At 33.9% G+C, this 230163-nt stretch carries 235 protein-coding genes, 1 tRNA gene and 4 pseudogenes (2 of these 240 only partly in view); 123 read left to right on the top strand and 117 right to left on the bottom strand.

Translation table 11 applies throughout. The annotated features are described in order from the left end of the window. The 6 genes in view from CAV_RS01770 to CAV_RS01745 are tightly spaced (at most 48 nt apart) and all read left to right on the top strand, a layout consistent with a single transcriptional unit that may run on beyond the window. A protein-coding gene (locus CAV_RS01770; protein WP_094324807.1) for a YebC/PmpR family DNA-binding transcriptional regulator crosses the window boundary here: on the top strand, positions 1–100 show its end. Its footprint begins 608 nt before the window's first position; 100 of the gene's 708 nt are visible here — the last part of the coding sequence; its start codon lies off the left edge, out of view; its stop codon occupies positions 98–100. Positions 101–111: 11 nt separating this feature from the next. After that, entirely contained in the window at positions 112–594 is a 483-nt protein-coding gene (locus tag CAV_RS01765) for a peptidylprolyl isomerase (RefSeq protein WP_094324806.1), read from the top strand. Next, entirely contained in the window at positions 594–1208 is a 615-nt protein-coding gene (locus CAV_RS01760) for a DedA family protein (protein ID WP_094324805.1), read from the top strand. Before CAV_RS01765 ends, CAV_RS01760 begins: the two co-directional genes overlap by 1 nt. A gap of 47 nt (positions 1209–1255) precedes the next feature. Beyond that, complete coding sequence (locus CAV_RS01755; RefSeq protein WP_094324804.1) at positions 1256–2032, top strand: threonine/serine exporter family protein; 777 nt, start codon at positions 1256–1258, stop codon at positions 2030–2032. Continuing rightward, a complete protein-coding gene (locus CAV_RS01750; RefSeq protein ID WP_094324803.1) occupies positions 2029–2565 on the top strand; it encodes a threonine/serine exporter family protein in 537 nt (178 codons plus the stop codon). The genes CAV_RS01755 and CAV_RS01750 overlap by 4 nt, the downstream gene beginning before the upstream one ends. A gap of 48 nt (positions 2566–2613) precedes the next feature. Beyond that, a complete protein-coding gene (locus CAV_RS01745; protein WP_094324802.1) occupies positions 2614–2862 on the top strand; it encodes a TFIIB-type zinc ribbon-containing protein in 249 nt (82 codons plus the stop codon). Between the two features lie 2 nt (positions 2863–2864). On the opposite strand, the gene argS is transcribed toward CAV_RS01745, so the two are convergent. From argS to mnmG, 13 genes are all read right to left on the bottom strand, one after another. Beyond that, positions 2865–4448 (bottom strand): arginine--tRNA ligase, encoded by a 1584-nt coding sequence (gene argS, locus CAV_RS01740; protein ID WP_094324801.1) that lies wholly within the window; start codon positions 4446–4448, stop codon positions 2865–2867. A 5-nt stretch (positions 4449–4453) separates the two neighbouring features. Beyond that, a complete protein-coding gene (locus CAV_RS01735) occupies positions 4454–4693 on the bottom strand; it encodes a Sec-independent protein translocase subunit TatA/TatB (RefSeq protein WP_094324800.1) in 240 nt (79 codons plus the stop codon). After that, entirely contained in the window at positions 4694–5314 is a 621-nt protein-coding gene (gmk, locus tag CAV_RS01730; RefSeq protein WP_094324799.1) for a guanylate kinase, read from the bottom strand. Beyond that, a complete protein-coding gene (locus tag CAV_RS01725; protein WP_094324798.1) occupies positions 5311–7311 on the bottom strand; it encodes a midas domain-containing protein in 2001 nt (666 codons plus the stop codon). Before CAV_RS01725 ends, gmk begins: the two co-directional genes overlap by 4 nt. A gap of 54 nt (positions 7312–7365) precedes the next feature. Next, on the bottom strand, positions 7366–8133 hold the full coding sequence (gene fliR / locus CAV_RS01720) for a flagellar biosynthetic protein FliR (RefSeq protein WP_094324797.1): 768 nt from the start codon (positions 8131–8133) through the stop codon (positions 7366–7368). Then, the gene (locus tag CAV_RS01715; RefSeq protein WP_094324796.1) at positions 8120–8755 is read right to left on the bottom strand and encodes an ABC transporter ATP-binding protein; all 636 of its coding nucleotides are present in this window, start codon (positions 8753–8755) and stop codon (positions 8120–8122) included. The genes fliR and CAV_RS01715 overlap by 14 nt, the downstream gene beginning before the upstream one ends. Before the next feature lies 1 nt (position 8756). Next, positions 8757–9833, bottom strand: a complete 1077-nt coding sequence (gene tsf / locus CAV_RS01710) for a translation elongation factor Ts (RefSeq protein ID WP_094324795.1) — start codon at positions 9831–9833, stop codon at positions 8757–8759. Beyond that, entirely contained in the window at positions 9833–10642 is an 810-nt protein-coding gene (rpsB, locus tag CAV_RS01705; protein ID WP_094324794.1) for a 30S ribosomal protein S2, read from the bottom strand. The genes tsf and rpsB overlap by 1 nt, the downstream gene beginning before the upstream one ends. Before the next feature lie 168 nt (positions 10643–10810). Then, positions 10811–11986: a c-type cytochrome gene (locus tag CAV_RS01700; RefSeq protein ID WP_094324793.1), complete on the bottom strand. Its 1176-nt coding sequence runs from the start codon at positions 11984–11986 to the stop codon at positions 10811–10813. Between the two features lie 3 nt (positions 11987–11989). Then, positions 11990–13246: a cytochrome b gene (locus CAV_RS01695; protein WP_094324792.1), complete on the bottom strand. Its 1257-nt coding sequence runs from the start codon at positions 13244–13246 to the stop codon at positions 11990–11992. A gap of 1 nt (position 13247) precedes the next feature. Beyond that, positions 13248–13751 carry a ubiquinol-cytochrome c reductase iron-sulfur subunit gene (gene petA, locus CAV_RS01690; RefSeq protein ID WP_094324791.1) on the bottom strand — a complete coding sequence of 168 codons (504 nt, stop codon included), beginning with the start codon at positions 13749–13751 and terminating at the stop codon, positions 13248–13250. Positions 13752–13887: 136 nt separating this feature from the next. Beyond that, entirely contained in the window at positions 13888–15144 is a 1257-nt protein-coding gene (locus tag CAV_RS01685; protein ID WP_094324790.1) for a DUF2920 family protein, read from the bottom strand. Then, positions 15131–16999 (bottom strand): tRNA uridine-5-carboxymethylaminomethyl(34) synthesis enzyme MnmG, encoded by a 1869-nt coding sequence (mnmG, locus tag CAV_RS01680; RefSeq protein ID WP_094324789.1) that lies wholly within the window; start codon positions 16997–16999, stop codon positions 15131–15133. The genes CAV_RS01685 and mnmG overlap by 14 nt, the downstream gene beginning before the upstream one ends. A gap of 100 nt (positions 17000–17099) precedes the next feature. Here mnmG and CAV_RS01675 point away from each other — a divergent pair, with 100 nt between their 5' ends. From CAV_RS01675 to CAV_RS01655, 5 genes are all read left to right on the top strand, one after another. After that, positions 17100–17441 (top strand): DMT family transporter, encoded by a 342-nt coding sequence (locus CAV_RS01675; RefSeq protein ID WP_094324788.1) that lies wholly within the window; start codon positions 17100–17102, stop codon positions 17439–17441. Further along, a complete protein-coding gene (locus CAV_RS01670) occupies positions 17441–17749 on the top strand; it encodes a DMT family transporter (protein ID WP_094324787.1) in 309 nt (102 codons plus the stop codon). Before CAV_RS01675 ends, CAV_RS01670 begins: the two co-directional genes overlap by 1 nt. A 58-nt stretch (positions 17750–17807) precedes the next feature. Beyond that, positions 17808–18011: a heavy-metal-associated domain-containing protein gene (locus CAV_RS01665; protein ID WP_094324786.1), complete on the top strand. Its 204-nt coding sequence runs from the start codon at positions 17808–17810 to the stop codon at positions 18009–18011. Then, positions 18011–20134, top strand: a complete 2124-nt coding sequence (locus tag CAV_RS01660) for a heavy metal translocating P-type ATPase (protein WP_094324785.1) — start codon at positions 18011–18013, stop codon at positions 20132–20134. Before CAV_RS01665 ends, CAV_RS01660 begins: the two co-directional genes overlap by 1 nt. A gap of 112 nt (positions 20135–20246) precedes the next feature. Beyond that, complete coding sequence (locus tag CAV_RS01655) at positions 20247–21182, top strand: glycosyltransferase family 9 protein (protein WP_094752795.1); 936 nt, start codon at positions 20247–20249, stop codon at positions 21180–21182. On the opposite strand, the gene CAV_RS01650 is transcribed toward CAV_RS01655, so the two are convergent. Continuing rightward, the gene (locus tag CAV_RS01650) at positions 21166–21549 is read right to left on the bottom strand and encodes a nuclear transport factor 2 family protein (protein ID WP_094324783.1); all 384 of its coding nucleotides are present in this window, start codon (positions 21547–21549) and stop codon (positions 21166–21168) included. The genes CAV_RS01655 and CAV_RS01650 overlap by 17 nt on opposite strands. A gap of 93 nt (positions 21550–21642) precedes the next feature. On the opposite strand from CAV_RS01650, the gene thiH reads away from it, so the two are divergent. From thiH to CAV_RS01625, 6 genes are all read left to right on the top strand, one after another. Beyond that, positions 21643–22782: a 2-iminoacetate synthase ThiH gene (thiH, locus tag CAV_RS01645; RefSeq protein WP_245807419.1), complete on the top strand. Its 1140-nt coding sequence runs from the start codon at positions 21643–21645 to the stop codon at positions 22780–22782. Then, entirely contained in the window at positions 22772–23380 is a 609-nt protein-coding gene (locus CAV_RS01640; protein WP_094324782.1) for a thiamine phosphate synthase, read from the top strand. The genes thiH and CAV_RS01640 overlap by 11 nt, the downstream gene beginning before the upstream one ends. A 38-nt stretch (positions 23381–23418) precedes the next feature. Then, positions 23419–23595 (top strand): hypothetical protein, encoded by a 177-nt coding sequence (locus CAV_RS08860; RefSeq protein ID WP_157676303.1) that lies wholly within the window; start codon positions 23419–23421, stop codon positions 23593–23595. Between the two features lie 97 nt (positions 23596–23692). Continuing rightward, positions 23693–24673 carry an agmatine deiminase family protein gene (locus CAV_RS01635; protein ID WP_094324781.1) on the top strand — a complete coding sequence of 327 codons (981 nt, stop codon included), beginning with the start codon at positions 23693–23695 and terminating at the stop codon, positions 24671–24673. After that, positions 24664–25560, top strand: a complete 897-nt coding sequence (locus CAV_RS01630) for a cation diffusion facilitator family transporter (RefSeq protein ID WP_094324780.1) — start codon at positions 24664–24666, stop codon at positions 25558–25560. Before CAV_RS01635 ends, CAV_RS01630 begins: the two co-directional genes overlap by 10 nt. Beyond that, complete coding sequence (locus tag CAV_RS01625; RefSeq protein ID WP_094324779.1) at positions 25535–26401, top strand: carbon-nitrogen hydrolase; 867 nt, start codon at positions 25535–25537, stop codon at positions 26399–26401. The genes CAV_RS01630 and CAV_RS01625 overlap by 26 nt, the downstream gene beginning before the upstream one ends. On the opposite strand, the gene CAV_RS01620 is transcribed toward CAV_RS01625, so the two are convergent. Genes CAV_RS01620 through CAV_RS01590 form a run of 7 tightly spaced genes read right to left on the bottom strand, consistent with a single transcriptional unit; the run spans position 26398 to position 32408 of the window. Beyond that, positions 26398–28119 carry an ATP-binding protein gene (locus tag CAV_RS01620; RefSeq protein ID WP_094324778.1) on the bottom strand — a complete coding sequence of 574 codons (1722 nt, stop codon included), beginning with the start codon at positions 28117–28119 and terminating at the stop codon, positions 26398–26400. The genes CAV_RS01625 and CAV_RS01620 overlap by 4 nt on opposite strands. Then, entirely contained in the window at positions 28112–28621 is a 510-nt protein-coding gene (locus CAV_RS01615) for a hypothetical protein (RefSeq protein WP_094324777.1), read from the bottom strand. The genes CAV_RS01620 and CAV_RS01615 overlap by 8 nt, the downstream gene beginning before the upstream one ends. 8 nt (positions 28622–28629) lie before the next feature. Continuing rightward, positions 28630–29121: a YajQ family cyclic di-GMP-binding protein gene (locus CAV_RS01610; protein ID WP_094324776.1), complete on the bottom strand. Its 492-nt coding sequence runs from the start codon at positions 29119–29121 to the stop codon at positions 28630–28632. Beyond that, entirely contained in the window at positions 29111–30043 is a 933-nt protein-coding gene (locus CAV_RS01605; RefSeq protein ID WP_094324775.1) for a D-2-hydroxyacid dehydrogenase, read from the bottom strand. The genes CAV_RS01610 and CAV_RS01605 overlap by 11 nt, the downstream gene beginning before the upstream one ends. 3 nt (positions 30044–30046) lie before the next feature. Next, positions 30047–31219, bottom strand: coding sequence for a glutathionylspermidine synthase family protein (locus CAV_RS01600; protein WP_094324774.1), 1173 nt, complete (start codon positions 31217–31219; stop codon positions 30047–30049). A gap of 9 nt (positions 31220–31228) precedes the next feature. Next, positions 31229–31840: a UPF0323 family lipoprotein gene (locus CAV_RS01595; protein ID WP_094324773.1), complete on the bottom strand. Its 612-nt coding sequence runs from the start codon at positions 31838–31840 to the stop codon at positions 31229–31231. A 43-nt stretch (positions 31841–31883) separates the two neighbouring features. Continuing rightward, complete coding sequence (locus CAV_RS01590; protein WP_157676301.1) at positions 31884–32408, bottom strand: CPBP family intramembrane glutamic endopeptidase; 525 nt, start codon at positions 32406–32408, stop codon at positions 31884–31886. A 702-nt stretch (positions 32409–33110) separates the two neighbouring features. Here CAV_RS01590 and CAV_RS01585 point away from each other — a divergent pair. Then, on the top strand, positions 33111–33383 hold the full coding sequence (locus tag CAV_RS01585) for a TylF/MycF/NovP-related O-methyltransferase (RefSeq protein WP_245807449.1): 273 nt from the start codon (positions 33111–33113) through the stop codon (positions 33381–33383). Positions 33384–33597: 214 nt separating this feature from the next. Here CAV_RS01585 and CAV_RS01580 read toward each other — a convergent pair whose 3' ends face one another. From CAV_RS01580 to CAV_RS01525, 13 genes are all read right to left on the bottom strand, one after another. Then, positions 33598–34644 (bottom strand): glycosyltransferase family 2 protein, encoded by a 1047-nt coding sequence (locus CAV_RS01580; protein WP_094324770.1) that lies wholly within the window; start codon positions 34642–34644, stop codon positions 33598–33600. Positions 34645–34703: 59 nt separating this feature from the next. Next, complete coding sequence (locus CAV_RS01575) at positions 34704–35366, bottom strand: RraA family protein (protein WP_094324769.1); 663 nt, start codon at positions 35364–35366, stop codon at positions 34704–34706. Further along, positions 35360–35905: a KdsC family phosphatase gene (locus CAV_RS01570; protein ID WP_094324768.1), complete on the bottom strand. Its 546-nt coding sequence runs from the start codon at positions 35903–35905 to the stop codon at positions 35360–35362. The genes CAV_RS01575 and CAV_RS01570 overlap by 7 nt, the downstream gene beginning before the upstream one ends. Then, the gene (gene aroF, locus CAV_RS01565) at positions 35902–36900 is read right to left on the bottom strand and encodes a 3-deoxy-7-phosphoheptulonate synthase (protein ID WP_094324767.1); all 999 of its coding nucleotides are present in this window, start codon (positions 36898–36900) and stop codon (positions 35902–35904) included. The genes CAV_RS01570 and aroF overlap by 4 nt, the downstream gene beginning before the upstream one ends. Beyond that, positions 36897–37898, bottom strand: coding sequence for a CBS domain-containing protein (locus CAV_RS01560; protein WP_094324766.1), 1002 nt, complete (start codon positions 37896–37898; stop codon positions 36897–36899). The genes aroF and CAV_RS01560 overlap by 4 nt, the downstream gene beginning before the upstream one ends. Beyond that, positions 37895–38656: a 3-deoxy-manno-octulosonate cytidylyltransferase gene (locus CAV_RS01555; protein WP_094324765.1), complete on the bottom strand. Its 762-nt coding sequence runs from the start codon at positions 38654–38656 to the stop codon at positions 37895–37897. Before CAV_RS01555 ends, CAV_RS01560 begins: the two co-directional genes overlap by 4 nt. Before the next feature lie 98 nt (positions 38657–38754). Beyond that, the gene (locus tag CAV_RS09185; RefSeq protein ID WP_261786927.1) at positions 38755–38883 is read right to left on the bottom strand and encodes a hypothetical protein; all 129 of its coding nucleotides are present in this window, start codon (positions 38881–38883) and stop codon (positions 38755–38757) included. Positions 38884–39089: 206 nt separating this feature from the next. Further along, positions 39090–39380 carry a hypothetical protein gene (locus CAV_RS09020; RefSeq protein ID WP_094324764.1) on the bottom strand — a complete coding sequence of 97 codons (291 nt, stop codon included), beginning with the start codon at positions 39378–39380 and terminating at the stop codon, positions 39090–39092. Positions 39381–39654: 274 nt separating this feature from the next. Further along, positions 39655–40140 carry a hypothetical protein gene (locus tag CAV_RS01545; protein ID WP_094324763.1) on the bottom strand — a complete coding sequence of 162 codons (486 nt, stop codon included), beginning with the start codon at positions 40138–40140 and terminating at the stop codon, positions 39655–39657. Further along, a complete protein-coding gene (locus CAV_RS01540; protein WP_094324762.1) occupies positions 40097–41080 on the bottom strand; it encodes a hypothetical protein in 984 nt (327 codons plus the stop codon). Before CAV_RS01540 ends, CAV_RS01545 begins: the two co-directional genes overlap by 44 nt. Then, positions 41077–41703 (bottom strand): HAD-IB family hydrolase, encoded by a 627-nt coding sequence (locus tag CAV_RS01535; protein WP_094324761.1) that lies wholly within the window; start codon positions 41701–41703, stop codon positions 41077–41079. Before CAV_RS01535 ends, CAV_RS01540 begins: the two co-directional genes overlap by 4 nt. A 14-nt stretch (positions 41704–41717) precedes the next feature. Then, positions 41718–42824 (bottom strand): pyridoxal phosphate-dependent aminotransferase, encoded by a 1107-nt coding sequence (locus CAV_RS01530; RefSeq protein ID WP_094324760.1) that lies wholly within the window; start codon positions 42822–42824, stop codon positions 41718–41720. Continuing rightward, the gene (locus tag CAV_RS01525) at positions 42814–46947 is read right to left on the bottom strand and encodes a glycosyltransferase (protein ID WP_094324759.1); all 4134 of its coding nucleotides are present in this window, start codon (positions 46945–46947) and stop codon (positions 42814–42816) included. The genes CAV_RS01530 and CAV_RS01525 overlap by 11 nt, the downstream gene beginning before the upstream one ends. Before the next feature lie 699 nt (positions 46948–47646). Between CAV_RS01525 and CAV_RS01520 the strand changes: the two genes are divergently transcribed. The 15 genes from CAV_RS01520 (at position 47647) to CAV_RS01450 (ending at position 64821) form a co-directional block, all read left to right on the top strand. Continuing rightward, positions 47647–49839, top strand: a complete 2193-nt coding sequence (locus CAV_RS01520; RefSeq protein ID WP_094324757.1) for a DUF4422 domain-containing protein — start codon at positions 47647–47649, stop codon at positions 49837–49839. Between the two features lie 39 nt (positions 49840–49878). Next, positions 49879–51240 carry a glycosyltransferase family 8 protein gene (locus CAV_RS01515; RefSeq protein WP_157676299.1) on the top strand — a complete coding sequence of 454 codons (1362 nt, stop codon included), beginning with the start codon at positions 49879–49881 and terminating at the stop codon, positions 51238–51240. 65 nt (positions 51241–51305) lie between these two features. Next, positions 51306–52970 carry a glycosyltransferase family 8 protein gene (locus CAV_RS01510; RefSeq protein ID WP_094324755.1) on the top strand — a complete coding sequence of 555 codons (1665 nt, stop codon included), beginning with the start codon at positions 51306–51308 and terminating at the stop codon, positions 52968–52970. Beyond that, entirely contained in the window at positions 52967–53761 is a 795-nt protein-coding gene (gene rfbF / locus CAV_RS01505; RefSeq protein WP_094324742.1) for a glucose-1-phosphate cytidylyltransferase, read from the top strand. The genes CAV_RS01510 and rfbF (CAV_RS01505) overlap by 4 nt, the downstream gene beginning before the upstream one ends. A gap of 1 nt (position 53762) precedes the next feature. Next, a complete protein-coding gene (locus CAV_RS01500) occupies positions 53763–54875 on the top strand; it encodes an NAD-dependent epimerase/dehydratase family protein (RefSeq protein WP_094324743.1) in 1113 nt (370 codons plus the stop codon). Continuing rightward, positions 54872–56140 carry a UDP-glucose dehydrogenase family protein gene (locus CAV_RS01495; protein WP_094324744.1) on the top strand — a complete coding sequence of 423 codons (1269 nt, stop codon included), beginning with the start codon at positions 54872–54874 and terminating at the stop codon, positions 56138–56140. The genes CAV_RS01500 and CAV_RS01495 overlap by 4 nt, the downstream gene beginning before the upstream one ends. A gap of 49 nt (positions 56141–56189) precedes the next feature. After that, entirely contained in the window at positions 56190–57512 is a 1323-nt protein-coding gene (rfbH, locus tag CAV_RS01490; protein ID WP_094324745.1) for a lipopolysaccharide biosynthesis protein RfbH, read from the top strand. Positions 57513–57536: 24 nt separating this feature from the next. Beyond that, a complete protein-coding gene (locus tag CAV_RS01485; RefSeq protein WP_094324754.1) occupies positions 57537–58442 on the top strand; it encodes an NAD-dependent epimerase/dehydratase family protein in 906 nt (301 codons plus the stop codon). A gap of 109 nt (positions 58443–58551) precedes the next feature. Further along, entirely contained in the window at positions 58552–59508 is a 957-nt protein-coding gene (locus tag CAV_RS01480) for a UDP-glucuronic acid decarboxylase family protein (protein ID WP_094324753.1), read from the top strand. A gap of 3 nt (positions 59509–59511) precedes the next feature. Further along, the gene (locus tag CAV_RS01475; RefSeq protein ID WP_094324752.1) at positions 59512–60804 is read left to right on the top strand and encodes a UDP-glucose dehydrogenase family protein; all 1293 of its coding nucleotides are present in this window, start codon (positions 59512–59514) and stop codon (positions 60802–60804) included. Then, the gene (galE, locus tag CAV_RS01470; protein ID WP_094324751.1) at positions 60801–61775 is read left to right on the top strand and encodes a UDP-glucose 4-epimerase GalE; all 975 of its coding nucleotides are present in this window, start codon (positions 60801–60803) and stop codon (positions 61773–61775) included. The genes CAV_RS01475 and galE overlap by 4 nt, the downstream gene beginning before the upstream one ends. Next, positions 61775–62881 (top strand): UDP-galactopyranose mutase, encoded by a 1107-nt coding sequence (gene glf, locus CAV_RS01465; protein ID WP_094324750.1) that lies wholly within the window; start codon positions 61775–61777, stop codon positions 62879–62881. Before galE ends, glf begins: the two co-directional genes overlap by 1 nt. A gap of 9 nt (positions 62882–62890) precedes the next feature. Then, the gene (locus tag CAV_RS01460) at positions 62891–64177 is read left to right on the top strand and encodes a protoporphyrinogen/coproporphyrinogen oxidase (RefSeq protein WP_094324749.1); all 1287 of its coding nucleotides are present in this window, start codon (positions 62891–62893) and stop codon (positions 64175–64177) included. 142 nt (positions 64178–64319) lie between these two features. After that, on the top strand, positions 64320–64559 hold the full coding sequence (locus CAV_RS01455; RefSeq protein ID WP_148131213.1) for a hypothetical protein: 240 nt from the start codon (positions 64320–64322) through the stop codon (positions 64557–64559). Then, positions 64549–64821: a type II toxin-antitoxin system RelE/ParE family toxin gene (locus CAV_RS01450; RefSeq protein WP_094324747.1), complete on the top strand. Its 273-nt coding sequence runs from the start codon at positions 64549–64551 to the stop codon at positions 64819–64821. Before CAV_RS01455 ends, CAV_RS01450 begins: the two co-directional genes overlap by 11 nt. Here CAV_RS01450 and CAV_RS01445 read toward each other — a convergent pair. Genes CAV_RS01445 through CAV_RS01405 form a run of 9 tightly spaced genes read right to left on the bottom strand, consistent with a single transcriptional unit; the run spans position 64818 to position 76902 of the window. Beyond that, positions 64818–65720, bottom strand: a complete 903-nt coding sequence (locus CAV_RS01445; RefSeq protein WP_094324746.1) for an NAD-dependent epimerase/dehydratase family protein — start codon at positions 65718–65720, stop codon at positions 64818–64820. The genes CAV_RS01450 and CAV_RS01445 overlap by 4 nt on opposite strands. Positions 65721–65744: 24 nt before the next feature. Further along, positions 65745–67067 carry a lipopolysaccharide biosynthesis protein RfbH gene (rfbH, locus tag CAV_RS01440; RefSeq protein ID WP_094324745.1) on the bottom strand — a complete coding sequence of 441 codons (1323 nt, stop codon included), beginning with the start codon at positions 67065–67067 and terminating at the stop codon, positions 65745–65747. A 49-nt stretch (positions 67068–67116) separates the two neighbouring features. Further along, positions 67117–68385 (bottom strand): UDP-glucose dehydrogenase family protein, encoded by a 1269-nt coding sequence (locus CAV_RS01435; protein ID WP_094324744.1) that lies wholly within the window; start codon positions 68383–68385, stop codon positions 67117–67119. Then, positions 68382–69494: an NAD-dependent epimerase/dehydratase family protein gene (locus CAV_RS01430; protein ID WP_094324743.1), complete on the bottom strand. Its 1113-nt coding sequence runs from the start codon at positions 69492–69494 to the stop codon at positions 68382–68384. Before CAV_RS01430 ends, CAV_RS01435 begins: the two co-directional genes overlap by 4 nt. Before the next feature lies 1 nt (position 69495). Next, positions 69496–70290, bottom strand: a complete 795-nt coding sequence (gene rfbF, locus CAV_RS01425) for a glucose-1-phosphate cytidylyltransferase (protein ID WP_094324742.1) — start codon at positions 70288–70290, stop codon at positions 69496–69498. Next, positions 70287–70469, bottom strand: coding sequence for a hypothetical protein (locus CAV_RS01420; protein WP_094324741.1), 183 nt, complete (start codon positions 70467–70469; stop codon positions 70287–70289). The genes rfbF (CAV_RS01425) and CAV_RS01420 overlap by 4 nt, the downstream gene beginning before the upstream one ends. Then, positions 70439–72601: a glycosyltransferase family 8 protein gene (locus CAV_RS01415; protein ID WP_094324740.1), complete on the bottom strand. Its 2163-nt coding sequence runs from the start codon at positions 72599–72601 to the stop codon at positions 70439–70441. The genes CAV_RS01420 and CAV_RS01415 overlap by 31 nt, the downstream gene beginning before the upstream one ends. Continuing rightward, complete coding sequence (locus CAV_RS01410) at positions 72588–74780, bottom strand: glycosyltransferase family 8 protein (protein ID WP_094324739.1); 2193 nt, start codon at positions 74778–74780, stop codon at positions 72588–72590. The genes CAV_RS01415 and CAV_RS01410 overlap by 14 nt, the downstream gene beginning before the upstream one ends. Continuing rightward, positions 74767–76902, bottom strand: a complete 2136-nt coding sequence (locus CAV_RS01405) for a glycosyltransferase (RefSeq protein ID WP_094324738.1) — start codon at positions 76900–76902, stop codon at positions 74767–74769. The genes CAV_RS01410 and CAV_RS01405 overlap by 14 nt, the downstream gene beginning before the upstream one ends. Before the next feature lie 843 nt (positions 76903–77745). Between CAV_RS01405 and CAV_RS01400 the strand changes: the two genes are divergently transcribed. Genes CAV_RS01400 through CAV_RS01365 form a run of 8 tightly spaced genes read left to right on the top strand, consistent with a single transcriptional unit; the run spans position 77746 to position 86867 of the window. Beyond that, positions 77746–79905 (top strand): glycosyltransferase, encoded by a 2160-nt coding sequence (locus tag CAV_RS01400; RefSeq protein ID WP_094324737.1) that lies wholly within the window; start codon positions 77746–77748, stop codon positions 79903–79905. Further along, complete coding sequence (locus CAV_RS01395) at positions 79893–81350, top strand: glycosyltransferase family 8 protein (RefSeq protein WP_094324736.1); 1458 nt, start codon at positions 79893–79895, stop codon at positions 81348–81350. The genes CAV_RS01400 and CAV_RS01395 overlap by 13 nt, the downstream gene beginning before the upstream one ends. A gap of 20 nt (positions 81351–81370) precedes the next feature. Beyond that, positions 81371–82414 (top strand): N-acetylneuraminate synthase, encoded by a 1044-nt coding sequence (neuB, locus tag CAV_RS01390; protein WP_094324735.1) that lies wholly within the window; start codon positions 81371–81373, stop codon positions 82412–82414. Further along, entirely contained in the window at positions 82411–83544 is a 1134-nt protein-coding gene (gene neuC / locus CAV_RS01385) for a UDP-N-acetylglucosamine 2-epimerase (RefSeq protein ID WP_094324734.1), read from the top strand. Before neuB ends, neuC begins: the two co-directional genes overlap by 4 nt. Before the next feature lie 10 nt (positions 83545–83554). After that, positions 83555–84421 carry a TylF/MycF/NovP-related O-methyltransferase gene (locus CAV_RS01380; protein WP_094324733.1) on the top strand — a complete coding sequence of 289 codons (867 nt, stop codon included), beginning with the start codon at positions 83555–83557 and terminating at the stop codon, positions 84419–84421. A 1-nt stretch (position 84422) separates the two neighbouring features. Then, positions 84423–85232 carry a formyltransferase family protein gene (locus CAV_RS01375; RefSeq protein WP_094324732.1) on the top strand — a complete coding sequence of 270 codons (810 nt, stop codon included), beginning with the start codon at positions 84423–84425 and terminating at the stop codon, positions 85230–85232. Next, on the top strand, positions 85229–86170 hold the full coding sequence (locus tag CAV_RS01370; RefSeq protein WP_094324731.1) for a polysaccharide deacetylase family protein: 942 nt from the start codon (positions 85229–85231) through the stop codon (positions 86168–86170). The genes CAV_RS01375 and CAV_RS01370 overlap by 4 nt, the downstream gene beginning before the upstream one ends. 4 nt (positions 86171–86174) lie before the next feature. Further along, positions 86175–86867: an acylneuraminate cytidylyltransferase family protein gene (locus CAV_RS01365; RefSeq protein WP_094324730.1), complete on the top strand. Its 693-nt coding sequence runs from the start codon at positions 86175–86177 to the stop codon at positions 86865–86867. Positions 86868–86878: 11 nt separating this feature from the next. On the opposite strand, the gene fumC is transcribed toward CAV_RS01365, so the two are convergent. Beyond that, positions 86879–88276, bottom strand: coding sequence for a class II fumarate hydratase (gene fumC / locus CAV_RS01360; RefSeq protein ID WP_094324729.1), 1398 nt, complete (start codon positions 88274–88276; stop codon positions 86879–86881). A 132-nt stretch (positions 88277–88408) separates the two neighbouring features. Here fumC and dnaE point away from each other — a divergent pair, with 132 nt between their 5' ends. The 4 genes from dnaE to CAV_RS01340 are packed head-to-tail and all read left to right on the top strand — an operon-like array spanning position 88409 to position 93430. Further along, positions 88409–91987 carry a DNA polymerase III subunit alpha gene (gene dnaE / locus CAV_RS01355; protein ID WP_094324728.1) on the top strand — a complete coding sequence of 1193 codons (3579 nt, stop codon included), beginning with the start codon at positions 88409–88411 and terminating at the stop codon, positions 91985–91987. Beyond that, positions 91987–92589, top strand: coding sequence for a riboflavin synthase (gene ribE, locus CAV_RS01350; RefSeq protein WP_094324727.1), 603 nt, complete (start codon positions 91987–91989; stop codon positions 92587–92589). Before dnaE ends, ribE begins: the two co-directional genes overlap by 1 nt. Next, on the top strand, positions 92562–93224 hold the full coding sequence (locus tag CAV_RS01345; RefSeq protein ID WP_094324726.1) for a purine nucleoside phosphorylase YfiH/LACC1 family protein: 663 nt from the start codon (positions 92562–92564) through the stop codon (positions 93222–93224). The genes ribE and CAV_RS01345 overlap by 28 nt, the downstream gene beginning before the upstream one ends. Positions 93225–93226: 2 nt before the next feature. Further along, positions 93227–93430, top strand: coding sequence for a hypothetical protein (locus CAV_RS01340; RefSeq protein WP_094324725.1), 204 nt, complete (start codon positions 93227–93229; stop codon positions 93428–93430). On the opposite strand, the gene cmeU is transcribed toward CAV_RS01340, so the two are convergent. Continuing rightward, positions 93431–93685 carry a CmeU family protein gene (cmeU, locus tag CAV_RS01335; protein WP_094324724.1) on the bottom strand — a complete coding sequence of 85 codons (255 nt, stop codon included), beginning with the start codon at positions 93683–93685 and terminating at the stop codon, positions 93431–93433. Positions 93686–93770: 85 nt separating this feature from the next. On the opposite strand from cmeU, the gene CAV_RS01330 reads away from it, so the two are divergent. Next, the gene (locus CAV_RS01330; protein ID WP_094324723.1) at positions 93771–95030 is read left to right on the top strand and encodes a coproporphyrinogen III oxidase family protein; all 1260 of its coding nucleotides are present in this window, start codon (positions 93771–93773) and stop codon (positions 95028–95030) included. Here CAV_RS01330 and CAV_RS01325 read toward each other — a convergent pair. Next, entirely contained in the window at positions 95008–95571 is a 564-nt protein-coding gene (locus CAV_RS01325; RefSeq protein ID WP_094324722.1) for a manganese efflux pump MntP, read from the bottom strand. The genes CAV_RS01330 and CAV_RS01325 overlap by 23 nt on opposite strands. Before the next feature lie 201 nt (positions 95572–95772). On the opposite strand from CAV_RS01325, the gene CAV_RS01320 reads away from it, so the two are divergent. The 4 genes from CAV_RS01320 (at position 95773) to sodB (ending at position 97428) form a co-directional block, all read left to right on the top strand. Further along, positions 95773–95847 (top strand) — tRNA-Glu (locus CAV_RS01320). 16 nt (positions 95848–95863) lie between these two features. After that, a complete protein-coding gene (locus CAV_RS01315) occupies positions 95864–96277 on the top strand; it encodes a hypothetical protein (RefSeq protein ID WP_148131212.1) in 414 nt (137 codons plus the stop codon). Beyond that, a complete protein-coding gene (locus CAV_RS01310; RefSeq protein ID WP_245807418.1) occupies positions 96267–96710 on the top strand; it encodes a TM2 domain-containing protein in 444 nt (147 codons plus the stop codon). Before CAV_RS01315 ends, CAV_RS01310 begins: the two co-directional genes overlap by 11 nt. Before the next feature lie 73 nt (positions 96711–96783). Beyond that, positions 96784–97428: a superoxide dismutase [Fe] gene (sodB, locus tag CAV_RS01305; protein WP_094324720.1), complete on the top strand. Its 645-nt coding sequence runs from the start codon at positions 96784–96786 to the stop codon at positions 97426–97428. A 27-nt stretch (positions 97429–97455) separates the two neighbouring features. Here the strand turns inward: sodB and CAV_RS01300 are convergent, their stop codons facing one another. Continuing rightward, entirely contained in the window at positions 97456–98160 is a 705-nt protein-coding gene (locus tag CAV_RS01300) for a class I SAM-dependent methyltransferase (RefSeq protein WP_094324719.1), read from the bottom strand. 82 nt (positions 98161–98242) lie between these two features. Between CAV_RS01300 and CAV_RS01295 the strand changes: the two genes are divergently transcribed. Further along, positions 98243–99469, top strand: coding sequence for an HD domain-containing protein (locus tag CAV_RS01295; RefSeq protein ID WP_094324718.1), 1227 nt, complete (start codon positions 98243–98245; stop codon positions 99467–99469). Here CAV_RS01295 and CAV_RS01290 read toward each other — a convergent pair. Further along, on the bottom strand, positions 99464–100219 hold the full coding sequence (locus CAV_RS01290; RefSeq protein ID WP_094324717.1) for an SDR family NAD(P)-dependent oxidoreductase: 756 nt from the start codon (positions 100217–100219) through the stop codon (positions 99464–99466). The genes CAV_RS01295 and CAV_RS01290 overlap by 6 nt on opposite strands. Positions 100220–100326: 107 nt before the next feature. Here CAV_RS01290 and rpsT point away from each other — a divergent pair, with 107 nt between their 5' ends. The 3 genes from rpsT (at position 100327) to CAV_RS01275 (ending at position 102802) form a co-directional block, all read left to right on the top strand. After that, positions 100327–100590, top strand: a complete 264-nt coding sequence (rpsT, locus tag CAV_RS01285) for a 30S ribosomal protein S20 (protein ID WP_094324716.1) — start codon at positions 100327–100329, stop codon at positions 100588–100590. Between the two features lie 7 nt (positions 100591–100597). Then, positions 100598–101665 (top strand): peptide chain release factor 1, encoded by a 1068-nt coding sequence (gene prfA / locus CAV_RS01280; RefSeq protein ID WP_094324715.1) that lies wholly within the window; start codon positions 100598–100600, stop codon positions 101663–101665. Between the two features lie 69 nt (positions 101666–101734). Further along, on the top strand, positions 101735–102802 hold the full coding sequence (locus CAV_RS01275; protein ID WP_094324714.1) for a hypothetical protein: 1068 nt from the start codon (positions 101735–101737) through the stop codon (positions 102800–102802). A gap of 1 nt (position 102803) precedes the next feature. On the opposite strand, the gene sppA is transcribed toward CAV_RS01275, so the two are convergent. Next, positions 102804–103682 (bottom strand): signal peptide peptidase SppA, encoded by an 879-nt coding sequence (gene sppA, locus CAV_RS01270; protein ID WP_094324713.1) that lies wholly within the window; start codon positions 103680–103682, stop codon positions 102804–102806. Further along, complete coding sequence (gene mqnF, locus CAV_RS01265; RefSeq protein ID WP_094324712.1) at positions 103673–104890, bottom strand: aminofutalosine deaminase family hydrolase; 1218 nt, start codon at positions 104888–104890, stop codon at positions 103673–103675. The genes sppA and mqnF overlap by 10 nt, the downstream gene beginning before the upstream one ends. Positions 104891–105028: 138 nt before the next feature. Here mqnF and aroQ point away from each other — a divergent pair, with 138 nt between their 5' ends. From aroQ to mnmA, 10 genes and pseudogenes are all read left to right on the top strand, one after another. After that, on the top strand, positions 105029–105487 hold the full coding sequence (gene aroQ / locus CAV_RS01260) for a type II 3-dehydroquinate dehydratase (protein WP_094324711.1): 459 nt from the start codon (positions 105029–105031) through the stop codon (positions 105485–105487). A gap of 6 nt (positions 105488–105493) precedes the next feature. After that, positions 105494–106012, top strand: coding sequence for a 2-amino-4-hydroxy-6-hydroxymethyldihydropteridine diphosphokinase (gene folK, locus CAV_RS01255; RefSeq protein WP_094324710.1), 519 nt, complete (start codon positions 105494–105496; stop codon positions 106010–106012). Continuing rightward, positions 105981–107364 (top strand): annotated as a pseudogene (flhF, locus tag CAV_RS01250) (flagellar biosynthesis GTPase FlhF). Before folK ends, flhF begins: the two are co-directional and overlap by 32 nt. Further along, entirely contained in the window at positions 107318–108181 is an 864-nt protein-coding gene (gene flhG / locus CAV_RS01245; protein ID WP_094324708.1) for a flagella biosynthesis ATPase FlhG, read from the top strand. The pseudogene flhF and the gene flhG overlap by 47 nt, the downstream one beginning before the upstream one ends. 24 nt (positions 108182–108205) lie before the next feature. Continuing rightward, positions 108206–108565, top strand: a complete 360-nt coding sequence (locus CAV_RS01240; protein WP_390088835.1) for a hypothetical protein — start codon at positions 108206–108208, stop codon at positions 108563–108565. Then, entirely contained in the window at positions 108540–109244 is a 705-nt protein-coding gene (locus CAV_RS01235) for an RNA polymerase sigma factor FliA (RefSeq protein WP_094324706.1), read from the top strand. Before CAV_RS01240 ends, CAV_RS01235 begins: the two co-directional genes overlap by 26 nt. After that, on the top strand, positions 109237–110322 hold the full coding sequence (gene fliM, locus CAV_RS01230; RefSeq protein WP_094324705.1) for a flagellar motor switch protein FliM: 1086 nt from the start codon (positions 109237–109239) through the stop codon (positions 110320–110322). The genes CAV_RS01235 and fliM overlap by 8 nt, the downstream gene beginning before the upstream one ends. Then, a complete protein-coding gene (gene fliY / locus CAV_RS01225; protein ID WP_094324704.1) occupies positions 110319–111152 on the top strand; it encodes a flagellar motor switch protein FliY in 834 nt (277 codons plus the stop codon). The genes fliM and fliY overlap by 4 nt, the downstream gene beginning before the upstream one ends. 139 nt (positions 111153–111291) lie before the next feature. Next, positions 111292–111906 carry an LOG family protein gene (locus CAV_RS01220; protein ID WP_186821778.1) on the top strand — a complete coding sequence of 205 codons (615 nt, stop codon included), beginning with the start codon at positions 111292–111294 and terminating at the stop codon, positions 111904–111906. Beyond that, on the top strand, positions 111903–112919 hold the full coding sequence (gene mnmA, locus CAV_RS01215) for a tRNA 2-thiouridine(34) synthase MnmA (RefSeq protein ID WP_094324702.1): 1017 nt from the start codon (positions 111903–111905) through the stop codon (positions 112917–112919). Before CAV_RS01220 ends, mnmA begins: the two co-directional genes overlap by 4 nt. Here mnmA and CAV_RS01210 read toward each other — a convergent pair. The 4 genes from CAV_RS01210 to CAV_RS01195 are packed head-to-tail and all read right to left on the bottom strand — an operon-like array spanning position 112916 to position 116538. Further along, the gene (locus tag CAV_RS01210) at positions 112916–113407 is read right to left on the bottom strand and encodes a phosphatidylglycerophosphatase A family protein (RefSeq protein ID WP_094324701.1); all 492 of its coding nucleotides are present in this window, start codon (positions 113405–113407) and stop codon (positions 112916–112918) included. The two genes, mnmA and CAV_RS01210, sit on opposite strands and share 4 nt — an antisense overlap. 2 nt (positions 113408–113409) lie before the next feature. Then, positions 113410–114564, bottom strand: a complete 1155-nt coding sequence (locus CAV_RS01205) for a sulfate adenylyltransferase (protein ID WP_094752794.1) — start codon at positions 114562–114564, stop codon at positions 113410–113412. Then, entirely contained in the window at positions 114542–115426 is an 885-nt protein-coding gene (locus tag CAV_RS01200; RefSeq protein ID WP_094324699.1) for a DNA-binding transcriptional response regulator, read from the bottom strand. The genes CAV_RS01205 and CAV_RS01200 overlap by 23 nt, the downstream gene beginning before the upstream one ends. Continuing rightward, on the bottom strand, positions 115423–116538 hold the full coding sequence (locus tag CAV_RS01195) for a bifunctional 2-C-methyl-D-erythritol 4-phosphate cytidylyltransferase/2-C-methyl-D-erythritol 2,4-cyclodiphosphate synthase (RefSeq protein WP_094324698.1): 1116 nt from the start codon (positions 116536–116538) through the stop codon (positions 115423–115425). Before CAV_RS01195 ends, CAV_RS01200 begins: the two co-directional genes overlap by 4 nt. Positions 116539–116640: 102 nt before the next feature. Between CAV_RS01195 and CAV_RS01190 the strand changes: the two genes are divergently transcribed. The 4 genes from CAV_RS01190 (at position 116641) to cheQ (ending at position 120355) form a co-directional block, all read left to right on the top strand. Further along, on the top strand, positions 116641–117741 hold the full coding sequence (locus tag CAV_RS01190) for an Mrp/NBP35 family ATP-binding protein (RefSeq protein ID WP_094324697.1): 1101 nt from the start codon (positions 116641–116643) through the stop codon (positions 117739–117741). Positions 117742–117756: 15 nt separating this feature from the next. Next, positions 117757–118920: a tetrahydrodipicolinate N-succinyltransferase N-terminal domain-containing protein gene (locus CAV_RS01185; RefSeq protein WP_094324696.1), complete on the top strand. Its 1164-nt coding sequence runs from the start codon at positions 117757–117759 to the stop codon at positions 118918–118920. Positions 118921–119016: 96 nt separating this feature from the next. Then, on the top strand, positions 119017–119868 hold the full coding sequence (gene cheP, locus CAV_RS01180; protein ID WP_094325514.1) for a cheVAW transcriptional regulator CheP: 852 nt from the start codon (positions 119017–119019) through the stop codon (positions 119866–119868). A gap of 10 nt (positions 119869–119878) precedes the next feature. Beyond that, the gene (gene cheQ / locus CAV_RS01175) at positions 119879–120355 is read left to right on the top strand and encodes a cheVAW transcriptional regulator CheQ (RefSeq protein WP_094324695.1); all 477 of its coding nucleotides are present in this window, start codon (positions 119879–119881) and stop codon (positions 120353–120355) included. Here cheQ and CAV_RS01170 read toward each other — a convergent pair. Beyond that, a complete protein-coding gene (locus CAV_RS01170) occupies positions 120330–121547 on the bottom strand; it encodes a multidrug effflux MFS transporter (protein WP_094324694.1) in 1218 nt (405 codons plus the stop codon). The two genes, cheQ and CAV_RS01170, sit on opposite strands and share 26 nt — an antisense overlap. 84 nt (positions 121548–121631) lie before the next feature. On the opposite strand from CAV_RS01170, the gene CAV_RS01165 reads away from it, so the two are divergent. The 12 genes from CAV_RS01165 to CAV_RS01110 are packed head-to-tail and all read left to right on the top strand — an operon-like array spanning position 121632 to position 131670. Further along, on the top strand, positions 121632–121904 hold the full coding sequence (locus CAV_RS01165; protein WP_094324693.1) for a NifU family protein: 273 nt from the start codon (positions 121632–121634) through the stop codon (positions 121902–121904). Further along, entirely contained in the window at positions 121891–122442 is a 552-nt protein-coding gene (locus tag CAV_RS01160; RefSeq protein WP_094324692.1) for a histidine kinase, read from the top strand. The genes CAV_RS01165 and CAV_RS01160 overlap by 14 nt, the downstream gene beginning before the upstream one ends. After that, positions 122420–123700, top strand: a complete 1281-nt coding sequence (locus CAV_RS01155; protein ID WP_094324691.1) for a UDP-N-acetylmuramoyl-L-alanyl-D-glutamate--2,6-diaminopimelate ligase — start codon at positions 122420–122422, stop codon at positions 123698–123700. Before CAV_RS01160 ends, CAV_RS01155 begins: the two co-directional genes overlap by 23 nt. A 44-nt stretch (positions 123701–123744) precedes the next feature. Then, complete coding sequence (locus tag CAV_RS01150) at positions 123745–124044, top strand: YbaB/EbfC family nucleoid-associated protein (protein WP_094324690.1); 300 nt, start codon at positions 123745–123747, stop codon at positions 124042–124044. Then, a complete protein-coding gene (locus tag CAV_RS01145) occupies positions 124041–125138 on the top strand; it encodes a PDZ domain-containing protein (protein WP_094324689.1) in 1098 nt (365 codons plus the stop codon). Before CAV_RS01150 ends, CAV_RS01145 begins: the two co-directional genes overlap by 4 nt. Then, positions 125135–125980 (top strand): polyprenyl synthetase family protein, encoded by an 846-nt coding sequence (locus tag CAV_RS01140; RefSeq protein ID WP_094324688.1) that lies wholly within the window; start codon positions 125135–125137, stop codon positions 125978–125980. Before CAV_RS01145 ends, CAV_RS01140 begins: the two co-directional genes overlap by 4 nt. Positions 125981–125989: 9 nt before the next feature. Then, positions 125990–127879, top strand: a complete 1890-nt coding sequence (gene tkt / locus CAV_RS01135) for a transketolase (protein WP_094324687.1) — start codon at positions 125990–125992, stop codon at positions 127877–127879. A gap of 3 nt (positions 127880–127882) precedes the next feature. Beyond that, complete coding sequence (locus CAV_RS01130) at positions 127883–128986, top strand: ABC transporter permease (protein WP_094324686.1); 1104 nt, start codon at positions 127883–127885, stop codon at positions 128984–128986. Beyond that, the gene (locus CAV_RS01125) at positions 128983–129708 is read left to right on the top strand and encodes an ABC transporter ATP-binding protein (protein WP_094324685.1); all 726 of its coding nucleotides are present in this window, start codon (positions 128983–128985) and stop codon (positions 129706–129708) included. Before CAV_RS01130 ends, CAV_RS01125 begins: the two co-directional genes overlap by 4 nt. 2 nt (positions 129709–129710) lie before the next feature. Beyond that, positions 129711–130511 (top strand): MlaD family protein, encoded by an 801-nt coding sequence (locus CAV_RS01120; RefSeq protein ID WP_094324684.1) that lies wholly within the window; start codon positions 129711–129713, stop codon positions 130509–130511. 1 nt (position 130512) lies between these two features. After that, positions 130513–131121: an ABC-type transport auxiliary lipoprotein family protein gene (locus tag CAV_RS01115; RefSeq protein WP_094324683.1), complete on the top strand. Its 609-nt coding sequence runs from the start codon at positions 130513–130515 to the stop codon at positions 131119–131121. Positions 131122–131163: 42 nt separating this feature from the next. After that, positions 131164–131670 (top strand): flagellar FLiS export co-chaperone, encoded by a 507-nt coding sequence (locus CAV_RS01110; RefSeq protein WP_094324682.1) that lies wholly within the window; start codon positions 131164–131166, stop codon positions 131668–131670. Between the two features lie 4 nt (positions 131671–131674). Here CAV_RS01110 and CAV_RS01105 read toward each other — a convergent pair whose 3' ends face one another. From CAV_RS01105 to CAV_RS01075, 7 genes are read right to left on the bottom strand one after another with little or no spacing between them, the layout of a single operon-like run. Continuing rightward, the gene (locus CAV_RS01105) at positions 131675–132565 is read right to left on the bottom strand and encodes a sulfate/molybdate ABC transporter ATP-binding protein (protein ID WP_094324681.1); all 891 of its coding nucleotides are present in this window, start codon (positions 132563–132565) and stop codon (positions 131675–131677) included. Further along, positions 132562–133251 (bottom strand): molybdate ABC transporter permease subunit, encoded by a 690-nt coding sequence (gene modB, locus CAV_RS01100; RefSeq protein ID WP_094324680.1) that lies wholly within the window; start codon positions 133249–133251, stop codon positions 132562–132564. Before modB ends, CAV_RS01105 begins: the two co-directional genes overlap by 4 nt. Next, positions 133251–133640 (bottom strand): TOBE domain-containing protein, encoded by a 390-nt coding sequence (locus tag CAV_RS01095; RefSeq protein ID WP_094324679.1) that lies wholly within the window; start codon positions 133638–133640, stop codon positions 133251–133253. The genes modB and CAV_RS01095 overlap by 1 nt, the downstream gene beginning before the upstream one ends. Beyond that, a complete protein-coding gene (modA, locus tag CAV_RS01090) occupies positions 133637–134392 on the bottom strand; it encodes a molybdate ABC transporter substrate-binding protein (RefSeq protein ID WP_094324678.1) in 756 nt (251 codons plus the stop codon). The genes CAV_RS01095 and modA overlap by 4 nt, the downstream gene beginning before the upstream one ends. A 45-nt stretch (positions 134393–134437) precedes the next feature. Then, positions 134438–135148, bottom strand: a complete 711-nt coding sequence (locus tag CAV_RS01085) for a methyltransferase domain-containing protein (protein WP_245807417.1) — start codon at positions 135146–135148, stop codon at positions 134438–134440. Next, positions 135136–135771, bottom strand: coding sequence for a pimeloyl-ACP methyl esterase BioG family protein (locus tag CAV_RS01080; RefSeq protein WP_094324677.1), 636 nt, complete (start codon positions 135769–135771; stop codon positions 135136–135138). Before CAV_RS01080 ends, CAV_RS01085 begins: the two co-directional genes overlap by 13 nt. Next, the gene (locus tag CAV_RS01075) at positions 135768–136886 is read right to left on the bottom strand and encodes an aminotransferase class I/II-fold pyridoxal phosphate-dependent enzyme (protein ID WP_094324676.1); all 1119 of its coding nucleotides are present in this window, start codon (positions 136884–136886) and stop codon (positions 135768–135770) included. The genes CAV_RS01080 and CAV_RS01075 overlap by 4 nt, the downstream gene beginning before the upstream one ends. Positions 136887–136941: 55 nt before the next feature. Here CAV_RS01075 and CAV_RS01070 point away from each other — a divergent pair, with 55 nt between their 5' ends. Then, complete coding sequence (locus CAV_RS01070) at positions 136942–138225, top strand: adenosylmethionine--8-amino-7-oxononanoate transaminase (protein WP_094324675.1); 1284 nt, start codon at positions 136942–136944, stop codon at positions 138223–138225. Here CAV_RS01070 and CAV_RS01065 read toward each other — a convergent pair. Continuing rightward, positions 138212–139048, bottom strand: a complete 837-nt coding sequence (locus CAV_RS01065) for a DNA ligase (protein WP_094324674.1) — start codon at positions 139046–139048, stop codon at positions 138212–138214. The two genes, CAV_RS01070 and CAV_RS01065, sit on opposite strands and share 14 nt — an antisense overlap. Before the next feature lie 71 nt (positions 139049–139119). Here CAV_RS01065 and hisG point away from each other — a divergent pair, with 71 nt between their 5' ends. The 3 genes from hisG to hisB are packed head-to-tail and all read left to right on the top strand — an operon-like array spanning position 139120 to position 142362. Then, a complete protein-coding gene (gene hisG, locus CAV_RS01060; protein ID WP_094324673.1) occupies positions 139120–140013 on the top strand; it encodes an ATP phosphoribosyltransferase in 894 nt (297 codons plus the stop codon). 5 nt (positions 140014–140018) lie between these two features. Next, positions 140019–141308 carry a histidinol dehydrogenase gene (gene hisD / locus CAV_RS01055; RefSeq protein WP_094324672.1) on the top strand — a complete coding sequence of 430 codons (1290 nt, stop codon included), beginning with the start codon at positions 140019–140021 and terminating at the stop codon, positions 141306–141308. After that, positions 141301–142362: a bifunctional histidinol-phosphatase/imidazoleglycerol-phosphate dehydratase HisB gene (gene hisB / locus CAV_RS01050; protein ID WP_094324671.1), complete on the top strand. Its 1062-nt coding sequence runs from the start codon at positions 141301–141303 to the stop codon at positions 142360–142362. The genes hisD and hisB overlap by 8 nt, the downstream gene beginning before the upstream one ends. Here the strand turns inward: hisB and CAV_RS01045 are convergent. Both CAV_RS01045 and CAV_RS01040 read right to left on the bottom strand, forming a co-directional pair. Then, positions 142357–142905 (bottom strand): DJ-1 family glyoxalase III, encoded by a 549-nt coding sequence (locus CAV_RS01045; RefSeq protein ID WP_094324670.1) that lies wholly within the window; start codon positions 142903–142905, stop codon positions 142357–142359. The genes hisB and CAV_RS01045 overlap by 6 nt on opposite strands. A 155-nt stretch (positions 142906–143060) precedes the next feature. Further along, positions 143061–143531, bottom strand: coding sequence for a tRNA (cytidine(34)-2'-O)-methyltransferase (locus CAV_RS01040; RefSeq protein WP_094324669.1), 471 nt, complete (start codon positions 143529–143531; stop codon positions 143061–143063). Positions 143532–143664: 133 nt separating this feature from the next. On the opposite strand from CAV_RS01040, the pseudogene CAV_RS09295 reads away from it, so the two are divergent. The 8 genes and pseudogenes from CAV_RS09295 to CAV_RS01005 form a co-directional block, all read left to right on the top strand. Continuing rightward, positions 143665–144258: pseudogene (locus CAV_RS09295) on the top strand (cache domain-containing protein); the annotation flags it as partial. A 6-nt stretch (positions 144259–144264) separates the two neighbouring features. Continuing rightward, entirely contained in the window at positions 144265–145650 is a 1386-nt protein-coding gene (locus tag CAV_RS01035; RefSeq protein ID WP_390088831.1) for a methyl-accepting chemotaxis protein, read from the top strand. A gap of 62 nt (positions 145651–145712) precedes the next feature. After that, complete coding sequence (locus tag CAV_RS01030) at positions 145713–146669, top strand: ABC transporter permease (RefSeq protein WP_245807416.1); 957 nt, start codon at positions 145713–145715, stop codon at positions 146667–146669. Next, positions 146662–147447 carry an ABC transporter permease gene (locus CAV_RS01025; protein WP_094324667.1) on the top strand — a complete coding sequence of 262 codons (786 nt, stop codon included), beginning with the start codon at positions 146662–146664 and terminating at the stop codon, positions 147445–147447. Before CAV_RS01030 ends, CAV_RS01025 begins: the two co-directional genes overlap by 8 nt. After that, positions 147444–148205, top strand: coding sequence for an ATP-binding cassette domain-containing protein (locus CAV_RS01020; RefSeq protein WP_094324666.1), 762 nt, complete (start codon positions 147444–147446; stop codon positions 148203–148205). Before CAV_RS01025 ends, CAV_RS01020 begins: the two co-directional genes overlap by 4 nt. Beyond that, positions 148196–148858 (top strand): ATP-binding cassette domain-containing protein, encoded by a 663-nt coding sequence (locus CAV_RS01015; protein WP_094324665.1) that lies wholly within the window; start codon positions 148196–148198, stop codon positions 148856–148858. The genes CAV_RS01020 and CAV_RS01015 overlap by 10 nt, the downstream gene beginning before the upstream one ends. 67 nt (positions 148859–148925) lie before the next feature. Next, positions 148926–149582 (top strand): hypothetical protein, encoded by a 657-nt coding sequence (locus CAV_RS01010; RefSeq protein WP_094325511.1) that lies wholly within the window; start codon positions 148926–148928, stop codon positions 149580–149582. 9 nt (positions 149583–149591) lie between these two features. After that, positions 149592–151964: a DUF7494 domain-containing protein gene (locus CAV_RS01005; protein WP_094324664.1), complete on the top strand. Its 2373-nt coding sequence runs from the start codon at positions 149592–149594 to the stop codon at positions 151962–151964. On the opposite strand, the gene miaA is transcribed toward CAV_RS01005, so the two are convergent. Next, positions 151944–152822: a tRNA (adenosine(37)-N6)-dimethylallyltransferase MiaA gene (miaA, locus tag CAV_RS01000; protein ID WP_094324663.1), complete on the bottom strand. Its 879-nt coding sequence runs from the start codon at positions 152820–152822 to the stop codon at positions 151944–151946. The two genes, CAV_RS01005 and miaA, sit on opposite strands and share 21 nt — an antisense overlap. A 60-nt stretch (positions 152823–152882) precedes the next feature. Here miaA and mqnP point away from each other — a divergent pair, with 60 nt between their 5' ends. Genes mqnP through moaA form a run of 4 tightly spaced genes read left to right on the top strand, consistent with a single transcriptional unit; the run spans position 152883 to position 155722 of the window. Continuing rightward, on the top strand, positions 152883–153758 hold the full coding sequence (gene mqnP / locus CAV_RS00995) for a menaquinone biosynthesis prenyltransferase MqnP (RefSeq protein WP_094324662.1): 876 nt from the start codon (positions 152883–152885) through the stop codon (positions 153756–153758). Next, entirely contained in the window at positions 153749–154252 is a 504-nt protein-coding gene (locus CAV_RS00990) for a hypothetical protein (RefSeq protein WP_094324661.1), read from the top strand. Before mqnP ends, CAV_RS00990 begins: the two co-directional genes overlap by 10 nt. Then, positions 154245–154757, top strand: coding sequence for a helix-turn-helix transcriptional regulator (locus CAV_RS00985; RefSeq protein WP_094324660.1), 513 nt, complete (start codon positions 154245–154247; stop codon positions 154755–154757). Before CAV_RS00990 ends, CAV_RS00985 begins: the two co-directional genes overlap by 8 nt. Before the next feature lie 2 nt (positions 154758–154759). Continuing rightward, the gene (gene moaA, locus CAV_RS00980) at positions 154760–155722 is read left to right on the top strand and encodes a GTP 3',8-cyclase MoaA (protein ID WP_094324659.1); all 963 of its coding nucleotides are present in this window, start codon (positions 154760–154762) and stop codon (positions 155720–155722) included. Here moaA and CAV_RS00975 read toward each other — a convergent pair whose 3' ends face one another. The 6 genes and pseudogenes from CAV_RS00975 to CAV_RS09285 all read right to left on the bottom strand — a co-directional run. Beyond that, complete coding sequence (locus CAV_RS00975) at positions 155723–156364, bottom strand: amino acid ABC transporter permease (protein ID WP_094324658.1); 642 nt, start codon at positions 156362–156364, stop codon at positions 155723–155725. It lies immediately after the preceding gene. Continuing rightward, the gene (locus CAV_RS00970; RefSeq protein WP_094324657.1) at positions 156365–157045 is read right to left on the bottom strand and encodes an amino acid ABC transporter permease; all 681 of its coding nucleotides are present in this window, start codon (positions 157043–157045) and stop codon (positions 156365–156367) included. A 15-nt stretch (positions 157046–157060) separates the two neighbouring features. Continuing rightward, positions 157061–157846, bottom strand: coding sequence for a transporter substrate-binding domain-containing protein (locus CAV_RS00965; RefSeq protein ID WP_094324656.1), 786 nt, complete (start codon positions 157844–157846; stop codon positions 157061–157063). An 11-nt stretch (positions 157847–157857) separates the two neighbouring features. After that, a complete protein-coding gene (locus CAV_RS00960) occupies positions 157858–158586 on the bottom strand; it encodes an amino acid ABC transporter ATP-binding protein (protein ID WP_094324655.1) in 729 nt (242 codons plus the stop codon). A gap of 234 nt (positions 158587–158820) precedes the next feature. Continuing rightward, positions 158821–159210: pseudogene (locus CAV_RS09290) on the bottom strand (methyl-accepting chemotaxis protein); the annotation flags it as partial. Positions 159211–159990: 780 nt separating this feature from the next. Then, positions 159991–160509, bottom strand: a pseudogene (locus CAV_RS09285) (cache domain-containing protein); the annotation flags it as partial. Positions 160510–160882: 373 nt separating this feature from the next. On the opposite strand from CAV_RS09285, the gene CAV_RS00950 reads away from it, so the two are divergent. Further along, on the top strand, positions 160883–161269 hold the full coding sequence (locus CAV_RS00950; protein WP_094325510.1) for an ornithine carbamoyltransferase: 387 nt from the start codon (positions 160883–160885) through the stop codon (positions 161267–161269). Further along, on the top strand, positions 161266–161841 hold the full coding sequence (gene rsmD, locus CAV_RS00945; RefSeq protein ID WP_148131211.1) for a 16S rRNA (guanine(966)-N(2))-methyltransferase RsmD: 576 nt from the start codon (positions 161266–161268) through the stop codon (positions 161839–161841). Before CAV_RS00950 ends, rsmD begins: the two co-directional genes overlap by 4 nt. Here rsmD and serC read toward each other — a convergent pair. The 13 genes from serC to rrpB all read right to left on the bottom strand — a co-directional run bounded on the left by serC (position 161822) and on the right by rrpB (position 175019). After that, positions 161822–162895: a phosphoserine transaminase gene (serC, locus tag CAV_RS00940; protein ID WP_094324653.1), complete on the bottom strand. Its 1074-nt coding sequence runs from the start codon at positions 162893–162895 to the stop codon at positions 161822–161824. The two genes, rsmD and serC, sit on opposite strands and share 20 nt — an antisense overlap. Before the next feature lie 9 nt (positions 162896–162904). After that, positions 162905–164068, bottom strand: coding sequence for an exodeoxyribonuclease VII large subunit (gene xseA / locus CAV_RS00935; RefSeq protein WP_094324652.1), 1164 nt, complete (start codon positions 164066–164068; stop codon positions 162905–162907). Positions 164069–164141: 73 nt separating this feature from the next. Next, positions 164142–164852, bottom strand: a complete 711-nt coding sequence (gene ubiE, locus CAV_RS00930; RefSeq protein WP_094324651.1) for a bifunctional demethylmenaquinone methyltransferase/2-methoxy-6-polyprenyl-1,4-benzoquinol methylase UbiE — start codon at positions 164850–164852, stop codon at positions 164142–164144. Then, positions 164849–165268 (bottom strand): peroxide-responsive transcriptional repressor PerR, encoded by a 420-nt coding sequence (gene perR, locus CAV_RS00925; protein ID WP_094324650.1) that lies wholly within the window; start codon positions 165266–165268, stop codon positions 164849–164851. Before perR ends, ubiE begins: the two co-directional genes overlap by 4 nt. 71 nt (positions 165269–165339) lie before the next feature. Continuing rightward, positions 165340–167178: a 1-deoxy-D-xylulose-5-phosphate synthase gene (gene dxs / locus CAV_RS00920; protein WP_094324649.1), complete on the bottom strand. Its 1839-nt coding sequence runs from the start codon at positions 167176–167178 to the stop codon at positions 165340–165342. After that, a complete protein-coding gene (gene fliH, locus CAV_RS00915) occupies positions 167175–168002 on the bottom strand; it encodes a flagellar assembly protein FliH (RefSeq protein ID WP_094324648.1) in 828 nt (275 codons plus the stop codon). The genes dxs and fliH overlap by 4 nt, the downstream gene beginning before the upstream one ends. 4 nt (positions 168003–168006) lie before the next feature. Then, positions 168007–169035, bottom strand: coding sequence for a flagellar motor switch protein FliG (gene fliG / locus CAV_RS00910; protein WP_094324647.1), 1029 nt, complete (start codon positions 169033–169035; stop codon positions 168007–168009). Beyond that, on the bottom strand, positions 169035–170723 hold the full coding sequence (gene fliF / locus CAV_RS00905; protein WP_094324646.1) for a flagellar basal-body MS-ring/collar protein FliF: 1689 nt from the start codon (positions 170721–170723) through the stop codon (positions 169035–169037). The genes fliG and fliF overlap by 1 nt, the downstream gene beginning before the upstream one ends. 12 nt (positions 170724–170735) lie before the next feature. Beyond that, positions 170736–171833, bottom strand: a complete 1098-nt coding sequence (gene hisC, locus CAV_RS00900; protein WP_094324645.1) for a histidinol-phosphate transaminase — start codon at positions 171831–171833, stop codon at positions 170736–170738. Continuing rightward, positions 171823–172893 carry a prephenate dehydratase gene (gene pheA / locus CAV_RS00895; RefSeq protein WP_094324644.1) on the bottom strand — a complete coding sequence of 357 codons (1071 nt, stop codon included), beginning with the start codon at positions 172891–172893 and terminating at the stop codon, positions 171823–171825. Before pheA ends, hisC begins: the two co-directional genes overlap by 11 nt. Further along, on the bottom strand, positions 172890–173648 hold the full coding sequence (locus CAV_RS00890) for an HAD-IIA family hydrolase (RefSeq protein WP_094324643.1): 759 nt from the start codon (positions 173646–173648) through the stop codon (positions 172890–172892). The genes pheA and CAV_RS00890 overlap by 4 nt, the downstream gene beginning before the upstream one ends. A gap of 204 nt (positions 173649–173852) precedes the next feature. Next, complete coding sequence (locus CAV_RS00885) at positions 173853–174680, bottom strand: DUF817 domain-containing protein (RefSeq protein WP_094324642.1); 828 nt, start codon at positions 174678–174680, stop codon at positions 173853–173855. Further along, on the bottom strand, positions 174681–175019 hold the full coding sequence (gene rrpB, locus CAV_RS00880) for a MarR family transcription factor RrpB (RefSeq protein WP_094324641.1): 339 nt from the start codon (positions 175017–175019) through the stop codon (positions 174681–174683). Between the two features lie 164 nt (positions 175020–175183). Here rrpB and CAV_RS00875 point away from each other — a divergent pair, with 164 nt between their 5' ends. Next, positions 175184–175804, top strand: coding sequence for an SDR family oxidoreductase (locus CAV_RS00875; protein WP_094324640.1), 621 nt, complete (start codon positions 175184–175186; stop codon positions 175802–175804). Between the two features lie 28 nt (positions 175805–175832). Here CAV_RS00875 and CAV_RS09280 read toward each other — a convergent pair whose 3' ends face one another. Both CAV_RS09280 and CAV_RS00865 read right to left on the bottom strand, forming a co-directional pair. Then, a complete protein-coding gene (locus CAV_RS09280; protein WP_425426156.1) occupies positions 175833–176357 on the bottom strand; it encodes a methyl-accepting chemotaxis protein in 525 nt (174 codons plus the stop codon). 1659 nt (positions 176358–178016) lie between these two features. Then, positions 178017–178256: a ComEA family DNA-binding protein gene (locus CAV_RS00865; RefSeq protein WP_094324639.1), complete on the bottom strand. Its 240-nt coding sequence runs from the start codon at positions 178254–178256 to the stop codon at positions 178017–178019. 137 nt (positions 178257–178393) lie between these two features. Between CAV_RS00865 and CAV_RS00860 the strand changes: the two genes are divergently transcribed. From CAV_RS00860 to CAV_RS00830, 7 genes are read left to right on the top strand one after another with little or no spacing between them, the layout of a single operon-like run. Then, complete coding sequence (locus CAV_RS00860) at positions 178394–179035, top strand: RBBP9/YdeN family alpha/beta hydrolase (protein ID WP_094324638.1); 642 nt, start codon at positions 178394–178396, stop codon at positions 179033–179035. Continuing rightward, positions 179036–179365, top strand: coding sequence for a dihydroneopterin aldolase (locus CAV_RS00855; protein WP_094324637.1), 330 nt, complete (start codon positions 179036–179038; stop codon positions 179363–179365). A gap of 2 nt (positions 179366–179367) precedes the next feature. After that, on the top strand, positions 179368–180729 hold the full coding sequence (gene der, locus CAV_RS00850) for a ribosome biogenesis GTPase Der (protein ID WP_094324636.1): 1362 nt from the start codon (positions 179368–179370) through the stop codon (positions 180727–180729). Next, entirely contained in the window at positions 180719–181213 is a 495-nt protein-coding gene (locus tag CAV_RS00845; protein ID WP_094324635.1) for a shikimate kinase, read from the top strand. Before der ends, CAV_RS00845 begins: the two co-directional genes overlap by 11 nt. Next, complete coding sequence (trpS, locus tag CAV_RS00840) at positions 181210–182169, top strand: tryptophan--tRNA ligase (protein ID WP_094324634.1); 960 nt, start codon at positions 181210–181212, stop codon at positions 182167–182169. The genes CAV_RS00845 and trpS overlap by 4 nt, the downstream gene beginning before the upstream one ends. A 9-nt stretch (positions 182170–182178) precedes the next feature. Beyond that, entirely contained in the window at positions 182179–183414 is a 1236-nt protein-coding gene (gene serS, locus CAV_RS00835; protein WP_094324633.1) for a serine--tRNA ligase, read from the top strand. Positions 183415–183424: 10 nt separating this feature from the next. Continuing rightward, the gene (locus tag CAV_RS00830; RefSeq protein ID WP_094324632.1) at positions 183425–185746 is read left to right on the top strand and encodes a tetratricopeptide repeat protein; all 2322 of its coding nucleotides are present in this window, start codon (positions 183425–183427) and stop codon (positions 185744–185746) included. A gap of 23 nt (positions 185747–185769) precedes the next feature. On the opposite strand, the gene CAV_RS00825 is transcribed toward CAV_RS00830, so the two are convergent. From CAV_RS00825 to CAV_RS00815, 3 genes are all read right to left on the bottom strand, one after another. Further along, positions 185770–186399 carry a hypothetical protein gene (locus CAV_RS00825; RefSeq protein ID WP_094752793.1) on the bottom strand — a complete coding sequence of 210 codons (630 nt, stop codon included), beginning with the start codon at positions 186397–186399 and terminating at the stop codon, positions 185770–185772. A gap of 92 nt (positions 186400–186491) precedes the next feature. Further along, positions 186492–187517, bottom strand: coding sequence for a hypothetical protein (locus CAV_RS00820; RefSeq protein ID WP_094752792.1), 1026 nt, complete (start codon positions 187515–187517; stop codon positions 186492–186494). An 8-nt stretch (positions 187518–187525) separates the two neighbouring features. Further along, positions 187526–187741: a hypothetical protein gene (locus CAV_RS00815; RefSeq protein ID WP_094752791.1), complete on the bottom strand. Its 216-nt coding sequence runs from the start codon at positions 187739–187741 to the stop codon at positions 187526–187528. A 191-nt stretch (positions 187742–187932) separates the two neighbouring features. On the opposite strand from CAV_RS00815, the gene CAV_RS00810 reads away from it, so the two are divergent. Genes CAV_RS00810 through CAV_RS00800 form a run of 3 tightly spaced genes read left to right on the top strand, consistent with a single transcriptional unit; the run spans position 187933 to position 190246 of the window. Continuing rightward, positions 187933–188484, top strand: coding sequence for a DUF507 family protein (locus CAV_RS00810; RefSeq protein ID WP_094752790.1), 552 nt, complete (start codon positions 187933–187935; stop codon positions 188482–188484). Next, positions 188481–189599: a glutamine-hydrolyzing carbamoyl-phosphate synthase small subunit gene (gene carA / locus CAV_RS00805; protein WP_094752789.1), complete on the top strand. Its 1119-nt coding sequence runs from the start codon at positions 188481–188483 to the stop codon at positions 189597–189599. Before CAV_RS00810 ends, carA begins: the two co-directional genes overlap by 4 nt. After that, entirely contained in the window at positions 189596–190246 is a 651-nt protein-coding gene (locus CAV_RS00800) for a sulfite exporter TauE/SafE family protein (RefSeq protein ID WP_094752788.1), read from the top strand. Before carA ends, CAV_RS00800 begins: the two co-directional genes overlap by 4 nt. Here the strand turns inward: CAV_RS00800 and hisIE are convergent. The 4 genes from hisIE to hisH are packed head-to-tail and all read right to left on the bottom strand — an operon-like array spanning position 190229 to position 192936. Then, complete coding sequence (gene hisIE / locus CAV_RS00795) at positions 190229–190855, bottom strand: bifunctional phosphoribosyl-AMP cyclohydrolase/phosphoribosyl-ATP diphosphatase HisIE (protein ID WP_094752787.1); 627 nt, start codon at positions 190853–190855, stop codon at positions 190229–190231. The genes CAV_RS00800 and hisIE overlap by 18 nt on opposite strands. After that, complete coding sequence (gene hisF / locus CAV_RS00790) at positions 190856–191623, bottom strand: imidazole glycerol phosphate synthase subunit HisF (protein ID WP_094324623.1); 768 nt, start codon at positions 191621–191623, stop codon at positions 190856–190858. Continuing rightward, positions 191605–192348, bottom strand: coding sequence for a 1-(5-phosphoribosyl)-5-[(5-phosphoribosylamino)methylideneamino] imidazole-4-carboxamide isomerase (locus tag CAV_RS00785; RefSeq protein ID WP_094324622.1), 744 nt, complete (start codon positions 192346–192348; stop codon positions 191605–191607). The genes hisF and CAV_RS00785 overlap by 19 nt, the downstream gene beginning before the upstream one ends. Then, entirely contained in the window at positions 192349–192936 is a 588-nt protein-coding gene (hisH, locus tag CAV_RS00780) for an imidazole glycerol phosphate synthase subunit HisH (protein ID WP_094324621.1), read from the bottom strand. Between the two features lie 101 nt (positions 192937–193037). On the opposite strand from hisH, the gene CAV_RS00775 reads away from it, so the two are divergent. Further along, the gene (locus CAV_RS00775; protein WP_094324620.1) at positions 193038–194681 is read left to right on the top strand and encodes a methyl-accepting chemotaxis protein; all 1644 of its coding nucleotides are present in this window, start codon (positions 193038–193040) and stop codon (positions 194679–194681) included. Here the strand turns inward: CAV_RS00775 and mreC are convergent. Genes mreC through fabZ form a run of 5 tightly spaced genes read right to left on the bottom strand, consistent with a single transcriptional unit; the run spans position 194676 to position 198918 of the window. Next, entirely contained in the window at positions 194676–195425 is a 750-nt protein-coding gene (gene mreC / locus CAV_RS00770; RefSeq protein ID WP_094324619.1) for a rod shape-determining protein MreC, read from the bottom strand. The genes CAV_RS00775 and mreC overlap by 6 nt on opposite strands. Then, positions 195415–196455 (bottom strand): rod shape-determining protein, encoded by a 1041-nt coding sequence (locus CAV_RS00765; RefSeq protein ID WP_094324618.1) that lies wholly within the window; start codon positions 196453–196455, stop codon positions 195415–195417. The genes mreC and CAV_RS00765 overlap by 11 nt, the downstream gene beginning before the upstream one ends. Continuing rightward, complete coding sequence (clpX, locus tag CAV_RS00760) at positions 196455–197693, bottom strand: ATP-dependent Clp protease ATP-binding subunit ClpX (RefSeq protein WP_094324617.1); 1239 nt, start codon at positions 197691–197693, stop codon at positions 196455–196457. The genes CAV_RS00765 and clpX overlap by 1 nt, the downstream gene beginning before the upstream one ends. Next, on the bottom strand, positions 197690–198478 hold the full coding sequence (gene lpxA / locus CAV_RS00755) for an acyl-ACP--UDP-N-acetylglucosamine O-acyltransferase (RefSeq protein ID WP_094324616.1): 789 nt from the start codon (positions 198476–198478) through the stop codon (positions 197690–197692). Before lpxA ends, clpX begins: the two co-directional genes overlap by 4 nt. Further along, complete coding sequence (gene fabZ / locus CAV_RS00750; RefSeq protein WP_094324615.1) at positions 198478–198918, bottom strand: 3-hydroxyacyl-ACP dehydratase FabZ; 441 nt, start codon at positions 198916–198918, stop codon at positions 198478–198480. Before fabZ ends, lpxA begins: the two co-directional genes overlap by 1 nt. 124 nt (positions 198919–199042) lie before the next feature. On the opposite strand from fabZ, the gene CAV_RS00745 reads away from it, so the two are divergent. The 3 genes from CAV_RS00745 (at position 199043) to flgE (ending at position 203754) form a co-directional block, all read left to right on the top strand. After that, positions 199043–200230, top strand: a complete 1188-nt coding sequence (locus CAV_RS00745) for a glycosyltransferase (RefSeq protein WP_094752786.1) — start codon at positions 199043–199045, stop codon at positions 200228–200230. Positions 200231–200269: 39 nt separating this feature from the next. Beyond that, positions 200270–200854 carry a D-sedoheptulose 7-phosphate isomerase gene (gmhA2, locus tag CAV_RS00740; protein ID WP_094752785.1) on the top strand — a complete coding sequence of 195 codons (585 nt, stop codon included), beginning with the start codon at positions 200270–200272 and terminating at the stop codon, positions 200852–200854. A gap of 299 nt (positions 200855–201153) precedes the next feature. Next, complete coding sequence (flgE, locus tag CAV_RS00735; protein WP_094752784.1) at positions 201154–203754, top strand: flagellar hook protein FlgE; 2601 nt, start codon at positions 201154–201156, stop codon at positions 203752–203754. A gap of 683 nt (positions 203755–204437) precedes the next feature. Here flgE and CAV_RS00730 read toward each other — a convergent pair. From CAV_RS00730 to bamA, 7 genes are all read right to left on the bottom strand, one after another. After that, positions 204438–205418 carry an argininosuccinate synthase gene (locus CAV_RS00730; protein WP_094324610.1) on the bottom strand — a complete coding sequence of 327 codons (981 nt, stop codon included), beginning with the start codon at positions 205416–205418 and terminating at the stop codon, positions 204438–204440. Beyond that, positions 205396–207207, bottom strand: a complete 1812-nt coding sequence (gene dnaG, locus CAV_RS00725) for a DNA primase (RefSeq protein ID WP_094752783.1) — start codon at positions 207205–207207, stop codon at positions 205396–205398. The genes CAV_RS00730 and dnaG overlap by 23 nt, the downstream gene beginning before the upstream one ends. A gap of 2 nt (positions 207208–207209) precedes the next feature. After that, positions 207210–208127 (bottom strand): tRNA dihydrouridine synthase, encoded by a 918-nt coding sequence (locus tag CAV_RS00720; protein ID WP_094752782.1) that lies wholly within the window; start codon positions 208125–208127, stop codon positions 207210–207212. Next, positions 208124–209107, bottom strand: a complete 984-nt coding sequence (locus CAV_RS00715; protein WP_094752781.1) for a hypothetical protein — start codon at positions 209105–209107, stop codon at positions 208124–208126. Before CAV_RS00715 ends, CAV_RS00720 begins: the two co-directional genes overlap by 4 nt. 9 nt (positions 209108–209116) lie before the next feature. Then, positions 209117–209566, bottom strand: a complete 450-nt coding sequence (locus CAV_RS00710; RefSeq protein WP_094324605.1) for a 23S rRNA (pseudouridine(1915)-N(3))-methyltransferase RlmH — start codon at positions 209564–209566, stop codon at positions 209117–209119. A gap of 8 nt (positions 209567–209574) precedes the next feature. Beyond that, the gene (gene accD / locus CAV_RS00705) at positions 209575–210411 is read right to left on the bottom strand and encodes an acetyl-CoA carboxylase, carboxyltransferase subunit beta (protein WP_094324604.1); all 837 of its coding nucleotides are present in this window, start codon (positions 210409–210411) and stop codon (positions 209575–209577) included. A gap of 61 nt (positions 210412–210472) precedes the next feature. Then, complete coding sequence (gene bamA / locus CAV_RS00700; RefSeq protein WP_094324603.1) at positions 210473–212698, bottom strand: outer membrane protein assembly factor BamA; 2226 nt, start codon at positions 212696–212698, stop codon at positions 210473–210475. A gap of 78 nt (positions 212699–212776) precedes the next feature. Here bamA and CAV_RS00695 point away from each other — a divergent pair, with 78 nt between their 5' ends. The 10 genes from CAV_RS00695 (at position 212777) to CAV_RS00650 (ending at position 221306) form a co-directional block, all read left to right on the top strand. Further along, the gene (locus CAV_RS00695; RefSeq protein WP_094324601.1) at positions 212777–213604 is read left to right on the top strand and encodes a prephenate dehydrogenase; all 828 of its coding nucleotides are present in this window, start codon (positions 212777–212779) and stop codon (positions 213602–213604) included. A gap of 63 nt (positions 213605–213667) precedes the next feature. Then, positions 213668–215035, top strand: a complete 1368-nt coding sequence (gene pgp6, locus CAV_RS00690; RefSeq protein WP_245807415.1) for a peptidoglycan metallopeptidase Pgp6 — start codon at positions 213668–213670, stop codon at positions 215033–215035. 10 nt (positions 215036–215045) lie between these two features. Further along, positions 215046–215930 (top strand): UDP-3-O-acyl-N-acetylglucosamine deacetylase, encoded by an 885-nt coding sequence (gene lpxC, locus CAV_RS00685; RefSeq protein ID WP_094324599.1) that lies wholly within the window; start codon positions 215046–215048, stop codon positions 215928–215930. A 41-nt stretch (positions 215931–215971) separates the two neighbouring features. After that, positions 215972–216373: a glycoprotease gene (locus CAV_RS00680; protein WP_094325508.1), complete on the top strand. Its 402-nt coding sequence runs from the start codon at positions 215972–215974 to the stop codon at positions 216371–216373. Positions 216374–216381: 8 nt separating this feature from the next. Next, complete coding sequence (gene thrB, locus CAV_RS00675; RefSeq protein ID WP_094324598.1) at positions 216382–217269, top strand: homoserine kinase; 888 nt, start codon at positions 216382–216384, stop codon at positions 217267–217269. A 40-nt stretch (positions 217270–217309) separates the two neighbouring features. Continuing rightward, on the top strand, positions 217310–217543 hold the full coding sequence (locus tag CAV_RS09275; RefSeq protein WP_349815996.1) for a hypothetical protein: 234 nt from the start codon (positions 217310–217312) through the stop codon (positions 217541–217543). After that, entirely contained in the window at positions 217512–220040 is a 2529-nt protein-coding gene (gene infB, locus CAV_RS00665) for a translation initiation factor IF-2 (protein ID WP_094324595.1), read from the top strand. The genes CAV_RS09275 and infB overlap by 32 nt, the downstream gene beginning before the upstream one ends. Then, on the top strand, positions 220037–220393 hold the full coding sequence (gene rbfA / locus CAV_RS00660) for a 30S ribosome-binding factor RbfA (protein WP_094324594.1): 357 nt from the start codon (positions 220037–220039) through the stop codon (positions 220391–220393). Before infB ends, rbfA begins: the two co-directional genes overlap by 4 nt. Then, positions 220383–220805, top strand: coding sequence for a ribosome maturation factor RimP (gene rimP, locus CAV_RS00655; RefSeq protein WP_094324593.1), 423 nt, complete (start codon positions 220383–220385; stop codon positions 220803–220805). Before rbfA ends, rimP begins: the two co-directional genes overlap by 11 nt. 135 nt (positions 220806–220940) lie before the next feature. Then, positions 220941–221306: a S24 family peptidase gene (locus CAV_RS00650; RefSeq protein WP_094324592.1), complete on the top strand. Its 366-nt coding sequence runs from the start codon at positions 220941–220943 to the stop codon at positions 221304–221306. A 121-nt stretch (positions 221307–221427) separates the two neighbouring features. Here the strand turns inward: CAV_RS00650 and CAV_RS00645 are convergent, their stop codons facing one another. From CAV_RS00645 to CAV_RS00595, 11 genes are all read right to left on the bottom strand, one after another. Next, positions 221428–222171, bottom strand: a complete 744-nt coding sequence (locus tag CAV_RS00645; protein ID WP_094325507.1) for a carboxymuconolactone decarboxylase family protein — start codon at positions 222169–222171, stop codon at positions 221428–221430. Positions 222172–222495: 324 nt separating this feature from the next. Further along, positions 222496–223704 (bottom strand): diaminopimelate decarboxylase, encoded by a 1209-nt coding sequence (gene lysA / locus CAV_RS00640; RefSeq protein WP_094325506.1) that lies wholly within the window; start codon positions 223702–223704, stop codon positions 222496–222498. Between the two features lie 2 nt (positions 223705–223706). After that, positions 223707–225377, bottom strand: coding sequence for a dihydroxy-acid dehydratase (ilvD, locus tag CAV_RS00635; protein WP_094324591.1), 1671 nt, complete (start codon positions 225375–225377; stop codon positions 223707–223709). 7 nt (positions 225378–225384) lie between these two features. Continuing rightward, complete coding sequence (locus CAV_RS00630) at positions 225385–226446, bottom strand: LptF/LptG family permease (protein ID WP_094324590.1); 1062 nt, start codon at positions 226444–226446, stop codon at positions 225385–225387. Next, the gene (gene pth / locus CAV_RS00625; RefSeq protein ID WP_094324589.1) at positions 226447–226989 is read right to left on the bottom strand and encodes an aminoacyl-tRNA hydrolase; all 543 of its coding nucleotides are present in this window, start codon (positions 226987–226989) and stop codon (positions 226447–226449) included. After that, entirely contained in the window at positions 226986–227522 is a 537-nt protein-coding gene (locus CAV_RS00620) for a 50S ribosomal protein L25/general stress protein Ctc (RefSeq protein ID WP_094324588.1), read from the bottom strand. Before CAV_RS00620 ends, pth begins: the two co-directional genes overlap by 4 nt. Positions 227523–227608: 86 nt before the next feature. Beyond that, on the bottom strand, positions 227609–228112 hold the full coding sequence (locus CAV_RS00615) for a hypothetical protein (protein ID WP_094324587.1): 504 nt from the start codon (positions 228110–228112) through the stop codon (positions 227609–227611). After that, positions 228113–228460, bottom strand: coding sequence for a hypothetical protein (locus CAV_RS00610; protein WP_094324585.1), 348 nt, complete (start codon positions 228458–228460; stop codon positions 228113–228115). Beyond that, positions 228435–229403 carry a transaldolase gene (locus tag CAV_RS00605; RefSeq protein WP_094324584.1) on the bottom strand — a complete coding sequence of 323 codons (969 nt, stop codon included), beginning with the start codon at positions 229401–229403 and terminating at the stop codon, positions 228435–228437. Before CAV_RS00605 ends, CAV_RS00610 begins: the two co-directional genes overlap by 26 nt. Continuing rightward, positions 229400–230026, bottom strand: coding sequence for a phosphoserine phosphatase SerB (gene serB / locus CAV_RS00600; RefSeq protein ID WP_094324583.1), 627 nt, complete (start codon positions 230024–230026; stop codon positions 229400–229402). The genes CAV_RS00605 and serB overlap by 4 nt, the downstream gene beginning before the upstream one ends. Further along, positions 230026–230163 carry the 3' end of a chemotaxis protein CheW gene (locus tag CAV_RS00595; RefSeq protein ID WP_094324582.1) on the bottom strand. It continues 375 nt past the right edge of the window, so the window shows 138 of its 513 coding nt (coding positions 376–513); its start codon lies off the right edge, out of view; its stop codon occupies positions 230026–230028. The genes serB and CAV_RS00595 overlap by 1 nt, the downstream gene beginning before the upstream one ends.

The raw sequence follows: 230163 nt of genomic DNA, 5'->3' as shown, positions 1-230163 counted from the left end.
GATAAGCTTAAGCGAAGACGAGGAAAATGAGATAGAAAAACTGCTTGAAAAGCTAGAAGATGACGATGATGTACAGTCTGTTTATACAAACATAGAATGAAAGGAAAATAAATGCTAAAACAAATAGACACAAGCAAGGCCAAAGACTATAAAAAGGCTATCATAAAGACAGAAAAAGGCGATATGACTTTAGAGCTTTTTGCAGATGAGGCGCCTCAAACTGTGTGTAATTTTGCAAATTTAGCCAAAGAGGGTTTTTATAAAAATTTAACTTTTCACAGGGTTATTCCAAATTTCGTGGTTCAGGCTGGCTGTCCTTACGGAAATGGCATAGGAGGACCTGGCTATGAGATAGAATGCGAGTGTGATAATCAAGAAAACAAACACCTAAGAGGAACGCTTAGCATGGCTCACGCAGGTAGAGATACAGGCGGTTCGCAGTTTTTCATAACGCACAGCCCGCAACCTCATTTAGACGGAGTTCATACAGTTTTTGGACAAATTGATGAAAAAGACGAAAAAAGCCTAGAAGTTTTAGACTCTATAAGGGCTGGAGATAAAATTTTAGATATTGAGATAGAAGAGAAAAATTAATGCAATCTTTTATAGACTTTATCTTAAATTTAGCAAGCGATCTAGGATACGTAGGAATTATAATCCTAATGACTATAGAAAGCTGCTTTATACCATTTCCTAGTGAGGTCGTGATGATACCTGCTGGATACTTAGCTTACAAGGGAGAATTTAACGCCTATATATGTATTTTGTGCGGGATACTAGGCTCTGTGCTTGGGGCTTTGATAAATTACTATATCTGCTTTTTTTGGGGCAGGTCCTTTGTGATTAAATACGGGAAATTTTTTGGCATAACAGAGGAAAAATTCCAAAAATTTGAGGCCTTTTTCAACAAGCACGGAGAATTTTCAACTTTTATTTGTAGATTGCTACCAGGCATAAGACAGTATATATCAATGCCAGCTGGACTTGCAAAGATGAAGATGTTTAACTTCGTATTTTTTACAGCAGCTGGAAGCGGAATTTGGGTTAGCATTTTGGTGTATTTGGGGTATTTTTTAGGACAAAATGAGGAGCTTATAAAAGAATCCTTACATCAAATTTTAATAGCCATTGTGATATTTGCATTGTTAGCAACCGGAATTTACATATATATAAACAAAAAAATGAAAAAAAACAAAACTTTACACTAAAATGCAAAGAAATTGTCTTATAATTAGAAAAAAACATAAGAAATATTATGCAAAAGCCAGATATTCAGGAATTCTCTAATTTTATAATCGACTATGTCTCAGCCATGGTTAGCATAGGCACTTATAGCTCAAGAATAAACAGATGTGCCATAAGGATAGCTCAAAGCTACGGATACACCCTAAATTTAAATTTCTCTTTTAACAGAACAATCATAAACATAATAGACCCTGATGATTACTCCAGCCTAAGAACCTACATAGTAAAGAATAAATTTTTGCTCATAGATTTTACCCTGATATCAAATTTAAGCGCTTTAAGCTGGGCTATATATGACCATATACACGATATAAAGGTTGCCAAGAGGTGTTTTAAAAAACTCATCAGCACAAAAAAAAGACCTATGTATTCTTATGTGCTTATACAAAGCATAGGCAGTGCAGCTTTTTCAAGGCTTTTTGGAGGTGATTTTGCCACCTTGTTTTTGATATTTTTTAGCACCTTAGTTGGGGCTAGTTTAAAAATGCTTGGCATGAAATTTAATGTCGGTATAAGAATTTTGTATCTGTGCTGTTCGTTCATTTCCTCTTATATAGCGTATATAGGGGTTAGTTTAAATTTAACAAACACTCCTGAAGTGGCACTTGGCTCTAGTATTTTGTATTTAATACCCGGAGTTTTCTTTATAAATTCAGTAATTGACATACTAAAGGACTATATACAAGTTGGCTTAAGCAAGATTATAAACATTATAATTTTAATCATTTGTATAGCTTTGGGGCTGTATCTTACGTTGATTTTATCAGATTTTAGGCTAGTGCAATGAATGTGAATTTACTGCTTAGTGATGTATTTTTTGCTGCTATAACGGGCTTTGCCTTTGCATACGCTTGCAATCCGCCCATTAGAACGCTATTTTTTACGGCTATTTTAGCTGCGATAGGTCATGGATTTAGATTTTTCTTAATGGAATTTGCAAACATACAAACTTTGGCTCTAGCAACATTTTTGGCCTCCTTTGTGGTCGGCTGCTTTGGGATGTTGTTTGCAAAGCTTTCAAAAACACCGGCCGAGATAATAGCCTTTCCGGCCTTGCTTCCCATGATACCGGGAATTTACGCTTATAGAGCTATTTTGTATCTTTTTTCCTTTATAAATAGTAATGATTTAGCTTTAAAAACTAGGTATTTGGTTGAATTTTTTGATTATTTTTTAATAACCTTATCTGTTACTTTGGCCCTTGCGGTTGGAGTTTCCATAACACTTATAATATTTTTTGAACAAAGCTTGATGATGACTAGACATAGCAGTATCTTTGACAGATACAAAAAATACAAAAGAACTCACGCAGCAACTTAACATTTATGCTTTATATATAAAATTTACGCAAATTTAAAAGGAGATGAAATGCTGTGTCCTGTTTGCAATGTAGACTTAGTTATGAGTGATAGAAACGGAGTTGAAATAGACTACTGCCCTAAATGCAGGGGTGTTTGGCTTGACAGGGGCGAGCTTGACAAGATAATAGAAAGAAATTCCGCCCCTAAAGAAAGCTTTAGAGATGATAGACGCTACGAGGAACAACGCCACTACAACGACGGATACTATAAAAAGAAAAAGAGGGAAAGTTGGCTTGGAGAACTTTTTGATTTCTAAGCCTACATCTTGTCTTTAGCACTTATGCCGATTATGGCAAGTGCTGTTTTTATGCTTAACGCAACCGCGGCGAACAGCTTTAGTAAAGCGTCCTCATTTTCAGCACCAAGAACCTTATTTTCATTATAGAATTTATGAAAGCGTCCTGCTAACATTTTTAAATAATCGCTGATTTTTTGCAAAGCCCTACTTTCAAAGGCGTCATTTAGCACTGCCTCTAAATTTAAGGCCTCAAAAAGCAAATTTAAAGCTTCCTCATTTAAGGAGGAAATATCAGCATTAATCACATCTTTTGTTTCTTTTTGCGCCTTTGCAAAGACTTGATGAATTCTTGCATAAGCATAATTTATATAAAAAACCGGATTTGTGCTATCTTCTTTTTTAAATTCATCGACATCAAATTCTAGGTGCGTGTCGCATTTTTTGCTTATAAAAATAAATCTTAAGGCATCGCTACCTATCTCATCTAAAACATCTTGCATAAGTATGAAATTTCCAGCTCTCTTGCTCATCTTGTAAGGTTTGTTAGCCTTAAGCAGTGAGACCATTTGCGCTAGGATAATTTCTAATTTATCATCATCAAAGCCCAAGAAATTCATAGCAGCCTTTACTCTTGCTATGTATCCGTGGTGGTCAGCGCCCCAAATGTTTATGAACACATCGTATTTAGATGACATTTTATGTCTATGATATGCTATATCAGTAGCTAGATAAGTAGCTGACTTATCCTCCCTTAAAATCACCCTATCCTTTTCATCGCCTTTTAAGGATGAGGCCAAAAAAAGCTTGCCGTCTTTTTCGTACGCACCACCTTTTTGTTTTAAAAGCTCAAGAGTTTCATCAAGTTCTTTATATATAGCTCTCTCACTCATATAATTATCTATATATATCTTAGCATCAGCTAGGGTGTTTTTGATATTATCAAGCATTTTGTCCTTGGCCCACAAAGCAAGTTCGTCTAAATTCTCATCCACAAAAAATGATTTATCAAATTTCAAAAGTGCTTCATTTGCTAGGTTTATAATGTACTCGCCCTTGTAGCACTCATCTGGAATTTCAACATCATGCCCTAAAAGCTGCTTAACTCTTGATAAAACAGACAAGCCTAGCAAGGATATTTGCTTGCCGCTGTCATTTACATAGTATTCGCTGTGAATTTTATATCCTAAATGCTTAGCTAGATTATACAAAGTATTGCCGTACACAGCGCCTCTTGCGTGCCCTATGTGAAGCGGGCCTGTAGGATTTGCACTTACATACTCAAGAAAAATACTTTGCTCTTTTTGCTCGCCCTTGCAAAAAGAGGAAGGATTGCTCAAAGCCTGAGTGCAAAGAGTGTTTAAAAATTTAGGCGAAAGTTTAAAATTTATATAAGCATTTACGCACTCTACCTTATCAAAAAAACTATCCTCAGCAAAACAAAGCAGCAGGTCTTGTGCTATTAAATGCGGTGATTGTTTAAGCTCTTTAGCCAAGGTAAAGGCTAAAGGTGTAGCAAAATGCGCTAAATTTCTATCTCTTGGAGATTCTAAAACAAAGTCTCTTTTTAAAATACTTTTAATGTGTTGATATACTATATTTCTCAAGAAAACTACGCTTTCTTTTCTTCGCTTTTTGCACTTTGTTCATCAGCTTTAAAAGCGGCGGTTTCTTGCTTTTCTTCTATTTTTTGTATATCTTTTTTATCATCAGAGCTCATCTCATCTTTAAAGGTTTTAATTCCTCTGCCCAAACCCTTTGCCAGCTCAGGTATTTTCTTAGCACCAAAAAGTAAAACTATTATAAGTAAGATAATTAACCACTGTCCAGGTCCTATAGAACTCAATCCCATTTACTCTCCTTTATCATTCCACAGCTGTAAAATATTATCGACATTATATCTTGTAATTCTTAATTTTTCAGCCTTAAATATATTTTTTAACTCATCATAAGCAATATTTACATCATCATTGATTATAAAATAATCATACTCTTTTAAAAAGTTCATCTCCAAGCTAGCATTATGCAAACGTTGCTTTAAATTATCATCATTTGTAGCTCTATTATTAAGCCTTTGCTTTAAAGTAAATAAATCCTTTGTGCTAACAAAGACCGAACAAAGCTTATCTTTTAGGCTATTTTTAACCTGCATAAAACCTTGCACATCTATATCAAACACGACTATTTTATTGGCATTTAAAGCATCTAAAACCTCTTTTAACGAGGTTCCGTAGTAATTATCATGAACCTTGGCATATTCTAAAAAATCACCATTTTGAATTTTTTTCTCGAAACTATCCCTGCTTATAAAATGATAATTTATCCCGTCTTTTTCCTTTTCCCTAGGCGCTCTTGTAGTGTAGGATACGGAAAAATAAAGTTCGTCCTTAAAATCCTCTAAGAGTTTTGATAAAAGCGTGGATTTTCCAGCACCACTTGGGCCAGAAAGCAGCAAAATATAACCTTGCTTCAAGCCTTATCCTCTCCAAAATTTATGTTTATATGTATGTTCATATTCATACCTTTTAAAGCAGCCTTTAGTGTTTCATCTTTTATGCTCGAGTTTATGGCTCCGGCTATACTTTTGCTAAGCTCATCTATAATTTCATTATTATTTGCTTGGCTAACTTCCTTGTTTGCTGACTCTTTTTCTTTTATATTGTCATTTTGCACTATTTCTCCAAGTGCTATTTGCATATCCTCTTGACTTATATTTTCAAGGTCGCTTTCAAAGGATTTATCAAGACTATCTGTTCTTTGAACTTTTATATCTAAGCCATCAGCAACTTTATCATCTTTTTGATTATCCATTTCATCTAAGATCGCAAGCTCTTCTTTAATCTGCTCTTGAACAGACTTGTTGTTATCTTGCACAGGATTATCATCTAGTAAAACAGGCTTAATATCTAGGCTATCGTCTGCTTGCTCCTCTTCTTGGCCTATAAATTTAGCGTCATTTGGTATATCATCAAAGTTAATTTTCTCCTCTTCCTTCTCCTCAACCACAAAAGGAAGTTCGCTATCAGGCTCATTGCTTTCACTTGGCAAACTTATCTCATCATCTAAGGATAAATCAACCTTGCTATCTTCTTGCTTATCATCTATGTCATCAAGGACAGACTCATCATTTAATGTCGCTTCATCAACACTAGGCTCATTTACAATAGCGTTTTCTTCATCTGTTAAATTTGTACCGCTAGATAAATCATCCTTTGGCTCATCTGCTAAAGTTATCTCATCAGAGGAATTATCTTTTACATCTTGCAAATTCTCATTAAGATTTTCATCACTATTTGTTTTGCTTGCTTCATCATCATTAGCTACTTCATTAGCAAGAGTATCTGGCTCTAACGGCTTGTCTGTGTCATCATGAGTTAAACCGTCTTTATCAAATTCATCAAATTCTAAAGAATCTAAGTCTATCCTCATATCATCATAAGGATTTTTATCAATAGCAACGCTGCTTTCTAAATTCGCATCTTCACTATTTATATTTGTCTTGGCATTTTCTTGTTTTTCATCCTCAGCTTGTATCTTGCTAGGCTCATCTATTTGGTTATTTAAATCATCTGCTAAATTTATATCGCTGGATAAATCATCCTTTGGCTCATCTGCTAAAGCCATCTCATCAGAATAATTATCTTTTAAACCATCTTGTAAATTCTCATTAAGATTTTCATCACTTTTTGTTTCATCTACCTCGTTAGAACCAAATATGTATTTCTCATCCTCTTGTTTATCCTGCAAGGCAAAATTTGTATCTATCTCATCCTCACTTAAATCCTGCGTATCTATCTTTTCATTTTTTTCGCCTGCACTCATCTTAAGGGCTGCATCCAAATCGCCCTCATCAAAATTCTCATCTTGCCCTTCATCTGTAGCTTGCTTTTCATCTTTTACATCATCGAAATTCAAAGATGAAACATCAAGTTCGAACGCTTCATCATTTTGTGTATTTTGATTTTTTTCTTCACTCTCACTGCTTGATTCTTCCTCTACTAAGGCCACATTGTCGCTACTATTTTCATCTGCGGTATTTTGCTCATCTTTTATATCATCAAAATCTAAAGATCTTACATCAAGTTCAGCGCTTTCATCATTTGCTACATTTTGACTAATGTCAGCACCATTATCTTTTGCTTCATCCTCTGTTTTATCCTCTGTTAAAATTACTGTCTCGCCGCTATCTTGTATAAGCTTGATTAAATCAGTTGGTAAAAAAGGCTTGTGTATGCTTATATAAAAATTTTCATTATTATCTTGATTTTTAGGGCTTAAATATATCAACTTAGATGAATTTTCGCTAAGAGTTTTTAAATCAGCTTTTACATCGCTATCTATTATGATAACATCGGCACTTAAGCCGTCTTTATAATCCTCTTGTTCCTCAAAGTCATACCCTATTTTCTCTGCACTAAGCTTTACAAGCTTGGATATAATCGGGTTTTTATTTAAAAGTAAAATTTTCATAAATAAATCCTTAAAAAAGCCACCTATTTTATCACATTATAAATTATTTATTACTTATATAAAAAATAAAGTTTCTATATTTGAAAAAACTTTTAACATAAGTGCTTTAAAATGTTGCATCATAATTAATAAAATGCTTATTAAAACAGCAAAAGCCAGGGCAATTTTAATAGGATATCCAACCACTAGTAAATTAAACTGCGGCATGGTTTTCATCAAAAGCCCAAAAATAAAATCAGCCAACAAGGATATAGCAAGCACAGGAAAAGCCATGGTAAAGCCTATTAGAAAGATATTTAACATAGCTGTGCTTATGTATTTGAACAAATTTTCATTTGGATAAAACTCGCCCAAAACAATGTAATCCAAAGAATTAGCGATAAAAAGTAATATCAAGTGATGTCCATCAAAGGCCAGGAAAAACAATAATGCCAAAAGATGTAAAATTTGTGAGGTTATGGGAGAATTTACGCCAGAGCTTGGGTCTATTACAGTTGCCATAGTAAAACCCATGGTAAATGAAATTTGCTCTCCTGCCATTTGTATGATAGCAAATACCATTGTAAGAATTAAGCCGCTTATTATCCCTAGCAAAACCTCGCTTAGTATTTGAAGTATAAAAAAACTATTGTAACTAGGTGTGTTAAGCTGGGCTAATGGATACAAAAACATAGTTAAAAGCAAGGATAAAGAAGCCTTGATAATCATTGGTATGCTGTTATGCGAAAAGAAAGGAAAGAAAACAAAAAGTCCGCTTACTCTAGCGAACAAAAGCATGAATTTAGCAACATTTTCATCGCCTAAATAATTAATAAATTCCATCTTTATTAAGGTGATAAATTTTATCGCACAAGGAGGCTAATTTGTTGTCATGAGTAACAAAAAGCATAGCGGCCTTGTTTTCTCTTACATAATCTTTAAGTATGCTCATAACATTTAAGGCGTTTTCATTATCCAAATTTCCCGTGGCCTCATCAGCAAAAATCAGCTTAGGTTTTTTACAAAGAACCCTTGCTATACTTACTCTTTGTTGTTGTCCTCCGCTTAGCTTTGTTATCTTTTTGCTTATAAGCTCATAAATACCTAATTTTTTTAAAATGCTCATATCGAGTTCTTTGCTAGATAAAACAGAGGCAAGTTCGATATTTTCTAAGGTAGAAAAGCCTTTAAAAAGATAGTGCATTTGAAAAATTATGCCAAAAAAATACCTGCGTATCCTAAGTTTTTCACTATCGCTTAAGGAGTATATATCTAAATTTTGAAAAAAAATCTTGCCATCATCTGGCTTTAAAAGCGTGGATAAGATATGCAAAAGAGTGGATTTGCCACAGCCACTGCTACCTTGAATAGCTACGCACTCACCCTCTGCTAAAGATAAATTTAGATTGCAAAAGAGCGGATAATCAAAACTTTTGCTAATACCTTCCGCTCTTAATATTTGCATTTTAACTCATTTGTGCTGCAACCTCAGCAGCGAAATCTTCATTTTTCTTTTCAAGACCTTCGCCCACTTCAAACCTTACAAAGTCTAAAATTTGTATCTTGGTGCCAAGTTCTTGTTCTTTTTGTTTTATAACTTGCTCAACAGTTTTTTTATCATCTAAAACATAAAACTGACCCATAAGTGTGAGCTTAGAATCAAGCTGTGAATTGTCTGCTATGAAGCTATTTAACTTGCCTGGAATTATATTAGCCCAAATTTTTTCAGGCTTATTTTGAGCTTTTAATTCAGCCTTAATTTCCTCTTCCTTGGCCTTTAAAATATCCTCATTTAGTTGCTTTCTACTAGCATATTTAGGAATTTTATGCTCAGGTTTGTTAGGGTCTTTTAATCTTCTTCTTTCCTCGTTTTCCTTTTCAAGCTCAGCCACCAAGGCCTTATACTCAGCTTCAACAAAGTCAAGGTCTAAATCCTCGTATGAAAGATAACTAGGCTTCATAGCCGCTATGTGCATGCAGAGCTGCTTTAGAAAATCTCTAACCTTAGTAGTTGCTTCTTCACTATCGCAACTTGCTGCTATTACAACTCCAACTCTGCCATTTGTGTGTATGTAACCATTCACAACGCCGTTATTTTCAGCTTTTAAAGAGGCGAAACGACGAACAACCAAATTTTCTCCTATGGTTGCAATTTGTGTTTTTAAATACTCTTCAAAAGGAGTTCCGTTAATAACGCTTTTATGTAGTTCCTCAACAGTGCTTAAAGAATTCTCTTGTATGTGTTTTGTAGTATCCTTAGTAAGTGCTATAAACTGCTCATTTTTCGCAACAAAGTCTGTTTCAGAGTTTATCTCACTAACTGTAGCACTTTTAAAATCAGGACTAATCACAACATCCACTAGACCCTCAGCAGCTAATCTATCAGCCTTTTTAGCAGCTTGACCAAGTCCTTTTTCTCTAAGATATTTAACAGCCTTTTCGAAGTCTCCATCTACTTCTTTTAAGGCGTTTTTGCAGTCCATCATACCAGCACCGGTGCTTTCTCTTAGTTCTTTTACCATTTGTGCAGTAATTTCAGCCATTATTTATCCTCTCCCTTAAAATCTTCCTCGCTAAATTCCTCACTCATAGCCTCTTCTAGCACTTCTTCTTTTTCCTCATCGCTTATTTCAACTTCAACTTTTTGTTCATCTAAAAGATCCGCATCTTGCTCTCTTAAATTCTTACCCTCATTTATAGCCTCAGCCATTTCTTGACAAAAGAGCTGTACAGAGCGGATAGCATCATCATTGCCAGGAATTGGGTATGTTACGCAATCTGGGTCACAATTTGTATCAAGCGGAGCAACTACAGGAATTTTTAGTCTGTTAGCCTCAGCAACAGCTATCTTTTCCTTAACAGTATCTATAACAAAAATCATATCAGGTTGGCTTTTTAAGTATCTAATGCCTCCTAAATAGGCTATTAACTTTTCTTTTTTTCTTGAAAGCATTAAAGCTTCTTTTTTAGTAAGCAATTCTACGCTTCCATCTTCTTCCATTTTTTCTATGATTTCTAATTTTCTTATGGATTGTTTTATAGTGCCAAAATTTGTCATCATGCCGCCAAGCCATCTATGATTTACATAAGGCATGCCGCATTTTTCGGCGTATTCTTTTATAGCTGCGCTTGCTTGTTTTTTAGTTCCAACAAAAAGTATGGTTTTACCCTCAGCCGCGGCGTCTCTTACTATGTTGTAAGTGTATCTAAAATACCTAAGGGTTTTTTGTAAGTCTATTACATAAATTCCCTTTCTTTCTCCGAAGATGTATTTTTTCATCTTAGGATTCCAGCGTCTGGTTTGGTGTCCAAAATGCACACCGCATTCTAGCAAGTCTCTCATACTTACCATAATATCTCCTTGAAATTTAGGTTTTTCCCTCCGCACCCCTTAGCTTTAAAGCAACCTAAAAAGAATTGGTGCGTGTGAAATAAAGGCTAGATTATATCAAAATTAAGTTTATATTTTGCTTACTTTTAGTAGAAACAAAAGCACCTTTTACAGTGCTTTTGTGTTTTATTAGTGTAGGTTAGCCCAAATTTTGCGTTTCCAAGCTATAGCAAATACGCTTAAGATTACAAAGAAAACCATTATGTAAATTCCTAGGCTTTCTCTTTCTTCTTTCTTGCTATCACCTACCTTTTCTATATAAGAAAGAACCTTAGCTTGAGCTTCTTCGTTGAGCCCAACTCTTGGCATAGCAGTTCCTGCAAGGAGTTTTTGAGTATTATTTGTGAAATTATTTATATACTCATAGCCTCTTGAGCGAATCATCATAGACAAATCAGGTGGAACTGTGCCTAAATAATTTTTCAAATCACTATGTGCTGAAAGAGATTTGAAAGAATCATATCTCATATCATGACATCTTCCGCAAGCTTCTATGAAAGTATTTTTCTCCTTAGCAAAAGCTAATTCTTTTTCTATCATAGTCTTATTTGCTTCAGGGCTCAAATCTGTGATTTTAGAGTATTTATCCTCTATTTCTTTTTTAAATTCAGCACTCTTAGCCTCGTCATATTGTTTTCCTACTTCTTTTAAGTAAGCTATAACATTTGCTATATTTTCGTTCACAACTTCTGTAGGATCGCCTATACTTTCATTATAAGCTGTCATCACAAAGGCTTCGCCAAATTTATGGTCTACCTTTAAAGCTACTGAAGGATTATATATAAGAGCAGCTAGGAATTTTTCGTCATAAAGCAAGCCAGCTGAACTTAAATCAGGAGGTAAAACGCCATATATGGAAGAATCGGGTATGTTTCCCTCAAGTCCAGCACTTTTTAAGCCGTGACAAGCATAGCAATTTGTTGCAAAAAATTCAGCTCCCTTAGTAGCGTCACCCCTGCTTAAATCGCCCATCTGCTCTACTCTATCCCAAAGTTTTTGATTAGCATCTAAGCTGTTTTGTGCCACATCTAAGCTTTTTTGCGCCCCACTTAGCTTTGCCTCGGCAGCTTTTATAAGCTCTGCGTCATTGCTTGTTTTTGCTTTTTCTAGCTCTTCATTTGCTAAATTTAACTCTTTTTGTCTGAGCTCTAAAACAGACTTTGCGAAACTTATATCCTCTTCAGCAAAATTAAAATTTGCAGGACTTACATGAGGTTTCATAACAGAATGCGCGTAAGGTTCAACACCCCAATAAACCAGAGCCGTAAAACAGGCTACTACAAAAAATATTTTTAATTCTCTCATCTTTTAACCCCTTTTATTTTCCGCTCTAGTTATCAAAGGTAAAACCACAAGTAAAAGTAATAAGAATACTATTGAAGCAAAGAAACCAACCCAAGCATTAATTCCGGTTGGAGGTAGTTTGCCATAAACTGTTAGGACTATTAAATCTATCACTAAAAGCCAGAACCATATAAAAAATTTAGGTCTGTGGTGAGCTGGTTTTACTACATCGCTTCTATCTAACCAAGGAAGCAAGAAGAATATTACTTGAGCTATACCAAAGGCAACTAAGCCTATATCAAAGGCTGATATTTTTAAGCCAAAGAGATTTATATCAAAGAAAAATCCTCTTAAAACCTCATAAGACCATAAGAAATACCACTCAGGATATATATGTGCTGGAGTTTTAAGCGCATCGGCTGGGTCGAAATTTATAGGATCCATTGCAAAATTATAGTTAAAGCACACAAGATAGAAGAAAAATATCATAAAGATACAGATATACATAAAGTCCTTAGATAAAAAGGCTGGCCAAAAAGGAATTACCTTAGAACCCTTTGTGTCTCCTTTTTTATACTTCTCAGCTTCTATATCAAAGTCTATTTCTTCAGCTATTTCGTTATTTACATGAGGAATTCTAAGAGCATAAAAGTGAAATACTATAACCATTATTATAACTATAGGTAGCAAACATACATGAAGCATAAAAAATCTCGTAAGTGTAGGATCAGCCACAGCGTAATCCCCTCTTATCCATATAACAAGCTCATCGCCTATAAAAGGAACTCCGCCAAAAAGATTAGTAATAACTTGTGCAGCCCAAAAGCTCATTTGTCCCCAAGGAAGCATATATCCACTAAAGGCTTCCGCTGAAAAAAGCACAAAAAGAAGCATACCGCTTATCCATATCATCTCTCTGCCTCTTTTATAAGAGCCATAATATATAGCAGTAAGCATATGTATGTAGATAATCAAAAAGATTACAGAAGCTGCAACACCGTGCATATGTCTCCAAAGCCAGCCATACTCAACCTCTTGCATTATAGTTTTATTTACGCTATCAAAGGCCAAGGCAGCATCTGGCTTATAATACATAAGTAAAAATAAACCACTTATAAAAAGTATGCTAAAAAGAACTGTTAGGATAACACCCATAGCCCATAAGAAATTTATTTGCTTAGGTATCCAATACTCCACCATTAAAACATTAACTAGTTTTTTAACTGCTAGTCTTTGATCAAGCCAATCAATAAAGCCTTCAGCTTTTCTAATATGTGCCATCTTAAGCCTCCGCTATCATTTTTTGATATTCAGGACCCTCTTCACCTAAAACTAGCTTAGTTCCGTCTATCTTAAATGGAGGTATATCAAGAGGTCTAGGAGGTGGTCCAAAGGTATTTATGCCATCTGTGTTAAATTCTCCGCCGTGACAGGCGCATTTAAATTTTTGCTCACTGGCTGAAAAGGCAGGTATGCAACCTAAGTGAGTGCAAAGTCCTATCAAAACAACATAAGGAGAGTTATCTATGCTGATTTCTCTCTTAGGATTTTGAGGCATACTAGAACTTTTTTTGAGAATAAAAATAGGCTTTTTACGCCATTCTATCGTTCTTAGCTCACCTTCTTGCATTCCGGATAAATCCACTGTGGTAAATCCAGCGGCTCTTACACTTGGAAGCGGATCCCAAGTCTTTTTCATAGCAACAAGCGAAAAGGCTCCGCCCACAGCAGCTACAGTGCCAAATGCAAAGCCTATAAAACTTCGTCTACCTTGCGATTCTAGCATTATAAGTCCTTTCTTGAGAAAAGTTTGTACAAAAAATTTAATAACTTGTCATTGTATCTTAAGAAAAATAAAATTTTTCTTTAAACTAATGCTTGGATATAAAATAAAGACAAATGGTTACAAAATGAATTTCATATCAAATATTTTCGCACGAAAGACGCAAACTATCATCCTCTTCTTTAAATGTATATAAAATTTCATCGCTTTTATATGATATTTCTTTTTTCACAGTATCTTTTTTACTATCATAGTTAAGAACTTCTTGCAAACTTTTACTAATCAAGGTCTTTATACTCATCTTCATACCGTGGCTTAAATTTTTGATGAATTTTCCATCTATTTGGCTTGTATCCCTAACAACAGTAAGTTTTGCATCAAAGCCCAAATCATTTAGCAAATCATAAAGCTTTATCTTATCATTAGCATAAGCTACATCATCAAGAATTGAGTGATAGGATATGTATTTGATTTCACTAGACTTAGCCTGTATTTTTAAATGTTCTTCATCTAAGATATTTCTAATCCTAGACCTTGCATTTGAAAAATAATTAGGCGAGAATTTATTACTATTCCACATAGTTTTATCAAAGCCGCGTAAGGAAAAATGCTCGTAATCCAAAGGAATTATACCTGTGCTTGAATGTAAGGTATAATCTATTTCTTTACCAAAACCTATAAACCTCCAAGGTATAATGGCGTATCCTGAATTATCGACCACGCAGTCCACATTCCAAGGTGAAATTTTAGCCACAAGATGCGCCAGATAACCGCCGTGCGAAGTTCCCAAAAAGATATGTTTTAAACGCCCCCCCCCGTTTGAAATTTTAAAAGGCGGATTTTTTTTGATATGAAGCAGTGCATTTACTATATCAGTAGCACTCATAATGCCAAAATTATTGTATTCATTTTTAGTGGGAATTAAAGTAACGCTAAGATTCATACGATAGCTCCTAGCTATCTCAAAATCAGCCTTTAACTTGGCAATCTTTTTATCCAAAAAATCAAATAAAAGATGTTCTTTTTTTGTTATTCGCAACTTATTTAGCGGCATAAATTTCTTAGGTATATTTATGCCTATACTAGAACAAGCCTGAGATAGTATGAAAATATCTAAATCATCCAAGACTACCTTGCAGCCCGTTTGGGTTCTATTGCCTATACAGTGGTACTGCACCAAACACACAGCTACATTAAAATTCTGCGCACTATAACTTGCTAAGTGTTCTAAATAGCTAGAATTATTATCCTCTCCAAGTCCTGGTATGATAAATAAAATAGCCTCTATTTCTTTTTCATCATCAAAGCTAAGGCTAAATTCCAGCAAGGATTCTCTTTTTATGTTAAGCTCTACATCATCGCAGGATTTTATCTCATATTTTTTAATTTGTAGCATTTTTAGCCCCTAGTTTTATGTGAATTTGAAGTATATCAAGTGCAGCAGGAGTAATGCCACTTATCATACTTGCAGCATAAAGGGTTTTTGGAGAGTTTTTTTCTAGCTTTTCAACGACTTCATTACTAAGCCCACTAATGCTTTTAAAATCAAAATTTGCAGGTATTTTTAGCTCACTTAAAGAACGCATTTTTTCGATTTGCTCTTTTTGCATAGCTATGTAGTGATGATATTTTGCCTCGTTTAAAATTTCATTTAAGCTATACTCGTCTAAATTTTCAAAATTTTTGTCTAGTTTTTTTAGTTTTTCTCTGTTAAAAGAAGCTCTTGCTACTATCTTTTGCAAAGAGATTATAGAGCTTATTTTATCCTCATTTATACTTTCTAAGAATTCATTATTTTCTTTATTTGGTCTAAGCTCGGTATTTAAAAGATAGTCTAGCCCATTATCTATTTTTTCTTTTAGCTTTCTTATTATTGAAATTTCATCCTCATTTATAAGCTTGTATTTATAGCCATATTCAGATAGTCTTAATATAGCGTTTTCCTCCCTTAAAAGTAAGCGATACTCAGCCCTTGAGGTAAACATCCTATATGGTTCTTGTGTGCCCTTTGTTACCAAATCATCTATCAAAACACCTATATAAGCCTCATCTCGTCCTAGTATAAAGCTTTCCTTTTCATCGCAGGCTAAAACCGCATTTATCCCTGCCATAAAGCCTTGTGCTGCAGCCTCTTCGTAGCCTGTTGTGCCGTTTATCTGCCCTGCACAGTATAAATTTTTTATCTTTTTTGTTTCTAAGCTGTGTTTAAGCTCGGTTGGGTTTATATAATCATACTCTATTGCGTATCCAAAACGTGTTATTTTAGCATTTTCAAAGCCCTTTATACTTCTTAGCATTTCTTTTTGCACATCATAAGGCAAGGAGGTTGAAAAGCCGTTTATGTAGTATTCTGTAGCAGCCCTTGTTTGCGGCTCTATGAAAAGATGATGAGAATTTTTATCAGCAAAGCGGTTGATTTTATCTTCTATTGATGGGCAATACCTAGGTCCCACTCCCTCAATCTGTCCCGTAAAAAGCGGTGCTCTTGTGAAATTTGCTCTTATAATATCGTGTGTTTTTTCATTTGTTCTTGCTATGTAGCAAGGAAGTTGTTTGGGGTTAAAATTCTTAGTCCTAAAAGAAAAGGGCTTTGGCTTTTCATCTCCGTGCTGAATTTCAAGCTCTTTAAAATTTATGCTTTTTGCATCTACTCTTGGACAAGTGCCTGTTTTTAGCCTACCAAGCTTAAAACCCATATCGCTAAGCGAGTTTGAAAGCTCATAAGAGGCTAATTCTCCCACCCTACCAGCCTTGATTTTTTGCTCTCCTATATGTATAAGTCCGCTTAAAAAAGTGCCTGTTGTAAGTATGATTTTTTTGGCGAAATAAGTATTGTTTAAATTTGTCTTAAGCCCTATGACTTCATCATTTTTAAAGATAAAACTTAAAACTTGTTCTTGCGAAAGCTCTAAATTCTCAAGCTCAAAAAGCTTATTTCTAGCATAAATTTTATACATATCCATATCAATTTGTGCTCTGCTTCCACGCACCGCCGCACCCTTGCTTTCATTTAAAATTCTAAACTGAAGCCCTGCTAAATCAGTAATTTGCCCCATCAAAGCACCCATAGCGTCTATTTCTTTGACTAGATGTCCCTTTGCTAGTCCTCCTATAGCCGGGTTGCAAGATGCAGCTGCGATTTGCTCTATAAGCGTTGTTAAAAGTAGGGTTTTTTTTCCCATTTTAGCACACACGGCACTTGCTTCAAGTCCGGCGTGTCCTCCACCAACCACGATAATATCAAAATTCATATTAGCCTTTTACATAGTTTTTGAGCTATTTTAGCATAAAGAATTAAATTGTTTTTAAAATATTTTAGCTATAATTACGTCCTAAAAAACGAGGTTTGAAGTGAAAACATTAAGCAAAGCTACCTTAGTGGCTTGGTTTTTTCTCATCTTAGCCATAGTAGCAGAGGTTCTTGGCACTAGCTTTTTAAAACAAGAAAATATCTTTTACGCACTTTTTATGATGAGCATTTTTATAGCACTTTCTTATTATTTTATGGGAAAGGCTATAGTTAAAATTCAAGTTGGTATAGCTTATGCAGTTTGGGAGCTTTTGGGTGCGGTTTTAATCATACTTGTAGCCTTTTTTGTCTTTGATGAAAGACTAAGTTCAATGCAAATGCTAGGACTAATACTAGCCTTTATAGGCATAATAATGATAAATTTAGGCGAGGCAAAACACTAATGTATATCTTTATCATCATCTTTTCAGCCCTGCTTGACATAATCGCAAATTTACTCTTAAAAAAATCAGACGGCTTTAAGCATTATCTTTGGGGGCTTGCTTCTATCTTTTTTGCTATCTTAGCCTTTGTGCTTTTGTATTTTAGCCTTGAGTATGTGCCTCTTAGTGTGGCTTATTCTACCTGGGGTGCCTTTGGCATTATAGGCACTTGCTTGGGAGGCTATATCTTTTTTAAGGAAAAGCTAAATTTTATAGGCATATTAGGCATAGTTGTAGTGATAATAGCCGTGATCTTGCTAAATTTATAAATTAAGATAAATCTTGTTTTTTTTGATATAATCCTTGCAAAAAATAAAAGGACAAGATATGAAAAAATTTGAAGTAGATAATGTAAATTGTGCTAACTGTGCGAATTTGATTAAAAACGCTTTAAGGGCTGATTTTGGCGAGGTTGAGGTGGATTTTTCAACAAAACCAGCCATACTTAGTCTTGAGCTAAGCGATGATAAGATAGAAAATTTAAAAGAGGCTTTGAGCGATTTAAATTTCCCTATTTTAAGGGCTTTGTAATGCAAGAATTAAGACTTAAGATAGGAAAGATGAGCTGTGTAAATTGCTCAAATTCCATAGAAAAGCTTTGTAAAAAGATAGACGGAGTTAGCGAGGCTTCCGTATCTTTTGTGAATTCTAGCGGGGTTTTTTTGCTAGAAAAAGAAAATATTAAGGATAAGATTGTAGAAAAGATAAGATCTCTTGGCTTTGAAGTCTTAAAAGATGAGGAGGATATAAAGGACTTTAAGTTAAAAGAGCTAAACAAGCTTAAATACACCCTTGTTTCTAGTATTTTTATAAGCCTTGTTTGTATGCTTTTTAATATGTATTTACATAGTGAGCTTTCAAGTCTTATCCAGCTTATACTTGGAGTCATTGGGATTTTTTACTGCGGTAAAAGCTTTTTCATAAATGCTTTTAAGGCACTTTTGCATAAGTCTTTGGATATGAATACCTTAGTATCTTTGGGACTGCTTTCAGCCTTTAGTTACTCTATGCTTACATTTTTGGGATTTTTTAACACACATTTATATTTTGCAGAAGCTAGTATGATAGTAAGCTTTGTTTTGCTTGGGAAATTTTTAGAGGAAAATGCTAAATTAAAGGCTCTTTCTTATCAAAAAAATTTACAAAGCAAGGATCTTAAGTATGCAAGAATTTTAGATGAAAAGGGCGAGGAAAGGCAAATTTTAAGCTCCTTAGTAAAAGAAGGCGATATAATGCTTTTAAAACAAGGAGATACCTTAAGTGCCGATGGCGTAGTGATTAACGGCGAGGGCGAGCTTGATACTAGTGCGATAAATGGCGAATTTGTGCCTGTTTTAAAAAGACCTAATGATGAGCTTTTAGCAGGTTGCGTTTTAGTTTCTGGTATGCTTAAGGTAAGGGCTAGTAAAAAGGCTATGGATAGCAAGATAGAGCTTATTAAAGATCTTGTTTTTAAGGCTAGCGAGCAAAAGCTTCCTATATCTAGGATAGTTGATAAAATTTCAGCTTATTTTGTGGCTTTTATAATATTTATCTCAGCCTGTGTTTTTGCTTTTTGGTTTTTTAAATCCGGCCTAAATGAGGCTTTTTTACACACAAGTGCGGTTTTATTGATATCTTGTCCTTGTGCCTTAGGACTTGCCACTCCACTTGCTTTGGTTTTAGCCCTTTCAAATGCTATGAAAAGCTTTGTGCTTATTAAAAACCCAGCTTCTTTGGAGCATTTTAGAAAGGTAAAATTTGCCCTTTTTGATAAAACGGGCACGCTTACTAAAGATAGCTTAGAGCTTTTTAAGCATAATTTAGATGAAAAAGATTTTCTTTTAGCAGCAAATATCGAAAAACTAAGCTCTCATCCCATAGGCAAAGCCCTAGCAAAATACTCTACAAACAAAAGCCTAAGTGGCAAGGTAAGCACCATAAACTCAAGAGCTATGCTATATGAAGAAAATAATGATACTTACGCACTTTGTAATAAAAAATTCATAGAAGAGCAAGGCTTTATCATAGAGAAAAAAGATGAGGACTTTGTAAGGCAAAATTCAAGGTTTGCACCCGTGCTTGTGTATTTTGTAAAAAACGGCACTTGTAAGGGCGTAATATGCTTAAAAAATGAGCCTAGAAAAGAAAGCTATGAGTTAATATCATATCTTAAAGAGCAAAATATCACTCCTGTTATACTAAGCGGAGATAATGAAAACAGCGTAGCCTTGTGTGCTAAAGAACTAGGCATAAAACAGTATCACTCTAATTTATCTGTTGAGGACAAGATAGACTTTGTTAAAAAATACCAAGAACAGGGACTAGTGCTTTTCGTTGGAGACGGTATAAACGATAGCGCTGCTTTAAAACTTGCAAATATAAGTGTGGTTATGAATAATGGCTCTGATTTTACCAAAAATGTAGGAGATTTTATCCTGCTAGAAGATGATTTAAGTAGGCTTAAGTATTGCTTTAAGCTTTCTAAAAAAACTTTTGCTTTAATAAAACAAAATTTATTTTGGGCTAGTATTTACAACGGCTTTTGCATTCCTATAGCAGCTGGTTTTGTGCCTTTTATAAAACTAAGTCCTCACCTAGCAGCCCTAGCTATGTGTTTTTCATCCTTAACTGTGGTTTTAAATTCCCTAAGACTTAGAGGATTTAAGGCTTAGTATAGATAATAAAAAGTTAAGCACGGCCGAGTAAAAATTTATGCTGCTAAAATTTTATATTTGATAAAATTAGAAATTAAATAAATTTTTATAAAAAATTTCTAGGACTAACATGAACAATCATGATAAAAAATACATCTTCGTAAATTTGCCTACTTGGCTTGGAGATGCTGTTATGTGCTCTGCGGCTTTAAAGGCTTTGTTTGCACATTTTAAAGACTATCATTTTGTCTTATTTGGCTCCTTTGTATCTTGTGAGCTATTTAAAGATTTACAAAATGTAAGCATAGAGCTTGAAAACAAAAAAAAGCGTTATCTAAACTACATAAAATTTGCTAAAAAATATAAGTTTGATTATGCCTTTTCCTTTAGAAGTGCAGCTTCAGCTAGAATTTTACTCTTTCTTTTAAAGACAAAAAAAAGATATGTTTATAATAAATACAAACACCAAGACAAACACCAAGTGCTTAGATACATAAAATTCATAGAAGAAAGCTTGAATATAGACATAGAGGATAAGGAGCTTTTCTTGCCCTTTAAAAAGATAAAAAGCGATAAAAAGCTACTTGGTATAAGTGCAGGAGCTAAGTATGGAGAGGCTAAGATATGGGAGCCAAGTTATTTTGCAAGCTCTGCTTTAAGCCTTAAAGATACTCACACCATCTTACTCTTTGGTTCAAAAGAAGAGCTTGAGCTTAATAAAAGCATAGAAGAAGAGCTTTTAAAAGGCGGTGCTAGGGTTGTGAATTTATGCGGAAAAACTAGTATAAAAGAGCTGTGTGAACATATCTCAAGTCTAGATTTATTATTATGCAATGATAGCGGTGCTATGCACATAGGTGCTGTTTATAAGATAAAAACCGCAGCTATCTTTGGTCCTACAAATTTCACAAAGACAAGCCCTTGGCTAAATGAAAACGCAAGGCTTCTTCATTTAAATTTACCTTGTATGCCTTGTATGAAAAGGATTTGCCCCCTAAAGCATAATGCCTGTATGAGGGACTTAAAGCCAGACTTTGTGATAAGTGTGCTTAAAGACTTAGTATGATTTTATAAGTGCCTCCGTCATTTATCACAGAAAAGTCTTTATCTACTATCTTGCCATTTTTATTTTTACACTCCATAAAAACCTTTGTAGCAAGTCCTCCTATCTCCTCAGTTTTTACCACCTCGCAGCTATTTATATCATCTATGCCACTTTTTAAGGAAAGTATCTTTTTTTCGCTCTCCTTATCGATGTCTTCCTTGCTTAACTCACTTTGCACGCTAGCTGGCACATAAACAAGCTTTTTAGCCCTTCTTATATCATCTTCTTGTATAGCCTTTATGTAATCTTTACTTACATAAGTAGGATTGTTTGTAGAACAAGCTGTAACAAAGAGTGCTAAAAGGCAAAAAAATAAGAAATTTTTCATTTTTATCCTTTGATTTTTTGTGCAAATTATAGCCTTTTAAGTTAAATTTTCTTTACTTAAATTTGTTAAACTTTTTCGCAGAAAGGATGAAAAGTGCGTGATTGTATGCAGTATCTGCCCTATATGCAAAAGATAGATTCTACGATGTTTGAAAAGGTTTTATCCTTAAGAGATACTTATGAAAGCGATATTTACACAAAAAAAGATGTCTTAAAAGCCCTAAATTCAAGCCATACAAGCATAGAGGATTTAAAGGCTTTATTAAGTGTGGAGGCTGAAAATTTCATAGAAGATTTAGCGCAAAAAGCAGCCAAGCTTACTAAAAAATATTTTGGAAACAACAAAGCCCTTTTTACCCCGCTGTATTTGTCAAATTTTTGTGCTAGCAAATGCGTGTATTGTGGCTTTCAAAAGGGAAATAAAATAGCAAGGGCAAAGCTTAGCGAAGCTGAGATAAGAGCTGAAATGAAAGAAATTTCAAAAAGCGGCTTAGAAGAACTTTTACTTTTAACAGGAGAAGGGCGAAACTTTGCTAGTGTTGAGTATATAGCTAGAGCTTGTAAGATAGCAAAGGAGTATTTTAAGGTTGTTGGGGTTGAAATTTATGTTTTAAATGTAGGTGAATACGAGCTTTTGCATAAAAATGGCTGCGATTATGTAACCGTTTTTCAAGAAACTTATAGTCCGCAAAAATATCAAAAAATTCACATCGAGGGCGAAAAAACCGTGATGCCTTATAGATTTTACGCTCAGCAAAGAGCCTTGATGGCTGGTATGAGAGGAGTTGCCTTTGCAGCCTTGCTTGGCATAGATGATTTTAGAAAAGACGCCCTAGCTACTGCACTTCACGCACATTTTTTACAGCAAAGCTATCCTCACGCTGAGCTTTCTTTATCCGTGCCAAGACTAAGACCTATCATAAACAATGCTAAACTTTCTGCTAAGGATGTAAGCGATAAAAGGCTTTTACAGGTGCTTTGTGCTTATAGAATTTTCTTACCCTTTGCGCATATTGTTATTTCAAGCAGGGAAAATGCTAAGTTTAGGGATAATGCCATTAAGATAGCTGCTACAAAGATGAGTGCAGGAGTAAGCGTAGCCATAGGTGAGCACGCAAGTGAGAAAAAAGGTGATGAGCAGTTTGAAATTTCAGACAATAGAAGCGTGAAAGAAATTTTTACTATGCTAAAAGATAAGAATTTTCAGCCTGTGATGAGTGATTATGTGGATTAAAAAAATCATAGCTGTGAGTGATTTAAGCTTAGCCGAGGAAGACTTTTTGCTAAGGCTTGAAAAGCTTTGTAAGGCAAATATAGATAGCTTTATTTTTAGGGCAAAGGAACTTAGCGAATTTGAGTATCAAGATTTAGCCACTGAGGTGCTAAAACTTTGTAAAAAGTATGAAATTCAGTGCATTTTGCATAATTTTGACAGGGTGGCACTAAAGCTAAACCACAGGTATTTTCACTGCCCTTTAAACATACTTTCAAAAGAACCAAGGCTAGTAAAATACTTTCATCTAATAGGCACTTCCATACATAGCGAGGAGGAATTTTACCTTGCAAGGCAGTATAAGTGCAATTATGTCATAGCAGGACACATCTTTGAAAGCTCTTCAAAGCCGAATTTAAAGCCAAAAGGACTAAGCTTTTTAGAAAATCTTTTAAAAGAAAACTCCCTTCCCATTTATGCAATCGGGGGCATAAATTTAGAAAATATTTCCTTGCTTAAAAAATACGACATACACGGGGTTTGCATGAAAAGCGCCTTAATGCAAAATACAAATGTCAAAAAATACATAAAAAAATGCAAAGAGCTAATAAATTTTTGATAAAATAATCTTTTTCATAAAAAACTAGGAGGGTGCTAATGATTGTTAGGGTGGAAAATCCAAATGACAGAACAGCTTATTTAGAGCTTAGCAGAGACGATATAGAGCTTTTGCTTGAGGAATTTGTTTTACACTATGAAAATTTAGACCAGTTTATCACGGCTTTTGACCTTCTTGAGGTAACTTCAAAAGTTAATGATGATTTAAACGAATAACAGTTCTTCCATATGCGTTTTAGGGCGCATATCCTCATCTTTTATATTTTTTTCAAATCCATACAAACTGTGATAAAATTATCAAAAAAGGTTTTAAATGATAAAGACTATTGCAGAGTGGAGCGAGCAAGAATACCTAATCCTCGCCCTACCGCACGAAAATACAGACTGGAAAGCCTACTTAGATGAGATAAAACACTCTTATATTGAGCTTGTAAAGATAGCTTCTAAGTATCAAAAAGTGCTTTTAATAGCTCCAAATGAAAGTGATTTTAAGCCTTTCAAAGATATGAAAAATCTTGAGTTTTTTATCTGCGAGACTAATGATACTTGGATTAGGGATTATGGTGCTATAGACATTTTAAAAGACGGCAAATTAAGCTCTTTAAATTTTATCTTTAATGCCTGGGGCGATAAATTCCAAAGCAAACTTGATAATGAAGTAAATGAAAAGCTTTTTAAGGCCAAATTTAAAACTAGACTGGAAAATATAGACCTGATACTTGAGGGCGGAAGCGTAGAATTTAACGGCCAAGGCACTATGCTAACTACCACAAAATGCCTTTTAAATGATAATAGAAACAAGCTTTCAAAAGAGATTTTAGACAAAAGACTAAAAGAACTTTTTAATCTTAGCAAAATAATTTGGCTTGAAAATGGCTTCATAAGAGGCGATGATACTGATTCTCATATAGATACCTTAGCAAGATTTATAGATGAAAATACAGTAGTCATTTCTAGTTGCGATGATAAAAATGATGAGCATTATGCTGAGCTTTTGGCCATGAAAAAAGAGCTTTTAAAAGAGGATTTCAAGCTTTTAGAACTTCCTTTGCCAAGTGCTAAATTTTATGAAGGCAAAAAACTTGCAGCTACTTATGCAAATTTTATCTTTATAAACAATGCTCTTATAGTACCTACTTATAATGATAAAAATGATGAGCTTGTTTTACAAAAATTACAAAAAGCCTTACCAGATAAAGATGTGATAGGACTTGATGCCTTAGTCTTTGTTAGACAAAATGGCTCTTTGCATTGTTCTTGTCAAAACCGCTTCAAAGGACAAAGATGGCTGTAAAAGCTACCATTATAGCTAGTTTAATAGCCCTATTTTTAGCCTTTGTCAAATTTATAGTAGGGCTTTTAAGCGGTAGCGTGGCTTTGCTCTCTTTAGCCATTGATTCTTTACTTGATAGCTTTGTTTCTATCTTAAACACCCTAGCCTTAAAAAAAGCAGAGCAAAATTCAAACGAAAAATATAATTTTGGCTACGAAAAGCTAGAGGGTTTAGTCTCCTTGATAGAAGCTTTCATCATATCTGGCGTTGGACTTTTTATACTTTTTCAAAGCCTTAAAAAACTTTTTACAAAAGAAGAAATTAGCTTTGTAATACCCGCACTTCTTACCATACTTTTTTGCATTTTTGTAAGTTTGCTTTTGGTGTTTTATCTAAATAAAATTTTAAAAAAGGAAAATAGCCTCATCTTAAAGGCTGATATCTTGCATTACAAGGTGGATCTTTTAACGAATTCAGCCACTTTTTTAGCACTTTTGCTCATATACTTTAGCGAATTTTACATAATAGACGCGATTTTTGGAATTTTAATCAGCCTTTATACTATCTTTGGAGCCTATAAAATAGCCAAAGATGGCTTTGAAATGTTGCTTGATAAGGCTTTAGACAAAGAGATTGTAGATGAGATTAAAAATCTTATCTTGGCAAATGACGAAGTAAAGACACTTCATCTACTAAAAAGCAGAAGCACGGCCAAAACAAACTACCTAAGTGTTCATTTAGTATTTTCACCTACAATATCTTTATTAAAAGCGCACGATATAAGTCATCAACTAGAAGAGCAAATAAGAACCAAATTTAGCGATAAAAAATGGGAAATCATAATGCATCTTGACCCTTACGATGATTTTAAAAAGGATTTAAATGAAAATAGCACTCATTCAGCATAAATTTCAAGGAAGCAAAGAAAAGACAAACGAAAGCATTTGTGCTTACATCAAAGAAGCCGCTAAGCAAAGAGCAGAGTTAATTTGTTTGGCTGAGCTTCATCAAAGTGAGTATTTTTGTCAAAGCGAGGATATTAAGAATTTTGATTTAGCAAATGATTATGAAAAGGACTTGGAATTTTGGTCAGACGTAGCCAAAGAAAACTCAGTGGTTTTAATCTCTTCCTTGTTTGAAAAAAGAGCAGTGGGGCTTTATCACAATACCGCCGTGGTCTTTGAAAAAGATGGCAGCATAGCTGGAAAATACCGCAAAATGCACATACCAGATGATCCGCAGTTTTATGAAAAATTTTATTTTACTCCAGGAGATTTGGGCTTTGAGCCTATAAAAACGAGCATTGGAAAGCTTGGGGTGCTTATTTGCTGGGATCAGTGGTTTGTAGAAGCTGCTAGGATAATGGCTTTAAAAGGAGCTGATTTACTTATATACCCAACCGCGATTGGTTCTTTCGATGAGGATGAGGAAGAAGAGAAAAAAAGGCAGCTTGAGGCTTGGATTTTAGTGCAAAAAGGACATGCTGTGGCAAATTCGCTTTTTGTTGTTGGGGTTAATAGAGTAGGCTTTGAGAAAAACGCCTCAAAAGGCGGAATAAGATTTTGGGGCAACTCTTTTGTGGTGGGACCACAGGGCGAGGAGCTTTTTAGAGCAAATGAAAAGGATGAATGCCTAAAAATCATAGACATAGACTTAAAAAGAAGCGAGGAAGTAAGGCGTTGGTGGCCATTTTTACGCGATAGACGCATAGAGTATTTTGCTGATTTACAAAAAAGGTTTTGCGACTAAGCGTTTGCAAAACCTACTTTTTTAACCTTATCAAAGCTAGAATCAAGCTCTTTTTTAATGCTTTCTAAAAAATCATCCATTTTAAAAATGCCGTCTTTTGAAATCGCAGCTTTTAAGGCCGTATTTTTTATAACCATGATGATTTGAGCACCGCTTAGCTCATACATAGCAAGCTCTTGTACGCTAAATTTAGAATCAAATTTAGCCTTTTTAGGCAAGGCCCTTTGCCAAATTTGCTCCCTTTCCTCAAAATTTGGCTTTTTAAATTCTATTTTATAATCAAATCTCCTTGAAAAAGCACTATCTAAGCTTTCTAAGAAATTTGTAGTGGCTATTAAAACCCCGCTAAATCTTTCAATCTGTTCTAAGAAAATATTTTGCATTTGATTGTGCATTTTATCAGAACCACCGCTACTTTCTATCCTAGTGCTTAAAAACTGGTCGGCCTCATTTAAAAGCAAGATTGGACTGTGCTTGCAAGATGAGGAAATTTTTTTATAAGTATCAAAAATTTTTCTCACATTTTGTTCGCTCTCGCCCACAAATTTGCTTAAAATTTTAGAGCAGTCAAAGCTTAAAACAGACTTTTTCATAGACTTTGCCATGCTTAAGGCAGACATCGTCTTGCCCGTTCCAGCAGGCCCATAAAAAATAATCTTTGCTTCTATATTTTTACTTGTTTTTATGCCCCACTCGCTCAGTCTTTGCAAGACTTTTTTGTCCTGCTGTTTTAGGATATTTTCTAAAAGCTCTTTAGTTGAATTTGGCATTATGACATCATTTATATCCGTGCTTGGTTCTATCACTTCGAAAATATCTTGTTCTTTTATAATGCTTTGCAATTCTAGCTTTTTGTTCTTGCTTGCTTGTTTTGAGTTTATAATCCTTTGTAAAAACTCATCACTTATATAAAAGCTTTTGCTAAAATCGCCAAAATTTGTTAAATACTCATCATAATCAATCAAATTTCTTTCTATTAGCTTTGAGCCCTCGCTTAGCAAGGCCTTGTTTTCTAGCTTTTCAAACTCATTGGCACTGATTAAGTTAAGGAGTGAATTTAGCTCTCTGTTGCTTGAGTTTTCGCTATCTAAAGAATACTCCTCCTTAAGCAAGGCAGTAAAAATCAAAGCCTCTTTTTCATTTAAAGAATGCTCTTTAAAAATTTGAGCTAGGATATTGTTAAATTTGCTTTTTTTAAGTCTGTTTTGTATGTGTTTTTCGAGGTTTTGTATCTCATCTTTTAGCTTTTTGTTAAAGGCATTGTTGCTTAAATTTAGCTTTTGATAAAGCTCAATTTTCATAAACTCATCTTTTAAGTACTCTAAATAATCCTCATAAGCCTGCGTTTTATCAAGCTTAACATCCTTAATGCCCTCTATAAAATATATAAAACTATCGCTTAAGGCAACATCACTTTGCAAAAGCATTAACAAAGACTGTTTGTGCTTGTTTTCAGATTTAAACATAGTATAAGGATGAATTACTAGACCCAAGTCAAGCAAGGTTTTAATGTCTTGCAAATGCTCTAAATACTCATACTTGCTCTTTTTAAAAAGCTTACTTAAAAGAGCGAAAACATTTACGCTATTAATGCCATCTAGCATATTTTTGCAAAGCTCTTTTAGTATCAAGGCTTGCGGCAAGGAGCAAGACAGCTCCTTATAAATTTTACTTTTTTTAATATCGCTTAGGCTGATAAATTCTTTCAAATCACTCATTGCTTAACCTACGCATTTTGATTGAAAAAAGCTGCGCGCCGTCCTTTATAGCATAAAAAGAAAGCTCATCATGGCACAGCTCATAGACTAAATTTTGGCCTTGCGTGCTAAAATCTTGTCTAAAACCGCACTGCGTTTTTTGCAAATTCCTAGCCTCATATATAGGTCTTGCCCTTAAAATATCCTCTAGCAAATCATCATAATACGCATTTAAAAACCATCTTTGATTAAAAAGCTTTTTATCATAACAGGCGTAATTTGTGCAAATTTTATCATTAATCTCCACAAAAAACACGGTCTGGCCGAATTTATAAAGCTCAAGCCTTAGCCTTTTTTCATTGAGATACAAAAAACCGCTATCACTAAATTTGAAATTTAAGCTAGGAAATTTAAATGTAACAAAAACTGCGCTACTTTTGCTGTATCTCTCATACTTTGAAGCACAAGAGCTAAAAAATACCACAAATACTATGCTTAAAAAAAGAAGTGTTAGTTTTTTCAAAGCCTGCCCTACTTTAAATTCCTAAAAGAAAGGCTTAGTTCTAAATTTAAATCCTTAACAAGTCTCATCACAGCTTGTAAGTCATCTATTTGCTTAGCACTGACACGAATTTCATCGCCTCTTATCTGTGAATTTACCTTTAGTTTGCTATCTTTTATAGCCTTATTTATCTTTTTTGCACTTTCTGTATCTATGCTATCATTTACCTTGAGTAAAAGCCTGTACTTAGCTCCGCTTTCTCTTTTAAGCTCTTTTAAGGAATTTGAGTTGATACCTCTTTTTATAAGCTTTGATACTAAAATATCCTTTAAGACATCAAGCTTTGCTTCGCTTGAGGAATGCAGGGTAAAAATACTTTCCTTTTCATTAAGCTCAAATTCGCAAGCAACGCCCTTTAAATCATAGCGGTTTTCAAGCTCTTTTTTTGCTTGTTCTAAGGCATTTTTTATCTCTTGCTTATCTATACTAGCACTTATATCAAAACTATGCTCACTTGCCATTTTCTATCCATTCTTTTAAATTATTATAAACTATATCCATTAGGGCATTTAAGGACTCAAAGGAAGCCCAAGCAACATGTGGAGTGATTATCAGCCTTTCTTTATTTTTTACAGCTAATAAAGGATGGTTTTTTAACATAGGCTCTACTTCCAAGACATCAAGTCCTGCTCTTATATTCTTTTCATCTAAAATTTCAGCTAAATCCTTTTCATTTACTATGCCACCGCGTCCCACATTTATCAAAATAGCACCTTCCTTCATCAAAGAAAGCTCTTTTTTTGTGAGTAAATTTTTCGTGTTTTCATTTAGGGGTGCGTGTATGCTTATTATGTCGCAAGTCTTTAAAAGCTCATCTAAGCTTACTTGTTTATAAGATTTATCGCTATTTTTACCAGATGTTGAGTAGTAGCAAATATTAGCCCCAAAGGCAGTTGAAATTCTAGCCACTTCCTTGCCTATGGTACCAAGTCCTATAATGCCGTGCTTTTTACCATTTAGGTTGTTTAAAATTCTACTATAATCAGTAAATATATCGCTCTTGCACCAAGATCCGTCCTTGCTCCATTTATCATAAAATGGAATTTGATTTAAAAAAGCAAAAATGAGAGCAAAGGTATGCTGCAAAACGCTATTTGTAGAGTATCCAGCAGCATTTTTTACAAGTATGCCTTTTTGCTTTGCGTATTCTACATCTATATTATTTACTCCTGTGGCGGTTTCTAGTATGAGTTTTATAGGGGTATTATCCATAACTTCCTTATCTATAACAACCTTATTTATCATCACTACATCAGCATCTTTTAGCCTTTGTATAACCTCGTCTTTTTTTGTCAAATCATAGCTTACAAAGTCTCCAAAGTCCTTAAATTTAGACAAATCATAAGAGCCTAAGGTTTTTGCATCTAGGCATACTATTTTCATTTTTTACTCCTTTATATAATGTGCTACAAATTTAGCAAAATTATCCATTATAAAAGAGCCTTTTCTAAAGCCTAAGCCACAAGCTTCATAAGCAAAAAACACACCGGCTTGATAGTAGTTTTCACCTTTTGAGTTTAATTCTGTAAATTCTTGATATATGAATTTGTTGTTTGAGTATTCTCCGCCATTTTCTTGTATCACATCGCCATTTTCATCCAAAATGCTTACATTAGCTCCCTCTCTACCAAACATAGGCTTTTTAACGCATTTTTTACCCTTTAAGGGCTTATCGCTCGTTTCTAAAAGTAAGGGATGATTTGGGTACAGCTCCCATAAAATTTTTAAAATTCCCTTGCTTTGAAAAAGTAAGGTATAAGCAGGATTTAAGATGATAGCCTTTTGATTTTTTATAATTTGTGTTAAAAGCATAGCAAGTTCGCCTTCTTCTATGGCTATATTTTCCCAAGGTATGAGCTTAAAAAGATATTCGTAATTTATCCCCTCTTTAAAAATGCCTTCGGGTGAAAATTCTATCTCATCTATAAAAGAAAAATTTGTATTAAAGCCAGCTTCTTTTGCAATATGCTCAAGAAGTCTTGTAGTAAGCTCATCCTCAGAATTTGCAGCTATGCTAGAAAAAAGAATTTTCCAGCCCTCATAATACTCATCAAAGCTATCAACACTATCATCAAGCGTTATAAGTCTTTTGAAATTATCCATCAAGCTTTCATAAAGGCTGTTAAATTGTGAGCTTTCATTCATATCATTTTGTCTTAGCAAAGCCCACTGAAGTATGGCAGTTTCAAAAAGTGTGGTTGGAGTATCAGCATTAAATTCAAGCAATTTTATAGGCTTTTCATCAAGCCCACCAGCAAAATCAAATCTTGAGTAAAGATGCCAATGTACATCATTTTCCCAACTCATCTTTATGGCATCTATTAGGTTAAAAGGTATGTCAAGCTCATCAAAGCGGTTTTCATCTATGACCTTTTGAGCCGCTGCTACAAACATATCGTAAAGCTCATTACTAGCTTCATAAAAGGCATTTGCCTCATTTTCACTTATACAAATTATCTCATCTTCTAGGTAGTTTGAGCCGTCCTTATCTGTGTGCCAAGAAAAACCTATGCTTTCTAAATACTCTTTTGTAAGGGGATTTACTTTCTTAAAATTCATCATAAAGCCTTAAGAACCATAGCTTTGAGAGCCAGCAGCTGTACCGCTTTTTTGTCCACCAAAAAAGCCCGAGCGAGAGGAAGCTGAATTTGGGGCACTTGTAGCACGGTTGTTAAAGCTATTTACGCTTCTTTGATATGCACTTTGGTTTGAAAAAGCGTTTCTTTGCTGATTAGCAAAATTTTGGTTATTAAAAAGCTTTGAGCCTATCCAAGAGCCAATTATCGCACCAGCTGCACTTGCAAGCAAGGCTTCGCCCAAGGAAAGCCCGCCAGAACTCATACTAGCACTATCTTTAGTTAAATTTGAGGTGCCATTGTCTATCTTAGCCTCTTCCGCCTTAATCAACTCATCCATTTCTTCTTTCGTTAAAACCCTTTCAGTGCCATCAAGCTGTTGTAAAACCACTCTTGTTTCAGCACTTGGAAACTGCTCTTTGATTTTGTATTGTCCGGGTGCAGTTTCTTCTATAATGACAAAGGCTCCCTGATTTTGTGTGTTTTGTGAGCCTTGATTTGGCATTTGATTTTGCGAATTATCGCAAGCTGCTAAAGCACCGGCACTCACTGCCACTAAGCCACCTACCATACTAAGATGTAATACTTTTTTTATGTGTTTCATTGTATGTCCTGCTAGTTTTTCTTAAATTCTAGCAAAATAATAATTAATAAATTAATATTTTTCTTTTGATTAGATAAACAGTGAGAAAGTTAAACACAGTGTGGCTTAAAACGCAAAATAACAAAGAATTAGTAAGCTCATACAAAAGCCCTAATAACAAGCCTTGCACAAATACAAATATCAGCAAAAATACCTTTTTATAATAAGCTATGTGTGCGGCTGCAAAAAGTACGCTAGCTAGCAAAATGCCAAAATTTTCTTGCAAAATAGCGCGAAAAATTAGCTCCTCGGCCAAAGAATTAAGCAAAAAAATTAGCAACAAAAAGGCTAAAGAATTCTCGCAAGCCAAATCCCTAATAGCCTTTTCATAAAGGTATTTTTTGGGAATAAATTTAAAAGATACAAACATCAAGGCAAGCTGCAAGAACAAAATAGCAAATAGCGTCATGAAAGAATGCAAGCTTAAATTCACAGGGTAAATGCCTACAAAGTGCTTGTTGTAAAGCATGGATGTAAAATAATACAAGATAAGAGCAAAGGCAAGAAAGATAAAGCTTGCAATTAGCATAAGTTTTGTTTGTGACAAAATTGACTTTCCTGTGTGATTATAAAAAGGCATTATAGCAAGAATTTATAAGCTTTTGCTCATTTTAATTCTGTTCTAAATACACTTGTTTTAAGATTAGAAAATACTGCTAGTCTTAGAACTGCCGCAAGATGTGTGCTTATATGTATTTTATAAAATATAACTAGGAATTAACACAAAATTTGAATAATGCCAAAATCCTATTTAAATCTCTTATATTTTTTTATAACATCTAGCAAAAAATAATATGTATTTTTGTATTCTTTTTTTCTTGTTAGTTTATGTAAAAAAAATAGCTTTAAAAAATTTATGTATACAATAAAAATATTATCATACCGTGCCCTAGTGAATATTACAAGCAAAGCTTTTTTAAAAGAATTCTTTTTGAAGCTTTTAAAAATTTTTTTCTCATATTCTGTATAAAAAGAAATATCAATATCGTCGATAAATTCTAAAATACTGCTATGAATTTTTATGAAAAATTCTTTTTTTAGCTTATCGTTTATATTTAAAAGAAAAAAAAGACATTGTTCTAAAACCTGCGTAAAAAAATGAATTTTTTATGCTTTTAAATTTTTTATCATTTTTTATTTGAGCATAAGTATGAGAAAAATTTGCGATAAATAAAAATAAGTTTTCATCTCTACGTTTTATGGATGACAATAAAGAAGGTTCTTGTCTATAGTGATAAAGGGATATTTTCCTGATACTGCTGTGGGTTTGGATGATGAAAAATTTTGCTTTGTTTCTTTAGATGCTGATCTTTATGAGCCTATCAAAGCGGGACTAGAGTTTTTCTATCCTAAGATGATTAGCGGAGGTGTTATCTTAGTGCAGGATTACTACGATGAAATATTTACAGGAGTTAAAAAAGCTGTAAATGAATTTGCTAAAAAGCATAAAATATTTTTTGTGGCAATAGGAGATGATATTAGTGTGGCAATACAAAAAATTTAAGACAAAGTAAAAATTTCTTTGAGCCTGAGGACTTCTGCGATGATGTAAAAATTCCTGCTTTTTGGGCAGGAATTTAAAAGCTAAACATAGTGAATTAATGCCTTGTTTAGCAATAATTTCCAAGCTATCTTTATCATTTAATTTTTTCGAATTCACCCTTATGAACACCGCCTAAGAACACACGAAAAGATATTTTGCTTCAGGCTATATCAGGCTAATCTTTGAGTTTTATTAGCTTTAAAAATCTATTTTTGTATCTAGCGCCAAATTTTCGGATTTTAAAGGCAGGGCTTTTGTAGTCTTTATAAAATTTCACAGGATTGGCTATTATCTTTTTAAGCTCTTTTATAGCACCTTTGCCAAAAAAATAAGGATCAAGCTTATCTAGCTCATCCTTAAATTCACTTGCAAAAACCTTTAAAAAATCCTCTTTAAATTTATCATCAATGCGTTTAAAATTCCACCAATATGTTACGTATTTTCTATATAAAATGGCAGGATAAAGCTCATCTTTTATATCTTTGTATTCATTTAAAAAGCTATCTGTAAAGGCAAATTCATCGCATACCGCATAGACTTTTTCCTTGCTGTGTATGGAGGAGTTTTCATTATCTTGTCTATAAAAATAAAAAGCCTCTGGGTGTAAATAAATACTAGGTGCTAAGAAGATAAATAAAATCCAAAGTGCACAGTCTTGGTAACTTGCTCCCTCACTTTCATTTGCCCTTATCTTAAATTTTCTTATAAAATCAAGCTTATAAATGGCACTTTGATTTATAGTCCAAGAATGCTTTGCAAGGCTGTTTTTGTGCTTTTTATCTAAAATTTTTTCATAAAGATCTTTTTCATCATAAATGCTTCTATAAATATTTTTTTGCCTTTTTTTTCTTGTGAATTTTATCATATCGGCTTTTATCACTTCGCATTTTGTTTTTAAGGCTAAGTTATAAAGCTTTTCGCACATATCCTCTTTTACATAATCATCGCTTTCAACTATGCTTACATACTCACCACAGGCATTATCAAAGCCTAAATTTAGCTGATAACCGAGGCTTTTTTTAGAAGAAAGTATGAGTTTTATCCTCTCATCTTCTTTAGCTTTTTCTTGCAAGAATTCTAAGGTGCCGTCATTTGAATATGCGTCTATGCAAAGGATTTCTATATCCTTTAGGCTTTGCTTTTGCACACTTTCTAGGGCTTCTTGGATGTATTTTATGGAATTATAACTTGGAATTAGCACAGAAATTTTAGGATTTTGCATAATAAGCCCTTTTGATAAAAGGCTTATTGTAGTTAAAATTTTGTTAAAACAATATTAGGTTAAAATTCTTTTACACTTTTTAAAAGCTCATTCACGCTAATGCCTTGTTTTATAAGCTCCTTAATCCTAACTTCCTCTTTTACAGCCGATAGCACATTAGTGGCTAAGTCTTTCATTATGCTTTGCGGGATAATAACGATAGCATCGCTGTCTCCAAACACATAATCGCCGCTATTTATACTTAAAGCTTTAACTTTTATTTCACAGTCTGTGTCTAAAACCCTACCTCGTCCTTTTATATCCTTTGGGGAATATCCCTTGCAAAATACGCCTAAATCAATATTTTGCGTAAAATAACTATCTCTAGTTAAACCATCTATCACAACCCCACTTAGCCCTATTTCCATAGAAAGCCTTGACATTAGCTCTCCAAAATAAGCAAATTCATCGCTTCCCTTTACAAAAAGCACCTCTCCATTACCTAAACCAGAAAGAAAACCAAGTCCCTTTTTGATATTTTCATCCGGTGTTTGTATGGTTTCTATGAGCAAGGTTCTTATTTTGCCAAACATTCTATTGCTACTTTTGTTTAACTTAAAGCCGTTTATAACTTGATTTTTATATCCTAGCTTATCTAACTCATCGGAAAATACCCCACTACAAAACTCCTCTAAATTCTCATCTGAAAAAAATCTTTTAAATTCCACATTGTCTTTTAACATAAACACTCCTTATCTAAAAACTCATCTATAAATTCTCTCACACAGGCTTCGCCACCTTTTTTATCTAAAATCACATCTACTATATCTTTTATCTCCTTGCTTGCATCGCTTGGACAAGCCTTTAAACCACACAGCTTCATAGCATCAAGATCATTTACATCATCGCCTATATAGGCTACATCTTTTGCTTCTAAGTCTAATTCTTTTATCCATTTTTTTAAGATAAATTCTTTTTTCTCACCGCCTACATAAAATCTTTTTACACCTAGCATAGAAGCTCTATGAGATATGATTTTATCATCCATCCCAGAACTTAAAAAGGCCACTTCTATCTTGGAATTTTCTATCAAACTTTTAATGGCCAAACCATCTTTTGTATTAAATTTCTTTATCTCTTTGCCCTCGCTTGTATAATACATTCCACCATCACTCATAACACCATCCACATCAAGCACTAGGAGTTTTATTTCGTATTTGTTTCTTAATTTTTTAAAGCTGTATGTTGGGTTTAAGCCAAGAATTTTAGTTATAAATTTCATACCAAACTCACATCTATGGCTTTTGCTATGGGTTTTAAGCTTTCAAAAAGCTCACTAAATTCTTTATGATTTAGTTGTTGAGAAGCGTCCGATTTTGCATATTTTGGATTTGGATGAACCTCTATTAAAAGCCCGTCAATGCCCATAGCCAAACAAGCTCTACTAAGATCACTAACCCCGTAAGCATAACCCATAGCGTGACTTGGATCAAGCACGATAGGCAAATTTGTATATTGCTTTAGGTAAGCAACACCGCACAAATCTAAAGTAAATCTAGTCTTGGTCTCAAATGTCCTTATGCCTCTTTCGCAAAGTATCACATTTTCGTTTCCTCCACTAAGCACAAATTCAGCCGCTTGAACAAATTCTTGTAAGCTTGAGCCAAAGCCTCTTTTTATCAAAACCGGTTTTTTAGACTTTGAACAAGCCTTTAAAATTCCATGATCATACATAGCCTTTGCACCTATTTGCACTATGTCAGCGTAGTCTAATATCTCATCTATATGCGTACAATCTCTTGCCTCAGTTATTATCTTTAATTTGTATTTTTTCCTTATCTCAGCTAAGATTTTTAAACCCTCTTTAGCTAAACCCTGAAAGCTATACGGCGAAGTTCTTGGTTTATACGCTCCAGCTCTTAAAACCTTTAAACCAAGACTTGTGATTAATTTCGCTGATTGCTCTACTTGTTCTTTGGATTCAACAGAGCAAGGTCCTATCATAACTAAGGTATTTTTACTATCTGCACCTATGCAAAGATCATCACTTAAACTCACTTTTCGTTTTTGCATATATGAGGAGGAAGAAAGCTGCATATCGCTATCAAATACAAAGCTTTCATCCACAAAGCCTTTAAAATTTTGCTCTAGCTCTTTTACGCTAGATGAAGTGATTACAACATAAAATTCACCCTTATCATACACAAAAGCATCGTAATGCTTAACAATATCGTTTAATAAATTCTCATTTATCTTTTTATTTATATGTAGTATCATAACTCTCCTTTAACTAGTTTTTCAAAGCTAACAGCTCCTACTAGGGTATTAGCACTATCTAAAACCGGTACGAAATTTAAGTTTTTTTCTGTAGATCTTATGTGTTCTAAAAATTCTCTTACATTCCAAGTATCTTTAGCTACTACAGCGTAATTGTTTAAAATGCACTCTGTTATTTCTTTATTAACTGTGTCTATATTTTTTAGCAAAAATCTCCTTATATCTCCGCTAGTTATAACACCCTCAAAGAAATTTCTATCAGACACTATGATACAAAAGCCCATTTGGTATTTTTCTATTATTTCTAAGATAGTTTTTAAATTCATATCTTTTTTGTGCAAAATTGGCAGGTATTTTACTTCAGTCATAAAAGAATCTATGCTAAATTCAGGGCAAATGTCAAATTTAAGCTTACTTAAATTTCTAAAAACATCATCAGCATTTAAAAGGTAAGAGCCAGAAACTATGGAATAAACTCCTAAATTTCTTAAAACAAATGAAATTTCATTATTTACCCCTCCATCAACATGGATTTTTTTATCAGGATAAAGTCTTGAAAACTCTTTAATTTTTGCAAAATTTACCACATCAAAGCTTCCTCCGCTTTTGCCCGGAGTGCTAGCCATAATCAAGATAAAAGAAGCTAGGTCTTTGAATTTATCAAAGACTTTTATATCTGTGTTTGTTGTTATGGCTATGCCTATTTTTGATTTGATTTTACTATCAATGACAAGCTCTTCCTCTAAATTCTCATACTGAAAGGTAACATAGTCGATATCTAGTTCAGCCAAAACATCATAAAATTTGCTAACTTTGTTTGAAATGATATGCAAATCTATGGGAAGTTTGCTTTTGCTTTTTATCCATCTAATGTCATCAAACACCGACATATCATCATTACAATCAATATGTATAAAATCTACCTTATAATCCTCTAACATATCAAGCAAAGCTAAATCTATCTTGGGCTTTGCATATATGGACGCAGATATTTTCATAATCTCTCCTTTATGTCAAGCAGCTCGCCTCTTTTAAATTTGTCTTTTATGATTTGTGTGACTTTTGGTATGTCTTTGTAATTATCTACAGAGATAGATTTAGAATTTACTTCTTTACAAGCTATGCTTTTTCCATTTTCAAGCCATCTAAAATCAACTATATCCTCTATCCTTTCCAATTCTCTTTCTGGCGCATTGACAAAAAAATCCAAAGCCTCTTTTGAAAAAATTTGAAGACCTATTATCTTGTAGTATGAAAAATCTAAACTTTTATGCGGATAAGGTATAGGGCTTCTTGAAAGGTAAAGAATTTTTCCATCACTTACAGCTATTTTGATATTTCCACTATCTACAACCTCTACTGGATCATCAAACTTTTTATAAGCTATGCAGTGATAAATATCCTTTTGCATAGCTTCATTTGCCATCTCATCTATAACCTCACTTTCCATAATAGGCTCATCACCATTTAACAAAATATAGGCTTTAGAATTTAGCTTAGTGGCAGCTTCATGCATTCTATGAATGCCATTTATATGCTCTTTAGTCATCACACTTGGAATTTCAAAACTATCACAAACCTTAACTATCCTTTCATCATCAGTAGCTACTATAATCTCATCTAAATTTTTAGCCCTTTTTGCTTGCTGATACACCCACCATACCATAGGTTTACCGAGTATGTCAGCTAAAGGTTTGCCAGGAAACCTAGTAGAGTTGGATCTAGCAGGGATAATACAAGTAATCTTATTTTTCATACCCTTCCTTTCATTTTTTATATTTATCTTTTGCACACATCCAAAAAACAATTTAAAATGTTTTTAATATCCATCCTCATAAACACAAGCCACATCTTTTATAAACTCTCATAAAAACAATCCAAACTTGTGTGATTTATACTTTCTCTCATATTTATTTCTTTCTTTCTATATTTAAAAACTCTCAAATTCTCATAAAGTCTAATAAACATAGTTTTTCTTTTCATTTCTTTTCCTTTTAAATTCCTTTTTTAATCTCCTCACCTCAAAACAAAACCTCACATAGCCACCCTTATACCAAGTCTTATCAGCTTTAATAAGTGCAAGTCCAAGTTTATAAGTAAGGCATTCCTTTTCTTTTAAGGCAGCTTCATAGTCTGGGTAGTTTTCTAAAGGAGGAAGTTTTAAAGAAGGATTTGTAAATATCTTTTCATTATAAGCTTTTTTGCTCAGCTTTATGCTTTTCTTTTATATAAGATAAGACATAAGGAAGTCTAATATATCCTAAGAAAGACTTTGAATTTAGTATTAAAGCCTGTCCAAGTTTATAAGCTAGATGGTTTTGTACTCTAAGCTTTGCACTAGTGTAGATATTAAGGCTAGAGTGTTTTATATATATTAAATCTTGTTCTAATCTTTTTATATTTTCCTTTAAAGCATCATTTTCATATATATCTTTAGACCTAAGTTCTAAATCTGTTTCTAGAATTTTATTTTTAAGCACCTTTGTCTTTACCTTTTCTTCTAAGAGACTAAGCTTTAAGCTTTGTTTCTTATCTTGTGGTGAAAGTAAGTTTTCTTTTAGGGATTTGTTTTCGTTTTGTAAAGATAAGATATTTGAATTTAGGTTTTGAATTTGAGTTTTTAAAGTTTGTAATTCTTTATTTTTATTTTCTACTTCGTTTTCTTTATTTAAAAAATACTCTCCTATCTTTTTAAAATACTCTATGTTGTTTTCATCAAGTAAGGGTAAATCACAAGCTAAAGCTTTTGCTAAATCATACTTGCCTTTTTACAAGCTCTACATCTGGAACAAAGAGTCTGTGCATTTTTAAGTTTTTTATCTTTAATTTTCCCTCTTTGCTTAGCTCTTCTAATACCTCTGCTGCTAGGTTGTAGATATGTTGGGGTGGGATGTGGTAACAAGCAAAATAAATACTTGAATTATCATCATTTAAACAAACAAATTTTTCATAGGCAACTCTATGTTTACTTTTTCTAAAATTATAATAAAAATTTAAAATCCTAGGTGCATCAAAACCTACAAATGGTACCTTACATATAAATACCAGTAGCAAAGAGCCTGTGCCGATTGGATTGATAGCTATGTCTGATTTGGCACAAAGTGGGATTTTACTTCTATAATCATATCCATTTAAAGATTTAAAAGCTATGATTTTATCGTATTTTGACTGTGTGTTTAAGTTTTCTTTATCAATGTCACATATAAGGCATTTTGAATTTTCTAACCCCTCCCCCCTCATTGAAAAATACTTTATTAGTTTCATTTATAATATCGTTCAATAATTTGTCGTTTTCGGCAAATTTTTTATTTTCTCTATCATAGACTGTTAATCCATCTACATATATTTTAATTTTATTAAAATATATGTTCAAATTTTTAAGCACCAAAGCTATGCCTTTTAACTGCTCCAACCAAAATCTTTTTTCGGTGGGTAAATTTAAAAATAAAATCAAATGATAATCATCAATTCTATCTAGCCTTGTGTTATCTTCTAAAGCCTCTTTTAATATATTTTTCATAGCTTCTTCAACTAAATCAGGCTTTCTTATGCTGGTCGTAGTAGGGTAAAAACAAACATCTGCTTTTTTGTTTTTTATATGCTTTGGTGTAAAAAAAGATTTTTCAGCGTCTATACTTTTTATATTGAGTTTATATATAGCAGGAAATACATCCAGAAAGAAATGTACCGGTCTTGTATGTTTCAAGGTAAATCCAAAGTTTTTATTCTTAAACAAAAGGTCTTCTTTTTTAACTTTTTGAATATATGTTAAAGATGAACTAATAGTACTCAAAGTGGCATTATCACCCCAAGGTTCCATAATCCTTAAGAATTTATCCCTTATCAAAATGCAGTTTAGAAAATGAGAAAATTGGACAAATAGCAACGGATGCTTATTATCTTTATCTATAAAAAACACTAAGTTTGATAAAAAATCATTATATATACTATAGACGGCTATAAGCTTTATATTATCATCAAATGGATGCTTTATCTCAAAATTTCTATGTTCTAACTTATCATTTAAAAAATCAATCAAAGTTTGATAATTATTTTCTTTTTGCATTTTCATTATAAAAGAAATTTCGTTATCATACTTGGTAAAATCATAATCTTGCACTTGAAATTTATTACTCCAAGCACTATCGAAAGAATTTAAAAAATTTTCTATCTCTTTCATAGTATCTCAAATCTCAAGATTTTAGCCCATTTCAAATCTTTGCCACAACTGACAACTCTTGCATTTCCGACTAAAGATAAGAGCGGTATATCGCTGACACAATCACTATAGACATAAGAATCTTTCAAGTCATATTCATTTAAATCAAAAGTTTGAGCTAATTTATAAAGCTTTCTTTCCTGCATGGTGTGGATGCCGTCTATATTTCCTGTTAGTTTATTAGAAACTACTTCTAGATCTACAGCTACGATATTTGTTACTCCATAAATTTTTGCAAATTCATTTATGTAGATACTAAGTCCGCCAGAAACTATAACTATCTCATCGCCTCTATCTTGATGAAAAAATAGCTTATCAAGCACTCTTTGATTAATTCCTGCTAGTATATCGCCAAATACAAAGTTCTTTGCCAAGCTTGTGGCTTTTTGTATATCAAAATCTATAAGAGCTTCGTATCTAGGATAAGGCATATTTGCATTTGCAAAACTTTGCCTTCTAGCTATATTTTCAGCTTCATTGCAATGCACATTTTCCAAAGCAGCTAGTTGCAAGTATCTATCAAGGCTTTGAAAATTTATTAAAGTTTCACAAAAATCAAATAAAGCTAATATTTTTTTAGACATTAAACCTCCTCGTTTTAAAGATAAAATATTTCACTTGAAGCCCCATTTAGCCTTATAAAATCCTCTATCTCAAGAATAAGTTTTTGCATTTGTTCCCTTGTGCCTATACTAACCCTTGCTGCATTTTGTATAATATGAGTGTAATCTCTTATGTAGATGTGACTATCTTGTAAGAATTTAACAAGCTCCGCGATATTTTCAGCCCTTATTAATACAAAGTTAGCATAAGACTTGTATAAACCTTCTTGCTTGCTGCGAGAAAAAATAAAATTTAGAAACTCATCTCTAGCACAACTCACTTCTATTACATAAGCCCTCATATAATCTAAGTCCTTTAAAGCAGCTAAGGCAGCTACTTGAGAAAGAGCTGAAACGCTTTTAGGATTTCTAAGTTTGTTGATATATTCTATATTCTCGCTATGAGACACTATATAGCCTATCCTAAAGCTAGCAAGAGCAAATGCTTTTGAAAAGGTTCTTGTGATTATTAAGTTCTTGCAAGATTTACAAAGCTCGCAAAGACTTTCATTGGCAAATTCATAATAAGCCTCATCAACTAAAAACATAGTATCCATATGACTTAAAATTAAATTTTTTAATTTTTCTTTGTCGTATAGCACTCCTGTGGGGTTGTTTGGATTGCAAATATATAAAAGTTTTATTTTATGTTTTAAAATAAACTCACTTAAGGCAGAAAAATCTATATTAAAATTTTCATCAAGTAAAAAATTTAGTGTTTTTATACCAACACCATTTGCTCGTGCTCTAAAATTATCATAAGTAGGAGCTACTATACCTATAATCTCATCTTTATCTAAAAATACATCTATGATAAGTTCGTGTGCTGCATCAGAGCCTGCAAAAATTTCAACACAATCATCGCTTTGCTTTGTATAGGCAGCCAGCGCTTTTAAAAGCTTGGTATTTTTCGTATTTGGATACCAATTTACCTGTGAGTTTTGTAAAAATTCATTAACTTTTTCAAAGACTAAAGCAGATGGAGGCACAGTAGCTTCATTCCAATCCAGCTTCAAAGCATTTTCCGTATCTTCTAAATTCCAAACCTTATGTGGTATGGAAACATAGGGCTTTAAGAGCTGTATATTTTTATTAGCTCTCATCACTTAGCCTTTTTACTTTCCATAAGTCGCCGAGCTTTTTATCCCATTCTTTTGGTATTATGTGCTCTCCTGCTGCCCCAGGAGTAAAGGTAAGCTCGCCAAAGTAAATTTTATCCTCTAAGGTATACAAATCAACTCTAACATAGTCAAAGTCATAAGCTAGCTTGAAGCAAAACTCAAACATCTCATCTAAGAGTTTTGGTTTTTTAGGCATCTTTTTGACCTTAGAGTTATCATAATTTATCCCAAAATCAGCTAGCTTAAAAGAATAATCAAGCATAGCCCTTTGATAGTCATCAAAGCGGTCTGTAGTTACTTGTATATAGTTATTTTTTATATTTTCCTTATCAAAGATGTGAAATTTATAGGTATCTGCCGGTTTTTGATTTTCTCCTAAAAGCAGCTCTTCGGCAAATACAAAAGGTTCTATATCGAGGTATTGCCACTCTCTAAACACATCATAATAATTTCTTTGCAAATGTCTTTTAAGTTTTTGCATGGCAGAGGAAAATTCACTAGCTGATCTTAAAAATTTCTTTTTATCCTCAACAACCACAACTCCTCCGCTGTCGTGATTGGTCTTTAGCACAAAGCTGTTTGGCAACTCGCTAAAATCTATATCATAAACATTTTTATAAATAGCGTATAATCTTGGCAAATGAGGACATTTATTGCTTAAAAATAGCTTCTCTTTTAGCTCATCTATAGGCTTAAATATAAAAGAACCCTCTTGGAAAAATTCTTTAAAAGAAAAATTTTTCTCAAGTCTAGCGTTCACAAAAAGCCTTACCTTTAGCTTGTCTGCTAAAACTGTATAAATGCTAGATCTGTCATAAAGCATTCTGGCTATAATCTTTTCATTAAAGGTTCTTGCTATCTTAAAATTTGGAGTATATTTAAAAATCTCCTTGTGTCTTTGTATGCAAAAATTCTCATCATCTTCTAAATTTGCAAGTCTTTTGTTAGCATTGACAGACTTTGTTTTTGCTGAATTTGTATCTTTTGTTGTGTTTTTTAAGCAAACTTGAGAATTCTTTGCCTTATTTTCTTTTTTAAATTCCCTTGCCTCTTTTTTTATAGACGAGATTAGTTTTAAAGGATTTTTATGTTTTTTAAAATCTACAACTAAAACCTTGCCTATCCTATAAGAAAGATGTTTTTGAACCTTTAAACCTTCGTTATAATCAGAATAAGCACTTAAAGGTAAAAAGTACTTATGCTCTTTTTGATACTGTCTAAATTCTTTTAAAGCTTTTTTAAACTCAAATGCGAGGCTTAAAATCTTAAGAGGACTTTTATAAGCTTCTATTAAGAGTTTTCCTATCCTGTAAGAAAGCTGATTTTTCACTCTAGCTACCGCACTAATTCCACCATTTCCTTTATTTATATCAATCGGTCTTTGCATGCTAGTTAAAATGCTATCTTTTAACACATCTTCATAAAATGGTAGTTTTCTTGCTGTTTTCCACCACAAAGATATCAAAGGATTAAAACATACATTTAATTGCCAAGGCTTTCCAAAGTTATAATGAACTATTTTAGGATTTTTTGTAGCCCTCTCAAGCTCATTGAGATCATCAAATTCTAATCTTTCATTAAATTCTTTCCTAGCAAGTTGCAAATTCCAAGATAAGTCAAGATAATATATATTCTTATTTAATATAGTATTGATTAAAAACTGATCGGCTAGAACAAAGACTTCGTTGTGATTTTTTGCAAACTCATAGAATTTATCTTTTATCCTTTCTCTTTTCCATTTAAAGCAATTTATTAGCATTATGCCAGAATTATAATGCCTTGACTCGCTTTGTATATGGCACATCTGTCTATATCTGCCATATTTCCAAGCATCATCTACTGCAGCTAAATAATAATCTTTTATATCTAAATCAAATAATTCCCACAAACTCTGCAAAACAACAGTATCATAGTCTATGTATATAGCCTTTTCATCATCTATAAGCCAAGGTATGTGCAGTCTATAATACGCATTTAAAGGCATTTCCTTTCTTTGTGTTGTGTTTTTATAGCTAGAAAAATCACAAGATGAAACCTCTATAAAGGAAATGCTAGATGAGTTTGTATTTAAAAAATCTAAAATTTTTAGATCATACTCGCAAAAACTTTCATCATATATAAAATAAAAGCTTATAAAGTCTTTTTCATCCTTATTAAGCAGGACAGATAGCATAGAAACTGCACATTTTTTTATAGAATTTACATCGCAAATATAAACTACATTTATATTTCTACTGCCTTTTTTAAGAGTTAAATTTAGCTCATCTTTTTCCCTTAAGCATTGCTGTGGAATTTGAGTGTAATGAGGATTTTTAATCATCATCTCGTAAAGTAGCTTTTCATAATTATCATCATTTTTAGCATAATTCCACCATAAATCTGCATTTGGCAAGGATGGAAAATGCCAGGGTTTTAATTTGTCTGCATAATGAATAAGTTTGAAATTATTTTTTGCATAAATATATTGATTAAAAAGTTTCTGACTTAAGTGATTTTCTAAGTCCAATTCTATACTAAGCGGTTCTCGTGTAAAATTAAACTCATTTCCTATAAATTTAACTCTTTCATCTAATACACTATTTAAAATATCCTGATCTACTCCAAGTGGACTTTTGATAAGTTTTGTTGCTTGTAAAAATTTTGTTACAGTGTCTTCTTTTAAAATTTGAGGTATATTAAAAATCAAAACACCAGCATTAAAATAATTTTCAAAATTTGATATTTTTAGAATTTTATCCCAGTAATCTTGTAAAGAACAATTTAATTCTTTTAAAAATGGATTTATATCATAGCGATATATAACACCAAGAGCCTTAGCAGCAGCTACTAACTCGCCATCAAAATTAACCTTCTCATATAATTTGGATATATCAAAATTTGCAATAATATCAGAATCTAAATAGATGACTTTTTGATAATTTTGCATTATGTATGCTAGAAAAAATCTATAATAACTTAATTTGCTAAAATGACCGTGTATAAAAAAATCCTCTTGAGCCTTAAACTTACATAATCTAAGCGAAAGTGTATCATTTTTAAGAGATAAAAGAGTGTTTATGCTTTTTTGAGATAATTCATCATAGATAATAACAATATCAATCTTGTATTTCTTATCAATATTTTTAGCAATAGACCTAATGGCAACACAAGTATATAAAGTATAATTATCATCAGTGCAAAAAACTATCGGGACGTAAGGATCTTCATATATTGGCTCTATAAAATCTGTATTTTCAATATAAGCAACAGGAAGTTCATAAAATTTAATATGATTATATAAGCTTATATAATAAAAATAAAAACCACTTATCCTTTCTAAAACAAATGCTATGCTTCTTTCATCTTTGATTAAATTTTGTAGTTCAAATCCAAGCTCAAATATAAATTCACAGTATTTGAAAAACAAATTTTTTTTGAGCACAAACATATTATAAAAATATCCACAAGAGCCATAAAAGTATGTTTTTAATGCGTAGGACATTTGAGAGTATTTGTGCTCTATATAATCAATAGCCAGTTCTAAATCTTTAATATTATGATGCGGTGATTTATAAAATTGATCTCTTACGTTTTTATATCCCCTTGAGACCACATTTTCGCTATATGGGATAATCAAATCGTAAGCTAAAAACTTGTTGTCAAATTTTAATTTTTCTTTAATGGATAATATATGATTGTATGCGAACTGTCTATTTTCATTGAAATATTTTTCATCATCAAACACAAACTGGCGTCTATAATGCATAAAACCTATATAATCAGGATTTCCTAATTTATCATAATTTTTCCAAGCCCAATATATACCTGTTAATTCACAAAAATATCTATTAAGATGAGAGATATTATCTCCTGTATCATCTCCTATCATATTTTCACACATCCATTCATAATCTTCTTGTGATAATTTTCCATCCTTAGAAGCCTCAGTAGCTAAAGCTCTACCTAAATGTATAGGAGTAAGAATTTCATCCTTAAGTAAGACTGCAGGTTTATGATAGCCTACTAATATTTTTATAGAAGGTTTATTATCTTTTTCTTCTTTTATATTATTTAAATTTTTATCATCAAAACTGCTATCCATAGACTTTAAGCTTTCTTCTTGCATTTAGATAAATCCTTTCGTTTTTGTTTTCTTAAATCATAGAAAATGTTTTTCTTTTTATTTTTTTAAGTTTTTAAATACTTTTTATATTTCTTTCTTTAAAAGCTTTCAAACATTTAAATTCAAGGCTTTTGATTTTATTTTTCAATTTTTTCATTTTGTATTGAAAATGGCTGTTTTCAAACTTTTTTATTTTATGTTCGTTTAAGGATTGTTAAAATTAGATGTAGTAAGCTAGGTTTTTAGTAGTAGCAAATTTAAATAATTAGCTTTCTGTGGATTTTAATTTTTATAAAAATTATTTAAAAAATTTCCCAATTTCTAACCCAAAATTCAAAAAAAAAAAAAAACAAGTTTTAAAGTATTGTTAAGTCTGTAAATATCAAGCTTTAAAAGATATTTTAAAGATAAAAAATTTAAGTCTTTTTAAGTCTTTATATAAATAGAAATTTAAATCTTAATCCTTTTAAAAGAACTTCTTAAAAATGCAAATTCTTAAAAATACATAAAATAAAAAAGTTTGAAAACAGCCATTTTCAATACAAAATGAAAAAATTGAAAAATAAAATCAAAAGCCTTGAATTTAAATGTTTGAAAGCTTTTAAAGAAAGAAATATAAAAAGTATTTAAAAACTTAAAAAAATAAAAAGAAAAACATTTTCTATGAATTTAAGAAAAAGAAAAACGAAAGGATTTATCTAAATGCAAGAAGAAAGCTTAAAGTCTATGGATAGCAGTTTTGATGATAAAAATTTAAATAATATAAAAGAAGAAAAAGATAATAAACCTTCTATAAAAATATTAGTAGGCTATCATAAACCTGCAGTCTTACTTAAGGATGAAATTCTTACTCCTATACATTTAGGTAGAGCTTTAGCTACTGAGGCTTCTAAGGATGGAAAATTATCACAAGAAGATTATGAATGGATGTGTGAAAATATGATAGGAGATGATACAGGAGATAATATCTCTCATCTTAATAGATATTTTTGTGAATTAACAGGTATATATTGGGCTTGGAAAAATTATGATAAATTAGGCAATCCTGATTATATAGGCTTTATGCATTATAGAAGGCAGTTTGTGTTTGATGAGAATCCTAAGTTTGAGCCTAAGTGGCTTATATTTTCAGGCTATAATAAATACTATTACAATCACACTGCAAACTACAAAGAAAGACTTTATAAGCTTCTTGCAAACAATGACATTATGGTGGCTCATCACGCTTCTTTTGCTGAAAGTGTAGAGGAGCAGTATAAAAACTATATAAGCCACATAGATAAGGATTTTGATCTTTTATCTGATTTTATAAACTCAAATTTAAAAGAAAATTTTGCCCTCTTTGAGGATTATGCAAATGGGCATAAGGCGTATTTTGCAAATATGTTTATAATGAAAAAAGAACTCTTCTTTAAATACTGCGAATTTATCTTTGATATATGCTTTAAGCTACACGAAAAGATAGACTATACAGCTAGAAATACTCAATTTCAAAGAGCCATAGGATTTTTATCAGAAAGTATCACTGGCTTTTACTACGAGCTTTTAAAAAAGCAAGGCAAAGATATAAAAGAACTTCCAATAGCACTTTTGCTAAATACAGACCTAGAAAAAGAGCTTTACCCAGCCTTTGAAAAGGATAATATAGCCCTTGTCTTTGCTTGTGATAACAACTACGCTGATTATCTAAGCGTAACACTGCAGTCCATTATAGAAAATTCCAGTAATGAAAGAAATTATGACATCATAATACTTGATGATGACATTAACGAAACTTATAAGTCTAGATTAAAGCTTCAGTGTCGTAGGAGTAATTTTTCCTTAAGATTTATAAATATCCAGTTATACACACATAATTATAATGATTTATTTAAGGTTGGTGGGCATTACTCTACTGCTACTTACTACAGGTTTTTTCTAGCTGATATTTTAAAAAATTATAAAAAAGCTTTATATTTAGATAGCGATATAATTGTCAAAAAAGATATATACGAACTTTTTAAAATAGACTTAAAAGATAAGTTCTTAGCGGCTACTAAAGACATATACATAAAGATAATAAGTGCTAAAGATAAAAAGATGAAGTCTTATCTTAGCAAGAGCTTAAAACTAGATGAAGACACTCCATATTTTCAAGCTGGAATTTTGCTTTTAAATCTTGAAAAGCTTAGAAAGGAAAATATTTCAAAGCTTTTAATTTATAATCTACAAAATGTCGTAAAAAAACCTAAGATTGTAGATCAGTGTGTTTTAAACTATACCCTTAAAAATAAGGTTTTATATATAGATAATCGCTTTAATTTTGATCTTAACATACAAGAAAGCTTAGTAAAGCATAATCCTTTTATACTGAGTGAAACTTTAAGCCAAGAAGAGATAAAAGAGTATGAAAACATAAGAAAAGAAGCCTTTATAGTGCATTATGCAGGTCCTGCAAAGCCTTGGAATTTACCCTATATAGAAAAAGCTGACATTTGGTGGAGCTACGCTAGAAAAACTCCTTTTTATGAGGAAATTTTATATAAAGCCTTAGCTAATCCTTACAAAGCAGGAGCAAAAAACCAAATTCAAAGCCATTTATCATATAAACTAGGACAAGAGCTTATGTCTGTAAAAAAGAATAAAGCTAAAATTTTACTCTTACCTTTAAGCTTAATTTTTATTTATATGGCTCATCTACTTTCAAGACTTTTAAATCACTTACTGGCTTATTCTAATGCTAGTATAAGACCTGAGCCTTTACATAACTACTACTCTGATTATAAAGAAGCCTTAAAGATAAAAAACTATCTAACTTATAAACTAGGAAATACCCTTGTAAAACACCCTTTTACTTTTTTATTTAGAGTAAGTAAAGTATATAAAGAGTGGAGGAGAAAAAGGGATAAGCTTTGAGTTTAAAAAGATGATTTTATTAAATTTCAAAGGATGCTAATGTTTGATATATTATTAAATTCAAGTAAAGAGCAAATCAGCTATGCAGCTGTTTTGATAAACAATATCATATTAAAAACAGATACAAGTAAAAAATTTAAAGATTTTTGCGATCCTTATCTTTTGAATAGCTACTCTCATCAGAACCACGATTATTTAAAGGTAAAAGATCCTAAAAGCGAAGAAGTGTTAAATCAAGAAGAGGGTTATATCTTTCATATATACACAGAAGGAAAGATTAAAGATGATCTGAAAGATAAATTTTATTTATTATCTAAAAAACTATCTGAAATTTACCCTTGTAAGATTGTCTTTTATGAAAGAGATGAAAACATCTTTAAAAAACAACATCTTACTTCTTGGAATGGCTCTTACGCTACTTATATGAAGACTCTGGCTTTTGTAGAGCTTGAAAACAAGCTTGATTATATTTTGTATGTTGATTTAGATATGCATATTTTATGTGATTTGCGAGAGCTTTTTGCGATAAATCTAGAAGAAAAAGTTATGGCCAGCGTTGCGTTAGGAACAGGAGTTGGAGTGAGTATCAATAGTATTGATAAAACAACAGAACTAAAACTTAATTCCAAATGGTACAATATAGCCTTTTCTCTTGTTTCTTTAAAAAATTATAAAAAACAAGACATAAATAAAAAATTCTTTGATATTTTGGATAATTATGAGATTACGCATGCTCCAGAAGAGCTTATATATAACTTTATCATAAAAGACAGAATCAAACTTCCACTTTCTTATAATTTTGTACTTGGTCATTATATGCAAGATACTTTTGAAAGTGATGCTATGTATAAATTTGAATCTCACGGCGGATATTTTCTTTATTCTTTAGATTTTTATAAAAAGTTTTTGAAAAATGCTAAGGTGCTCCATTATTCAGGCTGGTGTATGAAACCTTGGGATAAGCCCATTTACTGGCATAATGTATTTGGCTTAAATAATGAAATGATAGAGTATGCTTGTTTTAACTTATGGTGGGATACTGCTTTAAAGACACCATATTTTGAGGAATATTTTAAAAATTTAAAACAAGAGAATGAAAGATATATTCAAAATTATGCTTTGAATATCTTATCACACAAGATAAGAGATATTTTTGAGCAAGTTAAACAAAAAGAAAGTAATTTAAATGACTTTTCGGAGCAAGTTTTGCATGTAAAGCAACAGTTAAGCTCTTTCACAGAACAAAAAATCCAAAACAAAAACGAAGTTATAACAATCAAAGACCAATCCTACAAAAAACATCTATCATATCAGTTAGGAGTAGAACTAATAAAGGCTTGGAAAAATAAATGGGGGGGGGGGCTTTATCAAATTCCCATTTGTTGCTTGCCGCATAGCTAAGGAATTTAAAGCTAGACAACTTAGAGACGATAAAAATTGAAAAGAAGAATTATAAGGAAAAAAGAATGTTTAATATCATACTAGCAGTGAGCGATATGTATATCAATCAAGCTGCTGTTTTAATAAACAATGTAATATCTAAGATAGATAAAAATAAAAGATTTATTGATTTTTTCGGATGCGACTTAAACACTTATGAGCATAAAAACCATGATTATATAGAAACAGATTTTAATCAAGAGTATGAAGATAAACAAGAAGGTATAGTATTTCATATACTAACAGATTATGATTTTAATGATAGTGTAAAAGAAAAATTCTATTTACTTGCTGAAAAGCTTTCATCTCATTACACTTGCAAAATAAATTTTAAGCATATGCAAAGTATAAATCAAGAAAATTTACATGGATGGAATGGACGAACTTCTATGTATTTAATTTTGTTTCTATCATCTATATTGCAAAAAGATCTAAAAAAAGCATTGTATTTAGATACCGACTTATATATAAACTGTGATATAAGAGAGTTATTTGCTATAAATTTAAAAGATAATATCATAGCTTGCGTGAATACTAGTAAAAGTTCCGGAAGTTTAAAATCTTTAGATGGGAAAAATGATATAAACATTGATAGCAGCGGCTGGTTTAACTCAGGTCTTACATTGATAAATGTCCCAGAATATATAGCATTAGAACCTACATTCAAAAATATTATGCAAAATTATGAAATATCTTATTTAGCAGTTGAAACTGTACTTAATTATGCTATACAAAAGAAGAGATTGCAACTCCCAGTTGTGTATAATTTTTGTGTAGGTTTGCTTAAGCTTGATTATCTTCATCATTTAGCATTCGAAGAAGAAGTACAATATGGACATATGTATTACTCAAAACAATTCTATAATGAAAAACTTCCACAGGCTAAAATTCTTCATTATTGTTATATGGATAAGCCTTGGAACAGAAGGTATACTTTTTCAGAGATTAAGCAGACATTTATAGAATGTCCTTGTTTTGATATGTGGTGGGATATGGCTTTGGGTACTCCGTATTTTTCAGATTATTTTTTTAATATTAGACAAGAATTGTATAAAAGAGATTGTGAGTTTATAAATCAAAAATTCATTGAACTAGAAAGTAAATTTCAAAACGAAAAAAACCAAACCCTACAGGAACTTAAATCTCTAGAACAAAAACACAACTCCTATCTCTTGTCTCAAGAAAACAGAGAAAAAAGCTTAAAGCTTTTGAATTTAGAACAAGACTTAATAAATAAAAAATTAAATACAAAAAAATTATACAAAGAATTAAATATAAAAGAAGATGTATTTATGCCTAGAATAAATTTAATACAAGTAAATTTAGCCAAAGAAAGAATTCACTCTCACTTAGCTTATAAATTAGGACAAGCCTTAATAGAAAATTCAAAAAGTATAAAAGGTTATATAAGAATGCCTTATGTCTTATCTTACATAAAAGATAAGCATAAAAAAGAACAAAGAATTTATAATGAAAAGATAAAAACAAATTCTTCTTTAAAACTTCCTGAACTTGAAAGCTATCCTGATTATGAAGAAGCTTTAAAAGAAAAGCAGTGTATTACATATAAATTAGGTGAAGCCTTGATAGAGGCTAATAAACGGGGGGGGGCATTCAAATATATGAGGTTTTATTTAGATGTGCGTAGGATAAAGAGACAGTTTAAAAATGAAAGAAAGGACTCAAAATGAAAGTTCTAATCCTAGCTGGAGGGCTTGGCACTAGACTTAGTGAAGAAACATCCCTCTTACCAAAACCTATGGTAGAAATAGGAGGAAAACCTATACTTTGGCATATAATGAAGATTTATTCATACTGGGGTTTTAATGACTTTATCATACTTACAGGATATAAGGGTCATATCATAAAGGATTATTTTATAAACTACTACACTCATTATAGTGATATAACCGTTGATATGTCTAATAATTCCTTACAAATTCACACCACCCGTCACGAACCTTGGAAGGTAACTATGCTTTACACAGGTCAGGAAAATATGACAGGAAGTAGAATTTTACAAGCAAAAGATTATGTAGGAAATGAAAGCTTTATGCTTACTTATGGAGATGGCTTAAGTGATGTAAATTTAAAAGAGCTTTTAGCCTTTCATAAGTCTCATAAAAAGGCTATCACTATGACTTCTATCTTGCCAGAGGGACGTTTTGGTAAGCTTGATATAGATGAAAATAACCGCATAAAAGCCTTTACTGAAAAACCAAAAGGAGATGCAAGTACTGATAATGCTGGTTGGATAAATGGGGGCTTTTTTGTTTGTGAGCCTAAGATTTTTGACTACATAAAAGATAGTGAAGATACTATCTTTGAGCAAGAACCTCTTAAAAATCTAGCAAAAGATGCAGAGCTTTATAGTTACAAACACAATGGCTTTTGGAAATGTATGGATACACTTAAAGATAAAAAAGAACTTTCTAAGATGTGGCTTAGTGCTAAAGCACCTTGGGCTTTGTGGGAGGATTGATATGAAAGATTGCTTTAAAAATCAAATTTTAAATGAGGATTTAGAATACATTTTTAAATCCTTAAATGATAAGCAAAAAAAGTCTTTTGAAAACTCAAGTATTTTATTTACAGGTTGTGCTGGGTTTTTGGGTTTTTATTTTATACATTTTTTTATCAAATACTCAAAAGAGCTTGGCATTAAAAAAATAATTGCCCTTGATAATTTTATATTAAGAAAGCCTTTATGGCTTGAAAACTTAGCTAAAGATTATGAAGAGCTTTTAAAACTTTATAAATTTGACATCATCACAGATAAGATAGAAAGCTTAGAAGAAGCAAAAGACGCAAAGCTAATCATACACGCAGCAAGTATAGCAAGTCCTAGTTTTTATAGAAAGTATCCTATACAAACCTTAGACGCAAACATTTGGGGATTAAGGAGTTTGTTAGATTTTTATAAGGATAAGGATATAAGAGGCTTTTTGTTTTTCTCAAGTAGCGAAATTTATGGAGATCCTGCAAGTGATAAAATTCCAACCGATGAAGAATATAGAGGAAATGTAGCTTGCATAGGACCTAGGGCTTGTTATGATGAGGCTAAGAGATTTGGCGAAACTATGTGCTATCTTTTTTCCTTAGAATATAAAATGCCAATTACTATAGCAAGACCTTTTAATAATTATGGTCCGGGTATGAGCTTAGATGATAAAAGAGTACCAGCTGACTTTGCTAAGGCTGTTTTAGAAGCAAGAGATATAGAGCTTTTAAGTGATGGTTTGCCAACTAGAACCTTTTGTTATATAGCTGATGCTATAGCTGGGTATTTAAAGGTGCTTGTTTATAGCGAATTTGATTATTTTAACATAGGCATTGATAAACCAGAGCTTTGCGTAAAAGATCTTGCTGATATTTATATAAAACATGCCAAAGATATATTTGGTTTAAATTTGGAGCTTAAATTTAAAAAATCTAGCGATAAAAACTACCTCACAGACAATCCAAACAGACGTTGCCCTATCATAAGAAAGGCTAAAACAAAGCTTGATTATAACCCTAGTATCTTAGTAGATGAGGGTGTGAAAAGATTTTTAAACTATCTTAAGCTTGAAAAAGAAAATGGGGTCTTACTATGAAAATAGCAGTATTTGGTCTTGGTTTTGTGGGTCTTACCACAGCTCTTGGTTTTGCGAAAAAAGGTTTTGAGGTTTTGGGCTATGAAATAGATGAGAAAAAAGTAACTTCTTTAAAAGACTTAAAAATTCCTTTTTACGAAAAGGATTTAGATGAGACTTTAAAAGAATTTTTAGGAAAAAATTTCACAATCACTGCTGATATAACACAAGCCTTAAAAGATGTAACTGTGGTGTTTTACTGCATAGGAACACCTATGAGTGAGGATGGAAGTGCAAATTTAAGCTTTTTATTAAAGGCTCTTAAAGATACAGCTACTAATATATCTTTATGCGCTAAAAAGCCTGTTTTGGTGATAAAATCAACTGTGCCCCCCTCAAGCTCACAAGAAGTTTTTTTGCCTCACTTGCTATCTTTAAATCTTAAAGAAAACGAGGACTTTATCCTAGCTAATAATCCTGAGTTTTTAAGAGAGGGTTTTGCTTATGATGATTTTATGAATCCTGATAGGATTGTTATAGGAAGTAAAGACTCAAAGTCTATAAAAGAATTAGAGCTTTTATACAAGCCTTTTAATGCTCCTATACACTTTGTATCTTTAAATAGTGCTGAATTTATAAAATACCTTAGCAATACCACCCTAAGCTTAAATATAAGCTATGCTAATGAGATGAGTATGATAGCTCAAAACATAGGCGATATAGATATAATAAAGGCTTTTTCTATCTTGCACGAGGACAAAAGATTTAACACAAGTCCTGCGGGTATTACTTCTTACCTGTATCCGGGTATGGGTTTTGGGGGATACTGCTTACCAAAAGATACTCTAGCTCTTTATAAAAAGGCAAAGGACAAGGGCTATGAGGCTAAAATTTTAAAAGATATTTTAGCTGTAAATGAGGAAGTTATAAATTTTTATGCAAATAAACTTAAAAATGAACTTTCACAAGATGAAAATATAGGAATTTTAGGACTTAGCTTTAAACCTCAAAGTGATGATGTAAGAGATAGCAAATCAGCTACTTTTATAAAAAAACTACTTGAGCTTGGTTTTAGAAATATTTATGCTTATGACCCTATAGCAAATGAAATCTTTAAAAATACCTATGATTTTAAAATATCTTATGAGAATAGTTTAGAAAGTATTAAAAACAAATGTAAGGTTTTAGTATTAGCTACAGCTTGGGATGAGTTTAAAACTCTTTTAAATGACAAAGATAAAAAGATTTACAATCTTAGATATATGAAAGGGTCTAAGGATGAGTAGGTTTGTGTTTTTAGCTTTAAATACACAAAAGATAAAAATTAGATAAAGGATGAAAATGAAAGAAAAAATTTTAGACGATGTTAAAGAGTATTTTAAAAATGTGCATCAAAAAAAGCTAGAACAAGATTTTATCCCTTCAAAAACTAGGATAAATTACGCTGGTAGAGTTTATGATGAAAAAGAGTTAGAATATCTTGTAGATAGTGCCTTAGACTTTTGGCTAACAGCTTCAAAATATTCTTTAAAATTTGAAAAAGAATTGTCCAAATTTCTTGGTGTAAAACATGCTTTTTTAGTAAATTCTGGCTCATCTGCGAATTTGCTCGCCTTTTTTGCCCTTACATCTCCTCTTTTAAAAGATAGGGCTATAAAAAGAGGAGATGAAGTTATAACAGTTGCTGCTGCCTTTCCAACCACTATAAATCCTATCATTCAGTACGGTGCTATACCTGTTTTTGTAGATATGGATTTAAAATATATAAACATAGATGTAAATGAACTTGAAAAGGCAAAAAGTCCAAAAACAAAGGCTGTTATGATAGCACACAGCTTAGGAAATCCTTTTAATTTAAAAATTGTAAAAGAATTTTGCGATAAATATAAACTTTGGCTAATAGAAGATAATTGCGATGCTTTGGGCTCAACTTATGATGGTAAATTTACAGGGACTTTTGGAGATATAGGCACAAGCTCTTTTTATCCAGCTCATCATATAACTATGGGCGAGGGAGGTGCTGTTTATACAAATGATGATTTGCTAAAAAAGATCATCTTATCTATGCGTGATTGGGGCAGGGATTGTTGGTGCATAGGAGGTAAAGATAATACCTGCGGTTGTCGCTTTACTCAGCAATTTGGTTCTTTGCCAAAGGGCTATGACCATAAATATGTTTATTCACATTTTGGCTTTAATTTAAAAGCTACTGAAATGCAAGCTGCCATAGGCTGTGCACAGCTTGAAAAACTTCCTAGCTTTATAAAAAAGAGAAAAGAAAATTACCAAAGATTATATGAGGGTTTAAAAGGGCTAAAAGAGTTTGATTTGGTTGAAAAAGAACAAAACTCAGATCCGTCTTGGTTTGGCTTTATGCTCCTAGTAAATGAAAAGGCTAAATTTAGCAGAAATGAAATAAGCACCTTTTTAGAAAAGCATAATATCCAAACAAGAACCCTATTTGCAGGTAATATTATAAGACATCCTGCCTTTGATTGTATGAAAGAGGGTGTTGATTTTAAGGTAATAGGAAAGCTTGAAAATACCGAAAAAATTATGAATGATGGCTTTTGGGTAGGAGTGTATCCGGGTATGAGCTTTGAAATGATTGATTACATCATACTTAAGATAAAAGAATTTTGCGAGGCAAATAAATGAAAAATTTTATACTAAGGGCATAGTTTGTTAAAAATACTTCTCACAGGTGCAACAGGCTTTGTAGGCACAAATTTTGTTTTAAATTTGCATAATAAGTATGAAATTATTGCTTTAGTTAGAAATACTAGTGATACTTCTAAAATAGAAAAGTTTTGTAAAATTTATCGCTATGATGAAAGTATAGAAAGCATAGAAAAAGTCTTTGAAAGTGAAGATATAGATGGGGTGGTGCATACTGCTTCTTTGGTTTTAGGTGGGAAAAATGAAAGCTTAGTTATTAAAGAACTTATAAAAGCAAATATAGAATTTCCAAGTCTTTTACTAGAAGCTATTTATAAAAATCCAGTTAAATTTTTTATAAATACTTCCTCATCTTTTGAGTATGCAAATTCAAATGAATACAAGCCTACAAATTTTTATGCAGCTACTAAGAGAGCTTTTTATGATATAAGTAAGTATTATTCTTGTGTGCTTGATACTATTTTTGTCCATCTTTTGCTTTTTGATAATTATGGAGAAAATGACACTAGAGCTAAGCTTTTTAATTTATGGAAAAATTTAGATAAAAGCTTAAACATGAGCAAAGGAGAGCAAAAAATTGATATTAGCCACATTGATGATGTTGTTAATGGATTTGACATCTTGATTCAATTATGCCTAGATAAGCAAGTTAAAAACAATCAAATTTACACAGTAGAAAACAAAAGATATACTCTTAAAGAATTAGCTCAGCTTTTTGAAAATATAAGTGGTAAAAAACTAGATATAAAATGGGGAGCCCTGCCTTACAGAGAAAATGAAATTTTTGAACCAGTTAGTGCTAAAAATAGTCCTGAGCTTATGAAACTACCAAATTATAAAGCAAAAATATCTTTAGAGCAAGGAATTAAAATGATGATAGATGAGAAAGGTAACGAATGTAAGAAATAAGCGCAAATGTATTAGAATTTGGTATTTAGCATTGATTTTATAAATATTAAAGCTACTTTTGAGTAAAATCGTTTTTTTTTTTTTTTGTATAAATAAAAAAGGTAAGCTAATGAAAACTATACTTGTTACGGGCGGAACGGGCTTTCTTGGGTCTAATCTTTGCAAAAGGCTTATAAATCAAGGACAAAGAGTTATCTGTGTTGATAATAACTACACAGGCAAGATGAAAAATATAGAAGAACTTTTAAAAAATGAAAATTTCAGCTTCATAGAACACGATATTTGCACTCCCTTAAAAATAGATGAAAAACTAGATCAAATTTATAACTTCGCTTGTCCAGCTTCACCGCCAGCTTATCAAGGCAAACACGCTATAAAAACAACAAAAACAAGCGTTTATGGCGCTATTAATATGCTAGAACTTGCCAAAGAAAAAAAAGCCACCATCTTACAAGCTTCCACATCTGAAATTTATGGCGATCCTTTAGAACACCCTCAAAACGAAGGCTATAGAGGAAATGTAAATCCCATAGGAATTCGTGCTTGTTATGATGAGGGAAAAAGATGTGCTGAAAGCTTATTTTTTGACTATCACAGGAATGAAAATGTGGATATAAAGGTTATAAGAATTTTTAACACCTACGGGGAAAATATGGACCCAAATGATGGTAGAGTTGTAAGCAATTTCATATGTCAAGCCTTAAGCGGAAAAGACATAAGCATATATGGAGACGGTTCTCAAACTAGATCTTTTTGCTATGTAGATGATCTAATAGATATAATAATAATGGTAATGAATTCTGATAAAGACTTTACAGGTCCTATAAATACGGGCAATCCCGGTGAATTTAGCATAAAAGAACTAGCTCAAAAAGTTATAGAAAAAACGGGGTCAAAATCAAAAATAATCTACAAAGATTTACCGCTTGATGATCCTACTCAAAGACGACCTGATATAAGTTTGGCAAAGTCAAAATTCGGCTGGGAACCAAAAATAAATCTTGATGAGGGTTTAGATAAGAGTATAGAGTATTTTAAAAAAGTTATTAAAGAATTCAAAGGGTAGATGATGAATATAGCTATAATAGGCACAGGTTATGTAGGACTTCCAACAGGTGTTGGTTTAGCAGAGCTGGGGCATAATGTTATTTGCATAGATAGGGAAGAAAGAAAGATAAAAGCCTTGCAAGATGGCAAGATAACTCTTTATGAGGAGGGCTTAGAAGAGCTTTTCCATAAAAATGTGAAAGAAAAAAGGCTTTCTTTTAGCACCTCTATGAAAGAAGGTGTTGAAAATGCTGACATAGTTATGATAGCTGTTGGAACGCCTCCTCACCCCGTTACTAAAGAAGCGGATATGAAGTATATACACGCAGCTGCTACTGAATTAGCTCCTTATCTTAAAACATACACCGTAATAGCTACAAAATCAACCGTTCCAGTTGGCACGGGAGATGATATAGAAAGTCTTATATCAAAGAAAAATCCACAAGCTGAATTTGACGTTGTATCCTTGCCGGAATTTTTAAGGGAAGGTTTTGCTGTGTATGATTTTTTCAATCCAGACCGCATAATAGTAGGCACAAATAACGACCGTGCTAGGGTTGTTATAGAAAAAATGTATGAAAAGTTCAAAAATAAAATTGTTTTTGTTAGCAGACGTTCATCAGAAACTATAAAATACGCCTCAAATTCTTTTTTAGCTATAAAGGTGCATTTTATAAATGAAATGGCTGATTTCTGCGAAAAATCCGGTGCAGATATACTTGAAGTAGCAAAAGGAATGGGGCTTGATACTAGGATAGGAAATAGATTCTTAAATCCAGGTCCTGGTTATGGTGGCTCTTGCTTTCCAAAAGATACCTTGGCTATGTCTTTTATGGCTAGACAAAATGAAGTAAATTTAAGCCTTGTTAATGCTGCTATAAAAGGAAACGATGATAGAAAAGAAAAAATAGCTCTAAGAATTTTAGAAAAAATAAAAGATGATAAAAATGCTAAAATAGCTATATTAGGACTTGCCTTTAAAGACGGCACTGATGACTGCAGGGAAAGTCCAGCCATTGAAATAATATTAAAATTATTAGAAAAAAATCTAAATATAACAGCTTACGATCCAAAAGCTATGGATATAGCAAAGGAAATTTTAAAAGATAAGATATCTTATGCAAAAAATATGTATGAATGCGTAGAAAATGCGGATATTTTAGTGATTTTAACAGAATGGAAAGAATTTAAAGAGCTTGATTTAAAACAAGCTAAAAAGCTTATGAAAGGCAAAAATATACTTGATTTTAGAAATTTGCTTGATAAAAATGAGGCTTTAAATACAGGCTTTAAATACAGCGGGGTTGGTAGATGAAAAGAATTTTAGTCTTTGGTGGAGCTGGTTATATAGGCTCTCACACCCTAAAACATCTCTTAGATGAGGGCTATGAGTGCGTAGTGGCTGATAATCTCATCTATGGACATAAAGAGGCGGTTGATAAAAGGGCTAAATTTATACACGCTGATTTGCTTGATACTCATTCTTTAAAAGAGCTTTTTAAGCACGAAAAAATAGACGCTGTAGTGCATTTTGCCGCCTTTGCTTATGTAGGAGAAAGTGTGATAAATCCCGCAAAATACTATCAAAACAATCTTATAGGCACTTGCAATCTCTTAAATACTATGCTAGATTTTTCCGTAAAAGATATAGTTTTTTCAAGCACTTGTGCAACTTATGGAGAGCCTAAGTATGTGCCTATAGATGAAGAACACCCTCAAGATCCTATCAATGCTTATGGCAGGTCAAAGCTTATGATAGAGCAAATTTTTAAAGACTATGAAAGAGCTTATGGCTTAAGGCATATCTCACTTCGCTATTTTAACGCCGCAGGAGCTAGTAGCGACTTTAGCATAGGCGAAAGCCACGAGCCAGAAACTCATTTAATCCCCTTAGTCTTAAAAGCCTTAAAAGGAGAACGTGAGAGTATATCTGTTTTTGGAACGGATTATGATACAAAGGATGGCACCTGCGAAAGAGATTACATTCATGTAGAAGATTTAGCCTTAGCCCACCGCCTAGCCCTTGAAAATTTGCATAAGTTTAGCGGCTGCTTAAATCTTGGCACAGGTATAAGCACCAGCGTAAAAGAGCTCATCGAGGCGGCAAAAGAGCTTAGCGGCAAGGATTGTGTGATAAAATACGAAAAAAGACGCGCAGGCGATCCCGCAAAGCTTTTTGCAGATAATAAAAAGGCAAAGCAAATTCTAGGCTGGGAGCCAAAATTTAAGGATATAAAAGAGATACTTAAGAGTGCTTGGCACTGGGAAAACAACAGGGTCTTTTAATGAGGGTAAAAAATTTAATAGTAGGAGCAGGACTTAGCGGAGCCATCATAGCAAGACGCCTAGCAGAAGAAAAAAACGAGGCTTCCTTAGTCATAGATAAAAGGGCTCATCTTGGGGGCAATGTCTATGATTATAAAAAAGATAATATCACCGTGCATAAATATGGTCCTCATATCTTTCATACTGATATAAAAGAGGTTTGGGACTTTTTAAGCAGATTTACTAAATGGCATTTGTATATGCATAGGGTAAGAGCTGTTATAGATGGAAAAGAGGTAAATATACCTTTTAACCTAGACAGCTTACACAAGGTTTTTCCGAAATTTTTAGCTAGAAAACTTGAGGAAAAACTGCTTGCAAATTTTGCTTTTAATACTAAAATTCCTATCTTGGAGCTTAAAAAGCTTGAGGATAAGGATTTAAATTTTTTAGCCACTTATATATATGAGAAAGTTTTTTTAGGCTACACCGTTAAGCAGTGGGGGCTTAAGCCTGAGGAGCTTGATTTTTCAGTGTCTGCTAGAGTGCCTGTTTATATAAGCCGCGATGATAGGTATTTTCAAGATAAATACCAAGGCATACCAAAAGATGGCTACACAAAGATGCTGCAAAATATACTGAAGCACCCTTTGATAAAAGTAGAGCTAAATACCGATTTTAAAGATATAAAAGATAAGATAGAGTATGAAAAGCTTTATTATACTGGTGCTATTGATGAGTTTTTTGAATATAAATTTGGAAAACTTCCTTACAGAAGCCTAGATATTGTATTTGAAAGCCTTGATACTGATGATTTTATACAGTCGGTTTCACAGATGAATTATCCTGAAAACTATGATTTTACAAGGATAGTTGAGTATAAGCACTTTTTAAATGAAAGCTCAAACAAAAGCATACTATCTTATGAATTTTCTTGTGATTTCAAGGAGGGTAAAAACGAAAGATATTATCCTGTGCCAAATGAAGAAAATGAAGCTCTTTATCAAAGCTATTTAAAAGAGGCAAAAGAGCTTAAAAATGTGCATTTTTTAGGTAGGCTTGGAGATTATAAATACTACGATATGGATAAAACCGCTAAAAGAGCTTTGGAATTTCAACTTATTTAAGGAGCAAAGATGAAGATTATCGTTATGGGGGGTGGCATTGCAGGAATTTCAGCTGCTTATCATCTTAAGAAAAAGGGCTTAAAAGCAAGTATCTTTGAAAAAGAAAAGGAGTTAGGAGGGCTTTGCAACTCTTTTAAGCTGGGCGATTTTACCTTTGATTATGCTCCGCACTTATCTTTTGCTAAAGATGAGTATGTGAAAAATCTTTTTGCTTCTTCTTGCGAGATTGTAGCTCATAAACCGCCTAGAATATCAAACTACTACCACGGAACCTGGGTTAAACACCCAGCACAAAACAATCTTTATCCCTTAAATACAGATGAAAAAGTAAAAATTATAGCTGATTTTGTGGAAAATCCTTATAGACAAAAAGAAATTAAAACTTATGAAGACTGGCTTAAGGCTTCTTATGGAGAGTATTTTACAGAACATTTTTCCAAACCTTACACTAGAAAATACTGGGTTTTGGAAGCAAAGGAGATGAATGCAAACTGGGTGGGTGCTAGATTTTACACGCCAAACATTACAGAAGTCTTAAAGGGTGCTTTTGAAAAAGAAACGCCAAATACCTACTATGCTGATGAGATGAGAGTGCCAAAAGAAGGCGGATATAAAAGCTTTTTGCACTCTATGATAAAAGAGCTAGATGATGTGAGGCTAAATAAAGAGCTTGTAAGCATAGATACTAAACAAAAGAAGCTTTATTTTAAGGATAAAAGCGTTGAAAGTTATGATGTTTTAATCTCAACCTTGCCACTACCTGAATACGCACAGATCTTAAAAGATATACCTGCTAAGGTAAAAGAGGCTTGCGAAAAGCTTAAAAACACAAGTATGGCTTTAATCTCACTTTGTCTTAATAAGCCAAAAATTATAGATGATATTTGGTTTTATATCTATGATGAGGACATACTTCCTGCAAGATGCTATTCTCCCAGTCAAAAGTCTGCTTTTAATGCTCCAAAAAACTGCTCTTCCTTGCAGTTTGAGGTCTGTTTTTCTAAAGAAAAGCCTTTAAAATTAGCTCAGGATGAGCTTGTAAGGCACATAGTGCAAAAGGGCGAGGAAATGGGACTTTTTACAGAAAGTGAAATTTTGCAAAAAGACATTAGGGTAAAGCCTTACGCAAATGTGAGCTTTTATCTTGGTATGGAAGATGATAGAAGCCTTATAAGGGAGCATTTAAAAGAGCAAAAAATTTACACAGCAGGTCGCTTTGGAAAATGGGACTATCTATGGAGCGATCAATCCTTACTAAGCGGCAAAGATGTGGTAGAAAAGGAACTTGGATTTTAAAGGAGCTTAAATTTCATAAAAATAAATTAACAATTATTTATATCTAAGTGCTTTTCATCATCAAATAATGTATTTTCTAGTATAATTGCAAAGAAGGTGCTAATAATAAAGATAATAAAAATTTTAATTTATGGGAGTTAAAATGACTTTGATTATAGAAAATGTAAATGATGATTTAGCAAAAATTATAAGAGCGGTAGCCAAACCTTTTAAAGCTAAGGTTAAAAGAAAAAAGGAATTAAGTGTAAATGGCTATACAAAAGAATTCGAAGAAAAGCTTTTAAAAGAGCTAAAAGAAACGCAGGATTTATATCTAAAAGGAAAAATAAAAGCTTATGATGATGTAAAAAAAATGCACCAAGATATATTAAATGAAGTATAAGATAATATACTCTAAAGAGTATAAAAAATCATTTAAAAAATTAAAAAAAGACGATATACTTTTATTAGAAAGTATTTTAGAAAAATTAGCTAATGATGAAAAATTGGATATAAGGTATAAAAATCATCAATTGAAAGGAAAGCTAAAGGGTATATGGGATTGTCATATAAAGCCTGATTTAGTTTTGCTATATAAAAAAGATTCGGACAAACTCATATTAAGTGCCTTAAGAATAGGCTCTCACAGCGAAATATTTTCCTAATTTTTATCATTATCCATCTTAAACTCTTTTACAAGCATTTCAAACCCTTTTTCCAAACTTATCTTTTGTTCCCATCCAGGTAAGCTTTCTCCTCCTTCCCAAGGTAAGTTTATCTCAAGTTCTCTTTTTGCTCTTGCTCCCCATTTTATATTTAACTTTTTACCTAAAATTCTTTCATAAAGTTCTACTACTTCTTTAAGACTTTTTCTTTCTTTTCCTTTTAAAGAAAAGATTTTATCTTTACAAAAATTTGGCTTTTCTTGTATGAGTTTTATTAAAATATCAAAGGCATTGATTACATCTAAAATATGAGAGTAATCAACTATTTGAGAGCCATCACTCATTTTTAGTTCCTCATTTGTAGCCCTTTGCAAGATATTGAAAAGTCTAGTTGAGTTGTCATTATTTCCATAGATGTTATAAAGAAGCAAGGATGTAAATATACTATCGTAAGCAAGAGAGTAATACTTCATAATATCTTCAAAAGCCTTTTTGCTAGCCGCATATAAAGAAGAGGGACGATAAGATAAGGAGTTGCAATAAGATGTCATAGTGGCGGTGTTTATAAAAAAATTTATCTTATTTTTACCACAAAGTTCTAAAAGATAAGTGCCAAAAAGTATGTTTGAGTTTATTAGCTCATTTATTTTTATATCCTTGCTAGAGCTTGTAGGCACTAAAGAAGCCAAATGCACCACCCCATCTATATCTTCACTTTCAAAGACTTTTTCTATGCTTTCTATACTTTCATCATAGCGATAAATTTTACAAAACTTTTCTATTTTAGAAGTATCACTAGTATTTCTAACTAAAGCAATAATTTCATACTTATTATGCAAATTTAAAACAAAATTTGTGCCTACAAAGCCTGTTGCACCTGTGAGAAGTATTTTTAACAAACTATGCCCTTAGTATAAAATTTTTCATTTATTTGCCTCGCAAAATTCTTTTATCTTAAGTATGATGTAATCAATCATTTCAAAGCTCATACCCGGATACACTCCTACCCAAAAGCCATCATTCATAATTTTTTCGGTATTTTCAAGCTTTCCTATTACCTTAAAATCAACACCCTCTTTCATACAATCAAAGGCAGGATGTCTTATAATATTACCTGCAAATAGGGTTCTTGTTTGGATATTATGCTTTTCTAAAAAGGTGCTTATTTCATTTCTGCTAAATTTAGCCTTTTCATTTACTAGGAGCATAAAGCCAAACCAAGACGGATCTGAGTTTTGTTCTTTTTCAACCAAATCAAACTCTTTTAGCCCTTTTAAACCCTCATATAATCTTTGGTAATTTTCTTTTCTCTTTTTTATAAAGCTAGGAAGTTTTTCAAGCTGTGCACAGCCTATGGCAGCTTGCATTTCAGTAGCTTTTAAATTAAAGCCAAAATGTGAATAAACATATTTATGGTCATAGCCCTTTGGCAAAGAACCAAATTGCTGAGTAAAGCGACAACCGCAGGTATTATCTTTACCTCCTATGCACCAACAATCCCTGCCCCAATCACGCATAGATAAGATGATCTTTTTTAGCAAATCATCATTTGTATAAACAGCACCTCCCTCGCCCATAGTTATATGATGAGCTGGATAAAAAGAGCTTGTGCCTATATCTCCAAAAGTCCCTGTAAATTTACCATCATAAGTTGAGCCCAAAGCATCGCAATTATCTTCTATTAGCCAAAGTTTATATTTATCGCAAAATTCTTTTACAATTTTTAAATTAAAAGGATTTCCTAAGCTGTGTGCTATCATAACAGCCTTTGTTTTTGGACTTTTTGCCTTTTCAAGTTCATTTACATCTATGTTTATATATTTTAAATCCATATCTACAAAAACAGGTATAGCACCGTACTGAATGATAGGATTTATAGTGGTTGGAAAGGCAGCAGCAACTGTTATAACTTCATCTCCTCTTTTTATAGCCCTATCTTTTAAAAGAGGAGATGTAAGGGCAAAAAAGGCGAGCAAATTCGCAGATGAGCCAGAATTTACTAAAAAAGCATGTTTTACACCAAGAAATTTGGACAATTCTTTTTCAAATTTTAAAGAATATTTTGAAGCTGTTAGCCAAAAGTCTAAGGCACTATCTACAAGATATTCTAACTCTTTTTCATCATAAACTCTACCAGCGTAATTTATCCTAGTTTTTGAAGGGATAAAATCTTGTTCTAGCTTTTTTTGATGCACATTTTTAAAATACTCTTTAACATCGTCTAAAATTTTTTCTTTCATTTTCATCCTTTATCTAATTTTTATCTTTTGTGTATTTAAAGCTAAAAACACAAACCTACTCATCCTTAGACCCTTTCATATATCTAAGATTGTAAATCTTTTTATCTTTGTCATTTAAAAGAGTTTTAAACTCATCCCAAGCTGTAGCTAATACTAAAACCTTACATTTGTTTTTAATACTTTCTAAACTATTCTCATAAGATATTTTAAAATCATAGGTATTTTTAAAGATTTCATTTGCTATAGGGTCATAAGCATAAATATTTCTAAAACCAAGCTCAAGTAGTTTTTTTATAAAAGTAGCTGATTTGCTATCTCTTACATCATCACTTTGAGGTTTAAAGCTAAGTCCTAAAATTCCTATATTTTCATCTTGTGAAAGTTCATTTTTAAGTTTATTTGCATAAAAATTTATAACTTCCTCATTTACAGCTAAAATATCTTTTAAAATTTTAGCCTCATAGCCCTTGTCCTTTGCCTTTTTATAAAGAGCTAGAGTATCTTTTGGTAAGCAGTATCCCCCAAAACCCATACCCGGATACAGGTAAGAAGTAATACCCGCAGGACTTGTGTTAAATCTTTTGTCCTCGTGCAAGATAGAAAAAGCCTTTATTATATCTATATCGCCTATGTTTTGAGCTATCATACTCATCTCATTAGCATAGCTTATATTTAAGCTTAGGGTGGTATTGCTAAGGTATTTTATAAATTCAGCACTATTTAAAGATACAAAGTGTATAGGAGCATTAAAAGGCTTGTATAAAAGCTCTAATTCTTTTATAGACTTTGAGTCTTTACTTCCTATAACAATCCTATCAGGATTCATAAAATCATCATAAGCAAAACCCTCTCTTAAAAACTCAGGATTATTAGCTAGGATAAAGTCCTCGTTTTCTTTAAGATTTAAAGATAGCAAGTGAGGCAAAAAAACTTCTTGTGAGCTTGAGGGGGGCACAGTTGATTTTATCACCAAAACAGGCTTTTTAGCGCATAAAGATATATTAGTAGCTGTATCTTTAAGAGCCTTTAATAAAAAGCTTAAATTTGCACTTCCATCCTCACTCATAGGTGTTCCTATGCAGTAAAACACCACAGTTACATCTTTTAAGGCTTGTGTTATATCAGCAGTGATTGTGAAATTTTTTCCTAAAAATTCTTTTAAAGTCTCATCTAAATCCTTTTCGTAAAAAGGAATTTTTAAGTCTTTTAAAGAAGTTACTTTTTTCTCATCTATTTCATAGCCCAAAACCTCAAAACCTTTTTTCGCAAAACCAAGAGCTGTGGTAAGACCCACAAAACCAAGACCAAATACTGCTATTTTCATAGTAAGACCCCATTTTCTTTTTCAAGCTTAAGATAGTTTAAAAATCTTTTCACACCCTCATCTACTAAGATACTAGGGTTATAATCAAGCTTTGTTTTAGCCTTTCTTATGATAGGGCAACGTCTGTTTGGATTGTCTGTGAGGTAGTTTTTATCGCTAGATTTTTTAAATTTAAGCTCCAAATTTAAACCAAATATATCTTTGGCATGTTTTATATAAATATCAGCAAGATCTTTTACGCAAAGCTCTGGTTTATCAATGCCTATGTTAAAATAATCAAATTCGCTATAAACAAGCACCTTTAAATACCCAGCTATAGCATCAGCTATATAACAAAAGGTTCTAGTTGGCAAACCATCACTTAAAAGCTCTATATCTCTTGCTTCTAAAACAGCCTTAGCAAAGTCAGCTGGTACTCTTTTATCATCTAAGCTCATACCCGGACCATAATTATTAAAAGGTCTTGCTATAGTAATTGGCATTTTATATTCTAAGGAAAAAAGATAGCACATAGTTTCGCCAAATCTCTTAGCCTCATCATAACAAGCCCTAGGTCCTATGCAAGCTACATTTCCTCTATATTCTTCATCGGTTGGAATTTTATCACTTGCAGGATCTCCATAAATTTCGCTACTTGAGAAAAACAAAAAGCCTCTTATATCCTTATCCTTATAAAAATCTAACAAACTCCTTAATCCCCAAATGTTTGCGTCTAAGGTTTGTATAGGATACTTTCTATAAAAACTAGGACTTGCTATACTTGCTGCGTGTATGATTAGCTTTGCGTCTTTTGCTTCTTCTAAGCTTTCTATCTTATCTGTGATGATGTCAAATTTATAAAGTTTTAAAAGCTCTTCATAATCTTTAGCTAAGTTTTCAAGCCATAAAGGCTTTCTTAATATAAAATTATCAAGGGCAATTATTTTTTTAATGCCAAGCTCTTTTGAGTATTTGATAAAAAAATGTATAAAATAAAAACCCAAAAACCCAGCACAACCTGTAAATAAAATACTTGAGTTTTCAAAAGACTTTTTTTGCTTATCATTTAAGGATTTAAAAATGTATTCTAAATCCTCATTTAAAATTTGATTTTTAAAGCAATCTTTCATATCAATCCTCCCACAAAGCCCAAGGTGCTTTAGCACTAAGCCACATCTTAGAAAGTTCTTTTTTATCTTTAAGTGTATCCATACATTTCCAAAAGCCATTGTGTTTGTAACTATAAAGCTCTGCATCTTTTGCTAGATTTTTAAGAGGTTCTTGCTCAAAGATAGTATCTTCACTATCTTTTATGTAGTCAAAAATCTTAGGCTCACAAACAAAAAAGCCCCCATTTATCCAACCAGCATTATCAGTACTTGCATCTCCTTTTGGTTTTTCAGTAAAGGCTTTTATGCGGTTATTTTCATCTATATCAAGCTTACCAAAACGTCCCTCTGGCAAGATAGAAGTCATAGTGATAGCCTTTTTATGAGACTTATGAAAGGCTAAAAGCTCTTTTAAATTTACATCACTTAAGCCATCTCCATAAGTAAGCATAAAGCTTTCATTTCCTACATAATCTTTTGCTTGTAAAATTCTACTTCCTGTCATATTTTCCTGACCTGTGTAAAGCATAGTTACCTTCCAAGGTTCGTGACGGGTGGTGTGAATTTGTAAGGAATTATTAGACATATCAACGGTTATATCACTATAATGAGTGTAGTAGTTTATAAAATAATCCTTTATGATATGACCCTTATATCCTGTAAGTATGATAAAGTCATTAAAACCCCAGTATGAATAAATCTTCATTATATGCCAAAGTATAGGTTTTCCTCCTATTTCTACCATAGGTTTTGGTAAGAGGGATGTTTCTTCACTAAGTCTAGTGCCAAGCCCTCCAGCTAGGATTAGAACTTTCATTTTGAGTCCTTTCTTTCATTTTTAAACTGTCTCTTTATCCTACGCACATCTAAATAAAACCTCATATATTTGAATGCCCCCCCCCGTTTATTAGCCTCTATCAAGGCTTCACCGAGATTTTTTATAAAACCATGAACATTATTGCTACTTAAAATCTCATTCCTTTCTCCTTCTTCCACTCTTTATAAACCTTACTTATTCTGAATAAAAAAGTAAAAGGGTGCTTTACGAGAGTATTACCTAATCTGTAAGTAAGGTGGTTTTTTATTCTTATTGCTTCGTGATTATCACTATAATGATGCATAGGCTCGGGTTTTATTAAGCCATTTGAATTTGCCAAAAGATTATTAAAGGCTTTTGATGTGAAATGAAGTATATATGTCCAAGGTATACTTAGAGGTAAAAGCAAAATTTTAAGCTTATTGTTTTTTACAGATAAGATTTCTTTTCCTAATTTATAGGATAGATGAGATTGTATTATATTTACGGCTCCAGCTTTATAAGGCATAGGAGAATTTTTATATAGTATTTCCTCATAAAAAGGTGTTTTTCTAGCATAAGACCACCATATATCTGCTTTTTCTAAATGAGGAGAATTCCAGGGTTTGAAATGATCACAGTAGTGAATTATATAGTAATTCTTAAAAGAATCTTTAAATTCCTCATAAAAGTCATCATTAAATACTCTATTTAAATTTCTATTTTTTATATTTGTATTCCACAGATAATTCCATCTTAAAGATATAAATTTCACTTTTTTATACATAATGGAATTTAAAACACACTGATCAACAATCCTAGGTTTTTCAAGCTCTTTTAATTTTTCTAAACATAAATTTAAAAAGTCTATGCTATTACATTTTGCTATATCAAAGAGCAAGACACCTGCATTAAAATAATTTTCATAAGAATCTAAATTTAGTTTCTTTTCTATATATTCTACTGTGTTTGTATCATATTTTTGTGCTGCAATTAGCGTATCTCTTACAACGCCTAAGAATTTATCATCCAAATCTATAGCATAAAATTCTTTTAAGTCTTTTAAGGCTATGGTATCTGCATCTATATAAATAAGCTTTTTGTATTCTTTAAATAGTTTTGGAATCAAAAAGCGGTAATAAGTGCTCTCAGAAAAATGATCTTTTATATGAAAATCATAATTCTCTTTTATTTCGCTTATAAATAAATAAATATCTACAAATCTTAAAGAAATATTATCTTGTTTTATCATAGAGCTTATCTTTTGCATATATGTTTTGCTTATATCATTATTGTATAGAATAACTATATCATAATTCATATCAGGGCTTGAGTGCTCTATGATAGATTGTAACAATACAGCAAAATAAGGAGCATAATTCCAGTCAAATATAGAGCATATATTAACGCTATTATCAAATACTGGTTTTAAATCATATAGTGTTTTAAATTTCTCCTCATAATTTTGCAGACATTCTTTATCTATAAGCTTTGTATATTTATGCATAAACTCATCATAAAAAGGCAGTTTTTTAGCATATTTTAAAAATTCATTACTATATTTAACATATGCATATATCCAAGGCTTTCTATCCCCAGCCCAATGCACTATAAAAGGATCTTTAAAGGCTTGTTCATAGAATTTTTCATTTTTGTATTGTTGAACTGGCATAGCATTGTATTTTAAGTCTAAATATTTTACTTTGCCTTGTAAGCTTATATTTAAGACATCTTGATCTCCACATCTTAGTATATGGTTATATTTTTCGTAATCTTCAAGCAGTTTTCTTTCTATATCATCTTCACGCCATTTTTTAAGATTACATAGCATTACACCTGAATTTACATATAAATAATCTTTTGCCAATGGTAGTTTTTTAAAACCTTCTTTCCATATTAAAGGAAGCTGATCCATAACCCCAGCCATATAATACTCATCTATATCCACTTCCCAAAGTTTTGAAAGATCTCCTAAAACTATCAAATCTACATCTAAATATATACATTTGTCTAAATTTGCTTTAACAGATGAGACTAAAAGACGGTAATTTCCTTCAGAACTTATATGAGATGTTATATCTCTATATCCTGTATTTTTCTTAAATATATTGTTTTCATCTACATCTATAAATTCTATATCATAGTCTTTTATATGTTTTAATGACTGTAGTTTTTCTTTATCTTCTTCTTTTAAATCTTTACTTAATATATAAAAAGATATCTTATAATCTTTACTTAAATTACTCAGTATAGAACTAATACAAATAGAAGCTATATATGTATATTTACTATTTATATTAAAAAAAGTATGTATATGTTTATTTGAATTCATTTGTTTTCTCCTTCTTCCACTCTTTATAAACCTTACTTACTCTAAATAAAAAAGTAAAAGGGTGTTTTACAAGTAAATTTCCTAGTCTATAAGTAAGTTGATTATTTTTAATCTTTAAAGCTTCATTATAATCAGAGTAGTAGTTATGTAAAGGTTCAGGTCTTATACTAGCATTAGAAAATGCTAGTAAAGAATTTAACATCTTTGATATAAAGTGTATTAGATATACACAAGGTAAGCTAAAAGGTAAAATAAAAATCTTAGCTTTATTATTTTTTATAGATAAAATTTCTTGTCCTAGTCTATATGATAAATGAGATTGAATTTGTTTTTTTGCTCCACCTTTGTAAGGATAAGGAGGATTAGCTAGATTTCTATATAAAATTTCCTCATAAAAAGGTGTTTTTCTAGCATAGCTCCACCAGATGTTGGCTTTTTCTAAATGAGGGGAATTCCAGGGTTTGGCTGTAAATTCATAGTGGATTATGACCGGATCTTTTTTTGCTTCTTCATACAGATCATAAACATCTTTAGGAAGAAAAGTGTGTAAATTTTTAAAATAAGTTTCGCATTGATATAGATTATATTTAGTATGTAAAATTTTAGCCTTATCTGCAAATAAGGAATTTAATACACATTGATCAACCATAAGAGGCTTTTTTAATTCTCTTAACTTTTCTAAACAAAGACCTAGAAAGTCCACACTACTGCATTTTTTTATATTAAAAAGTAAAACTCCACTACCAAAATACTTAGCTTTATCTTTTAATCCTAATTTGTTTGATATATATTCATTTATATCTACGTCTGAGACAAAATCAAAATTTTTGATATGTCCAGTAATTATAGTATCTTGTATTACACCTAAAAATTTATCTTCTAAGTTTGTATCAAACAAGTCTTTTAAATCTTTTAGGACAATGGTATCTACATCTATGTAAAGTGTTTTTTCATAGTTTTTAAATAGTTTTGGTATAAAAAATCTAAAATATGCCTCAGCTTTCCAATGATATAGCAAATACTTACTAAAATCTACAATATTTGCAAATAAATAAATATCTACAAATCTTATTGAGAAATTGCTTAAAGCACTTATCATGGATAGAAGTCTTTTCATATAAACTGTGTTTATATTATTGTTATGAAGTATGACTATATCATAATTTGTGTTTATATCTGAATTATCTATAATCGATCTTAATAATACTGAAAAATAAGGAGCATAATTATCATCAAACGCACAACACAAGCTAACATAGTTTTTGTCAAAAACGGGCTTTAAATCATATAGATTTTTAAATATTTCTTTATCATTTCCTAAACACTCTTTATCTATAAGCTTTGTATATTTATACATAAACTCATCATAAAAAGGCAATTTTTTAGCATAAGAAAACCAAATATCGTTTTTATATTTTATGTTGTAAAGCCAGGGTTTAATTTCTCCAGAATAATGTATAATAATTGAATTTTTAAGTGCATTTTTTACGTCTTTTTTATTTTCTTTTATATTGTTTATAAGACAGTTGTATTTTTTATCTAACATTTTTATCTTGCCTTGCAAGACCATATTTATAGCATCTTTGTCTGGATACAATAATATATCTTCGTTTTTATGATAAGCATCAAACAGTTTTCTTTCTATATCATCTTCACGCCATTTTTTAAGATTGCATAGCATTACACCTGTATTTACATAATTATTCTTTTTCTTTATATTGAGTCTATTTTGTCTGTGATAGATTAAACTTTTTGTTTTGCATTCTTCTATAACCCCAGCCATATAATACTCATCTATATCCACTTCCCAAAGTTCTGCTAAATCTCCTGTAGCTATCAAATCTGCATCTAAATATACACATTTATCCAAATTTGGCTTTAAAGAAGATAGTAAAAATTTATAATTTGCCTCAAAAGATACATGAGCTTGAGATGATTCTATCTTTTTTGTAAATACACTTTCATCTACATCTATAAATTCTATATCATAGTCTTTTATATGTTTTAATGACTGTAGTTTTTCTTTATCTTCTTCTTTTAAATCTTTACTTAATATATAAAAAGATATCTTATAATCTTTACTTAAATTACTCAGTATAGAACTAATACAAATAGAAGCTATATATGTATATTTACTATTTATATTAAAAAAAGTATGTATATGTTTATTTGAATTCATTTGTTTTCTCCTTCTTCCACTCTTTATAAACCTTACTTACTCTAAATAAAAAAGTAAAAGGGTGTTTTATTAAAAGTTCTCCTAGCTTGTAAGTTAGCTGTTTTTTTACCTTTAAAGATTCTTGATAGTCGCTATAGTTTTCTAGCTTTGTTAGCTTTAAGTCCGGATATATTTTTATCATAGCATTATAGGCTATTTTGTCGCTTTTATAAGCTTTAATAGCTTTTATAAGTCTAAAAAGCAAAGAAAAAGCCGATGATAAAGATCTGGTTTTTAACAAAACTTCTCCAAGTCTATAAGATAAGTGCCTTTTAGTTCTATCAGCTGCTCCATAAAGATTTACTAAAGATTTTGCAAAAAGCTCTTTATATTTGCTTTCTAATAAAAAGCTATATGGAGTATATTTTATGTAATGCCAATATCTTTTCCAAAGTGGATTATAAACTCCACGTTCATTCCAAGGCTTACAAATTCCTGTATAATGAATTATAGTTGGTTTTATTTTTGCAAAGTGTAAATCATGATCATTATAACTTGTCATATTTGTTGTGTTTGTTAGAGTGCAATGTTGAACATTAAATTTTGGATTTAACTTAATACATTTATCTTTAAATGCGTGATTTAAAACATCTTGATATTGATACATTATTTTTTTGGATAAAGTAAAAATTTTAGTGTTAAAAAATAAGTTATCAACTATAGAATCTTCTCGCCATTTTTTAGCATTTATTAGCAAAACACCTGCATTAAAAGGGTGCTCAACACCAAAAGCTTTTTTATAATATTTGTATGAATTATAATTGCCATCATCCATTACGCATACATACTTTCCTTTAAAATCTGAGTTATAAAATTTGTTTAGGCTATCTTCAACTATGCAATCTACATCTAAGTATAGTAGCCTATCTATGTTTTCATTTATATTTGGGAGTATATATCTAAAATATACTTCTTTGGATGTGTGAAACATTTCAGGATTAGAGCTTTGCTCACAATCATATACTCTATCATCATTAACTTCAACAAAATCAATATCAAATTCTTTTATATTTCTTAGATTTTGTATGTCGTTTTTGCTAAATTCACTTAGACAACCATCATGCAAAACATAAAAATGAAAATCATCTAAAGTAGTAGAATTTTTAAGTATAGAAGCTATCAATACACAAAGATGTTGAGTATAGCTATCATTGATTGTGAAGAAGATGTGCATAGTAGTTTTTTGACCAACATAAAGCTTTATTGCTTCTTCATAGGTTTTTTCACTAAAAATACTATTTGCATCTCTTTCTTGCATACGCGAAAAAACCTCGTAAAGCTCTTTGCGTTTTATACTATCTCTATGAAAAGAGTATGAATTAATGCCTTTAAATATATGTTCAAGCTCTTCTTCATTAAAAAATTGTTGCAAATTTTCTATTTGTATAGTTCTTACACTTAAATTTTGCTTTTTTTGCGTTTCTGGTTTTGAGCTACATGAATGATTATCAAAGCGATACAAAAGTAAGACCTCGTCTAAATTTGTTATCTTTCCACCACATTCTAAAATTTGCATATAAAATTTATAATCAAAAGCATAGTAGTAATAGTAATCCTCTAAAAATTTTATATTGTTATTTTTTACAAATTCGGCTCTTATCATATTAGTTGGTTGAGCCATATGATTATGAAATTGTAAGAGCAAAGACATAAGTTCTGCATTAGCCGGTATAACCCAATCCATCCATTTTACAGGAAAACTCTCTATAAGGGTTCCAAGAACAGTTATATCAGGATTATCCTCCATATATCTTACTTGCTTTTCGAGTCTTTTAGGCAAAGATATATCATCATCATGCATAAGAGCTATATATTTACCTTTTGCTAAAGATAGTAGCTTATTATGAGAATACACAAAACCCTTGTTTTTTTCATTTTGTAGGGCTATGATTCTTTTATCTTTTTTAGCATATTCTTTAACTATCTCATATGTATTATCTGTAGAACAATTATCTAATATAATAAACTCAAAATTTGTGTATGTTTGATCCAGTATAGATTCAATAGCTTCGGATATATATCCCTCCCTATTATAACAAGGCATAATAACTGATATTAAAGGTTGGTTTAATTCATTGGACATAAAAATTCCTTATCTTGATAATAATTTATAAAATTAAGATGTCAAAATTCAATAAAGTTTAAAAATACATCAAAATCCACACACCAAAGTATAGTTTAGAAAAGAGACATAAAGGTTGCACCTTCATAAACCATGCTTTTTAATCTTTTAAATATCTATATCCTCGATTCACAAGGAATTTTATAATTTATCTGCTTTTGTATTGAAAATGGCTGTTTTCAAACTTTTTTTAAACCTTTTTATAAAAAAATTCACATTTTTTTAACATATCCCGCTCTTGCCAAACAAGCAAAAGGAGTAAAATAGCCTCTTTTTAATAATCACAAAGCAAAATTATACTACATTTTTCCCAATTTCTAACCCAAAATTCAAAAAAAAAAAAAAACAAGTTTTAAAGTATTGTTAAGTCTGTAAATATGAAGCTTTAAAAACTTTTCTTAATGTTAGAAATTTAAGTATTTATTTAAGTATCTATAAAAGATGTCAATTTAAATTTAAATCTTAATCCTTTTAAAAGAACTTCTTAAAAATGCAAATTCTTAAAAATACATAAAATAAAAAAGTTTGAAAACAGCCATTTTCAATACAAAATGAAAAAATGAAAGAATTAACTTAGAAGCTGAAATTTGGGTATTTGAAGAGCTTGGAAGGTAAATTTGGAAAGGAATTTAAAGAGAGTAATAACATCAAGAGTTTGAATTTAAATTCCTGAAACTTGAAAAAGAATGTTGGCAAAAAATTAAAAAAGAAAAATGAAAAGATTAGTAAAGATTTAAAAAAGAAATAAAACGCAAAAAAGAACTTTAAAAAACAAAGAGTGAATATAAGAAAGGTTTGTAAATAATGAAAGATAAAAACAATATAAATGATTTAATAAATACTAAAGCAAATGAAGAAAAGATAGAAAATAATATTTCTCCAAAAGTTTCAATAATAGTTCCCATATACAATGTAGAAAAATATCTAAGACAGTGTCTTGATAGTATAGTAAATCAAAGCTTAAAAGATATAGAAATAATCTTAGTAGATGATGGTTCTACTGATTCTTGTCCTAGTATATGTGATGAGTATGCTAGTAAGGATAAAAGAATAATAGTCATTCATAAAGAAAACAAAGGTTTAGGTGCTGCTTATAATACAGGACTTGATATAGCCAAAGGAGAATATATAGGCTTTGTAGAATCTGATGATTTTATAGAGTTAAATATGTATGAGGAGTTGTATAAGAGAGCGGTAGAAACTGGGGTGGAGGTTGTAATAGGTGGATTTTATTTTGTAAATAACGGAGTAAAAAAGCCTGAAACAAGTATTTTAAATTCTGTAAACAAAGATATTTTTGATGTATACTCATGTCCGCAAATGCTTAATACACATTCTTCTGTATGGTCAAAAATATATAAAAAAGATTTTTTAAATAAAAACAATATAAAATTTAATGATTTTAATAGTGAAAATTTTGGGTATTACTGCGATATACCATTTTGGACTACAATTTGTTGCGTGTGCAATAAATTTTCAAAAGTTGATAAGATACTGTACAACTATAGAATTGATAACCCAAATGCCTCATCTGTAAATTCTAGAAATGATAGCACTTTGCTGAACATAATCCCGGCACTACATGATACATTAAATATAAGCAAAACTTACAACAAATACGAACAATTAAAAGAAAATATTGTTTTTTGCATAGCATATACGGCCATAAGGTATTTTTTTAATATAGACTACAAATACAAAAAAGAATTTTTTGACAAATTTAGAAAACTTGCCCTAGAACTAGATGTCAACGACAATTTTAAATTTTTACTTTTTGATATGAAAATTAGACGACATATCCTAGCAAAAGATCTTTTAAATGCTTGTTTAAACAATGATTATGACGCAATTTATACTCAATTACTAGACGCACAATTAAATTCTAAAGATAGATTTAAAAAAAGATTGGATTATAGATTAGGTTGTGTTCTGGCACACAGTTGTAAAAATATTAGAAATTTCATTATGCTGCCTTATGATTTGGCAAATGAATATAAATCTTACAAAAAAGAATATATAGAAGAATTTGTACCCTTAGACAAATGTATAGACTACAAACACAGCATTCCTCTTAAAAATCACTTAAGCTACATACTTGGCAGCGAGTTGGTTAAGACTAAAAATATTCGTTCTGCCTTAACTCTACCATTTAGACTTGGCAAGGCATTGATAAATAAAAAGAAAGCTAAGCCACAACCAACGCTTATAAATATTTCTACACAGCTAAATGAACTTCAGACGATGATGTATGAACTGAGGTCTGATGTATTGGCCAGTGTAATTCATCCCAATGTATTTAGCGAATATAGAAATTTACACGCTAATGAAGATATTGTGTTGTTTGGGAATGGTGCAAGTGCAAACTACTATAAAATTATAAAAAATGCAATTCATATAGGCGTTAATAGAGCTTTTAAAATGAATAAGATTAATTTTAAATACTTTTTTGTTCAACATGCTTTATATCCAGAAGGTAGCTATGAACTGGAACAATATATTGAAGACAACAAAAACACAAGCTTTTTTCTGGGTATGCTACCAGTAACTTTCACTTGGAATAATACCCATTATAGACACAATCCTGATATTTATGCAAAATTTAAAAATGTAAAACCGTATATAATTAGAAAACACGGAAAAATATGGGCAACAGATATAAGCTACGAGCCTATTGGCGATTTTGAGTCTGTTATTTTTGCTGCATTGCAATTCGCTTGCTACTTAAATGCCAAACGCATTTATCTTGTAGGTTGTGATTGCTCTACTTCGTATTTTTATAAAACAAAGCAGCATGAACAAATAATGTATCATTCGCAAATAAACACTTGGAAAGCAATCAAACCGCTCATACAAAGACTATATCCTCATATACAAATCATATCTATTAATCCTATCGGGCTTAAAGATGTTTTTAAAGATGTTTATACAGATGAGTTTAAAAAGGATTTCAGATGTTTCACATAGTCTTAAGTGTGGATGATAATTATATAAAATACAGTGCTGTTTTAATGAGCAATATCATAAAAACAATCAATAAAGAAAATTATAATACAAAAGCACCTATATATTTTCATATTTTTACGGATGCTTCTTTAAGTAGCCTGTCAAAAGATAATTTAGATATTTTAGAAAAAAACCTATCTAAAATTTACCCTTGCAAAATCAAAATGCACCTTATAGATGAAGATATATTTAAAAAACGCACTAGTAATATGGTTAGAGGTAAATACAGTGCATTTTATAGACTGTTAATTGGAAGTATTTTAGACAAGAAAATAGAAAAATGCCTCATTTTAGATGTAGACATGTTGGTTTTAAGTGATATTAGAGAATGTTTTTATATAGATCTTAAAGATAATATAGTAGCTGCTTGCGGACATAACACAAAAAGACCTTCATGCACGTCAAAACAAGGCAATAAAAATTTAGATTTTGATGGCTTTTATTTAAATATGGGTTTTGTTTTGGTGGATTTGAAAAAATACAGAGAGGAAAAGATAGAGGATAAATGCTTTGATTTTATAGAAAACTATGATATTCCAATCACACCTGAAGAATATACCTTAAATGTTGTTTTAAATGGCCGTATTTTACAATTAAGACATGAGTGGAATTTAAGCTTTTCTTATCTAGATACACAAAGAATAAGTTTTAAAGATGAAACAAAAAATAGACCTGTAATAAACTACACAAAAGCAGATTTTGAACAAGCTATTAAAAATCCAAAAATAATACATTTTACATATGGCGGCTCTTTTCCTAAGCCTTGGCAAGAGCTTGGAAAAACAACAAATCCTCTACATTATCATCCGGATAATAATAAATATAGACAAATATGGTGGGAATTTGCTATTTGCACTTTTGCATATGAAGAACACTTCAAAAAAAGCAAAATAGATATTGAACATAAATTTTTTACAAATTTAACCACAAGCATACTGCCTAAAATTAATGAAAATGTAAAGTTAATAGAAAAGTTGCAAAGATTTGAAAAAGATATTATGTTACAAAACAAGCAAGAAAAAGAACAAAAAGTATTTGCATTAAATTCAGCCAAAACAAGAATTCACTCTCACCTAGCCTATAAACTTGGACAAGCTTTGATATTAAATTCAAAGTCTTTAAAAGGCTACATAAGAATGCCTTATGTTTTATCTTATATAAAAGATAAGCACAAAGCCGAACAAAAAGCTTACAATGAAAAAATTTCAAAAAATCCTTCTTTAAAACTTCCTCCTTTGCAAAGTTATCCAGACTACAAAGAAGCCTTAAAAGAAAAGGAATGTATCACTTATAAACTTGGCGAAGCACTTATACAAAACATGAAACGGGGGGCATTCAAATATATGAGGTTTTATTTAGATGTGCGTAGGATTAAAAAAGAATTTAAGCTCAAATCGCAGAGCTAAAATATAGGAATTTGTATAGCATGAAAGAAAATATAAAAATAGAAAATATTGAAATTTCTTACTCAAAGCCTCCATTAGTGGTGCCAGAAATAGGCATAAACCATAATGGAAGCTTAGAAATAGCAAAATTAATGGTAGATAGTGCTAAAAGAGCGGGTGCAAAAATTATCAAACACCAAACACACATCATAGAAGATGAAATGAGCAAAGAAGCCAAAAATGTCATACCGGGCAATGCTAAGATAAGCATATATGAAATCATGAAAAAATGCGCTTTAAGTGATAAGGACGAACTGGCTTTAAAAGAATACACCGAAAAACTAGGGCTTACATACATTAGCACCCCTTTTTCAAGAGCGGCGGCAAATCGCTTAGAGGATATGGGCGTAAGTGCCTATAAAATAGGCTCTGGTGAGTGCAATAACTATCCTTTATTAAAGCACATAGCAGAATTTAAAAAGCCTATAATTTTAAGCACGGGCATGAATAACATACAATCCATTTCCAAAAGTGTTGAAATTTTTAGACAACATGAAGTGCCTTTTATACTCCTACATACGACCAATCTTTATCCAACCCCGCCTCACCTTGTAAGACTTCATGCAATGTTAAAACTTAAAGAGAAATTTGATTGTTTGGTGGGCCTAAGCGATCATACTACTGATAATCTAGCCTGTCTTGGAGCAGTGGCTTTGGGAGCTTGTGTCTTAGAAAGACATTTTACTGACAGCATGCAAAGAAAGGGACCTGATATAATATGTTCCATGGATGAGAAGGCCTTAAAAGAGCTGATAGAACAAAGCGAAAAGATGTTTTTAATGCGTGGCATGAACAAGGACAAAGAGGCTGCAAAAGAAGAGCAAGTTACTATAGATTTTGCTTTTGCCAGCGTAGTTAGCACAAAGGCTATAAAAAAGGGAGAAATTTTAAGCAAAGAAAATATTTGGGTAAAAAGACCGGGCAAAGGAGGAATTCCTGCTAGCGAGTTTGAAGCCTTACTAGGCAAGAAAGCATCAAAAGATATAGAGGCTGATGTGCAGCTAAAATACGGAGATTTTATTTGAAAAAAGATAAGAAAAAAATAGTCTTTGTTACAGGCACAAGAGCAGATTTTTCTAAGATAAAATCTTTGATGCACAAGGTAGAGAATTCTACGGATTTCGAACTTTTTATCTTTGTTACAGGAATGCATTTAAGCTCTTATTTTGGCTACACAATCGGAGAGGTAGAAAAAAATGGCTTCAAAAATATTTTTAAATTCATAAACTATGATAAATATTACCAAATGGACAAAGCCCTTGCCATTACAATTGATGGTTTTTCAAGATTTATAAACGAGGTAAAACCTGATTTAATCGTAGTGCATGGCGATAGGATAGAACCCTTAGCAGCAGCCATTACAGGTAGCCTAAATAATATCTTAGTAGCTCACATAGAGGGCGGAGAAATTTCTGGAACCATAGATGATAGTCTAAGGCATGCCATATCAAAGTTAGCTCACATTCATCTCGTAAATGATGAAAGGGCTAAAAAAGTTCTTATGCAACTTGGTGAGGATGAGGACTGTATATTTATCATAGGTTCGCCAGATATGGAGCTTTTAGAGCAAAATACCATTTCACTTGATGAGGCCAAAAAATACTACGATATAAACTTTCAAGAATACAGCATAGTAATCTTTCACCCTGTAACAACTGAATTTATGTCCATGAAAGAGCAAAGCGAAAATTTAGTCCGCGCGCTTAAAGAAAGCAAGAAAAATTACATAATAATTTATCCTAATAATGATTTGGGCTTTGAGTTCATTATGCAAGCTTATGAAAATTTGCACAAACTAAGCAATTTTAAGCTTTTTCCCTCGCTTAGATTTGAGTATTTTATCACTCTTTTAAAAAACGCAGACTGTATCATAGGAAATTCCAGCTGCATACTAAAAGAAGCACTTTATCTAAATATACCTGGCATTTTAGTAGGCTCTAGACAAGATGGAAGAGTTGGTAGCGAAAATGTTATAAAAGTAAATTCCAAATATGAAGAAATTTTAAATGCTATATTTACAGCACATAAGAAAAATCATAAAAAATCAAAACATATAGAGATACTAAACAGCTCTGAAAGGTTTTTTAGCTACCTAAAAAGCGGTGCATTTTTCAAGGTAAAAAGACAGAAAAAATTTAATTCTATATATAAATAAGGAGAAAAATATGAAAAAAGTTGTTATCTTTGGAGCTGCCACCGGCGGTAAAAAAGTAGCTTCAAGTCTTTTAGGAAAAGCTTTTAACGGGGGGGGGGATTACGAAATTTTGTTTTTCGTAGATAATGATGATAAAAAATGGGGAAAAACTATGAGTGTTTGCAATCAACTTTATGCTATACATCCTCCAACAAAGCTTAGAGAAGTGGAATTTGACAAGGTTATCGTAGCTTCTATATGCGGAGAAGATATCATCAAACAGCTTGAAAAAGAATTACAAATTCCTTATGAAAAAATAGACGATTTATTTATAAGGCAGTATTTTATGTCCTTTGAGGTATTTTTGGAACATTTTGCCATGTATTGTAAAGCCAAAAATGTAACAGGCGATATTGCCGAACTTGGAGTATATCAAGGTGATTCAGCAAAACGGCTTAATGCTTATTTTCCAGATAAAAAGCTTTATTTGTTTGATACCTTTGAAGGTTATATGGCTCTTGATATTAAGGAAAAAGACAGTGAGGCTAAAAATTTAGGCGATAAGCACCTTAGCAACACCTCTGTAGCTTTGGTGCAAAGCAAAATGCCCTACCCTAACAATGTTGTTATCAAAAAGGGTTGGTTTCCGCAAAGTGCGCAGGGTTTAGAGCAAGAGAAATTTTGCCTTGTAAATCTTGATCCTGATTTATACGAGCCACTTAAGGCGGGACTAGATTTCTTTTATCCAAGGCTTGTTAAAGGCGGGGTGCTACTTATATGTGGATATTTTTCACCTCATGCAGGCATTAAACAAGCCTGTGATGAATTTTGCAAGCAGCACAAGCTAAGCCTTATTCCATTAGGATTTGGGAATTTTATGGCACTTGTAAAGGCGTAGCATGAAAAGCGTCATTATACTTACAAGCGATAGTTTAAGACATAGCTTTATGAGAAAAGCAATAGCCATGGATGAAAACATAAAGGTTTTAAAAACTTACTGCGAAAGACAAAAACACATACTTTATAGCTTGGCCACAACAGACTTGCAAAGCAGACATCTTAGACAAAGGGATCTTAGTGAAAAGGATTTCTTTGAAGCTTTTGTAAATTTAAGCCCAGATTACTCAAATCCTGTGTCAATAGAAAAAAATGAAGTCAATGAAGCGCACATAGTAAAGGAGATATGCTCTTTAAATCCTGATTTAATCATTGCTTATGGCTGTTCGATTATTAAAGCTCCTATTATTAGAGCTTTTCATAATAGAATTCTTAATGTTCATCTGGGGCTATCGCCTTATTACAGAGGCAGTGGGACAAACTACTTTCCCTTTGTAAATAAGGAGCTAGAATGCGTTGGAGCCACTTTTATGTATATGGATGAAGGCATAGATACAGGGGATATAATACATCAAATTCAAGCAAAAATTTATCCAAACGATGATATACACAGCATAGGCAATAGGCTCATAAGCCATCTTGCTAAGATATACATAGATATAACTAATAATTATGAAAAATTAGAAAAAATACCTCAGCCAGAAAATAAATTTAGTGGCAAATTATATAAAAATAAAGATTTCACAAGCTCTTCCCTTGAGCAAATTTATGCAAATTTTAAAAACGGTATGATAGATGAATATTTAAGCGGCAAAAAAGAAATCAAGCTTTATCAAAATCCTTATTTGCTGTCCTTAGGAGAGAAAAAATGAAAGTTATTATGTATCACTATGTAAGAAGTTCTAGCAAGGATTTTCCATTTTTTAGGTATTTAAGCGTGGAGAATTTTTGCAAACAACTTGATTATTTTGAAAAGGAATTTGGCTTTGTCAAATTTGAAGATTTTTTAAAACTCAAAGAAGATTTGTCATGCTTTATCAAGGTAAAAGATAAAATTTTGCTTACTTTTGATGATGGCTTGATAGATCATTTCAACTTCGTTTTACCTGAGCTGGTAAAAAGAGGGCTTTTTGCCTTATTTTTTGTTCCAACAGCTATTTATGAGAGAGAAAAAGCCTTGGATGTGCATAGAATTCATTATTTATTAGGTAGAAACGGGGGGGGGGGGTTGATGTCCTTTGTTAAAAATATTTTAGATGATGATATGCTAGAACAAGATAAAATAGAGCTTTTCAAGCAAAAAACCTACACAAAGCAAGATAACGATAGCTTGACAACGGAATTTAAAAAACTCTTTAATTACTACATAAAATACGAATACAAAGAAGCTATCTTAGATAAGATAGTAAATGAATTCTCAAATGATAAGGAAATTTTTTCCAGTCTTTATATGAGTATAGATAACTTAAAATCAATGCATAAGCAAGGAATGATCATAGGTTCTCACTCTTGCAATCACCTTGTATTTTCTAAGCTCAAAGAAAAAGAACAAGAAAAGGAGATTGAAGACTCTTTTGACTTTTTAGAAAGCATTTTAAAAAAGCTTTATATCAAGACCTTTTGTTATCCTTATGGTGGTTTTCACACTTTTACGAAATTTACAGAACAAACACTGCAAAAACAAGGCGTAAGCTTTTCATTTAATGTAGAATCAAGGGATGTAAGTTTAGATGATGTAAAAAACAGAGCACAAGCATTGCCAAGATATGACTGTAATGAATTTTGCTTTGGCAAGGCAAATTTAGGATGAGCAAATGACCTTAGCATTGATACCCGCAAGAGCTGGCAGCAAAGGGATAAAAAACAAAAATCTAGTCCTGTTAAATAGCAAACCTTTGCTTTACTACACAATTGAGGCTGCTAAAAATGCTAACTGTATAGATGAAATTCTCTTAAGTTCTGATGGGGATGAAATTTTAAACTACGGCAAAACTCAGGGCATAAAGACCTTACGACGACCAAAGGAACTAGCCCTAGATGATAGCACCAGCGATGAGCTTATTTTACATGCTTTGCAAGCATACAAAAAGTTCGAAAATGTAATTTTGCTGCAACCCACCTCACCATTTAGAACGGCCTTGCACATAGATGAAGCTTTTAACAAATTTAAGCAAGAAAAGGCACAGGCATTAATTAGCGTGCTAGAATGCGATAATAAAATTTTAAAAGCCTTTATCTTGGATGAAAATAACAAGCTACAAGGAATTTGCAATAATACCTTTCCTTTTATAGCTAGACAAAAACTTCCAAAAACTTACATGAGCAACGGAGCAATATACATAATCAAGACAAAAGACTTTTTAAAAAATCATACTTTCTTGCAAGAAAAGACAAGCTATTATCTAATGGATGAAAAATGCAGTATAGATATAGACAATAAAGAGGATTTAAAAAGAGCAAATGAAATTTTAAAATCCCAAGTAAGTAAAACAACAAAAGGGCTCTAAAAGCCCTTTTATCACTTATCTATAGGATGTATCATATTAGCAGGGACTACAAATTTATCGTAATCACTTTCACTAACAAGATTAAGCTCTATAGCAGATTCCTTTAAGGAAATGCCTTTTTTGTGGGCGTTTTTAGCTATTTTAGCTGCATTTTCATAGCCTATGTGAGGATTTAAGGCAGTTACTAGCATAAGTGAATTTTTAAGATTGTGCTCTATCTTGTCTTTGTTTGCTACTATACCAACAGCACAGTGCTCATTAAATGAAAGCATAGAATCAGCTAGCAAATCAAGACTTTGTAAGAAATTATATATGATAACAGGCTTAAAGACATTTAGCTCGAAATTTCCTTGAGAGGCCGCAAAACCAATAGTCGTATCATTTCCCATAACCTGCACAGCCACCATAGTAAGAGCCTCGCACTGAGTAGGATTTACCTTACCCGGCATTATAGAGCTTCCCGGCTCATTTTCTGGTATGCTAAGCTCTCCTATACCACATCTAGGACCACTTGCTAACCATCTTATATCGTTTGCTATCTTCATTAAATTTGCAGCCAAGCCCTTCATAGCTCCGTGGGTAAAGGTTATAGCATCGTGGCTTGTAAGAGCGTGGAATTTATTAGGACTGCCCACAAATTTTACGCCCACAAGCTTTGTAAGTTCAGCACTTACCTCATCACTAAATTTTGAAGGCGCGTTAAGCCCTGTTCCAACTGCGGTTCCGCCTATGGCTAATTCTCTTAATGTAGGCAAGGACTCTAAAATTTGTTGCTTTGAATGCTCTAACATAGACAAATACCCGCTAAATTCTTGTCCCAAGGTAAGAGGGGTTGCATCTTGTAAGTGAGTTCTACCTATCTTTATGATGTCTTTAAATTCTTCAACCTTTTTCTTAAAGGTAGCTATAAGCACATCTATAGCAGGTATTAGCTTTTTTTCTACCTGTTCTACCGCAACCACGCTCATAGCCGTTGGAAAGGTATCATTTGAGCTTTGGCCTCTATTTACATGGTCATTTGGATGCACGAATTTTTCTTTTCTAAAATCCTTGCCAAGTATTTCAGTAGCGCGGTTTGCTATTACTTCATTTACATTCATATTGCTTTGTGTGCCTGAGCCTGTTTGCCATATAGCAAGAGGAAAATTATCATCAAACTTACCAGCTAAAACCTCATCACAAGCCTTTACTATGGCGTCTTTTCTCTCATCATCAAGCCCATTTTTAAGCCTATTATTTACTATAGCAGCTGCCTTTTTTAAATTTGCAAAAGCATAGATTAAAACCTTTGGCATTTTTTCTATGCCTATTCTAAAATTTTCTAAAGACCTCTCAGTTTGAGCTCCCCAATACTTATCATCAGGAACCTTTATCTCTCCCATAGTATCTTTTTCGATTCTATACTGCATTGAACTCTCCTTTGTGAAATTTATGAATTTTATCATAATATTTATAGCATTTTTTCAAAAAAATACATTTTTAGCAAAGTGTTTGTAAGTTTTTTTGTCATATAATTTTTTAATCAAAAAATAGGACAAAATATGGCTTTTACACATCTGCATTTACATACTGAATATTCTTTGCTAGACGGTGCTAATAAACTCAAAGAGCTAGCTAAAACCCTGCAACAACAAGGTGTAACAAGCGTTGCTATGACAGACCATGGAAATATGTTTGGTGCTATTGATTTTTACAAGACTATGAAACAACACAACATTAAGCCCATAATAGGACTTGAGGCCTACTTGCACAACGCTGATGACATATCCGATAAAAGCTCTAGGCAGAGATTTCACATCTGCTTGTTTGCTAAAAATCAAAAAGGTTATGAAAATTTGATGTATCTAAGCTCTCAAAGCTACATAAAAGGGCTTTATTACTATCCTCGTATAAATAAAAAAATCCTTGAAGAACACAACGAAGGGCTCATTTGCTCCTCGGCTTGTTTGCAAGGTGAGGTGAATTGGCACCTAAATACAGAAAATGAAAGAAATGTAAAATTTGGCGCAAAGGGCTATGAAGCCGCGAAAGAAGCTGCCTTGTGGTATAAGTCTGTTTTTAAGGATGATTTTTATCTTGAAATAATGAGGCACGGCATAAAGGACCAAAGATATATAGATGATTTGGTATTGCGTCTTGCAAAGGAACTTGATATAAAAATCATAGCCACTAATGACACTCACTACACATTCAAAGAAAGAGCCGCTGCACACGAGGTTTTAATGTGTATAAACACAGGCGTAAAGCTTGATGACCCAAACAGACTAAGGCACAGCGTTCATGAATTTTATGTAAAAAGCCCTGAGCAAATGCAAGAATTGTTTTTAGACATACCAGAAGCCATTTCCAACACGCAAGAAATAGCGAATAAATGCGATTTAGAACTAAAGCTTGGCAACCCAACCCCGCCAAATTTCAAATTTACAAGAGAATATGCCAAGAGCTTTGATTTAGAGCTAAAAGAGGATAAAGAATTTAGCTTTGAAAACGATGATATAGTCTTTGAGTACCTTTGCAAAAAAGGGCTTGATGAAAGACTTTTATATATAGATGAGCAAAAGCATGAGGAATACAAACAAAGACTGCAAAGAGAAATCGAAGTAATTAAAAATATGAAATTCTCGGGCTACATGCTTATCGTGCAAGACTTTATCGCTGTTGCTAAGTCAAAGGGAATTCCTGTTGGGCCTGGTCGTGGTTCAGCCGCTGGTTCTTTGGTGGCTTATGCCCTAAAGATAACCGACATAGACCCTCTGCCCTACTCTTTACTTTTTGAAAGATTTTTAAATCCTGAGCGCGTTTCAATGCCTGATATTGATGTGGATTTTTGCCAGGATAGACGCGATGAGGTGATTGATTATGTTATCGAAAAATACGGCTATGACAAGGTGGCTCAGGTTATAACCTTTGGTAAAATGCTTGCAAAGGGCGTTATAAGGGATGTAGCTAGGGTTTGCGGGGTAAGTCTTAGTGATGCTGATGAGTTGGCAAAGCTTGTGCCAAACGAACTAAATATCACGCTTGAAAAAGCCTATAACACAGAACCTAAAATAGCTGAATTTATACAAAATCACTCAAAAGGCAAGGAGTTGTGGGAATTTTCTCTAGCACTTGAAGGGCTTAACAGAAACGCCGGAGTTCATGCTGCTGGCCTTGTTATATCAAATGAGGCTTTATGGAAAAAAACCCCTCTTTTTAGGCCTGCTAAAAATGATGAAAAACACCTTGTAACTCAGTATTCTAAAGACTTTTTGGAAGACATTGACCTGATAAAATTTGACTTCTTGGGGCTTAAAACCTTAACGGTTATTGATAATGCCGTAAAACTCATAAAACAAAGATACGATAAGGATATAATCTGGGAAAAGATAGATATAAACGATGAAAAGGTGTATAAGACCATACAAAGCGGCAATACTCTTGGGATATTTCAAATAGAATCAGACGGCATGCAAGCCTTAAATTCACGCTTAAAGCCTGATAGATTTGAAGATCTTATAGCTGTTTTGGCACTTTATAGACCTGGACCTCTTGAAAGCGGTATGGTTGATGACTACATAGATGTAAAACATGGACGAAAAGAAGCTAAATACGCCTTTAAAGAGCTTGAGCCTATACTGAAAGACACTTACGGCGTGATAGTTTATCAAGAACAAGTTATGCAAATCGTGCAGGAAATAGGAGGCTTTTCTTTAGGCGGTGCAGACAATGTAAGAAGGGCTATGGGTAAGAAAAAAAGAGAAATTCTAGATAATCTTAAAAATCAATACCTAGAAGGCGCTAAAAACAAGGGCTATGATGTAAAAAAAGCAGATGATTTGTTTGAATTGATTTTAAAATTTGCAGAATATGGCTTTAACAAATCCCACTCGGCAGCCTATGCTTTAATATCCTTTCAAACCGCGTATTTAAAAACCTACTATCCTAGCGAATTCATGGCAGCACTTTTAACAAGCGAACAAAATAAAGTAGAAAAAGTTGCGCAGTATCTAGATGAGCTTAAAAGAATGGATATAGAGCTTTTGCCGCCTAGCATTAACTCGGCTAGAGGTGAATTTGTCGCTATAAACAAGGACGGAAAAGAAGCCATTGTGTATGGGCTTGCAGCTATAAAGAGTGTTGGAATGCCAGCAGTTAATAATCTTTTAAGCGTAAGGGGCGAGGGCTTTAAGAGTATGGATGATTTTATCAAAAAAATAGACCCAGCCAAAATCAACAAACGCACAATGGAACATCTAATAAAAGTGGGAGCCTTTGATGAATTTGGATACACAAGAAAATGCTTGATGGACAATATAGAACAAATTTGCGAGACCTCAAGAAAGATAGCAGAAATAAAAAGAAACGAGCAAGGCTCTATCTTTGGCATTGATGAGATAACCGACTGCATAAAGCTTGATTTTAAAGCAGATGATGAGGAATTTAGCTTAAAAGAAAAGCTTGAATTTGAAAAGGAAATCATCGGCTCATACCTTTTTGCACACCCGCTAGATGAGTATAAAGATGAAATTTTAAAATTTGATTATTATAAAAGTGTAGATTTTGATAACTTAAAGGGTAACGGCTCTATAACTTGCATAGGCAAGATAGAGGAATTTAAATCCTTTATGAGTAAAAGCGGAAAAAGGTATGCCAAGATGAAAATCTTGGACTTTTACTCGAATTTTGATTTGGTGGTTTTTGAAAAAAATGTGGCCATGCTTGAGGAACTTGTAAATGATGAGCTTAAAAAAGATAAGCCTTATGCCTTTGTTATAAACTACAGAAAGGATGAGAGTGAATTTAGCTTGATGTTTCAAGAGCTTGTAGAGCTAGAGCAGCTAGCTGATAGAAATTTAAAAGCTAAAACAACATACAGAAGCAAAAAAGAAAATAATTTCACAAAAGAAGCCAAGGAATTTGAAAAAATGATCTTAGAAATAGACCTTTCCTTGCTAAATAAAGAAATCATCTATGAAATTCACGAGCTAGCAAGAAGCTCGCACAACCCTAGCAATGAAAGCAACAAAAAGCTTGTCTTAAAGGTTCGCACTGTGGATTCTTGTTTGGTTTATAATACAAGCTTTATCGTTCCAGAGCAGCTAAAAGAAGAAATTTCAAAAAAGGCAAAAGTAAGCTGATGTTTAACGGTTTGATTAGAGAGATAGCCAAGGTAGCCTCATACAAAGATAATACTTTAGCACTGTATGCCAAGCACAAGCCAAATTTAGGCGATAGTATAGCTGTGAATGGAGCTTGCTTAACTGTTACAAGGCTTTTTGAGGGTGGCTTTGAGCTAGAACTTTCTTTAGAGACTAGAAAAAACATAGCCCTATCAAATTTAAAAGACTTAGTTCATATAGAACCAGCGCTAAGATATGGAGATAGAATAGACGGGCATTTGATACAAGGGCACATAGACGCCATAGCAACGCTTAGCAGAATTGAAAAAAAGGAAAATGGAGTAGATTTTTACCTAAAGCTTCCTAAAGATATAATGAAATTTATGGCTAAAAAAGGAAGCGTGGCAGTTGATGGGGTGAGCCTTACCATAAACGATGTGTTATATGATGAGATAAGATTAACCATCATACCTATCACCTTTAAAGAGACCTTATTTGGCACTTATAAAATAGGCAGAAAAATCAACATAGAAAGTGATTTATTGGCAAGATACATAGAAAGAGTGTTAAATTTCGATAAAGAAAGCAAGCAATGTCAAAGAATGTCTTATATTTACTAGATAATCCTCAGTGTTGTGTCTTTACTGCCTTTAATGAGGACTTCGCAAAGTACGCTAACTCAAGCACCTCAAATTTATTTGCTGAAGTTGATAGTAGTATCAAAACCTGTGTGTTTATGAAACAAATTCACTCAAACAAGGTCTTGCTAGTAGATGATATCCACAAACAATACGAGTGCGACGGCTTGCTTAGCTTTGATAAAAATATAGCTTTGTGTGTTTTAAGTGCTGATTGTTTGCCGCTTGTTTTGTGGCATAAAAGCGGGATTATAGCGGCACTGCACTCAGGACGCAAGGGAAGCTTTGAAAACATACTAAAAGAAAGCATTTTGCTTATACAAAAGCATAAAAATGTAGATATTAGCGAATTTAATCTCTTCATAGGGCCAGCAATCTGTGCTAAAAACTACGAAATATCAGGCGAGGTGCTTGAGTATGCTAGACAAAATTTTAGTGAGTTTTTAAGCGAAAACAAGCTTGATTTAAAAGCTTTGATAAAATTTCAAGCCAAGGAAGTTGGAATTGAAAACATCATAGATAGCGGCATTTGCACCTTTGATGATGAGAGATTTTTTTCATATAGAAAAGATAAAACAAAGCAAAGATTTGTCACAGTTGTTTATTTAAAGGCTTAAATATGTATGAAAGAAAAAATTTAACAAGCTTAAAAATCATGCAAAAAGCTAGAGAATTTCAAGACCTAGAACTAAGCAGCGAAGCCTTGGTAAATTCTCTTTTAGCCGGCGAGCTTAACAAGATAGATAAAGACGATAAAACCGCCCTTACTCGAATCATAAATTCCTTAGTTGAAGCCAAAGAAAAGGCTAAATTAAGCAAGTGATTAAAAATCCTTGCTTAAGTCCTTTTCCATATCAATCTCATAAGCCTTATATACGCTTGGCAAAAGCTTTCTTAGAGCATAATCGTATTTGTTAAAAAGCGTATAAACCTCTTGTGCGTTTAAAGGCTTTGAGTTTTTAAAGTCGAAAACATCGGTATTTGCTATCTTTGGCATAGAATTATCAAAAAATTCATAAAATTCTTTCCTCATTTTAAATATATGATTTAAATTTTCAATCACTCTTTCCTTGTCCATAAATTCTCCTTGAATTTTTTAAACATTTTAGCAAAAATTATTTTTTAAATGCTAAATTTCTAAAAAATAAAAAGGCAAAAATACAATGCTAACTTTCTTTCAAAAAATAGTATTAAAAACTAGTAACTTTGCTTTAAATTCCAAATTTAAAAGCTATTTTGATATTTCATTAAGCAAAAATTTAAGCATTAAACCAAGCAACAAAGACTACATGCTTTACATTCATGTGCCGTTTTGCCACACCTTTTGCACTTATTGCGGTTTTCACAAATACCTTTATGATGAGGAGCTTGCTAAGAGGTATTTTGAAAATTTAAGAAAAGAAATCAAGCAAACAAAAGAGCTTGGCTTTGATTTTAGCACGGTGTATGTAGGCGGTGGAACTACTTTAATAAACGAGGATGAGCTCTTAAAAACCCTGCAGCTGTGCAAAACACTCTTTAATATCAAAGAAATTTCTTGCGAAAGCGACCCAAACCACATAGATGCCGAGAGCTTAAAGAACTTTCAAGGACTAATTGACAGGCTAAGTTGCGGGGTGCAAAGCTTTAATGATAATATTTTGAAAAAGACAAATAGATACCATAAATTTGGCTCATCAAAAGAGCTTATAAACAAGCTTGAAAAAGCGATTTCAATCCTGCCTATTTTTAGTATAGATTTAATCTTTAATTTTCCCACGCAAAGCGAGGATGAGCTTTTGTATGATTTGCAAGTCGCAAAGAATTTGCAAGCTAATCAAATCACCACCTATCCATTGATGAAATCAGAGCTAAGCAAAAAGCTTATCACAAAATCATTTGGCAAGAATTTAAAAGATAGGGAGCTTGAATTTTACGAGCTTATACAGGATTTTTTCAAGGACTATAAACAAAACAACTGCTGGTCCTTTTCCTTGAAAAAAGAGGAATTAAGCGATGAATATGTGTCTTATCATAATGATTATTTAGGCCTTGGTAGCGGTGCGTTTAGCTTTATAGATAATGAACTTTTAATAAATGCCTTTGATTTAAACGAATACGAAAAACTTGTAAATGAAGGTGCGAACGCTAAAATATCCAAAATAAGCTTCAAGCAAAAGGATATTTTAAGATACAATTTTCTAACAAAGCTTTTTAGCACAAAGCTTGATATTGCTAAATTTAATCAAAATTTTGCCTGTGATTTAGAAAAAGATTTAAGCCTAGAAATTAAGGCCTTAAAAATGGCTAATTTTGTTTATGAAAAAGATGGGGTGCTTTATCTAAGCAAACAGGGGCAGTATTTATTCGTAACTTTAATGAAAGAATTTTATACAAATATGGACACAGTTAGAGCCTTTTTCAAAAAAACAAATGCTCTATGAGAATTTTAAAACCTATGAGAATAAGGACCAGACCACCTATAAATTCGGCCTTTTCTCTTAGGTGGTATCCAAATTTATTGCCTATTTTTAGCCCAAATACACAAAATACAAAGGTTACTAAACCTATCAAAGAAGCATCAAAAAAGATATTTTCGTCTAAAAAGGCTATGCTAACACCTATAGCTAAGGCGTCTATGCTTGTAGCAAGTGCTAAAAAACTCATGGTTTTGTGCGAAAAATCAGCGCAAGAATCGTCGCATTCATCCTTTTTTTGCCTCGATTCTTTTATCATTTTTAAGCCTATTAAAGAAAGCAAAATAAAGGCTATGTAGTGGTCTATCTTATCTACAAAAGAGGAAAAACTTTGCCCTATATAAAAGCCAAGCAATGGCATTAAGGCCTGAAAAGCTCCAAAATAAATCCCAACTTTTAAATAATGTTGCAAATTTAGCCTACTTGTGCTAAAACCCTTACACAAAGACACAGCAAAGGCATCCATAGAAAGCGCACAAGCCACCAAAAGCAAGCTTAATAAATCCATAAAAGCAAACCTCCCCTTTTACTAAGATGGTTATAATCAAGATTTTTTATAAGAAAACAAACAAGATAAATATTATCCTAAACTCTTTTAAAAGGCTCTTAATTTTTAAAATTTGCATTTTTTATGCAAAATTTTTTATACATTTCAGCACTTATTAAGGATTGCATTTATATAATTTTGGCTTTAAAAACACATACACAAGGCCCATTCGTCTAGCGGTTAGGACATCGCCCTTTCACGGCGGTAACACGAGTTCGAGTCTCGTATGGGTCACCACCTTTTGGAGCTTACTTTGAAAAATAAAACCGCCATATTTTTACAGCTTAAGGAAAAAATATCCTCCAAGAATTTCAAAGAACTAGAAAACCTTGTAGAAAACAGCGATGATGCGGTTCTAGATAAGCTTATTTTACTTAGATATAAAAATCCATTTTTACTTATAATCTTAGCTATAATTGTCCCTGGCATTGATAGAATTTACATGAAACAAGTCGTATTAGGGGTATTTAAATTTGTATATATTTTTGCCTCGTATCTATACATCAACATAGCCATAGATATGGACCTTAATATGCTGCCTCCTGCGATTTTGCTAATCATTGCTTTGATTTTTTATATAATTGATGTTTTTATAATGCCAAAAAAGGCAAAAGAGTATAATTTTAAACTAATTCAAGAACTTTTGGAGAACAAAGATGATAGATAAGGACACACTTTTTTTAAGTATTAAGGATAAAATTCCAAGTGATTCTTTGGAAGCTTGCAAAGAAAGTATAGATAATGCCAATGCTGATGAGCTTTCAAAAGTCGCTCTTTTAAATATCAAAAATCCCGTCATAGCACTTTTGCTTTCCTTATTTTTAGGTGTATTTGGAGTTGATAGATTTTACAAAGGAGATGTAAAACTTGGGATTTTAAAACCCGTTTTATTTTTTGGTTCTTACATCCTAACCCTTGTTTGTTCATTTATATACTTAGATTCCGATAACTCAGGCTTTAACTTACTCTTTGTGCTTGTTGTTTTATTTGGAGTTTTGCTTATAGGCACTTTGATATGGTGTATAGTTGATATATTTTTGGTGTATTTTGGCATTAAAAAGGACAATTTAGCTAAAATTTACTCCGTTTTTTCAAAATAACACAGATTTAATCTTTTTAAAACGCAAATTCTGCTACAATTAAATCCTAAATTTTAAATTTAAAGGAGAAAAAATGTTTGAGTTAAGAAAGCTACCTTACGACACCTGTGCTTTTGGAGATTTTTTAAGCGAAAAAACCTTTGCTTATCATCACGGCAAACATCATCAAACCTATGTCAACAACCTTAACAACTTCATAAAAGGCACTGAATTTGAGGGCAAAGACTTAGTAAGCATTATAAAAAGCTCAAGTGCAGCTATATTTAACAACGCCGCACAAGTTTATAATCACGACTTTTACTTTGACTGCATTCAGCCTAAAAGCTCATCTTTTGAGGGAATTTCAAGCGAATTAAAAGAGGCTTTAAGTGCCAAATTTGGCTCGCTTGAAAGCTTTAAAGATGAATTTATAAAGGGTGCTACTGCTGTTTTTGGTTCTGGTTGGTTCTGGCTTGTTTTAAACAAAAACAAAGAGCTTGAATTTGTAAATACCTCAAATGCAGCCACACCTATAAGCGAAGATAAAATTCCTCTTTTAGTGGTTGATGTATGGGAGCACGCCTACTATATAGACCACCAAAACGCTAGACCTGCATACTTAGAGAAATTCTTTGCTCATATAAATTGGGTCTTTGTTTCAAAGGCTTATGAGTGGGCTTTAAAAGAAGGCATAAACTCTGTTAGCTTTTATGCAAACGAGCTTCACCCTGTAAAATAACTTAGGCAGAGTTTCACACTCTGCACCTTAAAATATCAAAAGTTTGATTTTAGCACTTATTTCATCTGTATTTTCATCTGCAAAAAATGACACAAGCTTTTCCTCATCAACATCAACACCTTTCATCTTTAAATGCCACATAGCATTTTGCACGGCTTCTTGCTTGCTTCTTTTTTCTATCCTCTTTTCGTCAAATACAAATTTTTTAAAATCAACACCCTCACTTTTTAAAAAATTCTCTATGTCTTTTTTGCTTTCTTTTTTCTTAGGAACAAAGTTAGAAAATACTTCTTTTAGCATGGAGCTTTTCCTTTCGCAAGCCCAAGATATATAAATTCTAAGCTTGGCTAAATTTAAAAAAGCCCCGTAATCATCTAAATTTTCTAAGGCAGGAGACATGCTTAAAAAGGCTATATCAAAGCTTTTGACATTATTTTTACTAAAATCTTGAAAGCTTGAAAAAATGCTCGTGATATTGCTAGTGCCCTGTGTTTTTGCGTCGTGCTCTAAAAGCTCTAACATAGCCTTTGAGCTATCAAGCGCATACAAATGCTTGGCTTGCTTTGCTAAGTGCAAAGACCAAACGCCTGTGCCGCAGCCCACATCTATGATTATTTTATCCTTAAAGCTTATATTTGCTTTTCTTAGCTCCTTAAAACTTAGTTCTTGTATGCTGTTTAATTTATCACTATATCTTGCGTAATGCTTTGCCTTTTCGTCCCATAAATTCATGCTCTTTCCTTTGCTTGTATTTTATCTTGTTTTAACATATTTTCTTTTATAATCACGGGCAATTTTAACAAAAAGAAAAACAATGATAAAAGTAGAACTAATAGAACACATTTTCAAAGCAGCTTGCATTAGCAGGTGGAACGATTATCCAAGAATGGCTAATCTAGTAGAGCTTGATAAACAAGCACACAAATTCATCATCGCCTATCTTTTAGCAAAACAAGAAGATGATGTTAATATGCAAGTGGTACTTGAGGGCGGAATTTTCGAGTTCTTAAGCAGGGTTGTGGTAACTGATATAAGGCCTGATGTGTATCACGAGATGATTAAACAAAAAAAAGATGAGATAAATGCCTGGGTCTTATCCAAGATAGAACCGATGGTGTGCGATGTAGATGAGGGCGGGTTTTTACAGAGATTTCAAGCTTATTTGCAAAAAAATGATTTTCAAAAAGAAAGATTGATACTTAAGGCGGCTTCGTATTTGGCTACAAAATGGGAATTTAACATAGTTTATCAAACTAGCAAATTCTTAAATGATATAGATGAAATCAAGGCCAAGGTAGATGAGGAGCTTGAGGATTATTATGAGTTGGTTGGAGTTAGAAAAATAGCCTTAAATCAAAAGCTAGCAAAGCTGATTGATTTAAGCGGGAGACTTCGTTTTCAAAAAAGATGGGCTCAAACCCCTAGAATTCCAGAAACAGCTGTTTTAGGACATATGCTTGTGGTGGCTATTTTGTCCTATTTTTACTCTCTTAAGGTTAAAGCTTGCGATAAAAGATTGCAAAGTAATTTTTACTGTGCTTTATTTCACGACTTACCAGAAAGCCTTACAAGAGACATTATAAGCCCTGTAAAATATGGCATAGGAGGCTTACACTCTTTAATTAGCGAATATGAAATGAAGCTAATAGAAAGTAAAATTTTGCCTTTAATTCCGGCCTCTTTCAAAGATGAATTTGCCTATCTTTTAGGTATTAGAAAAGATGAAAATGGCCTTTTGATAAAGGATGAGTTTGAAAACCGCACATTTAAGGATAAAAATATAAGGGTTTGCAGTGCCTCTTTGAAAGAATTTAACAGCGATGAGTATGCGGCCATAGATGGAAAAGCCTTAAAAAGTTGCGATAGATTAGCAGCCTTTATAGAAGCTGCTTTGTCCATACATCACGGCTTAAGCTCAAACGAACTAAAACAAGGCTTGAAAGACATTTATAATAAATTTTCAGAAAACCACAGCGTTGATGGGGTAAATTTTTTCTCTATGTGCGAAAAAATACTGCAGTATTTTAAAATCACTCTATAACCTAACCTTGCTTGCACAAATTTTTTGCAAGCACTTAGGCAGCAAACTGTAGAGTTTTGCTAAAAAGAATAGATAAAAAGGAAAGGCGTAAAATCTTTTTTCCTTTTCAATTGCTTTTGTTATCTTTTTTGCAGCCACATCAACATCTAGCATTATTTTGTTTATGTATTTATTATTTATATGCTTGGTTAGCTCTGTTTTTATAAAACCTGGACAAATCAAAGTTATTTTAATCTCTGGATACGCCATGCTTAGAGACTGTGCCAAGGATTTTAAATAATGCTTAGAAGCACTATAACTTGGGGCATTTGGCAAGCAAACAAAAGAGGCTATAGAAGCCATTAAGACTATGTGGCCTCGTTTGCCGCCTATAAGTTCTTGTTTTTGCATATATTCTATGGCGTGAAATATTATGTTTGCAACACCTAAGCAATTTACCTTGCTTACTTGAATTTGCTTTTTGGCACTATCGTCTAAGCCACTTGAAATTCCAGCATTTAATATCAGCAAATCAAGTCTTTGCTTAAAAATTCGCTCGCACCATTCATAAGACATTCTTTCATCGCCTACATCAAAACTGTAAAACTCTGCACTGCAAGCTAACTTTTCTAAATCTTGCTTGCTTTGTTTTAAGGCCTGTTCATCTCTTGCGCTTAAGAAAAAATGCCTATTTTGCGAGGCCAAATTTAAGGCCAAATGTTTTCCTAAGCCCTTGCTAGCACCTGTAATTGCTATATTATACTTTTTCATAGCATGCCTTTAAGATAAATTCTAAGAAAAAATCATTATTAAAGTAATTTTAAATTTTATTGTTATAAAATTAATGCTTCATTTTTTAAATTTTTAAAGGAAGGTTAATGGCAAATCACAAATCAGCTGAAAAAAGAGCTAGACAAACCATAAAAAGAACACAAAGAAATAGATTTTACAGAACAAGACTTAAAAATATAACCAAGGCTGTTAGAGATGCAGCGGCTAAAAATGACAAGGCTGCAGCTACTGAGGCACTAAAAATTGCAAACAAAAGCATTCATGCCATGGTAAGCAGAGGCTTTCTTAAAAAACAAAGTGCGTCAAGAAGGGTAAGCCGTTTAGCAATCTTAGTAAACAAAATAGCCTAAATTCTTAATGTTAGCTCAAAAACTAGAACCATTTTTAAAAAAGTACGAAGAGCTAGAACAGCAATTAAACAATCCCGAGCTTATCAACGATGTAGCAAAGATGACTGCTATATCAAAGGAGCAAAAGGCCTTAGAGGCTATAGTTTTAAAGGCTAGGGAGTATCTTAAGGTTCTAAGTGATATAGAGGATAATAAAAAACTACTTTCTGATAGCGAATTTGCAGAACTTGCAAAAGAAGAACTCAAAATTTTAGAAGAAGCAAAACCAAAACTTGAAACCGAGCTAAAGCTCCTACTGTTACCAAAAGATAAAAATGACGATAAAAACATCTTTTTAGAAATTCGTGCTGGAACAGGCGGGGACGAGGCCTCTTTATTTGCCGGTGATTTGCTAAGAGCTTATATGAAATACGCTGATTTAAAGGGTTATAAAACCGAGATTGTAAGCTCTAGCGAAGGAAGTGTTGGAGGCTTTAAAGAAGTTATAGTTTTAGTTAAGGGCGTTGGGGCTTATTCTAGATTTAAGTATGAAAGTGGAACTCACAGAGTGCAAAGAGTGCCGCAAACGGAGTCTCAAGGCAGGCTGCACACCTCAGCTATTACTGTTGCTGTTATGCCTGAGGTTGATGACATAGAAATCGATATAAATCCAAATGATTTAAAAATAGATGTTATGAGAAGCAGTGGGCACGGCGGCCAAAGCGTAAATACCACTGATTCTGCGGTACGTATAACTCACATACCAACCGGGCTTGTTGTTGTAAATCAGGACGGCAAATCTCAGCACAAAAACAAAGAAAGTGCTATGAAAGTGCTAAAAGCCAGGCTTTTTGAGATGAAAGAAAAAGAAAGGCTAGAAAAGGAAAGTAGCGATAGAAAATCCCAAGTTGGCAGTGGAGATAGAAGCGAGAGAATTAGAACTTACAATTTTCCACAAAACAGAATCAGTGATCACCGCATTAACTTAACCCTTTATAAACTTGATACGATAATGGAAAATGGCTTTTTTGACGAGCTTATAGAGGCCTTAATCACTCACTATCAAGCACAAGCCCTTGAGGAAGAAAAAGATTAATTTACTGTTGCTTTTAATCCTTAATAATGATATGATTTTAAAAACAAGAATTTTAAGGAGAAAAGGGCGATGAAAACCCTACTAACAATACTCATAGCTTTTATTTTTTTATCCTGCTCAAGTACTGAAAACAACGAAAACACGAGTTTAAATTTGCCTTTTGATGTGAAGAAAAATCAAGGCTTTTGGTATTATCTAGATGATGATTTTTCAAACAGATTATATCTTACCTTAGAAAAATTAGACGATATTAATTACAGCGTGAATGCTGTGTTTTTGGACGAAAACGAAGGTTATTATCTTGGAATTTTAGAAAGCAATAGCTCTAAATTTATCCTTAGCGATGTAAATTCAAATGATAACATAAAGGCAACTCTTAGCTTTGATGAGCAAGAAAAACCAAGGCTTGATGTTGTGCTTAAAGATGGAAATGAAAGCAAGAGTTTCAAACTAAGCAAGATAAAACTAAACACCTTGTTTTTTGCAAAGAGCATGTTGCAAGAAAATTTAAACATAGGCTTAAATTTCACCGTCAGTATGGTTGATGATGCCTTTTTGATACCTGAATTTATAGACTTAAACGAGAGTGTGCGTTCAAAGATTAACGGTATTATCGCATTTGGCGCTAAAAACCCACAAGAACTGCAAGAAAAATTAATCAAACTGCAAAAAGATAAATTAGCACAACAAAAGGACTTTTCTTTTTATGTAGAGCTTATAAATTCCTCAATGCCTTATTACATAGATGATGAGCTCATAAATTTTAAATTATTTACTTACGATTACGCAGGTCATGTTTTTGGCACAAACGCCCTGTATTCTAAGATTTTTTCCTTAAAAGATGGGGAAATGATTTCTAGCAAAACTAAGGATTTGTTTAAAAATGTAAATGATGAAAAACTGCTCGTGCTCGTAAATAGAAAGCTTGATAAAAAAATAGCCTCTTTGACTAAAAAAAGAGACCTAATACCGCTGCCAAACGAATTTTTCATACGAAAAGACGGCATTGAGCTTTTGTGGCAAGGCAAAGAGGTTGGCTTTGATATACCAGGTTATGTGGAAGTCTTAAATTTAAACTTTCATGAGATAAAAAAATTCGTAAAAGAGGACTCAAGACTTTCTTATCTTTTTAAGTGATTTAATGCAAAATCGTTTGCATTAAAATTTCGCTAAGCGCCTTACTTACGTCGCTTGATAAGGTTTTTATAAAGCTTTGATTATAGCTATTTTCTTCTTTAAACACAGCTTCATCAACCTTGCTTAGCTCTTTTAATTTTTCCTCAGCCCTTTTGATATTTGCCACCTCATCTATCAAGCCCACCTCAAGAGCTTCTTTTGAGACAAAAATTCTCGCATCAGCCCAAGTGCTCATATCCTTCATATCTAAGCTTCTTTGCTTAGCCACAAAATCCGCAAAAATCATATAAACCTTATCAATATGCGCTTGTATATAAGCTTGCTCGTCCTTGCTTAAGGGCTTAGTTATGTTTGAAATTTGCTTGTACTTTCCGGCACTTAAATTGCTAGCTTTTATGCCAAGCTTTTCAAGAGCCTTGCTTATATCGGCACTTGATACTAAAACACCTATTGAACCTATGGTTGATATGGGGTTTGCGATGATATAGCTAGAGCTTGAGGCTGCAAGATACGAACCGCTTGTCATATAATCTCTAGCATAAGCCACCACAGGCTTTTTCTTGCTTAAATCATCTATGGCTAAGGCTATTTCCATGCTAGCTGCTGCCGCGCCTCCGGGTGAGTTTATATCAAGCAAAACGCCCTTAATTAGCTCATTGTCCCTTGCAGCATAAATTTCATCCACAAGCTTTGTGCTATCAAGTATGGCACCGTTTATGTAAATTCTTTGCAAATTTGCAAAAGAAGTATCGCTGCTGGCAAAATTTGCAAGCAAAACAAAAAATACAAAAATAAAAAGCAAAACAAAGGTTTTAAAATAAGTATTTATGTATTTTATACAGGAATTTATAGCATTAAAAATAGCTTTTATCACAAACATTGTCTTCCTTTTATGTATAGTTTTTCAGCCTTTTTAGCATTTAGTATAAAATTTAAGGCTAAATCTTTTTCTTCGCATTCTTTTATCTTAAAAAGTGCAAAATCAGCCCCGTACCCCTTTTTTATCTGCCCTAAATTCATATCAATAGCCTTTGCAGCCTTGTTAGTAGACATTAAGATTAGCGTTTTGGCTAATTTTCTTAAGTCTAAATCCCTATGGCTTAGCAAATTTGCTCTTAACTCATCTAGCATAGATAAAGAGATATTTGAGCTAAGCCCGTCTGTGCCTATATGCACATTTATGCCCGAAGTTAAGGCTTTTTTTAATTTAAAGGTTTTTTTGCTTAATAATCTGTTTGAAAAAACGCAGTGCGTTATGGAGTGTAAATTCTTATCAAAAACAGAAAAATCATCCACAAAAACGCAGTGCGTAAAAAGCGTTCTTTGCCCTTTAAAAAGGCTTACAAAGCTTTCTTTGCTAAAATGTGGCTTTGGCTCTTTTGAAAGTTTGCTAAGCCAAGGTTTAAATTTAGAAGCCTTGCCCTCAAGCCAAAGTTTTTCGTGCTTACTTTCTAAAAAATGAGTGCTTACTAAGAGCTTATTTTTACTAGCAAAATCAAGTGCAAAGTTAGCTAAGCTCAAATTTAAAGAATAAGGCGAATGCAAAGAAAGTGCAGGTATAAAAAGCTCACTTTCACAGTCTTTGCTCTTATAAAATCTTTTTAAAAAATCCTCTTTTTTAGCCTCATTCGCCTCCTCATTCACGCCTAAAAGTTCATTAAAAAAGATAATCCTAGCAGAGCTTTTAACACATGCACTTAAATCAGAGCCAAAGCTTGAAATTTCACCTATTGTAGCTGTGCCACTTTCTTGCATAAGCTTGATATTTTGCAGTATTAATTCCTCTTTTGCCTTTTCACTTAAAGCCTCTCTTTTTTTCATAACAGAATTTAACCAAAGCAAGAAATCCCCATAACTTAAATCATAAGAATTCGCACTAAATTCTAAGTGAGTGTGCGGATTTATAAAGGCTGGTAAAAGTAAAGAGTTCTCGCCACTATCTATAAATTTAGCATTTGGGTATTTTTTTTGCATAGTCTTTACATCGCCATACTCAACAATGCTCTCATCAAAAACTACAGCATTATCTTTTAGTATGCTAAATTCATCATCGCATTTAAATATATATTTTGCAGATATTAAAAACATAAAAGCCTCTTTTAAAAAATTCTTTTTAATTATATTTAAAAATTCTTTCTTATCCTACTTAAATTTAAAAGTACTTATCATAAATTTAGTCTAAAAATGCTATAATCTAAAGCTTAATTTTTTAAAAAGGTGGTTTTTATGAAAATAATGGTAATTCAAGGACCTAACATAAACATGCTAGGACTTAGAGAAACGGCTATTTATGGACCTATGAAAATGGAAGAAATTCACGAGCAGATGAAGCTAGCCGCCTCTCAAAACAATGTTGAAATTGAATTTTTTCAAAGCAATTACGAAGGCGAGATAGTGGATAAGATACAAGAATGCTTAGGTGTTTTTGATGGAATTATCATAAACGCTGCTGCTTACACTCATACTTCAGTTGCTATTAGAGACGCCATTGCAAGTGTAAATTTACCGGCCATTGAGGTGCATATAAGCAATGTTTATAGACGCGAGGAATTTAGACAAAAAAGCCTTATTGCTCCTGTTTGTGCGGGAACTGTTACAGGTTTTGGTGCCTTTTCTTATCATTTAGCACTTATGGGCATAATACAAATTTGTGACCATATAAAGAAAATTCAATCCAAGGCTTAAGCATTTATGTTAAAAATTCAAGGTGCAAGAAAGATGCAAAAAAGTACATTTTTTCCGTTTTTTAGCTCTGCTTTAAACAGTGCAAAATACTTTGCTTTAATAGGCATAGGCAGCAATATAGACGGCGAAAAAAGACGTTTTGATACATTGTTTCGCACCTTGATGAACGATAAAAGGATAAAAATTTTAAATAGCTCATCTTTGCTTATAAACAAGGCTTTTGGCTATGAAAAACAAAAAGATTTTTACAATGCCGTGATTTTCGTGCAAACAATCTTGCACGCAAGGGCGCTTTTAAAAATACTGCTTTTTTATGAGTTTAAATTTAGACGAAAAAGAAGCTTTAAAAATGCTCCTAGAAGCCTTGATTTGGATATATTGTATTTTAGCAAAAAGGTTAAAAAAGATGAGAGGTTTTGTGTGCCTCATGTGGGTGTCAATGATAGAATTAGCGTTATCTTGCCACTTGGAGAGTTAGCAAAAGGAAAGTGTAGTGGGACAACTTATTCATACTTTTACTGTTGAAGATACAGACGAGATTATACCAAGAGTAAAACAAGATTACGGCGATGAGGCTATGATTGTAACTCATAAGCAAATTAAGGCCAAGACCCTAACGCAAAAGCCTTTATATGAAGTCGTTGTTGCTGTTGAGGAAAAGGACTACGAGGAGCATTTGCAAAAAACAGGCAAAACTCCTCCTGCTAAAAAGATAGTGCCCGAAGTTAAAAAAGAAGATGATGTGATACTTGATTTTTCCAAAGCGGCACAAGATGTTAAGAAAAAAGCTTATGAAAACATAAACCAAAGCCCAAAAACTAAGTTAGACAACTTCAAAAAAAGGCTTTCTGAGGTTAGCTCAGAGATTAATAAGGTAGCAAATTTAGATGAGATAAGCACGAATTCTATAAATTATGAGAAAAAAATTCAAAGTTTTGAAAAGCAGATAAACAAGCTCAGCGAAAAAGTAAGTTTAATCGTAGATATGATGTGGCAGGATAAAACCGAGCTTAAAAACAACATCATCATACCTCCTGAATTTGCAAGCATTTACAAGCAAGCAAAAGAAAGCGGCATGAAAGAGGAGCATTTAGAAGCTATCATGAAGGCCACTGTTGAGAATATGCCTGCTTCGATGAAAACAAACGCAGAGGCTGTTTCTAGGTATTTTTACTCCTTGCTTAGAAATATGCTTCCGTGCAGAGCTGAAACTGAGATAAAAAAGCAAAAAATTATGATGTTAGTGGGGCCAACGGGCGTTGGAAAAACCACAACCCTTGCTAAACTAGCATTTCGCTATGCTTACGGGGACAAGAGGTATAAAACCGGCATTATCACGCTTGATACTTATAGAATAGGAGCGGTTGAACAGCTCTTTCAGTATGCTAAGATGATGAAACTGCCTATCATAGACAGCATAGAACCGAAGGATTTGGATGAGGCTATAAAAAGTCTTAATTACTGCGAGGTTATCTTGGTTGATACCATAGGAAATTCGCAGTATGATCAAAGCAAGCTAGCTAAAACTAAGGAGTTTTTATCGCACTCAAATTCTGATATAGATGTGAATTTGGTGATTTCGGCTAATACGAAATTTGAGGATTTGAAAGAAATTTATGATAATTTTTCATCTTATCTAGACATAGATACGCTAATCATCACAAAATTTGACGAAACAAAGGTCTTTGGTAACATTTTTTCACTGATTTATGAAACTAATGTTCCTATAAGCTTTTTTTCTGTAGGACAAGAAGTTCCTGATGATATAGAACTTGCCACTAGTGATTTTTTAGTAAAATGCGTTTTAGAGGGCTTTAAAAGGAAAGAATAATGCAAAATCAAGCTACAAGATTAAACAAACTTATGCAGGGCAGTAAGCAAAAGGCCAAGGGCACTCATTTTGTAGCCATAACAAGCGGCAAAGGAGGAGTTGGAAAAAGCACTGTTAGTGCAAATTTGGCCAATCTTTTATCGAAAAATGGCTATAAAACCGCTCTTTTTGACGCTGATATAGGACTTGCAAATTTAGATGTTATACTGAATGTTAGAGTAAATAAAAACTTGCTTCATGTTTTAAAAGGAGAATGCTCTTTAGATGAAATCATCATAGAGGTAAAGCCGAATTTATGGCTTATACCGGGCGAGAGCGGGGATGAAATTTTAAAATACAATGATAAAAATATCTATGAGAGATTTTTAAATCAAGCTAGTGTTTTAGACGGCTTAGATTTTTTAATAATCGATACAGGTGCTGGCATAGGGGGCAATACTCAGCACTTTTTAGAAATGGCTGATGAGGTTATAGTAGTTACTGTGCCTGATCCTGCAGCAATTACTGATGCATACGCAACCATAAAAACAACATCAAAAACCAAAGAAAACATCCTTATGCTTTTAAATTCTGTAAAAAGCGATGGAGAAGCGTTAAGGGTTTTTGAAAACATTAAAAAGGTAGCTGATGTAAATATCAAAAACAATCTAGACCTAGAATTTATAGGACATCTAAGCCTTAGCAAAGATATAAGCTCAAGCATCAAAAAAAGGACACTTTTTTCTGATGAAAATTCAAAGTCAAGTGATGAGCTTAGAGCTATAGTATCCAAGCTTTTGTATAGGTTGGAACAAAAAGTGCTTGATGATGTTTCAAGCAGAAGTTTTTCTAATTTCTTTAGGAGAATTATAGAAAGATTTTAGATTGAAGGATATATGATGAGACCAATGCCAGAAAATTTTGTAGCCTTTTTCTTAGTGTGCGGCTTTTTCATAGGCTTAGCCTTTAGCATAGTAAGCATAGAGGATGCTTTTGATATTGTATTTTTTACCTTGCTTATAACCTTTTTATTTTACATACTCATACATGTTAGCATTATGTTTTTTGTTGATGTTAATAAAATAAGCGGCAGAATTTTCAACAAAGCAAGTTACGAAAATTCAAGTAACGATATCATAAACAGCCTTTCCATTAAGGAAAGAAAGATGGAGCATCTTTTGCAAAAACTCGAAGAAGAAAGGGAAGAGTTAAAGAAAAACGATGCTAAGGAAAGACAAAGAAATGCTAAAAAGCGCCCAGCCGCCTAATGTCTACGCACAGGCTATTAAAAAAGAACAAGATGAACTTGTAATAGCTTATATGCCAGCCCTTAGGGCTATGGCTTTTAGACTAAAAGAAAGGTTGCCCTCAAGCATAGATGTAAATGACCTCATAAGCATTGGCGTTGAGGAGATGATAAAGCTATCAAGAAAATACGATAAGGAACAAAACGATAGCTTTTGGGGCTATGTCAAAAAACGCGTAAATGGGGCTATGCTTGATTATTTGCGTAGTCTTGATGTCTTAAGTAGAAATAATAGAAAGATTGTAAAAGAGCTGGATTTACTCATAGATGAGTACTACCAAGAGCATGAGTGCGAGCCTGATGACGAGTATTTGGCCAAGGCTTTAAATTTAGACATAGACAAGATTAAAGAAGCACGCATAGCACTTGAGATAAGCTATGTCCTGCCATTAGAGGAGCAGATTAACTGCTACTGCGAGGACTCTACGCTAGATAGGATAGAAAGAGAAAGCCTCTTAGAAAAGGTAAGCGAGGTTTTATCTCAGTTAAAAGAAAGGGAGCAGCTCATCGTGCAGCTGTATTACTACGAGGAATTAAGCTTAAAAGAGATAAGCGAAATTTTAGACATAAGCGAATCTAGAATTTCTCAAATTCACAAAAAATTGCTTAAAAAACTTAGAGAAAGGCTAACAAGTGGCTGAAATATTATCACAAGAAGAAATAGACGCCCTTTTAGAAGTTGTCGATGAAAATGACTCCGGCATAGGAGCGCGAAATAAAGATGAAAAAGATGAAAGAAATATAGTCGTTTATGATTTTAAACGACCAAACAGGGTTTCTAAAGAGCAGCTTCGTTCTATCAAAGGTATACACGATAAATTAGCTAGAAATTTAGCCTCTCAAATTTCATCTATAATGAGAAGTATAGTTGAAATAAAACTTCACTCAGTAGACCAAATGACTTATGGCGAATTTTTAATGTCTTTGCCAAGCCCTACTAGCTTTAACGTCTTTTCCATAAAGCCACTTGATGGAAACTGCGTTTTAGAGATAAATCCAAGCATAGCCTTTCCTATGATAGATAGATTACTAGGAGGACAAGGCGATAGCTATGAGACCTTAAGAGAATTAACAGATATAGAACTAAATTTGTTAGATAGTATCTTGCGTATAATCATGCAAAGGCTAAAAGAGAGCTGGGCTAATGTTACTGAAATTTATCCAAGCGTTGAAGCTAAAGAATCAAGCCCTAATGTTGTGCAAATCGTTGCGCAAAATGAAATCGTAATAATGGTTGTTATGGAAATCATCATAGGCAATTCAAGCGGCATGGTAAATATCTGCTATCCTGTTGTGCATTTAGAATCTGTTTTAAGCCGCTTGGCAAATAGAGATATTATGATGGGTGAAACCTCAGCCAAAAAGTCAAGAAATAAAGAGTTAAAAACCTTGATAGGCCGTGCTGAAATCGTATATGAAGCGATTTTAGGAAAAACTTCTGTTTCGGTAGATGAGTTTTTAGAGCTTAAACAAGGAGATATATTAAAGCTTGATAGGCAAGCAGACGATAAGGCTGTAATCTCCATAGACAAAAAGGAAGTTTTCTTAGCCCAAATTGGACTACATAGATTTAGAAAATCCATCAAAATCGTGGAACTAATAAGAACTGATAAAGATGAGATTAAAGAAATTCTTGAAAAATACGAAGAGGAAAGAAGGGCTAAGGCTAATGTTTACACAGACGAAGCAATTGAGGAAGAAGAGGAAGAAATCACATGATAAATGATTTTTTAAAAATTTTTACAAATGAAGCTACCAGCACACTTGAGGGCTTATCTGGAAAGTCCGTAGAATTTGGAGAATATCAAGAATTTGATGTTAGCGAACAAGACACGATGAAGCCTCCTCTTGTGAGTGCGATTTTTAATGTTGGTTCTAATGGAAAATTTGGGCTTTTAGCCTCATCTGTGCTAATGAGTGCCATTGGCGAATGGATGATGGGCGAGGAAAATATTTCTAGAAACGACCAGTTAAATTCAGATGAAATGGACGCTGCAAAAGAAGCTATACTAAACATCATCTCAGCATTTTCAACAACCCTGGGAGCGCAAAAAGAAATTCCAAAAATGGAATTTAAGCTAGAAAAATGCGATTTCATAGCTGATAATTTAGACCTTAAAGGCTTTGTGAAGCTGTATTTTTTTGATGTGAAAATTTCTGATTTAAGCGAAAACATAGCCGTTGTGCTAGATCAAAGCCTATACAGTATCTTGTCAAGCTCTGATGATGGCTTTATGAGTGCTGATTTATTGGATGAGGATGTAGAACAAAAGGTAAGCGCTGGAAATTTAAGAAATATGAATTTAATCATGGATGTGCGTTTGCCTATAAGGGTTCGCATAGGAAATAAAAAAATGCTTTTAAAGGATGTGCTAACTATGGACATAGGCTCTGTGGTTGAGCTTAATCAGCTCGCAAATGACCCGCTAGAAATTTTGGTTGGGGATAAAAGAATAGCTTATGGCGAGGTTGTCATAGTTGATGGTAACTTTGGAATTCAAATCACAGAAATAGGCACTAAAAAAGAAAGGCTGGAGCAGCTTCGCTAAAGCCTTTTTAAGCCCTAATAAAAGCCAAATTTATACGCTTATTACAAAATCAAAATTTAAAAAATTAAATAAGATAAATTAAGCCTCTTTTTATACAAAGTTCTATAGAATTATAAGCTTTAAGTGGTGCCAACTAAGGATAAATATGAAAGATATGAGTCAGGATTTAAAGAAATTTAATGAAATTGATGAAAGCAAACTCAAAAATCCTATAACTTTTTTCGGTTCAGCAAGGCTAAAAGAAAGTAGCAAGTATTATAAAATGGCTAAAGATTTAGCCTTTCGTTGCATTGAATCAGGCTTTACTGTTGTAAGTGGAGGCGGAGGAGGCATAATGCGGGCTGCCAATGAGGGTGCCTTTTGTGCCAAAAAATCAGACAAACAAAATGTCTCTGTTGGTTTTAACATATATCTGCCTTTGGAGCAAAGACTAAATGACTTTGTTGATTACAACATGCTTTTTGATACTTTGGCCATAAGAAAAATGGCTTTGATAGATAAAAGCGTGGCTTTTGTGGTTTTCCCCGGAGGCTTTGGAACCTTAGATGAGTTTTGCGAAATTCTTACTCTTAAGCAACTTGGCTTTAAAAAAGTGCCTATTTTTGTTGTTGGAAGTGACTTTTGGTATAAATTTAAAGATTTCATAGATGATTCTTTGCTATCCTTAGAAGTGATTTCAAAAGGCGATGAAAAGCTGTTTGAAATAAGCGATGATTTAGAAGAAATTATAAACAAACTAAAAGGCATAGTATGAAAGTTTTAGTAGCACTGAGCGGCGGAGTAGATAGCACTATCACAGCTTATACATTATTACAACAAGGCTATGAGGTCGAGGGTTGCTACATGAAGCTTCACGGCAAGCCTAACTACCACGAAACAAATATACAAAAAGTTGAAAAAGTGGCTAAATTTCTAAACATAAAACACCATATATTAGACTTGCAAAAGGAATTTAATGAAAGAGTTTATATGCCTTTTGTGAATATATACAAAGAGGGCAAAACTCCTAATCCCTGTGCCTTTTGCAACCGCTTCATTAAATTTGGCGAACTGCTTAACTTTGCCAAGTCTTTATCTTGTGATAAATTAGCTACCGGGCATTACGCTAGGATAGAAGATGGTCGCATAAAAAAGGCTTATGATGAGACAAAAGACCAAAGCTATTTTCTAGCAAATATAAGCAAAGAAGCCCTAAATTACCTTATGTTTCCGCTAGGAACTAAAAGAAAAGAAGATGTGAAAAAAATGGCGGCTTCCATAGAGGAACTAAAATCTTTCGCAAGCCAAAAAGAAAGTGCTGAAATTTGCTTTGTGGAGGATACTTACATAGGCGTTTTAAAAAATTTCATGAAAACAGACTTAAAGGGCGATGTGCTTGATAGCAAGGGAAATTTAATAGGCTCGCACAAGGGCTATATGCACTATACTATAGGTAAAAGAAGGGGCTTTGAGCTTAAAAAATCCCATGAGCCACACTATGTTTTAGGCATAAATGCTGCAAAAAATCAAATTATAGTAGGTTCAAAAGAAGAACTAAAAGTAGATGAATTTGAATTAAAAAGCATAAATTCCTTTGTTGATGAAAAAGAAATAGACTGCGAGGTAAGGATAAGATACAGAGGCAAGGCCTGTGCTTGCACGCTTTATATAAACGATGATAACACAGCCCTAGTAAAGCTAAAAGAAAGCGTTTATGCACTTGCTAGCGGTCAAATGGCGGTGTTTTATGACGGCGACACGGTCTTAGCAAGTGGTTTTATAGACTAAAACAAATCTTTTATAGCTATATCCCAAGTTAACATGTTAAGCCTTTGCATTAAGCCACAAATTATCGCACAGCAAAGGCCTGCTAAGGCTCCTGCTAAGATATCATCGAGCATAACGCCTAAGCCACCCTTTACATTCTCATCAACCCGCCTTATGATTGAAGGCTTTGTGATATCAAAAACTCTAAACAAAATAAAAGATAAGATGAAAGAAAAAACAGTCGAACCATATATGCTAAGCGCTAGGAAAACCCCTGCAACCTCGTCTATTACGATATGCTTATCATCGTGAATTTCGCTTTCTTTTTCATAGGCATTTATGTGCGGAATAGCCGCTACAAAGATTAAAATGCAAAGCAAAAATAAGGTTTGAACCCCAAAATACTTAAGTACAAAAAACGCAGGTATTAAGGCTGCGACTGTGCCAACTGTGCCCGGTGCTATACTGACCGTGCCTGTGTAAAAAAATGTTAGGAATGCTTTTCTCATGTTTAAACCGTATGTGTGATTTGGTAAAGTTTTAAAAGCTGATGATAAAAATCATCATCCTTTTTTTGCTCTAAAATTCCATTGTTAGCAAAGAGATTATTATAAATTTTTTGCATGTTTTTAAATCTATTTGGAAAAAATTTAGAAAGAATGATACTTGAAATTTCAGCTCTCATAAATAAGGTAGGCGGGATTATGCCAAGCTTTAAAAGCTGTCTTAAGGACGAATCATTAAATTTAATATGATGATGAGAGCCGTGAGGGCAAGATTTAGTGGTTACTATACTCTTGCACTCTTCGCAAAATACAAGCTCTGGCAGCACAACTACATTCATATCGCAATGTTTTATAAAATCATCCAAAACAGTTTTAGCCCTGTTATTATCAAAAAACATTCCAAGCCCTGTATGCTTTTGCCCTACTATTAGTTTATTGCAACCCAAGGACTTGGCAATAATCGCCTCTAGCAAAGGATTTAAATGAGAATGAAAGATATTTATATCCTTTAAAGGAAAGATAAAAATTCTATCCGCAGGCAGGTAATTTTTTATCAAGGCATTTAGGCAGTTCATCTTAAGTTCAAAGTCAAGGCCGTCTTTATCAAAGGATTCGATTAAAAAAAGCACAAGCAAATCAGCCTTATCAATAGCCCATCTAAAAATTCGCTCATGCCCTTTGTGCAAGGGGTCTAGGCTTGTGATGATGGCTGTTATGTTTTGAGCGTTCAATTCTTTTCGTCTTTGATTAAAACTATCTTTGATTTTTTTTATGCTTGAGTTAAAAAGCTCTAATTCCCCGCCTATGCAGGTATCTCCTAGTTCTTGTATATCACAAGAATTTGGGGTGAAAATGTCCACTATGCTTTTGTTGTTTTTAAATTTATCCTTGATAGAAATCGAACCTACAAGCTTATCCTCGCAAATCAAATTCAAAGTATCGCCGATTTTAGAGGCTTTGATAGTGCTTTCATTTTCAACAGAATAAAATGTAAATGGGTAGGGAAACTGACTTGAGGCATTATTTTTAAACAATTCATCTCTTTCTTTTTTGCCCATCAAATGCGTGCAAGTACCTAGCATGCCTTCTTTTATGAGGCACATTGTCTCAAATTCGCTCTTGCTTATATTTATGCTTTTATTTTTTCTTTGTAAGTCCATACTTTTTCCTCTTTTCCCATAAGGATTTTCTAGAAATTCCAAGTTGCTTAGAAAGGTCTGTATCTGGGAAGATATTTTGATAAGTGTTGATGATGTATTTTACATACTCATCTATGGTTAAAATTTCGTTATTATCTAGCGATTTTTCATTATCGCTTAAATCTATCGTTTTTATACTGCTGTCTTTGTAAGTGTTTGTGTGTATGATGACAGGTTTTTTTTCTAGTTCTTTTAATAACAAATCCTGCTCTTCTTGCTTAAGACTTTGGAAATTTATCAAACACACAAAGTCAAGCGAATCTAGCAAGGATTTAATTTGCTCTAAATTTAATCCTTGCACAAGGTCTATGTATGAAAAATTGTAATCATTCCTATCTGCATACTTAAACACGAAGGCATCGGCGTTGATTTGCTTATGCGTTTTTAAAATAAGTGGCAATCTTATCTTTTTAAAGTCAAAATCAGCCAACTTAGCCTTTTTTATGTGTGTATTTATGTAATTTTTATAAGTATTATTTAGCAAATCAAGCTTTTTATATCTTTGATAATGCTCTATCTTTCTTATCAAATCCTCTATCATAAAAGGTTTTTGCACATAATCAAGCGCTCCGGAATTTAAAGGATTTACGACAGTATCCACACTTACATAAGATGTTAGCAGTATGACCGTGCTATTTTTAAAAGAAGAAAGTATCTTGTCGAAATTCTCAATGCTAGTAGAAAGCAAGATAACATCATAATGAAGCCTCGTATCAATACCCGATAAGTCATTTGCTATAAAACAAGAATAATCCATAGCATTAAGCTTGTTGCTTATACTTTGCGCTAAATAAATTTCATTTTCTACAATTAAAACTTTCATATCTTGGTCCAATCAAAATATTTTAAATTCACAGAACTAAGCACAGCGATACCTTCCTTTCTACCCACAAAGCCCAAGCCCTCAGTAGTACTTGCCTTTATACTAATCCTAAATGGCTCTACATTTAAGTACTTGGCTATGTTTTTAGATATATCATCTTTAAATTTAAACAACTTTGGCTCTTGCGCTAGAACTGTCACATCAGCATTTACAAGCTCAAAGCCATATTCTTGCACTAATTTATAAGCGCTTGATAAAAGCTGCATGGAATCAGCGTCTTTGTAAGCTTTATCAGTGTCTGGAAAGTGCTTTCCTATATCGCCTAAATTTGCTGCACCAAGCAAGGCATCGCTTAAAGAATGCGCTAAAACATCGCCATCAGAATGTGCTTTCAAGCCGGTGTGATAAGGAATTTTTACCCCGCCTAAAACCAAATCCCTTTTTTCTCCAAATTCATGCACGTCAAACCCGCTGCCGCTAAAAAATTCAAGCGATGGTGGCGGCAAATCAAGCACTTTTAAATCTTGCTTATAAGTAAGTTTTCTAGCCTTTTCATCGCCCTTAATAAAGTCTATTTTAGCGCCTACATGAGCCATGGCCGAACTATCATCTGTGAATTCCTTATCAGAGCTTAAAGCCTTTTTCAAAAGGCTAGTTTTTGATAATTGAGGAGTTTGTATAAGCTTTATATCCTCTCTTTTTAGCTGCTTATCTCCATATAAGCTAGTATCACACACGCTTATATAAGGGCTTACACACTCACAGCTTTTTATCTTATCTATGAGCCTTAAAACCGTATCTTTATCTACCAAAACCCTGGCCGCATCACTAACCATAACATACTCACTTTCAACTAATTCCAAAGCCTTTAAAAGTGATTTTGAGCGAGTTTTTCCGCCTTGAGTAAAAACGAAAGAATTTGAAAATTTTTTCATATAGTCTACGTTACTAGAAGTAACAATAACCTTTTTAAAATCATAAAAAGAACTTAATCTTTTACTAACATAAAGCCACAGTGGTTCGTCTTTAAACCTTAGAAATTGCTTTTTTACCGGCAGCTCAAACCTGGAAGAATCGCCAGCTGCTAGTATTATCAAGCTTACATCAAGCACCTTTGCTCCTTGGTAACATTTTCGTGCTGTAATTATATATATAAAAAGCTAAATTTTATATTTTTGTTAGTAAAATTGCTATTTTTATGAAAGGCAAGAAAGATGTATGATATACAAGATATTAAAAATTTGCTCAAAGATGTCATTTACCCGGGCTTTAAAAAAGATATTGTGAGTTTTGATTTTGTAAAGGATATAATTGTAAGTGGCGATACCGTGGATATAAGGCTTGAAATTCCATCCTCAAACCCACAAATAGCACAGGAGCTAAAAAACAGTATAGAAGATAAACTAAAAGATATTAAAAATCTAAATATACAAATTCAAACCCCAAAACTAGAAGCAAACAAAGCTGGAGGGCAAGGCAGCTCAAGAAATTTACTTCCTCAGGTAAAAAAATTCATAATGGTTTCAAGCGGCAAAGGAGGCGTTGGCAAGAGCACGACAGCTGTGAATTTGGCTATTTCTTTTGCAAAAATGGGCAAAAAAGTTGGTTTGCTTGATGCTGATATTTACGGACCTAACATAGCAAGAATGCTAGGCGAGCTAAATACCAAACCAGAGGTTGTGGGAACTAAGCTAAAACCGGTGCTAAGTCACGGCGTGTATATAATGAGCATGGCTTTGTTGATAGACGAAGCACAGGGACTTATGTGGCGTGGTGCTATGGTGATGAAGGCTGTGGAGCAACTTTTAAGCGATGTGCTTTGGCCAGAGCTTGATATTTTAATCCTTGATATGCCTCCAGGAACGGGCGATGCACAGATTACCTCTGCTCAGTGCATTCCAATCAATGCTGGCGTCTGCGTTAGCACCCCTCAAGTAGTAGCGATAGATGATAGCAAAAGAGCTCTTGATATGTTTACCAAGCTACACATACCAATAGCTGGCATCATAGAAAATATGAGCGGTTTTTTATGCCCTGATAATGGCAAAGAGTATGAAATTTTTGGCAAAGGAAATGCTGCTTTAATGGCTAAGGAATATAAGTGCGAACTTTTAGCTCAAATTCCAATAGAACTATCAATCCGCGAAGGAAGCGATTTAGGCAAACCTGTTAGCTTTTATGTGCCGCAAAGTGAGGGTTCAAAAAGGTATTTAAAGGCTTGTGAGAAAATTTTAGACTTTTTAGACAAGCAAGATGAGGTAAGCAACGCTGAAATTCAGCCTGTTACAAACTCAAAAAGTTCTTGTTCAAACTAAATTTAAGGAGATGATATGCTAATAAATTCAAAAGATGATTTTGCAAATTTTATAAAAGAAGTAGAAGCAAAACCAGGCTACAAAAGACCCAAAGCCTTTGGTATAGCAAGGCTTGATAAGTCTTTGCTAGATGAGAGCAAGAGTTTGCAAGCTTGCTTTGCGACGATAAATTATGAGGAAAATTTTGGCTCTTTTGCTGTTTTATTTGAAGCGTTTTCGCAAAGAAAACTTGCTTTAAATACCCAAGATAGCGAACTTGTAGTGAATTTACAAGAAGAGGATATAGACTTTGCTTTAGCTTGCTTTAAGCCTTTTTTAAACGAAAAAGGCCACAAAAACATAGATGTTTTAAAAGCTGTGAAAAAACACTACAAAAAAGACAGCTTCGCGTTTGTTGCTATCTTTGATGATGAAAAACCTAAAAGCCTTGAGTGTGTTTATCTAAAACTTTACTTGCTATCTAGCAAAAAAGTAGCACTAAGAAGTATAAATTTAGATGGAGCCTTTGGGATACTGCCAAATGTAGCTTGGAGTGGTGATAAACCTATTGATTTAGAGTATTTAAGAGAAAATGAAGCTGAGCTAAAAATGAGCGGAAAATACCCAAAAATTGACTTTGTAGATAAATTCCCTAGATTTTTATCCCACATAATACCTGAGGATAATACTAGAATTTTAGAAAGCTCTAAGGTTAGAATGGGTGCACAGCTGGCTGCAGGAACTACCATAATGCCGGGTGCTGCTTATGTGAATTTTAACTCAGGCACAACAGGAGCTTGCATGGTGGAAGGCAGGGTAAGCTCTAGCGTTGTTGTGGGCGAAGGAACTGACATAGGAGGCGGGGCTTCTATACTTGGTGTTTTAAGCGGAACTAGTGGAAATGCCATAAGCATAGGCAAGGCTTGTTTGCTAGGAGCAAATTCAGTAACGGGCATTCCTTTGGGCGATAACTGCATTGTAGATGCTGGCATAGCTGTGCTTGAGGGAACCAAATTTTTTATCAATGACAAAGAAGAGATAGAAAAACTAAATGAGGGCTTTAAATTTAGCAAAGATATTTATAAAGGCATAGAACTAGCCGGCCTTAACGCACTTCATTTCAGGATGAATTCACAAAGCGGACAAATGAGCGTTAGTTTGAACAAAAAGGCTGTGAAGTTAAATCAATCTTTGCATTAATTATGCAAAATTTATAAGTTTATTTGATAAAATTAACGAAGTTTATTTTATAATTTCTTGAGATTTTTAGTAAAGGATATAGCCTTGAGTTATGATATGGATATAAACGAACTTTTAGTAGAAAGTGTTGATAAGCTACCTGCCTTGCCTCAAACAGTGCAAGAGTTGCAATCTTACGTAGCTAAGGCTGGAAGTGATGTAAGAGTCGATACGGTTGCACAGATTATTTCTGCCGACCCGCTTGTAACGGCTAGACTTTTACAGCTTGCGAATTCTCCTTTTTATAGTTTTAAATCCAACATAACCACCTTGCAGCAAGTCGTTTCCTTGCTTGGGATTACAAATGTGAAAAATATCATAATGGCTGATTCTATAGAACAAAATTTCAAGGTTGATGTATCTCCTTACGGCCTAGATACTGATGAGTTTTTGAAAAAAAGAAACGAAGAATCAACCTTTATCTCATCTTGGCTTTCACAAGAGGATAAGAACTTATCTTATATGCTAGTTCCTTGCGCCATGCTTTTAAGGCTTGGAATGATGGTTTTTTCAAATTTTTTGATACAAAATAAAAAAGATAAAGAATTTCTAGCTGCCCTGAAAAAAAGTAATTTTGAAAACTGCTCTGCTGTTGAGGAGGATTTTTTAGGAGTTGACCACCTATCTTTCCTAGGCTTTTTGTTTCATAAGTGGAATTTCGATGAGGATTTGATAGAAACTGTATGTTTTATAAACAATCCAAATTCCGCTGAAGGAAAGGTTTTAAAAAGTGCTTATGCTCTAGCTATCGTAAATCGCATCTTCGCACCGCACAACGGAGGCTCGGCTTTCATGGTGAGTTCAGCACTTTCTCTTATAAAGGAAGCAAAACAAAAGGGTGTGAATTTTGATATGGATAATTTCATATCAAAATTACCTGCCTTTGCCAAAGTAAATTTACCTAAGTAAGGCTCAGTAGCTGGATAATATCATCTTGCCTCCAAATGCCTTTTTGGATAATTATGTCCTAAATGCACAGTTTCATAAAATCGCAGGCATTTCAAAAAATGCTTATAAATTTTGGAAAAATGTAAGCACGGCTCGCTACCAAGGAACCAGAGTTATTTTTTTACACAAAAACTGCATACTAAAAAAACACGAAGAAGCATTAAAACTTTGCGATGATTTAAGCGGCTTTACGCTAGCTTCTGCATTTTGCTCTTTTACAACCCTTTCACCTTCACACTTGGTAGAAAAAAATAATTCTCAAATTTACAAGCTGCTTGACATCAAAGAAATTTACGGAGTGAAATTTGTGAATTTAAAGGCTTTTTACGATTTTTTAGGGCTTGCTTATTATCATCATATATACATAGAAAAATGTCATTTTTTTAGCCCAACACCGCTTGAAAAGAGGATTAAAATAACCTCTAGTCTTTGTGTTGGGTATTATTAAGCAGCCTGTTAAAGCCTATATAGATAGAAGTAGCCAAAACAGTACAAACAAAGATAACGCAAGCTAAAACCAAAGGAGTGTTTGCATCAATAGCCCCTACTATAAAAGCTATAGTTCCAGCAAGTGTAAACTGCATAGCACCAAGCACCGCAGAGGCCGCACCTGAATTTTCCTTAAAATACGACATGGCAAGACTTGTAGCATTTGGCATAATAAAGCCTAGCATGGAAATGGTAAAGAAAATCGAAAGCTCAAAAATTATAAAAGAATCCTTAGTAAAAGCACTCATAATCATCAAAAAAGCAAAGAAAGTCATAGTCAAAAAGGCTCTTTTTATGATAGCTTGTGGAGAGTATTTTTTAAGCAAGAAAGTGTTTAAATTCGCAAAGATTGCAAAACCAAGTGCATTTACGGCAAAAACTATAGAGTATTGCAACTCACTTAAACCAAAAAATTTGATAAAAACAAAGGCTGAGCCTGTTATGTATGAAAATATAGTAGCCATAGCCAAGGAAGCTGATATTATATAAACTAAAAATGCTTTGTTTGAAAGAACTATTTTGTAAGATTTTATGGTTTGTGAAAATGAAAATTTAGCCTTTTCATTAACCGCTACACTTTCTTTTAAGAAAAATATCACCAAAAAAAGCAATAAAAAACCCACCAAAAAAAGTGTTACAAAAATGCTTTGCCAAGAAAAAAACTCAAGCAAAATTCCGCCAAACACAGGCGAAAGCATAGGAGCAAGTGATGATACAACCATCATCAAGGCAAAAACGCTAATGGCTTCTTTTAGCTCAAACAAATCATTCACAATAGCCCTAGCTATAACAACCCCAGCACAGCCTCCCAAGGCCTCTACAAAGCGAAGCAAGATAAAAAGCCTTATGTCATCTACTAAAATACAAGCTATGCTAGCACTGATAAACAATATCATGCCTATTATCACGGGCTTTTTTCGTCCAAAAACATCGCTTAGCGGTCCGTAAATCAGCTGCCCTAAAGCAAAACCAACAAAAAAGCTAGCGAGTGAAAGCTGAGTTAGATAAGTATTTGTAGCAAAGCTTCTCTCCACAGTTTCAAGTGCTGGCAAATACATATCGGTTGAAATTGGTGCTATGCTAGACATCAAAGCTAGTATAAAGACTAATTTAAATTTTTCAAAACCTTTTATCTTAGTTTTTTCTTGCATGTTTTTCCTTGTGAAATAAAAAATTATTTTACCTTTTTTTAAAGGCAATTTTTGTAAATTTGTTTAATTTTTTTAGGAGAATGTATGATACCTTTTAGCGATGAGGAACTTGTAGAGCCTGTAAAAAATACCTTAGCCAAGCAACTTCATATCTTGGAAAGAGACGGCGGAGGGCTTGAATTTCTGGGTGTAAAACAAGGTGTGGTTTATGTGCGTTTAACCGGTGCTTGCAAATCCTGCGTAGCTAGCGAAACTACCCTAAAACACAGCCTTCAAAGACAGCTAAGAATAGACATACATCCTGATCTTAGTATCGTGAATTTAAGCGGCGGAAAAGATGAGTTTGAAAGATTATAAGAAGCTTGGCATACAGCATTTTTACCAAAGAGATTACAAAACTGCTAAAATCTTTTTTTCCCTAGCTTACGAAAAAAGAAAAAACAAAAAACTACTTCATTTTATAAGCCTTTGCGATTTTGCCTTAAAATCCCCTGATGAAGCCATAGTTATTTTTGATTTTTATATGCTTAATTACAAATACGAGCACATATACGAGGATTTAGAATACATCCTAAGCATGAGCGAGTCAAGACAGCTTGTAGAAAAAAAGCTAAAAGATGATGAGAATTCGGCCTTAAGTTATAGTGATTTTTTGCGTGGGGTTGAGGAGATTGGCTTTAAAAAAAGCTTTGAAAACATCATATTTTCCACAAAATTAGTGATAAATAATAAAAATGATTTTTTAGACTTTTTAGAAAAGCTTTTAGAAAATGGCTATGAGGAGTTTATTTTGGATTATTTAGAATACATCAGTCACTATTTTTTGGGCGATGTGAGATTTGAAAATTTTACTAAAAGATTAAGATTAAAAGATGATTATAAAATACAAAGATAGCTTTATAAGCGACAATAGCAAAGAACTTGTGCCGAATTCTTACTTTTTGCAAAGCAAGCAAAATCAAAGCTTTGTTGCTGAGGCCAAAAGCAAAGGTGCTAAGGTAATTACTGTTGCTGAGTGCAAAAAAATGCTAGGCATTGATGAGAGCATTAAAATCATAGGCGTAAGCGGAACAAACGGCAAAACAACAGTATCAAGTGCAATTTATGACATTTTGCTAAATTTAGGCTACAAATGCCTTTTGTGCGGGACTAGAGGGGTATTTTTAAACAAAGAAATTTTAGCTGAAAAATCCCTAACCACTCCGCCTATACTAGCCTTGCTTTCTTATCTAAGCGAGGCTAAGAAGGCAAACTGTGATTTTTTCATTATGGAAGTAAGCTCGCACGCCATAGCGCAAGATAGGATAGAAGGCCTAAACTTTGCTGCTAAGGTTTTTACAAATTTAAGTCAAGATCATTTGGATTTTCACAAAAGCCTTGCCGAGTATAAAAGGGTGAAAGAAAGTTTTTTTGAGGATGAAAGCTTAAAAATCATGAATGCTGATGAGAATTTTGCTTACAACCCCGTAAATTCCATTACTTATGGATTTAAAGATAGCTCGGATTATAAAATTTTATCTTATGATTTAGACGAGGGCATTAAGGCAAAGATAGAATATAAAAAAGAAATTTTTGATGTAAATTCTAGCTTGCCGGGCTTGTTTAATCTTTACAATATCCTAGCGGCAAGCGCCCTTGTAAAAGAGCTTTTAGACCTTGATTTTGCTAAGGTGCTTGAAACAGTTAGAGCCTTTAAGGGGGTTAGCGGCAGAATGGAGCTTGTGGCAGATAAAGTCATAGTTGATTTTGCCCACACTCCAGATGGCATTAACAAGGTCTTAAGTGCCTTAAAGGATAAAAATTTAATAGTTCTTTTTGGAGCAGGCGGAAATAGAGATAAGAGCAAGAGGCCTCTAATGGCCAAGGAAGCAAAGAAATTTGCCTCAAAACTCATAATAACAAGCGATAATCCAAGAGATGAGGAGCCACAAGATATCATCAATGACATATTAAGCGGGATAGAAGTAGATGAGAATGTTTTTGTTGAAGTGGATAGAAAAAAAGCCATACAAAAGGCTTTAGAACTAAAGCAAAAGGACGATTTTGTGCTTATACTTGGCAAGGGCGATGAAAATTACCAAGAAATCAAGTCTCAAAAACACAGCTTCAGCGATAAAGAGGTTGTTTTAGAGTTTTTGACTAAGTTATCTTAAAATGATAAGATAAAGTTTTAATAATACAAATTTTAGGAAAGATGATGTTTGAAAATATGGATTTTTCAAAAATGACAGAGCTTTTAAACAAGGCTAAAGAGCAGGCTAAAGAATTTGAGGAAAAGCTTTCGTCTAGGGAATTTAGCGCAAGTAGCGGCGGAGGCTTAGTGAAAGTAAGTGCTAATGGAAACGGTGAAATAATAGATGTTGCGATAGATGATTCCTTGCTAGATGATAAAGAATCCTTGCAAATTTTACTAATATCTGCAATCAATGAAGTTATAAACACAGTAAATCAAAACAAGCACAGTGTTGTAAGCGATATTTTTGGAGGCTTTAAATGAGATTTGTATTATTATTTTTGGCATTTCTAAGCTTTAGTTTTGCCGTTGAAAGACCAAGACTTGAGGACTTTGTCGCTTGTTTTAACAAAAACAAAGCAAGTGTTTTTATCTACGAGGGAATGAACGCCTTTGCCTTGAGCGAAAATTTGCTAGCTGTTGTTAAAAATCCAAACACAAAGCTTAATAAATATGTAAAATACGACCCTTTTTTAAATTTATATCTCGTAAGAACTGAATTTAGCCTCATACCTACAAATATGTACGATGAGCAAAATTTAACTAGAAATGATTGGGTGGGCATAATTGACCCTACAAATGCTTACATAGGGCATTTAAAATACCTAGCACAAGATATAAACGAAAGAGACAGGCTAGACTTCGCAACTAAGGTTGGCCAGCTTAGCACGCCGTGTTGCAATATGCTTGGCATTGCCTTGGCTGATGGTTCTTTTATAGGAAATCGCTACTTAAAGCATTTTATGAAATACAATGATGTTTATTGGGGCGATATAGGGGTTGATTTCACGGTTAGAAACAACAAAATTTATGTAGAAAAAGTTAGGAATTCAGGGCAGTTTTTAGTAAATGATGAGATAGTAAGCGTGGATGATGTTCCGGCAAATGATATTAGAAAGCTTAATGAAAAGATTTTATTTGCCGACAGAGGCTCGACATTATATTTTAAAATTCTAAGAGATAACGCAGATGTAAATGTCTCTGTTATGGTTTCGCCTAAGGAGCTAACAGGGCTTGCTTTAGAGCAAAATTCTAACAATAATAAAAAGACAGTAGTTACTGTTAAAAACAACGACTACCGCTCAAATTTAGGCTTTAGTCTAAGAAACAATCTTGTGGTAAGCAAGATAGAAGCAAATTCAAACGCCTCAAGGGCTGGGCTTTTGGTTGGCGATAAAATTCTAAGGATTAACAACCAGATAGTAAGAGATACAAATTCCGTGCAAAGAATCCTAGCAAGTGGGACGGAGTTTAACATACTCATCTCAAGATCAAGCAAGAATTTACCAAAGATAGGCTCTAGTGCTAGTTCGAAGGGAGACGGTGAATTTCAATTCTTCGTAAGGTTAGTGAAGTGAATTTAAAAGCTCTATTTGCTGAGCATTTATCAAAGAATTTACCTTATATTGACAGCTTTCATCCATTTTTTAATGAAGCACTTGCAAGAATGCTCATAGTGGGCGGGAAGCACTTTAGAGCACAGCTTTTATTAACTGTGGTCTCTTGTAAGAAAAATCAAATGCTTGATGTTGCCTTAGACGCGGCCTTGGCTTTGGAATTTATACATACATATTCTTTAATACATGATGATTTGCCGGCTATGGATAATGCTGATTTAAGGCGAGGAGAACAAACCCTACACAAAAGATACGACGAAACAACGGCTATCTTAGTGGGCGATGCCTTAAATACCGAGGCTTTTTTAGTGCTTTCAAAACTCAAGGTAAAAGATAGCATAAAAGTGGCTTTGATACAAACTCTAGCTTATAATGCAGGGCTTAATGGCATGGTGCTGGGACAAGCAATTGACTGTTATTTTGAAAACAAAAAGCTAAATTTAGAAGAGCTTAAATTCCTGCACACACACAAAACAGGAAGGCTGATAGCAGCTTCGCTTAAAATGGCCTCTTTGCTTTGCGAATTAGAGGAAAAAAAATGCTCTTTGTTGTATGAATTTGGCTTAAAAATAGGACTTGTCTTTCAAATCAATGATGACATTATAGATTACACGATGGATGAAACGCAGCTTGGAAAACCGAGCAAAAATGATGTTAATAAAAACTCATTTGTGAATTTATTAGGACTTGAAGGTGCGAAAACAGCCAAAGAAAAGCTACTAAATGAATGCAAAGAGGACTTAAGAAGCATTGATAAAGATATAGCGCCCTCCTTGCTAGAACTTATACAAATATACCTATAAGGATTTTTTATGTTACAAAAACAAGCAAATACATTAAGATTTTTAAGTGCTGACATGGTGCAAGAAGCAAACAGCGGACACCCAGGAGCCGCACTTGGCTTAGCAGATATTTTAACAGCCTTATCGTATCACCTAAAACATAATCCCAAAAACCCAAGCTGGCTAAACAGAGATAGGATAGTATTTTCAGGAGGCCACATCTCTGCTTTGATTTATAGTTTTTTACATCTAAGTGGCTATGATATAAGCTTAAATGATTTAAAGAACTTTAGACAACTATACTCAAAAACTCCAGGACACCCAGAGCTTATCACTCCGGGCATTGAGATTGCAACAGGTCCTTTGGGGCAAGGTCTTGCAAATGCTGTTGGCTTTGCTATGGCTGCGAAAAAGGCTGCTAAGCTTTTGGGTGAGGATTTGATAAATCATAATGTGTACTGTCTTTGCGGAGATGGGGATTTGCAAGAGGGAATTTCGTACGAAGCCTGTTCTTTAGCCTCTTTGCACAAACTTGACAACCTTATAATAATTTATGATAGCAATGGAATTTCCATCGAAGGAGATGTTAAAATCGCTTTTAATGAGGATGTTTCCTTGAGATTTAAGGCACAAGGCTTTGAGGTTTTTGAAATAGATGGACATGATTTTAAGCAAATAGATGAAGCCTTAAAAAAGGCCAAAAGAAGCTTAAAACCTAGTTTGATCATAGCAAAAACTACAATCGCAAAAAATGCCCTAGAGCTTGAAGGCTCTCATCACAGTCACGGAGCGCCTCTAGGAAGCGAGCTTATACAAAGGGCTAAAAAGGCTAGTGGTTTTGACCCTAACAAAACTTTTTTTGTGCCAGATGATGTAAGGCTTAGATTTGAAAGTGCTATTGAACTTGGCGATTTAGAAGAAGCAAAATGGAAAGCAGAACTTGAAAAATCAGATAAAAAAGACTTGCTAGAAAGGCTTTTAAATCCAAATTTTGATGAAATTAACTACCCAGATTTTGATTTCTCTAAGGATATGGCCACTAGAGATAGCAATTTTGAAATTTTAAATGCCATAGCTAAAAATTTGGAAGGATTTTTAGGCGGTTCTGCTGATTTAGCCCCTTCAAATAAAACAGAACTTAAAGGCATGGGAGATTTTGTAGAGGGTAAAAATATACATTATGGTATAAGAGAACACGCAATGGCTGCGATTAATAATGCCTTTGCTAGATACGGGCTTTTCTTGCCTTTTTCGGCTACCTTTTTTGTTTTTAGTGAGTATTTAAAACCTGCTGCTAGAATGGCTGCACTTATGAAATTAAAGCATTTTTTCATCTTTACTCACGATAGTATAGGAGTTGGAGAAGATGGTCCTACTCATCAGCCTATAGAGCAGTTAAGCACCTTTAGAGCCATGCCAAATTTCCTAAGTTTTAGAGTGGCAAATGCTTATGAGAATTTAAAAGCTTGGCAAATAGCATTAAAAAGCGAATTTCCTTGCGCATTTATACTTTCAAGACAAAAATTAAAGGCTTTAAGCAAGCCTATTTTTGGCGATGTTGAAAACGGAGCTTATTTGCTAAAAGAAGATGCCAATCCTAAATTTACGCTACTAGCAAGTGGTTCTGAGCTTGCTTTGTGCATGAGTGTTGCTGAAAAATTAAATGAAAATAATATAGGCTGCAATGTAGTATCCATGCCTTGTTTTGAGCTTTTTGAAAAGCAAGATGAGGCTTATAAACAAAGATTGTTAAAGTCTAAGGTTGTGGGCGTGGAAGCCTTGCATTCACTTGAACTTTATAAATTTTGCGATGAGCTTTACATTATGCAAAGTTTTGGAGAAAGCGGCAAGGATAGCGATGTTTTCGCTCATTTTGGCTTTAACATAGAAAAGCTTTATGAATATTTGCTCAGGCTTTAACTTATGCTTGAAATCAAACAAGAACCCAAGGAAACAGTGTTTGTAATCAGCAAAAAGTGGGATAAATTCTCGGTTGTGGATTATGAAAACAAAAGCTTTGATATTGATAAACCTTGCGTTGTCTTTGATTTTTCAAACTTAAGCAGCATAGACATGGCTGCAATTCGCTTTTTTTTATCCTTAGAACATAATTTTACGCAAAATGGCAAGACCGTTAAATTCCAAGGACTTGATGAAAAAAATCAAGCCCTTTTTAAACTATGTAAAAAATACTATAAAGCATACAGCATAGACAGCAAAAGCAAAAAAAGTGAAAATTTTTTCGTTCTTTTAGGAAGTAGCGTTTGTGCTTATGCCTCATCTTTAAAAGACTTTATCACATTTACCGGTTTTGTGCTCTTTGCTCTTTATAAATCATGCCTAGATTTTAGAAAAATTCGCTTTAAAGCCTTTTTGTATCATGTGGAGCACAGTGCCTTAAATGCAAGCGGCATAATAGCCTTAACTTCTTTATTGGTAGGGGTTGTTTTAGCATATCAAGCAGCGTATCAGCTAGAGCGTTTTGGGGCAAATATTTTCATAGTTGATTTGGTGGGAATTTCAGCCACAAGAGAGATAGCTCCTTTAATAGCTGCTATAGTTATAGCCGGACGCAGTGCGAGTTCTTACACGGCGCAAATTGGCGTTATGAAGATAAGTGATGAGATAAATGCGATGAGAACCATGGGTTTTCATCCTATTTATTTCGTTGTTTTGCCTCGTGTTTTAGCACTTACATTTTCCATGCCTTTAATAGTAGCCTTTGCAGACGCGGTTAGTATCTTTGGCGGAATGCTTGTTGCTGATTTAAATTTAGGCATAAACTATGTTGAATTTATACGCAGGTTCAAAGAAGCTATAGACGTAAAACATATAATCATAGGCATTGCAAAAGCCCCTATGTTTGGCTTTTTAATAGGCCTTATAGCTTGCTACAGAGGACTTGGCGTGAAAAACACAACAGAAAGCATAGGAATTTACACCACAAAAAGCGTTGTAAATGCTATCTTTTGGGTGATAGCCTTTGACGCTATTTTTTCTATATTTTTAACTCAGGCTGGCATATGAAAGTCATTGAAGCAAGGCATATTAACACCAAATTTGAGGATAAATTAATACACAAGGATTTAAATTTCTTTGTAAATGAAAATGAAATTTTTGGAATTTTGGGCGGAAGCGGTGCTGGAAAATCGGTGCTTTTAAGGCAGATGTTAGCACTTGATGAGTGCCAAAGTGGAGAATACATCATCTTGGGCAAGAACTTAAATAAAATTACTGAGGAGGAAAGTTTAAAGCTTAAGCAAAGTTGGGGAGTGGTTTTTCAATTTGGTGCTTTATTTAGTTTTTTTACAGTCTTTGAAAATATAGCCTTGCCGCTTAGAGAATACACAAAACTTAGCGAACTTTCAATCAAAGAGCTTGTCTATATGAAGCTTAAAATGTCCGGGCTTGATGAAAGTGTTGCAAAGCTTTATCCAAGCGAGCTAAGCGGGGGCATGGTAAAAAGGGTAGCCATAGCAAGAGCCTTGGTGCTTGATTCTAAGCTTTTGTTCTTAGATGAGCCAACATCCGGGCTTGATCCGCAGTCCTCAAGGGAATTTGATGAGCTTATTTTAAGCCTTAAAGAAGGGCTAAATTTAAGTATAGTTATGGTTACGCACGATAAAGAAAGTATGAGAAATACCCTTGATAGATTTTTGATTTTACAAAATAGGCAAATAGCCTTCATGGGAACTCATGAGGAGCTTTTAAAGCAAGATAAAGAACTTTACAATAAATTTATGGGGTAGATATGGAAAATAAAGCTAAGTATTTTTGGGTAGGCATCTTTGTATTTGGAATTTTCTTTGCGTCTTTATTTGTGCTGATTTGGCTTAACGGCTTTTCATCAAAGCAAAATTTTACTTATTATCAAATTTTTATCAAAGAATCAGTTTCTGGGCTTGGTTTAAAAGCACCTGTTAGGCTGCTTGGGGTTGAGATTGGCAGCGTTGAGGATTTATCTTTATATAAGGCAGATAACGGCGATACCTTGGTTAAAATTTTAATAAAAGTAAAAGAAGGAGCGCCTATTTACACATCCACTATTGCTTCTTTGGGACTACAAGGCATAACAGGGCTTAAGTATGTAGAGCTTACAAATGATGAGCAAAAGCCTAAAGAGCCTTTGGTCTCGTCAAATTCGCAGCCCCCTACTATAAAGGCAAAGGAAAGCTTGTTCGCCTCCATTGGCAAGCAAAGCGATAGAATTTTTGATTTGATTGATTTTACAAATGAAAGCATGAGGCAGCTTTTTAGCCAGCAAAATTTAAATAATATCTCAAACAGCTTAAAAACCCTAAATGCAGCCATTAGCAACATAAATTCTATGGCAAAAAGAGTTGAGCAAGCATCCGTTGCGGTGGCTAGGTTTGCAGAAGATAGCGTAAATACGCTAAAAGATTACGATAAGGTAAGTTTTTTGCTAGCTAATAATCTAAGCGCTTTACAAGAATTGCTAGTGACCATAACTGAATTTGCCAAACAATTAGAGCAAAGTCCTTCTGATATATTTTTCAAAGGCACGAAAACAAAACCAGCACCTGGAGAATGAGATGAAAAAATTTTTACTAAGCTTTTTGTTTTTATTTTTTAGTGCTTGTTCTTTTAAACCGGATGTGGTTGAAGAGCCAACAGCACATAGTTTGCACATAAACGAAGCAAAGGTTAAAACAGATTCGTATAAAAGTAAAAAGAGTTTGCAAATTCTAAGCATACAATCACCCTTTTATCTTAAAACAAACAAAATTTACTACAGGCAAGGCTCTGTGTTTGGTAAATACGCAAAACACGTTTTTTCTGATTCACCTGTAAATTTTTTAGAAGCCAAGCTTAAGAGGTATTTTGAAAATTCTAAGCTCTTTAGTGCTGTTATGTTAGCTAATACAAGTGCTAATGTTGATTATCTCTTAGAACTTGACCTAGAAAGCTTTGAAAAGCTATATAAAGAAGAAGGAAAAGTATATGTAGAAAGCAGGGTAAACTTTAGCTTAATAGAAGCAAAAAGTAACAAAATTTTAGAGCAAAGGGTCGTGATATTTGAGCATAGAATAGGACCGCCAGATAACATAGAACAAACAATTATAACATTCAATAATGTTTTAAATAAAATGGCAGCTTATATAGCTACACACCTTGAAGAAGTAATTAAAAACTTGGAATAAAACTTGCTTTTATGCTTTAAATTTTTTACTTAAGGAAAAGCTATGAGCAAAGAACTTGAAATTTTAAAGAAACACTTAGGCGATGTTGCTGGACGTTCTAGTTTTGATGCGAAAACTCTTAGCTCACAAATAAGTGATGCAAATGATTTCATAGGTGCCTTACAAGTGCTTAACATGTCTTTAAAAAAGATTAGTAAAAACATAAAAGATAGGATTATTAACGAACTTAGCCAAGAGGAAAAAAGAAACCTCGATGCACAAAGCTCGCAGCTTATACAAAATTGTTCTTTCATGGGAGAGAATTTGTTTGATAATATCTTTACGGTAAATATAGGCTCGCAGATTTTTTCTTTTGAAATTCAAAACCCACTTTTAATCTTAGAAAAAAGCGATTTTAACGGGGTTTTATCCTATATAGACGATAAGAAAGAAGAAATTGATACATTGCTAGACTCCATAGCCATAGCTATAGAAAATAATTCTGCTGGCTTTGGCTTTGATAATAAAGCATCTTATGAGAATTTTGACTTTACAAATCTTTTTAGATAAATTTTTAATCCTCTAAGCTAGTGATTAGGGGATTAAAAGCCTTTTGGCTTATTTGTATCGTATCTCCTACCCTTAAATTTTTATATCTTTTCTCAAAATCATGCTTACTAAGGCTTATCTTTGCTACCTGCGTTCCAAGCAAAATTGTTAAAACCATCAGTATATCAGCCTTTTTTATCTCAAGCACGGTAGCTCTTAGTTGCAATTTTGCGCTTAAATCATTTTTGCTAAAAAACTCACTTATAGCACAGTCCTTAACAACAGCGGCATTTTTAAGCTCTATCACCCTTTTTGCTAGTCTATAAATTTCAGCTATATCATGGCTTACTAGCAAACTTGTAAGTTTAAAATGCTCATAAAGCTTTAAAAGCTCATCTTGAAAAAATATTCTCATCTTATAATCAAGTGCTGACAGAGGCTCATCAAGCAGTAAAATTTTAGGCTCTCGTATCAAAGCTCTAGCCAAGGCCACTCTTTGACACTGCCCGCCTGATAGCTTGCTAGGATATGAGTTTTTGAGTTCGCTAAGCCTTGTGAGTTCTAAAAATTCATCCACCTTTGCCTTGTCTTTTTTGGAAGTTAAAGCATAGGCTAAATTTTGTGCCACGGTTAAATTTGGAAACAAAGCATAGTCTTGAAATACAAAACCAACCCTCCTTTTTTGCACGTTTAGGCTGAATTTTTTTTCTGTATCAAGCCAAAGTTCATCATCTACACTTATAAAGCCGTACTCTGGCTCTAAAAGGCCAGCTATTATCCTTAAAATAGTAGTTTTGCCAGCCCCACTTTCTCCAAAAATGGCTACAAAATCCCCGCTTTTTATCTCTTTATCGAAGTCTAGCAAAACCTTGCCGTTTGCTGTGTTTAAAGGATGTTTTATCTTGATTTTTATCATATTAGTTTCGCATTTATTTTTTTATTTATATAAAACAAGGCGAGCAAGAGCATGAAAGAAAGTGCAGACAAGGTAAAGGCGTATTGGTGTGCTAGGGTGTAATTCCTAGCTTCAAGCTCATCATATATAGCTATGCTAGCAAGCAAGGTTTCTCCTTTAATATGCCCGCCAATCATCATAACAACTCCAAATTCACCGACAGTGTGAGCAAAGGCTATTATACAACCGCCTATAATGCCTAGCTTTGAATTTGGTATGATAATTCTAAGCAATGTTGAAATTTTGCCCTTGCCAAGAGTGTAAGAGCATTCTATCAAATTCTTAGGAACCTGCGCAAAAGCACTTTGTATAGGGCTTAGCATAAAGGGCAAAGAAAAGATCATAGAGGCTAGAACAAGACCTTCGAAATTAAAAACTAGCTTGATATTGAAATTTTGCATTAAAAAGCCCCCAAAAGCACTCATAGGCGAAAAACTTATCAAAAAATAAAAGCCAAGCACAGAGGGAGGCAAAACCAAGGGCATAAAAACTATGACTTGCAGCAAGGTCTTAAAAACAAAGTCTTTAAAAACCAAAATATAGGCCAAAAATATGCCCACAAATAAAAGCAAAAAGGTAGTTATAAATGCTAATTTAAAAGTAAGGATAAGGGTTTGTAAAAAATCACTCTCATTTAAAAAATCCACTATACAACCTTTAGCATTATATCGCTAGCTTTTAGATGACAAGAAACTTGCATATCCTTTTTTAAGTCAAGCAAAATGCCTTGTTTTGCACTTACAACAGCACTCAAAGAATGTTTGTTAAAACTCAAAAAAACCTGCCATAAAATTTTGCCTTTTTTTATATCGCTAATTCTTGCCTTAAAAACATTTTCAGCAGAGCTTAGCTCGCCATTTCTAAAGAGTAAAAGCTCATTTTCATTAAACAAGAGCTTTATTTTATTAGCTTTTTCTAGCAAGGCTTTGGCCTCAAGCATTAGGATATAAAAATTACAGTCATCAACCCTAGCAGTAACAAAACTAAGGCAGCCCTCTTCTTCTAAGCCTACAAAACTAGCTTCAAGTTCGTTCATTTGGTATTAAAGCCGTATTTTTTGATGATTTCTTTTCCTTTATCCGACAAAACAAAGTCATAAAAAGCAAGTGCTAAGTCCTTTTTAGTGCCCTTTGCGTAGCTTGTGATGACAAAAGACTGCTCTAAAGGAGAAAATAAAGAATTATCGATAACAAGGGCCTTACCCTTAGGTTTATTAACAGCAGACACTAAAGAATACGCTACTATGCCAACTTCTGCCACTCCTGTATCTACATGAATTACGGGCTGGGAAATATTATCTCCTAAGACGATTTTATTTTTAAATACATCATAAATCTTTGTCTTTTCTAAGGCCTCGGTAGCTGCTACCCCATAAGGTGCTACCTTTGGATTTGCTATGCTTAGATGTTTGATTTTTTGCCCTTGTTTTACTAAGGAAGTTATACCATCTTTTATCAAATTTTCATCAAGAGAATAAAGAGCCACAACGCCCAAAGCATACACTGCAGGCCTTGTTAGCGCTAAAGAATCCTTATAAATTTGCTCAGCATAAGCTGTGTCAGCCGAGAAAAACATATCAAATTCACGTCCTTCTTTTAAAAGCTGATAATGCTTGCCTGAGGCCCCAAAAACTAGCTCTATATCATCTTTGTTTCTAGTCTTTAAAAACTCATCTTTTACTTCTTTTAAGGCATTAGAAGCTGATGAGGCAACAAAAACTGTGATTTTCTCAGCATTTGCACTAAGAGCAAATAAGAAAAAGGTAAAAACAAATAGTGTCTTTCTCATAAAATTCCCTTGTAAAAGTTCTTAAAAATTATATTTACATACAACTTAATTTATTCTTTTTTTACATAATATAAAACAAGGTCTGTAAGTGATAGTGTTAGCAAATTTGCTCTCAAAATCCTTCAAAAAAGCCTTCGATAGAAAAAATCTTCCCAAAGAATTCACACCGCTTAATTTAAGGTGTTTAAAAACACTTAAGGCACTATCAAATTTAAGTTCATAGCTTTCATCTGCTAGATACAAAGGTTCAAAATCTTTACACAAAATATTTTTCATCTGCTCTAAGGATAGATAATCAAGAGTAAAGCCTGTGCTTTGCTTTATCTGTATTAAATTTCCCTCACTAAATGTAGATACTAAGAGCAAGGATTTATCCCCCATCATCTTTTTAAAAGCCTCAAAGCTTTTTTTAAAATCAAGCCACTGCAAACAAGCATTTGAAGTAAGTAAATCAAATTTTTGATGTATAAAAGCACTATTTTGCAGCTCATTCATATCAAGTTTGCTAAATTTCACATTTTCTGCTAAAAAGTCAAGTTTATAATCATTCACATCGACACAATCAAGGCTTTTGAATTCAAGATTTGCTATGAGTTTTTTGCTGAATTTACCAAAACCACAACCAAATTCAAAAATATTATCAAAAGAAAGGGTATAATCTTTCAAAATATCCAACAAGGTGTTTGCCATATATTCTTGCACTATGGCATTTTTTTCATAGCTTTTTTCAGCCTTTAAGAAGCTTATATGTTGCAAAGTTCTTCCCAAGAATCAAAGGCAAAAAACACAAAATGCGGCTCTTTACTGTGTATTATCTTTGTATTTTTCTGCTTAAAAAAATTCTCACAAGCTCTATTGCTAAAGATTAAATCCCTTTTACTTAGCAAAATCTTATCAAAGCTCAAGTCTTTTTTTACCTTGTGTTTTTTATGAAAATTAAACAAACTCTTAAGCTCATCTTTTAGCTGTGTTTGACCTTGAAAATAAAAATTCTCACCTAAATTCAAATTTTTAGCAAATAATGCCTTTTTAAACTCTAATAAATTAAAATTTTCCATACTTTTTTTAAATACTTCCTCTTTTATGCCATATTCATCATCTATGCCCCTTGGTGTTCCATTTATAGCTAAGCTTGTTTTAAATTTCATATAAGATAAAAGCTTAGAGCTAATGCTTACTCCCATTGAAAAGGCTATCAAATGCACAGTTTTAAAAGAATTCAATTCTATGTCTAAGTTCATATCTTTATAGTCATATATCATCAAAACATTATTTTGTGCTTTTAAATGACTAAAATGCGAAAAATGAGAAGCAAAGCCTGAAACAAATAAAATCAAATCACTGCTTTGTGGATTTTTATGCAAAAAACAAGTCTTCAAAAAAGCTCCTGTAAAGCTAATAAATCCTCTTTTTTTATATTTGCATTAAGAGAAAATCTTATCCTTGATGAATTTTTAGCCACTGTTGGTGCTTTGATAGCCGGTGCGAAAAAACCCATATCAAAAAGCTTTTTAGCTAAGGCATCTGTTTTAGAGTATTCTCCTACAAGCAAGGATAGTATATATGCATCACCTATTAGCCTGTCATTAAAGATATCCTTTAAAAAAAGCGATATCTCTCTTAGTCTTTTTCTTTCCTTTTCAAAACTATCTAATCTATCAAATATAAATTTAGACCAAGCCACAGTAATAGGTGCTAGTGCCGTTGAGTAGATAAAAGCTCTTGCTTTGTTTATAAAAAACTTTTTTGCTTCCTTAGAGCAAAGCATACAAGCACCATAACTAGCCAAGGCTTTACCAAAGGTAAATACTAGAAAATCAATCTCATTATCCAAAGCCTTCTCTTTAGCCAAACCAAGACCACTCTTATCAAAACAAGCAAAAGAGTGTGCCTCATCTATATATAAAAGTGCTTTGTATTCTTTTTTTAGACTTATTAAATCCTTTAATGGTGCAAAATCTCCATCCATTGAAAATAAAGCTTCGCTTATAATGACGATGTTTTCATAATTTTTACTATGTTTTTTAAGTAAGGACTCTAAATGCAACATATCATTATGCCTAAATCTAAAAAAATTTGAGTTTTTTATGCCATCAATAATACTAGCGTGTATTAACTTATCGGCTAAAAATACAGTATTTTTAAGACTTGCTAAGGCTTGCAAACAAGAGTAGTTTAAAACAAAACCATTGTTAAAACATAAAGCTTCTTTGCCTTTAAAATGAGACTTTAAAGACGTCTCAAATTCCTCATAAATTTCGTAATTTCCACTCAGACTTCTTGAGCTTGAGCTTGAAAAATACAAATTTTTTTCATCAAGATTTTCAAAAAATTCTTTGATTAATTTTTTATTAGAATTTAAACCTAGATAATCATTTGAAGCCAAATTTAGCAACTTCTTTCCCTGATAATACACAAATTTATCCTGATGTCTTAATTGTTTTAAAACTCTATAATTTCCATCTTTTTTTAGCTTTTGAAGTTCATTTTGCATTTATTTTTCCATTTTTTGTTATTATTTTGCCAAATTTTTTTAAAAAAAGGGCAAAATGAACTTAAAAGAGTTAGACTTAAAGCATATATGGCATCCTTGCACGCAGATGAAAGACCATGAGTTTTTACCCTTGCTTACTGTTAAAAATGCTAAGGGCGTATATCTGTATGATTATAATAATAAAGCTTACATAGACTGCATTAGTTCTTGGTGGGTGAATTTATTTGGCCACTGCAATGAATACATAAACTCAAAAATCACAGAACAGCTAAGCAAACTAGAGCATGTATTGCTTGCTGGCTGTTCTCATGAGGGCGTTATAAGGCTTTCTGCTAGGCTGTGCAAGATTTTAGAAAAACACAAGCTTAATAAATGCTTTTACGCAGATAATGGCTCATCAAGCATAGAAATAGCCTTGAAAATGGCTTTTCATTATTTTGCAAACAAGAACGAAAAAAGAAAGAAATTTCTTGCTTTAAGCAATTCCTACCACGGCGAAACTGTAGCTGCACTAAGCGTTGGAGATGTTAAGCTTTATAAAAAGCATTATGAGGATTTACTTTTAGATGTTTTGCTTACTCCTGTTGCACAGGGTGAGGATTTTAGCAAGGAGCTTGAATTTTTAGAAAAACTTTTAGAAAAAGAAGGCGAAAACATCTGTGCTTTTATCTTAGAGCCACTTATACAGTGCGCTGGAAATATGCATATGTATAGTGCTAATTTCATTGATGAGGCTATAAAGCTGTGCAGAAAATACGGAATTTTAATCATCTTTGATGAGGTGGCAGTTGGCTTTGGTCGCACAAATACCATGTTTGCCTTAGAACAAAGCAAGGCAAAGCCTGATTTACTATGCCTTTCAAAGGGAATTACGGGCGGGTATTTGCCACTTTCAGTGCTTATTTGCACAGATGAAATTTATAATGCCTTTTATGATGATTATGAAAAAAACAAAGCCTTTTTGCATTCTCACAGCTACACCGGAAATGCTCTAGCTTGTGCGGCTGCTAATGCCGTGCTTGATATTTTTGAAAATGACAATGTGCTAGAAAATAATAAAATTCTAAGTAAGTTCATAAAAAATGAATTTGAGAGCCTAAAAGAATTTGATTTTTTAGGAAATTTTAGGCAGTGCGGTATGGTGTATGCCTTTGATATAATCAAAAACAAAAGACAAAGGGCTGGGCTTTTTGTCTATGAAAAGGCTTTAGAAAAGGGTTTATTATTAAGGCCTTTGGCAAATACCATTTATTTTATGCCGCCCTTTGTTATAAAAAACGATGAAGTTAGCTATGTAGTAAGCTCTTTAAGAGAAATTTTTAGCACTAATCAGCTCTAATTCCCTTAAACACAGCAAAACGCGGAAGCTTGTTCTTTGTGTAGCCGTTAAATTTATATCTTATCTTAGAATTTATGGATGGAGGGTTCTTTCTAAGCTCATCGCTAAAGCCAGAGCCTATTTTTATGAGCTTGCTTTCGCCCTCTATCACAGCTTCGCACAGTATTGCCCCAAGCATATTTTCATATTTGCCCTTGCCCTTGATATAGCCTTTGACTATGCAGTCAGCTTCTTCATATTTTTTAAGCTTAAAGGCATTTTTGCTTCTAGTTTTTTCATATCTAGCCAGATTATTTCTAAGCACCACGCCCTCACCGCCTAAGCTATGAATTTCATCCGAGAATTTTTGCAAATTTTCCTTGCTTTTAACATCCTTTTGCTCTATGATTTTTATAAACTTGTTAGCCTCTTTATGTTCGTCTAAGTAGTTTTTTAGTTTTTGCAAACGAAGCTTTAAAGTATCATCAACGTCCGGCACATCAAAGACCATGTATTTTATATCTAGCCACTGTGTTTCATTCACATCAAAGCTTCTTACAATGCTTGAAAGCCTATCAAAGGACTTTCTGTCTATGAAAAGTTCTCCATCTAGCCTGAAATTTGGGAAATGTTGAGTAAAAAATTTAGGAGCTTGTATCTTGTGCTTATTTCTTGTATATAAATTTTTTCCGTCCCAAATAGCCCTTACGCCGTCGTATTTTTCGCTCATGACAAAGTCTTTTAAATCCTCATCTTTGATACTGTCTTTTGTATAGGTGCTAAGCAATAACACATCAGCACTTAAAAAAGATAGCAAGGAGATAAAAAAGAGTATTTTACGCATATATCATCCTTTTAAACCAAAAATTTATACAAATTATGCTAACATAAGCTATAAAACAAAAGGAAAAGAAAATGTCAAAACGTCTAAAAATAGCCATACAAAAATCAGGCAGATTAAGTAAAGATTCTTTAGAGCTTCTAAGAGATTTAGGCGTTAAACTTCAAATACAAGAACAAAATTTAATAGCCTTTGCAAGTAATTTCGCAATCGACATACTAAGGCTTAGAGATGATGATATCCCGGGTCTTATCTTTGATGGCTTGGTTGATATTGGCATAGTTGGAGAAAATGTCTTGCAAGAACACGCACTTGAGAAAAAGGCAAACGGCGAAAGTGCCGAGTATGAGCTGCTTAAAAAACTTGACTTTGGTTTTTGTAGACTAGCCCTAGCCTTGCCACTTAGCGTAAAATACGAAAACATCAAGGACTTTGAAAACAAACGCATCGCCACTTCATATCCTTACATACTCAAGGATTTTATGCAAAAAAAGGGAATTTCTTATAAAACCTGCGTTTTAAAAGGCTCTGTTGAGCTTGCTCCAAGGGCAAATTTAGCCGACGGAATATGTGATTTAGTATCTAGCGGTGCTACCTTAGAGGCAAATTCACTAAAAGAAGTTGAAAGTATATTTAGCTCTAGTGCTTGTTTGATTAAAAAAGCCGGTAAATTAAGTAATGAAAATGAATTTTTGCTTAATAAATTTCTTTTAAGAATTGACGGCATTATGCAAGCAAGGGAGTCAAAATACATCATGCTTCACTCTCCTAAAAATAAGATAGATAAAATCATATCTTTATTACCAGGCGTTGAAACGCCAACAGTGCTTCCTTTAGCACATAATGACGATAAGGTAGTGCTTCACATGGTTAGCAAGGAGAATTTGTTTTGGGAAACTATGGAAAAGCTCAAGGATGAGGGTGCTAGTTCTATACTAGTTTTACCTATAGAAAAAATGTTAAGGTAAATAACATGAAAATTTTAGAATACAAAAACTTAAGCGAAAACGAAAAAATCCAAGCTCTTAAACGTCCAGCAATCAAAGCTAAAGATGATATAGTAAAAATTTGTAAAGAACTCATAGCCGATGTAAGACAAAGAGGGGATAAAGCCCTTATAGAACAGGCTTTAAACTTTGATAAGGTTGAAATTTCAAGTATAAAAGTAAGCAAAGATGAGATACAAAATGCTAGCAAAAGACTTAGCAAGGACTTAAAAGAAGCCATAAAAACAGCTTACAACAACATTCATAGCTTTCACAAGGCACAGGAATTTAAAAGCATAACAGTAAACACCATGCCAGGCGTTAAATGCGAGCTTGTAAGCAGGCCTATAGACAGCGTAGGGCTTTACATACCGGGCGGCTTGGCACCTTTGCTATCCACCACCTTAATGCTTGCCATACCTGCTAAGATAGCAAAATGCAAAAGGATAGTCCTAGCCTCTCCTGCTAAAATCGATGATGCCATACTTTACTGTGCCAAACTTTGCGGGGTTGATGAGGTGTATCAAATGGGAGGAGCCGGTGCTGTGGCTGCACTTGCTTATGGAAGCGAAAGCGTAAAAAAAGTGGATAAAATTTTCGGACCAGGCAACGCTTTTGTAACAGCTGCGAAATCCTTAGTAAGTGCTGATATAGACGGCTGTGCCATAGATATGCAAGCTGGTCCTTCTGAAGTGCTTGTGATAGCTGATGATGAAGCAAATGTGAGTTTTGTGGCTAGCGATTTATTATCTCAAGCAGAGCACGGAGCGGATTCACAGGTAATTTTGCTATGTCTTAGCATGAACTTTGCAAAAGCCTTGATAAAAGAGCTTGAAAAGCAGCTTTCTATCTTGCCTAGAAAAGAAATAGCAAGCAAGGCGATAGAAAATTCAAGAATAATCATAGTAAAAGATTTAAATGAAGCGCTTGAAGTGTCTAATGCTTACGCACCAGAGCACCTAATCTTGCAGTGCAAAGAGCCAAGAAAGCTCGTGCCTTTAGTAAAGCATGCTGGTTCGGTATTTTTAGGAGAATTTGCACCTGAGTCCATGGGAGATTACGCAAGCGGGACAAATCATGTCTTGCCAACTTACGGGCTTACCAGGGTAAATTCTAGCCTTTCTTTGAGTGATTTTTATAAAAAAATGACAGTGCAAGAATTAAGCAAAAATGGCTTTAAAAGGCTAGCAAAAACAGTTGAAATTCTAGCCCAGGCCGAACAGCTTCAAGCACACAAAAACGCTGTTAGCATAAGATTAAAGAGTTTAAATGCCTAAGAAAATTTTATTTATAGACAGAGACGGAACGATAATAAAAGAACCAAAGGATGATTTTCAAGTGGATTCACTTCAAAAACTTTCTTTCGAGGAAAATGCCATAAATGCCTTGCTCGCCTTAAAAAGCTTTGGCTTTTCCTTTGTTATGGTGACCAATCAAGACGGCTTAGGCACAAAGTCCTTTCCTAAGGCTGATTTTGACATAGCCCACAACAAAATGCTTGAAATTTTGGCCTCTTGCGGCATAGTTTTTGATGATATTTTTATCTGTCCGCACTTTAGTGAGGATAAGTGCGAGTGCAGAAAGCCTAAAACTAAGCTTTTGCAAGCTTATATAGAAAATAATCTTTATGATAAGGAACAAAGCTTTGTGATAGGCGATAGAAGCACTGACATGGAGCTTGCTAAAAATTTGCAAATTCAGGGCTTGCTTTATGGTAAGGATTTTTCTTGGCTAGAAATTAAAGACTACATCTTAGCGAATTTTAGAAAGGCAACAGTTAGCAGAAAGACGAAAGAAACGCAAATTTCAGCAACAGTCACCTTAAATTTAAGCAAATCTCATATAGATACAGGCATAGGATTTTTTAATCACATGCTAGAGCAAATCGCAACGCATGCAAATATAGGCATAAACATTAGCTGCATTGGGGATTTGCACATAGATGAACACCATACTGTTGAAGACTGCGCTATCGTGCTTGGAGAGGCGATTAAAAAGGCGATAGGCGATAAAATAGGCCTAGCAAGGTATGGATTTTGCTTGCCTATGGATGAGAGCTTGGGAACTTGCGTCATAGACTTTAGCAATAGGCCGTTTTTATCTTACAAGGCTAAATTTAAAAAGAAGAAATTAGGCAAGCTAAGCACCGAGATGATAGAGCATTTTTTCTATTCTCTTGCTCATTCTATGGGAGTTTCCTTACATTTAAAGGTAAAGGGTAAAAATGACCATCACAAGGCAGAAGCTTTGTTTAAGGCCTTTGCACGAGCTTTGAAAATGGCTTTAACCTTGCAAGAGGCCAAGCTAGCCTCCTCAAAAGGTGTTTTATAAATCCATCAAAAGTTCTTTATAAAGCCTTTGATACACCTCATCACCATACAAATACCTTACCAAAGCAAGTGCAAATTTCACGCCTAGTGCCGGTCCTGCACCGGTGATTATATTATCACTAAGCACAACAGCACTCTTTTCATACTCTGCATTAAGTCCTTGCTCGCAACCCGGATAACAAGTAAATTTTTTACTTAAAACACCGGCTTCATTAAGCACTATCGGCGAAGCACAAATGGCGCTTACAAGCTTTTTTTCTTTAAATAAAATTTGTATGAATTCTAAAATTTTTGCGTTATTTTTAAGATTCATCATGCCTTCATAACCACCAGCAAGTGAAATTGCATCAAAATCACTTATATTTACACTATCAATGCAAATATCAGCTTGCATACTAATGCCGTGTGCGCCTTTTACCAAAAGATTTTCATCCAAGGAAGCTACTACTACATCAGCACCAGCTCTTCTTAAAATATCAACTATAGATACAAATTCAAGCTCCTCAAAGCCCCTTGCAAGCGGCACCAAAACTTTTTTACTCATCTTTTTTCTCCCTATTTTTATGTTTTTCACTCATCTGCCTTGTGAAACCTACAAGCAAAAATACAACAAAGGCCACAAAAGCAACAGTCATAAAAGTATTAAAAAATCCCATTTCAAGCCTTAAAAATAAATGCAAAAATTCTAAGCTATTTAGCTTAATTAAAATTAAACTCGCTAAAATTCTGCCTCAAAGCCTCATAAGAAACAATGCCCACGCTGGTTGCTAAATTTAAACTCCTGCCAAAGCTTTTCATAGGAATTTTTATCATGTTGTCCTCATTAATTTTCATAAGCTCTTGTGGCAGACCAAAGCTTTCGCTTCCAAAAAACAAAAAATCTCCTTGCTTATACGAGGCCTCAAAATACAGCCTTTTAGCCTTGGTGCTAGCAAAGAAAAATCTATCTTTAAAGTTCAAATTAGCCTCTAAAAATTCGTCCAAATTTTGCCACACGGTAAGTTTTAGTTTTTTCCAATAATCAAGCCCAGCCCTTCTAACGCTTTTTTCATCAAGGCTAAACACGGTAGGCTTTATAATATGAAGCTTAAAATCAGCATTATAACACATGCGACCTATGCTACCTGTATTTTGTGCTATGCGTGGATTGACCAAGACTATATTAAACATCATCTTCCTTTTTTTAGCCTGTATTTTACATAAATATATTTTAAATATGAAAATTTTTATACTTACTTTATAATTTTAAATATAAATTAATTTTATTACTTGTAAAATAATAGCTTTATTTTAAGGAGTGCATATGCTATCTAGTATCAAAATCAAAGTATCAGCAATCGCTAACCTAATATCCATATTAGCCTTAGCTCTACTAGGCTTTATAACATTTTATTTCGTGGAAAAAAATGTCGCAAACGAGGTTATCACAGCTTATTCTAACTATGTTAAAACAGCTGATTTGCAAATGAGAGAGTATGATAGTAAAAATTTAGAAATTTTAAACACCTTGGCACATAATATACAAGCTCTAGGAGATGAGCATTTTGCAAGCGAAGAAGCCATTATAGACGCAGTAGGTCCTATGCTTAAAAACTATAAGGATTCTTCTAAAGTTTTGATGATATATCTAGGATTTAGTGCTGATGGAGAAATGCTAACAAGTGATCCTGTAAGCGATGAAAGAAATTTAGCATACAGAATAAGAGGCAAGGCTGATAATTACGATGCTAGAACTAGACCTTGGTATAAACAAGCCTTACAAGACAACAAAGCAGTCACAAGCGAATCCTACATAGATTCTTTAACAGGAAAACCTTGTATAACCTACTCTATCCCTATCTATAAAGGTGGAAAATTAATAGGTATCTTGGGTATAGATGTATTAACCGCAGAAATTCAAAAGATGTTTGACGGTCTTCATGCTAGAATTTTTACCTTTGATAGAGAATTTAACATCTTTGCTTCAAAGGACCAAGAATTATTAGCCAAAAGAACCACTGCGAATTTGCCTATAATAGCTCAAAAGCACAAGGAAGCTGGAGATTTTAACTATTTTATATACACAAGCACCGAGGGCAGTGAAAGATTTGTTATCTGTGCTTCTTACATAGACTATCTAACCTGCGTGGCCGAGCCGCTAGATATAGTTAAAAAACCAGCCATAGACATAGCTTATATACAAACAATAGTCGTGGCCTTAGTTATATTAATCTCTATCTTTGCTATGTATTTTGTGATGTCTCGCTTCCTTTCGCCTATAAATCACATCCAACAAGGCCTAAACAACTTCTTTGATTTCTTAAATCACAAAAAACAAACAATAACTCCTATACACATAAAAAGCAATGATGAATTTGGCCAAATAGCAAAGGCTATAAATTTAAACATTGAAAACACTAGATTAGGTTTAGAACAAGATAAACAAGCAGTATCTCAAAGTGTTAATACAGTTCATCTTGTAGAAAATGGTGATTTAACAGCAAGAATTAGTGCTAATCCTAAAAATCCTCAATTAATAGAACTAAAAAATGTTTTAAATAAAATGCTTGATGTCTTACAAGAAAAGATTGGTTCTAATATGAATGAGATTAGAAGAGTATTTGATAGTTATAAAGCACTTGATTTCACAACAGAAGTAGCAAATGCTAAGGGTAATGTTGAAGTAACAGCAAATACCTTAGGTAAAGAAATAGTTAAGATGCTAAAACAATCAAATGACTTTGCAAATTCCTTAGTATCTGATAGCACAAAACTACAAGAAGCAGTGCAAGAACTACAAAACTCATCAAAGTCTCAAGCCTCATCTTTAGAAGAAAGTGCAGCAGCATTAGAAGAAATCACTTCAAGTATGCAAAATGTTTCATCCAAAACAACAGATGTTATAGCACAAAGTGAGGAAATAAAAAGCATAACAAATATCATAGGAGATATAGCAGAACAAATAAATCTACTAGCATTAAATGCTGCTATTGAAGCTGCTCGTGCAGGTGAACATGGACGAGGCTTTGCTGTTGTTGCTGATGAGGTAAGACAATTAGCTGAAAAAACTCAAAAATCTTTAAGTGAGATAGAGGCTAATATAAATTTATTAGTTCAAAGTATAAATGATATGGCTGAAAGCATTAAAGAACAAACAACAGGCATAACTCAAATCAATGATGCTGTAGCACAGATAGAAAGTGTTACAAGAGATAATGTAAGAATAGCTAATAACTCAGCCTCAATATCAGATAGTGTTAGCTCTATAGCTAATGACATACTAGAGGATGCTAAGAGGAAGAAATTTTAATAAAGAAAGACTAAGCCCTAGTAGGGCTTTTTTTATATTTGGAAAAAGTTTAAAATCCGGCTATGGATATAATAAAACTTGTATTTAAAAGGCTTTTTTTTGGCGTTTTTGTTTTATTTATGCTAAGTTTTATCTGCTTTGCTATGATGTATTTTAGCAATTCAAGCCCACTTTTTGCCACAAACAACCAAGCCATAAGCAAGAGTATTAAAGAAGAGATTGAAAAGAATTTAGACCTTGATAAAAGCCTTATGCATCAGTATACACAGTGGCTGAAAAAGGCTTTAAGCGGCGATTTTTCAAATTCTTTACTAAATTCTCAAAGCACAAGTTCTTTAATCTCGCAAAAGGCTTTAAATACAGCTGTTTTAGGCTTTTCATCTCTTTTCGTGCTCTTTGTTTTAGCACTTTTTTTAAGCATACTAAGCATAATGTATAAGAACAGCTTCATTGACAAAGCTATAAATTTCATTTGCATGAGCTTTTTTGCCATGCCCTCTTTTTGCACAGCCTTGCTTTTGATACTTTTTTTCTCGCTTTATTTAAATTTGCTTCCAAGCTCTGGAGTGCAAAGCTTGGGTGCTGAATTTTCGCTGACAGATAGACTTTCACACCTTATCTTGCCAATGCTAAGCATAGTTTTATCCCATCTAGCAGTGGCTTTAAATTTCATAAGAAGCGTTTTAGTGGAAAGTCTAAATCAACACTACATAGAAGCAGCCTTTGCAAGAGGACTTAGCAGCACTAGAATTTACCTACACCTTGTCTTAAAAGATAGCTTTGCAAGTATCATAACTTATTTTAGTGCTATTTCTATGAGCTTTCTTATGAGTATTTATGTGATAGAAAGCGTTTTTGCTTACGATGGAATCGGTGCCTTGGCCATTAATAGCATAATTTATAAAGATTATCCCGTCGTTTTAGCCATCATTCTTTTAAGCACGGCCTTGCTTTTGCTTATCAACACAGCCGTTGAATGTCTTTGCAAATTTATAGATAATAGGAACTTGGATGAGTAAAGTTCTTATCTTAACGCCCTTTTTTTTATGTGTGATTTTTGCTTTTTTTGTACCTTTTATAAGCTCTTATGATGTGAATTTTACGGACTTAAACTCAGTGAAATTAGAGCCAAGTGCTGTGCATTTATTTGGCACGGATTTTTTAGGAAGAGATTTTTTTACAAGATGTGCTTATGCCCTTAGAAATTCTTTATTTATAGCCTTTTGCTCATCCTTTTTGATGATAGTTTTTGCAATTTCTTATGCCCTGCTTATGAGAAGCTTTTTAAGGCATTTTTTCCTGTCCTTACTAGACGCTTTTTTGGCCTTTCCTTCCTTGCTTTTTATGATGTTTTTTCAAAGTTTTTTCAAGCATTCTTTCTTGCTTATGATTATAATCATAGCTTTAGGGCATTTTGCCATAGTTGCCAAGCTTTTAGACACTGAAATTTCAAAATTTAAAGAAAAAGATTTTTACAAAAACGCTGTAGTTTTGGGCAATACAAAAATGCAAATTTTACTTTACGATGTTTTGCCGGCCTGCGTGAATTTATTGCTTATTTTATTTGTCTTAAATATAGCTCACGCGATATCAGCAGAGGCTGTGCTGTCATTTTTTGGCCTAGGATTAGAACTAAATCAAGCCTCGCTTGGAATTTTACTCAGTGAAGCTTCAAGGGCACTATTTGTAGGAGCTTGGTGGCTCATAATCCTGCCTGTAATCCTGCTTTTATCCCTTAGCTTTCCTCTCATACTTTTTGCACAGTTGCTTCAAGATAAATTCGGGATTAAGATATGATAGAGGCTCGCAATCTAAGTCTTAAAAAAGATAAGAACTTTTTTTTGCAAGATATAAGCTTTAGCACTAAGACTAATGAAAGCCTTGCCATACTAGGTAAAAACGGCTCTGGCAAGAGTTTGTTAGCAAGAAGTTTTATAAGGCTTTTTGATAAGGAATTTAATCTTAATGCTACTAAATTTAAAGTAGATGAGATAGACATTATAAATACAAAGCACTTAAGGCTCTTAAGAACGCAAATAGCACTGATTTTTCAAGATGCAAAGGCTTGTTTTCATCCCCTTTTAAACATAGGAGAACTCTTTGATATAAGCCTAAAAACTAATGGCAAATTAAACAAAAAGGCAAGAAAGGAACTAGCTTTTTCTTGCCTTGAAAACTTAAATTTAAGCGATTTAAACAGAATTTGGCACAGCTATTCTCATCAGCTAAGCAGTGGAATGGCCATGAGAGTGCAAATAGCCCTAGCTTTAGCACTTGATGCAAAATTATTTATATGTGATGAAATCACTGCGAACTTAGATAGCAAAAACGCCTTAATAGTGCTTGATAGCTTAGCAAAGCTAAAGCAAAATGGCAAAACACTCATTATTATAAGCCATGATTTAGAGCCTGTGCGTGAATTAGCAGATAAAATTCTAGTCTTAGAAAATGGCAAAAATGTCGAGTTTAAAAGCAAAAATGACTTTTTTTCACATCCTAGTTCAAGTTTCGCAAAAGAACTTATAAGGATAAATGAGGAGCTTTTATGCTTTTAAGGGTGTGTAATTTAGCTAAAAATTACGAATTTAAAGAGCATTTTTATAAAAAAAAGCAGCTTGTAACGGTTTTTAAAGATGTTAATTTTGAGCTTGATGAGGCACAAACTTTGTTAATTAGCGGCAAAAGCGGGGTGGGCAAAAGTACGCTAGCTAGAGTGCTTTGCATGCTTGAACAACCTAGCTTTGGGCAGGTTTTTTTTAAGGATATCAATCTTTTTTCTTTGAATTTTGAGGAGCAAAGAAAGCTAAGAAAGGATTTGCAGTTTATCTTTGCTGAACAAAAACTAGCGCTTAATCCTTACAAAACAGTAAAAAAGCTAATATTTGAGTGTGGAAGGAATTTTGATGTTGATTTTAGCGTGCTTGATGAGCTTTTAAAAGAACTTGATTTGGACAAAAAACTTTTTGCCTTAAAGGCAAATCAGCTAAGTGGCGGGGAGCTTAAAAAAGTGGCCTTGCTTAGAGCTTTGCTTTTAGAGCCTAAGCTTTTGATTTTAGACGAGCTTACAAGCTCTCTTGATTTACAAAGTGCTAGTAAAATACTAAACTTGCTTAAGAATTTGCAAGATAAAACGGGCATTAGCTATATATTTATCACGCATCAGCCAAGATTATTTAAGGGTTTTTGTGCTAAAATGTTTGCTATGTAAATTTTAAGGAAACAAGTTGAAACTTCACAGGTATGAGCCTTGCAAAAAAGCACTTTGCATTTTAGATATGCCAAGTATTAACCACAAAGAGCTGTTTAAAGACCTAAACACTGAGGAGAATTTTTACATATCTTGCATAAAAGATAAGGCTTTTAAGGCTAAATTTTTTAAGTGTGAAATAGCTAGCATTAGCTTTGTTTTGGCACTTTTGGCTAAATTTGCTTGTGATGATTTTTCCCACTTTGATGAAGGTTTTTTAAGTGCTGAAAGTTGCGTTGGCGAAGAGGAAATAAGTGAAATTTTAGCCTTTTTAAAAGAGGCTGAATTTATAGTTTTTGATGAGAATTTAAAACATCATCAAGACTATGAAAATATCAAGTTTTTTTTAAGTTTTTTGGCACGCAAATTTGACTTAAAACTAACTTGTTCTAATCAAAAAGAAGATGAGTTAAAACCTTGTGAATTTAAGGGGCTACAAGACTTGCAAAACTACGATGGTTTAGTTGTTTTTAAGGCTTTGCTAGATGATGGGTTTTTGCACTGCTCAAGGCAGTTTTTAACGCTTTGCAAGCTTAATGACAAGGATGAAATTTGCATTAATTTTGAGGGCAAAAGCATAAATACTAAGATTATTTTAGATGAAAATTTGCAAGGAACCATTGCGTTTTTAAATTTTAAAGATGAAGGCTTTGCCTTTAAGAAAGTAAGTGTTAAAAGGCTTTAAAATTTGAGTATGAAAAAGATAATTTTGCTGGCACTGTTTTTAAGTTCTAAACTTTTTTGTTTTGAGCTACTTTACAACACGGGTAGAGAAAATGACCAAGCCTTTGGGGTGCTGCATTTAAGAAATGAAGAGAATTTTACTTGCCAAGAAATACATATAGACGGGAAAAACCACTTCGAATGCACTGTTTTAGGCAATGTAGATACGAATTTGCAAGATAGAGCCTTTCAATTTTTTGACTTAAATTTCACGAAAAAAGACTTAAGAACAGATATAAAAATAAGCCCTAAAATTCCGGCCAAAATGTATAATCTAGCCCAAGACTTATATAATGATAATGTAGTTTTAAACAACATACAAGACACAAATTCTACCGCATTTACCTTTGTTTTTAGCAAAGAGCTGCCTTATGTGAAAAACTATGATGGTTTGGAATTTGATATAGTTTTTCCAGACGCTACAAAACCTGATATAGGTGCTCTTGATTTAAACTCAAACCCTGTACAAATTCCACAAAGTGCAGACATTAACACATATATGCGTATAAAAAATGAGTATGAAAAACAAAATTATGCACAAGTTATCACAGATACTGCAAACGCTATAAACAGATACACAAGCAGCATATTTTTAAATGAATTTATGCTTTATAGACTAAGAGCTAAAAACAAGCTTTATACTTATGGTTATGATTTTAGAGACCAAGAAAAAATCGAAGAGATGGTGGATGAGGCTAGGCTTTGGACTAGAACCTTTACTAGTGATGTGAATTTTCCTGAGGTTTTATACATCACCATGAGAGCTTATATGGCACTAGAACAAAGGGAAAATATAGAATACACAGTCTCCATACTAAGAAACGAGCATACAAACAACTATTTTGCTCAGCTGGCACTGCTTGATTACGCTGATTATTTGCTAAATTTAGGCGATATGCAAGCTGCGCAGCCTATTTATAATGACTTATATTACAATGTTAGCGATGTGGATTTAGCTACTAGAGCGGCACTTTCTTTGGCTAAAAACGCATTAATTCAAAAGGATAAAAATGCAGCTATAAATTTAATAAACACGGCCTTAAGGGCTAATCCTACATATTTTAGCAAGGATAATGCTAGAAGCTTGGAGCTAGCCGATATGCTAAATGCCGAGCAAGAGCATGATTTAAGCTCGCAAATTTATGAAACCGTGCTTACAAATTTAAACAGAAACGATGCGTTATACGAACCAACGCTTAGAAAATTAGCACTAACGCTTGCAAAAACAAACAAACACACAGATACTAAAAAATACCTAGATGCGTATATGCAAGAGTTTTTTGATAGTGAGTATATACCTTTAATCAAAGAAGCTAGCGATAGAAATTTCTTTAATCTGCCAGAAAATAACGCGACTTTTTTACACCAACGTTATCAAGCCTTGATGAAAGAGTATGCAAATGAAATAGCGGCCAAAGCTTTAGAATACGATGTGAAGCTTTATGATAAAGAAAATAACGACACGGCTGTGTTAGCCTATAAAGATGAAATCGAAAAATACAGCAACGACGAGCTTAAGCAAATTCTAGAAAAATCAGCACTAAAAAACTTAAATGATAACATAAAAGCTGATAACTGCATAGAGGCTAGCAGAATATATGAGCTTTATATAAATTATGATTTAGGCCAAAAACTAGAAAGCAAAAAGGCCTTGCTGGAGTGCTTTAAACGCACATCTAATATATCTTATGCAAGAGAATTTATAGATAGACATAGACAAGAGGATGAGATATATTATGATTTGCAAAAAAGCGAGCTTGAACTAAGTGCTAAGCAATACGCAAATGTCATAAGATTAAGCAACAATATACTAAATTCAAGAACAATGAAAAGCAAGGAAGAAGAATTTAGCGCCCTTTATGTCAAGTTTTTAGCACAGCTAAGACAGGATGAATATAATGACGCAATGGCCACCTTGCAGGATTTGCAAAATTTCCCTATGAATTATAAAATGGTGGAACTTTACCATGAATTCCTGCTATACTGCTCGCAAAAGGGCTTAAATCTTAGCATTTTAACCTATGCTCCAAAGGCTATAGATTTTCAAAATTCACAAGGAGCAAATGTATATAGCCCTGACCTTGAATTTATCTACCTTAACGCCTTACAAAAGGCAAAGCAAAATAATACTGCCATTGAGGTTTTAAAGGATTTATTAAAAATAAAGCTAAGCGATGAGGATAGAGCCAGAGCACTTTATACGCAAAGTGAAATTTATGAGGATATGCAAGATAAAGCTATGCAAATTCAAAGCTTGCAAACTTGTACTAATATAAGCTCAAACTCAAATTGGAAAAGCCTATGTGTTCAAAAACTTGAGCTTTTAAACCCTACCGCTCCTTAACTTTTCTATCCACAAGCTTATCTCTTCAAAGGCGTTTTCGTTTATCTTTGTGCTGCTAAATTTTTTATTAAAGGTTCTTTGCCTTTTTGCAAGTTGTGCTGTGTGGGTGTTGATTAAAAGCTCTAGTTCCTCTTTTGAAATTTTTTCATCTAAAAAATCTTTACATTCTTTTAATCCGATTGATTTTAGCGGCTTTAAATTCGCGTCGTATTTGTTAAATAAAGCTCTTGCCTCCTCAATCAAGCCATTTTCAATCATGCTTTTTGTTCTTTGTTTTATGTTGTTTAAAACCCTGTCTTTTTGTAAATTTAAATCAAAAATTTGCAATTTTTCAATCAAGGCCTTTTTCAAGGTTCTTTCAAGATAAAGGCTTGGAATTTCTTTGGTTCTTTCATATATGCTAAACCATTTTTTAAGCCTATATGTATCGTTTTTTTCTATTTTCGCATTTTTATCTATCTTTTTTACCAGGGCAAAAAGCTCATCATTGCTTAACTTGCAATCAACATCCTCTACCTTTTGACTAAGTCCTTGCATTAAAGCCCTTAGATAAAAGCTAGTGCCTCCTACTATAATCAATGCTTGATTGTGTGCCTTTGCGTGAGCTTTGGCTCTTTCATACTCGTTAAAAAACAAAGCTACATTAAAATTTTCATCAACACTTAATAAATTCACGCCAAAATACCTTACCTCATTTAGCTGTTCTAAGCTTGGCTTGGCTGAAGCTATGTTGATTTCTTTATAAACACATAAACTATCAAGGCTTAATATGCAAGCTTTATGTTTTAAGGCTAAATTATGAGCTAGAGCACTTTTGCCACTTGCTGTACTAGCTAAAATAGCAAATTCAAAAAACATTGATATTTTCCTTGAAATTTTTAGTATAATGATAACAAAAATACACAAAGAGCGGTTTAAATGAAAGAACTTTACAGGAAAATTGATACCTTACTTGAGCTTGTCGTATTTAAGCATTCAATCTTTGCATTACCTTTTTTATTTGTCTCGATTTTAGTGGCCTCTAAAATGGCGAATGACAGCCTTTGGTTTGGCTTTAAACTTTTATTTTTGGCTCTCATTTGTGCTGTTAGTGCTAGAAATTTCGCCATGGCTACAAATAGATTTTTAGATGAGGATATCGACAAGGACAATCCTCGTTGTCAAAACAGGCCAAATATAAGCGGAAAGATAGATAGATTTAGCGTTTTGATTTTTATACTTGTAAATGCTTTTATTTTCATCATAAGTTCGTATTTTATAAACTCTCTAGCCTTCTATCTTTCTTTTTTAGTGCTTTTGATACTTGGTGCTTACTCTACCTTTAAAAGATTTTCATCTTTAGCGCATTTTGTTTTAGGCTTTTGTTTAGGGCTTGCTTCCATAGCTGGAAGCGTTATAATTTTGGGCAAAATAGAACTTTACAGCGTACTTTTATGTCTTGGCATAAGCTTTTGGACGGCTGGCTTTGACCTGCTTTACAGCTTGCAAGACATAGACTATGATAGAGAGAAAAATCTCTTTTCAGTCCCTGCTAAATTTGGAGTTCAAGCAACGCTTTTCATGTCAGCTTGTTCTCATGCTTTGGCTGTAGTGTTTTGGCTACTTTTTGCATACATAGCTAAGCTTGGCATTATAAGCTTTGTTGGTATAGCACTTTGTGCCGTGATTTTGTTCTTTGAACAAAGGATAGTAAGAAAAAATTTCGAGCACATAGACAGGGCTTTTTTTACTCTTAATGGCTATTTAAGCATTTTATTTCTTATCTTTGTTTGGGTGGATTTGCTGTGGAATTAACTTTGTTTAAAAGCAGCATTGGCGTTAGCTTTGATGAAAACTCAAAGCAAGAAGATAGGTTTTTACAAGAATATTTTGCCCTAAATCTCAACTCAAAGCTTACTCGTTTTAAAAAAATGGCTGCAAAGATTGAATTTAGCGAGGGGGAAGAGTTGATTTTTAATCTCTTGCTTTCGCTAAAAAACGACATACTAAGACTTGAAGCCAAGATAGAACAGCAAAATAACTTGCTTGAGCTGTCTTATTCTAGCATTATTTGTGCTATACATTATGAGTATATGCGCCTTGCAGATGCCTTGCTTAAGGAAAATGAAATTTATTATATGAGATTTAGCATAGAAGGCCAAGACATCGCATTTTTCACAAAGGCCGTGGATGACAGAACTGTTAAGATAGTGAAATTTAAAAATGATGATAAAATTTTGTATGATTCTTTTGTGGCGCAAATGCAAAGAGAATTTTTACAAGACAGAAAAAGGAAAATAAATGAGTGAGGATTTGTTGTATTTGATTTTTGTTTTTGTGTTAATACTTGCTCTTGTGGCTTATGTTTTCATAAAGGATAAGGAAAATTCTATAAATATCAAAAAACTTGAAAGCGCGGTTGAAGACCTAAACAAAAGCATTCATTATATAAGAAAAGATTTGGATGAAAAAAACTACACAGTTGATATGAACTCATACACAAAGGAAATAAAAGAGGAGATTAATTTCTTGCTAGATAAGGAAGTAAATAGCAAGATCTTACCTATTTTAAAGAGTTTAAAAGGTTTTGAAAATGTCATAGAGGAATTTCAAAATGAGCAAGAAAATCGCCTTACAAACCTTGAACAAAAAACGCAAAATATGGGCAAGCTCACCCCAAGCTACGAAAATGAGGAACAAAAGATAGTTGATTTATTCCAAAAAGGAAAAAGCATAGAACAAATAGCTAAGGATTTAAGGATTAGCACGGGAAATGTTGAATTTACATTAAAGCTCAAAAAATTATTGGAATAAAAATGCTAGTAGATTCTTACTCAAGAACTATAGATTATTTAAGAGTTTCAGTAACTAGCAACTGTAATTTTAGATGTCTTTACTGTATGCCAAAAATTCCCTTTGATACCAAATTTAATGAGGATGCGCTAAGCTTTGATGAGCTTTTTTGCTTTATAAAAATGGCCATTGATGCTGGGATTAAAAAGATAAGAATTACAGGCGGAGAACCCCTGCTAAGAGATGATTTGCATACTTTTATCAGGATGATTTTTTCTTATAAAAACACTGTTGATTTAGCCCTTACTACAAATGCTTTTTTGCTAAAACAAAAGGCTAAAGACCTAAAAGACGCAGGGCTTAAGAGAATTAACATCTCTCTTGATTCCCTTAAGGCTTGCAAGCTTAAAAAAATCGCACAAAAAGATATTTTAGACACCGTTTTAAGCTCTATCGATGAGGCTATAAGGCTTGGTTTTATAGTGAAGCTAAATACTGTTGTTTTAAAGGGCTTTAACGATGATGAGCTTATTGACTTACTTGAGTATGCAAGGTCTAAAAATATACAAATTCGCTTTATAGAATTTATGGAAAACACTCACGCTTACGGCCAACTTAAAGGCCTAAATGAAACACAAATCAAAGAAATTCTAGCTAAAAAATACAAAATTTCACAAAAAGAAAAAGATAACAAATCGCCCGTAAATCTTTACACAGCAGATGATTACACCTTTGGGATAATCAATCCACATAGTTCTAATTTTTGCACCACTTGCAACAGAATTCGCCTAACTGCTGAGGGTTTTTTGGTACCTTGTTTGTATTTTGATGAGGCTTTAAGCATAAAGGAAGCCGTTAAAAACAAAGATATTAAAAAGGCTAGTGAAATTTTATACACAGTTATTAAAAACAAGCCCGAAAAAAACAAATGGGGCGAGGAAAATGAGGAAATTTCCTCAAGAGCCTTTTATCAAACGGGTGGCTAATTAAAATTTATTGTGCCTTGATAAGTATCTTACTAAGACTGATAAAGAAAAACACACTATAAAATAAAGCCCAGCAACCGTTATAAAAACACTTATAATATCGTCAAAGTTTTTTAACCTGCTTATTATATCCTTTGATACATTCGTAAGCTCAGCGACATTTAAGGCTGCTAGAAAGGATGTATCTTTTATAGTAGTTACACACTGAGAAAGTATGGTTGGGGTTACCTTCCTAAAGCACTGCGGAAAGATTATATACCACAAGGTAAAAGTAAAGCTAAAGCCTTGTGACTGTGCCGCTTCAAACTGACCTTTTGGAATGGCATTTAAACCACCTCTTATAATCTCGGCCATAACAGAAGTAGTATACAAAAACAAGCCTATCGTACCTAGAACAGCGTAGTTTGCTGGAATTTTAAAAAGCACAGGCAAGACAAAACAAGCCGCATACATCCACAAAAGCAAAGGAGTATTTCTAAAAATTTCTATATAAAGGCCTGCAAAATAAGATAAAAATCCGCCGTAGTTTCTAAGTACAGCCAAAATAGAGCCAAATATTATAGCCCCGCCAGCCGCAAAAAATGCCATAACTATGGTAAGATAAAGTCCGTTTAATAAAGCATAAAAGTCAATCAAGTGCATTTAAACCCTTTTAAGCTTATTTTCATAAATTCGCACAAGAAAAGACAAGCAGTAACAAATGCTAAAATAAAAAAGCCCGGCTATGATATAAGCAGGAGCGTAATTTAAGCTAGACTGTGCGTAAGAATCCACCCTATACATAAGCTCTGCACCGGTTATGATAGCTAGAACCGAGGTGTTTTTTATCAAATTTACAGCTTGATTTGTCGAGGGAGGTAAAATAATCTTGAGCGTCTGAGGCAATATGATGTAAAACATAGTTTGAGTATAGTTAAAGCCTTGCGACTGTGCCGCTTCAAACTGACCTTTTGGGATAGATAAAATTCCACTTCGTATAACCTCGCTCATGTAAGCACCATGATACACTCCAATGCCTATCACACCTATAGTAAAAACATCTAAAGTTACGCCAACATAAGGCACGACAGGCAAGACAAGATATAGAAAAAATAAATTTATAAGCAAAGGAGTGTTTTGGAAAAACTCAACATAAACCCTAGCCCAAAGCACAAATATCTTTATCCTAGAAGTGGCTAACAAAGCATGAAATATACCCAAAAGCAAGGATATACAAAGAGCCAAAAAAGCCACAGTCAGCGTATATAAAAAGCCGTCTACAAAAATATCAATGTGTGCTAAGGTATCAGCCCAACGCCAAAGCGCAAAAGGTGAGTTGTCCAAATTCGCTCCTAAAATTTATTTTAAATCCCATTTAACAGCTAGTTCGTCTATCTTTTGAGCATTATTTGCAACAAAGTCATTTACAAACTTGCTCCAAGCCTCATCACTTTTTCTTGTTACTATGCCGTATTCTTGAGGGTCTAGGCTATCTGCTAAAATTTCGTTGCTATCATCTAAATATCCTCTTAAGATAGACTTATCAACTGAAAAAGCGTCTATTCTTTTTGAATCCAAAGCTGCTTTTAAAGAAGGGTAATCTGGAAATTCTTTTATATCAACAGTTATGCCAAGCTCCTTAGCAACTCTTGCTACAACTGCATTTGTGGTAGCTGACTGTGCCACGCCGATAACCTTGCCATTTAAGCTTTTAAAGTCAGTAAAACCATTTTCTTTTAAAACCAAAAACCCTATAGGATCGCTATAGTAAGGTTTAGAAAAATTATAAGTCTTTTTTCTTTCTTCTGTTATGGTAAAGGTCGCTATAACAACATCTAATGTTCCGTTGTCAAGTAATGGCCCTCTGGTTTTAGCAGTAACAGGTTCTAGTTTGATTTTATTTTCATCGCCTAAAATTTCTTTTGCAAGTAGCTTTGCCATATCGATTTCAAAGCCTTCTATTTGATTTGTATTAGGATTTAAAAGCGCAAATTTAGGTGCGTCCTTTTTCACTCCAACAACTAAAGTTCCTCTAGCTTTAACAGCTTCCATTGTGTTAGCACTACTAGAACTTTGCTCTGACGAACAAGCTGCCAGCAAAACTCCTATAAAAAGAGTTGCGATAAAATAAGAAATTTTTTTCATATTTAGTCCTTTCAATGAGTTAAAATTTTACTTAAAAATATCTTTGTTCTTTCATTTTTCGGGTTTTCAAAGAAATTTTTAGGAGTATCGCTTTCTATAATCTTGCCGTCCTCCATAAAAATTACCCTGTCAGCAACCTCTTTAGCAAAGCCCATTTCATGAGTAACCACAACCATAGTTGTACCTTTTTCATGTGATATAGTCCTCATAACATCAAGAACTTCTTGCACGGTCTCAGGGTCAAGCGCAGAAGTTGGCTCGTCAAACAAAATAATCTTTTTTTGCGTGCAAAGCGACCTTGCAATAGCCACGCGTTGTTGTTGCCCGCCGCTTAAAGAGCTAGGATACGCACCAGCTTTAGATTCCAAACCAACCACTTTTAGATACTTATAAGCTATTTCCTCGGCCTCTTTTTTACTTCTTTTTTGAAGTTTTATAGGTGCTAGGGTTAAATTTTGCAAAACCGTCATATGTGGATAAAGATTAAAATGCTGAAAAACCATGGCGCAGTATTTCTGACATATGGTGAGCTTTGTTTTATGGTTAAGCTCTATGTCGTTGATAATCACCTTGCCGCTACTTACCTCTTCTAAGCCGTTCATACATCTTATAGTGGTGCTTTTACCAGAGCCGCTAGGCCCTACTATAACCAACTTTTCGCCTTCTTGTATGGTAAGATTTATATCTTTTAAGACATGATGTTTGTCAAAGTATTTATTAACATTTTCAAGTTTTATCAAAGCTATCCCTTAAAATAATCTTTCAAGGATGGTATCAAAAATGACATTAAAATACAATATAAAATTCATTTTTTTGTTACCTTTTTGCATACTGTTTTTAAATTTTAAAAACTATTTCTAAAGTTTTTGGTTTTATTTTTTTGTTAAAAATTTTGGCCTAAAAAGCTTAGGTCTTAGTAGTATTTGAAAAGATTTATTAAGAAAAAAGGAAGGCCTTCACCCTCCTTTATATTTTCAAAACCTCTTCTTATTAACATCAGTTAATATATCAGAGGCTATGGTATTAACTTCTTCTGTTATAGAATTTGTATCATTAGCTACAGATACATTTTCTCTAGTTACACTTTCAAGTTCAGCTATGCTTTCATTTATTTGAGTAACACCTGCTGTTTGTTCTCTTATAGATTCACTTACTTCATTTACTGATTGCACTAATAAATTTATATTAGCTTCTATTTCACTTAAGGATTTACCTGTTCTTTCTGCAAGTTGTCTTACTTCATCAGCAACAACAGCAAAGCCACGTCCATGTTCTCCTGCACGTGCAGCTTCTATGGCTGCATTAAGGGCAAGTAGATTTGTTTGATCTGCTATATCTTTTATAACTTCTACTATTGATTTTATATCATCAGCTTGTCTTGCAACATCTTCTGTTTTACCTGAGATGTTTTGCATGGATGAGCTTATTTCTTCTACTGCAGCTGCAGATTGTTCAAGTGAATTTGCTTGAGCTTTTGAACCATCTGTTAGTTTTTGCATAGATTCTTTTAATTCATCTGCTCTGGTTGAGAGTTTGTTTGCATAGGAAGCTGAGGTTTTTAGCATAGATGCTATGGAATCACCTAGCGAATTTACACCTTTTTCCAAGCCTTGAGGATTTTCTATCCTTGCTGTAAAGTCATTTTTCTCGAAACTCTCAAAAACACTCGCAGGTTTTGATAAATCAAAGCCTAGCAAAGTTGTAAGAGCATTTGTCATCTCATTTAAACTATCTTTTATCTTGTTTGTTTGAGGGTTTTTAGAATTTTGGCTTATAATGGTTCCAAATTTACCCTTTTTAGCCTCATCGACCACCGATACAACCTCATTTACAAGCTTTGTATCATCCTCCATGTTTATCTTAGTTCTTTTGATGTTATCATCCATTAGCCTTGTCATTTGAGCTAATTCATCTTTTGAATTTAAAAGCTTTATGCTAGGTGCGTTTTTGCTTTCGTGATTTATGAAAGCAAAGAGCTGTGCTAAGGAAGTGCTTATATTGCCTAAAGGTGCTAAGAATCTCCTAATGATATAAACTAAAATCAAGCTTCCAATAATAAGCATAATAATACCAAGCACAATGTCTTGTAAAACAGCGTTATTAACCGCTCGTTCATAGTCAATTATACTCGCACTAACAGCCATACTCCAACCAAAAGGAAATTTCTTGTAATGCACATATGATGCTATACCTTCGTTATTTACGATAACAAAATTCTCTCCAACATTGCCTTTGTTGTCTTTTAGATATTTTTCAGTAGGTGTATCGTAATTATCCATAACTAGCTTTGAATTTGGGTGAGAGATTATGTCGAAATTTGAGTCAAAAATCATAACTCTTAAAGAAGGGAAAATAGGCGTTGAGAAATTTTTAAATCTTTCTTGAAAACCATCTACTATAATGTCCATAGCAACCACACCGGCGAATTTATCATTGCTATCATAAAAAGGCAAGGAAGCGGTAGCTACCATTTTACCCTTTGTAGAGCCAGCTTGAGATATGTAAGCATTTGTAACAAAAAAGCCATTTTTTGCCTTTGCCTCTACATACCAAGGCCTAGTTCTCATATCCATATCAATGGAGGTATAAGCATCACTAAAGCTTACTTTGCCCGGAGTGTAAGATTCGTTTATATAATTTCCATTTTCATAAACTATAAACATATCTGGGTATTTTACTGCTCCTGAAATTCTTGAAATCGCCCTTCTAATGTCTCCTATGTTCGATGAAGGCATATTTTTCATAACTGAGGCTATATACTCTAAGTGTTGTTGTGCTTCTATGCCCATAGTGATGTTTATAGTGGTATAGGAAGCGTCTAAAACCGTGCTTTGGACTAAATCATGAAGCTTGTTTACATTCGATGAAAGACTTCTAAAGCTCGAATATATAGAGGTTGCCATAATGACGACAAACACAGCTACGATGTAGGTGATTATTTTGAATGAGAGTTTCATGTCCTTACCTTTGCAATTGTAGTTTAAAATGTATTATAATACAAAAAAACAATAAATCTTGTTAAAAGTGAAAAAAATGATGAAAATAGCCTTAGAATGCAAAGATATAATCTTAGAAAAAACGCTTATGCTGTTTTTAAAAGATTTTTTAGTGCTTAAGAAAGAATGTGATTTTTTGGTTTGTGATGAAAAGCTAGATATAAACAAACCTCAATTTTTAATCAACAAGTATTCCCAGCACCTCTCACTGCCCTTTAGCAAAGATGAGCTTTTAAGCTCTTTGCAAAAATTTGATGAAAGTTTGAAAGAACTAGCCCTAAAACTAGCGGAAGAAAAAAAGAAAATTTTAGAAGATAGGATAGAAAAAATCGCCGATGAATTTAGGAAAGCTTATCAACAAGATATAGATAATGCCATATCAAAACTAAAGCAAACCCTTATAAATGCTATAAATGAAAAGATATGAAACTTTTTGCTAATATAAGCTTTGGTAAATTTAAGGGCAAAAAGCTTTTATTGCCAGATTTAAGCACTACAAGAAGCACAAAGTCCATAGTAAGAGAATGCGTTTTTAACAGCTTGCAAAATGAGCTAAAAAATTCTACCTTTATAGAATGCTTTGGCGGAAGTGCCTTAATGGCGGCTAGTGCTTTGAGTGCTTATGCTAAAAAAGCTTACGTTATAGAGCTTGATAAAAAAGCTTATGATATAGCTTATAAAAATGCTAAAAGCTTAGATGATGAAGCTATAAAGGTTTTGCAAGGAGACTGCTTTTTACTTTTGCCTAGCTTACTTGAGGAAAAAGACATCATACTTTATCTTGATCCACCCTTTGATATAAGAGAAAATTTCAAAGATATATATGAAAAAATTTACAAGTTTTTAGAAAAAATAGATACAAAAAATGTAAAGGGCTTCGTGCTAGAACACTACAGCAAACACGAAAGCCCACAAAGGCTAAAGGATTTTAGCAGAAAAAAATTTAAAAGCTTTGGAAAGACTAGCCTTTCTTTTTATTTTAAGCATACTTCTTTTTAAACTCATTCATAAAAGCACAAAGCTCTTTTACCTGCTCTAAAGTAATGGCATTATAAATACTAGCTCTAAGCCCTCCAAGTAGTCTGTGTCCCTTTAGACCAAGCATAGAATTTGCCTCTGCTTCTTTTACAAACAAAGCGTCTAACTCAGCATTTTTACTCTTAAAGCTAACATTCATAAGAGATCTATCCTCTTTTCTTGCAAAGCCGGTATAAAAGCCCTCACTACTATCTATGCACTCATAAAGTAAGTTTGCCTTAGCTTTGTTATTTTCATCTATCTTCGCAAGCCCACCTTGTTTTAAAAGCCATCTCATCTCAAGAGCAAAAATATATATGGCAAAGGTGTTTGGAGTGTTAAAAAGGGACTTGTTTTCGTTGTGAATGCTGTATTTTAGCATAGAAGGCAGGTTTTTGCTAGCACTTCTTTCTAGCATATCCTTTCTTATGATGACACAGGCAAGTCCTGAAATTCCTGCGTTTTTTTGAGTGCCTCCATAAAAAAGAGCTATATTTTTAAAATCAACTTCCTTTGAGAAAAAATCACTTGAAGCATCCACTACCAAAGGTGCTTTAGTGTCTGGATAGCTTTGATACTGGGTGCCATAAATTGTATTATTAGAACAAATATAAGCATAATCAGCATTATCGCTAAATTTAACATCAGGTATATGTGAAAAATTATCCTCCTCGCTACTTGCTACAACATTTAAATTTACATTTAAAATTTTAGCCTCTTTTATAGCCTTTTTTGTCCAAACTCCCGTATTTACATACTCACAAACTCCGTTTAAGCTCAAATTCATAGGTACCATAGCAAACTGCAAAGACGCTCCACCTTGTAAAAACAAAACCTCATAATCATCGCTAAGCTTATATAAACTCTTTACATTTTGCATAGCCTCAAAATGCACTTCCTCAAAAAGTTTAGTTCTATGGCTTATCTCCATTATCGAAAAGCCCTTGCCCTTATAGCTTAAAAGCTCATCTTGTGCCTCTTTTAAGACTTCTAGCGGTAGGGTTGATGGTCCTGCACTGAAATTTATCACTCTCATTTTTATCCTTTATAAAATTTTAGCCTCTTTTTTGGAGTCAAAGCTCAACAAATCCACGATTTCGCCACTTTTTAACTCTTTTAAAGGAAGCATTTTACCATTTTTTTGTATGCAAACTAGATTTTTGCTTTTTTCAAAAAAGTTATTATGCAAAGACAAAGCATTTTCAAATTTTTCTACTAAGGATTTTTTAGTATTTATTTTTGAAGTTATGAGCAAATTAAGCTGTTTTTGCAAAAGCACTAGCTGTTTTATTTTCTGATCTAAAAGCTCTTTGGGCGATCTTGCCTTAAGCATTTTTTCGCAAAATGAAAGACTTTGCTCTGCCTTATCTAAGATATTTTTCATAAAAAAAACTAATCTATCCTCTAAATTATCAAGCTTTTGAGCTAATTCATCCTTTGAAAAAAAGGCTAAATTTATAGCTGCACTCGGGGTTGGAGCTCTTAAATCAGCTACAAAATCACTTATCACATAATCTATCTCGTGTCCTATGGCTGAAATTATGGGCGTTTTAGCCTTAAAAATTTCTCTAGCCAAAGCTTCATCATTAAAGCAAAACAAATCCTGCTTAGACCCGCCCCCTCTTGCTATGATGATTAAATCAAGTCCCATTTCATCAGCCTTTTTAAGTGCTTTTATGATAGAAGCAGGAGCATTTAAGCCTTGAGTTAGGGCATTAAAAAGATAAAATTTAGCTAAAAAATACTCCTTTTGCCTGATAAGTTTTAACATATCTTCAAGAGCTGCTGAAGTAAATGAGCTTATTATGCCTACTTTTTGGGGCAAAGGGCTTATCTTTTTTTTGAATTTCTCATCAAAAAGCCCTTCTTTTTCAAGCCTTTCTTTTAACTCTAAAAATTTAGCTTCCAAATCTCCTAAGCCTGCTTTTTGCATATTTTTAGCTATGAATTGATAGCGTCCGCTTTCAGCATATAAGCTTACAGTGCCGCTAAGCTCTAAAAAATCTCCTGCTTTTGGCACAAAATTTAGCTTTGAGTTATTTGCCCTAAACATAATGCAAGATATGCTTGCTTTATCATCTTTTAGCTCAAAATACCAATGCCCTGAGCTATGTACGGTGATATTAGATAATTCCCCGCTTAATGAGATATTGTCAAAATGGGCTTCAAGTAGGGCTTTTGCCTTTAAATTTAACTCGCTAACATTCATAATCAATCTTTTTTCAAAAAGCTAAGAAGAAATTAAGCACTTGCAACTTACTCATCTTTTGGTAAGCTACAAATTAAAGCTTCCTTGCTATAAACATAGAGCTTACATCAAAACTAAAGCTCTCGTAAAACATCATTTCAAAACCAGCTTCCCTAAGCTCTTGCATAAATTCATCTTTGCTTAGAAAATCATCTATAGAATTTGGTAGATACTCGTAAGCTTCTTTATTATTACTAAGATAAGCGCCGATTTTAGGCAGGATGTATTTTAGATAAAAATCCCTGAAAATAGCCACAAAGCCGCCTTTTTCTCGTCTAGTAAATTCCAAAACAAGCAAAATTCCGTCTTTTTTAAGCACCCTTGCAAATTCACTTAAGGCTTCTTTTCTTTGCACCACATTTCTAATGCCATAGCTTATGCTAAGTATATCAACTTCCTTGTCTTTAATCGGCAAATCCTGTGCCAAAGCCTGTATAAATTCTATGTCTTTAAATTTAGACTTGGCAATACCAAGCATACCACCGCTAGGGTCAACGCCTCGTATCGAGGATATTTTCTTAGATAAATTCTTAGCACTTTCTTGCCAGCTTTGTATCATATCACCTGTGCCACAAGCTACATCTAAAATTTTCAAAGCATTTTTAGAATCAAAACAACGCAAAACCTTTTTGCAAGCCCTTTGTCTCCAACTTACATCAACACCAAAGCTTAAAATTCGATTTGCCTTGTCATAGCTAGGCGATATATCATCAAACATAGCTATGATTTTGTCTTGTTTTTTCATTTAAGACCCATACAAGATGAACAAGTGTCTGTGTATGCACTGATATTTAGCTTATTTATAAAGCTGCCTAGCTTTTTTTCTAGTTCTTCTTGATAAGAAAGCAAATTTGTATCTTTAAAATCCAAGTCGCTGATATTGCCACAATTTGAACAAATTATATGCATGTGAGGCTCTTCGTATATATCATAATAAGCTTTTTGATTTGGCACATTTACCTCTACCACCAAGCCCTGTTCTTGCAATGTATGAAGATTCTTATACACTGTGGCTAAAGATATGGAAGGGTATTCATTTTTAACTTGTTCGTAAAGCTCGTCTATATTTGGGTGTTCGTGTTTTTTTAGAATTTTAAGCACGCAAAGCCTTTGTGGAGTGGCCTTTAAATCGTATTTTTTAAGTAACTGTATAAGTTCCATGGCAAATCCTTAATTTTTCCTGATTATACAAGAAAAATACTAACACAAAATATATTTATTGATATTTTTTATTATTTGCTTATTATTTGCATTATCTTTTTGCTAAGAGAAAGCGTATCAAGCTCTAAGTCTTTTTCCACATCCGCTAAAGAACCATGAGCTATAAAACTATCCTCATATTCAAAGCTTGCTAGCTTAATATCTAGGTCGTATTTTTGTAAAAAATTTGCTAGCAAAGAGCCTATGCCGCCTATTTTTGCACTATCGCTAAAGACAAACCAAAGTTTAGTTCTTTGTGCTAAGTTTTTTAAAAAATCCTCATCCAAAGGCTTTGCAAAGATTAAATCCACCAAATTCGCAAATTTTTCCTCCCCGCTTAGCTCATCTTGCACTTTTTTTGCCTTGCCAACCCCTTGTCCATAAGCTAGAAAAGCTATTTTAGAATTTGAATGTTCCAAAAGCTCAGCCCTTGCAAATTTCACCTCACCAGCTTTAAACTCATCATCTAGCAAAAAACTTCCTCTTGGGTATCTAAAGGCAAAAACTCCCTTGTGCGTTAAAGAATAAGACATAATGTTTTTAAGCATTTTTTCATCTCTTGGAGCTGCTAGAGTGATATTTGGAATGGCTGATAAAAAACTTATATCAAAGGCTCCTTGATGAGTTTCGCCGTCCTCTCCAACAATGCCTGCTCTATCTATGGCAAAGACTACATTTAAATTCATAATGGCACAGTCGTGAATGATTTGATCATACGCTCTTTGTAAAAAGGTGCTATAAATAGCCACGAAAGGCTTAAAGCCTTCCTTAGCCATAGCTGCCATAGAAGTAACTGCGTGCTGCTCGGCAATAGCTACATCCCAAAATCTCTCAGGGTATTTTTCTATAAGCTTATCAAGTCCTGTTCCGCTTGGCATAGCAGCTGTTACGCCTACTATTTTTTCATCAATAGAAGCTAATTCTAAAAGATAGTTTGAAAAAAGCTCGGTGGCTGATTTTTTGCTCGAATTTTTAATAGCCTTTCCCGTGTTTATATCAAAAGCACCCACGCCGTGCCAGCTAGCGTGTTTACCCTCGGCTGGCTCATAGCCCTTGCCTTTTATGGTTTGAACATGTATAATGCAAGGTTTTTTCATGGCCTTTGCTTTTTTAAGCGTACTTATAAGCTCTTTTATATCATGCCCATTAAGAGGCCCTATATATTCAAGCCCAAGCTCTTCAAAAAGCAGGCCAGGGGTGATGAGCTTAAAACTTTCTTCAAATCTTTTTGCCATATAAGTAGCGCTTTGAGGAAAGAAATCAAGCATTCTTTCAACTCTTTTTTTGAATTTTTGGTAAAACTCGCTTGACATAGCTTGGGAAAGATAGTTTGAGATAGCTCCTATGGGCTTTGAAATGGACATTTCATTATCATTTAAAATGATAACACAGGGGTATTTTTTATCTCCAAGCTCATTTAAAGCCTCATAAACCATACCTGCACTCATAGCCCCATCGCCTATTAAAGCTATTGGTTGTCTATCCTCATTTTTAAGCTTTATGGCCTTGCAAGCACCGACTAAAAGCGATATAGAAGTACTTGAATGCCCAGCTATAAAATAATCTCCCTCACTTTCTTTCGTGTAACCGCTGAGTCCTTTAAAGGTTCTTATGCTGTGAAATTTATCCCCTCTACCGCTTAAAATTTTATGTGCGTAAGCCTGATGAGAGACATCAAAAATAAAAGGGTCTTTTTTATAATCAAATACATAGTGCATAGCTATGCTAAGCTCTATTGTGCCCAAATTTGAGCTTAGGTGCCCTCCGTTTTTGCTAACCACTGAAATAATTTTTTGTCTAAGAAGCTCGGCAAGTTCTTGTAGTTCGTTTACATCAAGGTCTTTTAAATTTGCTTTTAGCAAATCTTTCATTGATTTACCATTTTTTTGATTTTATCTAGGCGGCTATTTAAATTTGATTCTATATTTGCTACATCGCTTAAAACTATAACGCTACCCTTTGAAATAGCGTCATCTAGCGAAATTTTAAGATTTTTTACATCGCTTAACTTTGATTTTACAAAGTCATAATCAAGAGGACTAACCCTAAGCTCTATGCTAGAAGCACCCTTTAACTCTTGCATAAGTTCTTGTGCTAAATTTAGAGCAATCTTTGATGAGGACTCCTCAAGCTCCTTTGCAATAACTTCTTTTGCTATATCTATGGCGGTGCTAGCAAGCTCTTTTTCATTTTTTTCTATAAAGCCATCCAGCCTCTGGCAAGCCTCATCAAGCTTTGCTATGCTTTTTAGGTATTTTTCACTGATTTCATTAAGTTCTTTTTCAAATTCTGCCTTAGCCTTTTCATAGCCTTCTTGTTGTGCGTTTTGCTTGGCGTTTTCAAGCTCTGTATTAAGTCTATTATTAAATTCGCTTTCTTGGCTCTCAATTTGCATTTGAAGCTTTATGATATTTGATGACATTTCATCAGTTTTTTTAAGCAAATCCTCTACAAAAGCGTTTTGAAAAGTATTTGTTTGTGTAGCTTGGCTGGCAGGAAGTTCATCTTGCTGTGCGTCTTGCGTATCCTGGTTTACCTGCATTTGCTCAGTTTGAATACTTGCACTTTGACTTTGTTCTTGTCTTTGATTTTGCTCTTGTTCGCTCGCAAACTCAGATAAAACCTTAAAATGATAATTATCGATTACATGCTTATCAGAATTATTTGTTGAGATTACATTTGTAGTTTTTATCATATTTCTACTCTATCATCTCATCGCCATCACCGGTCTGAATCAGACCCTGTTCTATGAGCTTTTGAACAACCTCAACAACCTTTCTTTGCGCTTCTTCAACATCCCTTACACGTACAGCGCCCAAAAAGCCCATTTCTTCTAAGAAGGCCTCACTTGCACGCGAAGACATATTGGCAAGGAATTTTTGTTTTAGCTCCTCGCTAGCTCCCTTAAGACCAATCATCAAATCCTTCTTATCAGCCACTTTTAAAATTTCTCTAAGCGCTTGAGAACCGAGCTTTGATATATCATCAAAGGTAAACATCAAGTCTTTTATGGTTTCAGCAAGCTTTTCATCGCTTTGTTCTATATAAGTAATTGTTGATTTGGAGGCCTTTTGACCCAAGCGGTTGAGAATTTCTGCAACAGCTCTTGGACCACCAACTTCAACCTTATAAGAAGTAAGGCTTTCTAACTTGCTTTCAAGCACAGCTGAAACCCTTTTAATGATAGATGGTGAGATATCACCAAGACTTGCCATACGAATAGCGACCTCAGCCCTTAACTCATCGCTAAAATACTCCAAAGTTTCAGCAGCATGTATAGAGTCCATATGAGCTAGAATTAAAGATATGGTTTGAGGGTGCTCTTTGGTGATAAAATCAGCTAATTGCTGAGGTTTTATCTGTGCTAAGTATGCGAAATTTTGGTTATTTTCCATACTTTTTGTAAGTTTTTCTAAGATTTTATTTGCTATGTCAGGACCAAAGGTTCTAAATAAAATTTCTTTTGCGTATTCTAAGCCGCCGCTTTTTATGTATTGATTTGATTGAAGTAGAGTGTAAAACTCCTCTAAAACAGCAGTAGCCACGGTTTTATCGACCTGCTTTGCCATTGCTATGTAGCGAGAAACTTCGGTGATAACATTTATTTCCATATGCGAAAATACAACTGTTGTTGTATCCTCACCTAGTTGTATCAAAAAAATGGCGATCTTTTCTGGCATAGAAAGATCGTCATAGATCATTTTTTGTTCTTCGCTAAGCTTTATCATTAAAGATCCCTATTTTCATTATACTCTGTGTCATTTTCAACCAAGGTTTGAAGAAGTGTTGCCACCTCTTGGCTCTTTTCATTCACCAAGGCCTTAAGTTTTTCCAGCAAGACATCGTATTGAAGGGCATCTTCGTTTATACCCTCTCCAAAACCAAGCTGCTCCTCAACCCTTTTTCTAGCAGCATTGAATTTCTCCAAAGCATCCTCAGCGTCATCAACAGGCCCAAGATCCCTTTGTGCTTCTTCTTCGGCAGATTCTATATCTGCAAGCATTTTTTGTGTAAAAGGTGCAATAACCTTCTTGTAAAAAATAAAGAGCAAGATAGCGGCAATAAAATACTTAACAGGAGGTATAAATGGCTCGATAAATCTTGAGTAAAAGGTTTGAACCTTGCTTTCAACCTTTATGTCAGGTCTTCTAAATTCTAGATTAGAAACAGTTACCTCATCCCCTCTTGCAGCACTGTAATTTATAGTTCTTTGCACTAAATTTTGTATATTTTGAAGCTCAGAAGCACTCAAAGGCACATACTCAACCTTTTTTTCTCCATTCTCATCAACACTTTCTTGATACTTACCATCAATCATAACAGCGGCTGAGGTTCTAATAATGGTTGCAAAGGACTTTTCTGTATTAGTAATAGTTTTTGAAATTTCGTTATTTGTTGTAACTTGATTTTTCTTATACTGTTCAATTGTGCCATCATCGTTTAATCCTTCAACAGGACCTATATTTGAAACAGCTCCAGGAACGCCTTGTATAACAGGATCTTTTTTACCCGTTCTTTCCTCGTTTAAAGTTTGCTCACTTCTTATAACTGTGTTTGGGTCATAAATTTCACTTTGTGAATTCATCTTTGAAAAGTCAAATTCTATATTTACATTCGCCACAACCTTATCAGTGCCGCCCGCAAACGGAGCTAAGGTATTAATAATCTTTTGCTCTAGTTCTTGTTCATGATCTCTTTTGTACTTAATTTGTGCTGCGATAACATCACTTTCATATGCACCGTCCTCCTCTAAGGTGATACCTTTTTGGTCTGTTATCTTTACATTTTGCGTAGTAAGCTTTGGTATAGCCGAAGCAACTATGTTTTTAATGCCGTCAATTTGCTTTCTAGTAAGTTTTAGACCCTCTTTTATAGTTAAAACTACAGAGGCGGTTGGTGGGGTTTGTCTTTCTGTAAAAACTGAAGGTTTTGGCATAGCAATATGCACGCTAGCCCTTTGTATAGGCTCTAGGCTTTCGATGGTTCTTGCAAGTTCTGTTTGTATGGCTCTTAGGTATTTTATCCTTTGCTCTTCATCTGTTGCGCCAAATTGCTGCTGGTCATAGCCTTCCCAGCCCATTTTAGAATCTTTTATAAGACCCTCGCTAGCTATAGCCATTCTTTGTCTATACACATGCTCTTGAGGAACTAAGATAGTGCCTTCATTTTGTATAGTGTATGGGATAGAATTTTGCTCTAAATAAGTAACTATGGCTGAAGCATTGCTAGCTTCTGTATTTTCAACTAAAACCGCGTAGCCACTTGAAGAACTTGAACCTGTTCCCCTGTAAAGTGCTAAAAAGACTAAAAAAGCAACCACAGCCACCAAAGAAACAGCTATAACTATCTTTTGTCTTTTGCTTAAGTTTTGAAAAAGCTGCCCCACTTGGTGAAGCATATTTTTAAATTCTTCCATAAAACCCTCTATCTAAAGCTTATAAATTTTAGCAAATTCATCAAAAAATCTATCGTTGTTTTTGCTTGTCCCTATAGTGATACGCACAGCATTCATACCATAACTTTGCAAATTTCTTATTATTATACCTTTTTTAAGCAATTTTTCGCACAAATCACCGCTATTTTTTTCATCAAAGGTATAAGTTATGAAATTTGTATAAGAATCTATGTATGAAATTTGCATTTTTTTTGCAAAATCCTCATATCTTTTAAGCTCGCTTAAATTCGTCTCTAAGCTTTTTTTTACAAAGTCTTCATCATCAAGGGCTGCTAAGCCTGCTTTGAGCGATAGATTTGTTACATTAAAAGGTGCTCTTATCTTGTATAAAGTCTTTATAATTTCTTCATTTGCAATACCGTAACCAAGCCTTAAACCGCCCAAAGCATAAAGCTTTGAAAAGGTTGCAAGGTAAAGGACATTGCTAAATTTAGCAAGCAAATCCTTAGCTTCTATCTTTTTTTTAGGATCTTTAAAGGCAGCGTAATCATTATAAGCACAGTCAAGCACCACAATACAGTCTTCATCACAAAAGCTTATAAACTCATAAATTTCATCCTTGTCTAAGCACTCTCCTAAGGGATTATTTGGCACACAAAGATAAACAAGTTTTATCTCCTCTTTATGTTTTGCATAAAGCTCTTTTAATTCCTTTAAATTATGAGTTTTAGAAGCTGTTTTATAAGCCTTAGCTTGGCAGTGTTTAGCATAAATTTCATACATAGCAAAGCTAATACCGCACTGAAGATAGGCATTTTTTGAATTTAGCTTTGCGTGGCTTATAAATTCTATGATTTGATCGCTTCCTGCACCTATGATTAAATTTGAAACCTTGACTTCATGCTTTCTGGCAAGTTTTTCCTTTAACTCGCTCATATTATCATCAGGGTAAAGATGTGCTAGATGAGCATTTTGTTTTATAGTCTCTACAACTTTTAAGGAGGTGCCGAGTGCGTTTTCATTACTAGCTAATTTTATAACCTCTTTTACTCCGTACTCTTTAGCTACGGCTTCTATATCCTTGCCCGGTTCGTATATTGGCAAATCATTTAAATAAGCATTAAAGTTCATTTTCATCTCCACGCAAGTATGATCCAAGCCACACATAATCAATTCCGCTTAAGGCTCTTTGCACATTTTCATCATCTATATGCCCGTCAAAGTCTAGGTAAAAGCTATGTAAAAAGTCCTTTGATTTTATGGGTCTTGATTCTAATTTTGTTAAATTTATATTCTCCTCTTTAAAGGCATTAAGTAGCGCTGATAAGGCACCGGGTTTGTGTGCAGTTTGTGCCAAGATAGAAGTCTTGCAATTTGGCATTTTTGAAAGCTTTATATCGCTAAGTATTAAAAATCTGGTGCGGTTTGCTAAATTATCTTCAATCTTGCTAAAAAGTATGGGCACATTATAAAGCTTTGCGGCTATCTTAGAGCAAATGGCGGCGGCCTCTTTATCCTGTGAGGCTAGATAGGCTGCTTGGGCTGTAGATTTAGAGGGGATAAATTCGACTGAGGCTAGGTTATGGCTCTTTAAAAAGGCTAGACATTGATTATATCCTTGTGGGTGAGAATAAATTTTTTTAATCTCCTTTAAATTTTCATTTATACTTACAAAGGAATGATGTATATCCATATAAATTTCGCCAAAAATTTTTATTTCTTGGTATTTGCCAAGGCAGTCTAAGCTGGTGCCAACCGCTCCTTCCGTGTTGTTTTCTATAGGGATTACGCCATAACTTGCTTCTTTGTTTATCAGCTCTTTGAAAACATCTTCTATCGTATCTAAGGCAACATAAGAACTCATAGCGCCAAAACGGCTCCTTGCTGCTTGGTGAGTGTAAGTGCCCTCAGGTCCAAGATATGCTATGCACTGAGGCATTTCTAAATTCCTTGAAACAGCAAAAATTTCTTGATAAATCGCCTCTATAGCATTTTGATTTAAAAGCCCTTTGTTGTTATTTTTAAGCCTTGAGATGATGGCCCTTTCTCTTTCAGGACGGTAAATTGCACTTTGTGTGCTTTGCTTTATCTCGCCTATTTCTTTTACAAATTCCATTCTTTGATTTAAGAGCTTTAGAATTTCATCGTCTATATTGTCTATCTTTATCCTTAAAGAATCTATACTGTTCATAAAATTTCCTTTAAATAATCCTCTACGCTGTCATATACAAAATCAAGCTTGCTTATATCTAAATTCACAGCACTTTTTATTTTCCCACTTAAGACAAGTGCAGTTTTCATACCCAAATCCTTAGCTCTTAGCAAATCGCCCTTAAAATCATCACTGATTATTAAAACTTCACTAAAGCTAGCATTTTTATCTTGTTTTTTAAGCAAAGACAAGGCTTTTTCATAAAAGGTTTTGCTGGGTTTTCCAACAACCTCATACTTACAATTTGTAGCATAATGTAACATAGCCATAATGCTACCAACTCCAGGGTAGCTTCTGTCATTTTTCTTATAAATGCTAGTTTCGTGCATTGCTATTATCTTTGTGCCTGAATTTGCAAATTCTATCATAGAGGCAAAATCAGCAAAGGAAAAATTATCATACGAGGCTATTAAAAGTGCTTCTGGAAGCTTATAATCAAGCTCATAGCCTAAGCTTTCTAAGCTTTGTAAAAAGGCTTTTGCTCCGTAAGCTGCTATCTTAGAGGGCTTTATAAAATCTTGCAAAAGGCAAAAAGGGTCTAAGTAGGCATTTTCCTTTATCTCAAGCCCTTTGCGTTTTAAATCGCTTAAAAGGCTTAGGTTTTTTGTGTTATTTGTGATGATTACATAAGGTATATTGCGTAAATTTAGCTGCGCAACAAGCTCTTTTGCACCTTTTATTAAAGACTTATCCTCATCACTTAGTAAAGTTCCTTGCACATCCAAAAAAAGCATAAAAAGCCCTTAAATTTTTTCACAAGTATAGCAAAAATTACGCTTTTGTGAAAATTTTAATACTTAAAAATACATCTAAATTTAGGCTATCTTAAATTTAGATGTATTTCTGACAGGTGCGAGCTTTTTCAAATTTGCTAAATTTATGGCAAAGAAAGCTTTTACACCCTTATTTGCTAGTGCTTATTAGCCACAAGTAATTTTTTAAGAAATTTTTGCCTTAATATCTTTTAAAAATAAGGTTATGGTAAAGGTCATAACTATAACCAAGCTCCAAGCACCCCACTTGCCTATGCTTACAAAAGCCCAAGCTCCAAGCTGATTAGGATAACGCCAAATTCCAAGCAAGGTGCCTAAATTTTCAGCCAAATATATAAAAAATCCAACTAAAATAAAGCTCAAAAGCAAGGGCATTTTTCTTTCCTTATCAAGAGGGGTAAAGACTATGAAAGACCTTGCGTAAAGCCCTAGCAAAAAGGCCAAAATATAATATCTATAATCTCCTATGTAATGATGAGTGAAGAAATTTACATAAATTAGCGTGGAAGTAAAAACGGCCAAGACTAAGGGAGGGTGATTTAACACACGCATGTTAAAAAGACGCCAAGCCTGAATTACATAGCTTCCAACAGCTGCATACATAAAACCCGAAAAAAGCGGCACTGAAAATACTTTACTATAAGCAAAATCCGGATAAGCCCAAGAATTCACGACAGAGGTCTTAAAGGCCTCAAGACAAAAGCCTAAAAAGTGAAAAACACAAATAGCCTTTAACTCATCTACAGTCTCAAGTTTAGCAAGAAGCATAAAAACTTGTATTAAAATAGCTATAAGCAAAAGCAAATCATAGCGATAAAGCCCGAAAAGCCCTTCCTTTGGCACAAAAAACATAGCTAGGAAAAAAAGTCCCGCAAACAAACACGCCCTTGCTTGCTTGAGCGTGAAAAATAAAAACTCAAGAAAAAATCTCTTAAAAGAGCTTAAATTCCTAGCCTTGTCGTTTTTTAAAAAAATATCAATTTTTTTCAACATTTATTTTAAATCCAAATTTTGATAGCTCTTTCCCCAAGCAGCAAGGGAGCTTAAAACACTATCTAAACTAGCTCCCAAAGGAGTTAAACTATACTCTACCTTAGGTGGTACCTGTGCAAAAACCTTTCTTTTTATAAGTTTTGCTTCTTCTAATTCTCTTAAATTTTGGGTTAGAACCTTTTGGGAAATGCTTTGATTTTTAGTAGCAGAAATTGACTTTTTAAGCTCGCTAAAACGCTTTTTACCCTCTAATAAATCTCTAATTATAATAAATTTCCATTTATTTCCTACGAAATTTAAGGTGGTTTCAACAGGACAAGGAGAATAATAAACACTCATTTTTAACCTTTAAATTCAGAAATTTAAAAAAAATTATATCACAATTTACTACGAATTTAGCACAATAGTATCAAAAAAGTAAGTATATAATATTTTTATGCCTACTTGAATTTATATACTAAGTTTTTTATAATTAGCACTCAAATTTCATAAAAGGAGAAAAAATGAAAAAGGTAGCAGTGCTAGCTGCTAACGGCAAATCAGGTTCTTTAATCACAAAAGAAGCCTTAAAAAGAGGCTATGATGTTAGTGCCTTTGTAAGAAGTGGGGTAAATGCTGATGCAAAAACTGTTGTAAAAGATATATTTGAGCTTGAAAGTGCTGATTTATACGGCTTTGACTATATAATCGACGCCTTTGCACAGTGGCAAGATTTAGACTTGCATTTAAAACACATACAACACCTAGCTAAAATTTTAAAAGATAGCAAGGCAAAACTTATAGTAGTAGGCGGTGCTGGAAGTTTATACATGGACAAGGAGCATAAAGTAAGATTGATGGATAGTGCTGATTTTCCAAAGGAGTATTTGGGTGTAGCTAGAGCAACGGCTGAAGTTTTAGACTTTTTAAGAGAGCAAAGGGATTTTAAATGGCTTTACATCTCGCCAGCGGCTATATTTGATTATGAGGGAGAGCTTGGAGAATACGAGCTAATAGGAGAGGAGTTTAAGACAAATTCTAAAGGAGAGAGTAGAATTTCTTACAAAACTTACTCTAAGGCTTTGATAGATAACGCCTTTAAAGATGAGTTTGTTTTCAAAAGAATTTCTTTTATACAAAAGTAAACCTAGGGGCAAAAGCCCCTTAATCTACTTAAAACCTCTTCTTATTAACATCAGTTAATATATCAGAGGCTATGGTATTAACTTCTTCTGTTATAGAATTTGTATCATTAGCTACAGATACATTTTCTCTAGTTACACTTTCAAGTTCAGCTATACTTTCATTTATTTGAGTAACACCTGCTGTTTGTTCTCTTATAGATTCACTTACTTCATTTACTGATTGCACTAATAAATTTATATTAGCTTCTATTTCACTTAAGGATTTACCTGTTCTTTCTGCAAGTTGTCTTACTTCATCAGCAACAACAGCAAAGCCACGTCCATGTTCTCCTGCACGTGCAGCTTCTATGGCTGCATTAAGGGCAAGTAGATTTGTTTGATCTGCTATATCTTTTATAACTTCTACTATTGATTTTATATCATCAGCTTGTCTTGCAACATCTTCTGTTTTACCTGAGATGTTTTGCATGGATGAGCTTATTTCTTCTACTGCAGCTGCACTTTGTTCAAGTGAGTTTGCTTGAGCTTTTGAACCATCTGTTAGTTTTTGCATAGATTCTTTTAATTCATCTGCTCTGGTTGAGAGTTTGTTTGCATAGGAGGCTGAGGTTTTTAGCATTTTTCTTATTTCTTCACCTAAGGTATTTGTTACTATTTCAACTCTACCCTTAGCTTCTTTTACCTCAGTTGAGAAATCAAGCTTTACAAAGCTATCAAACACTCTGTTTAATTCTGGTAAGTCATTTCCTATTGCTGTTGATAATAAATCTAAGAGTTGATTTACTGAATCCTTTAATGAATTTAGTTGAGGATTTGATCCTTGTAAGGTAATTCTTCTAGTTGCGTGTCCTCCTCTTGTGTGATTAATTACATCAAGGGCTTCTTTTACTAAATTTGAATCTTTTTCTAAGGCTCTTTGAGTGTTTTTAGCATTCTCATTTATCATTAAGCCAATTTTACCCAACTCATCTTTAGCTCTTATCTTTATAGGTTCTATGTTATTTACTTCGTGGTTTATGTATTTGAATAATCTTTCGAGGGCTAACACTATGGTTGGGAGACGAGAAGATACTGTAAGTCTGACTAAAAACCAAATGGCTGCTAAAACTATGATCAAAGCTATGGCTGAAGTTAGCGTAAATACTACCAGCAAGGAATTTAAATCCTCTAGTATGGACTTTGTTGGAGCTGCTATTAACATCATCCAAGATGAATCAGCACCGTATATAGTGAAAGGATATATTGATAAATATGTATCCACGCCATTTGTAGCCTTATACTCAAAAATTCCTTTTTCATTTTTGTCTAAAGCTTGTATGGCCTTGGCGTTTGCATCTTTGTCAAGTAAATCTTGAAGCTTTTTTAACTCTCTATCTTGCACTTGATGAAAGGCTATAGTTCCGTCTTGATAAAGCAAGGCTCTTATCTCACCCTCGAAATTTAAGACCTTAGGATCTGTGATGTATTTTTTCGCAACTGTAAAATCAAATACAGCTCCTAAAACCCCTACAAATCTTCCGCCCTGTCCATACACTGGGTAAGCAAAGGAAATTCCTATAAAATTACGGTCTGAAAAAGACATAGCCCTTGGCTCGCCAATCACTACATGATCGATCTTTTGGCCATTTTTAGCACTGTTAATAATATCTTGAACGGAAGCAAAATTTACTACACTGTCATTAGCTTGAGCTGGTGTAGATGTGCCTGAACCGCTTGTATCCTCAAAAAACATTACAGTTTCGCCGCTTTGTGTTTGAAACAAAGGATTTGTTTTTAAGTGTTCTGGTGCATTTGGGATATAAAAGAAGGCATAAGCTGTGTAAGGCGAAGAAAGTGCAAGTGATGATACTATATCGTCTATCCTATCTGCTGATACATTATTTATATGATTTGCCTTAAATATGTTATTTAAAGTGTTAGAAGTGTTTTTTGATAAGGATGAAATTTCATGAAACATACCTTCCATGTAGTGACCGTAATTCTCAGACTGACTTGAAACTATAGCTTCAGCATTGCTTCGCATACTTTTACTCATCTGTGTGCTAAGTATCAAAGTAAGCGAAACCAAGGCTATAAACACCACAAAACCTATGGAAAACATTATTTTTGAACCAATACTCAAACGAGAAAACATAACCCCCCCCCCCCGTTACAAATGTAGAATTTAAAAGTTAGTAAAAATGACAAATTTAAAGCCACAAAGGGCTTTAAATTACTGAACTGTTATATCTTGCTTGATACTTTCAAAAAGTTTAGGGCCTATGCCTTTAACCTTTTTTATATCGTCTATTGAAGTGAAATTTTGCTCATTTCTATAAGCAACTATAGCCTCGGCCTTGCTTTTACCAATACCTTTTAAGCTTTGTAGCTCCTCAACTGTAGCTGTGTTGATATTTACAGCAGCGAACAAAAATCCAGATAAACATAGCAAAAGGACTAAAAATTTACTCATCTTACTTTCCTTAAATAAAAATTAAAACTTTAATTCTTTCATAAAGAAACTTAATTTAAACTTTAACATAATAAAAAATTATTAAGATATTTGCTTGTTTTTCTGTTATAATAAGGCTATAAATTTAAAGGATTTAGATGAAAAAACTAGGCTTATATCTTACTGTATTTTATGTTTTTGCTATTGCGTTTATACAAGTTGAGGCTAGCGAGCTTAAAAAGCTTTATGTGGTTCATGGTTTTGGCTCAAACTCTTCTTCGCATTGGTTTAAGTGGCTTAAAACTGAGCTTGAAAATGATAATTCCGAGCTTGAAGTTAAGATACTTGATTTGCCAAATTCTACAAACCCAAAACCTAATGAATGGCTAAGCACCATAAAAGAAAATGTAGGAAAGGTAGATGAAAATACCTATTTCGTAGCTCATAGCCTAGGGTGTATTAGCACACTTATATACTTAAATTCCTTAGATGATAATACTAAGATTGGCGGCTTTGTCTTTGTGGGTGGCTTTTACGAACCGCTAGATATTTTACCACAACTAAGGGCTTTTACAAGCATTAGTTTAAATTTTAACAAGCTTCAAAAGATGACAAACAAAGGCTTCGTGCTTTCAGCAAAAGATGATAAGATAGTGCCAACAAAGCTTAGTGAAAATTTGGCTAATAAACTTAAGGCTAAATTTATCCAAACACAAAGTGGTGGGCATTTTGGCGATAAAAAAACAGTTGAAAAAGTGCCTGTGCTGCTTGATATAATACAAGAAAATTTAGGCATTTAAATGCAAGAATTTAAGCTTAAGATAAAAGACTTAGAATTTGAAACTATAATTGGCATACTAGACTTTGAAAGGGAGAAAAAACAAAGGATAGTTTTAAATGCTGAATTTTTGTATGAATTTAGCGAAGAAATTCTTGATTACAGGCTTTTGCGTGAATTTTTACTGCAAGCTTTTGATAAAAATTTTGATACCTTAGAAAATGCTCTTGTATATTTTCAAGAGCATATACCTAAGAACTTTAAAAACATAACATATTTTCACATAGAACTTAGCAAAACACAAATTTTTAAAGACTGCTTGGTATCTGTATCTCTTGAATATAAAAGGTAAATATGCAAAGCATCATCATAGTTGGCAAACCAAATGTTGGAAAATCAAGCCTTTTCAATAGAATGGCAAGAAAAAGAATAGCTATAACTAGCGATATAAGCGGCACCACAAGGGATATCAATAAAATAGAAATTCAAATACAAGATAAAAAAGCCCTACTCATAGACAGCGGCGGACTTGATGAAAGTAGCGAGTTATTTAAAAATGTAAGATCTAAAACCTTGCTTAGCGCCAAAGAAAGCAAGATTATCCTCTACCTAGTAGATGTGAAACTAGGAATTAATGATGAGGATAGGAAAAATTTTTATACTCTAGCAAAGCTTAAAAAACCCATAGCCTTAGTGATAAACAAAGTAGATAATGAAAAAGACAAAGAAAGAGCGTATGAGTTTGCAAGCTTTGGCATAAAGGATGTGTTTTTTATCTCAGTTTCTCACAATGTAGGGCTTGATGAGCTTTATGATTGGCTTTATAAACACTTAAACAAAGATGAAAGCTTAAGCGTGGATGAAGATGAGAGCTTGGAGGATTTTTTAGAAAATGACGAGATAGATGAAATCGATAGCTCCAGGATAAAGGTTGGAATTTTAGGTAGGGTAAATGTGGGAAAATCAAGCCTTTTAAATGCCTTGCTAAAAGAGGAAAGAAGCGTAGTAAGCAAGGTAGCTGGAACCACGATAGACCCTGTCAATGAGGTGCTAAGCTATAAGGATAAGATTATAGAATTTGTAGATACAGCCGGGATTAGAAAAAGAGGTAAAATTCAAGGACTTGAAAAATTCGCCCTACTTCGCACGCAAGAGGTTTTAAAACAAGCACAAATCGCACTTTTAGTTCTTGACGCTAGCGAGGGTTTTAATGAGCTGGATGAAAGGATAGCCGGACTTTTGGCTCAAAACTACCTAGCCGTGCTAATCATCTTAAACAAATGGGATAAAAGCGAGCTAGACTTTGATAAAACGGTCAAAGAACTAAGGCTTGATAGGTTTAAATTTTTGGCACACTCGCCCATACTTAGCGTGTCTGCACTAAGCGGAAAAAGGGTTCATCTAGTGCTTGATAAAATTTTAGAACTTTTTGAAAATTACATACAAAAAATACCTACCGCGAAGCTAAATTCAGTCGTAGCCGAGGCTGTAAAAGCCCATCCTTTGCCGCATGATAGAGGCAAAGTAGTAAAAATTTATTACGCTACGCAGTATAAGATAGCCCCTCCAAAAATAGCCTTGATAATGAACAGGCCAAAAGCCTTGCATTTTAGCTACAAAAGATACTTGCAAAATAAATTAAGAGAGAATTTTAAGCTAGATGGAGTTCCTTTAATCATAGCTTCGCGTAAAAAAGGGCAAAAAGATGAGGAATGAAAATTTACTTTTTATAGGCTTTATGGGTTGCGGGAAAAGCTCGGTCGCAAGGGCTTTGGCTTTGGATTTAAAAAGGGTTTTTTTTGATAGTGATGATTTGATAGAACTTAAATTTAAGCTTAGCATTAAAGAGATTTTCCAAAAATACGGCGAGGATTTTTTTAGAAAAGAAGAAAGGCTTTTGGCTGATTTTTTTGCCAATACCTCAAATGCGATAATAGCAAGTGGAGGTGGTTTTTATAAGAATGCAAATTTAAAAGAAATTGGCAAGATTATTTATCTTGAGGCAGGTTTTGACTTTTTAAAAAATCGCTTAAGCAAAGACGAGCTACTTAAAAGACCACTTTTTAGCGATGAAAAAACGGCTAGAGCACTATTTGAAGAAAGAGTGCATAAGTACAAAGCTTTAGCACAACAAACAATAAATGTGGAAAATAAAAGCATAGAAACAATAAAAGATGAAATCAAAAAGGGCTTGATATGAGAATTTTAACAGGACTGCAACCAAGCGGAAATTTGCATATAGGAAATTATTTTGGCTCGCTAAGACAGATGTTGCAAGCACAAAATAATAGTGATATGTTTATATTTATAGCTAATTATCATGCAATGACTAGCAATAAAGACGGCGAACTTTTAAAAGAAAATACAAAAAACATAGCCGCTGCTTATCTAGCCTTGGGCATCGAACCAAATTCTTGCACCTTTTGGCTGCAAAGCGATGTGAAAGAGGTTTTAGAGCTTTATTGGATTTTGTCTCAATTTACGCCAATGGGACTTTTAGAAAGAGCTCACAGCTATAAAGACAAGATAGCAAAGGGCTTAAACGCACATCATGGCTTGTTTTCGTACCCTGTTTTAATGGCTGCTGATATTTTGCTTTTTGATAGCAATATAATTCCGGTTGGAAAAGACCAAATTCAGCATGTAGAAATAGCAAGAGACATAGCGCTTAAGGTAAATAACGAATGGGGCGATGTTTTTGTAGTGCCTGAAGCTAGAGTAGATGAGGATTTAGCGACTGTTGTTGGAACTGACGGGGCTAAGATGAGCAAGTCTTACAATAACACTATAGAAATTTTTGCACCAACAAAAAAGCTTAAAAAACAAATTTCTGCTATAATAACTGACAGTACAGCCTTAGAGGAGCCTAAAGATTGGAGGACTTGCACGGTGTTTAAACTAGCTTCTTTGTTTTTAAATCAAGCAGAACAAGATATGCTAAAAGCTAGATACGAAAAAGGTGGTGAAGGGTATGGGCATTTTAAAGCCTTTTTAAATGAGCTCATTTTGGATTATTTCTCAAGTGCTAGAGCAAGGTATGAGGATTTGTTACAAAATCCAGCCAAAATACAAGAAAGCCTTGAAATTGGTGCTTTGAAAGCAAGAAAAATCGCACAAGAAAAGATGCAAAAAATTTACAGCAAAATCGGACTATAAGGATTTTTAATGATTGATTTAAAACTTTTACAAAATGACTTTGATAAATTTGCCAAAAAGCTAGAAGCAAAAAAACTTGATAGTGCCTTGCTTGCAAAAGTAAAGGATTTGTTTATCAAATTAAAAGAGCAAAGAGTTTTGTTAGAGGATTTGCAAGCCTTTCAAAATAAATTTAGCAAAGAATTAGCAAGCGCGCAAAATAAAGATGAGCTAAAACAAAAACTAAGTGCAAATAAAGAAAAAATCGCTTCTCAAGCTAAGATAGTTGATGAGCTAGAAAAAGAGCTAGAGGAACTTTCGCACTCTATCCCAAATTTACCTGATGATGATGTACCCGTTGGAGAAGATGAAAACGAAAATTTAGAGCTAAAAAAGGTTTTAGAGCCTAGAGTTTTTGATTTTAACCCAAAAGAACATTTTGAGCTTAGTGAGAACTTAGATTGGCTTGATTTTGTAAGAGGTGTTAAGATTGCTCAAAGTAGATTTTGCGTGATGAAAAAAGACGCAGCACTTTTAAATAGAGCTTTGATAAATTATATGATTGATTTTAACAGAAGCAGAGGCTTTGAACTTGTTAATGTGCCATATCTAGTAAGTTCAAAAACCATGTTTGGAACGGGACAACTGCCTAAATTTAAAGATGATATGTATAAGGTGGAAAATGAGGATTTGTACCTCATCTCAACTTCTGAAATTCCTGTTACAAACCTTTACGCAGATGAAATTTTAATGCCTGAACTTTTACCTATAAAAATGACTTGTTATAGTGCTTGCTTTAGACAAGAAGCCGGTAGTGCTGGACGCGACACCAGAGGGATTATAAGACAACATCAGTTTGAAAAAGTAGAACTCGTAAGTATCACAAAGCCTGAGCAAAGCGAAGCAGTGCTTGAGGAAATGGTAGCCTGCGCTAGTGATTTATTAACATCGCTAGGTTTGGCACACAGACATCTTATGCTTTGCACCGGAGATTTGGGCTTTTCAGCGGCAAAGACTATAGACTTAGAAGTTTGGCTTCCGGGGCAAAACAAATACAGAGAAATAAGCTCGGTATCTAATTGCAGGGATTTTCAAGCAAGAAGAGCAAAGATTAGATATAAAGATGAGGACGGCAAAAACAAATTAGTTCACACCTTAAACGGCTCATCTTTAGCCGTTGGCAGAACCCTTGTAGCTATAATGGAAAACTACCAGGAAAAAGATGGCAGCATAAGCATTCCTGATGTGCTTAGAAAATATTTTTAAGTGATGTTTTATGGCTGAAGAGGTAATTTTACAAAGAGACGGTGCAAATAACGAGGAAAACAAGCCTCAGAAAAATAACATAGAGGAAAACGAGCATTCCTTTGAAGAGGTGAAAAAGCCTAATGTATTTAAGGACCCTAAATTTTTATTTATACTTTTTTTAATGCTTGGCATTATGTTCTTTTTGCTCATGGTTTTGTATTTTTTACACAGCAAAACAGTAGAGCCTTTTAGCGTATTCACCCCTCAAGATGACACAAGTCAAGAAGTTGTAGTAGACAGGGAAAGTGTTAAATTTGAGATGACTAAGATAGATGACATGATACAAAAGGCTAATGCCTTGTATCTAAGGGGCGAAAGAGAACAGGCTGTAAAAATTTATGAGCAAATTTCAATTTACAGCGAAGCCTTGTCAAACTACAATCTAGGCGTTTCACAAATGGAGCAAAAAAACTACACCCTCGCTTTAGAAAGCTTCAAAAAATCAATCGCTGCCAATGAAAATCAAACAGTCTCGGCCATAAACGCCGCTGTGTGTGCCTTGCATCTTAATGATAAGCTCAAATTTGATTATTACATAGACTTAGCTTATGTGTATTTGTCTAATGAGGGTGATTCTGAGCTTTTTGATTATTATTTAAGCCTTATAAACTACTACAAAGGCCTATATCCTGAAGCCTTGCAAATGCTGCAACAAACACAAAATAAAGCTTATGAGGATGACGCGAAATACCTTAGTGCTAAAATTTATGCAAAAATGGGACTAAATTCAAAGGCGCTTGAGAATTTAACAGCACAAGGAAACTACAACACCTTTTTAAGCGAGGGGCTTTTATACGCAAGAATGGGGCTCTATGACAAGGCTAAGGCAAGCTTGCTTAACGCTCAAAAGATAGAAAGAGACCATAACCAAAGCTTGGCTGCTTTAAATTTAATAGACATCAAAACCGGCCATTATAGAGAAATGCTAGATAGAACAAATAAAGAATTTGAAGGAAACGAAAACTATATACTTGATTTTTACAAGATTAAGGTGAGGCTAAATAATGAACTTAGCGATATAAACATCGCACAACAAAATTTCAGCAAGGATTTTATACAGGATTTAAAAGCACAGGCAAATTTACTCTTTTACTTCACTCCTTATCAGGTCTTTGATGTAAAGCAGGCCGCGTCTTACATAAACAAGGCGAATGTGTCTAATTTCATACAAGATAGAGATGCTACTAATGAATTTTTAAGCACGAGCAAAGTTTTATCATCTGTAAATGTAAAGCTATCAAAAATCATAAATCAAGCACTAGATGGCGGACTTTACAAAGCAAATGAGGGCTTTAAGGACTTGCTAAAGTCTTATAAACAACACAGCATTTTGCAGTTTAACCTAGCATTATCTTATGCTCAAATGCAATACTACGACCTTGCATACAAGCATTTTTCAACATCATATCACCTAGACCCTAGAAATTACGCTGCTGGTTCTTTGGCTGTATTAAGCGGTGTTTTAGCAGAGCAAGATACCACAAAACTTGTAGCCGAGATAAACGAAAATATAAATTTAGACAATGAATTTAAAGATAAGATTTATCAAAATGTTATCTTGTTTGCAAGAAAGGATTTCGCGGCTATGCTGCCTTTCTTAGATGAGGCTGATAACAACGGCTTTGCCCTTGTGCTAAAAATAATCATTGCTAAAAATAATGACTTAAACAATGAATTTAACGAAAGGATAATGGATTTAAAAGACAAATTTAAGGATGATTTGTTGGTGGATATTTTATTTTTCAATGCCACTAATTATAATTTAAACATAAAAGAATATGCGCAAAACGCACAAATTTACTTTAAAAATTTAAATTTTGATTATGATAAATTAGCAAATGCTCCTGTGATACTTAGGGATTCTTACATAACTATGATGAGAATTTCAGGGCTTTTAAATCAAGAAAGAGAGCGTATAAAGCAAAAACTAGCAAGCGAGGATGGCCACGAGATAGGGCTTAGCCTTATACTTGCTTACATGGACATTTATGCGGGGCTTTTTGAGGAGGCTTATGGGCTTTATAGCGTGTTGATTGATGATTATAAAATCAAGGATTCAAATACATATTTCCTAGCAGCAGTTGCAGCCGTAGGTGCTAACAACCCAAACGCTGCCATTGCCTTGCTAGAGCTTTCCAAGCTAGAGGATAATTCAAACCAAGATGCAAGACTAGCCTTAGCACTGCTGTATCATTCAGTGCAAAACTACGAGCCAGCTATTTATCAATACAGCCAAGTAAAAGATGGATTTTTAAGTAAGTTTTTTACCTTTGATTTAGCTAGAAATTAACTGTATCTTTAAAGATACAGTTCTTAAGCATTTATATTTACAGCCTTGCCACCAAGCTCTTCTATCCTAGCACTTACCTTTTCTATGGCTTTATCTATGGTTTCTTGACTGATTTGAGGCAAAGAACCACCCCACATTCTTTCAGCTTCTTCAAAACCTCTTTTCATACCCTCAAAGCCTTTTTGAAGTTTCTCTAAATCATCTCCAGCACCATTTATAACAAAGTCAGCTATACGGTTGGCAGTATTTTCAACACCAAAAAATCCCTCCTCGCTAATCAAGAAATTTAACTCATCTTGACTCATGGCTAAAGGATTTTTACCATCATAGCCTATAGAAGCAAAATCAATTTGTGAAAGCATTGAGATAGCTTGAGAGCTTCCTGAATTTAACACATCTAAAATCGAACTTTGAGAATTAAAGTTATCCATAGAAGCCATAAGGCTTTGTTGCTGAAACTGCATAATATAAGCTTGAGTGATAGCCTTACCACCTATGTTGCTAAGCTCTTTTATGCTATCTTTGTCCAATTTTGAAGAAGCCAAATCAACTATAGACTTCGCGTCCCTTGCTGTTTGTTCTTCCTTACTAACATCCTTTGTAGAACTTTGTTGCATGGCAACCGTTTTACTAGAATTTAACCCAACTTGCATCGTCGCTCCTTTGCGATAAAATTTGATTACACTCTTAAATCGGTTTTTTTAAATTTATCTTGATAGTTTTAGTAGTATTTTTTAAAATTAAATCAAAGCTTTAAATCAAAGCTAGTTAAATTCTCATCCAAAGCTTGCAAATCTTTTATAAGATTATCTACTTCTTTTAAGCTGTCTTTTATATCATCTTTTATCAAATTTGGAAAGTATTTTCTAGCCAGCTCTAACTCCTCCATACTAAGGCCTGAGACACCGTTAGCTAAGAGTTTTAAGCGAATTTCATTTTTTTCTTCCTCATCATTATCTCTTACGATTTCAAGCTCCTCCTGAGCTTTATTAGCAACTTCTTGTGCCATTTGTTCTTTAATCTTTCTCATATACTCAAAATACTCGTTCATATTATTAAATTTAGCAAGGCCTTCTTCTAAAGCATTTTCTACAAGCAAGGCCTGCACATTCCTTAAATCGCTTAAGTTCATAGCTTCTTTATAAAGTATCTTGCCGTCTAAGTCCTTATCTAAAAGCAAGGTTTTATCAAGTGCTACATTCAAACTTTCCTCTACGAACAAATTCTTTACCTGTGCTATAAACTCATCATCTCGATTTGATAGACTTCGGTATTTTCTCACACCTTCAAGATAGCTTGTTTTATAAGGACTAAGAATACTAACACATGCTTTTTGTGCATGAAAAAAGCCCTTTACATTCAAAGCCTCATTTTCGTCTATGTAAAAATCGTTATTTTCATCAGCACCCTTATAATTTCTTGCAAAAGATACTTCTTTATACCAGCCATTTACGTAAGCAGCGGACTGCTCTGTAAGCAAGAAGGTTTTATCATCTATCTTTAAAACATCATCAAAGGAATGCTGTAAATGAGATATAGCATTTGCACTTAGAGCAAATTTTGTCAAATTTTTTGTAGCATCTGTAAGATAAACAGTAAAAAAATTCTCATCTTTTCTATGCTCTTTTTTATCCTCGTTTTTATTTAACTTTTGTGCTTCTACTATATGACTTTTAAGTTCATTTATGGTATCTTCATCATGATGAAAGACAGAGGAATGCAGTCTATTATATACGACTGCATTCCATAACATTCCGTCTAAAATAAACATAGAAATACCTATATATCAGCCATGCATCTATAATAAGCAAGTGAACCATATGGAAGATGGGCACATCTTTGGTTTGTATAATAGTTATTCTTGTCAAAAGAGCCAGGTCTATACGGTCTATCAACAGAAAGTGAAGGATTATTAGGTCTATATGCTCTAGCCTCTAATAAAACTGAACCAAGCGTTAAAGCCACCAAGGATGATAAAATAACTTTTTTTAGCATAATCGCTCCTTATAAAATGAATTTAGCTTATTATATGATAAGCTTAGAGTTAAATCGGCAAAAATCTAAAAAGCTTTATATAAAAATTTAAATTCTTTGATTTTTTAAAAAAGTAGATAAAAAAAGTCTTTTTTAACAATTATTTAGCTAATTTAGCTTATAATTTCACATTTACTTTAAAAGGATTTGCAATGCGTATCAAACAAGCACATATTCCTTATATAGCAAATAAAATAGTATTAGATATGGTAAATTCATCTTTTGTGGAACTAAAGGACAATTATGACAACTTGCTTAGCAAAAGCAAGGAAATTCTAGAAAAGGACCTCTTTAAAGAAAGAAGCTTGGATGAGAGAGTGAAAGAGCTTTTAGAGGAGCAAGAAGATGAAATGGAATTCATGCAAGTAGATAGAAAAAATATGTTTTGGCTTGTTAAGAAAAGGCTAGCCCCTGAATTTGATGTGATTTTAAACAACGAAGATAGGCATAATGACCTAGCACATAAAATTCTATCAGCCTTTGTGGATAATGATTTTATAAATTTTGATGTTTCTGAAAATAGGATTAAAAATTTAATTTTTTCTAGCATAGAAAACTATCTTAGAACTTACGAAAGCTTGGAAGATGAGGTGTATGAAAAAATTTCACATTATAAAAGAAAGCTGGTGCCGGGCTCTGAGGAATTTGAAATAGTCTTTGACAAGCTCTATCAAGAGGAGCTTAAGAAAAGGGGAATGCTGTGAAAGCCTACATCTACATAGAAAACGACCTTTTTATAAGTGCAAATTCCTTTGGGGCAAAGGGGACTTTTTATGGAGAAATGGTTTTTAACACTTCCTTAAGCGGCTATCAAGAAATAATTTCGGACCCCTCTTACGCAGGACAGTTTATAGTCTTTTCAATGCCAGAAATTGGCATAGTAGGAACAAATGATGATGATAACGAAAGCAAAGAAATACACGCAAGTGGAATTTTCATAAGAGAGCTTAGCAAAACTTACTCAAATTTTAGAGCAAAAAAGGATTTAGCGCAGTTTTTGAAAGAAAATAATAAGATAGGAATTTGCGATATTGATACTAGATTTTTAGTAAAGATGATAAGGGATAATGGAAATTTAAATGCTGTTGTATCCACTGAAATTTCAAGCAAGGAAAAGCTAAAAGAGCTTTTAAAGGCTTCAGCTAAGATAGATGAGGTAAATTGGGTAGCTAAGGTAAGCACGAAAACGCCTTATGAGCACAAACAAGGTGCTTGGAATCATCAAACAAAATCTTATGAAAAGGCGAAAAGCTCTAACAAATGCCTTGCTGTGCTTGATTACGGTGTGAAAACGAATATCTTAAACGAATTAGTTCAAGTAGGCTTTGCGGTTAAGGTTTTTCCACACGATACAAAGGCACAAGAGCTGATAAAGCTTTATGATAAGGGCGAAATTCACGGCGTTTTCTTATCAAATGGACCCGGCGAGCCAAAGAGCTTAAAAAATGAGATAAAAGAGATAAAAAAACTGATAGATAAAAAAATCCCTATGCTTGGAATTTGCTTAGGACATCAGCTTTTAAGCAATGCCTTTGGTTATGAGACATATAAGATGAAATTTGGACAGCACGGTGCAAATCATCCGGTATTAAATCAAGAAAATAAAAAGATAGAAATAACCGCACAAAATCACAACTACAATGTCCCTGAAGAGCTTTGCGAGGTGGCCATCATCACGCATAGAAATCTTTTTGGGGATAATGTAGAAGGAGTTAGATACAAAAACTATCCTATCATTTCGGTGCAACACCACCCAGAAAGTTCCTCAGGACCGCACGAAAGCAAGTATATATTTAAAGAATTTATGAGCTTGCTTTGAGTTTTTTAGCCACCGCCCTTGTAGCCTTGCTTTCAAGCTTTGGGCATTGTTATTTTATGTGCGGGGGCTTTAATATACTTGTTTTAAAATTCAGCAAAGAGCTTAAATTCTCATCCTTAGCCATATTTTTATATCATCTTTTTAGAATTTTAACTTACACAGCCTTAGCCCTTGTGTTTTTTTATTTTCAAGTAAGTTTTTTTAAGAGTGATTTTTCAAAAGGGGTCTTATTTTTCGCACTAGGTATGTTTATGGTGCTGCTTGGGCTTTCCTTGCTTTTTAAGCTAAAAATCTTAACTTTCATAGAAAATGCTTATGTTTTTAATAAAATTTTGCAAAAATTTAAAGATAAGATAAATTTTAAAAACTATCATAGCTTTTGTTTTTTAGGAATTTTAAACGGCTTACTACCTTGCGGGCTTGTGTATTTTTACATCGCCTTGGCAAGTTCTTTAAAAAGTCTTGTAGAGGTACTTTTGCTTATGTTTATATTTGGCTTTTGCACTATGATAGTTATGTTACTTTTCATAAAATTTATAAAACTTAGCTCAGAAATCTTTGCAAAAATCGCCGCTTCCTTATCTTATATCCTAATCACAAGCTACGGGCTTTACCTAGCCTTTATGGGCTTAATGCTTAGTAGATGAGTTTCGCTGTTTTAAAATTTCTATTACATCATTTAAGCTTAAATTCGCATCTTCAAGCAAGACCATTAAGTGAAAGAGCAAATCAGCCGCTTCGTTTTTAAGCTCATTTATATCCTTAACAGTGGCTGCTAGGGCTGTTTCAACACCTTCTTCGCCTACTTTTTGAGCTATTCTTTTTGTACCTTCTTTAAAAAGTTTTGCTGTATAGAACTTTGTATAATCCGCATTTTTTCTTTCTTTTATAAGCCTTGCAAGTCTTGCCAAAAAGACCAAATCACTTTCCTTTGAAACATTTTCAAAGCAAGAAATATCGCCGACATGGCAAGTTACACCATGAGGTTTTGCTAGGATTAAAAGTGTGTCTTTATCGCAGTCAAGCCCTAAATTTATTATATCTAAGAAATTTTTAGAGCTTTCGCCTTTGGTCCAAATTCTATTTTTAGTTCTTGAAAAAAAGCTCACTCTTTTTTCTTGTATGCTCTTTTTTAAAGCCTCTTCATTCATATAGCCAAGCATTAAAACTTCAGCACTTTTGTAATCTTGCACTATGACAGGAAGCAAGCCTCCTACTTTTTGCCAATCAACCTCGTTTATGATATTTTCACTCATCTATACCCTTACTAAGATAGAATTTTCTTTTAAAAAAGCCTTAAGCTCTTTTATGTCAATTAATCTTTGATGAAAAACAGAAGCAGCCAAACAAGCATCGATGTTAAGCTTAAAAGCCTCTAAAAAATGCTCCTTTTTTCCAGCTCCTCCGCTAGCAACAAGTGGAATTTTGCAAAGTTCTTTAACCCTTTTTAACTGCTCTAAGTCATAGCCATTTTTACAGCCATCCTCATTCATCATATTTAAAACTATCTCTCCAGCACCTCTATCTTGCACTTCTTTTACCCATTCTAAGGTGCTCTTGCCGCTATGAGTTGAGGTTTTTTCATCTCCTGTGTATTTAAAAACCTTTAGCTCTCCTTTTTCATCCTTAAAACTATCAATGCCTACTACAACGCATTGCACACCAAAATTTTGTGCTAGTTCGCTTATGAGTTTTGGATTATTTAATGCAGGTGAGTTTATGGAAATTTTATCAGCTCCATTTGCTAGAATTTCCCTAGCGTCCTCTATGCTTTTTATACCTCCTGCTACGCAAAAAGGTATGGAAATTTCGCGAGCTACCTTTTCTACCCAAGCCCTTTTAACTCTTTCATTTCTAGCACTTGCACTTATATCGTAAAATACAAGCTCGTCAATGCCGTTTTGAGAGTAAAATTTAGCAAGTTCTACTATATCTCCCATATCTTTGTGGTTTTTAAACTGCACGCCTTTTACTACGCGTCCATCTCTTACATCAAGGCAGGCTATTATACGTTTTGTAAGCATTCTATGCCCTCTTTAACAGTAAAAATTCCGTCCAAAAGTGCTTTTCCAGCTACGATACCGCCACAAACTCCGTTTAAATTCTTTAAATCATCCAAATCGCAAAGCCCGCCAGAAGCTTGAGTTTGAATGCTCGCAAATGTTTTGGCCAAATCCTTATAAAGCTTTGTATTCATACCTTGCAAGGTGCCATCTCTTGAAATATCTGTGCAAAGCATGTGTTTTAGGCCATATTGTAAATAGTAAGAAACCGTTTCAAAAAGCGTTTGTTCGCTTTGTTCTTGCCAGGCATTTATGGCTATTAGAAAATCATCATTGCTAGGCACCACATCAAGGGCAAGGCAAATGCTATCGCCTCCAAATTCTTGCAAAATTTCTACGCACAGCTTTACTTCGGTTATAGCTAAAGAGCCAAGCACAACTCTTTTAACGCCTAAATCAAGCAAAGATTTTACCTCATCTTTTGAGCGAATTCCGCCCCCTACTTGCAAATTCACAGAGCTGTTTTTTATAAGTTCTTTAAAAAGACTTAGCTGCCTTTTGCTTGTATCTTTTGCACCGCTTAAATCAACTAAATGTATCCACCTAGCGCCCATTTCTTCGTATTCTTTAAGCTTATGAAGCGGGTTTATCTCATCGTAACTAATCTTTCTTTTATAATCTCCCTTTACTAATCTAACTACCTTTGAATCTATCAAATCAAGTGCGGGTATAAGCTCGGTTTTCATTTATCCTATATCCTTTATGAAATTTTGAAGTAACAATTCTCCAGCCTCAGCGCTTCTTTCAGGATGAAACTGCACTCCGTAAAAATTATCCTTTGCTAGTGCTGCACTAAAGCTTTGAGAATACTCGCAAGTGGCTATGCTAAAGTCATTTAATCCTACACAAAAACTATGCACGAAATAAAAATAAGCCCCATCAAGTCCCTTAAAAAGAGGGTGTGTGCTTTTTACATCATTCCAACCCATATGAGGTAAGGAAAAGCCCTCTTTTTCTTGAAATTTCATGGTTTTAAAGGGTATTATACCTAAGGTTTCTTGGTTTAACTCAGCTGAATACTCGCCTAAAATTTGCATTCCAAGACAAATTCCTAAAAGAGGTTTTGTATTTGTTTTTAAAAATGAAAGCAAATTTAGCTTTTTGAGATTATAAATAGCATTTTGTGCCGTACCAACTCCGGGCAAAAAGAGCTTATCAGCCTTTTCAAGTTCTTTTATGTCGCTACTAATTACAGCCTTAAAGCCAAGTCTGTTTATGCTGAAATGCAAGGAAGCTAAATTAGCACAATTCGTATCTACAATGCAAAGTTTCATAACATATCCTAGACATTTAGATAAAATTTATCTCTTAATCAATTAACTTGTTTCTTACTTTTTTGTGTATAATATAGAAAATTAATTAATAGGTGGTTTGTATGAAATCTAAAGGATTAAGCATTTCGGCAAAACTTTACTTAGGTTTTACTTGTATGATAGCTATTATCGTAGCAGTAGCTGGTTTTTCTGTACTTAGGATTATGTTTTTGGATGAAACCTTACAAACAGCAACAAATATCAACTCTGTTATTTCTCGTCAGGCAATAAATTTTCGTGGTTCGGTTCATGATAGGTCTATACTTATAAGAGACGCTGCTATAATAAGCAATGACCCGGCTGATTTAGATAAAACCTTACAAGATATAAGAAAACTAGAAGAAGATTATGATAAGGCTGATGTAGAATTTGCGAAATTTATACAAAAGGGCATGTTAAATTCGCAAGAAAAAGCGATGTATGATGATATAAATGCCATAAAAAAAGAAACCATGGACACTTACGCTAAAATCATAGAGCTTATAAAAAACTCGGACAAGCAAGGTGCTGATGAGCTAATCTTACAAAAGGCTAGAGAACAGTTTATAAATTGGCTTGCTAGCATAAACAAGGTTATAGACCATTATGAATCCAAAAATCAACAACTAACTAACAATGCTCTAGAGCTTATCTCATCTTTTATACCTATAATGTCTATCATCATTGTTCTAGCCCTTATCTTATCTTTTGTGATAGCCTTTTTCATAGTAAGATACATCAAACATTCAGTTGGAGGCGAGCCTTCATATGTAAAAGCTGTTATAGCTGAGGTTGCCTCTGGAAATTTAAGGATAGACATACAAAGCAAATTTAACGATAGTATTTTGGATTCTGTTAAGAAAATGCAAGCTCAGTTAAGAGAGACTGTGCAAAAAATCTTTTCTTTGGCAAATTTAATCAATCAAAGAGTAGATGTTGTAACTGATGTATTTAATAACGCGCAAAATGCTACCACAACGCAAAGTGATTTGTCCTTACAATCAGCAAAATCCATAAATAAATTGGTAGATAAGACAAGAGCTATATCTAAAATGACTGATGAAACAGAGCAAAATTCAAAAAATACCAAGCAAATATGCGAAGAAAGTATGATTTCAGTGCAAGAAACAGCACAGGGAATGGAAACTGTCGCGCAAAGTAGCACAAAGACTTCAGAACAAATTTCATTCTTAACAGAACAGGCTCAAACCATAGGTGCTAGTACAGAGCTCATAAGCGAAATCACAGACCAAACAAATTTACTAGCCTTAAACGCTGCTATTGAAGCGGCTCGTGCTGGTGAAATAGGACGCGGCTTTGCTGTTGTGGCTGATGAAATAAGGGCTTTAGCTGATAAAACAGGTGCTGCTACTAATCAAATCACAGCCATAAATCAAAAAATACAAGAAGAAACAGTTGCCACAGCACAAGCCATAGAGCAGTCCATACCTCTAATCATGCAAGGAAAAGACTTAAGCGACAAGATGAGAGACAATATGGAGCTTATTTTAAAGCAAACAAATGATAGCTTACTAAAGGCTGAAGAGGTTAATAACGAAGTAGCAGAGCAAATCAAACTACTTGAAGAAATAGAAGCCATGGTAAATAAAAATGCCGACATCTCTGTGCAAACGCAAAATACCATAACTCAAAACAGACAAACAACACAAGACTTAAAAGACATAGCAAGAAATTTACAGCAAGAAGTTAAGTTATTTAAACTATAAATTATCAACCATATACATATAGCTTGGCAAGGCTATATGTGCAAATGGTTCTATGATAGCACTTTGATATATATCATCATCTATAACGCTTTTTACCGTGCCTACCGGAACGCCTGAAAAAAATATATTATCAAGCCCGCTTGTATAAACCGTGTCTCCTGCTTTTATCTTTTGAGTTTTTGGGATAAATTTAAGCCTTACATCGCTTCCATTGCCCTGCAAAACGCCCGGAACCTTTTGCTCTCCTATATATACAGAAAAAACGCAGTCTTCATCTTGCTGCAACAAAGCCATAGGGCGGCCTTCCTTTAGTATAACTATGCCGGCTGTGTATCCTTTATATATCAAACCTCTGTTTTTGTTGCCACTAAAGCTGGTACTAGAAAGCCAAAGGCGGTTATAATCATTGATATTAACATAAGAAATAGCCCTAACTAAAGAAACCTGCGGGAAATACTGAGTGGAATTTTTGTCCTCTAAAAGCAAATTTAACTGATTTGCAAAGGTTGATACAAGGGCATTGCTTTCTTCTAGCTTTTGGTTTTGTTCCTTTAAAAGCCTTATTTGCTCTGCTTGGTTGAAATGCTCGCTTATGCTATTTCCTATGTAATCACTCACGCTATAGCCTGAATTTACGAGCATATCATTTATTTTAAGGAGATTATTTTTTATATTTTCCCCATAATGCAAAGATATAAAAACTAAAAAAGATAATATTAAAATTAAAAAAATTTTATTCTTCATTAGTTAGTTGTTTTAGCAAGGCAATCTCTTCTAAAATTTTACCCGTTCCTCTAGCAACGGCTAGCAAAGGTTCATCGGCTATATATACAGGAAGTCTCACGCTTTCTGATAGATACTTGTCAAGCCCTCTTATTAAGGCTCCGCCGCCGGTTAAAACTATGCCATTTTCTACTATATCAGAGGCCAAATCCGGTGGCATAGACTCAAGCACAACTTTTAGGGCGTCTACGATTTCTTTTAAATTTTCTCTCATAGCCTCTCTAACATCTTCGCTCGTAAGCTCAACCCTTGATAAAAGACCGCTTACTTGGTCTCTACCCTTGATTATCATGCTTAGTTCTTTGTTTAGCTGATAGGCTGAGCCTATGGAAATTTTGATTTCCTCCCCTGTTCTTTCGCCTATGACTAAGTTATATTTTTCTTTCACATAGTTTACTATACTCATATCAAGCTTATCACCAGCTGTTCTTATGGACTTTGAAATAACCAAACCGCCCAGCGAGGTAACGCCAATTTCTGTCGTTCCGCCACCTATATCAACAACCAAATTTCCCTTAGGTTCTTGTATGGCTAAATTTGCACCGATTGCTGCAGCCATAGGCTCTTCTATCAAAAAAACCTCCCTTGCTCCAGCACTTAAAGCACTTTCTCTAACAGCCTTTCTTTCAACTTGTGTAAGTCCGTAAGGTACTGATATAACTATCCTTGGTCTTAGGAAATTCTTGCGTCTGTGGGTTTTTTCTATGAAATACCTAATCATCTTTTCAGTCATATCAAAATCAGCTATAACCCCGTCTTTCATAGGCCTAATGGCTTCTATATTAGCAGGGGTTTTGCCCACCATTTCCTTAGCTTCCTTACCAACAGCTAGAATTTTAGCCTTGCCACCGTATCTTTCTCGCTCAACAGCTACAACAGATGGCTCATTTATGATTATACCCTTGTCCTTAACTAAAACCAAAGTATTTGCTGTTCCTAAATCTATACCCATATCGCTAGAGAAAAAACCTATTACTTGATCAAATATCATTATCCCACCCTTTTTGTTTTTATGAATAAAGGCTTGGCGCCGTCTTTTACCACATCTTTAGTTATGATTATATCATAATTTTTATACTCTGGCAGCTCAAACATCAAATCCACCATAAGTTCTTCTATGATACTCCTAAGCCCTCTAGCACCGGTTTTTCTCTCCAAAGAAAGCCTGGCTATCTCTCTTAGCGCATCATCTTCGAATTTTAAATTAACGCCGTCTATCGCAAAAAGCTTTTGATACTGCTTTATAATGGCGTTTTTTGGCTCTGTTAAAATTCTTATCATATCATCTTCATTAAGCTCATTTAAAGAGGCTATTACATGCAATCTGCCTATAAGCTCTGGTATAAGCCCAAAATGCACCAAGTCATCTGGCTCTATCTTTTCCATAACAGTTTGTTTTATTTTATCCTCATCCTCATCAAAGAAGCCTACAACCTTATCGCCCATCTTTCTTTTGATGATATTTTCTATACCGTCAAAGGCACCACCGCATACAAAAAGTATGTTTGAAGTGTCAATTTGTATAAAATCTTGGTTAGGGTGCTTTCTGCCGCCCTTTGGTGGCACATTTACTAAGGAGCCTTCTATTATTTTAAGCAAAGCTTGCTGCACTCCCTCGCCGCTAACATCTCTTGTTATGGAGCGGTTTTCGCTCATTCTTGCAATCTTGTCTATCTCGTCTATAAAAACTATTCCCATTTGTGCTTTTTCTATGCTGCCGTCTGCTGCTTGAAGCAATCTTGTTAGGATATTTTCCACATCCTCCCCAACATAACCGGCCTCAGTTAAGGAAGTAGCATCACAAATCGCTATAGGCACATCTAAAAATTTAGCCAAGGTTTGGGCTAAGAGAGTTTTGCCGCTGCCTGTTGGCCCAACTAATAAAATATTTGACTTAAACAACTCAGTATCATCGTCTTGTAATTCAGCCCTGAAAATTCTTTTATAATGATTATAAACACCAACGCTAAATATCTTTTTAGCCCTATCTTGACCTATGACATACTTATCTAGGTGTTCTTTTAGCTCTTTTGGAGTGATATTTTTAAATTCGATTTCCTCTTTATCGCTGTCTAATTCTAGCTCTTTTAAGGACTCGTTTCCAAAAAAAACTCTGTATGACGCTTCTATGCAAAAAACACAGATGAAAGATTCGTTATTAATCCCGCTACCTAAAAGTCTTCTTTGTGAGCTTTCAGCACCACCGCAAAAACTACACTTTTTTTTCATACTTCTTTCCTTTTGTAAATAGGAATTCCCCTCTTAGTCTCTAAGATAAAAGAACACATCTTTTTAACATTTTCACTTTGTGTATTTTGTAGCAATTCTTGTGCATTATCTTTCAAGGAGCCTTTTTTAAACAAAAATTTGTAAGCCTTGTTTATAATCTCGACCTCATCTTTATCAAATCTTCGCCTAATGCCTACTAAATTTAGACTTCTAATGCTAGCTCTATTGCCCTCTGCTAGACAAAAAGGCACTATGTCTTGAGAAAGAGCTGAAGCCCCTGCTATCATGGCACCCTCGCCTACTTTTACGAACTGATGTATAGGGGTAAGCCCGCCAACAACAGTGTAATCGCCAAGCTCTACATGGCCTGCTAAAGTAGCGTTATTTGCCAAGATGATGTTAGAGCCAAGCTTGCAATCATGCGCTATATGCACATAAGCCATTATAAAGGCATTGTCCCCTATCTTGGTATAACCATCGCCCTTCGCAGTGCCTGAATTTATAGTAACAAATTCCCTTATAGTCGCGTTAGAGCCTATTATCACTCCTGAGCTTATATCATCTTTATAAGATATATCCTGAGGTATGTCTCCAACTATAGCATAAGAAAAAACGCGACTGTTATCGCCTATTTGGGTATTAGATAAAATTCTAGCACCCTGTTTTATAATGCTATTGTCGCCTATCTTAACATTTTTACCTATGTATGCGTAGGCTTCAACCTCTACATTAGCTCCTAAAATCGCACCATCTTCAACAACTGCACTTGGGTGGATTTTAGCCATTACTTATCCATTATCATAGCTTTTAGTTCAGCTTCAGCAACCAAAGCATTATCTACAAAGGCTTTGCCTTGAAAAATCCACATATTGCCTCTGTTTTTAATCACTTGCATTTCATAATCAAGCCTATCGCCCGGACGCACAGGATTTCTAAATTTCGCCTTGTCTATACCTGTAAAATACACGACCTTTTCCTTAGGATTTACCTTATCTTCCATACTTTCAAAGGCTAAAACTCCGCCTGTTTGTGCCATACCCTCAAGTATCAAAACACCAGGATATATAGGGTGTCCCGGAAAATGCCCCATAAAAACTTGCTCGTTTATAGTGATATTTTTATATCCTCTTACTACTTCACCAATCTTTAGCTCAGTAATCTTATCTACTAGAAAAAATGGGTATCTGTGTGGTAGTATAGCTTGAATTTGCATAGCATCCATCATGATTTAACCTTTTGGAAATTGTAAAGCCTAAATTATACAATAAAGAATTTAATGTAGCACTTAAATTTTGGTAATTAATGAAAGTTTTTATTATTTTATTATATTATTTTTTAAAGGAGAAATTATGATTATTTGCTTTGTGGTTGATGTTTATAAAGATAGAAGCAACGGCACCTCAATGAGTGCTTTTAGAAGTGCTAAAATGCTCAGACAAAAAGGACATGAAGTAAGAATAGTAGCTGTTAAAGATAAGGAAAAACTAGAGTATGAAGAGGGTGAATTTGGCGAGAAATTGTATCTTTGCAAGGAAAATTACATACCCTTAGTTACTGAAATTTCACACAAACAACATATGCGTTTTGCAAAACCTGATATTAATCTCATGAAAAAGGCTTTTCAAGGTTGTGATATAGTGCATTTTTTTCTGCCCTTTGCACTTGAAATAGAGGGCATAAAGCTTTGCAAAGAGCTTAAAATTCCCTACACCACAGCCTTTCACCTGCAACCTCAACACATCAGCTATAATATGAATTTTAATTTTGACTTTTTCAACGACTATTTATACAGACGCTTTTACAGGCATTTTTATGCTTACGCTCACCACATACACTGCCCTTCAAAGCTTATGCAAGATGAGTTAAAACGCATAGGATATAAGGCTAAAACTTATGTTATTAGTAACGGTTTTGAACTAAGCGTGCAAAACTCACAAGCAAAAAAAGAGGAAAATGGCTTTTTTAACATAGTTTCTGTGGGCAGATTTTCAAAAGAAAAAAGACAAGATGTGCTTATCAAAGCCCTTGCTACAAATAAATACTCAAAGCAAATCAAACTCCACCTACACGGCCTAGGACCAAGACAGGACTATCTTAAAAATCTATGTTCCAAGCTTTTAGCAAACGAGTGTGAATTTGGCTTTTTAGAAAATTCTCTGCTTATGCAAAAGCTTGTATCTATGGACCTTTATGTGCATGCAGCTGAGGTAGAAAGCGAGGCTATATCGTGCTTAGAGGCCATTTCTTTAGGGCTTGTGCCTGTGATTGCTGATTCTAAAATTTCAGCTACTAATCAATTTGCCCTTGACGAACGAAGCCTGTTTAAAACAAATGACATCAAAGACTTGAATAAGAAAATAAAGTATTGGATAGAAAATCAAGATGAGCTTAAAAAAATGCAAACAGCGTACAAAAATTCGGTTGCAAAATACGAGCTATCTTTGTGCGTGGATAAGCTTTTGCAAATGTTTGATGAGGCTAGAAAAGATTTTAAAGATGATGAGAGCTTGTTTGCGAAAGTTAATAAGCTAGATTAATATTTTTTGTGTTAGAATTTAGCATTTAAGGAGGCTATTATGCAAGATTTTATAAAAACTCACATACAAACAAGTATAGATACTAAAACAAGTATTTTAAAAGATGAAAATTTACTAAAACAAATTCAAGAGGTGGCAAGCTTAGTCATAAATGCCTACAAAAATGGCAAAAAGACCCTTTTAGCAGGAAACGGCGGCTCAGCAGCTGACGCACAGCATATAGCGGCTGAATTTGTGTCAAGATTTTATTTTGACAGAGAGGGACTTCCATCAATAGCCCTAACAACAGACACTAGCATACTAACAGCCATAGGCAATGATTACGGCTACGAAAGGCTTTTTGCTAGGCAAATTCAGGCGCAAGCAAACAGCGGTGACATCTTTTTTGGACTTTCAACAAGTGGCAATAGCAAAAACATAGTAGAAGCCCTTAAAATGTGCAAAGAAAAAGGTGTCATAAGCGTGGGGCTAACAGGCTCAAATCAAGGTGCTATGGATGAACTTTGCGATGTCTGCATAAAAGTACCCTCAAAGATAACTCCCTTTATACAAGAATCTCACATCATGATAGGACATATCATCTGTGCAATCGTTGAGGAAGAGCTTTTTAAAAAGAAAAACTAATGCAAGCTATAATTTTAGCCGGAGGTTTTGACAAAAGTGAAAAAGCCATTTTAGCTCTCTTACAAGGCTTTTGCCAAGGACATGAGAGCTTAACCTAAAGTACTTTCGCATTCAACATAAATTTATTACTAAAAGCAAAATCAGCTTAAAACACCAAAGCACTATCACCTTTCACAGCAGCACCCCTTGCACGAAAGAACAAAAAATTCACAAATTTTTAAAATTTTGTAATTATTTTTACAAAATTTGGAACGGCTTTTGCTTTAGTTTGACAAGCAAAATTTTATAAAGGATTCACTATGATGAGATCGCTTTGGTCTGGTGTATCAGGTCTTAGAGTTCACCAGATAGGTATGGATGTGGAAGGTAACAACATCGCAAATGTTAATACCTACGGATTTAAATACTCTCGTGTAAATTACAACACTATGTTTTCTCAAACTATGGCAATAGCCACAACCCCATCAGGAACGCTTGGCGGACAAAATGCTATGCAAATTGGTCTTGGAGTTAGTGCAAATTCAACCATGCGTGTTCACTCTCAAGGCTCTATACAAACAACAAGCCGCTCTTATGATGTGGCAATTGATGGAAACGGATATTTTCTAGTATCAAATGACGGCGGTAACAACAAATACCTTACAAGAGATGGTTCATTTAATGTTGATGCGGCTGGAAATTTCGTTACAACAAATGGATATGTAGTTCAAGGCTGGAACAGAGACCCGGTTACCGGTAGGATAGACACTACCCAACCAGCTACAAATTTAAAATGGGACCCTGCTATGACAATCCCTGCTAATCCTAGCTCAGAAATTTGGCTAAACGCTAGCTTAAATAGTGGCGGAACTATTACCGAAAGCACCGCAAGGCCTATTTATAGCCTTGATTCTGTTCATGGCTTTAACACAAGAACAGGTATTGGCTCTGATGAAAACGATGCAGGAAACACACAGTTTTATACCACCTCATCAAACGCCACAGCCATAGCAGAAAAAGGCGTTGATATGGGTTCTGTTTTCACAGGAAGTGGAGACAATGTAGAATCTATAAATTTAAGAGATGGACAAGGCTTTTGGGTAAGCTTTGCTGATGCGACTTATTCAACAGGTGATACCTTTGGTGGTCAAGCTCCTGCTGTATTTGATCAAAATTTGCAACAAACTCAAGCTGGAGCGATTTACTGGGGACAGGTAGAGGGAAATCCTGTTACACTTGATATAACCATAAATGGTGTAAATATAAGAAATGACCAAATCACAAGCTTGCAACAAGCAGTTGAGTATATCAACACCTACACAAGTCCTACTGATACTAGAGCTGGAACAGGCGTTAGAGCGGTAGCAAAATCTGATGGCTCTGGGATAGACTTTATAAACACAAATGGCGAGGGTCAAACTGATAATATGAAAAATATCAGCCTAACAGTAAATCCAGCCAACTCAGCAGGTGAAAGGCATAGGATAACATGGGATGCTGCGGCTAATGGTTTTAACGCAGTTACTATAACATCACCAAATGCACAAGGCGGAACAAACAATTCAAACTGGATAGCAGGTAATGATAATGTAACCGGAAGAACTGTTCAAGTAATCACAGCCCACAAATACACTTATAGCTCAAATGCTCCTGCCATAGAGGATATGTATAATCCAGACTCAGGCATAGCTTGGAGTGGTCAGACAGTTGGTGCTGGACCTCAACTACAAGATCCAGCTGAAGAAGCTTATAGACTTGCTACAACTACCGGATCCTTGCTAAATAATCAAGCTAGAGTCTTTAGAACAACTGAGGATCTAAGAGAGCTTTTACAAAGAGACGCAAGATATGGCGTGGATTATGATGGAATTCCTGGCTTTAACGGCGTAGCTACTGGTCAAACAGGTGCTGATATAAATGAAAATGTAATAATAACTGTAAATGAAACTGGAAATTTCGTTATCTCAAACCCAGATGAGGCAAGCACTTTACCAACTGATCAAAACGCGGGTGCTATCAACAATGTAGCAGCTAAAAACCTTAATATACAAGTTACTAGCTTTAGAGATGATACAAATTTAATCAGCTCAAATGACAAGCTAGCAAATATCTTTCAAGGCTGGGAAGGCACACTAAACACAGGCACACAAAATAAGTCCTCATCTGATGTATACCTCTCATCTTTTGGAACATCTTTGCAAATTTTTGACTCACTAGGAACTCAGCATAATATCTATGTAGAGTGGACTAAGCACGCAACTACCATAGACGGTGGTAATGAATGGCAAATGATGATAAGAGTTGATGAACCAGCTACCATAAACACAACAGGAGCAGGACCAAATAATATCATCATAGGCTCTGTTCGCTTTGGAAACGACGGCTCTTTGATTTCATACGATCCTAGAAGTATAAATTTCAGCGGTAACAACGGCTCAGCACCAAATCAACAAGTAACTCTAAATTTAGGTGCAACAGGAGGCTTTAACGGGCTTGTGAGCAACAACCAAACCTCTGGAATTTCACAGCAACAAACAGACGGTTACAAGCCAGGAACCCTAAGACAAGGTATGGAAAATACTAGGATAGACCAACAAGGAAGAATTATAGGCTCTTTTGATAATGGAGTAAATCTGTATCTAGGACAAATAGCCTTGGGTAATGTTACAAACGACGCTGGACTTGAAGAAATAGGCTCAAATATGTATAGAATAAGCTCAAACAGCGGAACTCTAACCATAGGCACATCAGGAACAGGTGGTCGCGGAAACATGGCTACATCTTCGCTTGAAATGTCAAATGCAGACCTAAGCCTTTCTCTAACTAATCTTATAGTTATACAAAGAGGCTATCAAGCAAGCTCAAAGACCATAACCACAAGCGACCAGCTTTTAAACACGCTTATAAACTTAAAGCAATAAATTTAAGCCTTGCCCTTGTGGGCTTGGCTTTGTTTTAAATTTAGCTTTTTTGGGGCTTAGGTTTTAAATTTAAACTTTTTGGAGTTTAAATTTAAGGCTTTGCTTTTGCTCTGCCTTGCGTTTTATCTTACCTTACAAGTCTATTAAATAAATAAGATAAATTTGTATGTAAGATAGACTTGAAACCTTCAATCTATTGCTAACTCGCTCTTTTTAGAGTGAGTTGCAATTGTGTTTTTTTAGCTCTTGCATCCATTGATGCTCCTTTAATTAACCCTAACTTATCGGGTGCAAGGGCTAAAAATGCTTTTATGCTTATTTAAAAAATCATTTAACAATTCTAAAAAATATAAAATTCAAAAAATTTAAAAGCGAAAATGAAAGTTAAAAAGTGAATTCAAAAGGGATTGGGTCCTTGTATTTTTCCTATGGTTACTAAAAAGGAGCATCAAAATGATAACGATACAAGGACTAGAGGTATTCTAGCGAAATAAAGTAATCTCTGCAAAAATATAAAAAACAATTCTTATTTACTTTTATTAATAAAATATTAATACAATTTTCACAGCTTAACGCGATTAGCCCTTGCTTTTACTCCTTTTTTAAAATTTAATTTATACAGGGGCTAATTTCTCCTTATTTTTGTTTTCATTAAGCCTTTTTTTAAAGGCTTTTTTCAGATTTCAAACAAAATACTGCTGAATGCTTTGCTTATCCTCAAAGGCTAAGGCTTTAAACCTCTGTCCCTTAAACTCAAGTTCGTAATGCTTATCTTTTTGTGCTTTTGTATAAGTTAGTGCTATCTTTAGCGCAAGCTCTAAATCCTCTTTGCTAGCGTCTTTGCTAAGTAAGGAATAAGCTCCAACTAAGTCAAAAAGCTTGATTTCCTCGAAATTCTCATTTTTAAAACCTTGTAAAAGCTTGTTTTCAAGCTCATTGCGTCCTATTATCATCTTTGCCTTAAAAGGAAGTCTTAAATGCCGCCCGTATTTTAAAAGATCGCTATCGCTTACTTGCATGCTGTCGCTAAATTCCTTAAAATCCTTTATCTTTTTTGCAAAACTCTCAAGCGTTAGCAAACAGCCGCCACCCGGGCTTTCAAAGTCTTCAAGATTAAAAAGCTTGGCAAGTTCAAGTTGTCTTTTTCTTGATCTTCCGCTTATGCCCTCAAGCTTCTCTCTATCGACCCACCCAAGTCTTTCCGGCTTTGTAGGCTGTAAATTCTTAGCACACATAGGACGAAGGATTAAATCCTCCTCATCGCTTGCCAAGCTCTTAACCTTGGCCATGGCATCAGCTCTTTGGCTCATCGGTCTTTGCCCTAAAACCTCGCCTGTTATGATAAATGAGGCCTTTTCGCTCTCAAGCATAGATAAGGCTGTTTTAAACATAAAAGCGTGGCAGTCTATGCAGGGGTTATAATGCTTTCCATATCCAAATTTAGGGTTAAAAAGCACCTTTTGTAAATACTCATTCCTCACATCTATCATCTCAAAAGAAGCGCCAACCAAGGCCGCTCGTTTTGCCATAATATCCTTTTTATCAGACCTTGAGCCAAAACCTATGTTGATATTTAAAGCCTTAACCTCTATGCCCTGAGAAGTTATGAGCTTCATCGCTAGCATAGAGTCAAGTCCTCCGCTAAAAAGTGCTAATGCTTTCATCCTCATCCTTTAAAAATATCTTTTCATCGTAATTTTCTTGCTTAAGCTCTTTCATAAAATACTCCAAAGTCTTACAAAAACTATCCTCATCCAAGTTCTCATCATTCATAAATTTAAGGGCTTTGTGTAAAAAGCTAAAAAAGGCTTTTTGTGTTTTAAGGCTTTTTTTGATTTTGCTTAGCCTTTGATTGAGCATATTTATGGCTTGTTTTTTTTGAAAATCTTTAACCGTGCTTTGCTTTTGGCGATTTAAAAAAGCACAGTTAAGATTGCATAAAGCTTGTAAGAACTCGCTGCCGTCTTTTAAGCCGTCTAAATTTCTCATCTGAACTTCTCTAATGGCTGAATTTTCATAACCCGAACCGCTTAAAAGCTCTTTTATAGTATCTTTCATAATAAAAAAATTCTCATTGCTCACTTCTTTAAAAATGCTTTTATAATGCTCGTTGTTGTATAAAAATTGACAAATTTCAGCCTCTGCTAAGTCAAATTTTTTCTCAAAAACTTGCTTTGTTGGCTGGGAATTGCTTTGTTTTTTAGACATTTTGCTAAGCTTTATAAGCTCTAAAGGCTCATTTAAAAGCTTTGCAAGCAAGGGTTCGTAGTGTCTAGCTATCATAGGTTCTAACTCGAAGGTAAATTTTTTAACCTCCTCAAGTGCTTTTTGCTTTTGCAAGATATTGTTTAAATCAAATTTAGCTAGCAAAATTCTTATATAAAACTCCACAAAATCAAGCCCCCCATCAAGTGCTGCGTATAGTTCTTGCATTTGATTATTAAAGACAAGTTCGGCCACATCTTTACCACCCTTAAGCATGCAAGCCTTGCCCTCTATCTTGTGCAAAGATAAAAGATAAGAGGATTTAAAAGCCGCGTTAATGCCTGCCTTATCGCTATCAAGACACAAAATCACCTTGGCTTCTAGCTTTTTGATAAGCTTTATATGCTCTGTAGTGAGCGCGGTGCCTAAAATGGCTACAGCGTTTTTAAAGCCTGCTTTATGAAGCGCGATAACATCGATATAGCCTTCGCAGATGATTATCTCCTTTTTTTTGATAATCTCATCTTTTGCCAAATTTAGCGCGTAAAAAATTCTAGCCTTATCAAAGAGGGAATTTTGGCTTGAATTTAAATACTTAGCCCTGTTAGAATCATCAATAATCCTGCCCCCAAAGCCTACTAACAAACCTTTCATATCATAGATTGGAAAAGTTATGCGTTTGCTAAAGGCTGCGTAATAGCTTTTATTATCGTCCCTTAGCTTTAAAGCTCCTACTAAAAAGGCGTCTTTTGAATTTACTCCTGCTTTTTTAAGCACCTCTAGGCTTTGCTCTGAGCTTGGTGCATAACCTAACTCAAATTTTCTTATATCCTCATCATTCAAACCTCTTTCGTAAAGGTAGGAAATAGCCTCCTTATGCTTTGCTAAAGAGCTTTTGTAAAAGGAATTTAAAAGAGGTAGAATTTCTCTTGAAGCCTTAAAAGAATCTTTTTTGTCGCTATATCTAAGTGAGAAATTGCTAAGCTGTGCCACCTTTTCAACCGCAGCACTAAAGTCTAATCTTTCGTAATCTTGCACAAATTTAAACACGTCCCCGCCACTTTGACAAGCAAAGCAGTGATAAAAGCCTTTTATGGAATTTACGCTCATTGAAGGGTTTTTATCATCGTGAAAGGGGCAGACGCAAACATAGTTAGAACCGCTTTTTTTTAGCTCGACATAGTGCGATATGATATCTACTATATCAACCCTTTGTTTGAGCTCCTCTATGCTTGATTTTTCTATCATTATTAAAAAAATTCCTCTATAAGAGTGGTAATTTCTTTATAATCCTTGCTTTGATTTATACTTGTTCTAAAGGCTGAGGCGTTTAGCTCGTTCTTAGAATACTCATGCAAGTGCTTTTTAAAAACAAAAAGTGCGTGAGTGTCGTAATGTTTTATGAGTTCATCAAAATGATACAAGATAAGCTCTTTTTTCATTTGCTTGCTTATGGGCTTTTTATGCTTTATCTCGTAAAAAATCCAAGGCTTTCCAATGCTTGCTCTGCCTATCATCAAAGCGTCTGCTTTGGTATACTCAAAGACATAGGCCGCGTTATTTTCGTCTATATCACCATTTGCAACAAGCGGAATTTTAAGCGCCTCTTTTGCCTTTTTTATGCAGCTATAATCTGCGTTTCCGCTATACATTTGCTTTGCCGTTCTTGCATGAATGCTGATGAAATCAGCCCCGCTTTCCTCGCAAGCCTTAGCTATCTCACAAACATTTTCTACATCAAAGCCAAGTCTTATTTTAACGCTAGTTAGCGGCTTTTTGCTATAAGTTTTTATAAGAGAAACACAAGCTTTTAGCTTGTCTAAATCTCTTAGCAAAGACGAGCCTGAGTGCTGTTTTATCACCTTTTTAACGGGACAACCGCAGTTAAAGTCTATGCCGTCTATAAAATCAAGCTCATTTAAAAGCAATACAGCCTTTTTTAAAACCTCCTCATCAGAGCCCGCAATCTGCACGATGTAAGGTCTTTCAAGCTCATCTTTTTCAAGCATTTTTAGGGTTTTTTTGTTCTCAAAAACAAGGGCGTTTGAACTTATCATCTCACTAACAGTAACATCAACGCCGTATTTTTTAACAATCTTTCTAAAAACAGGGTCTGAAAAACCTGCCATAGGTGCCAAAAATAAAGGCTTTTGTGCAAATTCTATCATTGAATTAGCTTATGAGTATCTATCTTTATGGAATTTTCTCTGGCTAATAAAACAAGCCTAAAGTCATTAAATTCTTTACTATCTTTAATGGCAAGTCTTAGCTCATCAAACAAAGCAAAATCGGCTAATAAAAAGTAGTACGCCCTTTTTGCCTCGCTGTTTAAATCACTAATATTTTTAAACAAAGCTATGAGTTGCTCTGGTGCGAAGCTTTTAACACAAGATTTTGCCACGCATAAATACTCACTTTCATCAAAAACAAAGCTTTTTAATGAATTCTCAAGATAAAGTATGTCAATTTGCAAGCTAGAATCTTGAATTCTTTTAAGCAACTTCATAAAATCCTCTTTGCTTTGTGCTATCTTTAAGGATTTAATATGCTCTAAACTTCCATTTTTAAGTACTTGTTCAAGGGCTATTTTATCAAGCTCATCTTCTAATTCTTTTTTGTATTTTATCCTGCCGTATGCGTAAGTTTCATCACTTAAAATGTGGTTTTTTTCATTTAAGATATAAATGGCATTATCTATGTCTAGTTTAAATTTTTTAAGATTTACGATTTTATCTTGCTTTAAATCAAGTATCAAATCAACTACTTCGTTGTAGTGGTTTAAATTTGGAATTTTTTCTAGCTTTTTCATAGCCAGACACAACTCACCAGCTCTTTTGAATTCGCTTGTTTTAAATGGAGATTTTGGATTTTTCTCAAGCAAAACATCGCTTATGAAAAATTCAAACTTAGCAGCATCGTTAAAGAAATTTTTGTATTTGATATATCTTAAAAAGCCATAAAATGACATATGCAACAGTGCAAGAATAAATATAATAAGGCTTGGCAGTAAAATCCAAACTGTCACAGACAGGGTATAAGAAAAACCAAAAAGCTCTACGGTGTAAGGGTTTGGATTTATATGAAAAACAAAGGCACCTAAGATAACAAAGTATAAAATTCCCAAAAATAAAAATAATTTAATCCTCATAACAATCCTTTACTTGTGATATGGGTGCTTTTTGATAATACAAAAGGCACGGTAAATCTGCTCTAGCAAAAGCACTTTTGCAATGCTATGTGCTAATGTAAGCTTGCTTAAAGACAGCGCAAAATCGCAACTTTTTATAAAATTCTCACTAAAACCATAAGCCCCGGCTATGAAAAAACTTACTTCGTTTTTGCTTTCTAAGAGCTTAGCAAATTCAAAGCTATCTAGCTCTTTTGCTTTTTCATCTAAAGCTATACAAAAGCCTTTTTTAAGCGGCTTAAAGCATTCTTCATAGCTTTTTTTAGCCTCTTGCTTTGATGTTTTTTGTGCTTTGGCTATCTTGTCATTAAAAAAAACTGTATCCTTAATCTTGCTGTGTATGCTAATTAGCTTTAAATATCTTTGTTCTTGTTCCTTAAAATCGCTACTTTTTTGGATACAGTTTATATAAATTTGCAAACAAAATCCTAAGTTAAAAGCTTTAGAAAATCACTTATGTACTGCTTTTGAGCACTTCTTTCAACTATGGAATCAATTAAGCCATGTTCTAGCAAAAATTCAGCTGTTTGAAAGCCCTCTGGCAGGTCAGCTCCTATGGTTTGCTTAATAACCCTAGCCCCTGCAAAACCTATTAACGCACCCGGTTCAGCCACGATAATATCACCTAAAAAGGCAAAAGAGGCTGACACGCCGCCTAAGGTAGGGTGGGTTAAAACACTGATATATGGTAGCTTATCCTCAGCTAAAAGCTTTAAGGCTGCACTAGTTTTACTCATTTGCATTAAAGAAAAGGTGCTTTCTTGCATTCTGGCTCCGCCTGAGGCTGAAACTATGACAAGAGGCGTCTTAGCTGACCTTGCTCTTTGCACGGCGCGAACTATCTTTTCTCCTTCAACAGAAGCCAAAGAACCGCCCATAAAAGAAAAATCAAAAACCACAAGTTGGGTTTTTATGCCATTTATAAGACACTCGCCGCTTATAGCAGAACTCTTTGAACCTGTGCTCTCTAATGCATCGCTAAGTCTTTTTTTGTAAGATTTGCTGTCTACAAATTTAAGCGGGTCAACTGCTTGTAAATCCTCATCATGCTCTACAAAACTTCCCTCATCACTTAGCATAGCTATACGCTCTTTTGGGGAAATTTTCATGTGAAAGCCGCACTTAGTACATACATTTAAATTTGCTTGTATGTCCTTATCATACATTAAGGCAAAGCAATTTTCGCATTTTATCCAGTGATTTGGAGCGTCCGTTGGGCTTGATTGTTTTCGTCTTATACCTGAAAAAATATCTAAAAAATTCATATCCTCAACCTAAAAAATAAATGAACTATTTTACTGAAATTTAAAAAATCTTAGCTTAAAGCTAAAATCTAGTTCCAACAGTAAATTCAAACGTGCTCGTATCATCGCCTTCTTGTGGGTTTAGAGGCTTAGCAAACACAAGTTGCAAAGGACCAAAAGGAGTAATCCACTCTATAGATAAACCTGTGCTATATCTGTGCTTACTCTTATGCACATCTAAAACCTCTCTACCTATAGCACCGTAATCAAAAAACAAAGCCCCTCTTAGCTTAATCCTATCTATAAGTGGAAAGGAAAGTTCGGCTGAATTTGTAAATGCTATGGTTCCGCCCTCTTCAAAACCATATCTGTTTTTAGGACTAACGGTTCTGCTTTCAAAACCTCTTATCGAGCCTATACCACCTAGGAAAAATTTTTGATTTATAGGTAAATTTCCCATATCCCAAGTTTTGTAAAAATTTGCCTTGTATCTGTAAATAAGGTCAAGTCCTATAAAATCTTGCAAGCCTTGATAAAAGCTAAAGGAAGTACTTGAGGTAACAAAACGTTGTGTTCCGCCAACACCAGCTACTTCTAGGCTGGTTGAAGCTATGATACCCTTGCGTGGCAGATAGTAATCATCTGTGTTGTTAAAGGATACATACGGAGTTATAGAGCTTTTAATGCTCTTTCCAACCTCATAACCCGTTAAAATAAGCTCTGGGCTTAGATGATAAATATCACTATGCTCTAGATTATAAGTAAGACCTGCTGAAAAATATCTAGCAAAGCGTCTGCCAACTGTTATATCAAAACCGTAGTTTCTATCGCTGTAATTATCCCAAGTGTATTCATTAGCGTAAAGACTGCCGCTTAAGCTATACTCACTATCTCTAATGCGAGGATTTGTAAGGCCTATACGACCTGTAAGATACTCATAGCTTCTATCAACGCTTACTATGCTTTTCATACCTGAACCAAAGATATTGCTATCAGAATAAGAAGCATTAAGCAAAACCCCATCAGATGAACTGTATCCAACGCCGCCGCTAATTGAACCTGTGCTTGCTTCTGTAACCTCGACTACCAAATCAATTTGCGATGAATTTACCCTCTCTTCTCTTATATTTACATCATCAAAATATGAGGTTCTTCTTAGGGCATTTCTTGATTCTGTCAAGTCGTCTTTATGATATAAATTTCCCTCTGTTATATAAAGCTCGCGTCTTACTACCCTGTCTATGGTTCTATTATTGCCCTTGATTGTGACATTTCTAATATAAACCTTATCATTTGGAATTACTCTAAAGATAATATCGGCTTCTTGAGTGAGTTCGTTTTTTTGTATATCCGGAAAAATTTGTGCAAAGGCATAGCCTAAATTTCCAACATCTGTTTGTATGGTATTCATATCATTTCTTATGTTGTCTATATTAGCTATATCGCCTACGCTAGAGCTAAGCTCTTCTGCTTTTTCGCGGTTTTGCTCGGGAGTGTAAAGTGGATTTTCTATACTTATACTTGAAATTTTATAAATTTGACCCTCTTTTATGAAATACGACAAATCAGCCTTGTAGGTGTTTGAATTTACCCTAAGTGCCGGGGGCGATACTTGCACATCCAAATAACCGCGTTTCATGTACTCATCAGCCACCCTTGCGCTATCATTTGGTAGTTCAAAGATATTAAGTTTTCCGTCGTTTCTGCCCCACATCCAACCCATAAATTCGCGTTTTTTATTACTTAAACTTGGTTCAAAATCAGAATACGAAAGCTTGGTGGTGCCTGATAAAAACACATTTTCTATGATGATATTTTCCCCGCGATTTACTATGTAATTTACTTGCAAACCGCTAGAATTGCTTAGCTTCTCGCTACTAAATTCAACCACAGTGTCAAAATATCCCCTAGCCTCATAATAAAGCTTTATTCTATTAGCGGCTTCTTTTAAGACATATTCATCATACAAAGCACCCTTTTTTATACCCAAAATAGTATCTATTTGCTTCCTATCGTTTGATGAAACGCCTGTTATATCGATACGCGCTATACTTGGCTTTTGCGTAAGGTGAAAGATGATATCTCCTAAATTTTCCTCAACAACTATATCGCTGAAGTAATTTTGCTCGTAAAGCTTAAATATTGCATTATTAATCTTTTCTTCATTTATTTCCTCACCTATTTTTAATCCACTAATAGCCAAGGCACTTTCACTTGAAAGCTGAGTAAGTCCTACAAATGTCACGCTCCTTATACTTGCTGCAAAGCACAAAGAGGATAAAAAACACACAATTATTATCTTTTTCATATTTTTCCAAAAAATTTTATTGCAAAATCTGTATAATAACCGAGATTTTTTAACTCAAGGTTATGTAAAGGCAAATAAATGAAAATCGCTATCATAGGACTTGGACTAATAGGCGGCTCTTTGGGGCTGTGTCTTAAGGAAAATAAATTAGTAAGCACCGTATATGGATACGACCTTAATAAAGAGCATGAAAAACAAGCTCTAGAACTTGGCCTAATACACGAGCTAATATCCTTTAAAGAGCTTAGCAAATGCGATGTGATTTTTATAGCAATCCCCGTAAATGCGATAATTACCGTTTTACAAAAGCTAGAAAAAATTCCAAAAAACACTACAATAATCGAACTTGGAAGCACAAAAGAACAAATCATAAAAAGCATTCCTAAAAATTTAAAATCACAGCTTATTTTAGCTCACCCTATGTGTGGCACTGAAAATAGTGGTCCAAAAGCGGCCTTTAAAGAATTATACAAAGACGGTGTTTGCGTGATTTGCGACAGCCAAAGGGCTCTTGTATCGCACAGACAAAGGGCTATTGAAATTTTATCTCACATTGGCATGAGGATAGTTTTTATGAATAGCAAAGCTCACGACCACCACACAGCCATCATTTCGCACCTACCACACGCCATAAGCTTTGCTTTGGCAAATTTCGTCATGAAAGAGGAGAATAAAAAAAATATAGTTCATCTAGCAGGAGGCTCTTTTAGAGGCATGAGTCGTATAGCAAAATCCTCGCCTGATATGTGGACTAGCATTTTTGAGCAAAATAAAGAAAATTTATTAAACAGCATAGAACTTTTCGAACAAGAACTAAGCTACTGCAAGCAAATGATAGAAAAAAACGACCTAAAAGCCTTAGGAAAGTGGATGAAAAAGGCAAATTCGCTAAGAGATATTTTGTAAACAAAACTTAATATTTACTAAATTTTAGATAAAATTTGGCCGTTTAATTTTAAGGAAGACATGATGGCTAGAAAGAAAAAAAGTGGCAAAATAATAGGAATTTTAGTATTTGTTTTAATAGCTCTAGCTCTTTATATGTCAAAAGAGCTTGAAGTCTTTGAAAAAGAAGCACCGCAAATACTTATAGCTGACACCGTGTATGTAAATTCAAAACAAAATTTAGAACTTTCATTAACAGATTCCTTATCAGGTATAAGCAAGATAAAATTATCAGTTCAAAAGGACGCAAATTCAAGCTTTGAGCTTTTAAGCGAGCAAAAAATCGCTCTGCAAAAAGAATTAAATTTACAAATTTCACTACCCAAAGAAAGCTTTGCAAATAGCAAGCAAATTTTACTTAGGATAGAGGCTAAGGATAATTCTTTATGGAATTTCTTTAGAGGAAATGAGACTGTAAAGGATGTTTTAGTCATAAATGATAACAAAAGACCTTTGATAAACATCATATCTCATTCGCCGTCGATAGAACAAGGCGGTGCGGCACTTGTGATTTTTAGAGCTAGAGATGAGAATTTAGACGAAGTGTATATAGAGGATAATGAAGGCAATAAATTCATAAGCAAGCAGTATCTAAAAGATGGATATTATGGTGCTTTAATAGCTTGGGATTCTAGAAAAAGCGACTTTGTAGCCTATGTTGTAGCTAAAGATAAGGCACAAAACATAAGCAAAGAAAGGGTAAGGTTTGCATACAGAACTAGACAGTATAAAACCTCCAACATAGAACTTAGCGATAGATTTTTAGACGGCAAAATTCAAACACTTACAAATCAATACGCTGAAAACAACGACTTTACAAGGACAGAGAAATTTAAATTTATCAACGAAGAATTAAGAAATGGGAATGAAAAACTAATCCATGACATAACAACAAAAATTCCTGAAGAAACTTTACAAAATTTTAGAATTTCACCATTTTTGCCACTTAAAAACTCAGCCAAGGTAGCTGATTTTTCAGACCATAGATTTTACACTTACAAAGGCGAGGCAGTCTCAAATTCGCACCACCTAGGACTTGACTTAGCAAGTGTGGCACAAGCTCCTATAGTAAGCTCTAATGACGGGGTAGTTGTTTTTGCGGATGAGAATGGAATTTATGGCTTAAATGTAATTATTTATCACGGCTTTGGACTTTATAGCTTGTACGGTCACTGCACAAGTTCTTTTGTTGCAAAGGATGATAAGGTTTTAAAGGGCGATAGTATCGCTACAACCGGAGTTAGCGGGCTTGCTTTGGGAGACCATTTGCACTTTGGAATTTTGGTTCAAGGCGTTGAGACAAGGCCTGAGCAGTGGCAGGATAGAAATTGGCTACAAATACACATACATCAGGTCTTAGATAATGCCAAAACACATATATTGGGCAGATAAGGAATAAAAAATGAAACAATTAAGCATAGCAAAACCTGTTAGAGGCGTTGGCATAGGTTTGCATAAGGGCGAGCCTATAGAAATTTTATTAGAGCCACTAGAAGCAAATAGCGGGATAGTATTTTTTAGAAGCGATTTAAATTTAAGCTACAAGGCACAAGCAAATAATGTCATTGACACAAAAATGGCTACTGTGATTGGAGATGATAAGGGCTTTGTATCTACGATAGAACACTTAATGAGTGCTATAAATGCTTACGGTATAGATAATATACGCATAGTTTTAAATGCAAACGAAGCTCCTATAATGGACGGAAGCAGTATAAGCTTTTGCATGATGCTTGATGAAGCCGGCATAAAGGAACTTGACGCGCCAAAGCAAATCATGGTCATTAAAAAGGCTGTGGAAGTAAGGGATGGCGACAGGTTTGTAAGATTGCTTCCAACTAAAATACCTAGGATAAATTACACCATAAAATTTGATAATCCTATCATAGGGGAGCAAAATTATAATTTTGAATTTAGTAAGAAAAATTATATAGAGCAAATAGCCAGGGCTAGAACCTTTGGTTTTTTAAAGGACGCAAACGCTTTAAGAGCCATGAATTTAGGGCTTGGTGCTAGCTTAGAAAATGCCATAATTTTAGATGATAACAAAATTTTAAACCCAGAAGGCTTGCGTTTTAAGGATGAGTTCGTAAGGCATAAAATTTTAGACGCTATAGGAGATCTAACCTTGCTAGGATACAGAGTTTTTGGGGATTATATATCTTATGCTGGAAGCCACCACTTAAATCACCTGCTTACAAAAGAAGTCTTAAAAGATAGCAGTGCTTATGAAATAGTAAGTGTAGAAAAAGGATATGAAGAAGCTTATGAAGGAGTTTTCGCATAAAAGAAATTACCTTGCTATTAAACGGCATTTCCAAGCCACTGATGATAGGGCTTTATGATAATGATGTCTTACTTAAGCAAATAAAAAACGAGGACAAGCTTAGCGAGGCCTTGCCTGTAATGCTTGATGAGATATTAAAGCAGTATAAATTATCTAGGCTTGTGTATGCTAATGGGCCAGGTTCTTATATGGGCATAAAGATAAGCTATTTAAGCCTTAAAACCTTAAGCATAGTTTTTGATATACCGCTTTTTGCCATAAGTGCCTTTGAGCTAAATGAAAACGCTCCGATTAAAGCAAACAAGGACTTGTCTTTTGTTATGGAAAATGGTAAAATTTCGCTTCAAAAGCTTCCTTGCGGTGAATTTTTCTTGCCTGCTGATTTAAAGGCTTTAAATCTTAAGGAAGACAATCTACCTTTTTATTTTTTAGATGCTGTTTAGGAACAATGATGACGATTTTAACTCCTGCTACAAGTGCAAATTTAGGGCCTGGCTTTGACTGTTTGGGACTTAGCCTTGAATTTTTTAACAAAAGCACCATAAAAAGAAGTAAGATTACAAGCATAAGTATAAGCGGCGAAGGTGCGAAAAATATCTTTATCAAAAAAAACAATCTTTTTGTTAAAATTTTTTACGAATACTACGAGAAATTAAACGGCAAAAAGGACAATTTTAGCTTCAAATTTGAAAACAGTATCCCTATGTCAAGGGGGCTTGGCAGCTCATCAGCTGTAATTGTCTCAGCTATTGCTAGTGCGTATCATATAAGCAACTATTCTATAGATAGAACAAGCATACTAAATGAGGCTTTAAAATATGAAGCCCATCCTGATAACATCGCACCTGCAACGCTTGGAGGCTTTGTTTGCTCCATAGTAGAGGATAAAAAAGTTTTTAGCATAAAAAAAGAGATAGACAAAGATTTACAAGCTGTGGTTGTGATACCCTCGCTAACGATTAACACAGAAAAAAACAGAAGCACATTAGCTAAAAGAGTGAGCCTAGAGGACGCTACTTTTAACCTAGCTCACTCATCCTTTTTAACCGCTTGTTTTTTAGAAAAAAAATACGATTTGCTAAAACTTGCAAGCAAGGATATGCTACATCAAACAAGGAGAATGAAAAATTATGAAATTCTTTTTGAGGTGCAAAAAACCGCACTTGAAAATAAAGCTATCCTAAGCACCCTATCAGGCTCTGGCTCGACCTTTTTTAACATAGCGTATAAAGATGAGGCTAAGTATTTATACAACAAGCTTAAAGACAAATTTAAACATTTTGAAGTTAAAATATTAGAATTTGACAACAAGGGCTTTGAAATTTTGCAAAATAAATAGGGAAAAAGATATAATTTTGAAAAACAGTTACCCGATTAGAATGTGTATAATTTGCAAAACTCGTTTTAAACAAGAAAATTTATTTAGATTTTGGCTAAAAAATAAAAAGCCTGTATTAAATTTAAAGTATGGGAGAAGCTCTTATATTTGTTCTAACTGTTTAAATGAGGATAAAAAAAACACAAAAAAAGCATTTCTTAAATATGGATTAATCCAAGAAGAATTGAAGGAGATTTTTTTAGATGGCGAAAGTAAGAATTCACGAAATTGCTAAAGAAAGCGGTTTTGAAAGCAAGGAAATTTTAGCCAAGGCACTTGAGCTAGGTATAAATGTCAAAACGGCCTCATCCTCGGTTGATGAAGATGTTGCAGCGGCTATATATGAATATTTGCAGACAAATATAATACCGCAAGGCTTTGCTAAAAAAGAGGAAAAGAAAGAAGTAGAGAAAAAACAAAGCAAGCAAAAGGTAGAAAACAAAGCCAAAAAAGAAGAAAAGCAAGTACAAGAAGAACCTAAAAAAGAACAAGAAGTAGAACAAGTCCAAGCACCACAACAAGCGACGCAAACTGTCAGCAACACCTTAAGACGCGGCCTTGTGATAGTAAAAAAGAAAAAAGATACCGTGGTGAAAAACGAAGAGGTTGTTTCAAACAAAACAACAAAAAACATAGATTTAAAAGATATGTTTTCAAACGCCCAAGATGACAGCTTTAAAAAGGTTAAAAAGAAAGACAAAAAGCCAAATACTCCCCAAAGCAAAAAAGAAAATGCACAAAAAATGGACTTGCTGTCCAATCAAAATTTCGCAGAAATCAGCCTAGAGGATGAAGATGTAGTTGTGCTGCCTGAATTTAGCACAAAAACAGAGCAAGCGCCTCAAGTTCTAACCCAAAAACAACCAAGCCTACTAAGACAGTCTTTTAGTAAATTCACAGAAACATCCATACAAAGAAGAGCCAGAAAAAAACCACCTAAAAAGCCTGAAAAAAAGGAAAATGCCGAGATTAAAAGCGTAGAAATTCCAAAAGAAATTCGCGTTTATGAATTTGCAGATAAGCTCAATAAAAATGTAAGCGAAATCATATCAAAACTATTTATGCTTGGCATGATGACTACTAAAAATGATTTTTTAGATGAGGATGCCATTGAAATTTTAGCCTCAGAATTTGGAATAGAGGTAAATATCATAGACGAAGCAGATGAGTTTGATTATCTTAAAAATTACGACGCAAAAGAGGATAATGAAGAGGATTTAAGCCCTAGAGCACCTGTTATAACTATAATGGGACATGTTGATCATGGAAAAACCTCTTTACTTGATTATATAAGAAATTCACGCGTTGTAAATGCTGAGGCAGGAGGCATAACTCAGCATGTTGGCGCTTATATGGTGGAAAAAAACAAAAGAAAGATAACCTTCATAGACACCCCAGGCCATGAGGCTTTTACGGCTATGAGGGCAAGGGGTGCTGGTATCACTGATATTGTTATCATAGTGGTTGCAGCAGATGATGGAGTAAAACCTCAAACAAAAGAAGCCATTAATCACGCAAAGGCTGCAAATGTACCTATCATCATAGCTATAAACAAGATAGACAAAGAAGGTGCTAATGTAGATATGGTAAAAACCCAACTATCAGAGCTTGATATAGTGCCAACAGAATGGGGCGGCTCTTATGAATTTGTGCAAGTATCTGCTAAAAAGGGCACCGGGGTTGATGATTTGCTAGAACTTGTTTTGCTGCAAGCTGATATATTAGAACTTAAGGCAAATTCTAAGGCTAAAGCTAAGGCTAGCATCATAGAAAGCTCTTTACAAAAGGGCAGAGGCCCGGTAGCCACAGTAATAGTGCAAAATGGAACCTTAAAGATTGGAAACACCGTTGTAGCAGGCGTTGCGTATGGTAAAGTAAGAGCCTTAAACGATGATAGAGGCAATGCCTTAAAAGAAATTAAACCCGGAGAATGTGGCGTTATAGTAGGCCTTAGCGAGATAGCTCAAGCAGGAGAAACCCTAATAGCCGTTCAAAGCGACAAGGAAGCTAGAGAATACGCCGCTAAAAGATATGAGTATAACCGCCAAAAAGAGCTTAGTAAATCAACTAAGGTAAGCATTGATGAACTTAGCACAAAGATAAAAGAGGGGAATTTAAAATCCCTGCCTGTGATATTAAAAGCTGATGTGCAGGGCTCTTTAGAGGCCATTAAAAGTAGTTTAGAAAAGCTTGTAAATGATGAAATAAAAGTAAATATCATACACAGCGGTATAGGCGGAATTTCACAAAGTGATATAGAGCTTGCAAGTGCTAGCGAAAATTCCGTGGTCTTAGGCTTTAATGTGCGTCCAACAGGGGAGATAAAGGAAAAGGCCAAAGATAAGGGCATTGAGATAAAAACTTACAATGTTATTTATAATTTAATAGACGATGTAAAGGCACTTTTAAGCGGCATGATGAGCCCTATTATAAGCGAAGAGCAGCTAGGTCAAGCAGAGATTAGACAAGTGATTTCCGTGCCAAAAATAGGACTTATAGCCGGTTGCATGGTAAGCGAGGGCGTTATAAACAGAGGCGCTAAGATAAGGCTTATCAGAGATGGGGTTGTGCTTTTTGAAGGAAGCGTTAGTTCTTTAAAGAGATTTAAAGATGATGTGAAAGAGGTCGCAAAGGGCTTTGAATGCGGCGTTGGTATTGAGGGCTGCACTGATATGAAGGTAGGAGATTACATAGAAAGCTACAAAGAAATTTCGCAAATGGCTAGTATATGAAAGACATCAAAACCTTAAGAACCCAAAGCCTTTTAAAAGAGCTTATACCCAATGCTTTGGCTTCTTTAGATGATGAGAATTTAAAAAATCTTTGCGTTGTGGATGTAGAGTGCAAAAAGGGCAGATACGATGCCTTTGTCTTTCTTGATAAAATGCATTTTAATGAGGCTGAGCAAGAGCAAATTTTAAACAAATTAAAAAAGGCTTCAAAACTCGTGCAAAACTACTGCATGACAGAGCAAGGCTGGTTTAAAGCACCAAATTTGCACTTTAAATTTGATGATAGATTAGAGTATCAAAATCGCATGGATGAACTTTTTGAAAAGATAAGGAAAGAAAGAGATGGATATTAAGGCACTGTGCGAGGAAGCTGGACTAGAATTTTACGATGATGAGCTAGTAAGCGAAAATGGCAGGAAAATTTACAGAGTATATATCATGAAAGACGGTGGGGTTAGCTTGCAAGACTGCGCAAATTTCAGCGAACTTTTATCACCCATACTTGATGTTGAACCACCAACTGACGGAGAATACAGCCTAGAAGTCTCATCTGTTGGGCTTGAAAGAACGCTTAAAAAGATAGAGCATTTTCAAAAAAGCATAGGCGAGCTTGTAAAAATCAGCACAAAAGCAAAGGAAAGCATAGAGGCTAAGCTTTTGGCTGTGGATGGCGATTTGATAAGCCTTGAGACGCAAGAGGGTGTTTTAAAGCTAGAATTTAGCGAGATAAAAAAAGCAAGAACCTTTATCCTTTGGGATAAATAATTATTTAAAATTAAGCACTCATCATAATCTACAAAGATAAATTTCCAACTTGATTTTTTTTGTTTTATAATTTTTAAACTTTTATCAAAGGAGATTTAGTTTAAAAAATTCATATCTTTAAGTCTTATTGTCCTGATGTTTTCATCTTGTGCTAGTATTTTTAGTGGAAGCGAGCAAGAGGTAAATTTAAGTGCTGCAAACGGCGATAATGTTGTGGTTAGAATAGGCGATGCAAAACATACGCTTCCAGCTAGAGTAAAGCTAAAAAGACGTGGAGAAAACATACAAATTTTAGAAAGCGACAACCCCGCCTATCAAAGCTCAAATGTAAATTCAGCCTCACTAGATGTTATGGGGGTCAATCCTATTTATTGGACTAATTTAATTGGCTTTGTATTCTTTTTAGTTCCCGGTTTTGTAGGAACATTAGTAGATGTTTCAACAGGCGCAGCTTATCAGTATAGCAACGAACATTTAGTAGTCCCCGTATATAAAAAATAGCCCTTTTGCTTAAAAACCTTCAAAAAGTTTTTAAGCATTATGAAAATATAATTTACTCAATTTTTTAAATTTAAAGCAATAAAATTTATAAGCTCTAAAAGCAAAAATGCTTTTGGAATGCTTAACTTATCTCATCAATGGCACTTAAAGCATTTAGGCTTCTTGGATAGCCAATGTATGGAATTAGTGCAGTTACTACAGCTATGAGTTTTGCCCTGTCATTACCCATATTGAGATTGCCCTGTATGTGCGCCTTTACTTGAGGTTCTGCTCCGCCCATAGAGATAAGATACACAAAGGTGATAAGCTCTCTAAATTTAAGCTCGAGCCCACCTCTTGTGTAATAATCCCCAAAGCAATTGCTACTTAAAAACTCTATTATATGTTTTTTCTCATTAGCTGCTTTATCACTAGCACTTCTCATACCCTCGCCAAAAATCTCAACTTGAGCTTGCAAACCCTTTTCGTATCTGTTTTCTTTAGTAGTCCTGCCTTGCTTTGCTAGAGGAAGCTTTATGCCTCTTTGCTTAAATACCTTGTTTGTAAGGCTTAGTATATCAGCAACCTTGCCCATACCCACATAAGGCGTGGCTTGATAAATCACTTCTTTTATGGCGATAGGGCTTACTTTCACATTTAATGCGGCTTTTAGCATAGTTTCAAACTCCTCTTTAGCAGGGATGGCTACAAGAGCAGCTAGGATTAGCAAAAGCCTTTCTTTTTCCTCTAGCTGTGAATGCGCAAAAACCTCATCAAAGGCGAAATTTGCATAGTTTGTAAAAAATTCCAAATCCTCTTGAGCTAGCTTACTTGTGCCAAAAAATTTTTCTAAATTTGCCTTTGCTTGTGGTGTCAATGTGCTCATATTTTCTCCTTTTGATGAAGTATTTACAGCTTTTAAATTTGAGGCAAAAAGGCTGGTGCCAAAGCCGCCAAACGCCACAGCAGCAGCCACTGCTTTAGCTGAAGTCTTTAAAAATTCCCTACGCGAATCTGTATCTTTCAAAAGTCCTCCTTTGAAAAGTATTTTTGCAATTATAAAGCATTAGAGCTAGTCTAAGTCAAGGGGGTTTGAGAAAATTTTTAATCCTTTTAAATTTTTAAAGAGAAAACAAAACGAGACAATAAGATAACAATGCGCATAAATTTATGCACGGTAGTTAAATTTAAAACTATTTTCAAATTTTAACTACTCCTCTAAAAATTCTATCTCCTCTTGGATTTGGGTTTCAAAGCTTTGTCTTTTTCTAATCATTCTTATCTTTGAATTTTCTAAAGCCAGTTCGCAAATTTTATCCCTGCTATTATAATTACTACTCATAGAAAAGCCGTAAGCTCCAGCATCTTTTATAAGCATTATCTCGCCTTCTTTTGTTTTTGGTAGCACCCTATCCTTTGCGAAAAAATCCCCGCTTTCACAAATTCCGCCCACCACATCGCACTTGCTAGGCTCTAGGTTCTTGCTATATGGCAGTTCTATTTTATGATAAGCATTGTAAAGACTAGGACGAAGCAAGTCATTCATCGCCGCATCAACTATGACAAATCTTTTATACTGCGTTTGCTTTTCATAAAGCACGGAGCACAAAAGCGTGCCCGCTCTTGCTACCAAAAATCGTCCGGGCTCAAGTAGTATGGTTAGATCAAGTCCGCTTAAAGCAGCAAGTATGCTTTGTGCATAATCGTATAAGTTAGGCTCCTCAGCCTTTTCATAATCAATGCCAAGTCCTCCGCCAACATCAAAAAACTTAAGTTCTATATCTAAAGCCTTTAGCTCCTTTACCAAAGTTGCTACTATAGTTGCAGCTTCTGCGATAGGCTTTATGTCAAGTAGCTGTGAGCCTATGTGAAAATGCACTCCCACAGGCTCTAAAAACTCACTTTTCTTAGCGTAAAGATACATAGCCTTAGCCTCGTTTATCTCAACGCCAAATTTGTTTTCGTGCAAGCCTGTTGAGATGTAGGGGTGGGTTTTCGCATCTACGTTTGGATTTACTCTTATGCTAATTCTTGCCTTTAAATTTAGCTCTTTAGCCACCTCTTCAAGACAAAGCATTTCAGCCTTGCTTTCTAAATTTATATAAAGTATGTTTAAGCTTAGAGCCTCTTTTAGCTCATCCTTTGTCTTTGCGACCCCGCTAAAAATTATCTTATAAGGCTTTGCACCAGCTCTTAAAGCCCTTTTTACCTCATTTATGCTAACGCAGTCAAAGCCACTATCCAAATTCACAAGCATTTTAAGTAAGCTTAAATTTGAATTTGCCTTTAAGGCATAGCAAAGCTGGGATTTTCTAGCCTTGAAAGCTTCTTTAAGCCTTAAAAATCTTTGTTTAATATCATCAAAATCATATATATAAAGTGGGCTTTTAAACTCAGCCCTTAGCTTTTCATAATCTATTTTCATTCTAAGATAGCACCATTACTTGCGTTGCTAACTAGCTTTTGATACATCTTAAGCCACCTTGAATCCACTTCTTTTTTAGGCATTACAAAACTAGCCTTTCTTTTTTCTATCTCTTCTTCACTTAAGCGAACGGATATGGAGTAAGAATCAATGTCTATGTCTATGATGTCTCCATCCTCAAGCAAGGCTATGAGCCCACCTTCAGCAGCTTCAGGGCTAATATGTCCTACGCTTAGTCCCCTAGTTGCACCGCTAAAGCGTCCATCGGTTATTAATGCAACATCAGCACCAAGTCCCATACCCATTATAAGAGATGTTGGGCTAAGCATTTCTTGCATTCCGGGTCCTCCTTTTGGCCCTTCATATCTTATAACGCAAACATCGCCTTTTTTAATCTTGCCTTTCATTATGCCTTTTATGGCTTCATCTTGAGAGTTAAAACAAACTGCCTTGCCGCTAAATTTTCTTTCTCCAACTATACCTGCTGTTTTGATAACACAGCCTTGCTTAGCTAAATTTCCAAACAAAATGGCAAGTCCTCCCACCGCAGAGTATGGATTTTCAACCCTTCTTATAATGCTTTCATCTTTTATCTCAGCATCTTTTATCCTATCTTTTAAGCTCTCGCCACTCACGGTTAAAGCCGATAAATCAAGTATTTTATTATCTCTTTTTGAAATTTCTTTTATGACAGCGTTTATGCCACCAGCTCTTCCTATGTCTTCTATGGCAACGCTTGGCAAGGAAGGAGCTATCTTTGCTATGTGAGCTATGTTTTTGCTTATCTCGTTTAAATCCCTTATATCAAGCGCACAGCCAGCCTCTCTTGAAATGGCTAACATATGCAAAATGGTATTTGTGCTGCCTCCCATAGCCATATCAAGAACCATAGCGTTGTTTATAGAGGCTTTATTTATAATATTTCTTATCTTAAATTTATCATCAAGGGCTATTTCACAAATCCTTTTTGCAGCCTTTCTTAAAAGCTCTTCTCTTTCAGCACTTTGTGCTAGGATGGTGCCATTTCCACTAAGTGCTATACCCATAGCCTCGCAAAGTGTGTTCATAGAATTTGCAGTAAACATACCAGAACAAGAGCCCCCGCCCGGACAGGCTTTGCACTCTATATCTTTTAACTCTTCCTCATCTATCTTTTTAACCTCATAGGCTCCAACCGCTTCAAATACGCTGTTTAAGGTAAGTTTTTCTCCCTTTGCACTAAAACCAGCCCTCATAGGACCACCGCTTACAAAGATGGTAGGAACATTTACTCTTAAAGCACCCATAAGCATACCCGGAGTTATTTTATCGCAGTTTGGTATGCATATAAGAGCGTCTAAGCAGTGAGCGTTCATAACCGTTTCTATGGAATTTGCTATGAGTTCTCTACTAGGTAAAGAATAAAGCATACCATTATGCCCCATAGCTATACCATCATCAACGCCTATGGTGTTAAACTCAAAGGGCACACAGCCGTTTTTGCGAATTTCATCTTTGATAATTCTTGCGTACTCATTTAAGAAAAAATGCCCTGGTATGATGTCTATATAGCTATTTGCTACGCCTATGAAAGGCTTGTCAAAATCCTCATCTTTTAAGCCACAAGCTCTTAGCAAAGAGCGACTAGGTGCTTTTAGATAGCCCTTTTTTATCATATCACTTCTCATAAAATCCTCACTGTTTTGCATATAAAATCATACTGAACAAAGCTAGTAAACATATAGGCACTATGATAGCAAATTCAGGTAATAAAACAGAATTTTCAGCCAAACGAGTTAGCAAAAACAAACTTCCCCAAACCCCAAGTGTTACGATAAAGAATATAAAGCTTAAAAAAGCCAGGTTAAAATATCTTGAAATCAATGGAAAATAAGAATATAAAATAAGCATTAAAAACGGTGCGAAAAATGGTAAAAGGATTAATCTATAAAGTTCGGTGCGGATTGAATTTGTGTTGATATTTTGGGAATTAAAGGTTTGAAAGCTTTGCCAAGCGTCTATTATAGAATAGCTTTTTTTAGGGGTCGCACTTTCTATCACCTTTGGTTTAAAGCCTTGCAATTCCTCGCTAAAATTAAAATCATTGCTTTTAAAACCATCATTAAAAAGAATTATATTATTATCAAAATCAAGCCTAAGCCCTTTTTCTAAAATCCAAGCATCGTCTTTAAAATTCGCCCTATCAGCCTTTGTTAAAGAGCTTAGATTGAAATCTTGCATATTAAAAATTCTTATATTTTTAACAGAATTATCGTTTGGATTTAGTTCTTGTATATACACAAAATCATCATTGTATTTTACAAACACATCAGAACTGGTACTAGCTAGAACGGAGTTGCTTTTGATATTTGACCTATAATCATCAGCATACGCAAAGGAGGTAAAATTCAAGCCAACATACAAAAAACAAAAAAACAAAGCCCACAAAAAGGGGTAAAGGATTATAAATTTTTTGCTAAGCCCAAGTGCGAACAAGCTCACTAGCTCATTTGTCCTAAGTATGCTTACAAAGGCTAAAATCATAGAAAAAATCAAAGAAATAGGCAAGATGTAAGAAATAGCAGAAAAAGATAAAAACATGATGTATAACAATATCAAATTTGCTGATTTTGGCAGGTCGTTAAAATTTAGCAATAAATCAATGCCAACAAAAAAGGCAACCAAGGAAATAAAAATAATAAAAAAACTCTTTAAATAAAGCTCTGTGATAAAACGAAAAAACACAGTTGGCTTCATTCAAGCCCTCAAGGAATATCTCGATGAAATTTCACTTATACTAGCACCGCTTAAAAGCTCTAATAATGCACTTTTGCAGTGCTTTAAAATCTCATCTAGTTTTTCTAACTCCACTCGAGAAAATTTAGACAAAACAAAGTCTTTTACATTCTCATCCTTGCCTATGCCTATGCGGATACGCTCGTAATCATTAGAACAAAGCTCATCTATGCTCTTAAGCCCATTATGCCCGCCTGCACTGCCGCCCTTTTTAAAACGCACGGTTCCAAGGCTTAGGTCTATATCATCATGTATTACTATGAGCCTATCGCAGTTATAAAAGTTTTTAACAGCACAAACGCTGTGCCCGCTTAAATTCATGTAAGTATGAGGTTTTAAAAACAAAGAAGAGCCGTTTTTATAAAGCTCTCCTTTAAATTTAGAGGATGAAATATTAGTAGTTTCAAGCTCTTGCAAGAGCAAGTCTATGAGCATAAAACCTACATTGTGTCTGGTAGCTTCGTATTCTTTTCCTATGTTTCCAAGCCCTACGACTAAGGTCATCTAGCTTTTTCTACGCCTACAACTGCTATCCTATCAGCATCTACCATAGTTACGCCAGCTGGAACCTTTATATCTCTTATAAGCAAGGCATCTCCCACATCAAGCTTACTAACATCTAGTTCAAAAAAGTCAGGTAAATTTTCGGCCGCACATTTTACTTTTACGCGTCTTTTTGACTGTATTAAAACACCCTTGTTTTTAAGCCCTATGGCTGTGCCTACTATCTTTATAGGAATCATATATTTTGACACAACGCCCTTTTGCGCTACCTTTAAATCAACGTGTTTTAACTGACTTGTAACAGGATCTTTTTGATAATCCACAACAACGACATTTAAAGTCTGTGAGCCAACCTTAACATCAAAGCTAAGCTTTTCTTTCTTTTTAACTTCTCTAATGAAATCATTTAGCTTAAAGGCTGCGTTTATGTTTTCTAGGCCTTTGCCGTAGATGTTTGCTATTAGATAACCATCTCTTTTTAAAGCCTTGGAAGCTTTTCTGCCGATACTCTCTCTAACGATACCTTCTAACATCTTTTTCCTTTCTTAAAAAATGAGGCTAAATTCTATCAAAAATAACTTAGGAAAAGGTAAAATGAATTATTGGCTAAATTTTATGCTTAATGATAACGGTATTTTATGTCTAAAATTTCAAAGCATTCGTTTTTATAAAGCCCTTTTTCAAAGGCGTAAAAAAGGATTTTGCATTCATCTTTTGTCGGTTTTCTTGTCTCTATCAAAGTGCCATTTTCATCGTAATTTTGTGTGCTTGCCTCTTGTATGGGATGGGTGTAAATTCTTTGTCTTAAAATTCCGTCTTTATAAAGATAAAGTCCTTGAGAATAGGCTGTTTTATTAGTCCAATACCCCTGCCTTAAGCCCTTTTCATCATAATTTCCCCTTGCAAAAGATCTTGCGTCATTGCCATTATCTAGCCTATAATTTGCCCATAACTCAAATTCTCCCACAGCCCTTTCGTCTTTATACTTTCCCTTATGGTAAATATAATTATCAGCACCTGATGATAAAGAATAAAATAGAATCAAAAAAAGTATAAAGATAGAAAGAATAAGGAAAAAGATGGTAAGAACTGTGTATTTAACAATTTTCAGCACTAAACTCATTTATATAAACCTATCCACATAAAGAAAAAAGGATACTTTGTCTAAGTCTTTTTCTTTTAAATAATGATAAAGCTCGCAAAGCTCCTTTTTATCGCAAAACCAGGAAAGCTCTTGTTGGCTAAGTGTATTTTTGCTTAAAACTTTTAAATTTGTGTATTCTTTTTCGTTTAGAGCAAAATTTCTTTGTTTTGGCACTATTAATACAAATTCCTCTTTCATAGTCGGCACACCAACACTACCTTCAAGATCGTATTCTTTAACAGTTGGTTTAAAATATAAGTAAAGCAGTAGTGCCATGATGAAAAAAATCAGCACTATTTTCTTATAAGGCAGATAAAATATCCTCATAAGCCTCGCAAAAGAGTTTTAAACCATCATCAAGTAAAAATTTACTAGCTTCATCAAGCTCATCTTTGCTTATATTTTGAGCTAATTTTTGATGAAGTTCTTCAAGGGAAAGCGGCTTTTTGATCTCTATTTTTTTGCCTTTAAAAGCGTAAATAGCGTCCAGTGGTGCTGTGTTTATGCAGTTAGAGAATAAAAGCTCTTTTATATAATAATCTTTTTCTAAATCATCTCCCTTTACGCCCGTGCTTGCAAATAGAGTTTTGATATTTGCCTCATTTTGTGCTTGTATATAGTGGTAAGCAAAGGAAGCAAGGTAAATTCCAAGCTTATTTTTTTCTAATACTCTGCTATTTAGAAGTCTATCATAACGACTTACAAAGACACTAATAACAGCTTTTGGCTCTTTTAAGCCCTTATTTTTTTTACGAAATTCTTTAAGTCCCAAATTTAAAGCTTCAAAGCATTTTATACTTTGTTCATAAGAAAATATCAAGGTAGCATTTACATTGATACCCTCTTTCATTAGCTCATACATAGCCTCATAAGATTCATTTGTAGCCGGGATTTTTATCATAACATTATCTTTGGCTATTTCTGTTCTTAGCCTTTTTGCTTCGCCTATGCTTAGTGCTGTATTGTCGTGCAATCTAGGATCTATTTCTATGCTTATAAAACCTTCGTTGTTAGTAAAATAATTCAAAGACAATTTATCAGCCGCTTTTTTTATATCTTGTATCGCTAAAATTTCGTATTTTTGCTTTGCATTTTTTGTGTTTAATCTCGCAATTCTTTCTTTATATTGCTTGGAATTTAATATAGCATTTTTAAAAATACTAGGATTTGTAGTTGCTCCGTTTATAGTGTTTGAATATATCAAATTTAAAAACTCATTGTCTAAAAAGGAATCTTCTAAGAAATCGCACCAAATGGAAAAATTATTCATTTTATTATATCCTTTATTTTTGTTAAATCTTTTTCATCTACACAGTGAGTGGCATTTTGTCTTAAAATTTCCTTAGCACAAAAGGCTATCTTAAGTGAGCTTTGCTCAAACATAGAAATATCATTTGCCCCGTCACCAACACAAGCTACTTCCTCGTCCTTAAGCCTTAAAAGCTCTTTTAGTCTCTTAAGCATCACGCCCTTTGAATTTGAAAACATCATCTCCCCGCCTACTAAGCCGCTTAAAAATCCGTCTTTTTGATGAAGATAGTTTGCAAAGGCTATGTCAAAATTTAAGACTTTCTGAGCCTCATCAACGCCCTCGTGAAAACCTCCGCTAAAAACAGCTACTATGATATTTTTGCTTTTAAGATAAGAAATGATTTCCTTTGCTCCCTTCATAAGAGGAAAGCTTTTGCAAGTTTGAAGTACAAGCTCATAAGGCATACCCTTTAGCAAGGATACTCTTTTGCTTAGGCTTTCAAAAAAGTCAAGCTCACCATTCATAGCCCTAGTAGTTATCTTGCTAACCTCATCAAAAACACCGTATTTTGAGGCGAGAATGTCTATACTCTCGCCGTCCATTAAGGTAGAATCAAAGTCAAAAACACAAAGCTTGATCATTAAAAATCGCTCTTTAACAAAGCCTCCGCTTTTAGTATGGTAAGGATGTTATCATCTCTTTTTCCTATACCATAAATCATACCTTTATCTCTAATCAAAGTTTCAGGTGGTGGGTCGATTCTGTTTTTGTTTATCTT

Source organism: Campylobacter avium LMG 24591 (assembly GCF_002238335.1).
In the GTDB taxonomy this organism is placed as follows: domain Bacteria; phylum Campylobacterota; class Campylobacteria; order Campylobacterales; family Campylobacteraceae; genus Campylobacter_D; species Campylobacter_D avium.
Note: the sequence above shows the minus strand (reverse complement) of the source record. Positions and strands in the feature narration are given on the sequence as shown.

What these genes read in the sequence shown, in the direction of transcription:
- CAV_RS01670 (WP_094324787.1), top strand. Translation starts at nt 17,441, where the DNA reads ATGTATATCTTTATCATCATCTTTTCAGCCCTGCTTGACATAATCGCA.
- CAV_RS01570 (WP_094324768.1), bottom strand. Translation starts at nt 35,905, where the DNA reads ATGAAATTTATAACTAAAATTCTTGGCTTAAACCCAACATACAGCTTT.
- CAV_RS01590 (WP_157676301.1), bottom strand. Translation starts at nt 32,408, where the DNA reads ATGCTAATTGCAAGCTTTATCTTTCTTGCCTTTGCTCTTATCTTGTAT.
- CAV_RS01450 (WP_094324747.1), top strand. Translation starts at nt 64,549, where the DNA reads ATGAAGTATAAGATAATATACTCTAAAGAGTATAAAAAATCATTTAAA.
- CAV_RS01340 (WP_094324725.1), top strand. Translation starts at nt 93,227, where the DNA reads ATGTATGAAAGAAAAAATTTAACAAGCTTAAAAATCATGCAAAAAGCT.
- CAV_RS01560 (WP_094324766.1), bottom strand. Translation starts at nt 37,898, where the DNA reads ATGAAAATATCTGCGTCCATATATGCAAAGCCCAAGATAGATTTAGCT.
- hisB (WP_094324671.1), top strand. Translation starts at nt 141,301, where the DNA reads ATGCCTAAGAAAATTTTATTTATAGACAGAGACGGAACGATAATAAAA.
- ribE (WP_094324727.1), top strand. Translation starts at nt 91,987, where the DNA reads ATGTTTAACGGTTTGATTAGAGAGATAGCCAAGGTAGCCTCATACAAA.
- CAV_RS00645 (WP_094325507.1), bottom strand. Translation starts at nt 222,171, where the DNA reads ATGAGCACATTGACACCACAAGCAAAGGCAAATTTAGAAAAATTTTTT.
- hisF (WP_094324623.1), bottom strand. Translation starts at nt 191,623, where the DNA reads ATGCTTACAAAACGTATAATAGCCTGCCTTGATGTAAGAGATGGACGC.
- CAV_RS00885 (WP_094324642.1), bottom strand. Translation starts at nt 174,680, where the DNA reads ATGTTGAAAAAAATTGATATTTTTTTAAAAAACGACAAGGCTAGGAAT.
- rfbH (WP_094324745.1), top strand. Translation starts at nt 56,190, where the DNA reads ATGAAAATGAAAGAAAAAATTTTAGACGATGTTAAAGAGTATTTTAAA.
- CAV_RS01130 (WP_094324686.1), top strand. Translation starts at nt 127,883, where the DNA reads ATGCTTGAAATCAAACAAGAACCCAAGGAAACAGTGTTTGTAATCAGC.
- aroQ (WP_094324711.1), top strand. Translation starts at nt 105,029, where the DNA reads ATGAAAATAATGGTAATTCAAGGACCTAACATAAACATGCTAGGACTT.
- CAV_RS01655 (WP_094752795.1), top strand. Translation starts at nt 20,247, where the DNA reads ATGAACAATCATGATAAAAAATACATCTTCGTAAATTTGCCTACTTGG.
- infB (WP_094324595.1), top strand. Translation starts at nt 217,512, where the DNA reads ATGGCGAAAGTAAGAATTCACGAAATTGCTAAAGAAAGCGGTTTTGAA.
- rpsB (WP_094324794.1), bottom strand. Translation starts at nt 10,642, where the DNA reads ATGGTAAGTATGAGAGACTTGCTAGAATGCGGTGTGCATTTTGGACAC.
- CAV_RS00890 (WP_094324643.1), bottom strand. Translation starts at nt 173,648, where the DNA reads ATGCTTTTTTTGGATGTGCAAGGAACTTTACTAAGTGATGAGGATAAG.
- CAV_RS01725 (WP_094324798.1), bottom strand. Translation starts at nt 7,311, where the DNA reads ATGAAAATTTTACTTTTAAATAAAAACCCGATTATATCCAAGCTTGTA.
- dxs (WP_094324649.1), bottom strand. Translation starts at nt 167,178, where the DNA reads ATGAAAGATTTGCTAAAAGCAAATTTAAAAGACCTTGATGTAAACGAA.
- CAV_RS01275 (WP_094324714.1), top strand. Translation starts at nt 101,735, where the DNA reads ATGAAAACCCTACTAACAATACTCATAGCTTTTATTTTTTTATCCTGC.
- CAV_RS01695 (WP_094324792.1), bottom strand. Translation starts at nt 13,246, where the DNA reads ATGGCACATATTAGAAAAGCTGAAGGCTTTATTGATTGGCTTGATCAA.
- CAV_RS00630 (WP_094324590.1), bottom strand. Translation starts at nt 226,446, where the DNA reads ATGAAGCCAACTGTGTTTTTTCGTTTTATCACAGAGCTTTATTTAAAG.
- CAV_RS00765 (WP_094324618.1), bottom strand. Translation starts at nt 196,455, where the DNA reads ATGATATTTGATCAAGTAATAGGTTTTTTCTCTAGCGATATGGGTATA.
- CAV_RS00830 (WP_094324632.1), top strand. Translation starts at nt 183,425, where the DNA reads ATGGCTGAAGAGGTAATTTTACAAAGAGACGGTGCAAATAACGAGGAA.
- CAV_RS01025 (WP_094324667.1), top strand. Translation starts at nt 146,662, where the DNA reads ATGAGTAAAGTTCTTATCTTAACGCCCTTTTTTTTATGTGTGATTTTT.
- rimP (WP_094324593.1), top strand. Translation starts at nt 220,383, where the DNA reads ATGGATATTAAGGCACTGTGCGAGGAAGCTGGACTAGAATTTTACGAT.
- tkt (WP_094324687.1), top strand. Translation starts at nt 125,990, where the DNA reads ATGTTACAAAAACAAGCAAATACATTAAGATTTTTAAGTGCTGACATG.
- hisD (WP_094324672.1), top strand. Translation starts at nt 140,019, where the DNA reads ATGAAAATTTTAGAATACAAAAACTTAAGCGAAAACGAAAAAATCCAA.
- CAV_RS01005 (WP_094324664.1), top strand. Translation starts at nt 149,592, where the DNA reads ATGAAAAAGATAATTTTGCTGGCACTGTTTTTAAGTTCTAAACTTTTT.
- CAV_RS00615 (WP_094324587.1), bottom strand. Translation starts at nt 228,112, where the DNA reads ATGAGTTTAGTGCTGAAAATTGTTAAATACACAGTTCTTACCATCTTT.
- CAV_RS00785 (WP_094324622.1), bottom strand. Translation starts at nt 192,348, where the DNA reads ATGAAAACCGAGCTTATACCCGCACTTGATTTGATAGATTCAAAGGTA.
- rfbF (WP_094324742.1), bottom strand. Translation starts at nt 70,290, where the DNA reads ATGAAAGTTCTAATCCTAGCTGGAGGGCTTGGCACTAGACTTAGTGAA.
- CAV_RS01495 (WP_094324744.1), top strand. Translation starts at nt 54,872, where the DNA reads ATGAAAATAGCAGTATTTGGTCTTGGTTTTGTGGGTCTTACCACAGCT.
- hisH (WP_094324621.1), bottom strand. Translation starts at nt 192,936, where the DNA reads ATGAAACTTTGCATTGTAGATACGAATTGTGCTAATTTAGCTTCCTTG.
- glf (WP_094324750.1), top strand. Translation starts at nt 61,775, where the DNA reads ATGAGGGTAAAAAATTTAATAGTAGGAGCAGGACTTAGCGGAGCCATC.
- mqnP (WP_094324662.1), top strand. Translation starts at nt 152,883, where the DNA reads ATGAAAGAACTTTACAGGAAAATTGATACCTTACTTGAGCTTGTCGTA.
- CAV_RS01605 (WP_094324775.1), bottom strand. Translation starts at nt 30,043, where the DNA reads ATGAAAATAGTATGCCTAGATGCAAAAACCTTAGGCTCTTATGATTTG.
- aroF (WP_094324767.1), bottom strand. Translation starts at nt 36,900, where the DNA reads ATGATACTACATATAAATAAAAAGATAAATGAGAATTTATTAAACGAT.
- cmeU (WP_094324724.1), bottom strand. Translation starts at nt 93,685, where the DNA reads ATGGACAAGGAAAGAGTGATTGAAAATTTAAATCATATATTTAAAATG.
- CAV_RS00950 (WP_094325510.1), top strand. Translation starts at nt 160,883, where the DNA reads ATGAAAATAGCCTTAGAATGCAAAGATATAATCTTAGAAAAAACGCTT.
- CAV_RS00745 (WP_094752786.1), top strand. Translation starts at nt 199,043, where the DNA reads ATGATTATTTGCTTTGTGGTTGATGTTTATAAAGATAGAAGCAACGGC.
- CAV_RS01435 (WP_094324744.1), bottom strand. Translation starts at nt 68,385, where the DNA reads ATGAAAATAGCAGTATTTGGTCTTGGTTTTGTGGGTCTTACCACAGCT.
- CAV_RS01185 (WP_094324696.1), top strand. Translation starts at nt 117,757, where the DNA reads ATGCTAATAAATTCAAAAGATGATTTTGCAAATTTTATAAAAGAAGTA.
- CAV_RS01120 (WP_094324684.1), top strand. Translation starts at nt 129,711, where the DNA reads ATGGAAAATAAAGCTAAGTATTTTTGGGTAGGCATCTTTGTATTTGGA.
- hisC (WP_094324645.1), bottom strand. Translation starts at nt 171,833, where the DNA reads ATGAACTTTAATGCTTATTTAAATGATTTGCCAATATACGAACCGGGC.
- CAV_RS01595 (WP_094324773.1), bottom strand. Translation starts at nt 31,840, where the DNA reads ATGAAACACATAAAAAAAGTATTACATCTTAGTATGGTAGGTGGCTTA.
- CAV_RS01580 (WP_094324770.1), bottom strand. Translation starts at nt 34,644, where the DNA reads ATGCAAAATCCTAAAATTTCTGTGCTAATTCCAAGTTATAATTCCATA.
- CAV_RS01525 (WP_094324759.1), bottom strand. Translation starts at nt 46,947, where the DNA reads ATGCAAGAAGAAAGCTTAAAGTCTATGGATAGCAGTTTTGATGATAAA.
- CAV_RS01045 (WP_094324670.1), bottom strand. Translation starts at nt 142,905, where the DNA reads ATGAGTAAAAAAGTTTTGGTGCCGCTTGCAAGGGGCTTTGAGGAGCTT.
- CAV_RS01765 (WP_094324806.1), top strand. Translation starts at nt 112, where the DNA reads ATGCTAAAACAAATAGACACAAGCAAGGCCAAAGACTATAAAAAGGCT.
- fabZ (WP_094324615.1), bottom strand. Translation starts at nt 198,918, where the DNA reads ATGATGGATGCTATGCAAATTCAAGCTATACTACCACACAGATACCCA.
- CAV_RS01520 (WP_094324757.1), top strand. Translation starts at nt 47,647, where the DNA reads ATGCAAGAAGAAAGCTTAAAGTCTATGGATAGCAGTTTTGATGATAAA.
- CAV_RS01610 (WP_094324776.1), bottom strand. Translation starts at nt 29,121, where the DNA reads ATGGCAAGTGAGCATAGTTTTGATATAAGTGCTAGTATAGATAAGCAA.
- CAV_RS00715 (WP_094752781.1), bottom strand. Translation starts at nt 209,107, where the DNA reads ATGAGGATTAAATTATTTTTATTTTTGGGAATTTTATACTTTGTTATC.
- dnaG (WP_094752783.1), bottom strand. Translation starts at nt 207,207, where the DNA reads ATGATAGAAAAATCAAGCATAGAGGAGCTCAAACAAAGGGTTGATATA.
- CAV_RS01625 (WP_094324779.1), top strand. Translation starts at nt 25,535, where the DNA reads ATGAAAATAGCACTCATTCAGCATAAATTTCAAGGAAGCAAAGAAAAG.
- CAV_RS01665 (WP_094324786.1), top strand. Translation starts at nt 17,808, where the DNA reads ATGAAAAAATTTGAAGTAGATAATGTAAATTGTGCTAACTGTGCGAAT.
- CAV_RS00810 (WP_094752790.1), top strand. Translation starts at nt 187,933, where the DNA reads ATGCGTATCAAACAAGCACATATTCCTTATATAGCAAATAAAATAGTA.
- CAV_RS01715 (WP_094324796.1), bottom strand. Translation starts at nt 8,755, where the DNA reads ATGCAAATATTAAGAGCGGAAGGTATTAGCAAAAGTTTTGATTATCCG.
- perR (WP_094324650.1), bottom strand. Translation starts at nt 165,268, where the DNA reads ATGGAACTTATACAGTTACTTAAAAAATACGATTTAAAGGCCACTCCA.
- CAV_RS08860 (WP_157676303.1), top strand. Translation starts at nt 23,419, where the DNA reads ATGATTGTTAGGGTGGAAAATCCAAATGACAGAACAGCTTATTTAGAG.
- CAV_RS01415 (WP_094324740.1), bottom strand. Translation starts at nt 72,601, where the DNA reads ATGAATTCAAATAAACATATACATACTTTTTTTAATATAAATAGTAAA.
- CAV_RS01685 (WP_094324790.1), bottom strand. Translation starts at nt 15,144, where the DNA reads ATGCTACAAATTAAAAAATATGAGATAAAATCCTGCGATGATGTAGAG.
- galE (WP_094324751.1), top strand. Translation starts at nt 60,801, where the DNA reads ATGAAAAGAATTTTAGTCTTTGGTGGAGCTGGTTATATAGGCTCTCAC.
- CAV_RS00875 (WP_094324640.1), top strand. Translation starts at nt 175,184, where the DNA reads ATGAAAAAGGTAGCAGTGCTAGCTGCTAACGGCAAATCAGGTTCTTTA.
- CAV_RS01075 (WP_094324676.1), bottom strand. Translation starts at nt 136,886, where the DNA reads ATGCAAAATGAACTTCAAAAGCTAAAAAAAGATGGAAATTATAGAGTT.
- flgE (WP_094752784.1), top strand. Translation starts at nt 201,154, where the DNA reads ATGATGAGATCGCTTTGGTCTGGTGTATCAGGTCTTAGAGTTCACCAG.
- CAV_RS01575 (WP_094324769.1), bottom strand. Translation starts at nt 35,366, where the DNA reads ATGTTAAAAGACAATGTGGAATTTAAAAGATTTTTTTCAGATGAGAAT.
- lpxA (WP_094324616.1), bottom strand. Translation starts at nt 198,478, where the DNA reads ATGGCTAAAATCCACCCAAGTGCAGTTGTTGAAGATGGTGCGATTTTA.
- pheA (WP_094324644.1), bottom strand. Translation starts at nt 172,893, where the DNA reads ATGAACAGTATAGATTCTTTAAGGATAAAGATAGACAATATAGACGAT.
- CAV_RS01460 (WP_094324749.1), top strand. Translation starts at nt 62,891, where the DNA reads ATGAAGATTATCGTTATGGGGGGTGGCATTGCAGGAATTTCAGCTGCT.
- pgp6 (WP_245807415.1), top strand. Translation starts at nt 213,668, where the DNA reads ATGGCTAGAAAGAAAAAAAGTGGCAAAATAATAGGAATTTTAGTATTT.
- fliY (WP_094324704.1), top strand. Translation starts at nt 110,319, where the DNA reads ATGATAAATGATTTTTTAAAAATTTTTACAAATGAAGCTACCAGCACA.
- CAV_RS01760 (WP_094324805.1), top strand. Translation starts at nt 594, where the DNA reads ATGCAATCTTTTATAGACTTTATCTTAAATTTAGCAAGCGATCTAGGA.
- CAV_RS01620 (WP_094324778.1), bottom strand. Translation starts at nt 28,119, where the DNA reads ATGAGTGATTTGAAAGAATTTATCAGCCTAAGCGATATTAAAAAAAGT.
- fliG (WP_094324647.1), bottom strand. Translation starts at nt 169,035, where the DNA reads ATGATAAAGCTTAGCGAAGAACAAAAAATGATCTATGACGATCTTTCT.
- sppA (WP_094324713.1), bottom strand. Translation starts at nt 103,682, where the DNA reads ATGTTTGTGATAAAAGCTATTTTTAATGCTATAAATTCCTGTATAAAA.
- rrpB (WP_094324641.1), bottom strand. Translation starts at nt 175,019, where the DNA reads ATGAGTGTTTATTATTCTCCTTGTCCTGTTGAAACCACCTTAAATTTC.
- CAV_RS01400 (WP_094324737.1), top strand. Translation starts at nt 77,746, where the DNA reads ATGAAAGATAAAAACAATATAAATGATTTAATAAATACTAAAGCAAAT.
- CAV_RS01475 (WP_094324752.1), top strand. Translation starts at nt 59,512, where the DNA reads ATGAATATAGCTATAATAGGCACAGGTTATGTAGGACTTCCAACAGGT.
- CAV_RS01600 (WP_094324774.1), bottom strand. Translation starts at nt 31,219, where the DNA reads ATGAATTTTAAGAAAGTAAATCCCCTTACAAAAGAGTATTTAGAAAGC.
- trpS (WP_094324634.1), top strand. Translation starts at nt 181,210, where the DNA reads ATGAGAATTTTAACAGGACTGCAACCAAGCGGAAATTTGCATATAGGA.
- CAV_RS00825 (WP_094752793.1), bottom strand. Translation starts at nt 186,399, where the DNA reads ATGCAAGTTGGGTTAAATTCTAGTAAAACGGTTGCCATGCAACAAAGT.
- CAV_RS00680 (WP_094325508.1), top strand. Translation starts at nt 215,972, where the DNA reads ATGATAGGGCTTTATGATAATGATGTCTTACTTAAGCAAATAAAAAAC.
- CAV_RS01630 (WP_094324780.1), top strand. Translation starts at nt 24,664, where the DNA reads ATGGCTGTAAAAGCTACCATTATAGCTAGTTTAATAGCCCTATTTTTA.
- CAV_RS00730 (WP_094324610.1), bottom strand. Translation starts at nt 205,418, where the DNA reads ATGAAAGCATTAGCACTTTTTAGCGGAGGACTTGACTCTATGCTAGCG.
- folK (WP_094324710.1), top strand. Translation starts at nt 105,494, where the DNA reads ATGTTAAAAATTCAAGGTGCAAGAAAGATGCAAAAAAGTACATTTTTT.
- CAV_RS01330 (WP_094324723.1), top strand. Translation starts at nt 93,771, where the DNA reads ATGCTAACTTTCTTTCAAAAAATAGTATTAAAAACTAGTAACTTTGCT.
- hisG (WP_094324673.1), top strand. Translation starts at nt 139,120, where the DNA reads ATGTCAAAACGTCTAAAAATAGCCATACAAAAATCAGGCAGATTAAGT.
- serB (WP_094324583.1), bottom strand. Translation starts at nt 230,026, where the DNA reads ATGATCAAGCTTTGTGTTTTTGACTTTGATTCTACCTTAATGGACGGC.
- accD (WP_094324604.1), bottom strand. Translation starts at nt 210,411, where the DNA reads ATGAATTTTTTAGATATTTTTTCAGGTATAAGACGAAAACAATCAAGC.
- CAV_RS01015 (WP_094324665.1), top strand. Translation starts at nt 148,196, where the DNA reads ATGCTTTTAAGGGTGTGTAATTTAGCTAAAAATTACGAATTTAAAGAG.
- CAV_RS01095 (WP_094324679.1), bottom strand. Translation starts at nt 133,640, where the DNA reads ATGAACGAACTTGAAGCTAGTTTTGTAGGCTTAGAAGAAGAGGGCTGC.
- fliF (WP_094324646.1), bottom strand. Translation starts at nt 170,723, where the DNA reads ATGGAAGAATTTAAAAATATGCTTCACCAAGTGGGGCAGCTTTTTCAA.
- thrB (WP_094324598.1), top strand. Translation starts at nt 216,382, where the DNA reads ATGACGATTTTAACTCCTGCTACAAGTGCAAATTTAGGGCCTGGCTTT.
- xseA (WP_094324652.1), bottom strand. Translation starts at nt 164,068, where the DNA reads ATGAATGTTAGCGAGTTAAATTTAAAGGCAAAAGCCCTACTTGAAGCC.
- CAV_RS01700 (WP_094324793.1), bottom strand. Translation starts at nt 11,986, where the DNA reads ATGAGAGAATTAAAAATATTTTTTGTAGTAGCCTGTTTTACGGCTCTG.
- CAV_RS01370 (WP_094324731.1), top strand. Translation starts at nt 85,229, where the DNA reads ATGAAAGTTATTATGTATCACTATGTAAGAAGTTCTAGCAAGGATTTT.
- CAV_RS01155 (WP_094324691.1), top strand. Translation starts at nt 122,420, where the DNA reads ATGATTATAAAATACAAAGATAGCTTTATAAGCGACAATAGCAAAGAA.
- CAV_RS00650 (WP_094324592.1), top strand. Translation starts at nt 220,941, where the DNA reads ATGTTTTCATCTTGTGCTAGTATTTTTAGTGGAAGCGAGCAAGAGGTA.
- CAV_RS01150 (WP_094324690.1), top strand. Translation starts at nt 123,745, where the DNA reads ATGTTTGAAAATATGGATTTTTCAAAAATGACAGAGCTTTTAAACAAG.
- CAV_RS00610 (WP_094324585.1), bottom strand. Translation starts at nt 228,460, where the DNA reads ATGAGGATATTTTATCTGCCTTATAAGAAAATAGTGCTGATTTTTTTC.
- CAV_RS01530 (WP_094324760.1), bottom strand. Translation starts at nt 42,824, where the DNA reads ATGAGAGCTAATAAAAATATACAGCTCTTAAAGCCCTATGTTTCCATA.
- CAV_RS09275 (WP_349815996.1), top strand. Translation starts at nt 217,310, where the DNA reads ATGTGTATAATTTGCAAAACTCGTTTTAAACAAGAAAATTTATTTAGA.
- hisIE (WP_094752787.1), bottom strand. Translation starts at nt 190,855, where the DNA reads ATGAGTGAAAATATCATAAACGAGGTTGATTGGCAAAAAGTAGGAGGC.
- sodB (WP_094324720.1), top strand. Translation starts at nt 96,784, where the DNA reads ATGTTTGAGTTAAGAAAGCTACCTTACGACACCTGTGCTTTTGGAGAT.
- rpsT (WP_094324716.1), top strand. Translation starts at nt 100,327, where the DNA reads ATGGCAAATCACAAATCAGCTGAAAAAAGAGCTAGACAAACCATAAAA.
- CAV_RS01540 (WP_094324762.1), bottom strand. Translation starts at nt 41,080, where the DNA reads ATGAAAGAGATAGAAAATTTTTTAAATTCTTTCGATAGTGCTTGGAGT.
- CAV_RS00845 (WP_094324635.1), top strand. Translation starts at nt 180,719, where the DNA reads ATGAGGAATGAAAATTTACTTTTTATAGGCTTTATGGGTTGCGGGAAA.
- CAV_RS00965 (WP_094324656.1), bottom strand. Translation starts at nt 157,846, where the DNA reads ATGAAAAAAATTTCTTATTTTATCGCAACTCTTTTTATAGGAGTTTTG.
- rbfA (WP_094324594.1), top strand. Translation starts at nt 220,037, where the DNA reads ATGAAAGACATCAAAACCTTAAGAACCCAAAGCCTTTTAAAAGAGCTT.
- mnmG (WP_094324789.1), bottom strand. Translation starts at nt 16,999, where the DNA reads ATGAATTTTGATATTATCGTGGTTGGTGGAGGACACGCCGGACTTGAA.
- CAV_RS01635 (WP_094324781.1), top strand. Translation starts at nt 23,693, where the DNA reads ATGATAAAGACTATTGCAGAGTGGAGCGAGCAAGAATACCTAATCCTC.
- mreC (WP_094324619.1), bottom strand. Translation starts at nt 195,425, where the DNA reads ATGAAGAATAAAATTTTTTTAATTTTAATATTATCTTTTTTAGTTTTT.
- CAV_RS01640 (WP_094324782.1), top strand. Translation starts at nt 22,772, where the DNA reads ATGTGGATTAAAAAAATCATAGCTGTGAGTGATTTAAGCTTAGCCGAG.
- CAV_RS01310 (WP_245807418.1), top strand. Translation starts at nt 96,267, where the DNA reads ATGATAGATAAGGACACACTTTTTTTAAGTATTAAGGATAAAATTCCA.
- CAV_RS01535 (WP_094324761.1), bottom strand. Translation starts at nt 41,703, where the DNA reads ATGTCTAAAAAAATATTAGCTTTATTTGATTTTTGTGAAACTTTAATA.
- CAV_RS00975 (WP_094324658.1), bottom strand. Translation starts at nt 156,364, where the DNA reads ATGCACTTGATTGACTTTTATGCTTTATTAAACGGACTTTATCTTACC.
- CAV_RS01295 (WP_094324718.1), top strand. Translation starts at nt 98,243, where the DNA reads ATGATAAAAGTAGAACTAATAGAACACATTTTCAAAGCAGCTTGCATT.
- rfbH (WP_094324745.1), bottom strand. Translation starts at nt 67,067, where the DNA reads ATGAAAATGAAAGAAAAAATTTTAGACGATGTTAAAGAGTATTTTAAA.
- CAV_RS09185 (WP_261786927.1), bottom strand. Translation starts at nt 38,883, where the DNA reads ATGAAAAGAAAAACTATGTTTATTAGACTTTATGAGAATTTGAGAGTT.
- CAV_RS01145 (WP_094324689.1), top strand. Translation starts at nt 124,041, where the DNA reads ATGAGATTTGTATTATTATTTTTGGCATTTCTAAGCTTTAGTTTTGCC.
- CAV_RS01205 (WP_094752794.1), bottom strand. Translation starts at nt 114,564, where the DNA reads ATGGACTTACAAAGAAAAAATAAAAGCATAAATATAAGCAAGAGCGAA.
- CAV_RS01455 (WP_148131213.1), top strand. Translation starts at nt 64,320, where the DNA reads ATGACTTTGATTATAGAAAATGTAAATGATGATTTAGCAAAAATTATA.
- CAV_RS00775 (WP_094324620.1), top strand. Translation starts at nt 193,038, where the DNA reads ATGAAATCTAAAGGATTAAGCATTTCGGCAAAACTTTACTTAGGTTTT.
- CAV_RS01735 (WP_094324800.1), bottom strand. Translation starts at nt 4,693, where the DNA reads ATGGGATTGAGTTCTATAGGACCTGGACAGTGGTTAATTATCTTACTT.
- CAV_RS01395 (WP_094324736.1), top strand. Translation starts at nt 79,893, where the DNA reads ATGTTTCACATAGTCTTAAGTGTGGATGATAATTATATAAAATACAGT.
- CAV_RS01755 (WP_094324804.1), top strand. Translation starts at nt 1,256, where the DNA reads ATGCAAAAGCCAGATATTCAGGAATTCTCTAATTTTATAATCGACTAT.
- CAV_RS01405 (WP_094324738.1), bottom strand. Translation starts at nt 76,902, where the DNA reads ATGTCCAATGAATTAAACCAACCTTTAATATCAGTTATTATGCCTTGT.
- dnaE (WP_094324728.1), top strand. Translation starts at nt 88,409, where the DNA reads ATGGCTTTTACACATCTGCATTTACATACTGAATATTCTTTGCTAGAC.
- rsmD (WP_148131211.1), top strand. Translation starts at nt 161,266, where the DNA reads ATGAAACTTTTTGCTAATATAAGCTTTGGTAAATTTAAGGGCAAAAAG.
- CAV_RS01040 (WP_094324669.1), bottom strand. Translation starts at nt 143,531, where the DNA reads ATGTTTAATATAGTCTTGGTCAATCCACGCATAGCACAAAATACAGGT.
- CAV_RS01110 (WP_094324682.1), top strand. Translation starts at nt 131,164, where the DNA reads ATGAGCAAAGAACTTGAAATTTTAAAGAAACACTTAGGCGATGTTGCT.
- CAV_RS01030 (WP_245807416.1), top strand. Translation starts at nt 145,713, where the DNA reads ATGGATATAATAAAACTTGTATTTAAAAGGCTTTTTTTTGGCGTTTTT.
- CAV_RS01510 (WP_094324755.1), top strand. Translation starts at nt 51,306, where the DNA reads ATGTTTAATATCATACTAGCAGTGAGCGATATGTATATCAATCAAGCT.
- CAV_RS01035 (WP_390088831.1), top strand. Translation starts at nt 144,265, where the DNA reads ATGTTTGACGGTCTTCATGCTAGAATTTTTACCTTTGATAGAGAATTT.
- ilvD (WP_094324591.1), bottom strand. Translation starts at nt 225,377, where the DNA reads ATGAGAAGTGATATGATAAAAAAGGGCTATCTAAAAGCACCTAGTCGC.
- moaA (WP_094324659.1), top strand. Translation starts at nt 154,760, where the DNA reads ATGCTAGTAGATTCTTACTCAAGAACTATAGATTATTTAAGAGTTTCA.
- CAV_RS00985 (WP_094324660.1), top strand. Translation starts at nt 154,245, where the DNA reads ATGAGTGAGGATTTGTTGTATTTGATTTTTGTTTTTGTGTTAATACTT.
- modA (WP_094324678.1), bottom strand. Translation starts at nt 134,392, where the DNA reads ATGAGAAAGACACTATTTGTTTTTACCTTTTTCTTATTTGCTCTTAGT.
- mqnF (WP_094324712.1), bottom strand. Translation starts at nt 104,890, where the DNA reads ATGTTTTTAATATCTGCAAAATATATATTTAAATGCGATGATGAATTT.
- cheP (WP_094325514.1), top strand. Translation starts at nt 119,017, where the DNA reads ATGGATATAAACGAACTTTTAGTAGAAAGTGTTGATAAGCTACCTGCC.
- der (WP_094324636.1), top strand. Translation starts at nt 179,368, where the DNA reads ATGCAAAGCATCATCATAGTTGGCAAACCAAATGTTGGAAAATCAAGC.
- CAV_RS01020 (WP_094324666.1), top strand. Translation starts at nt 147,444, where the DNA reads ATGATAGAGGCTCGCAATCTAAGTCTTAAAAAAGATAAGAACTTTTTT.
- ubiE (WP_094324651.1), bottom strand. Translation starts at nt 164,852, where the DNA reads ATGAAAAAACAAGACAAAATCATAGCTATGTTTGATGATATATCGCCT.
- serS (WP_094324633.1), top strand. Translation starts at nt 182,179, where the DNA reads ATGATTGATTTAAAACTTTTACAAAATGACTTTGATAAATTTGCCAAA.
- CAV_RS01165 (WP_094324693.1), top strand. Translation starts at nt 121,632, where the DNA reads ATGATACCTTTTAGCGATGAGGAACTTGTAGAGCCTGTAAAAAATACC.
- CAV_RS00855 (WP_094324637.1), top strand. Translation starts at nt 179,036, where the DNA reads ATGCAAGAATTTAAGCTTAAGATAAAAGACTTAGAATTTGAAACTATA.
- CAV_RS00815 (WP_094752791.1), bottom strand. Translation starts at nt 187,741, where the DNA reads ATGCTAAAAAAAGTTATTTTATCATCCTTGGTGGCTTTAACGCTTGGT.
- miaA (WP_094324663.1), bottom strand. Translation starts at nt 152,822, where the DNA reads ATGTTTTTTGAATTTGCTATTTTAGCTAGTACAGCAAGTGGCAAAAGT.
- fumC (WP_094324729.1), bottom strand. Translation starts at nt 88,276, where the DNA reads ATGCAGTATAGAATCGAAAAAGATACTATGGGAGAGATAAAGGTTCCT.
- serC (WP_094324653.1), bottom strand. Translation starts at nt 162,895, where the DNA reads ATGAGAGTGATAAATTTCAGTGCAGGACCATCAACCCTACCGCTAGAA.
- CAV_RS01070 (WP_094324675.1), top strand. Translation starts at nt 136,942, where the DNA reads ATGAACTTAAAAGAGTTAGACTTAAAGCATATATGGCATCCTTGCACG.
- CAV_RS01500 (WP_094324743.1), top strand. Translation starts at nt 53,763, where the DNA reads ATGAAAGATTGCTTTAAAAATCAAATTTTAAATGAGGATTTAGAATAC.
- prfA (WP_094324715.1), top strand. Translation starts at nt 100,598, where the DNA reads ATGTTAGCTCAAAAACTAGAACCATTTTTAAAAAAGTACGAAGAGCTA.
- CAV_RS01190 (WP_094324697.1), top strand. Translation starts at nt 116,641, where the DNA reads ATGTATGATATACAAGATATTAAAAATTTGCTCAAAGATGTCATTTAC.
- CAV_RS00695 (WP_094324601.1), top strand. Translation starts at nt 212,777, where the DNA reads ATGAAAATCGCTATCATAGGACTTGGACTAATAGGCGGCTCTTTGGGG.
- CAV_RS01480 (WP_094324753.1), top strand. Translation starts at nt 58,552, where the DNA reads ATGAAAACTATACTTGTTACGGGCGGAACGGGCTTTCTTGGGTCTAAT.
- mnmA (WP_094324702.1), top strand. Translation starts at nt 111,903, where the DNA reads ATGAAAGTTTTAGTAGCACTGAGCGGCGGAGTAGATAGCACTATCACA.
- CAV_RS00865 (WP_094324639.1), bottom strand. Translation starts at nt 178,256, where the DNA reads ATGAGTAAATTTTTAGTCCTTTTGCTATGTTTATCTGGATTTTTGTTC.
- CAV_RS01115 (WP_094324683.1), top strand. Translation starts at nt 130,513, where the DNA reads ATGAAAAAATTTTTACTAAGCTTTTTGTTTTTATTTTTTAGTGCTTGT.
- CAV_RS01300 (WP_094324719.1), bottom strand. Translation starts at nt 98,160, where the DNA reads ATGAATTTATGGGACGAAAAGGCAAAGCATTACGCAAGATATAGTGAT.
- CAV_RS01380 (WP_094324733.1), top strand. Translation starts at nt 83,555, where the DNA reads ATGAAAAAAGTTGTTATCTTTGGAGCTGCCACCGGCGGTAAAAAAGTA.
- CAV_RS01105 (WP_094324681.1), bottom strand. Translation starts at nt 132,565, where the DNA reads ATGATAAAAATCAAGATAAAACATCCTTTAAACACAGCAAACGGCAAG.
- CAV_RS01345 (WP_094324726.1), top strand. Translation starts at nt 92,562, where the DNA reads ATGTCAAAGAATGTCTTATATTTACTAGATAATCCTCAGTGTTGTGTC.
- CAV_RS01430 (WP_094324743.1), bottom strand. Translation starts at nt 69,494, where the DNA reads ATGAAAGATTGCTTTAAAAATCAAATTTTAAATGAGGATTTAGAATAC.
- lpxC (WP_094324599.1), top strand. Translation starts at nt 215,046, where the DNA reads ATGAAACAATTAAGCATAGCAAAACCTGTTAGAGGCGTTGGCATAGGT.
- CAV_RS01365 (WP_094324730.1), top strand. Translation starts at nt 86,175, where the DNA reads ATGACCTTAGCATTGATACCCGCAAGAGCTGGCAGCAAAGGGATAAAA.
- CAV_RS01065 (WP_094324674.1), bottom strand. Translation starts at nt 139,048, where the DNA reads ATGCGTAAAATACTCTTTTTTATCTCCTTGCTATCTTTTTTAAGTGCT.
- CAV_RS00820 (WP_094752792.1), bottom strand. Translation starts at nt 187,517, where the DNA reads ATGTTTATTTTAGACGGAATGTTATGGAATGCAGTCGTATATAATAGA.
- flhG (WP_094324708.1), top strand. Translation starts at nt 107,318, where the DNA reads ATGCAAAATCAAGCTACAAGATTAAACAAACTTATGCAGGGCAGTAAG.
- CAV_RS00620 (WP_094324588.1), bottom strand. Translation starts at nt 227,522, where the DNA reads ATGTTAGAAGGTATCGTTAGAGAGAGTATCGGCAGAAAAGCTTCCAAG.
- CAV_RS01010 (WP_094325511.1), top strand. Translation starts at nt 148,926, where the DNA reads ATGCCAAGTATTAACCACAAAGAGCTGTTTAAAGACCTAAACACTGAG.
- CAV_RS01515 (WP_157676299.1), top strand. Translation starts at nt 49,879, where the DNA reads ATGTTTGATATATTATTAAATTCAAGTAAAGAGCAAATCAGCTATGCA.
- tsf (WP_094324795.1), bottom strand. Translation starts at nt 9,833, where the DNA reads ATGGCTGAAATTACTGCACAAATGGTAAAAGAACTAAGAGAAAGCACC.
- pth (WP_094324589.1), bottom strand. Translation starts at nt 226,989, where the DNA reads ATGACCTTAGTCGTAGGGCTTGGAAACATAGGAAAAGAATACGAAGCT.
- CAV_RS00720 (WP_094752782.1), bottom strand. Translation starts at nt 208,127, where the DNA reads ATGATAGAATTTGCACAAAAGCCTTTATTTTTGGCACCTATGGCAGGT.
- gmhA2 (WP_094752785.1), top strand. Translation starts at nt 200,270, where the DNA reads ATGCAAGATTTTATAAAAACTCACATACAAACAAGTATAGATACTAAA.
- CAV_RS01235 (WP_094324706.1), top strand. Translation starts at nt 108,540, where the DNA reads ATGCTAAAAAGCGCCCAGCCGCCTAATGTCTACGCACAGGCTATTAAA.
- neuB (WP_094324735.1), top strand. Translation starts at nt 81,371, where the DNA reads ATGAAAGAAAATATAAAAATAGAAAATATTGAAATTTCTTACTCAAAG.
- CAV_RS01325 (WP_094324722.1), bottom strand. Translation starts at nt 95,571, where the DNA reads ATGGATTTATTAAGCTTGCTTTTGGTGGCTTGTGCGCTTTCTATGGAT.
- CAV_RS00605 (WP_094324584.1), bottom strand. Translation starts at nt 229,403, where the DNA reads ATGAATAATTTTTCCATTTGGTGCGATTTCTTAGAAGATTCCTTTTTA.
- petA (WP_094324791.1), bottom strand. Translation starts at nt 13,751, where the DNA reads ATGCTAGAATCGCAAGGTAGACGAAGTTTTATAGGCTTTGCATTTGGC.
- CAV_RS01555 (WP_094324765.1), bottom strand. Translation starts at nt 38,656, where the DNA reads ATGAAAAATAAGATTACTTGTATTATCCCTGCTAGATCCAACTCTACT.
- CAV_RS01375 (WP_094324732.1), top strand. Translation starts at nt 84,423, where the DNA reads ATGAAAAGCGTCATTATACTTACAAGCGATAGTTTAAGACATAGCTTT.
- CAV_RS01410 (WP_094324739.1), bottom strand. Translation starts at nt 74,780, where the DNA reads ATGAATTCAAATAAACATATACATACTTTTTTTAATATAAATAGTAAA.
- CAV_RS01745 (WP_094324802.1), top strand. Translation starts at nt 2,614, where the DNA reads ATGCTGTGTCCTGTTTGCAATGTAGACTTAGTTATGAGTGATAGAAAC.
- CAV_RS01750 (WP_094324803.1), top strand. Translation starts at nt 2,029, where the DNA reads ATGAATGTGAATTTACTGCTTAGTGATGTATTTTTTGCTGCTATAACG.
- CAV_RS01125 (WP_094324685.1), top strand. Translation starts at nt 128,983, where the DNA reads ATGAAAGTCATTGAAGCAAGGCATATTAACACCAAATTTGAGGATAAA.
- fliR (WP_094324797.1), bottom strand. Translation starts at nt 8,133, where the DNA reads ATGGAATTTATTAATTATTTAGGCGATGAAAATGTTGCTAAATTCATG.
- clpX (WP_094324617.1), bottom strand. Translation starts at nt 197,693, where the DNA reads ATGAAAAAAAAGTGTAGTTTTTGCGGTGGTGCTGAAAGCTCACAAAGA.
- CAV_RS01210 (WP_094324701.1), bottom strand. Translation starts at nt 113,407, where the DNA reads ATGAGAAAAGCATTCCTAACATTTTTTTACACAGGCACGGTCAGTATA.
- CAV_RS09280 (WP_425426156.1), bottom strand. Translation starts at nt 176,357, where the DNA reads ATGCAAAAACTAACAGATGGTTCAAAAGCTCAAGCAAACTCACTTGAA.
- CAV_RS01650 (WP_094324783.1), bottom strand. Translation starts at nt 21,549, where the DNA reads ATGAAAAATTTCTTATTTTTTTGCCTTTTAGCACTCTTTGTTACAGCT.
- rfbF (WP_094324742.1), top strand. Translation starts at nt 52,967, where the DNA reads ATGAAAGTTCTAATCCTAGCTGGAGGGCTTGGCACTAGACTTAGTGAA.
- CAV_RS00860 (WP_094324638.1), top strand. Translation starts at nt 178,394, where the DNA reads ATGAAAAAACTAGGCTTATATCTTACTGTATTTTATGTTTTTGCTATT.
- CAV_RS01545 (WP_094324763.1), bottom strand. Translation starts at nt 40,140, where the DNA reads ATGAGGGGGGAGGGGTTAGAAAATTCAAAATGCCTTATATGTGACATT.
- CAV_RS01170 (WP_094324694.1), bottom strand. Translation starts at nt 121,547, where the DNA reads ATGCAAGAAAAAACTAAGATAAAAGGTTTTGAAAAATTTAAATTAGTC.
- bamA (WP_094324603.1), bottom strand. Translation starts at nt 212,698, where the DNA reads ATGAAAAAGATAATAATTGTGTGTTTTTTATCCTCTTTGTGCTTTGCA.
- CAV_RS01200 (WP_094324699.1), bottom strand. Translation starts at nt 115,426, where the DNA reads ATGAAAGTTTTAATTGTAGAAAATGAAATTTATTTAGCGCAAAGTATA.
- CAV_RS01290 (WP_094324717.1), bottom strand. Translation starts at nt 100,219, where the DNA reads ATGAAAAAGTATAATATAGCAATTACAGGTGCTAGCAAGGGCTTAGGA.
- CAV_RS01660 (WP_094324785.1), top strand. Translation starts at nt 18,011, where the DNA reads ATGCAAGAATTAAGACTTAAGATAGGAAAGATGAGCTGTGTAAATTGC.
- fliH (WP_094324648.1), bottom strand. Translation starts at nt 168,002, where the DNA reads ATGATAAAAACTACAAATGTAATCTCAACAAATAATTCTGATAAGCAT.
- CAV_RS01240 (WP_390088835.1), top strand. Translation starts at nt 108,206, where the DNA reads ATGCCAGAAAATTTTGTAGCCTTTTTCTTAGTGTGCGGCTTTTTCATA.